At 55.3% G+C, this 217,927-nt stretch carries 243 protein-coding genes, 7 tRNA genes and 6 pseudogenes (1 of these 256 cut by a window edge); 122 read left to right on the forward strand and 134 right to left on the reverse strand.

Annotated features, from left to right (window positions below; translation table 11 throughout):
• Window positions 1–142 (reverse strand): annotated as a pseudogene (locus tag E3E51_RS13115) (RNA-guided endonuclease TnpB family protein); the annotation flags it as partial.
• Window positions 123–731 carry an IS607 family transposase gene (locus E3E51_RS03200; RefSeq protein ID WP_167912094.1) on the reverse strand — a complete coding sequence of 203 codons (609 nt, stop codon included), beginning with the start codon at window positions 729–731 and terminating at the stop codon, window positions 123–125. The gene E3E51_RS03200 and the pseudogene E3E51_RS13115, both read right to left, overlap by 20 nt.
• Window positions 732–794: 63 nt before the next feature.
• Here E3E51_RS03200 and E3E51_RS03205 point away from each other — a divergent pair, with 63 nt between their 5' ends.
• Genes E3E51_RS03205 through E3E51_RS03220 form a run of 4 tightly spaced genes read left to right on the forward strand, consistent with a single transcriptional unit; the run spans window position 795 to window position 3,420 of the window.
• Window positions 795–1,277, forward strand: coding sequence for a hypothetical protein (locus E3E51_RS03205; protein ID WP_167911725.1), 483 nt, complete (start codon window positions 795–797; stop codon window positions 1,275–1,277).
• Between the two features lie 25 nt (window positions 1,278–1,302).
• Window positions 1,303–2,049: a glycerophosphodiester phosphodiesterase family protein gene (locus tag E3E51_RS03210; protein ID WP_167912095.1), complete on the forward strand. Its 747-nt coding sequence runs from the start codon at window positions 1,303–1,305 to the stop codon at window positions 2,047–2,049.
• A 40-nt stretch (window positions 2,050–2,089) separates the two neighbouring features.
• A complete protein-coding gene (locus E3E51_RS03215) occupies window positions 2,090–2,758 on the forward strand; it encodes a hypothetical protein (RefSeq protein WP_167911726.1) in 669 nt (222 codons plus the stop codon).
• Window positions 2,737–3,420, forward strand: coding sequence for a hypothetical protein (locus tag E3E51_RS03220; protein ID WP_167911727.1), 684 nt, complete (start codon window positions 2,737–2,739; stop codon window positions 3,418–3,420). Before E3E51_RS03215 ends, E3E51_RS03220 begins: the two co-directional genes overlap by 22 nt.
• Window positions 3,421–3,422: 2 nt before the next feature.
• Here the strand turns inward: E3E51_RS03220 and E3E51_RS03225 are convergent, their stop codons facing one another.
• From E3E51_RS03225 to E3E51_RS03245, 5 genes are read right to left on the reverse strand one after another with little or no spacing between them, the layout of a single operon-like run.
• Window positions 3,423–4,097 carry a hypothetical protein gene (locus E3E51_RS03225; RefSeq protein ID WP_167911728.1) on the reverse strand — a complete coding sequence of 225 codons (675 nt, stop codon included), beginning with the start codon at window positions 4,095–4,097 and terminating at the stop codon, window positions 3,423–3,425.
• A gap of 49 nt (window positions 4,098–4,146) precedes the next feature.
• On the reverse strand, window positions 4,147–4,353 hold the full coding sequence (locus tag E3E51_RS03230) for a hypothetical protein (RefSeq protein WP_167911729.1): 207 nt from the start codon (window positions 4,351–4,353) through the stop codon (window positions 4,147–4,149).
• A complete protein-coding gene (locus E3E51_RS03235; RefSeq protein ID WP_167911730.1) occupies window positions 4,350–5,057 on the reverse strand; it encodes a PrsW family glutamic-type intramembrane protease in 708 nt (235 codons plus the stop codon). Before E3E51_RS03235 ends, E3E51_RS03230 begins: the two co-directional genes overlap by 4 nt.
• A 45-nt stretch (window positions 5,058–5,102) precedes the next feature.
• Entirely contained in the window at window positions 5,103–5,861 is a 759-nt protein-coding gene (locus E3E51_RS03240; protein WP_167911731.1) for a hypothetical protein, read from the reverse strand.
• Between the two features lie 47 nt (window positions 5,862–5,908).
• On the reverse strand, window positions 5,909–6,589 hold the full coding sequence (locus E3E51_RS03245) for a metallophosphoesterase (RefSeq protein ID WP_167911732.1): 681 nt from the start codon (window positions 6,587–6,589) through the stop codon (window positions 5,909–5,911).
• 91 nt (window positions 6,590–6,680) lie between these two features.
• On the opposite strand from E3E51_RS03245, the gene E3E51_RS03250 reads away from it, so the two are divergent.
• Entirely contained in the window at window positions 6,681–6,959 is a 279-nt protein-coding gene (locus E3E51_RS03250) for a hypothetical protein (protein ID WP_167911733.1), read from the forward strand.
• A 32-nt stretch (window positions 6,960–6,991) separates the two neighbouring features.
• Here the strand turns inward: E3E51_RS03250 and E3E51_RS03255 are convergent, their stop codons facing one another.
• Both E3E51_RS03255 and E3E51_RS03260 read right to left on the reverse strand, forming a co-directional pair.
• Window positions 6,992–7,561, reverse strand: coding sequence for a hypothetical protein (locus tag E3E51_RS03255; RefSeq protein WP_167911734.1), 570 nt, complete (start codon window positions 7,559–7,561; stop codon window positions 6,992–6,994).
• Between the two features lie 33 nt (window positions 7,562–7,594).
• A complete protein-coding gene (locus E3E51_RS03260; protein ID WP_167911735.1) occupies window positions 7,595–8,281 on the reverse strand; it encodes an HAD family hydrolase in 687 nt (228 codons plus the stop codon).
• Between the two features lie 125 nt (window positions 8,282–8,406).
• On the opposite strand from E3E51_RS03260, the gene gcvPA reads away from it, so the two are divergent.
• The 3 genes from gcvPA to E3E51_RS03275 all read left to right on the forward strand — a co-directional run bounded on the left by gcvPA (window position 8,407) and on the right by E3E51_RS03275 (window position 11,698).
• Window positions 8,407–9,747: an aminomethyl-transferring glycine dehydrogenase subunit GcvPA gene (gcvPA, locus tag E3E51_RS03265; RefSeq protein ID WP_167911736.1), complete on the forward strand. Its 1,341-nt coding sequence runs from the start codon at window positions 8,407–8,409 to the stop codon at window positions 9,745–9,747.
• A complete protein-coding gene (gene gcvPB / locus E3E51_RS03270) occupies window positions 9,748–11,253 on the forward strand; it encodes an aminomethyl-transferring glycine dehydrogenase subunit GcvPB (RefSeq protein WP_167911737.1) in 1,506 nt (501 codons plus the stop codon). It abuts the gene before it with no gap.
• A gap of 136 nt (window positions 11,254–11,389) precedes the next feature.
• Complete coding sequence (locus tag E3E51_RS03275) at window positions 11,390–11,698, forward strand: hypothetical protein (protein ID WP_167911738.1); 309 nt, start codon at window positions 11,390–11,392, stop codon at window positions 11,696–11,698.
• A gap of 91 nt (window positions 11,699–11,789) precedes the next feature.
• Here E3E51_RS03275 and E3E51_RS03280 read toward each other — a convergent pair.
• Both E3E51_RS03280 and E3E51_RS03285 read right to left on the reverse strand, forming a co-directional pair.
• A tRNA-Ile gene (locus E3E51_RS03280) sits at window positions 11,790–11,867 on the reverse strand.
• A gap of 6 nt (window positions 11,868–11,873) precedes the next feature.
• Window positions 11,874–11,949 (reverse strand) — tRNA-Asn (locus E3E51_RS03285).
• Between the two features lie 102 nt (window positions 11,950–12,051).
• On the opposite strand from E3E51_RS03285, the gene E3E51_RS03290 reads away from it, so the two are divergent.
• The 12 genes from E3E51_RS03290 to E3E51_RS03345 all read left to right on the forward strand — a co-directional run bounded on the left by E3E51_RS03290 (window position 12,052) and on the right by E3E51_RS03345 (window position 24,386).
• Window positions 12,052–12,128: transfer RNA gene (locus E3E51_RS03290), tRNA-Thr, on the forward strand.
• Window positions 12,129–12,391: 263 nt separating this feature from the next.
• The gene (locus E3E51_RS03295) at window positions 12,392–13,708 is read left to right on the forward strand and encodes an RNA-guided endonuclease TnpB family protein (RefSeq protein WP_167911739.1); all 1,317 of its coding nucleotides are present in this window, start codon (window positions 12,392–12,394) and stop codon (window positions 13,706–13,708) included.
• A gap of 548 nt (window positions 13,709–14,256) precedes the next feature.
• Window positions 14,257–14,505, forward strand: coding sequence for a DNA-directed RNA polymerase subunit H (locus E3E51_RS03300; protein WP_167911740.1), 249 nt, complete (start codon window positions 14,257–14,259; stop codon window positions 14,503–14,505).
• Window positions 14,506–14,522: 17 nt separating this feature from the next.
• The gene (locus E3E51_RS03305) at window positions 14,523–17,891 is read left to right on the forward strand and encodes a DNA-directed RNA polymerase subunit B (RefSeq protein ID WP_167911741.1); all 3,369 of its coding nucleotides are present in this window, start codon (window positions 14,523–14,525) and stop codon (window positions 17,889–17,891) included.
• Window positions 17,892–17,896: 5 nt separating this feature from the next.
• Window positions 17,897–20,614 (forward strand): DNA-directed RNA polymerase subunit A', encoded by a 2,718-nt coding sequence (locus tag E3E51_RS03310; protein WP_167911742.1) that lies wholly within the window; start codon window positions 17,897–17,899, stop codon window positions 20,612–20,614.
• A 5-nt stretch (window positions 20,615–20,619) separates the two neighbouring features.
• Window positions 20,620–21,795 carry a DNA-directed RNA polymerase subunit A'' gene (rpoA2, locus tag E3E51_RS03315; RefSeq protein ID WP_167911743.1) on the forward strand — a complete coding sequence of 392 codons (1,176 nt, stop codon included), beginning with the start codon at window positions 20,620–20,622 and terminating at the stop codon, window positions 21,793–21,795.
• 13 nt (window positions 21,796–21,808) lie between these two features.
• Entirely contained in the window at window positions 21,809–22,117 is a 309-nt protein-coding gene (locus tag E3E51_RS03320; protein ID WP_088179998.1) for a 50S ribosomal protein L30e, read from the forward strand.
• Window positions 22,117–22,554, forward strand: a complete 438-nt coding sequence (locus E3E51_RS03325) for a NusA-like transcription termination signal-binding factor (RefSeq protein WP_167911744.1) — start codon at window positions 22,117–22,119, stop codon at window positions 22,552–22,554. Before E3E51_RS03320 ends, E3E51_RS03325 begins: the two co-directional genes overlap by 1 nt.
• A 10-nt stretch (window positions 22,555–22,564) precedes the next feature.
• Window positions 22,565–23,008, forward strand: coding sequence for a 30S ribosomal protein S12 (locus E3E51_RS03330; RefSeq protein WP_014788295.1), 444 nt, complete (start codon window positions 22,565–22,567; stop codon window positions 23,006–23,008).
• 5 nt (window positions 23,009–23,013) lie between these two features.
• The gene (locus E3E51_RS03335; protein ID WP_167911745.1) at window positions 23,014–23,661 is read left to right on the forward strand and encodes a 30S ribosomal protein S7; all 648 of its coding nucleotides are present in this window, start codon (window positions 23,014–23,016) and stop codon (window positions 23,659–23,661) included.
• 96 nt (window positions 23,662–23,757) lie between these two features.
• A complete protein-coding gene (locus E3E51_RS03340; protein WP_167911746.1) occupies window positions 23,758–23,988 on the forward strand; it encodes an AbrB/MazE/SpoVT family DNA-binding domain-containing protein in 231 nt (76 codons plus the stop codon).
• A 2-nt stretch (window positions 23,989–23,990) separates the two neighbouring features.
• Window positions 23,991–24,386: a type II toxin-antitoxin system VapC family toxin gene (locus E3E51_RS03345; protein WP_167911747.1), complete on the forward strand. Its 396-nt coding sequence runs from the start codon at window positions 23,991–23,993 to the stop codon at window positions 24,384–24,386.
• Window positions 24,387–24,399: 13 nt separating this feature from the next.
• Here E3E51_RS03345 and E3E51_RS03350 read toward each other — a convergent pair whose 3' ends face one another.
• The 5 genes from E3E51_RS03350 to E3E51_RS03370 form a co-directional block, all read right to left on the reverse strand.
• Window positions 24,400–25,125 carry a hypothetical protein gene (locus tag E3E51_RS03350; RefSeq protein WP_167911748.1) on the reverse strand — a complete coding sequence of 242 codons (726 nt, stop codon included), beginning with the start codon at window positions 25,123–25,125 and terminating at the stop codon, window positions 24,400–24,402.
• A 20-nt stretch (window positions 25,126–25,145) separates the two neighbouring features.
• The gene (locus E3E51_RS03355; RefSeq protein WP_167912096.1) at window positions 25,146–26,264 is read right to left on the reverse strand and encodes an alkaline phosphatase family protein; all 1,119 of its coding nucleotides are present in this window, start codon (window positions 26,262–26,264) and stop codon (window positions 25,146–25,148) included.
• 60 nt (window positions 26,265–26,324) lie between these two features.
• Entirely contained in the window at window positions 26,325–27,593 is a 1,269-nt protein-coding gene (locus E3E51_RS03360; protein ID WP_167911749.1) for an Nre family DNA repair protein, read from the reverse strand.
• A gap of 216 nt (window positions 27,594–27,809) precedes the next feature.
• A tRNA-Val gene (locus E3E51_RS03365) sits at window positions 27,810–27,887 on the reverse strand.
• A 10-nt stretch (window positions 27,888–27,897) separates the two neighbouring features.
• Window positions 27,898–27,975 (reverse strand) — tRNA-Ala (locus tag E3E51_RS03370).
• A 261-nt stretch (window positions 27,976–28,236) separates the two neighbouring features.
• On the opposite strand from E3E51_RS03370, the gene E3E51_RS03375 reads away from it, so the two are divergent.
• A complete protein-coding gene (locus E3E51_RS03375; RefSeq protein WP_088866528.1) occupies window positions 28,237–28,524 on the forward strand; it encodes a DUF357 domain-containing protein in 288 nt (95 codons plus the stop codon).
• A gap of 10 nt (window positions 28,525–28,534) precedes the next feature.
• Complete coding sequence (locus E3E51_RS03380; RefSeq protein ID WP_088180083.1) at window positions 28,535–28,915, forward strand: DUF555 domain-containing protein; 381 nt, start codon at window positions 28,535–28,537, stop codon at window positions 28,913–28,915.
• Here E3E51_RS03380 and E3E51_RS03385 read toward each other — a convergent pair whose 3' ends face one another.
• Complete coding sequence (locus E3E51_RS03385) at window positions 28,916–29,827, reverse strand: hypothetical protein (RefSeq protein WP_167911750.1); 912 nt, start codon at window positions 29,825–29,827, stop codon at window positions 28,916–28,918. It abuts the gene before it with no gap.
• Window positions 29,828–29,942: 115 nt separating this feature from the next.
• Here E3E51_RS03385 and E3E51_RS03390 point away from each other — a divergent pair, with 115 nt between their 5' ends.
• On the forward strand, window positions 29,943–31,544 hold the full coding sequence (locus tag E3E51_RS03390) for a CTP synthase (RefSeq protein WP_167911751.1): 1,602 nt from the start codon (window positions 29,943–29,945) through the stop codon (window positions 31,542–31,544).
• Here E3E51_RS03390 and E3E51_RS03395 read toward each other — a convergent pair.
• Window positions 31,541–32,434 carry a DUF4013 domain-containing protein gene (locus tag E3E51_RS03395; protein WP_167911752.1) on the reverse strand — a complete coding sequence of 298 codons (894 nt, stop codon included), beginning with the start codon at window positions 32,432–32,434 and terminating at the stop codon, window positions 31,541–31,543. The two genes, E3E51_RS03390 and E3E51_RS03395, sit on opposite strands and share 4 nt — an antisense overlap.
• A gap of 374 nt (window positions 32,435–32,808) precedes the next feature.
• Here E3E51_RS03395 and E3E51_RS03400 point away from each other — a divergent pair, with 374 nt between their 5' ends.
• Complete coding sequence (locus E3E51_RS03400; RefSeq protein WP_088180087.1) at window positions 32,809–33,201, forward strand: 30S ribosomal protein S8e; 393 nt, start codon at window positions 32,809–32,811, stop codon at window positions 33,199–33,201.
• Between the two features lie 87 nt (window positions 33,202–33,288).
• On the opposite strand, the gene E3E51_RS03405 is transcribed toward E3E51_RS03400, so the two are convergent.
• The 3 genes from E3E51_RS03405 to E3E51_RS03415 form a co-directional block, all read right to left on the reverse strand.
• Window positions 33,289–34,584, reverse strand: a complete 1,296-nt coding sequence (locus E3E51_RS03405) for a helix-turn-helix domain-containing protein (RefSeq protein WP_167911753.1) — start codon at window positions 34,582–34,584, stop codon at window positions 33,289–33,291.
• Between the two features lie 93 nt (window positions 34,585–34,677).
• Window positions 34,678–35,757 (reverse strand): NOG1 family protein, encoded by a 1,080-nt coding sequence (locus tag E3E51_RS03410; RefSeq protein ID WP_167911754.1) that lies wholly within the window; start codon window positions 35,755–35,757, stop codon window positions 34,678–34,680.
• A 61-nt stretch (window positions 35,758–35,818) separates the two neighbouring features.
• The gene (locus E3E51_RS03415) at window positions 35,819–36,625 is read right to left on the reverse strand and encodes an MBL fold metallo-hydrolase (protein WP_167911755.1); all 807 of its coding nucleotides are present in this window, start codon (window positions 36,623–36,625) and stop codon (window positions 35,819–35,821) included.
• 56 nt (window positions 36,626–36,681) lie between these two features.
• On the opposite strand from E3E51_RS03415, the gene E3E51_RS03420 reads away from it, so the two are divergent.
• From E3E51_RS03420 to E3E51_RS03430, 3 genes are read left to right on the forward strand one after another with little or no spacing between them, the layout of a single operon-like run.
• Window positions 36,682–37,497, forward strand: coding sequence for an undecaprenyl-diphosphate phosphatase (locus E3E51_RS03420; protein WP_167912097.1), 816 nt, complete (start codon window positions 36,682–36,684; stop codon window positions 37,495–37,497).
• Window positions 37,494–38,753: a bifunctional sugar-1-phosphate nucleotidylyltransferase/acetyltransferase gene (gene glmU / locus E3E51_RS03425; RefSeq protein ID WP_167911756.1), complete on the forward strand. Its 1,260-nt coding sequence runs from the start codon at window positions 37,494–37,496 to the stop codon at window positions 38,751–38,753. The genes E3E51_RS03420 and glmU overlap by 4 nt, the downstream gene beginning before the upstream one ends.
• A 59-nt stretch (window positions 38,754–38,812) precedes the next feature.
• A complete protein-coding gene (locus tag E3E51_RS03430) occupies window positions 38,813–39,856 on the forward strand; it encodes a DUF835 domain-containing protein (protein ID WP_346765935.1) in 1,044 nt (347 codons plus the stop codon).
• Between the two features lie 3 nt (window positions 39,857–39,859).
• Here E3E51_RS03430 and E3E51_RS03435 read toward each other — a convergent pair whose 3' ends face one another.
• A complete protein-coding gene (locus tag E3E51_RS03435) occupies window positions 39,860–41,035 on the reverse strand; it encodes a CBS domain-containing protein (RefSeq protein ID WP_167911758.1) in 1,176 nt (391 codons plus the stop codon).
• Between the two features lie 136 nt (window positions 41,036–41,171).
• On the opposite strand from E3E51_RS03435, the gene E3E51_RS03440 reads away from it, so the two are divergent.
• Window positions 41,172–41,257: transfer RNA gene (locus E3E51_RS03440), tRNA-Ser, on the forward strand.
• Between the two features lie 214 nt (window positions 41,258–41,471).
• On the opposite strand, the gene map is transcribed toward E3E51_RS03440, so the two are convergent.
• Window positions 41,472–42,359 carry a type II methionyl aminopeptidase gene (gene map, locus E3E51_RS03445; protein WP_167911759.1) on the reverse strand — a complete coding sequence of 296 codons (888 nt, stop codon included), beginning with the start codon at window positions 42,357–42,359 and terminating at the stop codon, window positions 41,472–41,474.
• 99 nt (window positions 42,360–42,458) lie between these two features.
• On the opposite strand from map, the gene E3E51_RS03450 reads away from it, so the two are divergent.
• Window positions 42,459–43,940, forward strand: a complete 1,482-nt coding sequence (locus tag E3E51_RS03450) for a TrkH family potassium uptake protein (RefSeq protein ID WP_167911760.1) — start codon at window positions 42,459–42,461, stop codon at window positions 43,938–43,940.
• A complete protein-coding gene (locus tag E3E51_RS03455) occupies window positions 43,937–44,779 on the forward strand; it encodes an ATP-binding cassette domain-containing protein (RefSeq protein ID WP_167911761.1) in 843 nt (280 codons plus the stop codon). The genes E3E51_RS03450 and E3E51_RS03455 overlap by 4 nt, the downstream gene beginning before the upstream one ends.
• Here the strand turns inward: E3E51_RS03455 and E3E51_RS03460 are convergent.
• From E3E51_RS03460 to hjc, 7 genes are all read right to left on the reverse strand, one after another.
• Window positions 44,739–45,302 (reverse strand): hypothetical protein, encoded by a 564-nt coding sequence (locus tag E3E51_RS03460; protein WP_167911762.1) that lies wholly within the window; start codon window positions 45,300–45,302, stop codon window positions 44,739–44,741. The two genes, E3E51_RS03455 and E3E51_RS03460, sit on opposite strands and share 41 nt — an antisense overlap.
• A complete protein-coding gene (locus tag E3E51_RS03465) occupies window positions 45,299–45,556 on the reverse strand; it encodes a hypothetical protein (protein WP_167911763.1) in 258 nt (85 codons plus the stop codon). The genes E3E51_RS03460 and E3E51_RS03465 overlap by 4 nt, the downstream gene beginning before the upstream one ends.
• Window positions 45,540–46,094, reverse strand: coding sequence for a class IV adenylate cyclase (gene cyaB / locus E3E51_RS03470; RefSeq protein ID WP_167911764.1), 555 nt, complete (start codon window positions 46,092–46,094; stop codon window positions 45,540–45,542). The genes E3E51_RS03465 and cyaB overlap by 17 nt, the downstream gene beginning before the upstream one ends.
• Complete coding sequence (locus E3E51_RS03475) at window positions 46,091–46,645, reverse strand: archaemetzincin family Zn-dependent metalloprotease (protein ID WP_167911765.1); 555 nt, start codon at window positions 46,643–46,645, stop codon at window positions 46,091–46,093. Before E3E51_RS03475 ends, cyaB begins: the two co-directional genes overlap by 4 nt.
• A gap of 186 nt (window positions 46,646–46,831) precedes the next feature.
• Window positions 46,832–47,869 carry a lysyl aminopeptidase gene (locus E3E51_RS03480; RefSeq protein WP_167911766.1) on the reverse strand — a complete coding sequence of 346 codons (1,038 nt, stop codon included), beginning with the start codon at window positions 47,867–47,869 and terminating at the stop codon, window positions 46,832–46,834.
• 73 nt (window positions 47,870–47,942) lie between these two features.
• Window positions 47,943–49,469, reverse strand: coding sequence for a hypothetical protein (locus E3E51_RS03485; RefSeq protein WP_167911767.1), 1,527 nt, complete (start codon window positions 49,467–49,469; stop codon window positions 47,943–47,945).
• On the reverse strand, window positions 49,459–49,860 hold the full coding sequence (hjc, locus tag E3E51_RS03490) for a Holliday junction resolvase Hjc (protein WP_167911768.1): 402 nt from the start codon (window positions 49,858–49,860) through the stop codon (window positions 49,459–49,461). The genes E3E51_RS03485 and hjc overlap by 11 nt, the downstream gene beginning before the upstream one ends.
• Before the next feature lie 71 nt (window positions 49,861–49,931).
• Between hjc and E3E51_RS03495 the strand changes: the two genes are divergently transcribed.
• From E3E51_RS03495 to E3E51_RS03510, 4 genes are all read left to right on the forward strand, one after another.
• Window positions 49,932–50,456 carry a gamma carbonic anhydrase family protein gene (locus E3E51_RS03495; RefSeq protein ID WP_167912098.1) on the forward strand — a complete coding sequence of 175 codons (525 nt, stop codon included), beginning with the start codon at window positions 49,932–49,934 and terminating at the stop codon, window positions 50,454–50,456.
• Window positions 50,457–50,461: 5 nt separating this feature from the next.
• Complete coding sequence (gene uppS / locus E3E51_RS03500; protein ID WP_167912099.1) at window positions 50,462–51,256, forward strand: polyprenyl diphosphate synthase; 795 nt, start codon at window positions 50,462–50,464, stop codon at window positions 51,254–51,256.
• 100 nt (window positions 51,257–51,356) lie between these two features.
• Window positions 51,357–52,040 carry a TBP-interacting protein gene (locus tag E3E51_RS03505; protein ID WP_167911769.1) on the forward strand — a complete coding sequence of 228 codons (684 nt, stop codon included), beginning with the start codon at window positions 51,357–51,359 and terminating at the stop codon, window positions 52,038–52,040.
• A gap of 203 nt (window positions 52,041–52,243) precedes the next feature.
• Complete coding sequence (locus tag E3E51_RS03510; protein ID WP_240924243.1) at window positions 52,244–52,810, forward strand: hypothetical protein; 567 nt, start codon at window positions 52,244–52,246, stop codon at window positions 52,808–52,810.
• On the opposite strand, the gene E3E51_RS03515 is transcribed toward E3E51_RS03510, so the two are convergent.
• On the reverse strand, window positions 52,778–54,655 hold the full coding sequence (locus E3E51_RS03515; protein WP_167911770.1) for a threonine--tRNA ligase: 1,878 nt from the start codon (window positions 54,653–54,655) through the stop codon (window positions 52,778–52,780). The two genes, E3E51_RS03510 and E3E51_RS03515, sit on opposite strands and share 33 nt — an antisense overlap.
• A gap of 122 nt (window positions 54,656–54,777) precedes the next feature.
• Between E3E51_RS03515 and E3E51_RS03520 the strand changes: the two genes are divergently transcribed.
• From E3E51_RS03520 to E3E51_RS03540, 5 genes are all read left to right on the forward strand, one after another.
• Window positions 54,778–55,365, forward strand: a complete 588-nt coding sequence (locus E3E51_RS03520) for an exosome complex RNA-binding protein Csl4 (RefSeq protein ID WP_167911771.1) — start codon at window positions 54,778–54,780, stop codon at window positions 55,363–55,365.
• Window positions 55,366–55,367: 2 nt separating this feature from the next.
• The gene (locus E3E51_RS03525; RefSeq protein ID WP_167911772.1) at window positions 55,368–56,000 is read left to right on the forward strand and encodes a DUF2067 family protein; all 633 of its coding nucleotides are present in this window, start codon (window positions 55,368–55,370) and stop codon (window positions 55,998–56,000) included.
• Complete coding sequence (locus E3E51_RS03530) at window positions 55,990–56,277, forward strand: DNA-directed RNA polymerase subunit L (protein WP_167911773.1); 288 nt, start codon at window positions 55,990–55,992, stop codon at window positions 56,275–56,277. The genes E3E51_RS03525 and E3E51_RS03530 overlap by 11 nt, the downstream gene beginning before the upstream one ends.
• 87 nt (window positions 56,278–56,364) lie before the next feature.
• The gene (locus tag E3E51_RS03535) at window positions 56,365–57,687 is read left to right on the forward strand and encodes a hypothetical protein (RefSeq protein WP_346765947.1); all 1,323 of its coding nucleotides are present in this window, start codon (window positions 56,365–56,367) and stop codon (window positions 57,685–57,687) included.
• Window positions 57,684–58,070 (forward strand): ribonuclease III family protein, encoded by a 387-nt coding sequence (locus E3E51_RS03540; RefSeq protein ID WP_167911775.1) that lies wholly within the window; start codon window positions 57,684–57,686, stop codon window positions 58,068–58,070. Before E3E51_RS03535 ends, E3E51_RS03540 begins: the two co-directional genes overlap by 4 nt.
• Here E3E51_RS03540 and E3E51_RS03545 read toward each other — a convergent pair.
• Window positions 58,065–58,871 carry a sugar phosphate isomerase/epimerase gene (locus E3E51_RS03545; protein ID WP_167911776.1) on the reverse strand — a complete coding sequence of 269 codons (807 nt, stop codon included), beginning with the start codon at window positions 58,869–58,871 and terminating at the stop codon, window positions 58,065–58,067. The two genes, E3E51_RS03540 and E3E51_RS03545, sit on opposite strands and share 6 nt — an antisense overlap.
• Before the next feature lie 131 nt (window positions 58,872–59,002).
• Between E3E51_RS03545 and sppA the strand changes: the two genes are divergently transcribed.
• Genes sppA through E3E51_RS03560 form a run of 3 tightly spaced genes read left to right on the forward strand, consistent with a single transcriptional unit; the run spans window position 59,003 to window position 61,480 of the window.
• Window positions 59,003–60,007 carry a signal peptide peptidase SppA gene (gene sppA / locus E3E51_RS03550; RefSeq protein WP_167911777.1) on the forward strand — a complete coding sequence of 335 codons (1,005 nt, stop codon included), beginning with the start codon at window positions 59,003–59,005 and terminating at the stop codon, window positions 60,005–60,007.
• Window positions 60,008–60,012: 5 nt separating this feature from the next.
• The gene (locus E3E51_RS03555; RefSeq protein ID WP_167912100.1) at window positions 60,013–60,495 is read left to right on the forward strand and encodes a PH1570 family protein; all 483 of its coding nucleotides are present in this window, start codon (window positions 60,013–60,015) and stop codon (window positions 60,493–60,495) included.
• Window positions 60,485–61,480 (forward strand): AI-2E family transporter, encoded by a 996-nt coding sequence (locus E3E51_RS03560; protein WP_167911778.1) that lies wholly within the window; start codon window positions 60,485–60,487, stop codon window positions 61,478–61,480. Before E3E51_RS03555 ends, E3E51_RS03560 begins: the two co-directional genes overlap by 11 nt.
• On the opposite strand, the gene folP is transcribed toward E3E51_RS03560, so the two are convergent.
• Window positions 61,458–62,276 (reverse strand): dihydropteroate synthase, encoded by an 819-nt coding sequence (gene folP / locus E3E51_RS03565; protein ID WP_167911779.1) that lies wholly within the window; start codon window positions 62,274–62,276, stop codon window positions 61,458–61,460. The genes E3E51_RS03560 and folP overlap by 23 nt on opposite strands.
• A 72-nt stretch (window positions 62,277–62,348) precedes the next feature.
• On the opposite strand from folP, the gene E3E51_RS03570 reads away from it, so the two are divergent.
• The 4 genes from E3E51_RS03570 to E3E51_RS03585 all read left to right on the forward strand — a co-directional run bounded on the left by E3E51_RS03570 (window position 62,349) and on the right by E3E51_RS03585 (window position 66,182).
• Window positions 62,349–63,317, forward strand: a complete 969-nt coding sequence (locus E3E51_RS03570) for a beta-ribofuranosylaminobenzene 5'-phosphate synthase family protein (protein ID WP_167911780.1) — start codon at window positions 62,349–62,351, stop codon at window positions 63,315–63,317.
• Between the two features lies 1 nt (window position 63,318).
• Window positions 63,319–64,110 (forward strand): N-glycosylase/DNA lyase, encoded by a 792-nt coding sequence (locus E3E51_RS03575; RefSeq protein WP_167911781.1) that lies wholly within the window; start codon window positions 63,319–63,321, stop codon window positions 64,108–64,110.
• A 279-nt stretch (window positions 64,111–64,389) separates the two neighbouring features.
• Window positions 64,390–65,259 (forward strand): ABC transporter permease subunit, encoded by an 870-nt coding sequence (locus E3E51_RS03580; protein WP_167911782.1) that lies wholly within the window; start codon window positions 64,390–64,392, stop codon window positions 65,257–65,259.
• A 5-nt stretch (window positions 65,260–65,264) separates the two neighbouring features.
• On the forward strand, window positions 65,265–66,182 hold the full coding sequence (locus tag E3E51_RS03585; RefSeq protein WP_167912101.1) for an ABC transporter ATP-binding protein: 918 nt from the start codon (window positions 65,265–65,267) through the stop codon (window positions 66,180–66,182).
• A 3-nt stretch (window positions 66,183–66,185) separates the two neighbouring features.
• Here E3E51_RS03585 and E3E51_RS03590 read toward each other — a convergent pair whose 3' ends face one another.
• Complete coding sequence (locus tag E3E51_RS03590; protein ID WP_167911783.1) at window positions 66,186–67,451, reverse strand: UbiD family decarboxylase; 1,266 nt, start codon at window positions 67,449–67,451, stop codon at window positions 66,186–66,188.
• 73 nt (window positions 67,452–67,524) lie between these two features.
• On the opposite strand from E3E51_RS03590, the gene E3E51_RS03595 reads away from it, so the two are divergent.
• The gene (locus tag E3E51_RS03595) at window positions 67,525–68,919 is read left to right on the forward strand and encodes a DEAD/DEAH box helicase (RefSeq protein WP_167912102.1); all 1,395 of its coding nucleotides are present in this window, start codon (window positions 67,525–67,527) and stop codon (window positions 68,917–68,919) included.
• Here E3E51_RS03595 and truA read toward each other — a convergent pair.
• From truA to tdh, 4 genes are all read right to left on the reverse strand, one after another.
• Window positions 68,866–69,669, reverse strand: a complete 804-nt coding sequence (gene truA, locus E3E51_RS03600) for a tRNA pseudouridine(38-40) synthase TruA (protein WP_167911784.1) — start codon at window positions 69,667–69,669, stop codon at window positions 68,866–68,868. The genes E3E51_RS03595 and truA overlap by 54 nt on opposite strands.
• Window positions 69,670–69,911: 242 nt before the next feature.
• The gene (gene pheT, locus E3E51_RS03605) at window positions 69,912–71,636 is read right to left on the reverse strand and encodes a phenylalanine--tRNA ligase subunit beta (protein ID WP_167911785.1); all 1,725 of its coding nucleotides are present in this window, start codon (window positions 71,634–71,636) and stop codon (window positions 69,912–69,914) included.
• A gap of 10 nt (window positions 71,637–71,646) precedes the next feature.
• On the reverse strand, window positions 71,647–73,149 hold the full coding sequence (locus E3E51_RS03610) for a phenylalanine--tRNA ligase subunit alpha (protein ID WP_167911786.1): 1,503 nt from the start codon (window positions 73,147–73,149) through the stop codon (window positions 71,647–71,649).
• Window positions 73,150–73,219: 70 nt separating this feature from the next.
• Window positions 73,220–74,272 carry an L-threonine 3-dehydrogenase gene (gene tdh, locus E3E51_RS03615; protein ID WP_167912103.1) on the reverse strand — a complete coding sequence of 351 codons (1,053 nt, stop codon included), beginning with the start codon at window positions 74,270–74,272 and terminating at the stop codon, window positions 73,220–73,222.
• Between the two features lie 158 nt (window positions 74,273–74,430).
• Between tdh and E3E51_RS03620 the strand changes: the two genes are divergently transcribed.
• Together E3E51_RS03620 and hmgA are read left to right on the forward strand one after the other, a co-directional pair.
• Entirely contained in the window at window positions 74,431–75,174 is a 744-nt protein-coding gene (locus E3E51_RS03620) for a MinD/ParA family protein (RefSeq protein WP_167911787.1), read from the forward strand.
• Between the two features lie 17 nt (window positions 75,175–75,191).
• The gene (gene hmgA / locus E3E51_RS03625) at window positions 75,192–76,418 is read left to right on the forward strand and encodes a hydroxymethylglutaryl-CoA reductase (NADPH) (protein ID WP_167911788.1); all 1,227 of its coding nucleotides are present in this window, start codon (window positions 75,192–75,194) and stop codon (window positions 76,416–76,418) included.
• Here the strand turns inward: hmgA and E3E51_RS03630 are convergent.
• From E3E51_RS03630 to E3E51_RS03650, 5 genes are all read right to left on the reverse strand, one after another.
• Window positions 76,415–77,062 carry a hypothetical protein gene (locus E3E51_RS03630; RefSeq protein ID WP_167911789.1) on the reverse strand — a complete coding sequence of 216 codons (648 nt, stop codon included), beginning with the start codon at window positions 77,060–77,062 and terminating at the stop codon, window positions 76,415–76,417. The genes hmgA and E3E51_RS03630 overlap by 4 nt on opposite strands.
• Window positions 77,063–77,067: 5 nt before the next feature.
• Window positions 77,068–77,595, reverse strand: a complete 528-nt coding sequence (locus tag E3E51_RS03635; RefSeq protein WP_167911790.1) for a hypothetical protein — start codon at window positions 77,593–77,595, stop codon at window positions 77,068–77,070.
• A 37-nt stretch (window positions 77,596–77,632) separates the two neighbouring features.
• Complete coding sequence (gene gatE, locus E3E51_RS03640; RefSeq protein ID WP_167911791.1) at window positions 77,633–79,519, reverse strand: Glu-tRNA(Gln) amidotransferase subunit GatE; 1,887 nt, start codon at window positions 79,517–79,519, stop codon at window positions 77,633–77,635.
• Window positions 79,519–80,838, reverse strand: coding sequence for a Glu-tRNA(Gln) amidotransferase subunit GatD (gatD, locus tag E3E51_RS03645; RefSeq protein ID WP_167911792.1), 1,320 nt, complete (start codon window positions 80,836–80,838; stop codon window positions 79,519–79,521). Before gatD ends, gatE begins: the two co-directional genes overlap by 1 nt.
• A gap of 105 nt (window positions 80,839–80,943) precedes the next feature.
• Window positions 80,944–81,237: a transcriptional regulator gene (locus E3E51_RS03650; protein WP_167911793.1), complete on the reverse strand. Its 294-nt coding sequence runs from the start codon at window positions 81,235–81,237 to the stop codon at window positions 80,944–80,946.
• A gap of 45 nt (window positions 81,238–81,282) precedes the next feature.
• Between E3E51_RS03650 and E3E51_RS03655 the strand changes: the two genes are divergently transcribed.
• The 5 genes from E3E51_RS03655 to rsmA all read left to right on the forward strand — a co-directional run bounded on the left by E3E51_RS03655 (window position 81,283) and on the right by rsmA (window position 84,761).
• Complete coding sequence (locus E3E51_RS03655; protein ID WP_167911794.1) at window positions 81,283–82,443, forward strand: tRNA pseudouridine(54/55) synthase Pus10; 1,161 nt, start codon at window positions 81,283–81,285, stop codon at window positions 82,441–82,443.
• Window positions 82,444–82,584: 141 nt separating this feature from the next.
• Window positions 82,585–82,881: a 50S ribosomal protein L21e gene (locus tag E3E51_RS03660; protein ID WP_088180131.1), complete on the forward strand. Its 297-nt coding sequence runs from the start codon at window positions 82,585–82,587 to the stop codon at window positions 82,879–82,881.
• A 2-nt stretch (window positions 82,882–82,883) separates the two neighbouring features.
• Window positions 82,884–83,246 (forward strand): RNA polymerase Rpb4 family protein, encoded by a 363-nt coding sequence (locus E3E51_RS03665; protein ID WP_167912104.1) that lies wholly within the window; start codon window positions 82,884–82,886, stop codon window positions 83,244–83,246.
• Between the two features lie 70 nt (window positions 83,247–83,316).
• A complete protein-coding gene (locus tag E3E51_RS03670; protein ID WP_167911795.1) occupies window positions 83,317–83,937 on the forward strand; it encodes a DUF655 domain-containing protein in 621 nt (206 codons plus the stop codon).
• On the forward strand, window positions 83,934–84,761 hold the full coding sequence (rsmA, locus tag E3E51_RS03675) for a 16S rRNA (adenine(1518)-N(6)/adenine(1519)-N(6))-dimethyltransferase RsmA (RefSeq protein ID WP_167911796.1): 828 nt from the start codon (window positions 83,934–83,936) through the stop codon (window positions 84,759–84,761). Before E3E51_RS03670 ends, rsmA begins: the two co-directional genes overlap by 4 nt.
• Here the strand turns inward: rsmA and E3E51_RS03680 are convergent.
• On the reverse strand, window positions 84,748–85,269 hold the full coding sequence (locus tag E3E51_RS03680; protein ID WP_167911797.1) for a ferritin family protein: 522 nt from the start codon (window positions 85,267–85,269) through the stop codon (window positions 84,748–84,750). The two genes, rsmA and E3E51_RS03680, sit on opposite strands and share 14 nt — an antisense overlap.
• A gap of 51 nt (window positions 85,270–85,320) precedes the next feature.
• Here E3E51_RS03680 and E3E51_RS03685 point away from each other — a divergent pair, with 51 nt between their 5' ends.
• A complete protein-coding gene (locus tag E3E51_RS03685) occupies window positions 85,321–87,066 on the forward strand; it encodes a radical SAM protein (RefSeq protein WP_167911798.1) in 1,746 nt (581 codons plus the stop codon).
• Here the strand turns inward: E3E51_RS03685 and E3E51_RS03690 are convergent.
• From E3E51_RS03690 to E3E51_RS03725, 8 genes are all read right to left on the reverse strand, one after another.
• On the reverse strand, window positions 87,056–87,814 hold the full coding sequence (locus E3E51_RS03690) for a hypothetical protein (protein WP_346765936.1): 759 nt from the start codon (window positions 87,812–87,814) through the stop codon (window positions 87,056–87,058). The genes E3E51_RS03685 and E3E51_RS03690 overlap by 11 nt on opposite strands.
• A 60-nt stretch (window positions 87,815–87,874) precedes the next feature.
• A complete protein-coding gene (locus tag E3E51_RS03695) occupies window positions 87,875–89,710 on the reverse strand; it encodes an S-layer protein (RefSeq protein WP_167911800.1) in 1,836 nt (611 codons plus the stop codon).
• Between the two features lie 202 nt (window positions 89,711–89,912).
• The gene (locus E3E51_RS03700) at window positions 89,913–90,740 is read right to left on the reverse strand and encodes a hypothetical protein (RefSeq protein WP_346765937.1); all 828 of its coding nucleotides are present in this window, start codon (window positions 90,738–90,740) and stop codon (window positions 89,913–89,915) included.
• On the reverse strand, window positions 90,740–91,786 hold the full coding sequence (amrS, locus tag E3E51_RS03705) for an AmmeMemoRadiSam system radical SAM enzyme (protein ID WP_167912106.1): 1,047 nt from the start codon (window positions 91,784–91,786) through the stop codon (window positions 90,740–90,742). Before amrS ends, E3E51_RS03700 begins: the two co-directional genes overlap by 1 nt.
• 25 nt (window positions 91,787–91,811) lie before the next feature.
• Window positions 91,812–92,534, reverse strand: a complete 723-nt coding sequence (locus E3E51_RS03710) for a polysaccharide deacetylase family protein (RefSeq protein ID WP_167912107.1) — start codon at window positions 92,532–92,534, stop codon at window positions 91,812–91,814.
• On the reverse strand, window positions 92,534–93,757 hold the full coding sequence (locus E3E51_RS03715; protein WP_167911801.1) for a glycosyltransferase family 4 protein: 1,224 nt from the start codon (window positions 93,755–93,757) through the stop codon (window positions 92,534–92,536). Before E3E51_RS03715 ends, E3E51_RS03710 begins: the two co-directional genes overlap by 1 nt.
• Window positions 93,733–94,614, reverse strand: a complete 882-nt coding sequence (locus E3E51_RS03720; protein ID WP_167912108.1) for a flippase-like domain-containing protein — start codon at window positions 94,612–94,614, stop codon at window positions 93,733–93,735. Before E3E51_RS03720 ends, E3E51_RS03715 begins: the two co-directional genes overlap by 25 nt.
• A 40-nt stretch (window positions 94,615–94,654) precedes the next feature.
• A complete protein-coding gene (locus E3E51_RS03725) occupies window positions 94,655–95,620 on the reverse strand; it encodes a thiamine-phosphate kinase (protein WP_167912109.1) in 966 nt (321 codons plus the stop codon).
• 87 nt (window positions 95,621–95,707) lie between these two features.
• Between E3E51_RS03725 and galT the strand changes: the two genes are divergently transcribed.
• On the forward strand, window positions 95,708–96,691 hold the full coding sequence (galT, locus tag E3E51_RS03730; protein WP_167912110.1) for a galactose-1-phosphate uridylyltransferase: 984 nt from the start codon (window positions 95,708–95,710) through the stop codon (window positions 96,689–96,691).
• Here galT and E3E51_RS03735 read toward each other — a convergent pair.
• The gene (locus E3E51_RS03735) at window positions 96,684–97,958 is read right to left on the reverse strand and encodes a TIGR00375 family protein (RefSeq protein ID WP_167911802.1); all 1,275 of its coding nucleotides are present in this window, start codon (window positions 97,956–97,958) and stop codon (window positions 96,684–96,686) included. The genes galT and E3E51_RS03735 overlap by 8 nt on opposite strands.
• A 9-nt stretch (window positions 97,959–97,967) precedes the next feature.
• On the reverse strand, window positions 97,968–99,686 hold the full coding sequence (locus E3E51_RS03740; RefSeq protein WP_167911803.1) for a chloride channel protein: 1,719 nt from the start codon (window positions 99,684–99,686) through the stop codon (window positions 97,968–97,970).
• Window positions 99,687–99,761: 75 nt separating this feature from the next.
• On the opposite strand from E3E51_RS03740, the gene E3E51_RS03745 reads away from it, so the two are divergent.
• The gene (locus tag E3E51_RS03745; protein WP_167912111.1) at window positions 99,762–100,232 is read left to right on the forward strand and encodes a hypothetical protein; all 471 of its coding nucleotides are present in this window, start codon (window positions 99,762–99,764) and stop codon (window positions 100,230–100,232) included.
• 19 nt (window positions 100,233–100,251) lie between these two features.
• On the opposite strand, the gene E3E51_RS03750 is transcribed toward E3E51_RS03745, so the two are convergent.
• A complete protein-coding gene (locus E3E51_RS03750; protein WP_167911804.1) occupies window positions 100,252–101,571 on the reverse strand; it encodes a cation:proton antiporter in 1,320 nt (439 codons plus the stop codon).
• Window positions 101,559–102,053 (reverse strand): CBS domain-containing protein, encoded by a 495-nt coding sequence (locus E3E51_RS03755; protein WP_167912112.1) that lies wholly within the window; start codon window positions 102,051–102,053, stop codon window positions 101,559–101,561. The genes E3E51_RS03750 and E3E51_RS03755 overlap by 13 nt, the downstream gene beginning before the upstream one ends.
• A 162-nt stretch (window positions 102,054–102,215) precedes the next feature.
• On the opposite strand from E3E51_RS03755, the gene E3E51_RS03760 reads away from it, so the two are divergent.
• Entirely contained in the window at window positions 102,216–103,562 is a 1,347-nt protein-coding gene (locus E3E51_RS03760; RefSeq protein ID WP_167911805.1) for a sodium:proton antiporter, read from the forward strand.
• A 179-nt stretch (window positions 103,563–103,741) separates the two neighbouring features.
• Complete coding sequence (locus tag E3E51_RS03765; RefSeq protein WP_167911806.1) at window positions 103,742–104,431, forward strand: hypothetical protein; 690 nt, start codon at window positions 103,742–103,744, stop codon at window positions 104,429–104,431.
• A gap of 5 nt (window positions 104,432–104,436) precedes the next feature.
• Here the strand turns inward: E3E51_RS03765 and speB are convergent, their stop codons facing one another.
• The 5 genes from speB to E3E51_RS03790 form a co-directional block, all read right to left on the reverse strand.
• The gene (gene speB, locus E3E51_RS03770) at window positions 104,437–105,300 is read right to left on the reverse strand and encodes an agmatinase (protein WP_167911807.1); all 864 of its coding nucleotides are present in this window, start codon (window positions 105,298–105,300) and stop codon (window positions 104,437–104,439) included.
• 70 nt (window positions 105,301–105,370) lie between these two features.
• Window positions 105,371–105,781, reverse strand: a complete 411-nt coding sequence (locus E3E51_RS03775; RefSeq protein WP_088866454.1) for a translation initiation factor IF-5A — start codon at window positions 105,779–105,781, stop codon at window positions 105,371–105,373.
• Window positions 105,782–105,854: 73 nt separating this feature from the next.
• On the reverse strand, window positions 105,855–107,234 hold the full coding sequence (locus tag E3E51_RS03780) for a sodium-dependent transporter (protein ID WP_167911808.1): 1,380 nt from the start codon (window positions 107,232–107,234) through the stop codon (window positions 105,855–105,857).
• Between the two features lie 104 nt (window positions 107,235–107,338).
• A complete protein-coding gene (locus tag E3E51_RS03785; RefSeq protein ID WP_167911809.1) occupies window positions 107,339–107,998 on the reverse strand; it encodes a 16S rRNA methyltransferase in 660 nt (219 codons plus the stop codon).
• Window positions 107,976–109,064 (reverse strand): saccharopine dehydrogenase family protein, encoded by a 1,089-nt coding sequence (locus E3E51_RS03790; RefSeq protein ID WP_167911810.1) that lies wholly within the window; start codon window positions 109,062–109,064, stop codon window positions 107,976–107,978. The genes E3E51_RS03785 and E3E51_RS03790 overlap by 23 nt, the downstream gene beginning before the upstream one ends.
• Window positions 109,065–109,123: 59 nt before the next feature.
• Here E3E51_RS03790 and E3E51_RS03795 point away from each other — a divergent pair, with 59 nt between their 5' ends.
• Window positions 109,124–109,702, forward strand: a complete 579-nt coding sequence (locus tag E3E51_RS03795) for a metallophosphoesterase (protein WP_167911811.1) — start codon at window positions 109,124–109,126, stop codon at window positions 109,700–109,702.
• Window positions 109,702–110,676 (forward strand): hypothetical protein, encoded by a 975-nt coding sequence (locus E3E51_RS03800; RefSeq protein ID WP_167911812.1) that lies wholly within the window; start codon window positions 109,702–109,704, stop codon window positions 110,674–110,676. Before E3E51_RS03795 ends, E3E51_RS03800 begins: the two co-directional genes overlap by 1 nt.
• Here the strand turns inward: E3E51_RS03800 and E3E51_RS03805 are convergent.
• A complete protein-coding gene (locus E3E51_RS03805) occupies window positions 110,673–111,602 on the reverse strand; it encodes an RsmB/NOP family class I SAM-dependent RNA methyltransferase (protein WP_167911813.1) in 930 nt (309 codons plus the stop codon). The two genes, E3E51_RS03800 and E3E51_RS03805, sit on opposite strands and share 4 nt — an antisense overlap.
• Window positions 111,603–111,782: 180 nt before the next feature.
• Window positions 111,783–112,730: an ornithine carbamoyltransferase gene (gene argF / locus E3E51_RS03810; protein ID WP_167912113.1), complete on the reverse strand. Its 948-nt coding sequence runs from the start codon at window positions 112,728–112,730 to the stop codon at window positions 111,783–111,785.
• A 233-nt stretch (window positions 112,731–112,963) separates the two neighbouring features.
• On the opposite strand from argF, the gene E3E51_RS03815 reads away from it, so the two are divergent.
• Entirely contained in the window at window positions 112,964–113,485 is a 522-nt protein-coding gene (locus E3E51_RS03815; protein ID WP_167911814.1) for a DUF996 domain-containing protein, read from the forward strand.
• A 583-nt stretch (window positions 113,486–114,068) separates the two neighbouring features.
• Window positions 114,069–114,806 carry an FAD-dependent thymidylate synthase gene (gene thyX / locus E3E51_RS03820; protein WP_167912114.1) on the forward strand — a complete coding sequence of 246 codons (738 nt, stop codon included), beginning with the start codon at window positions 114,069–114,071 and terminating at the stop codon, window positions 114,804–114,806.
• Window positions 114,807–114,865: 59 nt separating this feature from the next.
• On the opposite strand, the gene E3E51_RS03825 is transcribed toward thyX, so the two are convergent.
• Window positions 114,866–116,431: an ATP-binding cassette domain-containing protein gene (locus E3E51_RS03825; RefSeq protein WP_167911815.1), complete on the reverse strand. Its 1,566-nt coding sequence runs from the start codon at window positions 116,429–116,431 to the stop codon at window positions 114,866–114,868.
• Window positions 116,432–116,606: 175 nt separating this feature from the next.
• Between E3E51_RS03825 and E3E51_RS13120 the strand changes: the two are divergent.
• The 3 genes and pseudogenes from E3E51_RS13120 to E3E51_RS03835 all read left to right on the forward strand — a co-directional run.
• A pseudogene (locus tag E3E51_RS13120) lies at window positions 116,607–116,764 on the forward strand (thymidylate synthase (FAD)); the annotation flags it as partial.
• Between the two features lie 234 nt (window positions 116,765–116,998).
• Window positions 116,999–118,627 carry a Na+/H+ antiporter NhaC family protein gene (locus E3E51_RS03830; protein ID WP_167911816.1) on the forward strand — a complete coding sequence of 543 codons (1,629 nt, stop codon included), beginning with the start codon at window positions 116,999–117,001 and terminating at the stop codon, window positions 118,625–118,627.
• 84 nt (window positions 118,628–118,711) lie between these two features.
• The gene (locus tag E3E51_RS03835; protein WP_346765938.1) at window positions 118,712–119,440 is read left to right on the forward strand and encodes a hypothetical protein; all 729 of its coding nucleotides are present in this window, start codon (window positions 118,712–118,714) and stop codon (window positions 119,438–119,440) included.
• Here the strand turns inward: E3E51_RS03835 and E3E51_RS03840 are convergent.
• Window positions 119,400–119,906, reverse strand: a complete 507-nt coding sequence (locus tag E3E51_RS03840) for an HIT domain-containing protein (RefSeq protein WP_167911817.1) — start codon at window positions 119,904–119,906, stop codon at window positions 119,400–119,402. The genes E3E51_RS03835 and E3E51_RS03840 overlap by 41 nt on opposite strands.
• Window positions 119,907–120,034: 128 nt before the next feature.
• On the opposite strand from E3E51_RS03840, the gene E3E51_RS03845 reads away from it, so the two are divergent.
• The 3 genes and pseudogenes from E3E51_RS03845 to E3E51_RS13245 all read left to right on the forward strand — a co-directional run.
• Window positions 120,035–121,270 (forward strand): 2,3-bisphosphoglycerate-independent phosphoglycerate mutase, encoded by a 1,236-nt coding sequence (locus E3E51_RS03845; RefSeq protein ID WP_167912116.1) that lies wholly within the window; start codon window positions 120,035–120,037, stop codon window positions 121,268–121,270.
• 134 nt (window positions 121,271–121,404) lie between these two features.
• Complete coding sequence (locus E3E51_RS03850) at window positions 121,405–122,175, forward strand: aldo/keto reductase (protein ID WP_167912117.1); 771 nt, start codon at window positions 121,405–121,407, stop codon at window positions 122,173–122,175.
• Window positions 122,175–122,288: pseudogene (locus tag E3E51_RS13245) on the forward strand (aldehyde ferredoxin oxidoreductase N-terminal domain-containing protein); the annotation flags it as partial. The gene E3E51_RS03850 and the pseudogene E3E51_RS13245, both read left to right, overlap by 1 nt.
• 101 nt (window positions 122,289–122,389) lie before the next feature.
• Here the strand turns inward: E3E51_RS13245 and E3E51_RS03855 are convergent.
• The 7 genes from E3E51_RS03855 to E3E51_RS03890 form a co-directional block, all read right to left on the reverse strand.
• On the reverse strand, window positions 122,390–123,028 hold the full coding sequence (locus tag E3E51_RS03855; protein WP_167911818.1) for a hypothetical protein: 639 nt from the start codon (window positions 123,026–123,028) through the stop codon (window positions 122,390–122,392).
• 152 nt (window positions 123,029–123,180) lie between these two features.
• The gene (locus E3E51_RS03860; RefSeq protein ID WP_167911819.1) at window positions 123,181–123,729 is read right to left on the reverse strand and encodes a hypothetical protein; all 549 of its coding nucleotides are present in this window, start codon (window positions 123,727–123,729) and stop codon (window positions 123,181–123,183) included.
• A gap of 199 nt (window positions 123,730–123,928) precedes the next feature.
• Window positions 123,929–124,654: a tRNA-binding protein gene (locus E3E51_RS03865; protein WP_167912118.1), complete on the reverse strand. Its 726-nt coding sequence runs from the start codon at window positions 124,652–124,654 to the stop codon at window positions 123,929–123,931.
• A gap of 1,092 nt (window positions 124,655–125,746) precedes the next feature.
• Window positions 125,747–126,073, reverse strand: coding sequence for a hypothetical protein (locus E3E51_RS03875; protein ID WP_167911820.1), 327 nt, complete (start codon window positions 126,071–126,073; stop codon window positions 125,747–125,749).
• 1 nt (window position 126,074) lies between these two features.
• Entirely contained in the window at window positions 126,075–127,058 is a 984-nt protein-coding gene (locus E3E51_RS03880; protein WP_167911821.1) for a bifunctional oligoribonuclease/PAP phosphatase NrnA, read from the reverse strand.
• Window positions 127,036–127,368 (reverse strand): DUF3194 domain-containing protein, encoded by a 333-nt coding sequence (locus E3E51_RS03885; protein WP_167911822.1) that lies wholly within the window; start codon window positions 127,366–127,368, stop codon window positions 127,036–127,038. Before E3E51_RS03885 ends, E3E51_RS03880 begins: the two co-directional genes overlap by 23 nt.
• A 28-nt stretch (window positions 127,369–127,396) precedes the next feature.
• Entirely contained in the window at window positions 127,397–127,747 is a 351-nt protein-coding gene (locus tag E3E51_RS03890; protein WP_167911823.1) for a prefoldin subunit beta, read from the reverse strand.
• 178 nt (window positions 127,748–127,925) lie between these two features.
• Here E3E51_RS03890 and pstS point away from each other — a divergent pair, with 178 nt between their 5' ends.
• The 7 genes from pstS to E3E51_RS03925 are packed head-to-tail and all read left to right on the forward strand — an operon-like array spanning window position 127,926 to window position 133,597.
• Window positions 127,926–129,095 carry a phosphate ABC transporter substrate-binding protein PstS gene (gene pstS, locus E3E51_RS03895; RefSeq protein WP_167912119.1) on the forward strand — a complete coding sequence of 390 codons (1,170 nt, stop codon included), beginning with the start codon at window positions 127,926–127,928 and terminating at the stop codon, window positions 129,093–129,095.
• A 25-nt stretch (window positions 129,096–129,120) separates the two neighbouring features.
• On the forward strand, window positions 129,121–129,909 hold the full coding sequence (locus tag E3E51_RS03900; RefSeq protein ID WP_167912120.1) for a sugar phosphate isomerase/epimerase family protein: 789 nt from the start codon (window positions 129,121–129,123) through the stop codon (window positions 129,907–129,909).
• Entirely contained in the window at window positions 129,906–130,820 is a 915-nt protein-coding gene (gene pstC, locus E3E51_RS03905) for a phosphate ABC transporter permease subunit PstC (protein ID WP_167911824.1), read from the forward strand. Before E3E51_RS03900 ends, pstC begins: the two co-directional genes overlap by 4 nt.
• Window positions 130,807–131,640 (forward strand): phosphate ABC transporter permease PstA, encoded by an 834-nt coding sequence (pstA, locus tag E3E51_RS03910; RefSeq protein WP_167911825.1) that lies wholly within the window; start codon window positions 130,807–130,809, stop codon window positions 131,638–131,640. Before pstC ends, pstA begins: the two co-directional genes overlap by 14 nt.
• Window positions 131,637–132,395, forward strand: coding sequence for a phosphate ABC transporter ATP-binding protein (locus tag E3E51_RS03915; RefSeq protein WP_167911826.1), 759 nt, complete (start codon window positions 131,637–131,639; stop codon window positions 132,393–132,395). Before pstA ends, E3E51_RS03915 begins: the two co-directional genes overlap by 4 nt.
• Window positions 132,392–132,997: a PhoU domain-containing protein gene (locus E3E51_RS03920; protein WP_167911827.1), complete on the forward strand. Its 606-nt coding sequence runs from the start codon at window positions 132,392–132,394 to the stop codon at window positions 132,995–132,997. The genes E3E51_RS03915 and E3E51_RS03920 overlap by 4 nt, the downstream gene beginning before the upstream one ends.
• 9 nt (window positions 132,998–133,006) lie before the next feature.
• Window positions 133,007–133,597: a phosphate uptake regulator PhoU gene (locus E3E51_RS03925; protein WP_167911828.1), complete on the forward strand. Its 591-nt coding sequence runs from the start codon at window positions 133,007–133,009 to the stop codon at window positions 133,595–133,597.
• A 19-nt stretch (window positions 133,598–133,616) separates the two neighbouring features.
• Here the strand turns inward: E3E51_RS03925 and pcc1 are convergent, their stop codons facing one another.
• Genes pcc1 through E3E51_RS03945 form a run of 4 tightly spaced genes read right to left on the reverse strand, consistent with a single transcriptional unit; the run spans window position 133,617 to window position 134,975 of the window.
• Entirely contained in the window at window positions 133,617–133,895 is a 279-nt protein-coding gene (gene pcc1, locus E3E51_RS03930) for a KEOPS complex subunit Pcc1 (protein ID WP_167911829.1), read from the reverse strand.
• On the reverse strand, window positions 133,838–134,479 hold the full coding sequence (locus tag E3E51_RS03935) for a ribosomal biogenesis protein (protein ID WP_167912121.1): 642 nt from the start codon (window positions 134,477–134,479) through the stop codon (window positions 133,838–133,840). Before E3E51_RS03935 ends, pcc1 begins: the two co-directional genes overlap by 58 nt.
• A 52-nt stretch (window positions 134,480–134,531) precedes the next feature.
• Window positions 134,532–134,681, reverse strand: a complete 150-nt coding sequence (locus E3E51_RS03940) for a DNA-directed RNA polymerase subunit P (RefSeq protein ID WP_012571411.1) — start codon at window positions 134,679–134,681, stop codon at window positions 134,532–134,534.
• 33 nt (window positions 134,682–134,714) lie between these two features.
• Complete coding sequence (locus E3E51_RS03945; protein ID WP_014012168.1) at window positions 134,715–134,975, reverse strand: 50S ribosomal protein L37ae; 261 nt, start codon at window positions 134,973–134,975, stop codon at window positions 134,715–134,717.
• A gap of 329 nt (window positions 134,976–135,304) precedes the next feature.
• On the opposite strand from E3E51_RS03945, the gene E3E51_RS03950 reads away from it, so the two are divergent.
• From E3E51_RS03950 to E3E51_RS03995, 10 genes are all read left to right on the forward strand, one after another.
• The gene (locus tag E3E51_RS03950; protein ID WP_167912122.1) at window positions 135,305–135,805 is read left to right on the forward strand and encodes a hypothetical protein; all 501 of its coding nucleotides are present in this window, start codon (window positions 135,305–135,307) and stop codon (window positions 135,803–135,805) included.
• 53 nt (window positions 135,806–135,858) lie between these two features.
• Entirely contained in the window at window positions 135,859–136,110 is a 252-nt protein-coding gene (locus tag E3E51_RS03955) for a hypothetical protein (RefSeq protein WP_167912123.1), read from the forward strand.
• Window positions 136,111–136,216: 106 nt separating this feature from the next.
• Complete coding sequence (locus tag E3E51_RS03960) at window positions 136,217–136,435, forward strand: hypothetical protein (RefSeq protein WP_167911830.1); 219 nt, start codon at window positions 136,217–136,219, stop codon at window positions 136,433–136,435.
• Window positions 136,436–136,442: 7 nt separating this feature from the next.
• On the forward strand, window positions 136,443–136,760 hold the full coding sequence (locus E3E51_RS03965; protein ID WP_167911831.1) for an ArsR family transcriptional regulator: 318 nt from the start codon (window positions 136,443–136,445) through the stop codon (window positions 136,758–136,760).
• A gap of 48 nt (window positions 136,761–136,808) precedes the next feature.
• Window positions 136,809–137,570 (forward strand): 7-carboxy-7-deazaguanine synthase QueE, encoded by a 762-nt coding sequence (locus E3E51_RS03970; RefSeq protein ID WP_167911832.1) that lies wholly within the window; start codon window positions 136,809–136,811, stop codon window positions 137,568–137,570.
• A gap of 9 nt (window positions 137,571–137,579) precedes the next feature.
• On the forward strand, window positions 137,580–138,020 hold the full coding sequence (locus E3E51_RS03975; RefSeq protein ID WP_167911833.1) for a hypothetical protein: 441 nt from the start codon (window positions 137,580–137,582) through the stop codon (window positions 138,018–138,020).
• Window positions 138,021–138,142: 122 nt separating this feature from the next.
• Window positions 138,143–139,174: a zinc ribbon domain-containing protein gene (locus tag E3E51_RS03980; RefSeq protein ID WP_240924244.1), complete on the forward strand. Its 1,032-nt coding sequence runs from the start codon at window positions 138,143–138,145 to the stop codon at window positions 139,172–139,174.
• Complete coding sequence (locus E3E51_RS03985; protein ID WP_167911834.1) at window positions 139,171–140,118, forward strand: hypothetical protein; 948 nt, start codon at window positions 139,171–139,173, stop codon at window positions 140,116–140,118. Before E3E51_RS03980 ends, E3E51_RS03985 begins: the two co-directional genes overlap by 4 nt.
• Before the next feature lie 64 nt (window positions 140,119–140,182).
• Window positions 140,183–141,505: a RuvB-like helicase gene (locus E3E51_RS03990; protein ID WP_167911835.1), complete on the forward strand. Its 1,323-nt coding sequence runs from the start codon at window positions 140,183–140,185 to the stop codon at window positions 141,503–141,505.
• Between the two features lie 83 nt (window positions 141,506–141,588).
• Window positions 141,589–141,900: a hypothetical protein gene (locus tag E3E51_RS03995; RefSeq protein ID WP_346765939.1), complete on the forward strand. Its 312-nt coding sequence runs from the start codon at window positions 141,589–141,591 to the stop codon at window positions 141,898–141,900.
• On the opposite strand, the gene E3E51_RS04000 is transcribed toward E3E51_RS03995, so the two are convergent.
• From E3E51_RS04000 to E3E51_RS04015, 4 genes are read right to left on the reverse strand one after another with little or no spacing between them, the layout of a single operon-like run.
• Window positions 141,901–142,893: a PIN domain-containing protein gene (locus E3E51_RS04000; protein ID WP_167912126.1), complete on the reverse strand. Its 993-nt coding sequence runs from the start codon at window positions 142,891–142,893 to the stop codon at window positions 141,901–141,903.
• A complete protein-coding gene (locus E3E51_RS04005; protein WP_167911836.1) occupies window positions 142,880–143,362 on the reverse strand; it encodes a hypothetical protein in 483 nt (160 codons plus the stop codon). Before E3E51_RS04005 ends, E3E51_RS04000 begins: the two co-directional genes overlap by 14 nt.
• A complete protein-coding gene (locus tag E3E51_RS04010; protein WP_167911837.1) occupies window positions 143,356–143,811 on the reverse strand; it encodes a hypothetical protein in 456 nt (151 codons plus the stop codon). The genes E3E51_RS04005 and E3E51_RS04010 overlap by 7 nt, the downstream gene beginning before the upstream one ends.
• 12 nt (window positions 143,812–143,823) lie before the next feature.
• Window positions 143,824–144,285 (reverse strand): DUF2284 domain-containing protein, encoded by a 462-nt coding sequence (locus E3E51_RS04015; protein ID WP_167911838.1) that lies wholly within the window; start codon window positions 144,283–144,285, stop codon window positions 143,824–143,826.
• A 203-nt stretch (window positions 144,286–144,488) separates the two neighbouring features.
• On the opposite strand from E3E51_RS04015, the gene E3E51_RS04020 reads away from it, so the two are divergent.
• Window positions 144,489–144,956: a YbhB/YbcL family Raf kinase inhibitor-like protein gene (locus tag E3E51_RS04020; RefSeq protein ID WP_240924245.1), complete on the forward strand. Its 468-nt coding sequence runs from the start codon at window positions 144,489–144,491 to the stop codon at window positions 144,954–144,956.
• Window positions 144,957–144,959: 3 nt separating this feature from the next.
• Here the strand turns inward: E3E51_RS04020 and E3E51_RS04025 are convergent, their stop codons facing one another.
• Window positions 144,960–145,208: a hypothetical protein gene (locus tag E3E51_RS04025; protein ID WP_167912127.1), complete on the reverse strand. Its 249-nt coding sequence runs from the start codon at window positions 145,206–145,208 to the stop codon at window positions 144,960–144,962.
• A gap of 100 nt (window positions 145,209–145,308) precedes the next feature.
• The gene (locus tag E3E51_RS04030) at window positions 145,309–145,773 is read right to left on the reverse strand and encodes a hypothetical protein (RefSeq protein ID WP_167912128.1); all 465 of its coding nucleotides are present in this window, start codon (window positions 145,771–145,773) and stop codon (window positions 145,309–145,311) included.
• A 156-nt stretch (window positions 145,774–145,929) separates the two neighbouring features.
• On the opposite strand from E3E51_RS04030, the gene E3E51_RS04035 reads away from it, so the two are divergent.
• Both E3E51_RS04035 and E3E51_RS04040 read left to right on the forward strand, forming a co-directional pair.
• A complete protein-coding gene (locus E3E51_RS04035; protein WP_167911840.1) occupies window positions 145,930–146,499 on the forward strand; it encodes a glutaredoxin domain-containing protein in 570 nt (189 codons plus the stop codon).
• A gap of 64 nt (window positions 146,500–146,563) precedes the next feature.
• A complete protein-coding gene (locus tag E3E51_RS04040; protein WP_167911841.1) occupies window positions 146,564–147,292 on the forward strand; it encodes a cytochrome c biogenesis protein CcdA in 729 nt (242 codons plus the stop codon).
• On the opposite strand, the gene E3E51_RS04045 is transcribed toward E3E51_RS04040, so the two are convergent.
• The 3 genes from E3E51_RS04045 to E3E51_RS04055 all read right to left on the reverse strand — a co-directional run bounded on the left by E3E51_RS04045 (window position 147,284) and on the right by E3E51_RS04055 (window position 148,970).
• Window positions 147,284–147,631 carry a thioredoxin family protein gene (locus E3E51_RS04045; RefSeq protein ID WP_167911842.1) on the reverse strand — a complete coding sequence of 116 codons (348 nt, stop codon included), beginning with the start codon at window positions 147,629–147,631 and terminating at the stop codon, window positions 147,284–147,286. The genes E3E51_RS04040 and E3E51_RS04045 overlap by 9 nt on opposite strands.
• A 68-nt stretch (window positions 147,632–147,699) precedes the next feature.
• On the reverse strand, window positions 147,700–148,512 hold the full coding sequence (locus E3E51_RS04050; protein ID WP_167912129.1) for a hypothetical protein: 813 nt from the start codon (window positions 148,510–148,512) through the stop codon (window positions 147,700–147,702).
• A gap of 71 nt (window positions 148,513–148,583) precedes the next feature.
• Window positions 148,584–148,970, reverse strand: coding sequence for an ArsR family transcriptional regulator (locus tag E3E51_RS04055; protein WP_167911843.1), 387 nt, complete (start codon window positions 148,968–148,970; stop codon window positions 148,584–148,586).
• A gap of 172 nt (window positions 148,971–149,142) precedes the next feature.
• Here E3E51_RS04055 and hcp point away from each other — a divergent pair, with 172 nt between their 5' ends.
• Window positions 149,143–150,510 (forward strand): hydroxylamine reductase, encoded by a 1,368-nt coding sequence (gene hcp / locus E3E51_RS04060; RefSeq protein ID WP_167911844.1) that lies wholly within the window; start codon window positions 149,143–149,145, stop codon window positions 150,508–150,510.
• A gap of 4 nt (window positions 150,511–150,514) precedes the next feature.
• Here the strand turns inward: hcp and E3E51_RS04065 are convergent, their stop codons facing one another.
• Entirely contained in the window at window positions 150,515–150,994 is a 480-nt protein-coding gene (locus E3E51_RS04065; protein WP_167911845.1) for a DUF1858 domain-containing protein, read from the reverse strand.
• Between the two features lie 111 nt (window positions 150,995–151,105).
• On the opposite strand from E3E51_RS04065, the gene E3E51_RS04070 reads away from it, so the two are divergent.
• The 8 genes from E3E51_RS04070 to E3E51_RS04105 all read left to right on the forward strand — a co-directional run bounded on the left by E3E51_RS04070 (window position 151,106) and on the right by E3E51_RS04105 (window position 158,133).
• Window positions 151,106–152,446: a DUF438 domain-containing protein gene (locus tag E3E51_RS04070; protein ID WP_167912130.1), complete on the forward strand. Its 1,341-nt coding sequence runs from the start codon at window positions 151,106–151,108 to the stop codon at window positions 152,444–152,446.
• 1 nt (window position 152,447) lies between these two features.
• Window positions 152,448–152,759, forward strand: a complete 312-nt coding sequence (locus E3E51_RS04075; protein ID WP_167911846.1) for a cupin domain-containing protein — start codon at window positions 152,448–152,450, stop codon at window positions 152,757–152,759.
• Window positions 152,760–153,836 carry a Xaa-Pro peptidase family protein gene (locus tag E3E51_RS04080; RefSeq protein WP_167911847.1) on the forward strand — a complete coding sequence of 359 codons (1,077 nt, stop codon included), beginning with the start codon at window positions 152,760–152,762 and terminating at the stop codon, window positions 153,834–153,836. It abuts the gene before it with no gap.
• A 276-nt stretch (window positions 153,837–154,112) separates the two neighbouring features.
• Window positions 154,113–154,340: a FeoA family protein gene (locus tag E3E51_RS04085; RefSeq protein WP_050003315.1), complete on the forward strand. Its 228-nt coding sequence runs from the start codon at window positions 154,113–154,115 to the stop codon at window positions 154,338–154,340.
• Window positions 154,327–154,554 carry a FeoA family protein gene (locus tag E3E51_RS04090; protein WP_167911848.1) on the forward strand — a complete coding sequence of 76 codons (228 nt, stop codon included), beginning with the start codon at window positions 154,327–154,329 and terminating at the stop codon, window positions 154,552–154,554. The genes E3E51_RS04085 and E3E51_RS04090 overlap by 14 nt, the downstream gene beginning before the upstream one ends.
• On the forward strand, window positions 154,551–156,545 hold the full coding sequence (feoB, locus tag E3E51_RS04095; protein WP_167911849.1) for a ferrous iron transport protein B: 1,995 nt from the start codon (window positions 154,551–154,553) through the stop codon (window positions 156,543–156,545). The genes E3E51_RS04090 and feoB overlap by 4 nt, the downstream gene beginning before the upstream one ends.
• On the forward strand, window positions 156,542–156,955 hold the full coding sequence (locus E3E51_RS04100) for a hypothetical protein (RefSeq protein ID WP_167911850.1): 414 nt from the start codon (window positions 156,542–156,544) through the stop codon (window positions 156,953–156,955). The genes feoB and E3E51_RS04100 overlap by 4 nt, the downstream gene beginning before the upstream one ends.
• Window positions 156,943–158,133 carry a radical SAM protein gene (locus E3E51_RS04105; RefSeq protein WP_167911851.1) on the forward strand — a complete coding sequence of 397 codons (1,191 nt, stop codon included), beginning with the start codon at window positions 156,943–156,945 and terminating at the stop codon, window positions 158,131–158,133. Before E3E51_RS04100 ends, E3E51_RS04105 begins: the two co-directional genes overlap by 13 nt.
• Here the strand turns inward: E3E51_RS04105 and E3E51_RS04110 are convergent.
• Window positions 158,130–158,591, reverse strand: a complete 462-nt coding sequence (locus E3E51_RS04110) for an Lrp/AsnC family transcriptional regulator (RefSeq protein WP_167911852.1) — start codon at window positions 158,589–158,591, stop codon at window positions 158,130–158,132. The two genes, E3E51_RS04105 and E3E51_RS04110, sit on opposite strands and share 4 nt — an antisense overlap.
• 116 nt (window positions 158,592–158,707) lie before the next feature.
• Between E3E51_RS04110 and E3E51_RS04115 the strand changes: the two genes are divergently transcribed.
• Together E3E51_RS04115 and E3E51_RS04120 are read left to right on the forward strand one after the other, a co-directional pair.
• Entirely contained in the window at window positions 158,708–160,051 is a 1,344-nt protein-coding gene (locus tag E3E51_RS04115; RefSeq protein ID WP_167911853.1) for a leucine/methionine racemase, read from the forward strand.
• Window positions 160,052–160,127: 76 nt separating this feature from the next.
• Entirely contained in the window at window positions 160,128–161,429 is a 1,302-nt protein-coding gene (locus E3E51_RS04120) for a uracil-xanthine permease family protein (protein ID WP_167911854.1), read from the forward strand.
• A 35-nt stretch (window positions 161,430–161,464) separates the two neighbouring features.
• On the opposite strand, the gene E3E51_RS04125 is transcribed toward E3E51_RS04120, so the two are convergent.
• The 18 genes from E3E51_RS04125 to E3E51_RS04210 form a co-directional block, all read right to left on the reverse strand.
• Entirely contained in the window at window positions 161,465–162,040 is a 576-nt protein-coding gene (locus tag E3E51_RS04125) for a DUF996 domain-containing protein (RefSeq protein WP_167912131.1), read from the reverse strand.
• A gap of 60 nt (window positions 162,041–162,100) precedes the next feature.
• The gene (locus E3E51_RS04130) at window positions 162,101–162,694 is read right to left on the reverse strand and encodes a DUF996 domain-containing protein (protein ID WP_167911855.1); all 594 of its coding nucleotides are present in this window, start codon (window positions 162,692–162,694) and stop codon (window positions 162,101–162,103) included.
• Window positions 162,695–162,816: 122 nt separating this feature from the next.
• A complete protein-coding gene (gene nuoI, locus E3E51_RS04135) occupies window positions 162,817–163,551 on the reverse strand; it encodes an NADH-quinone oxidoreductase subunit NuoI (RefSeq protein WP_167912132.1) in 735 nt (244 codons plus the stop codon).
• Window positions 163,552–163,556: 5 nt separating this feature from the next.
• On the reverse strand, window positions 163,557–164,741 hold the full coding sequence (locus E3E51_RS04140; RefSeq protein WP_167912133.1) for an NADH-quinone oxidoreductase subunit D: 1,185 nt from the start codon (window positions 164,739–164,741) through the stop codon (window positions 163,557–163,559).
• Between the two features lie 10 nt (window positions 164,742–164,751).
• Complete coding sequence (locus tag E3E51_RS04145; RefSeq protein WP_167911856.1) at window positions 164,752–165,351, reverse strand: NADH-quinone oxidoreductase subunit C; 600 nt, start codon at window positions 165,349–165,351, stop codon at window positions 164,752–164,754.
• On the reverse strand, window positions 165,342–165,932 hold the full coding sequence (locus tag E3E51_RS04150) for an NADH-quinone oxidoreductase subunit B (RefSeq protein ID WP_167911857.1): 591 nt from the start codon (window positions 165,930–165,932) through the stop codon (window positions 165,342–165,344). Before E3E51_RS04150 ends, E3E51_RS04145 begins: the two co-directional genes overlap by 10 nt.
• Window positions 165,933–165,942: 10 nt before the next feature.
• Window positions 165,943–166,836 carry a respiratory chain complex I subunit 1 family protein gene (locus tag E3E51_RS04155; RefSeq protein WP_167911858.1) on the reverse strand — a complete coding sequence of 298 codons (894 nt, stop codon included), beginning with the start codon at window positions 166,834–166,836 and terminating at the stop codon, window positions 165,943–165,945.
• Window positions 166,837–168,681 carry a proton-conducting transporter membrane subunit gene (locus E3E51_RS04160; protein ID WP_167911859.1) on the reverse strand — a complete coding sequence of 615 codons (1,845 nt, stop codon included), beginning with the start codon at window positions 168,679–168,681 and terminating at the stop codon, window positions 166,837–166,839.
• Entirely contained in the window at window positions 168,678–170,165 is a 1,488-nt protein-coding gene (locus E3E51_RS04165; RefSeq protein ID WP_167911860.1) for a proton-conducting transporter membrane subunit, read from the reverse strand. Before E3E51_RS04165 ends, E3E51_RS04160 begins: the two co-directional genes overlap by 4 nt.
• Window positions 170,162–170,506: an NADH-quinone oxidoreductase subunit K gene (locus E3E51_RS04170; protein ID WP_088180210.1), complete on the reverse strand. Its 345-nt coding sequence runs from the start codon at window positions 170,504–170,506 to the stop codon at window positions 170,162–170,164. Before E3E51_RS04170 ends, E3E51_RS04165 begins: the two co-directional genes overlap by 4 nt.
• Entirely contained in the window at window positions 170,503–171,210 is a 708-nt protein-coding gene (locus E3E51_RS04175) for a Na(+)/H(+) antiporter subunit B (RefSeq protein WP_167911861.1), read from the reverse strand. Before E3E51_RS04175 ends, E3E51_RS04170 begins: the two co-directional genes overlap by 4 nt.
• Before the next feature lie 2 nt (window positions 171,211–171,212).
• Window positions 171,213–171,497: a DUF4040 domain-containing protein gene (locus E3E51_RS04180; protein ID WP_014788046.1), complete on the reverse strand. Its 285-nt coding sequence runs from the start codon at window positions 171,495–171,497 to the stop codon at window positions 171,213–171,215.
• Complete coding sequence (gene mnhG / locus E3E51_RS04185) at window positions 171,494–171,913, reverse strand: monovalent cation/H(+) antiporter subunit G (protein WP_167911862.1); 420 nt, start codon at window positions 171,911–171,913, stop codon at window positions 171,494–171,496. The genes E3E51_RS04180 and mnhG overlap by 4 nt, the downstream gene beginning before the upstream one ends.
• Window positions 171,910–172,164 (reverse strand): monovalent cation/H+ antiporter complex subunit F, encoded by a 255-nt coding sequence (locus E3E51_RS04190; protein WP_167911863.1) that lies wholly within the window; start codon window positions 172,162–172,164, stop codon window positions 171,910–171,912. Before E3E51_RS04190 ends, mnhG begins: the two co-directional genes overlap by 4 nt.
• Window positions 172,161–172,667 carry a Na+/H+ antiporter subunit E gene (locus tag E3E51_RS04195; RefSeq protein ID WP_167911864.1) on the reverse strand — a complete coding sequence of 169 codons (507 nt, stop codon included), beginning with the start codon at window positions 172,665–172,667 and terminating at the stop codon, window positions 172,161–172,163. The genes E3E51_RS04190 and E3E51_RS04195 overlap by 4 nt, the downstream gene beginning before the upstream one ends.
• Window positions 172,668–172,930: 263 nt before the next feature.
• Entirely contained in the window at window positions 172,931–173,431 is a 501-nt protein-coding gene (locus tag E3E51_RS04200) for a regulator (protein WP_167911865.1), read from the reverse strand.
• A gap of 136 nt (window positions 173,432–173,567) precedes the next feature.
• Window positions 173,568–174,881: an RNA-guided endonuclease TnpB family protein gene (locus E3E51_RS04205; protein ID WP_167911866.1), complete on the reverse strand. Its 1,314-nt coding sequence runs from the start codon at window positions 174,879–174,881 to the stop codon at window positions 173,568–173,570.
• Window positions 174,878–175,498 (reverse strand): IS607 family transposase, encoded by a 621-nt coding sequence (locus E3E51_RS04210; protein ID WP_167912134.1) that lies wholly within the window; start codon window positions 175,496–175,498, stop codon window positions 174,878–174,880. The genes E3E51_RS04205 and E3E51_RS04210 overlap by 4 nt, the downstream gene beginning before the upstream one ends.
• Before the next feature lie 136 nt (window positions 175,499–175,634).
• Here E3E51_RS04210 and E3E51_RS04215 point away from each other — a divergent pair, with 136 nt between their 5' ends.
• From E3E51_RS04215 to E3E51_RS04225, 3 genes are all read left to right on the forward strand, one after another.
• Window positions 175,635–176,894, forward strand: coding sequence for a radical SAM protein (locus E3E51_RS04215; RefSeq protein WP_167911867.1), 1,260 nt, complete (start codon window positions 175,635–175,637; stop codon window positions 176,892–176,894).
• A 169-nt stretch (window positions 176,895–177,063) separates the two neighbouring features.
• On the forward strand, window positions 177,064–177,642 hold the full coding sequence (locus E3E51_RS04220) for a hypothetical protein (protein ID WP_167911868.1): 579 nt from the start codon (window positions 177,064–177,066) through the stop codon (window positions 177,640–177,642).
• Complete coding sequence (locus E3E51_RS04225; RefSeq protein ID WP_167911869.1) at window positions 177,639–178,340, forward strand: hypothetical protein; 702 nt, start codon at window positions 177,639–177,641, stop codon at window positions 178,338–178,340. The genes E3E51_RS04220 and E3E51_RS04225 overlap by 4 nt, the downstream gene beginning before the upstream one ends.
• Window positions 178,341–178,362: 22 nt before the next feature.
• On the opposite strand, the gene wecB is transcribed toward E3E51_RS04225, so the two are convergent.
• A complete protein-coding gene (wecB, locus tag E3E51_RS04230) occupies window positions 178,363–179,496 on the reverse strand; it encodes a UDP-N-acetylglucosamine 2-epimerase (non-hydrolyzing) (protein ID WP_167911870.1) in 1,134 nt (377 codons plus the stop codon).
• Window positions 179,493–180,779, reverse strand: coding sequence for a UDP-N-acetyl-D-mannosamine dehydrogenase (locus E3E51_RS04235; protein ID WP_167912135.1), 1,287 nt, complete (start codon window positions 180,777–180,779; stop codon window positions 179,493–179,495). Before E3E51_RS04235 ends, wecB begins: the two co-directional genes overlap by 4 nt.
• A 285-nt stretch (window positions 180,780–181,064) precedes the next feature.
• Here E3E51_RS04235 and E3E51_RS04240 point away from each other — a divergent pair, with 285 nt between their 5' ends.
• Window positions 181,065–182,198: a DUF354 domain-containing protein gene (locus E3E51_RS04240; RefSeq protein ID WP_167911871.1), complete on the forward strand. Its 1,134-nt coding sequence runs from the start codon at window positions 181,065–181,067 to the stop codon at window positions 182,196–182,198.
• On the opposite strand, the gene E3E51_RS04245 is transcribed toward E3E51_RS04240, so the two are convergent.
• Both E3E51_RS04245 and E3E51_RS04250 read right to left on the reverse strand, forming a co-directional pair.
• Window positions 182,130–182,699, reverse strand: coding sequence for a stage II sporulation protein M (locus E3E51_RS04245; protein WP_167911872.1), 570 nt, complete (start codon window positions 182,697–182,699; stop codon window positions 182,130–182,132). The genes E3E51_RS04240 and E3E51_RS04245 overlap by 69 nt on opposite strands.
• A gap of 10 nt (window positions 182,700–182,709) precedes the next feature.
• On the reverse strand, window positions 182,710–182,988 hold the full coding sequence (locus E3E51_RS04250) for a lipoate protein ligase C-terminal domain-containing protein (RefSeq protein ID WP_167912136.1): 279 nt from the start codon (window positions 182,986–182,988) through the stop codon (window positions 182,710–182,712).
• Between the two features lie 69 nt (window positions 182,989–183,057).
• Between E3E51_RS04250 and E3E51_RS04255 the strand changes: the two genes are divergently transcribed.
• On the forward strand, window positions 183,058–184,986 hold the full coding sequence (locus tag E3E51_RS04255) for an arginine--tRNA ligase (RefSeq protein WP_167912137.1): 1,929 nt from the start codon (window positions 183,058–183,060) through the stop codon (window positions 184,984–184,986).
• Here the strand turns inward: E3E51_RS04255 and E3E51_RS04260 are convergent.
• Together E3E51_RS04260 and E3E51_RS04265 are read right to left on the reverse strand one after the other, a co-directional pair.
• Window positions 184,987–185,476: pseudogene (locus E3E51_RS04260) on the reverse strand (hypothetical protein). It abuts the gene before it with no gap.
• Between the two features lie 176 nt (window positions 185,477–185,652).
• A pseudogene (locus E3E51_RS04265) lies at window positions 185,653–186,101 on the reverse strand (zinc ribbon domain-containing protein); the annotation flags it as partial.
• A 128-nt stretch (window positions 186,102–186,229) separates the two neighbouring features.
• Between E3E51_RS04265 and E3E51_RS04270 the strand changes: the two are divergent.
• Window positions 186,230–187,142 (forward strand): annotated as a pseudogene (locus E3E51_RS04270) (dihydrodipicolinate synthase family protein).
• Between the two features lie 2 nt (window positions 187,143–187,144).
• Here E3E51_RS04270 and prf1 read toward each other — a convergent pair.
• The 3 genes from prf1 to E3E51_RS04285 all read right to left on the reverse strand — a co-directional run bounded on the left by prf1 (window position 187,145) and on the right by E3E51_RS04285 (window position 189,354).
• The gene (gene prf1, locus E3E51_RS04275; protein ID WP_167911873.1) at window positions 187,145–188,392 is read right to left on the reverse strand and encodes a peptide chain release factor aRF-1; all 1,248 of its coding nucleotides are present in this window, start codon (window positions 188,390–188,392) and stop codon (window positions 187,145–187,147) included.
• A 72-nt stretch (window positions 188,393–188,464) separates the two neighbouring features.
• Window positions 188,465–188,701, reverse strand: a complete 237-nt coding sequence (locus E3E51_RS04280; RefSeq protein WP_167911874.1) for a pro-sigmaK processing inhibitor BofA family protein — start codon at window positions 188,699–188,701, stop codon at window positions 188,465–188,467.
• Window positions 188,702–188,793: 92 nt separating this feature from the next.
• Window positions 188,794–189,354: a hypothetical protein gene (locus E3E51_RS04285; protein WP_167911875.1), complete on the reverse strand. Its 561-nt coding sequence runs from the start codon at window positions 189,352–189,354 to the stop codon at window positions 188,794–188,796.
• A 118-nt stretch (window positions 189,355–189,472) separates the two neighbouring features.
• Between E3E51_RS04285 and E3E51_RS04290 the strand changes: the two genes are divergently transcribed.
• From E3E51_RS04290 to E3E51_RS04300, 3 genes are all read left to right on the forward strand, one after another.
• A complete protein-coding gene (locus tag E3E51_RS04290) occupies window positions 189,473–190,195 on the forward strand; it encodes a hypothetical protein (RefSeq protein WP_206204475.1) in 723 nt (240 codons plus the stop codon).
• A gap of 16 nt (window positions 190,196–190,211) precedes the next feature.
• On the forward strand, window positions 190,212–190,592 hold the full coding sequence (locus tag E3E51_RS04295; RefSeq protein ID WP_167911877.1) for a type II toxin-antitoxin system PemK/MazF family toxin: 381 nt from the start codon (window positions 190,212–190,214) through the stop codon (window positions 190,590–190,592).
• A gap of 211 nt (window positions 190,593–190,803) precedes the next feature.
• Entirely contained in the window at window positions 190,804–191,547 is a 744-nt protein-coding gene (locus E3E51_RS04300; RefSeq protein ID WP_167912138.1) for an IS607 family transposase, read from the forward strand.
• 98 nt (window positions 191,548–191,645) lie between these two features.
• On the opposite strand, the gene E3E51_RS04305 is transcribed toward E3E51_RS04300, so the two are convergent.
• From E3E51_RS04305 to E3E51_RS04320, 4 genes are all read right to left on the reverse strand, one after another.
• The gene (locus tag E3E51_RS04305; protein ID WP_167911878.1) at window positions 191,646–192,179 is read right to left on the reverse strand and encodes a putative toxin-antitoxin system toxin component, PIN family; all 534 of its coding nucleotides are present in this window, start codon (window positions 192,177–192,179) and stop codon (window positions 191,646–191,648) included.
• The gene (locus E3E51_RS04310; protein WP_167911879.1) at window positions 192,064–192,501 is read right to left on the reverse strand and encodes a type II toxin-antitoxin system ParD family antitoxin; all 438 of its coding nucleotides are present in this window, start codon (window positions 192,499–192,501) and stop codon (window positions 192,064–192,066) included. Before E3E51_RS04310 ends, E3E51_RS04305 begins: the two co-directional genes overlap by 116 nt.
• 219 nt (window positions 192,502–192,720) lie before the next feature.
• Window positions 192,721–193,116 carry a hypothetical protein gene (locus E3E51_RS04315; protein WP_167911880.1) on the reverse strand — a complete coding sequence of 132 codons (396 nt, stop codon included), beginning with the start codon at window positions 193,114–193,116 and terminating at the stop codon, window positions 192,721–192,723.
• 56 nt (window positions 193,117–193,172) lie between these two features.
• Window positions 193,173–193,547 carry a class III signal peptide-containing protein gene (locus tag E3E51_RS04320; protein ID WP_167911881.1) on the reverse strand — a complete coding sequence of 125 codons (375 nt, stop codon included), beginning with the start codon at window positions 193,545–193,547 and terminating at the stop codon, window positions 193,173–193,175.
• Window positions 193,548–193,665: 118 nt separating this feature from the next.
• On the opposite strand from E3E51_RS04320, the gene E3E51_RS04325 reads away from it, so the two are divergent.
• Entirely contained in the window at window positions 193,666–194,229 is a 564-nt protein-coding gene (locus tag E3E51_RS04325) for a hypothetical protein (protein ID WP_167911882.1), read from the forward strand.
• A 76-nt stretch (window positions 194,230–194,305) separates the two neighbouring features.
• Here the strand turns inward: E3E51_RS04325 and E3E51_RS04330 are convergent, their stop codons facing one another.
• The 5 genes from E3E51_RS04330 to E3E51_RS04350 are packed head-to-tail and all read right to left on the reverse strand — an operon-like array spanning window position 194,306 to window position 197,998.
• On the reverse strand, window positions 194,306–194,815 hold the full coding sequence (locus tag E3E51_RS04330) for a putative toxin-antitoxin system toxin component, PIN family (RefSeq protein ID WP_167911883.1): 510 nt from the start codon (window positions 194,813–194,815) through the stop codon (window positions 194,306–194,308).
• Between the two features lie 3 nt (window positions 194,816–194,818).
• On the reverse strand, window positions 194,819–195,094 hold the full coding sequence (locus E3E51_RS04335; protein WP_167911884.1) for a hypothetical protein: 276 nt from the start codon (window positions 195,092–195,094) through the stop codon (window positions 194,819–194,821).
• A gap of 49 nt (window positions 195,095–195,143) precedes the next feature.
• The gene (locus E3E51_RS04340; protein ID WP_167911885.1) at window positions 195,144–196,394 is read right to left on the reverse strand and encodes a site-2 protease family protein; all 1,251 of its coding nucleotides are present in this window, start codon (window positions 196,392–196,394) and stop codon (window positions 195,144–195,146) included.
• 41 nt (window positions 196,395–196,435) lie between these two features.
• Window positions 196,436–196,828 carry a DUF126 domain-containing protein gene (locus tag E3E51_RS04345; RefSeq protein ID WP_167911886.1) on the reverse strand — a complete coding sequence of 131 codons (393 nt, stop codon included), beginning with the start codon at window positions 196,826–196,828 and terminating at the stop codon, window positions 196,436–196,438.
• 9 nt (window positions 196,829–196,837) lie between these two features.
• A complete protein-coding gene (locus E3E51_RS04350) occupies window positions 196,838–197,998 on the reverse strand; it encodes an aconitase X catalytic domain-containing protein (RefSeq protein ID WP_167911887.1) in 1,161 nt (386 codons plus the stop codon).
• Window positions 197,999–198,089: 91 nt separating this feature from the next.
• Here E3E51_RS04350 and E3E51_RS04355 point away from each other — a divergent pair.
• Window positions 198,090–198,164: transfer RNA gene (locus tag E3E51_RS04355), tRNA-Met, on the forward strand.
• On the opposite strand, the gene E3E51_RS04360 is transcribed toward E3E51_RS04355, so the two are convergent.
• Window positions 198,146–199,027, reverse strand: coding sequence for an LAGLIDADG family homing endonuclease (locus tag E3E51_RS04360; protein ID WP_167911888.1), 882 nt, complete (start codon window positions 199,025–199,027; stop codon window positions 198,146–198,148). The two genes, E3E51_RS04355 and E3E51_RS04360, sit on opposite strands and share 19 nt — an antisense overlap.
• Before the next feature lie 134 nt (window positions 199,028–199,161).
• Between E3E51_RS04360 and E3E51_RS04365 the strand changes: the two genes are divergently transcribed.
• The 7 genes from E3E51_RS04365 to E3E51_RS04395 all read left to right on the forward strand — a co-directional run bounded on the left by E3E51_RS04365 (window position 199,162) and on the right by E3E51_RS04395 (window position 203,805).
• Window positions 199,162–199,617, forward strand: a complete 456-nt coding sequence (locus tag E3E51_RS04365; RefSeq protein ID WP_167911889.1) for a 30S ribosomal protein S15 — start codon at window positions 199,162–199,164, stop codon at window positions 199,615–199,617.
• A gap of 28 nt (window positions 199,618–199,645) precedes the next feature.
• Window positions 199,646–201,073, forward strand: a complete 1,428-nt coding sequence (locus E3E51_RS04370; RefSeq protein ID WP_167911890.1) for a DHH family phosphoesterase — start codon at window positions 199,646–199,648, stop codon at window positions 201,071–201,073.
• A complete protein-coding gene (locus tag E3E51_RS04375) occupies window positions 201,063–201,323 on the forward strand; it encodes a KEOPS complex subunit Pcc1 (protein ID WP_167911891.1) in 261 nt (86 codons plus the stop codon). The genes E3E51_RS04370 and E3E51_RS04375 overlap by 11 nt, the downstream gene beginning before the upstream one ends.
• 15 nt (window positions 201,324–201,338) lie before the next feature.
• Complete coding sequence (locus E3E51_RS04380; RefSeq protein WP_167911892.1) at window positions 201,339–201,941, forward strand: 30S ribosomal protein S3ae; 603 nt, start codon at window positions 201,339–201,341, stop codon at window positions 201,939–201,941.
• A 115-nt stretch (window positions 201,942–202,056) separates the two neighbouring features.
• Window positions 202,057–202,317: a hypothetical protein gene (locus E3E51_RS04385; RefSeq protein ID WP_167911893.1), complete on the forward strand. Its 261-nt coding sequence runs from the start codon at window positions 202,057–202,059 to the stop codon at window positions 202,315–202,317.
• Window positions 202,302–202,730 (forward strand): type II toxin-antitoxin system VapC family toxin, encoded by a 429-nt coding sequence (locus tag E3E51_RS04390; protein WP_167911894.1) that lies wholly within the window; start codon window positions 202,302–202,304, stop codon window positions 202,728–202,730. Before E3E51_RS04385 ends, E3E51_RS04390 begins: the two co-directional genes overlap by 16 nt.
• Window positions 202,731–202,749: 19 nt before the next feature.
• Window positions 202,750–203,805 (forward strand): SPOUT family RNA methylase, encoded by a 1,056-nt coding sequence (locus tag E3E51_RS04395; protein ID WP_167911895.1) that lies wholly within the window; start codon window positions 202,750–202,752, stop codon window positions 203,803–203,805.
• Window positions 203,806–203,944: 139 nt separating this feature from the next.
• On the opposite strand, the gene E3E51_RS04400 is transcribed toward E3E51_RS04395, so the two are convergent.
• The 7 genes from E3E51_RS04400 to E3E51_RS04430 form a co-directional block, all read right to left on the reverse strand.
• Window positions 203,945–204,658, reverse strand: coding sequence for a DUF92 domain-containing protein (locus E3E51_RS04400; protein WP_167912139.1), 714 nt, complete (start codon window positions 204,656–204,658; stop codon window positions 203,945–203,947).
• Between the two features lie 78 nt (window positions 204,659–204,736).
• Window positions 204,737–205,186 carry an Lrp/AsnC family transcriptional regulator gene (locus E3E51_RS04405; RefSeq protein ID WP_167911896.1) on the reverse strand — a complete coding sequence of 150 codons (450 nt, stop codon included), beginning with the start codon at window positions 205,184–205,186 and terminating at the stop codon, window positions 204,737–204,739.
• A gap of 339 nt (window positions 205,187–205,525) precedes the next feature.
• A complete protein-coding gene (locus tag E3E51_RS04410) occupies window positions 205,526–205,822 on the reverse strand; it encodes a MazG nucleotide pyrophosphohydrolase domain-containing protein (protein ID WP_167911897.1) in 297 nt (98 codons plus the stop codon).
• 4 nt (window positions 205,823–205,826) lie between these two features.
• The gene (locus tag E3E51_RS04415) at window positions 205,827–206,204 is read right to left on the reverse strand and encodes a metalloregulator ArsR/SmtB family transcription factor (protein WP_167911898.1); all 378 of its coding nucleotides are present in this window, start codon (window positions 206,202–206,204) and stop codon (window positions 205,827–205,829) included.
• 484 nt (window positions 206,205–206,688) lie between these two features.
• Window positions 206,689–207,060, reverse strand: coding sequence for a Mov34/MPN/PAD-1 family protein (locus E3E51_RS04420; RefSeq protein ID WP_167911899.1), 372 nt, complete (start codon window positions 207,058–207,060; stop codon window positions 206,689–206,691).
• Window positions 207,061–207,084: 24 nt separating this feature from the next.
• A complete protein-coding gene (locus tag E3E51_RS04425; protein ID WP_167911900.1) occupies window positions 207,085–207,468 on the reverse strand; it encodes a RidA family protein in 384 nt (127 codons plus the stop codon).
• A gap of 99 nt (window positions 207,469–207,567) precedes the next feature.
• Window positions 207,568–208,371, reverse strand: a complete 804-nt coding sequence (locus tag E3E51_RS04430) for a DUF2666 family protein (RefSeq protein WP_167912140.1) — start codon at window positions 208,369–208,371, stop codon at window positions 207,568–207,570.
• A gap of 117 nt (window positions 208,372–208,488) precedes the next feature.
• On the opposite strand from E3E51_RS04430, the gene lonB reads away from it, so the two are divergent.
• From lonB to E3E51_RS04450, 4 genes are all read left to right on the forward strand, one after another.
• On the forward strand, window positions 208,489–211,818 hold the full coding sequence (gene lonB, locus E3E51_RS04435; RefSeq protein WP_206204491.1) for an ATP-dependent protease LonB: 3,330 nt from the start codon (window positions 208,489–208,491) through the stop codon (window positions 211,816–211,818).
• A gap of 104 nt (window positions 211,819–211,922) precedes the next feature.
• Window positions 211,923–212,669, forward strand: a complete 747-nt coding sequence (gene sufC / locus E3E51_RS04440) for a Fe-S cluster assembly ATPase SufC (protein ID WP_167912142.1) — start codon at window positions 211,923–211,925, stop codon at window positions 212,667–212,669.
• Window positions 212,662–213,999: a SufD family Fe-S cluster assembly protein gene (locus E3E51_RS04445; protein WP_167911901.1), complete on the forward strand. Its 1,338-nt coding sequence runs from the start codon at window positions 212,662–212,664 to the stop codon at window positions 213,997–213,999. Before sufC ends, E3E51_RS04445 begins: the two co-directional genes overlap by 8 nt.
• A gap of 111 nt (window positions 214,000–214,110) precedes the next feature.
• On the forward strand, window positions 214,111–214,404 hold the full coding sequence (locus tag E3E51_RS04450) for a hypothetical protein (protein ID WP_167911902.1): 294 nt from the start codon (window positions 214,111–214,113) through the stop codon (window positions 214,402–214,404).
• Window positions 214,405–214,422: 18 nt separating this feature from the next.
• Here E3E51_RS04450 and E3E51_RS04455 read toward each other — a convergent pair whose 3' ends face one another.
• From E3E51_RS04455 to hydA, 3 genes are all read right to left on the reverse strand, one after another.
• Window positions 214,423–214,878 carry a hydrogenase maturation protease gene (locus E3E51_RS04455; protein ID WP_167911903.1) on the reverse strand — a complete coding sequence of 152 codons (456 nt, stop codon included), beginning with the start codon at window positions 214,876–214,878 and terminating at the stop codon, window positions 214,423–214,425.
• A 64-nt stretch (window positions 214,879–214,942) separates the two neighbouring features.
• Window positions 214,943–216,925, reverse strand: coding sequence for an AIPR family protein (locus E3E51_RS04460; RefSeq protein ID WP_167911904.1), 1,983 nt, complete (start codon window positions 216,923–216,925; stop codon window positions 214,943–214,945).
• A gap of 120 nt (window positions 216,926–217,045) precedes the next feature.
• A protein-coding gene (gene hydA / locus E3E51_RS04465) for an NADPH-dependent hydrogenase/sulfhydrogenase 1 subunit alpha (RefSeq protein WP_167911905.1) crosses the window boundary here: on the reverse strand, window positions 217,046–217,927 show its 3' portion. Its footprint extends 408 nt past the window's final position; only the last 882 of its 1,290 coding nucleotides appear in the window; its start codon lies beyond the right edge, outside the window; its stop codon occupies window positions 217,046–217,048.

A 217,927-nucleotide genomic window follows, 5' to 3' on the forward strand; every position in this document is an offset into this window, starting at 1 on the left:
AAAAGCTGGTTACATTGTTCTCAAAAGCGTGAGTGATGAGAAAGTTCACGATTTCCCGGTAAGTCTGGAAAAGCCCATCTAATCCTTCGGGTGTTCCCTTGAGTTTGAATTTTGCCGTGAGTTTAATTGTCTCTGAGGGCATTCTTTACCGCCTCAACGAGGCGTTTTTTCTTGCGAGAACGAGCCCCGTAAAGCTTTCCAGCGAAGGATGTTATGATGGCTAATAAGTCCTCAACAAGTTCTTTTTCTGGTGTTTTCTCCTCATCGTCGAAGATTACTTCAATCTCAACGCCGTGAGAGTTAAAGTATTGTTCGAGGTATTTGAAGCCGAAGCGGGTAAGCCTGTCCCGGTAAGTTATGATTACCTTGGTCACTTCTCCGCTCTCGACGAGTTTGAAGAGCTGTTTTAATCCTCTCCTGTTCTCGTTCAATCCAGAGGAAATGTCGGTGAGGATTTTGGCCACTTGATAACCTCTGGATGAGGAGTAATTCTTAAGGTATTCAACTTGTCTTTCTAAGTCTTCCTTCTGGTCCCGGCTTGAAACTCTTGCGTAAATCACGACCTTATCAGGGATTTTACCCTCAAGAATCCTCTTAATTTCGCTTTCTGGAACTCGGTATTCTTTGCCAACCCGATATGCTTTAATCTCGCCGGATTTTATTTTCCTAATTAGTGTCGGCTTGCTGATGCCTAAGAGTTGTGAGGCCTTGCCCGTCCGATAAAGCCTCATACCCCACTCCACCAAAATGAATTATAAAATAAAAACACTTAAACTTTACGCTTTTAACTATCTATGAAACAGCCCCTGGGAAGGCTGGTTCCAACTGTCGAGGAGGTTCTACGCTCCTTTCAGGATGTCCTTCTAAACGCCGACGTTAAGGAGATTGAAGCCGTTGAGGGAACTCTAAAACTCGTCGAGAGACGCGGAGTTCTTGAAAACACCGTGTTTTCCGCCGAGAATCCGGATATAGTGAAGGCCATCATGAGGGAGTGTCCGGAATGCAAGGTTGGGTTCTCGATAGTCGGGTATTCCTCGGTTTTCTGGATACCGCGTCTTAGGGGCATGGGTTCAATCCACGTACCGATAGACGCGGTCTCGTACATCGGCTATCGGCCGCTGGTGATCCTCCTACGAACCCTCAGGAGGCGCGGACTGAAGGTCTACCTCTGGAACTACAGGATGAATGAATTGGCCTGGGTTCCCAGGCTCCTGCCCCTGGCGGATGCTGTTATCTCCGATGATCCCGCCAGGCTGAGGAAAGGTTTTTACGTCTGAGACCTATCAGAGAGAGGCGATGCTCATGTGGGAACGCGATAAGGTTATCATCCTTGGACACAGGGGCTACATGAGCGCCTATCCCGAGAACAGTCTCCTGGCCTTCCGGAAGGCCGTGGAGGCGGGCGCGGATGGAATCGAGCTGGACGTATGGTTGACCCGGGACGGAAGGGTCGTCGTCATGCACGACGAGAGCATAGACAGAACGAGCAACATGAGCGGAAACCAGAAGAACATGACGCTGGAGGAGCTGAAGAAGGCCGACATAGGCGGGGGCGAAAGAATTCCGACGCTTGAGGAGGTTTTTGACGCCCTTCCGGAGGATGCGCTCATCAACATTGAACTCAAAGACGTCGATGCGGCGGGGGAGGTCGCTAAAATCGTGGCCAGGAACGGCCCTGAAAGGGTCATGGTGTCATCCTTCATCGTAGATGCACTCAGGGAATACAGGAAGCACGATAAGAGGGTCGTGATGGGCCTTCTGATAGATCGGGAAGAAGTCGTCCCCCTTATTCCGCAGCTGAAGGCGGAGCTCAATCTATGGTCAATAAACGTCCCCGTGGAAGCGATACCCCTCATCGGGTTTGAAAAGACTGTTCAGGCTCTTAGCTGGGCGCGCTCCCTCTGTCTCAGGGTTGCTCTCTGGACCGAGAACGACGTTCTGTTCTACCGGGACGACAACCTGGCCAAGCTCAGGGGGCTGTTCGACGTCGTTATAGCGAACGATGTGGAGAGAATGATGGAGTATCTTAAAACGCTTGGGCTCAGGTGAAACTTTTAAGATTCCCTTCCTTACTTCATACGGTGAGGATATGCGGTTGGGTCCGCTCCTGGTACTCGCGGCCATCGTCCTGATGCTGGCCGCCGCAATGGTGCCTCCTGTGAGGTACGCTCCCCCGCCCCGGTTGCGCGTGGATTCCAACATCTACGACTTCACGGAGGAGCTTGAGGCGCACAACGTAACGAAGCCCTATCTATGTGAGCCCGCCGAGAGGATTCTCGTTACGTGCCGCATTCGCTCCAACTGGGAGCTGAACAGAATCATTGCGGCGCTTGATGGGTTTCCACACTTCCCTATAGAACTCGACGATGGCTACGACGAAACAGATGTCATCGTTTTCAACAAAAGCGAGTTCTACTCCGCCCTTCCGTATACATGCATCCCCAGGGGAACCGTTGAGAAACATCCCGACCTGGACAGGGAACGGCTGGAGGGGGAGCTGGAAGCCTACCGCGAGCTGGAAGGTCTCATCGATGACCCCGTCGAGAAGGAGTTCGTTCACAATCGCACCGTTGAGCTGGAGGCGCTCCTCGGATTGAGGCAGAGGGAGCCGGTCTGCAACGCAACGTTCGCCCGCGTCATCCTGACGTACCCCGTAAGGAGGGAGAGCAACGCACCCCTGATGGCGGCCCTGTGGACGGGCGTCATCCTCACGGGAACTGCCGGGCTGGTGATGGTATGGAGGGAAAGAAGGCTCTGATACTTGCGGTGGCCCCGTTCGTGATCTTCATAATCCTGGGCTCGATATTCGTCGGCACATACTACAGGGAGACGTCCCTGGCCCGTGAACAGGTCTCCGCGATGGACGAACTTGAGGGGATTGGAGAGGAGAACGTCCCCTGGGGCGGGCTCTGCAACATTGTGAACATATACGTCACGGTGAGGGACCGGGAGGATGCCGCAAGGCTGGAGGAGTTTCTAAGGGATGGGGGAATAGGGGTTTCGGTTTCGAGGCACGGTGAGGGGTTTATATCGATGACCGGCAGGGTCGCACTCAGGGACGTTGAAGGGATTGTGGAGAAAAGCCGGGAGAACGGATGGGTGGCGGTGTATCACAACAACTCCGATTTCTGCACCAGGACAGTTTCCGAACTTGAAAGGGAGAACCGGATAATATCCGCCCACCTGGATAAACTCTCCCCCGAGAGCAGGGAAGTTCTCACCGGAATTATGGAGAGAAACCGCAGGAACATTGAGGAAATTGAAAGCGAGATGAGACTGTGGGCGGATTTGAACATCATGGTCGATTCCGGTCCCGCATCCACACCCGAAAGCTTCCACGACCTGTCAGGCTTCCTGGCGACGTGGGGCGTTGTGCTGGGAATGGTGTTCCTTCTTCACGGCATCTTTAAGAGAAGATAGAGTCATCCGCCCTTCTTTTTCATAAGCTCCTGCACCCATCCGGGAATCTGGCAGCTTCCTGAAAGCTTGGCGTTGAGTTTCCGGATTTCAGATTTTCCTAAGGGGTCTATCACCTTGCCAATAATCCGTATCTCCTTGGGGCTGAAGTCCTCCCCAATCATGATGGTGACGTTGCCGGACATCATGGTGTCGTCCTTTCCCGGGAAGAGCCTCACCGTGTAGCGGTAGGTTCTGCTCAGCTCGTCGCCACCGATCTCCATTCCCGTACCCACGGCCCTGAGGGCGAACTTCACGGGGTCATACGATGTCAGCACGGAGCGCTCTGCTTCTGAAACGTTCATCGTGACGGTTTTCTCGCTTCCATTGATAATAATCCGCTGGACGAGGCTGTCTCCTGTAAGCACTGTCCACCACTCAACACCGTCCTTTTTCCCGTGGAAGAAGTAAGTACCGTTGAAGTAACCACCGTCAATGGTCGAATTGACGGAAATGTTCCCCCGGACGAGGCTTATGCGCTCCTCGTAGGAATAGCAGTTCAGGGCCCCCAGCCTTGAGAGTATCTTGGCCTTGTAGTTCACCGGAGTGTCTGTGGAACCTCCTTTTCCGCGGAGGTAAGCTGCCCCGGCCCCGACCGCGATGAGTAGGATGATGACGAGCGCTAACATCCTTCGGTCCACCGTATCACCCCCAGATCTCCATGAAACCGCGTCTAAAATATCTTTTGGTTCATCCCTTTAACGCTTCGAACTTCTGGAGGAATATCCTGAGGTCTGTCTTGAAGGGTTCTTCAGCGCGCTCTATCTCTCCCCTGAGGAGCTGGAGGAAACTCTCTTCATCCGCTGCTTCCTCCCATAGGCGTCTCACGAGGTTCTCCAGTTTCTCGTGGTATTCCACGTACGGCCTCGCTTCAAACAGGGCCTCTTCCAGCTTCACATCTCATCCCTCCGTTTGAACCAGTAGTACCAGAGCCGGCCGACGTCCTCGGCCTGACCCATTATCAGGAAGTAGCGGAGTATCGCGAGGTTCACGAGTATGAGCAGTATGAGGATAATGTTGTACGCCGGAACCTCGCGGCTCAGGAAGGCGTAGTAGTCCCAGACGAAGTGCAGGAGCATCGCGAGGAGGAAGTACGGCGTGACCGAGTCCACCTTCCCCTCGGCCTTCATCCCGTAGCCAACGCCTATAACCGCGCTCCAGGCGCCGTGGGCGAGGGGCGTTAGGAAAGCCCTCACGATGGTTACCGAAACGCCGTATCCCAGCCCGTAGAGGAAGTTCTCAGTCGCGGCGAAGCCCAGCCCGGCGGCAACGCCGTAGACGAGGCCATCCATTATGCCGTCCATCTGACCGGCTCTAAACGGCCACCTGATGGCCAGGGCCTTTGCCGGCTCTTCAACGATTCCCGCAACCATCGCCACGTAGAAGGCCGTCGTCGGGAGAACCGGGGCCACGGCCCCTCCCAGCGTCAGGACGCTCTCTATTATGTAGGCTATGCCGACTGAGACCGTCGCTCCCAGCAGGAAGGTCCCTATGACGTACCTCCTGGGCTCGGGCTCGTACCTGTCGGCGTGATAGAAGTACCAGAGTACCACCAGGGCCGGAGCGTATGCGAAGAACACTATAGCACTGAGGAAATCCATACCTCACTTCACCAAAAGAAATTGGGGGACTGAAAATTTAAAGGTTTAGCATTTTCCAAGGAGTTCCTCCAGGTTAAGTCCCTGCTCCTTCAGGTAGTTAACGAGGGTCTCCGGGGGTTTCACCGAAACCGCGTTGACGTTCCTTATCTCTATCGTTATCTCGTCCACCCATCTTTCGCTTCCCTTCCGGTAGTACGCCTTCTGGGTTATCCCCACCGGGACGAGGTCCTTGGTCAGCTTAACCGTCATGGTACCGCTGTAGTCCTTCTCGCTCCCGCCTTCTCTCCAGATCGTGTGGTTGACCGTGATGAGGTAGTAGCCGCCCTCCGTCGTCACGGTCGCGTTTTCAAGCGGAAAATTCCTCCACAGGCTGTCGAGGAGGGTTGAGTTCACCTCCGGACCATTGCCGTCTTCGTAGCATGAAAACTGCCAGTTCACGAGGCCGCTCTTGTTCGTCAGGGTTACGAAACCTGCCTTGGTGGTGTAGTAATAGATGGCATAGACCATCTCCCCCGTCCTGCTGGCCACGGTGGCCGAGGACTTCATCTCGTTTTCCCTGTCTATGGCAACGGAGGAGTGAAGCGTCGCAACGAGTTTGGTTCCGTTGTACGTTTTAATGTCCATGATGTACTCATAGCTCTTTATCCCCGCAACGGCGCTCTCAAGCTGCTCCTTCGTAAAGGGCAGATTTGGAGTCGTCGTTGTGGTGGTCGTCGGACTGCCTCCTCCCGAGGAGATGCAGCCGGATACGAGAACCGTGAGAATGAGCATCAAGCCGATGATTCCGGGGTATACCTTTCTCATTTCATCACCCGGAGAATAGTTCCGCTTCCGGTATTAAAACCTTGGCATCAGAGCGAGCCCAAGACCCTGATCAAGTCGGCGAGTCTGCCGAAGTCCAGGAGTTCGTCGTCCAACGGGACTAGGGTCCTAGCACCGGAGAGGTCACACGTCCTGAGGAAGGGGGAGACTATCTCCCTGAGCACGTCGTTTCCGTACGCCCATGGGCTGAACGCGGGCAGAACTATCAGTTCCTCACCCATCAGGAAGACGGGCACCTTGAGGAGTGCCCCCACCTCATCCCGGAGCCGTATGGCGGGATGCTCATGCCCTATGATGAAGCGCTCTCCATCGACGAGTTTGTGACCGTGAACCAGCTTCCAGTGCCCGAGTTCCAGCTCATCGACGACCTCAACGCCCAGCTCCCTGAGCCAGAGCGTTCCCACGTCGTGGTTTCCCCTCACTAGGATCAGCTCGTCAACCAAAGGCCCAACCTCTTCAACGAACGCCCTCAGCTCTTCCCTCTCCCGCCATTCGGGCACGAAGGAGTGCTTCAGGTCGCCGTCCACAACGAGGGTTTTTGGCCTTTCCCTCTCTAGGAGGGACTTCAGCCTCCCCACGACCTCGGTGAACACCCTCGGCAGGTAAAAGCCCTCCCTTGCCATGCTGACCTCGTAGCCCAGATGCAGGTCTGCTATGATGAGCGCCCTTCCGAGTTTCAGGGCCTTTTCGGGCAGCGGTGTGGGTCTCATGTGTTGAAGTTTGGCCTTCGGCTTTTAAACTTTGTTAGGGCAACCGAAAAGGTTTTAAATCTGCCCACCAAAGGAACAATGGTGAGTAAAAATGCCCTACATTGGTTTCGCCAAGAGCCCCTACGGGCCGGCAAAAACTTACGAAGTTTTGATGAGGGAGCTTGAGAAACTGGGGTTCAGGGTGTTCTTCTCCAAGCACCACTGGATGGGAGACGCTCCCTTTGGGCTCATAGTGGCTGAGACGGATAAAGGAAACGTGGCGATAAGGTGGAACCTCTCGGGGGAGGTTGACCTGAGACTTGAGAAAGTCGAGGGCGGGGACTTCGAAGAATTCGTGGAGGATACGATGGAGTACCTCACGGGCGACTGATCTGACCTCATCCCAGCTAAAGGGCGAGGATTTCAGGGAGAAATGTAGTGAATCCCTGTCCGGTTCATGAGTTCCCTCACTTCGTCTATTCCCAGCAGTGCGTAATCCCTGTCCATGGGGGGAGCGGTGTAGCCTATGTATGAACCGTTGACGAATCTCCAGTTTCCTATCTGTTTGAAGTAGACGTCCTTCCTTTCTGTTGAACTCTTGCTGAGCCATACCTCGACCGTCAGGACCTCCGGTTTCTTTGTGAAATTGACTGCGAGGACTCCGTATCTAAGGACTCCGTTGTCGCAGTCCTGGACATCGGAATCGAGACCGAGAGCTTTCAACGTCCCCCCGTCTATCTCGTACACCGTCAGCTTGCCCCTCCCGTCGAACGAATAGAGAAATGCCACCATACAGTCCGTCAGTATTCTGTCCTCCACCATGAACTGCCATCCCGTGGAATTGGACGGCTTCTGAGTTCCAACGTACACGGCGCTGACCTTGGGAACCTGGGGAGTAACACCGCCGATAAGGTTGTCCCTGAGGGGCCCCCATGCCACGAGCAGCACGATGGCGAATGCTACAACCACGATCACCATAACCTTGTTTGCCATGCTCCCGACCACTACACTCTATAACCTAATGAATTAATAAGAATTTCCTAAGCGCCGGCTCTTAACGTTCTCAATGACGTCGAATATGCTCCACAGGTCCCTTATCACGTGGAGGTGCGGGATCAGCGCGAGCCTCTCACGGTTCTTTTCAACGAACCTGGCGCTGAACGGGAAGTAGTACCAGACGTACTCCGTGTTCTCATCGCCGTGCCCTATGAAGCGCCAGGGCTTGTCGTCAACCCAGACGAATATCTCGTCCCCGTACTTCTCCCGAACCCTTCTGAAGGCCTCCTCTATGGTCATCTCGCGACCGAAAACTATAACGTCGTCGAACAGGTCGTAGATGCCCATCTCCTTGAGCCTTCGGACCTTCATGCCGTCGATGAAGTCCTCGGCCGAGAAAGAGATGACCGTGTGGCCCTCCTCCTTGAGTTTCTTCAGCAGTTCCGGGGCATCGTCGAGGGGCCTGCTCAGCTTTGCCCTCTCCTCAAACCAGGTCTCGAAGAACTTCGTGCGCAGAAAGAACGGGGGCTTTGAGGTCTTTTTGTGGCTACCGAACGTGGGTCTCTCAAAGTAGTTCTCCAACTTAGTGAGGGCTTTGGCCCAGAATCCCTTGAAGGGCAGCCAGCGGTAGCGTCTCTCCAGGGCCCGTCTGAAGGCCTCCTCAATGCACGAGTAAGTGTCCGCCAGTGTTCCATCGAAGTCGAAGGCTATTATCATGATGACCCCTCCCAAAGCTCTCCAATCTGGCCTTTAAGGGTTTTTCCTTCCGCCCGAAACACAAAGCATATAATCCTCCCCGAACTATCTTCAATGACTGTCTTAAAGCTTAGAGGGTGATAGGCATGGGAAGGCACTACCTCCCCAACGCTGCGCATAAGGAAGAACTTGCCAGGGAGATTGGTTTCTCCTCCGTTGAGGACCTCTTTTCCGACGTTCCAAAAGGCATGGTCAAGGAGTTCAACCTTCCGGAGGGTAAGAGCGAATACGAGGTTTTTCTCGAACTCAACGAGGTTCTCTCCAAGAACAGAACCGTTCTTGAGATGCCCAGCTTCCTCGGAGCCGGGACGTACTTCCACTACGTTCCAGCCCACGTGAAGTACCTCATCGAGAGGAGCGAGTTCCTGACGGCTTACACCCCGTACCAGCCGGAGGTAAGCCAGGGCATGCTCCAGGCTCTCTTCGAGTACCAGAGCCTCATCGCGGAACTCGTTGGCCTCCCGATAGTCAACGCCTCGATGTACGACTGGGGAACGGCCATGGCCGAGGCGGCCCTGATGAGCGCTAGGGTCAAGAAGAGGAGCAAGTTCGTAGTCCCGAAGGCCCTCAGTCCAGAGAAGAAAAAGGTTCTGCACACCTACACTGCAGGCCCGGGGGTCGGGATAGAGTACGTCGACTGGAATGAAAACGGCCAGATGAACATCGAGAAGCTTAAGGAAGCGGTTGACGGCGCCGCAGGGGTATACGTGGAGATTCCAAACTTCTTTGGGGTGCTTGAGGAAGAAATCGCCGCCATCGGAGAGATAGCCCATGATGCGGGAGCGCTCTTCGTGGTCGGCGTTGACCCAACGATCCTCGGCGTGGTGGAGGCGCCCGGAGAACTTGGAGCCGACGTTGTCGTCGGTGAGGCCGCATACTTCGGAAACCCGATGAACTTCGGCGGCCCGAGGGCGGGAATATTCGCGGTTAGGAACGATAAGAAGCTCATACGTCAGATGCCTGGAAGGGTCATCGGAATGAGCAAAGACGCCGATGGGAAGAGGGCCTTCGTCATGACCCTCCAGACCAGGGAGCAGCACATAAGGCGCGCCAAGGCGACCTCGAACATCTGTTCAAACGAGGCCCTGGTGGCGGTCGCCGCGGCGATATACCTCGCGACCCTCGGACCGAAGGGTCTCAGGGAACTCGGAGAGGTCATCCTCAAGAACACCGCCTACCTCAGGAAGAGGCTTTCAGAGGTCGCCGAGATTCCCTTCGAGGGAGTCAGCTTCAAGGACGTCCTTGTGAGGTTCAGCCGGCCCTACGGGGAGATACACGAGGCCCTTCTTGAGAGGAACATCCACGGTGGCTACTACGTAGGGGAGCACTTCCCGGAGCTGGGAGAGAGCGCCCTCTTCGCGGCCACCGAGACGACGAGAAAGGAATGGGTCGATGCACTCATCGAGGCCTTGAAGGAGGTGGCCTGAATGTTCCGCCAGGCTAAGTGGGATGAACCGCTCATCTTTGAACTCTCCCGCGAGGGGAGGATTGGCTACACAATGCCGAAGCCGATTGAGGACGTCAGCGTTGAGGTTCCCGAGAAGCTGAAGAGAAAGAGCCCCCTCAACCTCCCCCAGCTGAGCGAGCCGGAGGTGGTTAAGCACTACACCCGCTTAAGCGAGATGAACTACGGCGTTGACTCGGGCATATATCCGCTCGGCTCGTGCACCATGAAGTACAACCCCAAGATAAACGAGGAGATTGCCGGTCACCCCGGGGTCGCCTACGTCCACCCGTATCAGGACGAGAGAACCGTCCAGGGCGCGCTTAGGATAATGTGGGAGCTGGAGCAGTGGTTGAAAGAGATAACCGGCATGGACCGCTTCACCCTTCAGCCCGCCGCTGGAGCCAACGGAGAGTTCACGGGAGTTATGATAATCCGCGCCTACCACCTCGACAGGGGAGAGGCCCAGAGAACTGAGATGCTCGTACCGGACTCGGCCCACGGAACGAATCCGGCGAGCGCTGCTATGGCGGGCTTCAGGGTCATAGAGATACCTTCCAACGAGAACGGAACAGTTGACCTTGAGGCTCTTGAGAACGCCGTGAGCGAGAGAACCGCCGGCTTGATGCTCACGAACCCCAACACCCTCGGTATCTTCGAGGACGAAATACTTGAGATAGCGAAGATAGTCCACAAGGCGGGCGGGCTTCTCTACTACGACGGCGCCAACTTAAACGCCGTCCTTGGCAAGGTTAGGCCCGGAGATATGGGCTTTGACGTCGTGCACCTCAACCTTCACAAGACGTTCTCGACCCCGCACGGCGGCGGCGGTCCCGGCAGCGGGCCGGTCGGAGTTAAGGACTTCCTCCAGGACTATCTGCCCGTCCCTCTGGTGGGCTACGACGAGGAGCGCGGTTACTACCTCGACTACAACGTGCCAAAGAGCATAGGCAAGGTCAAAGAACTCTACGGCAACTTTGCGGTGATGGTGAGGGCTCTGGTTTACCTCAAGGTCATGGGCAGGGAGGGCCTCAGGGAGGCCAGCGAGGTGGCGGTTCTCAACGCCAACTACCTCACCCAGAAGCTGAAGGGCACGCGCGGCTACGAGTTGCCCCACAAGGAGCTCAGGAAGCATGAGGTTGTGTTCAGCGCCGAGCCAATGAAGAGGGAGACGGGAGTTAAGGCCCTTGATGTGGCAAAGAGGCTCCTTGACTTCGGTCTGCACGCGCCGACCATCTACTTCCCGCTGATAGTCCACGAGGCACTCATGATAGAGCCCACCGAGACCGTCAGCAGGGAGGAACTCGATGCGTACGTCGAGGCACTCAAGAGGATAAGCGAAGAGGCCTACAGCAACCCGGAGGTCGTCAAGAGTGCACCGCACAACGCCGCCGTGAGGAGGGTGGACGACGTTCTAGCCGCCAAGAGGCCGATAATCACCTGGCGCATGTACAGGGAGCTGAAGGAGAAGGGAGAGGTTGATATCTAAAGGACGCGGCTTTATTCCCTTTTCAGCATTTCTTTTCTGCCATTTTTGTCCCTTACTTCCCACATATGCACCGAAAAGTTAATAAAGACTCGCCCGAATCAATATGTAACAGAAAAGTTGCATATGGGTGGTGAAAATGGACGAAGTTGTGGGGAAGTACAAAACCGTTCATTATGAGGACGTTGTTGAGGAATATGAAGTGCCCGTGAGGGGATTCCTCTTCAAGGACGGCCGGCTTGAGGGGGTGTACGTAAAAGGGGGCATCCTTCCGGTCACGGAAGAGCTTCCCAGGGACGTTCATGAGGACATACTCCGTGGAAGGAGCGGCAAAAGGCTACTCGTGAGGGAAGTGAGGTACGCGGGGGCGGAGGTCCTTGAGGTCTGCATCCATGATGGCTACAGAACGTGGCCCGTTCACGTGGCCAGGCTTCCGGAGGAAAGCTGAACGAAAAGAGCACTTCTAAGAACCATTATTCACAAATACACACCATCCACAAACGAAGTTTGTCCGTCAAACGGCGTTTTTCAGAAGGTCATGGTGGGCCCGGGGGGCTTTGAACCCCCGACCACGCGGTTATGAGCCGCGCGCTCTGACCAGGCTGAGCTACGGGCCCACGGGATGGCGCCGCCGCCCGGACTCGAACCGGGGACCGCCGGATTAACAGTCCGGCGCTCTACCGACTAAGCTACGGCGGCACAACCCAATGTATGGGATACAGGGGGGATTTATAAAACTTACGGTGGGTGGTCAGGCTGAAGAGAAAACTTTATATTCCACGCTAGCTCTCTTAAAACCGTGCCCCGGTAGCCTAGCCTGGCGGGGCGGCGGACTTGTAATCCGCCGGTCGCGGGTTCAAATCCCGCCCGGGGCTCCACTCTAACAAACTTTTGCATGGCAAAAGTTTGATCAAAGGATTGTGATTCCTTTTGAAAACCGTGTTCTGTACGTGGATTTCTTTGAGAACCACTTTTTGGGCAGAAAGGGATTCATCCCAAAGAGGTGTTTTCAGAAGTCTTCGCGAAGTTTGACATTTTTCCAAGCCTCGCCCTTCAGGGCGGGGTACTGTGTTCTGTAAATTACCCATCAATCAGGAAAGCAACAGTCTTTTAAACCTTAAAAACCATAACAGAACTTGAAATGAAGAGAGCGGTGACAGTAAAACTCCAACCCTCGAAGGAGCAGGAGAAAATCCTTTTCGAGCTGGCATATGGAACTGCAATAGTATGGAACAAAATCAACTACGAACGCCTGAAACAGTTCAGGGAATATGGAAAGATAGATTTCGGGACGACGGAAAAGGAAGTTTACTATGCATTCAAAGACTGGGTCGGTGGTTCAACAGTCCAGCAGTTGGCAAGAAAGAACGCCGAGGCCTGGCGATCGTTCTTCTCCCTCAGCAAGAAGAAAAAGAGTGGCGAACTACCGGAGTGGTTCGAGAAGCCTTCTCCACCAGGTTTCGTCAGAAAGAGAAACGGAAGAAAGCTCTTCGCAATCCCCCTGAGAAACGACCAGTACAAGATCAGAGGAAACGTTATCGAATTGCGGAGGCTCGGCAAATTTGGGAAACTCGAAATCCAGTTCAAGGGGAGAATACACCTGAGGGGAAAGCAGGGACGTCTTGAGATAATTTACGACGACGTGAAGCGGAAATGGTACGCCCACTTGAGCCTCACAGTAGGGGAGAAACTTGAGTATGATGGTTGGGTCGAGCTCCCGAGACGACCTAAAGGGAACTACTCCGCTGGGATCGACCTCGGGATCAACAACCTGATGGCTGTCTACGTTGAAAACGGGGAAAGCTTCCTCGTGAACGGTCGGCCGTTGAAGAGCATAGCCTTCTACTGGCAGAAGAAAATTGGCGATTACCAGTCGAGACTCAACAACTCCGGTTACAAGACGAGTAGGAAGTTCAGGAGGATGCATAAAAAAGCCAAAGTCCAGGTCAGGCATTACATCAACACGGCAGTCAGGCAAACGGTGAGAAAGCTCTATGGGTTGGGAGTTTCCAGAATTATCGTTGGTTACCCAAAAGGCATTGCAAGAAACTCTGATAGAGGCAGGAAGCAGAACTACCTCCTCTCCCACGTTTGGCGGTTCAATTATCTCATCAAACGTCTCACTGAGGTCGCTGAGGAGTACGGCATCGAGGTTGTGGTTGTTGATGAGGCTTTCACTTCTAAGGTTTGTCCTCTCTGTGGCCAACGCCACTCCAATGGGAGAATTTTTAGGGGTTTATTCAAGTGCCGCAGAGAGGGTGTTGTTATGAATGCCGACTTGGTTGGCGCTTTCAACATTTTGAAGAAGAGCGTGAAAACGATAACCCCGAGCCTTCCGGCCTTATCGGGAGGTAGGGGTAACTGGGGCAAGACCGTCCCAGGGGGGTTCGAAGAACCCGTTCTAATGGGTTCCCTGATGAGAACTCCTCGAACCTCCCTGTCGTTGGCGAGGGGTTAAACTGCTGGAACCCTCGCCGTTCACGGCGGGGAGGAGGTCAGTGCCAGCCCAGTGGTTCCAAGCAGACCCCGGGAATGTCAAGATTTTCAGCAATTACCGCATTAAATTTGGCCGTTCACGTAGACCAGCTCTAGTAGCATCACATTCGAGATTTGAAGGTCTATTCTCCTTCTAATTTTTACAAAAAACCGACCAAGTTTTGCTCATGTTTTACCAAAATATGGCAATTGAAACCTCCAAAAAATAGCATGATGACAATCTTCTCCGGTGAAAGATGTCAAAACTCCAGCATGTTTGGGGGGGGTTTAGTCAGTTTTCAAGAAGTTTGAACCTCGAACCCGTGCCGGGCCTTTATAAGCCTTTCCCAGTAGGGGTGAACATAGGGGTGCATCAGGGTAGCTTTCCGGCATGGAAAACGGTTCTTAAACTTTTCGTAACCGATATAAACCCCCCTGGGCGAGTTACCACTCGAAAAGCTTATATACCGAAACCCGCAGGTGGGAGGTAGTGATAATCGTTCTTAAAAAATGTTAAGGGGGCAATTCTCGGTGGCGGCGAAAAAAGAATTTGATATATTCACTCACGAGCTGGTTCCTGAACACAGGATACTCAGCGAGGAGGAGAAAGAAGAGCTCCTCAGACGGTACAGGATCAGAATTTCCCAGCTTCCGCAGATCAAGGCTTCGGACCCTGCTGTTGTTGCTCTCGGCGCAAAGCCCGGCGACGTTCTTGAGATCAAGAGGAAGAGCCCGACGGCGGGCTACTATTACTACTACCGCTTGGTGGTTGAGGACTGATTCTGCGAGGTGAGATTATGGCATCGAGAGGACCGACCGTTGTTGATGTTACTCCCGACGACCTCTGGCTCGTTATGGAGGCATACTGGAAAGAGAAGGGACTCGTCAGGCAGCACCTTGATTCTTACAACGCGTTCATTGACTACGGGATGCAGAAGGTCATAGACGAGTTCGGCGGCATCAAGCCAGACATCCCGGACTTCGAGGTCAAGTTTGGGAAGGTTCGCCTCGGCGAGCCGGAGTTTCAGGAAGCCCAGGGACAGAGGAAGCCCCTCTATCCGATGGACGCCCGTATAAGGAACCTCACCTACTCGGCCCCGCTGTACCTTGAACTCATCCCCGTCGTCAACGGCATCGCCCAGGAGGCCGTCGAGGTCCGCATCGGAGAGCTTCCGATAATGCTCAAATCCAAGGCCTGCAGACTCTACGGCCTCAGCGACGAGGAGCTGATAAAGCTCGGTGAAGACCCGAAGGATCCGGGAGGATACTTCATCATCAACGGTTCCGAGAGGGTTATAGTTTCTATCGAGGACCTCGCCCCGAACAAGACCCTGGTTGAGAGGGATCAGAGGCAGAACAGGGTGATAGCCAAGTGCTTCTCCTACAGACACGGCTACCGTGCGCTCATCACCGTTGAGAGAAGGAAGGACGGGATTCTCTACGTCAACATACCGAACGTTCCGAGGCCAGTCAAGTTCGTCTACGTCATGCGCGCGCTGGGCGTTCTCAGCGATAGGGAGATAGTCGAGGCGGTTAGCGACGACCCGCGCATACAGCACGTTCTCTTTGACAACCTTGAGGATGCGAGCGACATAACCACCCAGGAGGACGCCCTCGACTACATAGGTAAGCTCGCCCTCCCAGGCCAGCCGAAGGAATACAGGCTCAGAAGGGCCCAGCACATTATAGACAACAACCTCCTGCCCCACATGGGCGTTGAGGAGAAGGACAGGAGCGCAAAGGCCTACTACCTCGGCATGATGGCCCTTAAGGTTCTGGAGCTCTCCCTCGGACTCCGTGGGGAGGACGACAAGGACCACTACGCCAACAAGAGGCTCAAGCTCGCTGGAGACCTTCTCAGAGACCTCTTCCGCGTTGCCTTCGGCCAGCTCGTTAAGGATATGCAGTACCAGATGACCAAGACCTACCAGAGGAAGGGTGAGCGCTACACATTCGAGAACATCCAGCGCTTTGTGAGAAACTCGATAAGACCGGACGTCCTCAGCGAGAGAATTGAGCACGCCCTCGCTACCGGTGCCTGGCCGGGCGGGAGAACCGGTGTGAGCCAGCTTCTCGACAGAACCAACTACATGTCAACCCTTTCTCACCTCAGGCGCGTCACTTCTCCCCTGAGCAGGGATCAGCCTCACTTCGAGGCGCGTGACCTTCACGGAACCCACTGGGGAAGAATCTGTCCAACCGAAACGCCCGAAGGTCCGAACTGTGGTCTCGTCAAGAACCTCTCCCTCATGGCCCAGATAACCACCGGAATCCCTGAGGAAGAGGCCAGGGACTACCTGAGCAGGCTCGGCGTTATCCCGATAGAGGAGCGCAGACCGAACCCGGAGCTCTGGCGCGTCTACCTCAATGGAGTCCTGGTAGGAACCGTGGAGGATGGAGAGGGTCTCGTAAACAGGATAAGAACCGACAGGAGAAGCGGAAGGATAAGCGACGTCATAAACGTCGCCCTCTACCAGGACGAGGAGGTCAGGGAGATATACGTCAACAGCGATGACGGCCGCGTTAGGAGGCCGCTCATCATAGTCGAGAACGGCAAGCCGAAGCTCACCAGAGAGCACATCGAAGGAATAAAGAGCGGCACCCTGACCTGGAGCGAGCTCGTCAAGATGGGCGTCATCGAGTACCTCGACGCCGAGGAGGAGGAGAACGCCTACGTTGCCACCTGGCCGTGGGAGGTCACCGAGGAGCACACACACCTCGAACTCATGCCCGCTGCGATACTCGGTATCCCCGCTTCACTCGTTCCGTACCCGGAGCACAACGCGGCCCCGCGTAACACCTACGGCGCCGGTATGGCCAAGCAGAGCCTCGGTCTCGGCTGGGCCAACTTCAGGATTCGTGTTGACACCCGCGGGCACCTCATGCACTACCCGCAGGTTCCGCTCGTTAACTCAAGGATAATGAAAGCTGTCGGTTTCGAGGAGAGGCCTGCCGGCCAGAACTTCGTGGTCGCCGTGCTGAGCTACGGCGGATACAACATGGAAGATGCGGTCATCATGAACAAGGCCTCCATAGAGCGCGGTCTTGCTCGCTCGACCTTCTTCAGAACCTACGAGGCCGAGGAGAAGAGGTATTTGGGCGGTCAGACCGACCGCTTCGAGGTTCCCGACCCGACGATACAGGGCTATCTCGGCGAGAAGTACTACAGACACCTCGACGAGGACGGTATAATCTTCCCCGAGTCAAAGGTCTCCGGCAAGGACGTTCTCGTCGGAAGAACCTCGCCACCGAGGTTCCTTGAGGAGCAGAGCGGCCTTGGGGGTATAATCCTCCAGGAGAGGCGCGAAACGAGCGTTGCAGTCAGGCCGAGCGAGAGGGGCATCGTCGACAAGGTTATCCTGACCGAGACTGGCGACGGAACCAAGCTCGTCAAGGTGACCGTGAGGGACCTCCGTATTCCTGAGTTCGGAGACAAGTTCGCTTCGAGGCACGGTCAGAAGGGTGTCATAGGCCTCATCGTCCCGCAGGAGGACATGCCCTGGACCGAGAGCGGAATCGTTCCCGACCTCATAGTCAACCCGCACGGTATCCCGAGCCGTATGACCGTCGGACAGCTCATCGAGGCTATCGGCGGAAAGGTTGCGGCGCTGAAGGGAAGGAGAGTCGACGGCACCGCGTTCATCGGAGAGCCGGAGGAAAAGCTCAGAAAGGAGCTTGAGGAGCTTGGATTCAAGCACAGCGGAAGGGAAGTCATGTACGACGGCATAACCGGAAGGAGACTTGAGGCGGACATATTCGTGGGCGTCATCTACTACCAGAGGCTCCACCACATGGTCGCCGACAAGATGCACGCGAGGAGCAGGGGTCCTGTTCAGGTCCTCACCAAGCAGCCGACGGAGGGAAGGGCCCGCGAGGGAGGTCTCAGGTTCGGTGAGATGGAGCGTGACGTCCTCATCGGTCACGGCGCCGCGATGCTGCTCATAGAGAGACTGCTCGAAGAGAGCGACAAGACCGAAATATGGGTCTGTGAGAACTGTGGACACCTAGCACTCGAAGACAAGCGCAGAGGAAAGGTCTACTGCCCTGTCTGCGGAGAGGAAGAGAAGATAAGCAAGGTGGAGATGAGCTACGCCTTCAAGCTGCTGCTGGATGAGCTGAAGGCGATGGGAATAAGGCCGTCTCTCAACATAGTTGATAGGGTGTGATCGCCATGCAGTCGATGAAAAAGGTCATCGGAAGTATTGAGTTCGGAATCCTCTCACCCCAGGAAATCAGAAAGATGAGCGCGGCCGAGATTACAGTCCCAGACACCTACGACGATGACGGCTACCCGATAGAGGGCGGCCTCATGGACAAGAGGCTGGGTGTCATAGACCCGGGACTGCGCTGTGAGACCTGTGGGGCGCGCGCCGGAGACTGTCCCGGCCACTTCGGTCACGTCGAGCTGGCCAGGCCGATCATCCACGTCGGATTCGCGAAAACAATTCACCGCGTTCTGGAGAGCACCTGCCGCGAGTGCGGAAGGATAAAGCTAACCGACGAGGAGATAGAGGAGTACACCCACAAGTTCGAGGTCATGGGCGACAGGAAGAAGGCCAAGGACAGGCTCATCAAGGAGATACACAAGAAGGCCAAGGAGAGGATGGTCTGCCCGCACTGCGGTGCTCCCCAGTTCCCGATCAAGTTCGAGAGGCCGACCATCTACTGGGAGCTCAGGAAGGACGAGGAGGGCAACGAGTACAAGCACAGGATGATGCCGAGCGAGGTCAGGGACAGGCTTGAGAAGATACCCGACAAGGACTTACCGCTCCTCGGACTGCACCCTGAGAAAGCCCGTCCAGAGTGGATGGTCCTCACGGTTCTGCCGGTTCCCCCGGTTACGATGAGACCGTCCATCACCCTTGAGAGCGGCATCCGTGCCGAGGATGACCTCACCCACAAGCTCGTCGATATCATTCGTATCAACAACAGGCTTAAGAGCAACATCGAGGCAGGTGCGCCGCAGCTGATTATTGAAGACCTCTGGGACCTCCTCCAGTACCATGTCACCACCTACATCAACAACGAGACCTCTGGCATCCCACCGGCCAAGCACAAGAGCGGAAGGCCGCTCAAGACCCTCGCCCAGCGTTTGAAGGGTAAAGAGGGACGCTTCCGTGGAAACCTCAGCGGTAAGCGCGTCAACTTCTCGGCCCGTACGGTCATAAGCCCCGACCCGATGATAAGCATCAACGAGGTCGGCGTCCCGATGGCCGTCGCCATGGAGCTCACCGTTCCGGAGAAGGTCACCGAGTTCAACTTCGAAAAGCTCAGGAAGATGGTCCTCAACGGTCCCGAGAGGTATCCGGGCGCCAACTACGTTATCGACCCAGAGGGAAGGAGAATCCGTCTCATGGAGAACAACCTTGAGCTAATCGCCGAGAAGCTAGACCTGGGCTGGACGGTCGAGAGGCACCTGCTGGACGGTGACATAGTCCTATTCAACAGGCAGCCGTCCCTGCACAGGATGAGCATAATGGCCCACCGCGTTAGGGTCATGCCGTACAGGACATTCCGCCTCAACCTCGCAGTCTGCCCGCCCTACAACGCGGACTTCGACGGTGACGAGATGAACCTCCACGTTCCGCAGACGGAGGAGGCTCAGGCGGAGGCAAAGATACTCATGGAGGTCCAGAACCACATCATCTCGCCAAGATACGGAGGCCCGCTCATCGCCGGAATTCAGGACCACATCTCAGGCGGCTACCTGCTCACCCGTGAGGGTGCCTACTTCACCCGCTCAGAGGTCGAGCAGATGCTCATGTTCGCGGGCGTTGACGTGAAGAAGCTTCCGGAGCCGGACAAGGTTGAAAACGGTGTCGAACTCTGGAGCGGAAAGACGATATTCTCGCTCCTCCTCCCAGACGACCTCACCATCTGGTACCGCAACAAGCTCTGCGACGAGCCTGAGAGGTGTGAAGCCCTTGAGAAGCTCATAGAGGAGAAGCTCATCCCCGACGAGGAGGAGGTCAGGGCTTTAGCGTACGACGGCTTCACCTACATCCTCAATGGAAAGCTCCTCAGCGGTGCGATAGACAAGAAGGCCTACGGAAGGGAGGACGGAAAGCTCCTCGACCTCATCGTGAGGGAGTACGGCGTGGAGAGGGCGAGGCAGTTCCTCGACCAGGTCACCAAGCTCGCGATTTGGGTCATAACGCACAAGGGCTTCACGACCGCGATAGACGACGAGGACCTTCCGAGCGAGGCCCTCGACAGGATTCACGAGATAATACGCGAGGCTGAGGAGAGGGTTAACAGGCTCATAGAGGCGTACAAGAACGGCGAGCTTGAACCGCTCCCGGGTAAGACCCTTGAGGAGACTCTGGAGAGCAACATCATGGCCGTTCTGGCCGAGGCGCGTGACAACGCCGGTAAGGTCGCCGAGAGGTACCTCGGTATGACCAACCACGCGGTCATCATGGCCAAGACCGGTGCGAGGGGTAAGATGCTCAACATCACCCAGATGGCGGCAATGCTCGGTCAGCAGTCCATCCGTGGAAAGAGGCTCTACCGCGGCTACCGCGGAAGGGTTCTCACGCACTTCAAGCCGGAGGATCTTGGGGCCAAGGCCAAGGGATTCGTCACCAACTCATATAAGAGCGGTCTAACCCCGCAGGAGTACTTCTTCCACGCAATGGGTGGACGTGAGGGACTTGTCGACACGGCCGTCAGAACTGCCCAGAGTGGTTACATGCAGAGGAGGCTCATCAACGCGCTCCAGGACCTCAAGGTGGACTACGACGGAACGGTAAGAGACCCGACCGGAATCATCGTCCAGTTCAAGTACGGCGAGGACGGAATAGACCCAATGAAGAGCTGGGGAGGCAAGACCGTGGACGTTGATAGGGTGATTGTGAAAACCCTGCTCAAAGTGAGGGGGAAGGGGTGAGATAGATGGTCGCCGCAAAAACCATCAAGAGCATGGTTGACAAGGCCGAGCTTCCCGACAACATCAAGGAAGAGCTCTACAACAAGCTCATCGAGTACAACAGGAAGTACAATCTCAAGAAGACTGAGGTTCAAGCCATCATAGACGAGGCCGTCAACGAGTACCAGAGGGCACTCATCGAGCCGGGCGAGGCGATAGGAACCGTCGCCGCGCAGTCCATCGGAGAGCCATCAACCCAGATGACCCTCAACACCTTCCACTACGCAGGTGTCGCTGAGATTAACGTCACCCTCGGTCTGCCGAGAATCATCGAGATCGTCGATGCCAGAAAGAACCCGTCAACGCCCATCATGACCGTTTACCTGGACGAGAAGCACCGCTATGACCGCGAGAAGGCCCTGGAGGTTGCGAGGCGCATTGAGGGAACGAGCCTTGAGAACCTCGCCAGGGAGACCACCATAGACATCCTCAACTTCGAGTTCATAGTTGACATAGACCCGGAGAGGCTTGAGAAGGCGGGTCTTGACATGGAGAGGATTCAGAGGAAGCTGGAGAGCTCCTTCAAGAGCGCTGAATTTGAAGTTGACGGCTACACCGTCATAATGCGCCCCAAAAAGGTCGGCAAGCTCTCCGACCTGAGGAGGCTCTCCGAAAAGGTTAAAAAGCACCGCCTTAAGGGTCTCTCGGGCGTCGGGAAGACCATCATAAGGAAGGAAGGCGACGAGTACGTCATCTACACCGAGGGCTCAAACTTCAAGCAGGTCATCAAGGTTCCGGGCGTTGACCCGACGAGAACCAGAACCAACAACATCCACGAGATCGCCGAGGTGCTCGGCATCGAGGCGGCAAGAAACGCCATCATCGAGGAAATCGTCAACACGATGCGCGAGCAGGGTCTTGAGGTTGACGTCAGGCACATCATGCTCGTCGCCGATATGATGACGCTCGACGGCGTGATACTGCCCATCGGCAGGCACGGTATAGTTGGGGAGAAGGCCAGCGTGCTTGCCAGGGCCGCTTTCGAGATCACCACCCAGCACCTCTTTGAGGCGGCTGAAAGGGGTGAAACCGACCCGCTCAACGGTGTCGTCGAGAACGTCCTCATAGGACAGCCCGTGCCCGTCGGTACGGGAATCGTCAAACTGGCAATGAATCTCCCCCTGAGACCGAAAAGGGAGTAGGGAGGTGTAGTTAATGGTTGACTTTGCGTTCGAACTTAGGAAGGCTGAGGAGACCGGAAAGATAATCATGGGAGCCAAGAAGGCCCTTCAGTACGCCAAGATGGGCGGGGCCAGGATGGTCATAGTGGCCAAGAACGCCAGACCGGACATCAAGGAGGACATCGAGTACTACGCCAAGCTCAGCGGCATACCGGTTTACGAGTTCGAGGGAACCAGCGTCGAGCTCGGAACCCTCCTCGGAAGGCCGCACACCGTTTCGGCCCTCGCCGTGATAGACCCCGGTGAGAGCAAGATACTGGCCTTGGCTGGGGGTAAGGAGTAATGCCGCTCAAGCTCAACACCGACCAGATCAAGTTCATAGCGCTCTTCGAGAGCATGACCGGAGCGACCGTCATGGACTGCCTCATAGACACGAACAGGAACAGGCTCATCTACGTCATCAAGAAGGGTGAGATGGGACTGGCCCTCGGAAAGAAGGGAGCCAACGTCAAACGCGTCCAGAACATGCTCGGAAAGGACATAGAGCTCATCGAGCACTCCGAGAACCCCGAAGAGTTCCTGAGGAACATTTATAAGAGCCTTGGGGTTAAGGTTAAAAAGGTCCACATCACTGAGAAGCGTGATGGTAAGAAGGTCGCCCTCCTCGACATCAGCCCGCGCGAGAAGCCTCGCGCCATCGGAAGGGGCGGCCAGAACATCAACCTCGTGAAAGAGTTGATGGAGAGACACCACGGCATTCAAGATGTGATCATAATTTGAGGTGATGCTCATGCCTGGAAAGAAGGCCCCGTATGGAGAGTTTGCCGGAAGGAAGCTCAAGCTCAAGAGAAAGAAGTTCCGCTGGAGCGACATAAGGTACAAGAGAAGGGTTCTCCGCCTCAAGGAGAAGAGCGACCCGCTCGAAGGCGCCCCGCAGGCCAAGGGAATAGTCCTTGAGAAGATAGCCGTCGAGGCAAAGCAGCCGAACTCCGCTATGCGTAAAGCAGTCCGTGTTCAGCTCATCAAGAACGGTAAGGTCGTCACTGCCTTCACCCCCGGTGACGGTGCCATCAACCACATAGACGAGCACGACGAGGTCATCATCGAGGGAATCGGCGGCCCCAAGGGTGGTTCCATGGGTGATATCCCGGGAATCAGGTACAAGGTCGTCAAGGTCAACAGGGTCAGCCTCAAGGAGCTCGTCAAGGGAAGGAAGGAGAAGCCGAGGAGGTGAAGTGAATGGCCAAGGCAATCGCTGAGCGCTTTTACCAGCCTAAGGAGCTTAAGGTCATGGGCAGATGGAGCGTTGAGGACGTCGTCGTGAACGACCCGTCGCTCAGGCCATACATAAACCTCGATGCGAGAATCCTCCCGCACAGCCACGGAAGGCACGCCAAGAAGTCCTTCGGAAAGGCTCAGGTTCACATCGTTGAGAGGCTCATCAACAAGGTCATGCGCAGCGGCGCCAGCGGCCACAAGGTCGGCGGCCACTTCATGAGAAGGGAGCACCGCTCGCTCATGAGCAAGAAGATGAAGGCCTACGAGGTCGTTAAGGAGGCCTTCATGATCATCGAGAGGAGAACCAAGCAGAACCCGATTCAGGTTCTCGTCAGGGCCCTTGAGAACTCCGCCCCGAGGGAGGACACGACCACCATCGCCTTCGGTGGAATCCGCTACCACATGGCCGTTGACGTTGCACCCCTCAGGAGGCTCGACATAGCCCTCAAGAACCTCGCCCTCGGTGCGAGCGCCAAGTGCTACAGGAACAAGACCAGCTACGCCCAGGCTTTGGCGGAGGAAATAATCGCCGCCGCCAACAAGGACCCGAAGAGCTTCGCCTACAGCAAGAAGGAAGAGATCGAGAGGATTGCCCAGTCCTCACGCTGAGGGCTGGCAGGCTTTCTCCACTATTCTTCGCTTTTCTCGCGTTGTTATCGGAAGGTTTTTATGCTTTGTGAGTAAGACTATTCTGGTGAATGTAAGATGACCACTGTAAAAGTTTCTTCAAAGGGCCAGATAGTTTTACCCAAAGCCATTCGTGAGAAGTTCGGCATCAAAGAGGGCGACGAGCTTGAGGTTCTTGACTTTGGGAACGAGATTGTGATAGTTCCGATAAAGAAAGGCCTAAAACTCAGGGGACTCGTGAAGTTTGAAAAACCCGCAAAAGAGATTCTGCGAGAGATTAGAGCAGAGGAAGAAGAACTGGAGGACTGAGGATGAAAGTTGTTCTGGACAGCCACGCAGTTCTTGCCTACATAAACGACGAGCCCGTATCCGAAAAGGTTCAGAAATACCTTGATCTCGGAAGGAATGGAAAGGCGAAATTGTATATGAACGTGGTTAACCTCGGGGAAGTCTATTATGTCCTCTCAAGGCGAAAAGGGGTTGATGTGGCCAATATTGCGATGGCCCTTTTAAAGAAAGAACCAATAACGTTCGTCATTGCTGATGAAAGGCTTGCCCTGATGGCGGGCAGGATAAAGGCCTTTCACAAGTTGAGCTATGCCGATGCTTTCGCCGCCGCTACTGCAATGGACCTCGATGCGGTTCTTTTAACGGGTGATGACGAGTTCAAGAGCGTTGAGGACAAGGTGAAAATCGAGTGGCTTTAAAAGGGAGCTCATTCTAGACTTTGCTAAACCTCACCCGGAATGAGTTTCTGTCTTTATCGATTCTCGGTGAAGATCTGGCGTAATAGCCGTCATAGGCGAAGTCACCGAAGAACATTTGGCCACCACCTCTCACTTGCTCGGTTTTCCCTTTCCCAGTAACCTCAACTCTCAGGATTCCATCGTTCCCGGGTAAAAGCCTGAATCCCCTGATAATGCCCCTGAAGGGCCTCACGGTGATGGCACCCTCCCAGAAGTCCAGAAACACGGGGGAGAGCCGGCCGGTTATTTTTATGTACTCCCCTCGTTTGAAGGTCATCTCCCCGGTCAGCTTCTCCTCAATGGGGACGTACACGAAGGACTCTCCTTCCCTGCAAAGCCGAAAGCGAACCGGAAAACCTATGACCGCCCTTGAGAGAACCCCGAAGTCCACCGCGAGGTACACCGTTCCCCACCAGGTTTTCCTCTTCTCATCATCACACGGCACGTCTCGCCCCGCTTCGGGAATTGTCCGGGCGTACCCGCCAAGAATCCTGGCGACTACGCTATACCTCCCTTCATTGTCCAGGGGTTCAATTGAAGGGGTTGCGTTGTTTAGTACCTCCACGTTGTCTATGGTAGCCTCGATAACGGGTTCTATCTCAATTTCTTGCCCTATCCTGAATACTTCAAAGGGATCCTTCACTCCACCAGAGGTTATGTCCGAGAGCACTGTATCGTCAACGTGGAGGTTTAGCTCCATAGCTACCTCCCCAATCCCTCTTAAACCAAACTCTTCCCAACCATGTTTCCCGGCTTCTCGACTCCGAAGAACTTCAGCACCGTCGGCGCTATGTCCATAAGGCTTGCATTCTCAGGCTTGGCATCCTCAAATCCCCACAGAATCAGCGGAACTTTAAGGGCCGGTTCGTTCATCGAGCCGTGCATCCCCCTAACCCAGTGGCTCACTCCCTTTATGCCCTTGCACATCCTGTGGGAGCAGAACCAGTAGCCGGGCTTGGCGGAGACTATCAGCTCGCCGCTGTTCGGGCTGTTGAGATACTCCAAATCCTCACGGAAGAAGACGGCCTTAACTCCCGGCGCCCGTCTGAGAACCTCAAAGGCCTCCTCGGCCTCGTTTGGATTCCTCAGATAGACATGAACCCCGCCGCCGGAGGAAACCCGGAGGGTCTCAATCCCGTACTTCCTCAGGTAAGTCCTCAGGTTCACCCAGGTGTGAACCTCCTCCTGCCCGTGGTCGGCGAAGATTATGAAGGCGTATTCGTCTTTGAGGCGCTCCCATAGGGTTCTAACTGCAGTGTCAACGGTCTCAACGGCCTTTAGAGCCCCCTCGCTCAGAGGGCCGTGATCATGGCTCATGCCGTCAATCGAGGCGAAGTGGACGAGCAACAGGTCAGGCCTGCACTCCTCGTAGAGGTACAGCGCGGAGCTGAGAACCCAGGCGTCCTTCCTCCAGTCCCGTCCGTGCTGGCGGTACATCCTATCGCTTGAGAAGAAGGGCGGAAAAATCCTCACGTCGGTGCCGCTGAAGGGTGGCATGGTGTACCCGGAGACGCTGGCGGTTCTAACGCCCCTGGCACGGAGAATATCAACGACCGTTGGAGCCTTGATGACACTGTGGGGGTTGAACGCTATTTCGTAGTCATAGAAGTTGACCTTCCTGTCAGCGAGGCGGTCGTAGTAGCCGTTCTCAACGACGCCGTGGTCTTTCGGCCACACACCGGTCATGACGCTCGTGTGAACTAGGTCGGTGAGCGTTGGGAAGATGGAATCAACCACCGCAAAGCTTCCGCTCTCGGCTAACTCGCTCAGGAATGGCATATGTTTGAGGTTGTAAAGGCCGTTCCCGTCGATGCTTATGAGGGCGAGCTTTTTTCTCATTTCCATCACCGGTGTCAGCCTGACGTGCACTCCATCATCTTCAGTGGGATGGAGTGGTCATCATCCACCTGCCCTTTCTCCGGTGATGCGGTATAAATTCTTTCCGAGCCATTCGTCCAGGGTTTTCTGTCTCGCGAGGCTCCCGAGGATGTAGCTTCTCGCAAGGTATCTCTCAAAGGGATGCTCAAGACGCCCCCTTATGGCGTCAAGGGCCTCGTTGAGCGTCTCGAAGCGCCCTATCAAGTTGCCCATCGCCTTCTTCACTCCGAGGCGAATCTGCCAGACGCCAACAGGGGCATAGTACTCCGGCGTTACCTCGCGGAAGACCACGGCCCTCGCCTGCCGCCTCCTTGCCCTAAGGGCTTCGAGGACGCTCAAGCGGGCGGCGTGGTAGGCACCGGCGGTTTCCTTGACGTACTCCTTCCTCCCGCGGAAGTCCTCGTAGTCGTGGATTACACTCGGCTCGCTCGCACCGAAGAGCGAGCCCTTCAGCCAGACCTCAAGAAGTTCGAAGGCGTAAGGCTCCGGCATCATGAGAACTGCGTAGCGGTTGCCCATGAACCTGTGGAAGTACACTTCATAGTCGTTTATCTCAGGATAGTGGAGGATTTCCCTCCGCAGGTTCTTCCCTATCGTATCCTGAACGGCAGTTATGCCCCACCTCGTTGGGACGAGTCTCTTGTCGAGGCCGAGGAGACCGGCGGAGAGGAGCCTTATGATGTAGTACTCGTCGAAGCCCCAGTTGTAGAGGCGCATTATAGCCGCTTCCGCCTTCAGCTCATCACTCACGACGTAGTCGGTCCTCCTTGGAATCCTGGGATTCTCAGTGAGCTCGAAGTCAAGCAGCTCGGCCTTCGGCCCTATCGGCGGCGCAAACTCGCTGGGGATAACTTTGAGAACGGGCTTCCTCTTGAGGAGCACCTCGCTGTCAACGGGCTTTATCGACATCGCCAGTTCCTGAACCTCGCCGAGGATTCTACCGCTTCGCCTCACGCGAACGTCGGCCTTCGTCTCGCCCATGACGAGAAGCGAGCGGTAGTAGAGGATGTCCTTTATAGTCCTGTTCTCCCACTTCATCGGGCTGTCTAGATGGCTGGTGTTTCCCTCGATTGGGGGCACGAGCGGGCCTATGCGAACCTTGGGATAACCGTACTCCCCAACAAAGATGCTTGGAGGGGAGGAGCCAAAGAGATGGCGTTTGTTCAGTTTCTGCTCGACGGTGCGAGCTACCCTAAACCTCTCAAGGATCGGACAGGTTGGTCTTCCACAGAGGAGCTTTCTGCCCTTGCAGACCGCACAGAGTTTCGAGTTAAAGACCGGAGCGCTCATCGAGGGTAGGTAAGCGGTAGGGTATTTATGGTTTGTTCCCAGGAAACGTTGCTTCGCAAAGCTTGACCAAAAGTCCGTGATTCCCTTTCCAATTTGCATTATGATGTTGTACTGTCATTGGAGCATTCCCGAACAAGGATTCACTGAACCCTTCCAAAAGAGCACTTCACAAAAAATCACTCCTCGATCAGATTTTTGCTTGGTAAAAGGTTCTTATGGTGGGCCCGCGGGGATTCGAACCCCGGACCTCCACCTTGTCAGGGTGGCGTCATAACCAGTCTAGACCACGGGCCCAACCCAAGGATGGTGGACCGGCCGGGATTTGAACCCGGGGCCTCCGCCTTGCCAAGGCGGCGCTCATACCAGGCTGAGCTACCGGCCCACACCCAACAGCACCGCACGGCTCTAAAACCCGGCTTACGTTCCTCCCCGGGCCCTCACCCGTGCGGGCATTTACCTATCATCGGGTTGGCTTTATAAACTTTACGCTTTGTTCCTTCGCCTTTATGTCCTCCTCGGAGCGCTTTGAAGGTAAGAGCGCCCAACTGAGGGCCGACCTTGTGAACGTTGGTCAACCGTGGGATGCCAATTCATGGGATAAGGTTTATAAGACTCTCCCCCAACCAACCGTGAGGCGAGACCGGTGGGACGGGAGATAACCGAAGAAAAGCTCCAGAGGTACTTTAAAATCACCGCTGAAGCGCTGGAGACCCTTGAAATAGCGGTTCATGAGAAGAGCCTTTTAAGAACCGTTGCGGAGGACTTCCTCACCATGGCGAGGAGCTATTTTGAGGATGCAAGGTACTACTACGAGAAAGGCGACTACGTGACTGCCTTTGCCGCGCTCAACTACGCCCACGGTTTCATCGATGCCGGCGTAAGGCTCGGAGTCTTTAGGGGAGAGGACGACAGACTGTTTGCCTTTGGCTGAGGTGGGAGCTATGGGGGACTACGTGGTTGTTTTGGAGGCACCCATTATAGTGAGGGACGTCGAGACGAGCGAGGACGCGATAAATGTGGCTGTGAGCAAGGTGGCTAAGGCCCTCAACAAGGAGAAGCTCGACTTCGTGCGCGTTGAAATCGGCTACTCCCAGTGTCCGGTATGCGGGGCCCACTTTGAGAGCGCCTTCGTCATAGGCTCCGTGGGCCTGGTTGGAATGTACCTGACGATTAAGGTATACAACGCTCAAACCATCGAGCACGCCGAAAGGATAGCCAAGGCCGTCATCGGCAAGGCCCTCAAGAAGGTTCCGCTCAAGGTCTATGAGATAAGGGAGCTCACCGAGGAGGAAGAGGGGAACGGTCTGGAGCTTGACGGCTGATCACTCTTTCTCCCCGTTGCTCGTCTCTTCTTCCCGCCCAGTGTCCAGGTAAACTTTAAGTGCCCCCAGGCTATTTAGCGGGTACCTCACCGCCCCTATCATGACCATGATAAGGAGCGTCCAGATTCCGAGGCCCAGGTTGTACTGGAGGACCATCAATCCGTCAACCAGCACGAGACCGGCCCCAAGGGCAAAGTATCCCCCGGTGTTCCTTTTCACCACGCGCCATATCTCCCCAATCAGCGAGATGTTTTTTGTGAAGTAGTAAGCGGGAACCACCAGCGCGAAAGCTGGAGACACTACGAGTCCTGCCAGAACGTTGCTGAATGGGCCTAAAAGCACCATCGGAATCGCTAGGAGTATCAGAACCAGTAGCAGTACGACGAAAACCAGAATCTCGGAAGCGGCGAGGGCGGGGATCGCGCGGAGGCCTGAGGTTAGCGAGTCCCGGAGCCTTCTTTCGGTCCCGGCTGAGAGGCCAACGGCAAAATCCACCATGGAGTATCCGAAGCCTAACGTGACCAGAAAGACGAATATCGCGAAGAGGATGAACGCGGGCAGTCCGCGTTTCAGGTCTTCCCTTGTCCTCAGGTACTCATTGTACGTGTCCTCGTAAACTATCAAGTCGCCCGCGGTCACCGTGGACTCGTTCGGCCTGTAGTACTCGTCATCGCATTTCATCCCGTGGGATTCGAAGAAGTCGGGATTTGTATCAAGGACTCTGTGGCAGACTATGGCGTCGTTTTCCTTGGTCATCCGTTCCGTTATTTCCCTGAGCCGTGAATAGGTCTGAAGCGGGCCGTTGATGAGGGGAAACGGAAGTGCGTAGGTCACCAGAAGCGCCAGGAGTAGCAGGGCGAAGAATTTCCTATTCCTGAGTGTTGCGGATACGTCCAGGCTGACAGTTTCCATAGTTACATCAGTAGATAGTATTAACGTGGAGCCTTTTAAGCTTTTCCTCACCCCACCAACAAAGCTTTTAAGCACTCACCAATCAACCAACGACATAACCGGTGGAGGTTTTGCCATGACAAAGTTCATATTCGTCACTGGTGGTGTCGTCAGCGGTCTTGGAAAGGGTATAACCAGCGCTTCCCTCGGAATGCTCATGAAGGCGAGGGGCTTCAGAACGACCAACATCAAGATAGACCCCTACCTCAACTACGACGCCGGGACGATGAACCCATATCAGCACGGCGAGGTCTTCGTGCTTGACGACGGCGGTGAGGTTGACCTTGACCTCGGCAACTACGAGCGCTTTCTGGACACCAGCCTGACCTTTGACCACAACATAACCACTGGAAAGGTCTATTCCGCGGTCATTGAAAAGGAGCGCAGGGGAGACTACCTGGGCGCGACCGTTCAGGTTATCCCCCACATCACCAACGAGATAAAGGAGCGCATAAGGGAGATAGCCCGCGACCACGACGTCGTTGTCGTCGAGATTGGCGGAACCGTCGGCGACATAGAGAGCATGCCCTTCCTTGAGGCTGCCCGTCAGATGCAGCTGGAGGAGGGGAGGGAGAACGTCGCCTTTGTCCACGTTACCTACGTGCCGAAGCTCAAGGTCGTTGGCGAGCAGAAGACGAAGCCGACCCAGCACAGCGTCAAGGAGCTTAGAAGCCTTGGAATCCAGCCCGATGCCATAGTTGCCCGCTCGGAGGATCCGCTTGAGGAGAGCGCCAGGAGGAAGATAAGCCTCTTCACCAACGTTCCGCCGGAGGCCGTCATAAGCGCCTACGACGTTGAGGATACCTACGAGGTTCCGCTCATGCTTGAAAAGGAGGGCCTCGCGAGGTACATCACCAAGAGGCTCGGTCTTCCGGAGGCGGAGCCCGAACTCGACGCTTGGCGCGAGATGGTCGAGAGGTACAAGTCCCTGGAGGACACCGTTGAGATTGCCGTGGTTGGGAAGTACGTCAAGCTTGCGGATTCGTACCTCAGCATAAAGGAGGCCCTGAAGCACTCAAGTGTCGCCAACGGCGTGAAGGTGAGGATACGCTGGATCGAGGCGGAGGACCTTGAGAAGAGCGGCACAAAGCTCCTCGAAGGTGTTGACGGCATAATAGTTCCCGGCGGCTTCGGGGCGCGCGGAACCGAGGGCAAGATGCTCGCGGCCCGCTACGCGAGGGAGAACGACATACCTTTCCTTGGGATATGCTTCGGCTTCCAGCTCACGGTTGTTGAGTTTGCGCGCAACGTTCTGGGGCTTGCGGGTGCGCACTCAACGGAGATTGATCCCCAGACGCCTCATCCCGTCGTTGATTTGATGCCGGAACAGAGGGGGCTCGACAAGCTCGGCGGAACGATGCGCCTCGGTGCATATCCCGTTAAGGTAAGGGCAGGAACCCTCGCGAGGGAGATCTACGGGAAGGATCTGATCTACGAGCGTCACAGGCACCGCTGGGAGGTTAACCCGGATTACATAGAGAAGTTTGAGAAGGCCGGCCTGGTCTTCAGCGGAATAGCTGGGGACGATGAGAGAAGGATGGAGATACTTGAGCTTCCGGATAAGAGGTACTTCATAGCAACCCAGTTCCACCCGGAGTTCAAGTCCAGGCCTATGAACCCGGCGCCGGTATTCAGAGGGCTTGTCAAGGCCGCAAAAGAAAAGAAGTACGGGGCTTAAACCTCTATTCCCAGTTCTTTCAGCTCTTCATCCACCTTTTTGAGCTCTTCCATCTTCTGCAGCTCCCTGTAGAACGCGACCCCTCCAACGCAGACGAACTCTATCATGAGGGCATTGAACGGCGCCTGGAGGAACTGAACGATGTACTTTGCAGCCTCCTCCGAGGCCACGGCGTCTGCCACGAGGGTGATGGGACTCGAAACGGCCAGTACTGCAATGATCCCCACCCAGAGCAGGAAACCAAACGCGAGGCTGCTTGAAACGTTTCTGAACGTCAGTCCGAAGGCTTCGAAAGCCGCACTGAGCCTTCCCTTGTCCACGTAGAGTGGAACGGCCACGGCGCTCAGGCTTGTGGTGATTGCCATGATGAGCACCAGGAGGAGTATGCCGATAATTATCAGGATTAGGCCCGCCGGCAGGAAGAACGCTCCAGCGACCATTGGGATGACCGCGATTCCTGCCATGCCGAGGGAGACCATCATAAAGAGAAGGCTGATCACCACGACGCCGGGTATGTGCTTCACCCCGTCGATCAGCAGCTCCCCCAGCCTGTAATTTTCCCCGGAGTAATGCAGCAGTGCTCCCCTGGTCGTGGCGTACTGGGCGGCTGAACCCAGTATGAAGCTTATCAGTGTCAGCAGTGCGGCGGTTTTGGCAAGCTCCTTTAGGTATCCGAGAAATTCGTCCTCAAGATTGATGTCGCTTCCGTACTCCTCCACCACCACGTTGCCGTGGCTTTCGTAGCCGGGCGTGTAATCGAAGTGAGGTTCTGGAAGGAGGTAAGCCGCTATTGGAGCCAGGATGAGGGAGAATACCAGCGCGGGTATGTAGAGCTTTCTTGCTTCCACCATGAGCGAGAACGTTTTAACGAACGCGTCCATTGCCCCCATTCCACCACCCGTTGGAGTAAGGGGGTGGGCCTTTTTAAATTTTTTGAAGGGGCTGTTTCTTAGTTTGTAACATTTGAAGCGTTTGGGATTTTGTTTTGCGTAATTTTTAAAATAGTTTTGGAGTTTATGTTGTGGTGGGGGGCAGTCTCTGGTATGTGGGGTTGTTAAGCCCGAATGGGGAGTGCTCAACCCGAAGATGTGGGGTCTCCGTTCCCCCTGAAAGCCCTCCAATGAAAATGGGAGGAGGAAGGTTATCCGCTACGATTGGTTCACAAGTTCCAGAAGTAGCGGACAACCAGAACGGCTAGAAAAGCTTATAAACGAACCCCCCAAAGTGGCGATAGGTTGAGTATTAAGCTCATGAGGTGAGATAAATGGCTATATGGCAGGGAAGGTCACTCAAAAAGCCTTCAGGCGGAAGGATTATCCTCGCTAGAAAGAAGAGGAAGAGGGAGCTGGGAAGAGAGCCAGCTTTCACCAAGGTCGGTGAGGACAGGGAAAAGAAGAAGATAATCAGAACCTACGGTGGCAACAGGAAGGTTAGGCTCATCGAGGCCCTCTACGCCAACGTCTTCGAGAACGGCAAGGGCAAGAAGGTTAAGATAATCAGCGTCATTCAGAACCCGGCCAACAGGCAGTACGTCAGGAGGAACATCATCACCAAGGGCGCCATCATCGAGACCGAGGCAGGCAAGGCCATCGTCACCAGCAGGCCCGGTCAGGACGGCGTCGTCAACGCCGTTCTCATCAAGGAAGAGAGCGCCTGAACTCTTTTCTCCTTTTAAATGCTATCGTTAAGTACCGTTAACCCTGAGAACTTTACGCTACCGTTAACTTTCATGGCTTTGCAGTGGTTAACGACGAACTATCTCGTACCTTCTCTGGGCGCCCCTTCCGATGGCCTTCACGAGGCCAAGGGCTTCGAGCTTTTCAAGCCTCTTTAACACGGCAGGCTTCGAGAGGCCAACGTACTCTGCTATCTCCCCGCTTCTCCTAGGGACGGCGAGAAACTCAAGGATTTTCCTATCAGTATCATCCAGAAGCTCGCCGGTTTTCTTCTTGAAGACCACTTCAAAGCGGTTTGCGCTGCTCTTGAACTCCACCTCCACGAGGCCGTGCTTCCTGCATTCCTCGCGGATTAACCTCAACCCATAGCCGTACTTCTCGATGTAGCCCGCATCGTACATGAGTCCACAAAGGTTGGGGTTCCTCGGCACGTGTTCGGGGTCTTCGAGGTCCACTCCCGGCATCAGGCCCCCCGGATTTCTTATTACAATCCTATCGGGATGAATGAAAATCCTGACGTCCGCGGGGATTGCGTAGTTTCTGTGGGCGAAGGCGTTTATGATAGCCTCCCTAACGGCCCTTGTGGGATACTCGGGCAGTTTGGTTCTCTTTGTCCCCACCACCACTTCTATCGTGCTGAACTGGGAAAGAAGCTCCGCGTACATCTCATCTATAACCTTCCATACCGGCCCGTGGAACTCCCTGCTCCATACGGGTCTCTCCCCGTCCATTTTGACGATTCTGCCCCCTGCGTGCGGTATGAACTCGTCGACATCGGTGAAAAACAGGACCCCCGCGTTCGTTAGCTTGTCCCCCTTAATCGCCTTTGAACTCCTCAGGTAGCGGCTCCAGTCTTCCCGCGGGATACGCCTGCCCCTTGCCTTCTCCACCGCCGAGAAAAACCACTCAACGTATTCTTCCTTCATCTTCGTGAGCTCGGCCGCTGGAAACTCGTCCCAGGTAACCGCCCCCAGCTCGGAGGAGAGCATGAGAATCTCCTGGATTGAAAGGGGCCTTATTCCAGAGCCTATCCTGATGTAGGCGACTCCGCCGATGGAGCAGAGGTTCCGGGACTTTGGAACCTCTACGACAAGAACGTTTCTGCCACCAATCTCAAGCACGTGGGTTTTTACCTGCAGAGGCGGGGTGACGCTCTGAAGTGAGGAGGATATCGTTTCCCTGGCCTTTTTGATGTCACATCCCAAAACATTGCCCTCGTCGCTTACGCCTATCAGAATGTAGCCACCGTCGGCGTTGGCCATGGCGCATATCTCTCTGGCGATTTCAGGCGTTGCCCTGCGTTTGAACTCTATCCTCTCGTTCTCCCCCTGACGGATGAGTGCCAGAAGTTCGTTCACATCCATGATTATCGTTAAGTACCGTTAACCCTAAAAACTTTACGCTATCGTTAACTTTTCTGGCTTTACAGTGGTTAACGAAGATAAAAGAAGCGCGGGTCAGAGCTCAAGCTCTTCCCGGTACTTCCTAAGCTCCCGCTCCATTATCTTTCTTGCCTGCTCCTCGACCATCGGTTTGACCATCTCGATGACGCGTCTCTTCAGCTCATCCAGGCCTTCGCCGTTGAGTGCAGAGATTCTGAGGGGTTCGAGACCTTTAGCCCTGACGAACTCCTCTACCCTTCTAATCTTCTCCTCGTCGGCTATGTCCACCTTATTGAGGACCACGATGAATGGGAACTCTCCGAATTCGCTGTAAATTTCCTCGAACAGGTGTGTCTGCTCCTCTATCGGATAGCCGCAGTACTCGCTGGGGTCGAAGATGTAGACGATGACCTTTCCGAGGTGCTTGAGCGCCAGGATGGCCTGTCTCTCCACCTCGTTCCTCTCGCTCAGCGGCCTGTCAAGAAGACCTGGAGTGTCTATGACTTGGTACTTAAGGTAGTGCTCCTCGAACTGGCCGACGTTTATGCCCTTGGTGGTGAATGGATAGCTCGCGACCTCGGGCTTCGCATTCGTTAGGGCCCTCAGAAGGGTGCTCTTCCCAACGTTGGGGTGGCCGGCTATCACTACGGTTGGAAGCTCAAGGTCAACGACCGGCAAATCTTTCAGCACGTTCCTCGCCCGGTTGAGGTACTCAAGGTCGTCGGCGATGTCCCTGAGAACGTCCGCAACGCGGCCGTAGAAGGCCCTTCTGAGCCGGGCTATCTCATCTGGGTCCCTGGAGTAGCGTATCTTTTCAACGTACCTCTGTTCCAGGTTCCTTATCGTTTTTATCGCCCAGTTGACCCTCGCGAGGGAGCGGTGAAACTGGTCCCTGTCAACGAGCGTGTCAACCAGTTCCCTGTAGAACGCCGGCAACTCCGAAACGCCCGGCGTTCTGTCCAGGAGCTTTCTGAGGTTGTCCCTCACCACGTTTGAGACCGTTCTTACGCGGAGCTCCTCCCGCTGCCTCGCCTTTGCCCTTGGGCCGCCCTTGGGGGTGAATGCCGATGCGGCTTTCTCGGCCCTCCGGAAGGCCTTATCGATGAGCTCGTCAGCGGTAAGCACGGTCGGCATTTTTTCGAACGGATTCTTCATCTCTCCACCCCTCCTTTTCTCTCGCGATGTTGGGCTTTTCGGCTGGGTATTTAAAGGTTCGCTAAAGCTCGATGGTCTTGCCCGCGTGGAGCGGCTCTATCCTCTCACCGAGCATGGCTTTCAGGTACGCGTATGAATCAATGCCGGTGCAGTGGCCGGCGTAGAGCCGTTCGGCCTCTATCCTCCCGGTAACTTCGTTGAGGATTTCCCTCTTGGCACCGTTGAGGTGTAAACCTCCTATCAGCGCTTTAACCGGCTTCCCGCTCACGTCTTCAGCGTGCCACGCTATGTTCAGAACCCCCGAGTGACCGCAGCCGGTGACGACGGCGGCACCATTGCCGAGGTCGATTATCAGCGCCATGTCGTCAGGAACGGAGTCCCTCTCCAGTTTTCCATCTTTTTCAACGTAGCCCACCGCCCTGTCCCACGTGCGCCTGGGTACCTCTCCCGAGCTCCAGAACCCCGGTGCGAACTCAAAGGGCTCCTTCCTGAGAACGAACTCCGCTCCCAGTTCTTCAAGTTCCTCCATGCCGAACGGGATGCTGATGTCCCTTCTTCTGGGTTTCAGGGCTATCCTTTTTCTGAAGATTTCAGGGTGTCCTATTACCTTCAGCGGCTTCGTTCTGGCTTCGAGGAGGGCCTTCATTCCCCCGGTGTGGTCGTAGTGTCCGTGGGTGATGAAGAGGAAGTCTATCCCGTCCACGTCGATTCCCAGCTCCCCCATGTTGTGCAGGAGCATGTCCCCATCCGTGCCGGTGTCAATGAGAACCCTGGTTCCTCCGCGCTCAACGAGCGCCGAAAAGCCGTGGGCGCCGAGGAGGCCTTTCCTAAACCCGGCGTGGTTTTCGTATATCACCGTCAGTTTCATCACGACCCCTCGAAAAGTTTATGTTCCCGGGAATTAAAACCCTTGGTGTGGTTGCCATGGTTAACATCGGTGAATACGTAACCCCCTTGGTTTCAGGCATCGTCGTTGCACTCTCGTCTTGGCTTTCCATCAGCCCGGAGGGATACTTCGTTTCAAACCTCCTTCGGGGCATTGATCAGGCCTACGTGGACTACCTTGTGCCCGCTTACCTGGGGGTCACCTTCGCGGTTCTCTTCTACTTCAAGGAGGAGATAGCCCTCGGTTCTCAGAATGTCCTCCGGAAGAGCTTCGACCCGGACACCAGGTACCTCCTCTACGCCGCCATCTTCACGGTTCTCCTCGGTTACCCCATACTCGTCGAGGTCAGGGACGTAATCGGCCCCCGAACCTCCGACATGGTGAACGCCGCGATTGGCGCCCTGATAATCCTCCTCGGTCTGCTTGCGGGTACGAAGTCAGGGGCACCGTTCAAGGGAGTGGAGAGCCGCATTCGGGAGGAAAAGGGTGAAGCAACTCTCCTCGATGCCATGCTCTCCGGCCTCTCGCAGGGGATTGCACTCCTCGGCGGCATCTCCAGGAGCGGACTGGTTCTCCTGGGTCTCCTGTGTACGGGCATAAACGTGAGGCGAGCCCTTGAGATGAGCTTTATCGTGGCCCCCGTATACTTCGTCATGAAGCTCGCGTTCCTCGGGGGCTGGGAGCCCGCACTCCCGGTTTCGTTGCTCTTCACGGCTTTCCTAGCTGCGTTCGTCGTCAGCATCGTAACGATGAAATCCCTCGTAAAGCTCTCGGAATCCGTCAGCCGGAGGGGTTTTCTGGTCGCATTTGGTTCAATCGCCGTCGCTGTTTACCTGCTGGGGGTGATACTGTGAAGGCCGTCGTCCTTGCTGCTGGAAAGGGTGAGAGGTTGCGCCCGCTGACCGATGACAGGCCGAAGGTGATCCTTAAGGTCGCGAACAGGGCGATAATCGAGTACGTGCTTGGGAACCTCGACCCCTTCGTGGACGAGTTCATCGTGGTGGTTCGCTACGAGAAGGAAAGGCTGATGAATGCCCTGGGAGACGAGTTCAACGGAAAGCCAATAACCTACGTCGAACAGCTCCCGGGGGACGGAACCGCCAAGGCCATCGAATCCGCGGGCGAGTTGATAGGGGACGAGGAGTTCATAGTTGCGAACGGGGACATATACTTCGAGATAGATGGAGTGAAGGAACTCGTGAGTGCCTTCAGGAGGGAAAGGGCTGATGCGGCGCTGCTCGTCAAGGAGTTCGACGATTTGAGCCATTTCGGCAAGATCGAGGTCAAGGGGAACCTGGTCACGGCCGTCAGGGAAAAGCCCGGCAGGGTTTCGGGCTACGCGAACCTTGGCGTCTACATCTTCAAACCCGACGTCTTCGAGTTCATCAAGAAAACCCCCCTCAGCGAGCGCGGGGAGTACGAGATAACCGACACCCTCAACCTGATGCTCGAAGCGGGGAGGAGGATAACCTACGCCGTCTATTCCGGCTACTGGAACGACGTTGGCAGACCCTGGAACATGCTGGAGCTGAACGAATACCTCCTCAAAAACAAGCTTAAACACAGCATCAGGGGCATCGTTGAGGAAGGCGCCACCCTGGTTCCTCCCGTTGAGATTGGCGAGGGCACGGTCGTCAGGAGCGGGGCCTACATAATCGGGCCGGTTAAGATAGGCAGGAACTCCCGCATCGGACCGAACTGCTTCATAAGGCCGTACACGAGCATAGGCGACAACTGCCACATAGGCAACGCCGTGGAGGTCAAAAACTCCATCATAATGGACAACTCCAATGCCCCGCACCTTAACTACGTCGGGGACTCGATAATCGGGGAGAACACCAACCTCGGCGCCGGTACCATCACTGCAAATCTGAGGCACGACAAGGGCACTGTAAAAGTCGAGATAAAGGGTAAGCTTGAGGACTCCGGAAGGCGGAAGCTCGGGGCCATAATAGGCCACAACGTCAAGGTGGGAATAAACGTTAGCATCTACCCGGGCAGGAAGGTTGGGAGTAACGCTTTTGTAGGCCCCGGTGTAATAGTGGACCGAAACGTTCCGACGGGAAGTCTGGTCGTGGTGAAGCAGGAGAAAACGGTGATGATGAGATGACCTGGGACACGGTCATCCCGTATTTAAACTTTTTATCGAGATGGGTGCTCTTCATCACCGTGTTCTACAAGGCGTACTCCACGAGGGAAAAGGGATGGGCCCTCCTGACCACCGCGTTCTTCATCAACGCCTTGGATGTGGAGAGCTATATTCTGGAACCACTGGGTTTCAATATACACCCCGAGGCCTATATGATAGCCGCGAAGATACCCAACTTTTTCATCGCGTTTCTTCTCATTTGGGGCGCCATACATTTGAAGCATGGCGGGAGCAGGTTCAAGCACGTTGTTTATATGTCCGTGTTCTTTATAATCTCGTATATCTGGCTCATACTCCTGGCCACGGACGCCTTTAGTGACCCTACCGAGCGTGCGATTCTTCCCTCCTTTGCACTCGGAAGCTCACTCATCTACATTGGATTCGTTCTGAAGAAGAACTTAATTTCCGACCACAAGGTTGAAAGTCTGTTTCCGTGGGGCTTAATGCTCCTTGGCGCCCTAAACCTCACCTATCCCGTGACTCGCTTTCTGGACTGGTTTGCCCCAATTGGATTCCTCTTGGGGGCAACGTTCAGACTCGTGGCGGCTGTGGGGGCGATAAAATTTGTGTTCTACCCATTTAAGCCTGTGCGGAGAATTGAGATGAACTCTCTGCCCCCGGGCGGCGTTCTTGTTCCGAGCAAATCCGTGGGAGATAATGTTCTGGCCGACCTTGTGAAGCGGGGAGGCATTGTTCTGGTAACCCGACGAAACGTTGAGGAACTGAGAAAAGCACTGCCGTCTGAGTCCCTCGTGTTCTGGGTGACTAGGGCAAAGGAGGGAAAGCTGGAAGATTCGCCGGCAATATACGCCATAAGTCCATCGAGAATCGACATTTTGACTGATTTGATGGCTAAAGCTGTGGAGCAGGGATATAGGACGGTTTATCTGGACGTTTTCGAGTACCTGATGGTTGAGAACGGATTCGAGAACGCCATCAAGTTCGTGCTCAACGTCAAGGATAGAATCGTGAGTGCGGGGGGAACGATGTTCCTTGTAATTGATGTCAATACCCTGGATCCCCACCAGGCAAGGATAATAAAAAGGGAATTTGAGGAGGTGTAGCTTTCAATCCAGTCCCATCTTTTCAAGGAAGCGCTTGTAGTAGTGGGTGTCCTTCTCAAGCTCCGCCTTCTGGAGGAGCTGTCTCTCGATTGCCCTAAGTGCGTCGTGAACGGCCTGTATCGCGCCCCAGGTTTCTCCGGTTGCTATGAACACTCCCCTGTCCGTCACCACCCTCATCCTGGCCTGGTAGAGGTGCACTCCCCTGAAGCGCTCGTTGAAGCGCCTGATGTAGAGGTAGATTATGCCCTCCTGGCCGAGGAGGTCTTCGTAGCCGTCAACGAAGCGCCTCACGTCCTCGATTATCCTCTCCCTCGTGAAGTCGCTGAGCACATCCGCGTCTCCGCCAAGCTGGAGGTAGAAGCGAACCTCCTTCTCAACCATTCTTGAGATTGGCAGGAGCATGTCCTTGACGGTGAGGATTCCCCTGACCCTGTTGCCCTCGTCAACGACAACTAGTCCGTCTATATCGTTGTCCATCATCGTCTTGACGGCGTCCCTCAGCGTTGCCTCGGCAGGTATGGTTATAACACCCCTTATCATCACGTCGCGGAGCTGCATGCTGAAGGGGGGTATCTTTTCACCGGCGACCTCTCCGTACTGGGCCTTAAAGCGGGGCTTGATGAACCTTATTATCAGATCGTGCAGGGTAACGAGGCCCTCAAGTCTTCCTTCCTCGTTTACCACGGGTATCCTTGAGATTGCGTGGTCGCGCATCGTTGCGAGCGCCTTTGCGACCGTGTCGTCGGGCTTCAGGGTTATAACGTCCTTCGTCATGAAGTCCTCGACTTTCTTTTCCCCGAACTCCTCCTTAACGATCCTGTTGAGGAGCTCCATATCGCTTATAACACCTGTGATTTCAGCCTTGCTCTCCCCAACAGGGAGGGAGCGCAGGTCAACCTCGATCATGAGCTTGGCGGCCTTGCTGAGGTCCTCATCCGGTTTAATAACCGGGGCGGTCTTGTAGACGTCTTTAACCTTGGCCTTGGTTGGGTCCCACTTGAGGTGGGAGCGTACTATCAGGTCCTGAGTCAGGACTCCCTTGTACAGGTTTCCGTCGAAGACCAGAATAAGGTCGGGGTCTTCCTTCTCAAAAATTCCGATCGCCTCAGAAAGCGGGGCGTCGATGTCTATTTTCTGGAACCTGTCGGTCATAACCTCCTGCACAAGAATACCGACCATTTCTGCCACCTCCTTTTCACTTATTATTAGGGTGGCCAATAATTTAAACCTTTGCAACCGAGAGCTTTTAGTTAATTTAAGTTAATAAAGTTTTCGCGGAAAGATTTATAAAACCGGTTAGCAAACCAAAGACCGCGCCGGGGTAGCCTAGCCTGGGAAGGCGCGGGACTCGAGATCCCGTGCGCTTTGCGCACCAGGGTTCAAATCCCTGCCCCGGCGCCAACTGCCGAGCCCATTGAGGGTTGCTTTCCAGATTTTCACACTTCTTATTGTGTTCCCTTTGACAAGACACCCTCCGGATGTTGGAATGGATGAAATCCAGTCAAGCCGGTGTTTGGATAAAACTCCACCCGCCGCCAAAATTGAAAAGGAGATGCAGTTCTCCGCCGTATTCACGGAATTTTGACTTTTGCTCAAGCTTTTTCTAAGAGCCTGCTCAGGTTGTTATGTATGCACCCTCCTTTTCCACGATGACGGTGTGCTCGAACTGGCTCACCAGGCCGCCGCGAACCTCCCTCAATATGGGATAGCTGTAAACCGCTCCGGCCCTGTCGAGCTGAGCCAGGGCAAGCTTGAGCTGTCCCTCCGGCATGAATCCCTGAAGCCAGCGGTAGGCGAAGGGAAGGCCGTTGTACTCCCTCTTTATGTGCATGAGGAGCCGCCTGGCCTGGGCCATCCTCACCGGCCTGTCACGGATGTGCATGAATATGAGCGCCGGCGGAACCTCTATGACCTGCCCGGCACCTGTGGTCGCGAAGGGCTCTATCGCGATGACGTCCCCCTCCTTGAGGACGTAGCTGTCGTTGGGGCGGTATATGTTGGGGATGCTTACCCCCGCGTGGAGCTTGTAGCGGTCTATTTTGTGGCCGCTGAGGTTGACTATGGGATTGAAACCGTAACCGCGTATGGCCTCCTCTATCGCCTTTCCAATCTCGCTGATTTTGACGCCCGCGCGTATCACGCTTATGGCGTTCTCAAGGGCCTCCCTGGAGGCGGCCATCAGATCGTCCTCTTCCATCCCAACCCTGAACGTCATGGCTGTGTCCGCTATGTATCCGTCCACGTGGACGCCGAGGTCAACCTTGAGGTAGTCCCCCTCCTTGAGGACGCTGTCGTCGCCTTTGTACGGCGTGTAGTGGGCGGCGATTTCGTTTATTGATAGGTTGCACGGAAAGGCGGGCTTTCCGCCGAGTTCAACTATGCGCCTCTCCACGAACTCCGCGATGTCGTAGAGCTTTGCCCCCGGCTTTATCATGTCGGCGACTTCCTTCTTCACCTGGCGTGCTATCTCCCCTGCCTTTATGAGTGCCTCTCTCTCGTCCACTTTCTATCACCGCCATAAAAAGACCTCATTACCCCTTAAACCTTTCCACTCCGGGAAAAACCTTTTATTTGGTGCAGACCCTACCTCTACGGTGGGCCCATGCTAGAGCTCAGAAAGTACATCAACATCTCGGATGACATCTTCGTGGTCAAAAACCTCATCGGGGCGATCCTTCAGGGTGTTGGACTGGCGTACCTCTTCCCGGTGCTGCTCGTGTGGCTCTACCCCGATGAAATCAATTACGTTGTGTACTTTGCCCTTCCTGGAGTGTTCTCCATTCTGCTCGGCGCATGGCTCGCGAGGCACATGGGTAAGATTGAAGATGTTAACCTCAGACAGGCCATGGTCTCGGCCGCCTTTACCTGGCTCTTCGCATCGCTCATAAGCGTCGTACCCTTTATCTACATAGCCAACATGTCATTCGTTGACTCGTATTTCGAGAGCATGAGTGCGTGGACCGGCACCGGTCTCACCATGATGAGCCACCTTGAGAGCTATCCCCACATACTCCTCTTCTGGCGCGCCTGGATGCAGTGGCTCGGTGGAATCGGTATCGTGCTGGTTGCGTTGACCATTCTCATCCGCCCCGGTGTTGCGGCGGCCAGGCTTTACCGCGCCGAGGCGAGGAGCGAGAGGATAGTTCCCAACTTGGTGAACACTTCGAAGGTTATCTTCCAGATTTACTTTGTCCTGACCGTTGTGGGCGTTTACCTGTACTACATCAACGGAATGTCGCTCTTTGATGCCGTCATACACTCCATGACCGGCCTTGGGACGGGCGGTATGAGCAGCCACGACCTGAGCATCGGCTACTTTAACAGCACCTCCATAGAGGCCGTCACTATATTCCTTATGATAATGGGCGCCGTCAACTTCACCGTTCACTACAGGCTCTTCAGGGACAGACACCTCAAGCCCTTCTTCGAGGACGTTCAGGTCAAGTACATGTTCATCTTCCTGTTCCCCGCGATAGCGCTAATAGCCCTCAGCCTCACCCAGGTTGGGGACGGCATAGGCGACGCCCTCAGGCAGGCAGTTTTTCACTCCGTTTCGGCCATAACCTGTACTGGATTCGGAATCGCCGACCTGAGCAAGTACCCGGAGCTTGGCAAGTTCATACTCGGCATTCTCATGGTTATCGGCGGCGGCGCGGGAAGCACCGCGGGCGGCATAAAGCTCATACGCGTCATACTAATGTACGAGAGCCTCAAGTGGACCCTCCAGAGCGCAATACTGCCCAAGGGTGCCGTCATCAAGAGGAAGGTTGGCAACTACCTTTTCAGTGAGGAGGACATTCAGGAGGTTATGAGCTTCACGATGACGTACTTCGCCTTCCTTCTTATGGGCACGCTCTACACGATGCTCCGCCTCGGTACGAGCCTGACGGATTCGTTCTTTGAGATTTCGTCAGCCCAGGGCAACGTTGGCCTCAGCATCGGTATAACCTCCCCGGCACTGCCTGTTGACATCAAAATCCTCCTCATCCTCCACATGTGGATTGGGAGGCTGGAGATATTCTCGACCCTTGTGTTCATCATAAGCGTGTTCTTCCTCGCCCCGAGGGTGGTGACGAGGAGATGAACGTCATAAGCGTGGAGGACCTCAGCTTCAGGTACAGGAGGGCGGGGGAGTATTCGCTGAAGAACGTGAGCTTCAAAGTTAGGCAGGGAGAGCTCCTCGGGATAATCGGGCCGAGCGGGAGCGGAAAATCCACGCTCTGCCTGACCCTCAACGGCGTGATTCCCAACTCGATAAAGGGTGATTTCTCGGGCGATGTAATAATTAGGGACCCGGAGACCGGGGAGGAGTACAACACCAAGGAGACTCCGGTGGCGAAGCTCTCAACGCTCGTCGGCCTCGTACTTCAGAATCCTGAGAGCCAGCTCTTCAATATGACCGTCGAGGAGGAGATAGCCTTCGGCCTTGAGAACCTGGGATTCGATAGAAACGAGATACTCAGAAGACTCCGGTGGGCGCTGGAGGTAACCGGACTGAGGGGACTTGAAAACGAGTTCCCGCCCAACCTGAGCGGGGGGCAGCAGCAGAGGCTGGCCATAGCGGCGGTTCTGGCCATGGATCCGGCCGTGCTTGTTCTGGATGAACCGACGTCCCAGCTCGATCCCGTCGGGCGGAAGGAAGTCCTGGGACTCATCTCCCTCCTCCGGAAGGAGCACGGCATCACTGTGGTTCTGGTCGAGCACCACACCGACTACATCCTCCGCTTCGCCGACAGGGTGCTGGTCATGGCGGGGGGAGAAATCGTCCTGGAGGGAACCCCCGGGGAGATAGCCGAGGAGGCGGAAACCCTGAAAAAACTGGGTGTCAAGATACCTGCGGGTTTGGAGATTTTTCACGAGCTTAGAAAAAAGGGAATCGACGTCAGGGATTATCCTCCCTTGAGAGAATTCCTTCCAGTGTGATATTCTCGCCTTCAAGCTTGCCTTTAAGCTCGTAGAGCTTCATGTTTACCTCAAACCGTGAGTTTGGGTCCTTTATCTTCTCGGCTATTCTGAACGCCACTCCAAGGATTTTCTCGGCCTCTTCCCTGTCCCTCTCGGCAACTATTGATGCGATTGAATACAGGGCCATTACCCTGTGGAACGGGCTGGTGATGTGCCTTAGGATTACCGTAGCTTTCTCAACTTCGCCCTCCCTGTAGAGCATCTCCGCCAGCTGGACGAGTATCATGTCCAGCTTTTCTGGGTCTTTAACAAGTTTCATGGCATACGCGGCTTTATCAAGCAACCCCTTGTTGATCATGTTCAGGATAATCTCCTTCATAATGTTTGGATGGTTTGAGGACAGGTCGATGGCTGCTTTTATGGCCATGTCCCCGTTCATATCATCCTTGAGGTAGTAGAACAGCGCCGCCAGGTCGGAAAGTAGTATCGCCCTCTGGAGGGGGCTGAGGATGGTGTTGGTAAGAAGGGTTATCTCCTTCAACTTGGCCCGTACGCTCCGGTGTTGGGGGATTCTGGAGATTCCATGTTTAGTTTGATTTCAGATATGAGCTTTCTTATTATCATCCTCAATGCAAGGAACAGGTTGTGGTCTTTCTTTATCTCTTTGAGCTGGAGTATGGCCATATCGATGTTGTCCTCGCTCAGGTGCTCCTCTATATCTTCAAGTATCTCAAGGTCCGATTTTTTGCTTTCTTCTTTGGCCATCAGCTTAAAGAACTCATCGAGCTTTCCCATGTTCTCCTCTTCCCTCCATTATGAGTTCTAGGTATGACCTAGTTTCAAATTTTTTTACCCCTAACTCCTTTAAGATGTTTTTGAGTCTTTCTATGATACCAGTTATCTCCCCGGGCTCCTGGGTCAGCATCTCAATCTCAATGAACTTGCCGAGGCCTTCTACCTCATCCAAATCTATTATGATGCCCTTGTCCACGTAGTACTTCTCCCTCGTCTTCTCTATGGTTAGAACCTCCTCAAACCCTAGGCTTCTGAGTATCTCCGTGTGCCTGTCGGGGTCGCTTATTGGAACCTCTATCTCCTTCCGGGTCTTCGAGTTCTGGTCTATCTTTGGCCCCTTGTACGTGAGAAACGCCTCGAAGTGCCCGTTGAAGCGTCTTATCCTTATCCTGAGGGCTTCGTCGGTTTCGGCGAAATCCCTGCACGGGTGTCTGAAGTAGGTGTCCTCGTGGTGCTCCTTTCGTATCAGCTCAAAGCTCTCCCTAACGCGCTCAAACACATCCTCGTTTGCGTATCCCTTAACCTCAATCTCTATCATAACTCAACCTCCAGGTTTTTCTTAAGTCTCCCAAAACACACGGGACAGTAAACTGGTTCCTTGATGTCAGTGTCAAGGATGGAGTTGGAGAAGTGCATAACGCACCGCTCATCCGGGCAGTGCCCCAGGCCAAAAACGTGGCCCAGCTCGTGCATGGCCTCCTTGATTGCCCTCTCGATGAAGAGCCCCTCGTCCGGGGCATCTCCGTAGGATTCGGGTCTGAGCCTGAACGTCGAGATAACCGCCGCCCCAAGTCCGGCGTGTGCGAGGCCAAAGACGAAGTTCAGCCCCTCCTCGTAGAGGTCGAGGCTGGTTATCCCAAGGACGGCGTGCGCTTTTTTCTCCATTCTCAGTTTGGAGAGGGGTGGCAGGAACTTCCTCCCAAGGTACTGGCGTCTCAGAGGATTGTAAGCGTCGGAGAACCAGTTCTCGGGGAGGGAATCACCCACCGCGACGGGAATGCCCAGGGATGCGTAGTAAGAACCGATGAACTCTCCCACTGCCTTAATCACCCGCCCCTCGACCATTCCAATGGATACGAGGAGTATCACCCTCAACACCCCTCCAAAGGCCCAGGTTTCTTCCAGCTCGCGTGTGGGGTGAGGGAGCCCTCAATCGAAGGCGGGAACCGGCCCGGTGTAGGCTCTGTCCCCACTTTTCCCACCGTTGTTTAATTCGCCTTTGGGGAGATAAACCTTTCCAAAGGAAGAAGAGAAGAGGCCTCACGGGGAGGCTGCTCACGGAGTGAGGTCCATCTCACGAAGCTCCTCAAGGAAGTGCTTGGCGAACTCGATGGTCTTGTCGATGTCCCTGAGGTCAGCCGTCTCGACCTGGCTGTGCATGTACCTTATCGGTATGCTGAGAACGGCCGTCGCAACGCCCTCCCGGTTGATCTGCATTATGTTGGCGTCGGTTCCGGTCGGCCTCGGTGAAGCCTCAACCTGGAGCGGTATCTCGTACTTCTTGGCGACCTCGTCTGCGAAGGCCCTGACCTTGGGGTTGATGTTCGGGCCGACGTCCATAACCGGGCCGCCTCCGAGCTTGGGCACGATTTTACCCTTGTCGCCGACCTGCTTGGCGAAGGTAACGTCCATGGCTATGCCTATCTCCGGGTCTATGGCGTAGCTGGCGACTCTGGCACCGCGGAGGCCGACCTCCTCCTGCACGGAGGCGACGAAGTATATGTCAGCCTTGTGGTTCTCAACTGCCCTGGCGGTCTCTATCATGGCGTAGAGGCAGACGCGGTCGTCGAGGTACGGGGTGGCGATCCTGTTCTCGTTGAGCTGGACGAAGGCTGGGGCGAACTCACCGACGGTCCCGACGCGGAAGCCCATCTCCTCGGCTTCTTCCCTGCTGTCCGCGCCGACGTCCACAACGATGGTGTCCCAGTCCGCGGCCTTCTTCCTGTCCTCTGGCTTCTGGAGGTGGGGCGGTATGTGGCCGACGACTCCAAAGCGCTCGCCCTTCTCGGTGAAGAACCTTATCCTCTGGGCGACGAGGGTTCTTGGGTCAACGCCTCCAACGGGAACGACGTGGAGGTAGCCCTCCTTGTCTATGTGGTTGACCATGACGCCTATCTTGTCCATGTGGGCCGCGATCATTATCCTCGGCCCGTTCCCCTTCTTGTGGGCGATAACGTTGCCGAGCTTGTCAACGTATATCTCGTCCACGTGGTCCTTCAGGGCCTCAAAAACGACGTCCCTTATTCCAAGGAACTCGTAGCCGGAAACTCCCGGCGCCTCCACAATTTTCCTGAGCAGTTCAATGTTCGCCATGGCTTTCGCCTCCTTTAGATTTCCATCTGAATGTATCCGCCCGTGTTAATAAGGTTTACGAAAGAAAAGGGATTCAGCCGAGGATGACCTGCAGGTAGGCCTCCTCCTCCGGCTCCAGGTGGTCTATCTCCCACACAACTTTTCCGTCGCCTATTTTCGCGTTCCCCTTCGTCGCCCTGACCACTACTGCGTTGACGCCCTTCTCGAACCTGAAGTTATCAACACCCCTCAACCTCGGCGCCTTCACCTTCACGAAGTAGTACCTGTCGAGGGTTTCCTCCTGGACTATCGGTCTGAAGAACGCTACGTACGAACTTCCGGCCAGAACCGCACCCGCGATCAGGAGTATGGCCGCCAGCGGGCCGTAGTTCCTGGGGGGCTTTGCCGGGGTGGTGGCGGTGGTCAGCGGTGCCGTGGTCGTTGTCGGCGTGGTGGTAGTGGGGGTCTCCGTCTCGGGGGGGATGACCTTTATCGTCGCCTCCCCGGGGAGGTACCGGTCGCTCTCGGCCCTCACCATCAGGGTCCCGTAGCCGGTTTTGTTGAGGTTTACGAGTGCCGCCCCGGTCGTGTTGGTAACGCAGTACGCCGTTCCCTCCGGCCCCGAGACCACAACCGTGACGTTCGGAACGGGGCCGGAAGGGTTTCTCACCCTCACCCAGAGTTCGTCCTTCAGCTGTCCGACGTCGACCGTTAACCTCTGCACCTCAACGGAAGTCCTCTCAATCCTCCCGTCCAGGTTCATGACGATTCCGTAGGTGCCCGGCCCCGTTACGGGATATTCGACCAGGCCGTTTTCGTCCGTTGTGAAGTGCGCCCCGTTTATGTAAACGTCGATGTCCCCGACCCCGGCGCTGCCCTCCAGAATCCGGACGTAAATCGCTCCCCCTTTGTAATACGCCCTGTACGTTAGGTTCCTCTGGTAAATCTCGAAGGTTCTTCTGGTCTCCCTGTAAACTCCACTGAAGTTCGCCCACAGTGAAACCGTGTACCGTCCGGGGGAGAGGCCCTTTATGGGCACGGTCTCCCGCCAGCTGCCGCCGGGACGGACGTAGGTCACGGTGGTTACGTTGAGGATCCTTCCGCCGGGTCCCTCAAGGGAGTAGCCCACCCTCCCGCTGAGGATGCCGTTTGACCGGGAGGATATTTCGAGCAGAACGTCCTTCTCCTTCCCGTATATGTATCTGTCATCGGCCGTTATCGTCAGTCTGAAGTCCATAAGGGTCTTTACCCTGACGTGGATGACATCCTCGCTGTACACCTCCCCAACCCGTGCGACGAGCCTCACGGTGTAAAGGCCGGGCCCGGCGTTCAGAATCTTGAGTACTATCGTATCACTTATGCTACCTCCGGGCCCGAGGGGCTCCCTTATAACCTTGGTCTGGTACAGAAAACCCTCGGCGGGCCCCGAAAGGTAGACGCTGAAGTTGCTCAGAGTTTCGTTCCCCAGGTTCGTGACGTTGAAGGGAATCACGAGGGTATCCCCTGGCAATCCCGAAAACTCGTGGTTGAGGGCCGAGACATGAATAACCGGCTGGGCGCTCACGTACGGGAGGAGAATCGGAACCAGCAGGATTATCGGCAGTATGCCCTTAAACTTCACCCTTTACCACCCCTTCGAGGGACCTCTGCCTCCCGATAACCTCGTCGAAGGTAAGATAGTTCCTTGTTTGCAGACTTACCTTATAGTTTTTGCCGCTTTTTTTCAGGTTCTCCGGGCGGAAGAAGCGCCAGCCGTTGTTCACGAACTTGACCGCTATAAGGGGCTCCGCACCGAACTTTCCGGCAAAGGAGACGAGCTTCTCGTAATCCTCGCTGCTGAAGTATAACCTCTCGCCCCTGGTGCTCTTCACCTCTATGCAGAGGTACAGCCTTCCGTTGCCGGCCACTATGTCGATTTTCTTGCTCCCGGCGGAGCGCACCACCGCGAAACCGGCCTTTTCGAGCATCTTTATAAGCTCCCTCTCTGCACTCGCACCCCTTCTGTACTTCATTGCACCCCCTCATCCCCTATTGCCCGGTTAGGTTTATAAGCTATGTCGTGGAGTTAAGGCCGGTGATGGACATGGCGATTTATGAGTTGGCCGGAAAGAAGCCTAAAATTCATGAGACCGCTTTCATCGATGAAACCGCCTCGGTCATAGGCGATGTTGTTCTTGAGGCGAAGACGAGCGTCTGGCCGTCGGCGGTTCTGAGGGGGGACATAGAGAGAATCCATGTCGGCGAAGGTTCGAACGTCCAGGATAACGTCAGCATACACACCTCCCACGGGCAGCCCACGATAATAGGCAGGTACGTTACAATAGGCCACAACGCCGTCGTTCACGGTGCCGAGATTGGCGACTACACCATCATAGGCATGGGCGCCGTCGTTCTGGATGGTGCCAAGATAGGCAAGCACGTCGTCATCGGCGCCGGGGCGCTCGTACCGCCCGGCAAGGAGATACCCGACTACAGCCTGGTCGTCGGCGTTCCGGGCAAGGTCGTCAGGCAGCTCAGCGAGGAGGAAATCGAGTGGACCAAGAAGAACGCCGAGATTTATATCGAGCTTGCCGGGATGCACCTCTCTGGCAGGAAGAAAATCGAGTGATGGTCATGATTTCCCGTCTGGTTTCCCACGTTCCCCACATTTTATTCAAGCCCGTTTACGATGTTTACGAGGGCTATCTTCTGGACAGGGTTAAGAGCGGCCGCATCCCAAAGCACGTGGCCATAATCATGGACGGGAACAGGAGATGGGCGCGGAAGCTGGAGAAGCCCCCCTGGTACGGGCACCTCTTCGGCTCCCAGAAGCTTGAGGAGATACTGGAGTGGTGCCGCGAGCTCGGCATAAGGACGCTCACCGTTTATGCCTTCTCCACCGAGAACTTCAGGAGAACCCCCGAGGAGGTAAACGCCCTCATGAACCTCTTCGAGGAGAAGTTCAGGGAGCTGCTCAAGGACGAGAGGGTTCACAGGTATGAGATTCGGGTGAACGTACTGGGGAGAAGGGAGCTCCTGCCAGAAAACGTCAGGAAAGCCGCTGAAGAGGCTGAAAAGGCCACGAGGAAGTACGGCAACTACACCCTCAACATAGCCCTTGCCTACGGGGGGAGGAGCGAGATAGCCGACGCCGTGAGAGACATAGTAAGGGACGCCTTAGCAGGAAAGATAAAACCGGAGGACGTTGACGAGGAACTCATAAAGGAGTACCTGTACTACCCGAACATGCCCGACCCCGACATCGTTATAAGAACGGGCGGGGAGGAGAGGATAAGCAACTTCCTCTTGTATCAAATCGCCTACAGCGAACTCTTCTTCGTCGACGTTTACTTCCCCGAGTTCAGGAAGATAGACTTCCTCAGAATCATCCGCGAGTACCAGAAGAGGCAGAGGCGCTTCGGAAGGTAGCTTTCCATCATCGGGGCCAGCCCCTGGCGGAAAGACCCTTTTTAAAATTTTCCGCTAAAGCTTATTAACGTTGGGCGAGATTTCATCACGGTGGTGATTAATGGCCTACGGTGAGCTGAGCCCGAGAATCAAGAAGGTCTACGCCCAGGTGAGATATCTGGATGACTATCACTGGGAGATAAACGATGGAAAGATAACCGGACTTCACAAGAAGAGCAACGTCAGGGTCACGATAGAGGTCGCCGACAACAGGGAACACGCCGAGAAGATGGCTGAAAACGGGAGCGGCGGGGGAATCAGAATCATCGCCATCCCTGACAAGAGCGTCTTCTTCATCCACAACGGCGTCTTTGTACTGACCTACCGCTACCTGAAGGCGACCCTCGCGGACATAAACGACCACATAGTCTGGAGCGGCTTCAAGGTCGTCGAGGACGGGGGGAACCTCATCCAGGAGGACTTCTACGAGTACCTCGGGGGGGCCTTCATCAACCACATCAAGAACAACATGCTCGCCGGCCAGGATTACATCTTCTGGCAGTTCTACAAGTGCGAGGAGTGCGGAAAGTACGTTGACGTTGAGAGCCTGGAGAGGCACCTCAAGGGACACGGCATAAAGCACCACGAGAAGAGCGAGGAGCGCTACGAAGTCTTTGAGATAAACTTCAGGGACGGTAAAATCTACGACAAGTACGGCAAGGAGGTTCCAATGGCGGACTTCAGCGAGGAGGCCCGGGACTTCCTCAGCGAGATAATGACGGGGGCCCCGGGAGGGGGCGGGTGAAGGCATGCCTGAACTCGATATCCTGAAGATATTTCCAAGTGAACACGTTGCCGGTTCCACAATCTCAGTTATCTACGATGCATATTCCTCCGCCTGGCAGATTCCCCTCCTTTTTCTCAAGAGGGCGGTTAGTGAGGGCTATTTTGGGATAATATCTAACTACAGCGTCCCGCTTAGGAGCTTTATACAAAGGGGGGAAGGGTGTGGGTTTCGACTTGAGAAGCTCACTGGAAAGCGGCGACCTCGCAATTATAGACGTGTTTGGTTCTAGATACGCTAAGGTAGAGGACGAAGTTCCCGGCGTCTTCTACCTCGATAGGGTCGAACCGGAGACGATAAACCCCAAAATAGACAGGATATACTGCGGTCCCCTGCGGGATAGGGTGAAGTCCGGCAAGGTGCTGCGGCTCGTCTACACCCTCGATGGTGCCGCCATGATGCTGGGAGAGGAAAATACTCTGAAGTTGCTGAACCAAACTGTGGCCGCGAGGAGTGTGAGATTCCCAGAGTCCGTTCTGGTTCTCCCACTCAACTCCGATATGGTTTCAAAGCGTTTTGTTGCTTGGGTCTCAAACCTCAGTGACTACGTTCTTCTTGCCAAGTCGTGGATTCGGGAAGACCATATAAAGGAACTCCTTTACCTGTTGAAAGCGCCATACGCCGAGTTTGAACCCAGTGTGTATCACCTATCGGTGAGAAAGAGCAAAGAAAAGATATTCCTGAAAAAGCTGAAAGAATTAACCCCTGAACTTGGGGCGCCTGCTGAGTAGCAGAGGCAGGGGCCTCGGCCTGTACGGGAAGCCCTCGGTCTTCCCCCTGATCTCCTTGATGAGGTCTTCGAGTTGCATCTCGACCTGGGGACCATCCCTTCTCCTGACGGTTACGGTGCCCTGCTCCTTCTCGTTCCTGCCGACAACGACCACGTAGGGAATCCACTCCTTCTCGGCCTTCCTTATCTTCTTGTTGAGCCTGTCGCCGGTGTCATCGACATCAACGCGAATCTTTGCCCCCTCCAGCTTTCCGGCCACGTAGAGCGCGTAGTCCATGACCTCCTCGCTGACCGGGACAACGCGGACCTGTATCGGGCTGAGCCAGAGCGGGAACATCGGCTTCTTGCCCATAGCCTGAAGTTTTGCCTGCTTCTCAAGGATGGCGTACATAACGCGCTCTATGGCTCCGCTCGGCGAGCAGTGGAGTATGAGCGGGTGCTCCTCCTTGCCTTCCTCGTTGTAGTAGGTTATGCCGAAGCGCTCGGCGTTCTCGACGTCGATCTGGACTGTGCTGAGGGCTGCGGCTTTGTCGAGGTTGTCCACGAAGTTGAACTCGAACTTGAGTATGAAGTAGAAGAACCTCTGCTTCCACATCTCGATGAGGACGGGCTTGCCGATTATCCTCGCCAGCTCGACGATGAAGTCCCTGTTCTCCTTCCAGAAGTCCTCGGTGAACCTTATGGCGACCTCGTAGTCGTCAGGGGTGAGGCCAACTCCCCTGAGAACCTCCATGCTGAGCTTGTACTGCTTCTTGAACTCGTCCATGGCCTGCTTGAGGTCCTTAGCCACGGTGTGCATATCGGGCATCGTGAAGGCCCTGAGCCTCCTCAAACCACTAAGCTCGCCGCTCTTCTCGCGCCTGAAGGAGTAGCGGGTGAGCTCGTACATCCTGAGCGGCAGGTTGCGGTAGCTTATGGTGGCGTCCTTCTTGATGAGGAACTGGCCGAAGCAGGCCGCGAAGCGGAGGAAGAACTTCTTGTCGCCGCTCTTGACGACGTACTGCCTCGCCGGGAAGCGGTTGAGGTACTTCTCCAGAGCGGGGTGCTCGAAGTCGTACATAATCGGAGTCTCGACCTCCATGGCGCCGTACTCTATCACCTTCTCGGTGACGTACTGCTCAAGCAGTCCCTTGATGAGCCTTCCCTTGGGGTAATACCTGAGGTTTCCGCCGTCGCTTCCCGGTTCGTAATCAACCAGCTCGTGTTCGAGCATGAGCCTGACGTGCGGCGGCTCCCTGTCGGCTATCCTGTTCTTGCTTATCTCGTAGTTGGCGAACTTCCTGAGGTTCTCGTGACCGGTGAAGTCGAACTTATCGACCTCGACCAGCTCGCCCTCCGGCGTGAGCACGTACCAGTAGCTCTTCAGCTCCTCCTCCTTCTCAAGGGCTATGTTGCGCTCCTCCTTTGAAACCGCCTCTCCGCTCGGGACTATCGTTCTGCTGAGCTCCGCCAGCGGATGGCCCTTGCAGCTCAGCTTGAAGGCCTTGTAGTAGCCGAAGGGGGCGCGCTTGACCTCGAAGCCCTCCTCTTTCAGCTTCTCTTCTATTTTCTGGAGAACCTTCAGCGCCACGTCGGGCTTCGCGAGTTCGCTGCTGAGGTGTGCGAAGGGGTAAACGAATATCCTGTCGGCCTTAACCTGCGATGCAACGTCCTTAATCTCGGCAACGGCCTTCTCAACGACCTCCTCCGGGTTGGTCTCGTCGGCCTTCTCAACGCTCATGAAAACCGCAAGAACCTCCTCAAGTCTGCCCTTCTTCTGCTCGTCACTTATCGGCTCCGGGTTCTTGAGGGCCTTGTCTTTTACCTCGTATTCCAAATAGTCGCTGTGTATCAGAAGCATTCTCATCCTTAACCACCACCATAGGCTCAATTGGAATTACTAAAACTTTTCCCTTCGCCCTTATAAATCCTCCCGCATGGCAAAGGCTTAAAAAATCCGGGCTGGAACTTTCATGGAGGTGTGGGAGAATGGATGAAAAGAGGAGTGCAAGGAACGGTGACCTGGTTCTTCCCGGCGACTACCTCGGCGTCATCGAGGAATACTTTCCCGGCGAGGGCGTTAAGGAGGAGAACGGTGAGCTCTATGCAATAAGGGCGGGTAAGGTGAAGATAGACCAGAGTAAAATGGAGATAAGCGTTGAGCCCGTGACGGACACACCCCCGCTTCCGCAGCCGGGCGACATCGTCATCGCAAAGATACTTGAGGTCAAGCCCCAAGCGGCGATAGTTCAGCTTATTAAAATCGAGGGAAGGAACGACAGGGAGATAGCGACATCGAAACTCGCTGGAATCCACATCTCCCAGGTGAGGGAGGGCTACGTGGAGGGCATGAGCAGCGAGTTCAAGATAGGCGACATAATCAGGGCGAGGGTCATAGCGAACGAGAAGAGCCCAATCCAGCTGTCCACAAAGGGTCACGACCTGGGTGTTGTCTACGCCCTCTGCTCCAGGTGCAGGGCTCCCCTCGTGAGGCGCGGCGACAAACTCATCTGCCCGCGCTGCGGCCACGTCGAGACCAGAAAGCTCTCATCACTGTACAGGAAGCTGAAGGTGTGAGCATGGCGAGGGCAAAGAAGGTAATAACGATTCACGTCCGCGACGACAGGGAGAAGGAGGAGTTCCTCAGAGAGCTCCAGAGGCTTCGCCTTCCCGCGTTCATCTACGTTCACGCCAAGCTCAACGACCTCAAGATAAACGTCCAGGGAACCAAGGAGGACATCAGGGAAGCCATCCGCAGGATACGGGAGATACACAGCCGCGTCAGGGCCAAGCTCTATCCCGACAGGCGCGGCCTCTACCGCTACACGATAGACGACTTCCTTCGTGAGGCGGGGGCGAGCGTCTCGACCCCGATACTCGTGAAAACCCTTGAGCTTCTCGGAGAAACCGTTGAACTGAGGGAGGGCGAGCTGATAACCTCCATGCCCTGGGAAGAGCTGGTTTCACTGACCGGAACGCTCGGCGAGTACCTCTCGGAGGTCTCCCTCCAGACCACCAGGCAGATAAGGGAGGTTATCCTCCCAGTGGCGGTTCTCAAAAACCTCGACCCGATGGAGGTCATCGACCTGCTCGTTGAACTCGGCCTCGCCGAGTGGAAGGAGGATAAGTTTAAATACGAACTGGTGAAGAACAAGGAGCAGGCGATGAAAGAGCTCCTCAAACACTTAGAAGGTGAGGAAAATGAAGATTGAGGTCATCAAGCGTGAGGAAAACGTCATCGAGTTCTACCTTGAGGGGGAGGATCACACCTTCGCCAACCTGCTCAACGAGGTGCTCCACGAGAACAAGCACGTGACCTTCGCGGGCTACACCATCGAGCACCCGGTTCTCATGGCGCGGAAGCCGAAGTTCAGAATCGTCACCGACGGCAAGGTTACGCCGGAAAAGGTCCTGGAGGAGGCCGCCCAGAAGATATTCGACAGGGCCAGGGCGGTTCTGGACGCTTGGAAGGCCGCCGTGGGCGAGTGAGTTCCTTCTCCATTTTCTACCCGGCATCAAAACCCTTAAATGCCGAACTCTTCTAACTCTAAGTTGAAACCAGCGACCCCCTCTGGGGTGGAACTCTTGGAACGTTCGAGGTATCTGCTCCTAGTCATACTGTCCGGCCTGTCCCTGCGGCTTGTCCTTGCGCCGCATTCGGCGGGAAGCGATTTAGCCCAGTTCTACGGCTTTGCCGGAACCATGCTGGAAAAGAAGGCCTGTTTCTACGCTTACGCCGACGCGACCGGATTCCAGGGCAAGGGATGGCCCTACCCCTGGCCCTACGTCTACGGTCCGGTCATGGCGTACGTCCTTGCGCTTCTGAGGCACGTTGTTGGCGGCTCCGTCAGAGCCTTCTGGAGCGGTGGGAACTACTACGTTTACATCGACCCAACGTGGGCGTTCGCCGTCAAGCTGGTTTTCATTCTCGCCGACACCGGCGTGGCCCTCCTCCTGTACCTCCTCCTGCGGGAAAAAAGCGAAGGGCGCGCGATCCTCGGTGCGGCACTCTACTACCTCAACCCCATCACGATATACGTCTCCGCCGTTTACGGGATGTTTGACGGACTTGCGCTGCTCTTCTTCCTCCTCGGCCTCTACCTCCGGCGGTGGGAGCGCTCCTCCTACGCGCTCTATGGATTTTCTCTGGCCCTCAAGCACACACTCACCTTTCCGGCGGTTCTCTCACTCTGGGATGCCGTGCTCGAAGGAAAGCGGGCCGTCCAGCGCATTGCCTTCTTCCTGCTCTGCGGCCTTCTTCCTTTCCTGCCCATGATAATCCTCTGCCCATCGAGCCTGAAGGGGCTGCCTAATCTGCTAGGGGGGATGGACGTCTCGTACACAGACCCGGTCTCGTACAGCATGAACGGGGTTTCGAGCCTCGCGACTTACCTCCACATGACAAGGGGAAGCGAGACCCTCTTCGTTCTCAGGCACTGGTACGTTCCGGCGGTCGTTCTTCTCGCCCTGGTTCTCTGCAGGCACGCGTTTAACCGAAACCTTGCCGTCTCCACCGCCCTTGCGTACGCCGTTTTCACGGCCACGTACTGGCGCGTCAATCCTCAGTATCTTCTCCCCCTTGTGGCGTTCCTGATAATCCTCGCCGCCGCTGAGGGGGGCGCGGTGACGCTCCTCTCACTGCTCACCACGGTATACGTGGGGGTCTGGCCCATAATGCAGCCCTCCTCCTTTTGGTTCCACGTCCACATGGAGAACCCCAGCTGGACGTTCGTCCGCTTCGTCGATGCGGTGACGTTCAGGGTTTTCTCCGATGGGCCCTACGTTGCATACAGCATCGGGCTGACGCTTCTCCTCTACGCGGTGATACTGTCAGCCACGGTTCCGTACCTCAAAAACCTTAAATCCTGGCTCTCGGAGAGGAAGTGGGTGAGAGCTTGAGGTACGAGAGGAACTTCACCGACAAGGGACTTTCAAAGTTCGGCGATTCGCTGGTCAACTTCGTCTTCTCGCTGGCGCTGAGTGAGTACCTCGGACGGCCGACTGGTGAGAGGGTTCCGAACGCTTCACTGAGCATAGCCCTTGAGCTGGCCGGGCTGAGGCACGTGATTCCGCCGAGAACCGACAAGCACGGTAAGGGGGACATAGCTGAAGCAATATTCGCCTACGCGTGGCTGGAGGGAGAGATAACCGTGGAAGAAGCCGTTGGGATTCTGGTGGAGAACTTCACCGAGGACGTTGCACACTTTTCAAGAAGAAAGGAAGCGATAGGGAAGGCCTTCGCTGAGGTTTTTAAGGTAATAGGGGAGAGGCTGGGACTATAGGCTCGTCAGCAGTTCTATCAGCCCCTGCTTCGTCGGAACCTTCACGAACTTCTCGGGGTCTTTGACCTTGAGGAGAAGCGGAACATCGCCAAACAGGCGGAGAACCTTGCCGAAGGGAATCTTGCCCTCCCCCGGCAGGAGGTGAAGGTCGCCGACGCCGTAAGCCAGGGCATCCTCCGGTTCGACCTGCGGGAAGAGCTTTCCGAAGTTGTCGTGTACCATGAGTATGACCGTCCTCTCAGTGCCGAGCTTGACGTCCTCCAGCAGCTTGTCGGCGTCGCCCTGTGCGCTGAGGAAGGCGTGAGCAACGTCGAGGGCGAAGCCGACGTTTTCTCTGTCCACGTTGTCAACTACGTAGAGTGTGTCCTTGACGCTGAAGGTGTTTTCAAGGGCTATCTTAATGTTGAACGGTGCCACCATGTCGGCCAGCTGCTGTATCGCCTCTATCTCAAGGTCGAGCCTCCCGGTTCTCCCGCTCTGCATTACGATAACCTTGGCTCCGAGCTTTATCGCCACGTCTGCCATCGCCCTGGCAACGCGGAAGTGGCGCGTGTAGTATATGTGGTCGCGCAGGTTGACGGAGGTGGGCATCCTGATGATGTAGTCGATGCCGACGCCGCGAAGGGTTGTTTCTATGTTTCTGAGCTTCTTTTCGACGACGACGCCGTTCATGATAAGTCCAAGAGTGTGCGGGAATATTGAAACGAAGTCGTAGTTCTTTATCTTGACGTCGGCCAGAACCGAGGCGAGGGTCTTGTCCTTGGTGACGAAGTGCGGGTAAATCGTTACGCCTATCTCCATGCTATCACCTAGGAGAGAGTTGAGCGCTGGATATAAAAGCTTACCTTTTTCTTCTGAAAGCCTCCCCTTCAGGAGAGGTCAGCGAGGGCAGGGTTTAAAAGTTCGGGCCGGAGATATAGGTGGGTGAGCGAATGAGGGAAAACATCTGGAAGTACATCGCTGCGGTTCTCGTACTCCTTCTCGCGGCGTCGAGTGTGGCGGTTCTCCTGCTCTACATGCAGAATTCGGAGCTCAAGACCTACCAGCCATCCAACGCCACGACCACCGTGATCGTTCAGGGGCCCAACGTCACGTGCAACACCACCTCGTACCAGCTCAGAATAGACGAACTCCAGAGGCAGGTCGATTTCCTGAAGGCACAGCTCAGGGAGCAGAACATGCCCGAAGGCAACGCGACGATAGCCATAGTCCCCATCTTCGGCCTCATAAACGACTACACTGCCCTCAGCGTGATTCCAACCTTGAGAGAAATCGCCAAGAACGATTCCATCGCGGGCGTTGTTCTGTGGATAGAGAGTCCCGGTGGCTACGTTGGGTCAGTCAGGGAGATATATTCCACCGTCAGGAAGCTCAACCTTGTAAAGCCCGTTGTTGCGTACACCGGCGGCATAGCGGCCTCCGGCGGCTACTACATAGCCGTCGGCGCCGAGGAGATAATAGCCGACCCCCTCGCCGAGGTTGGGAGCATAGGCGTTATCTACGTTCACTACAACCTCCAGCAGAACTATGAGTCGAACGGGGTGAAAGTGGAGGTCTTCAAGACGGGTCCATACAAGGACATGGGCGCCGAATGGCGCGGTCTCACGGATGAGGAGAAGGCCATGATAGCGGAGACCGTTGACACGTACTTCCAGGGCTTCCTTCAGGCAGTGAGCAGCGGCAGGGGCATGGACATCAATGAGACGAAGAAATACGCAACCGGAAGGACGTGGTTCGCCATGAACGTCACGGGAAGCCTGGTTGACGAGACCGGCGACCTGGACTACGCGGTCAGCGTACTTGAGGATATGCTAAACGTCACCAATCCGAGGGTAGTCATCTACAGGGGTTCGTCTCCGTCGGATTTTGGGATATTCGGGAGCACCGCCCTGCTCCTCGACCCGAGGTACGTTAGCGCGTACGTGAGAAAGGGGTGATGGCCATGCTCTGCGAGGAGAAGCTTGAGGTGTTTGAGAACGGCTTCGTCGATGGGAAGTTCCACATGAGGGTGGAGTTCTACGGCGGCGACGCCAGAAGGCTTCTCCTTGCCGTCATCAGGGAGCTGTACCTTCCCGACTACGGGGAGGACTACGTCTATCCCTTTGAGTGCGCCAAGGAGTTCTGGGGAATCTACATGGATGGCAGTGAAGCGGTCGCCGAGGAGTTCAGGCCGAGCCCCATAAAGTTCCTCAACCAGAGCGTTCTCAACAGGCTGGAGAAGGCATTAGAGGAGACGGGCGCGCCGGAAGAGGTCAGGGAGAGCATAGACTTTGAGAAGGCAGAGGTTCACAGGCTCAAGAAAGGTTTATTAGCCCTCGGGAAGAACTTCGTCCTTGACGAGGGTACCAAGACCCTCATAGTCTTCAACAAGCCGAGCGCGAGGGAACTGATACTGAAGTACCTGGGGATGCTGGATGGAGCTTGAGGCGGGAATCTGGATAGCCGTTTCGCTCATAGTTCTCTACCTCGTATGGGAGACGGTTAGTCCCATCCTTTCTCCCATCATCCTTGCAGTGACGCTCGCCTACATCCTCTACCCCCTCCACGAGAGGCTGGCTAGGAAAACCGGCAACCGGGTCTCGGCGTTCATCATGACTGCCGTTCTTACGGTGATCACCTTCCTCTTCATAATCGGGTTTGCCCTCTGGATAAACGACGTCAAGAGCTCGCTCGCGCACTACATCAACGCATTCTTCGAGTGGCTTCTCACCTGGAACCTCCCGGCCGCCGTCTACGAACTCCTCCAGAAGCTCGCGGAGGACATTCCAAAGCGCTTTGAGGAGTACGTTCTCGGCTACACCTACTCCCTCCCCAAGCTCTCCCTTCAGGCCATAGTCATGGTCTTCGCCTTCTACGGCATGCTCATAAACGCCAGGGCCATCCGGAGGGAGGTTTACTCGCTCCTGCCGCCCGAGAACAGGGAGCTGGCCATAAAGCTCCTTGAGAAGGCGGGCGAGACACTTCACAATCTCCTCCGCGGCTGGCTGGCCATCAGCATCCTCAAGGGTGTCTTCACCGCCGGCGGCTTCCTCCTCTTCGGACTCGCCAAACCCGGCGGAGCCATAGCCGCGGGAATCTTTACAGTCATATTCGAACTCCTTCCCGTTTTTGGAGGCTGGGTGGTCTGGCTTGCGGGGGCAGTCTACATGATCAACGGCGGCAACGTCGCCGGTGCCGTTGTCTTTGCCCTCTATGGAATAGTCTTCATTTCCCCCATGCCGGACATGCTCCTAAGGCCGAGACTCGGGACAAGGGAGAAGGGCGTCAACGCTCTCATCTCGCTCGTTGGAATCTTCGGCGGCTACCTGGCCTTTGGATTCGTGGGAATAATAATCGGCCCCGTGGCGCTTTCACTGCTGGCGACGCTCGTCGAAGAATGGAAGGAAGTTAAAGTGAAAAGCGCCGGATGAAGTGGGCGACCCTGACCGCGTCGAGGGTTTCTTTGACGTCGTGCGTTCTGACTATGTGTGCCCCCTTGAGGACTGCTATTGCCGTTGCCGCCAAACTTCCCGGAAGCCTTTCCGCAGGGTCTTTTCTGCCGGTTATGGCACCGATGAACGATTTCCTGGACACCCCAATAAGGATCGGTCTTCCCAGAATTTTGAGCACCTCAAGATTGGCTATGACCTTTGAGTCCCACTCGTACCAGGGCGGCCACTCCGGGCGGAGGAAGCCTATCGCCGGGTCTATGGCTATTTCGTCTATGCCGTGCCTCCCGGCTATGGTGAGACTCTCCTCCAGAAGGTTTATCACGGTGTGAACCGGGTCGCTGAGGTTCCTCACCTCTCCATGGGCGCAGACTATCAGGGGGGCACCGTATTCACCGGCCACCTCGGCCATCTTCGGGTCTCCCTTCAGGCCGGTTACGTCGTTTATGACGTCCGCCCCCGCCTTCAGAGCTTCCTCCGCGACCCTGGCACTCGTCGTGTCTATGCTTATCGGCACATCCACGTGGTCGCGGATGGTCTTAATCGCCCAAACGGCTCTCCTTACCTCTTCCTCGACCGGAATCTGGGTCTCAAGGTATGGGGCGGTCGACTTGGCTCCGATGTCGATGAAAGACGCCCCCTCCTCAACCATCTTTACCGCGGTCTTAATCAGTTCCTCCCCGTCGTTCCTGACGCTCCCCTTGTAGAAGCTCTCAGGCGAAACGTTGATGACGCCCATTATCCTGGGCTCGCTCAGGTCAATTCCCGCGAACTTCATGGTTTCACCCTCCATATTGAAATGGCCGCTGGATATAAAAGGACTTTCGCCCTTCCAGTTCTGGTGATCCTCATGATAATCCGCACTCCACGGAGGCTTCATCTCGGTCTCGTAGACCCCGCCGCCACATTTGGAAGGCGATTCGGAAGCCTCGGCGTTGCCCTTGAAGGCGGCTACGAGGTCAGAATCGTCGAGGGAGATGCTATGGAGATAATCGCTGAGGGCGAGGACAGAAAAACCATCGAGTTCGCCATAAAGCGCATGAACTCCGCTTACGAAACCGGGGTCAACTACGTCGTCGAGGTCAGGAAAGCAATCCCCCGGCACGTTGGCCTCGGTTCCACCACCCAGCTCAGTCTAGCGGTCGCAACGGGGATAACCCGGCTTAAGAACCTGAACCTCCCGGTTGAGGAGCTGGCGAGGGTTCTCGGAAGGGGGAGGAATGGCGGTGCTGGAATCTACTCCTTCGCCCACGGTGGATTCGTCATAGACGGCGGCGTTAGGAACGGCATTCCACCCCTGATATTCCGCGAGGACTTCCCGGAGGAGTGGGGCTTCCTCCTGGTGATTCCGGAACTTAAACCCGGCCTCGACGAGGAGGAGGAAAGGCCCGTGATGGCTGGGGTTGTGGGAAGGACCGACGTCGCCATGGAGATAAGCCACAGGATTCTGCTCGGCCTCCTTCCCGCACTCAAGGAGAGGGACGTGAGGGCTTTCGGTGAGCACCTCTCCGCAATACAGAGGCTCGTTGGAAAGCACTTCGAGCCGTACCAGGGAGGGGAGTTCAGGGAGGACGTTAAGCTTATACTCGACTTTCTTGCCGGAAAAACCTACGGCCATGGCCAAAGCTCCTGGGGCCCGACTGTTTACGGGCTGATAATGAGGGACGAGTTCCCAAGGCTCAGCGCCGAGGCCCACGACTACCTAGGGGAGCACGGGATAAGGGCGAAGGTCGAACTCGGCGTCCCGAACAACACCGGGGCGGAGGTAATCGGGGAGAGCGCGTTCCTTGAGAGGCTGATAAAATCCGTGGGTGGTTAGATTGACGCTGGATCGGTTCATCAGGGTAAAATATAAGGTCAACGAGGGGAAGGTGGAAGTTCTCAGGGAGATTCTAAGCGAACTTGGCATCGACTGCGCGAGGGTGATAGAAGAGAGGGTTGACCTTCAGTTCGACGCCCTTAAAAACCTCCATGCGAACCTTGGAGACGATGAACTCTTCATCAAGCTGGTCATAGCGAACTCTCTCGTGAGCTATCAGCTGACGGCAAAGGGCGAGCGGTGGTGGTGGGAGTTCTCCAGGTACTTTTCGGAAAATCCGCCGGGAAGGAGCATATCGGAAGCATACTCCCGATTTCTGCCGAACTCCAGGACCAACCGGCGACTCGTTGCGGGGAAGGTCAAAAGGCTGGAAAGGGCGGAGCCGTTCCTTGACTCACTGTCGCTCGGCCATCTGAAGGAATACTACTTCAACGGCATGGAACACCTGCGCGACGAGCTTGCAAAAACCCTCGGCTCGAAGAGAAGCGCCAAGACGATAGTCTTCGCGGTTAAGATGTTCGGCTACGCGGGCAGGATAGCCTTCGGCGAGTTCGTGCCTTACCCCGCGGCCATCGAGATACCCGACGACGTGAGGATAAACGCCTACACGAGGAGGTTCACGAACGAACCGCCGGTGAGCTTCTGGATGGGAATTGCGGAGGAAACTGGAATTCCGCCTCTTCACATAGATTCGATACTCTGGCCGGTTCTGGGGAGGAGTGACGAGGTTCTCAGACGGCTGAGGGAGCACTGCGCGAAGTGGGAAGACGTCATGAGGCTCGCAAACCTCTAATTTTTTGATTCTAACATCTCTCCGCTCCAGAAAGGGTCTTTGGGCGGGATGGTGTCCAACCCAAAGGCTTAAATACTCTAACGCCAACAATACCTCGAAGTTCGATGCATCGGGGTGAAAGGTATGTTTGGGAACTTTATAACTGAGGATAGGGCTTTGAGTAGCAACCGCGAAAGGGCCCCAGCACTCCAACCGGATAGGCAAAATTTTTATACTTCCTGTGTTAGTTGTAATCGAGTGAGGGAATTCACTCCGATATCGTAATAAGGGGGTATGGACATGCTTTGGGGATTTCAGCTTGAGTTCAAGCAGAGCCTTCGAACCAAGAAGTTGTGGGTTATCCTGGGTGTCATGATGCTTCTGTACATACCGGGATTCTACTTCCAGAAAGCCTCTGGAGGGGAGATAGAAACCGTTCAGCAGGCCGTTTCGGTTCTCATAGGCAACATCAACGGGCTGGGAGGCTTTTTCATCGCCATACTCGCCCTTCTGATGGGTGCCACGGCGATAAACAGCGAGATAGAGAAGGGAACGCTGCGCGTTGCCATGAGCAAGCCGATAAAGCGGCTAGGCTACATCGGCGGCAAGTTCCTTGCCCACACGGTGGTTGTGCTGATGGCGCTCCTTCTGACGACCTTCGTTGGAATAGTCGGCCTGGCGTGGCTGGGCGCCCCGATGGGAAGCCAGCTCGTCACCGATTCCCTCCTGCTTAACGGTCTGTTGCTTCTAGCGATGGTACAGCTGATAGCGCTGGGCTACATAATCTCCACCACCGTGAAGTCTTCCAGTACAGCACTCGGTGTTGCCCTGGTGATAATGTTCGTGGTCTTCATGATAATGCCCGCCATAGTTCAGTTCATGGCCGCCAAGGATACCATAATAAACGACCACCCCGACTGGGAGGCGTATCAGGAGAAAAGCAAGGAGTACAAGACCAGATATCTCTTCTACGTTCCAACGACCCAGATAGACGTCATAGTCAGCGATGCCACAAAGGTTACCGGCGACATAGAGAACCCGCAGGTAGAATACGTGGGAATAGGGAGTGCTATACGGAAGAATCCTGTCAACCTGGGCATACTCTTTGGACTCACCTTCGTCTACCTAGCCCTGGCCTTCTACCGCTTCCTGCGCATGGATCTGAGGTGATGGTGATGATAAGAATCGAGAACTTGGTTAAGGTTTACAAAGACGTTCGCGCCCTCGACGGCCTGGACCTTGAGGTCAGGCCAGGCCAGATATACGGCTTCCTCGGCCCCAACGGTGCAGGGAAGAGCACCACCATCCTCAGCACCCTGGGTCTGATATTCCCGCGGGAGGGGAGGATTCAGCTCTTTGACCTTGAGGTTTTCGCCGATGGGAAGTTCAACGAGAACCAGCTCGTCGAGGCCAAAAAACGCATAGGATACATGCCGGAGCACGCCACTCTGTGGGACTTTCTCACACCTGAGCAGACCCTCGACATAATAGCGGACGCGTTTAAAATCCCGAAGGCAGAGAAGGAGAAGCGCATCAACGAACTCCTGGATACCGTCGGTTTGAAGGAGGTCAGGAACAGAAAGGTCGGCAAGTTCTCAAAGGGAATGAGGCAGCGTCTCCTGCTAGCCCAGGCCCTCATCAACGACCCCGAGCTTTTAATCCTCGACGAGCCGATGACCGGCCTCGACCCGACGGGAATAGCGGAGTTCAAAGACATCATCAAAGAACAGAAGAAGGCAGGAAAGACCGTCTTCTTCTCAAGCCACATCCTGGCACACGTTGAGGAGATATGCGATACGGTCGGGGTAATAGTCAGGGGCAAGCTCCGCGTCGAGGACAACCTTGACAACATCAAGAGGGAGTTCCTGAAGAAGGCGGGCTATACCATCGTGCTGGAGACCAACGTTCCGGTGAACTTCACGGGGGTCGAGTGGAAGGTCATGCCGCTGGGCGAGAAGAAGTACCGCATAGTTGCCTCTGAGGACATAAGGGAGCAGATTCACGATTTCGTCGCAACACAGGGGGCAAAAGTTCTTACCATGCAGATCAAAGCCCCGAGTCTTGAGGAGATATTCCTCAAAATGGTGGAGTGAGGGCTAAAGCCGGGCCCTCTCAAACTCTTCCTTTCTATCCAGAGGCTTGGTCGCGTCTATCCCCCACTTCGCGGTGAGGCTCTTCTCGGCGGAGGGGTCAAGGGAACTGCCGCGGGCGTTGGAGATGACCACCAAATCTTTATCTGCCTGGAAGCGCGTCGCTATCGCCCACTCAACCTCTCTGTCGTCGTATATGTTCACATCCGCATCCACAACGACCACGTGCTTCAGGCTCGGGTGCCCGGCGAAGGCGGCAAGAATCGCGTTCTTACCGTCGCCGTCATGCTGTTTGGTTATGCTGACAACGGCGTGGAGCCACATCGCACCGCCCTCGGTCAGCCTTACGCCGTGAACCTTTGGGACGACCCTCTTAACGCTTGCATAAATCTGAGGCTCCTTCGGCAGACCCATCAGCATGTAGTGCTCGTAGCCTCCGGGCAGGAGGGCGTGGAAGACCGGTTCATCGACGTGGTGCATGCGCTCGAAGACCACCACGGGCTGCTTCCTCACGTAGTCGTAGGTTCCGGTTATGTCCACGAAGGGCCCTTCGTCCGTCAGTTCCGGAAGTATCTTCGCCTCGAAGACGAACTCGGTCTCGACTGGGACGGGGATTCCTCCAAGGTCGAAGACCTCAAGGGGCTTTCCGAAGGCCCTCAGGCTCATTGCGGAGGCTATCTCAAGCTCACTTACCCCGTAGGCCACGCTCGTGGCACCTGCGATTAGCAGATGAACGGGGTTCCCGACGACTATCCTGACGTCCAGCTCCTCCCCAGCTTCGGCCTTCTCCCTCCACATGGCGTAGAGGTGTCTCGGAACGAGCCTTATGGCGGCCCTTTTCTCGTCGATGACCATCATCCTGTGGAATGAGGTGTTGACGAAGCCGTTCTCGTCCTTGGCTATGACCATGGCGGAAGTGAAGTACTGGCCGCCGTCTTGGGGGTAGTACTTTGGAACCGGAAGCTCGCGGAGCGAGAAGTCTGCCGTGGAGTTCGCCATAAAGGGGGCATCGTCAACCGTCCTGTAAGGTTTGGGGTTTTCCATGGCATCGGCTATGAAGTGGAGGAGCCTCTCCCTTTCGGTCCCCAGGTAGCCCGCTATCCTCTCCCTCGTGCTCCATATGTTGCCCGCAACGGTCCAGCCGTCCACGTTTCTGAAGAGGACCGGCCTGTCGCGGTACTTCACGAGATACCTGGTTATCTCAAGCTCCCTGCTCACGGGCTTTTCCACGATGACGGTATCCTCAAAACGCTCGATGATTTCCCTCAGCATTCTACCACCTTAGAGGAGTGTTCCAAAAGGTCTATAAAGCCTTTTTCCAAACTCCCGATGATTGGCCATGCCCATGGTAGTCCTTCGCATCCCGGACGGTTCGGCACTGGTGAAAATCGAGAAGGCTGACCCCCAGGTTTACTTCAAGATATACGAGCTGCTGAGCTACAAGAAGGACTTCGGAAAATGGGAGAAGCCCGAGAGCCTCTACGACCCCTACGAGAGAACGTTCCCCGTGGGTGTTCTTCCAAGGGTTAAGAAGTTCCTCAACTGCAAGGGTTACCGAGTGAGGATTAAGGACGAGAGGCAGGTCAGGGGAATAAAGCTCAACTCCACTTGGAACGAGGACTACGTCATGCGCAGATACCAGGCGAGGGCGATAAAAAAGGCCCTGAAGGAGAAGATGGGCGTTCTCTCCCTTCCGGTTGGGAGCGGTAAAACCGTTGTTGGCCTCAGGATAATTCACGAACTCGACCTCTCGGCGTTTATAGTCGTTCACACGAAGGAGCTCCTCTACCAGTGGGCGGATAAGGTTAGGGAGGTTCTGGGCGTTGAGCCCGGCATAGTTGGGGACAACAAGTGGGACGAGCGCGGCGTTACCATTGCCATGATACAAACCCTTCTTTCCAGGGGCGCGGAAAAGCTCCAGAACGAGTACGCGATAGTGATGTTCGACGAATGCCACAGAACCTCCGCCGCCGAGAAGTTCTACCAGCTCGGACTCAGCCTCCCTCAGGTCTACCGCTTCGGCCTCTCTGCAACACCCTGGCGCCGTGTTCGGGGGGAGGAGATAAAGATCGAGGCCGTCGTTGGTCCGACCATATTCGAGGTCAGGGCAGAGGATTTGATAAAGGAGCGGTTCCTTGCAAAGCCCCGTTTTGAGATAATAACCTATGAATCGACCATGCCCTCATTCAGCGAGCGCTACAAGGAGCTGTATGAGGATATGATAATGAACAACGATGAGAGGAACAAGGCGGTGGTCAAAAAGGCCGTTGAACTCGCCAGGAAAGGACACCGCATCCTCATTGACGTGAAGCGCATAGAGCACGGCAGGATTCTGAAGGAGATGCTTGAGGCGGAGGGGATAAATGCCGAGTTCCTCAGCTCCCAGAGCCCCAACCGGTGGGAGATACTGGAGGCGTTTAAGGAAGGCGAGATCCCAGTCCTGGTTTCCACCCTCCTGAAGGAGGGCGTTGACATACCTGAGATTTCGGCGATAATCCTCGCCGGCGGTGGAAAGAGCGACATCATGACGATTCAGACGATAGGCCGTGCACTGAGGCCGAAGAGGGGTATGAAGGCCGTCATCGTTGATGTCCAGGACGACGATCCCCTGCTCTTCACCCACTTCATCGAGAGACAGAAGGCTCTCAAGCAGTACTACGGCGTGTACTACGACAGGGAAATGGCTTCAAAGCTCGATGAGAACGTCCCCAAGAAGGGCCGCCCTCGTAAGCGCTCGTGAGTAGCGCTCGAATATATCCCCCTTTGCCTTGTTGAGGCCCCGCTTATCTCCCCCGAACTCTATTCCCCCGTAGGATATGTGCCACAGGATTAGGCCCTCCGGTCTTGCAGGGGGTACCTTTTTTCTGTAGTCCCCCGCAAGCATCCTCTCAACTTCCTCGGGTTCCATCAGGCCCAGCCCGCAGAGACGGATAGCGTTGACTATCCTCCTCGCCATCTCCCAGAGGAAGCTCTTGCCCTCAAGCTCTATGACGTAGTAGCCATGACGCCGGCTCACCTCAACGCGGGTCAGCTCTCTCACCGGGTCTTTTCCCGGCTCCAGCCTCGCGAAGGCGGAGAAATTGTGCGTTCCGGTGAAGATGGAGGCGCAGTTCCTCATGGCTTCCTCGTCGAATCCCTCGTCGATCAGGTAGTACCTGTAGGTCTTTGACTTTGCCCAGAAGCGTGGATGGAAGTCGTCCGGAACCTTGGCAACGCCGAGAACCCATACATCGTGAAGGTGGTGGTTGAGAACCTCGCCCCTAACCAGGTCGGGTCTGTTCTCAACGTCAAAGGCCACGACGTTGAAGAACGCGGAGACGCCCCTGTCGGTTCGGGAGGCCCCTTTGAAGTTCGAACTCTCGGCGTCCCCTATTACCCCGAGCTTTGAGAGAACCCTTAACAGCTCACCCTCGACGGTTCTAACGTCCGGCTGTCTCTGAAAGCCGTAGAATGCCGTGCCGTCGTACGCTATCCTGATGGCCACCCTCATGGTCGGTGAATCCGGCGGAGGGTATAAATGCCTTTTCCCGACGGAACGACGGGTTATTTTACAAATGTAAACTATAATTTTGGATGGAATTCAATAAACTGCCGGAAAGATTGATAAAGGGCGCACTCCAACTCCAATTGGGGGTGAGGTAAGGTGGAGATAGTTGATATGGAGATACTAGCGAACGTCACAAACTTTGAGATAATGTGCACGCTACTGCAGAAGGGTTTAAAAAAAGGGGATTAGAGGTAGGGTTCCCTGTAGAGCGGCCGCAGGAAAAGCTCAAAGGCCGCCACAGGCATTTCTATTCCCCAGTTTTCTAGGACGGCCGGATGGATTTCCCCTATGATGCCGATTTCTTTTCCGTTCACGATTATTCTTCCAACCCTGCCCGGGATGAAGCTCGGATGGTCTGTTTCTTCAAGCTCGTACTCAAAGCCGAGGTGACGCATGGCGCTTTCCAGTATCTCCTTGGCCTCTGTGAAGGTCACGCGCGGATGGGCTAGGGCAACGGCCAGCTTGCTCTCGCTCACGGTTTTCGTTTCTCTGCCCTCGTCTATCAGCGTGACCTTTCCGACCTCGAAGATTCTCTGCGGGTACTCCTCGTGGGTGTTCTGGCTCAGGAAGTCGAGCAGGCTCGGGGTAATCCATCCCCTCAGCGCCGACCACTTGGGGCTTATCGGGTTCTCTATCTCGACGAGCTCCGCGGGCGGGTGGTTGGAGTACCCTCCGCACTCCTCCCGGTGCTCCCCGCAGGGGAGATTCATCCTTTTGTACTGATTATCCCTGTTGGTGAGGTTGAAGGTCATGACCTCCTGCAGGCCGAAGCCGACCATAAGCTCCCTGACGGCGTCCTCGAACTCGACGAACTTGTCTCCCCTGCCCTGGACCGCAAGCTTCGGCTCTTCGGGCTCGATCTCGTTGTAGCCGTAGGCTATTAGGACGTCCTCTAAAACGTCCCTCGCGTGCATTATGTCGTCGCGGAATGCCGGATAGAGCAGCCTCGCCTTCCCGTCAACCACCTCTACATCGTACATCATGCGCTCCAGAAGGCTCCTCACGTCGTCGTCGCTTAACTCAAGTCCTGTCAGCCTCTTGATGTAGTCCAGCTCGACCTCGAAAGACTTCGGGGTTAGGTCCGGCGTCTCCACCTCGAAGTCCGGATAAACTACTTTAACGCTCTTTATCCTCCCGCCACGTTCAGCCAAGGCCGTAACGACGACGTTCAAGGCCAGCATTACCTTCTTCAAATCCCAGCCGGTCACATCAACGAAGACGTTCCTCGTCTCGGTGGTCACCCTTCCGGTTATCTCGGAGTTTATGATGGGGGGCATCGAGAGAACTTTGCCCTCGCTGTCCACGAGGAGCGGGTAGTAGGGCTTGTCCCTGATCAGGTGGCCGTACTCCCTCCCCTTCTCGTGCTTTTCGAGGATTTCCTCCAGCGTAAGCTCCTCCTCGAAGCCGAGGGGAACAAACTTCTCGCCCTTCTCAGCGGCGCGGTAGTGGATTGGTGGCTTCACCTTGTCGAAGTCGAAGATGCCTATCGCTACCTCTCTCCTCCTCCTTCCGAAGGTCAGGGCGACCTTCTCCTGGAGGTTAATCATCTGCTTGAGTGCCTCTTCGTCGAGGCTCAGCCCCTCAACGATGGCGTAGAGGCCGTAGGGACGGACGTCCTTCAGCTTCCCGTCAACGTAAACGGTTACACCGCTCTCCTCGACATCATATTTTGGAAGGCCCCCCTCGAAGCCGAGCGCCCAGCGTACCTGCCTCGCTATTCCCTCGGCGCTCCAGAGGTCGGGCCTGTTGGTGTCCTTTGAGTCTGCCTTGAAGTAGATTTCACCGTTCTCCTCCCAAACGTCATCCAGCTCGCATTTGGCGTAGAGGAAGAGGTCCTCCCACTCCTCGACCGTGAATTCCTTCCCGACGAGCCTCTCCAAATCCCGCTTTGACACGTCGAACTTTGGCATCCCAATCACCTCACCAGACGAGTCTCGCCTCCCTAAGCCAGCGCAGGTCGTAGCTGAAGAGGTAGCGGATGTCGTCTATTCCGAGCTTGAACATGGCCAGCCTGTCGATTCCTATTCCCCACGCTATGACTGGGACATCGACTCCAAGAGCCCTCGTCATCTCCTCGCGGAATATTCCGGCACCGCCGAACTCGACCCAGCCGAGCTCGGGGTGATAGGCGCTCATCTGGACGCTCGGCTCGGTAAACGGGTAGTAGTCGGGTAGGAATTTTACCTTCTTTGCGCCGGCTATCTCCACCGCGAAGCGCTTGAGGATTCCCAGGAGGTGCTTGAAGGTAAGGTCTTCGCCGACGACGAAGCCGTCAACCTGGTTGAACTCTATGAGGTGCGTCCTGTCGAGGACGTCCGGACGGAAGACGCGCTGTATGGTGAAGTATTTCCCGGGAATCTCGACGCCTTTAGCGAGCTGTCTGCCGCTCAGGGCGGTACCGTGCGCCCTCGGCATCAGCAGCATCGCCCTCTCCGGCGACCAGACGTAGCCCCAGCCACGCGAGCCGGCAATACCGCGCTCGTGGGCCGTTTTAACTCTCTCCACGAGTTCCTCCTCCGGAAGGTGCCCGCTCTTCGGATACTTGAGCTGATACGTGTCAGTCCAGTCCCTCGCCGGGTGGTTCTGGGGCTGGAAGAGGGCGTCGAAGTTCCAGAACTGAGTCTCTATGAGGCTGTCAACGGTCATCTCGATGAAGCCCATCTCGATTAGCCTTCTCCTCAGCTTGTCGAGGAAAGCCCTGTAAGGTTGCTTCTTGCCAGGATAGAACCTCCTTACCGGGGCCCTGATGTTGAAGCGCTTGAACTCGACTTCCCTCCACCCTCCGGACTTTATCAGCTCTGGGGTGAGGGTCGAGACCTCTTCCCTCAGTTCGAGACCCTTCCTCACGAGCTCCTCTCCCTCGCGGGTTATCCCCACGAACCTCTCGGTTGCGGTGTCTTCCTCTGCTATCCTTCTCCTCTTGAGTTCCTTGGCCGGAACCAGCTTCTCAACTTCTCTCAAGGGAACGACTTTCCTCTCTGCGAGGAGCCTGAGGGCCTTGTCAATCGGCCTTTCCCCGGCTTTGAGTCCCTTTTCGGTGATTTCCAGAACGAGCTTCCCGTCTTCCTTCCGCACGGATGCCCAGCCCTCCTTCCTCAGAAGGCCGACTATCGGTTTCAGCTCATCCTCACTGAGAACGTCCCCCAGGTCGTCCAGGGTTATCTTTCTCCTCTCCCTCAGAACGGCCAGCGCCCTCCACTCGGGGAGGCCTATCTCCGCGTATTTCCTACCGGTCTCGGTCAGCTTCGCTATCCTTTCGCTTCTCTCTTCGAGCCTCGCCAGCCCCTTGCTCTGAAGGCCGAGAACCGCTCGCATAACGGCAACCTGGTCCAGACCGGTCCTTTTAACGAGCTCTTCGAATTTAGTCTTTCCAACTTCGCTGAGCTTTATGAGCGTGAGTTTCTCCTGGTAGCTTAGCTCCATAGGGCCACCTCCCTGGGTGAGTTTGAGAGGAGTTACTTAAGAATTGCGGTGAAAGAAAAGGGGAAATAATTCAACCTTTGTGCGGGAAGAACACGACCTTGCCGGTCTTGCCGGCCCTCATCAGCTCAAAGGCTTCCTCGAAGTCATCAAAGCCCTTGTACTTGTGAGTGATAACCGGGTCGAGGTTGAGCTTGCCGCTCTGGATGAGGCTTGAGACCGTGTACCAGGTTTCCCAGAGGTGTCTTCCGGTTATGCCGTGAACCTCAAGGGCTTTGAAGATGATCAGGTTGTTCACGTCGAAGGTAACGTCGCGCGGGAACAGTCCGAGCAGGGAAACCCTTCCACCGGGCGTGGTGGCCTTAAGACCCTGTTCGAGAGCCTTTGGCGCGCCGCTGAACTCAAGGAAGACCTCAACGCCGGCGCCGTCGGTCACGTCCATCACGAACTTGACCGGATCCTCCTCGAAGGGGTTGACCACGTAGTCGGCACCGACCTTTTTGGCCAACTCGCGTCTGAACTCGCTTGGCTCGCTCACGATAACAGGGTAAGCCCCGGATGCCTTTGCAACGGCGATTCCAAGGAGTCCGAGCGGGCCGGCACCAGTTATAAGCGTGCTCATTCCGGCTATCGGTCCCGCCAGAACGGTATCAACCGCGTTGCCGAGCGGCTCCTGAAGGGTGGCGTACTCGGGCTTCATGCCCTTGGGGTTCTTCCAGGCGTTCTGGGCGGGAACTATCGCGTACTCGGCAAAAACACCGTCCATGTCAACGCCGAAAATCTTCGTGTTCTGGCAGACGTGGTAGCGGTTGTGCCTGCAGGCGTAGCACTTTCCGCAGACGATGTGGGTTTCCGCACTTATGTAGTCGCCGACTTCGAGGGTGTCAACGCCGGGGCCGACCTCGATGACCTCACCAGCTACCTCGTGGCCCATGATCTGGGGGGTTTTTATTCTGCTCTGGGCCCATTCGTTCCATTCGTAGATGTGGAGGTCGGTTCCGCAGATGCTGGTGGCGAGAACCTTAATGAGAACCTCACCCGGCCCGGGCTTTGGAACGTCGACCTCGACGAGCTCGGCGCCGTAAGCGGGCTTTGTTTTTACAATCGCGGGCATCTTCTCGGCCATGGCAATCATCTCCTTAACCTTACAATGCTTATCTGAACGGGGGATGATATAAACCTTTTGCGACTAGGCGCCTCCGTACTCAATTTTCCGGCGTTAGCTCCCGTTTTCAGGAAAAGTTTATAATTCGTTTTTGTCTTAGATGAAAGCAGGGGTTAAAAATGGCGATTATCATCGTAACGGGTAGGGGTGGGGCAGGCAAAACGACAACGACGGCTAATTTGAGCACCTATCTTGCAATGGAGGAGTACCGTGTTCTGGCGATGGATGGTGATTTATATCTCCCAAACCTGGGCTTTCACTTCGCCTTGGATACCGTTAGGTACACCATCCACTCCCTCCTGAAAAACCCCGACATCGATCCAGAATGGGCGATATACAAGCATCTTGAAACCGGGGTTCACGTCATGCCTGGGAGCACACAGCTCCAGGATGTTCTTGGAATATCGCCCAAAAAGCTCGTTGATATCATCGAGAGGGTTAAGTACAAGTTTGGTATCGTTTTTGTTGATTCTCCCACCGGTATTCCCTTTGACACGATACCAACGTTTGAGATAGCCAACTATCAGCTGATAGTTGTTGAAATCGAGCGCTCACCTATCTATTCGTTTGAGACTATGGTGAAGAACGAGATTGAGAAGCTAAAAGCTCTGGGCGAGAGGTATAGTCTGAATATAGGTGTTGTGCTGAATAAAGTCAGGGAATCCGAGAATGTGGTTGACAAAATAATCGAAGCCGTGGAAAACGACCTGGACGTTCCCGTCTTGGGCTGGATTCCCTTTGATAACGTCGTTCCGGAGGCTGTGAATGCCGGTATCCCCGTGGTCAAGTACGCTCCCAAGAGCGATGCTGCCCTTGCGTTCATCGAAACCGGTCGGGTGCTTGAGGAGTGGATATTCGGCTGATTTCTGGGGGTGTTGATATGAACGTGGAGGAACTTGTGGACAAGGTAGCCAGCGGAGAGGTGAAGCTCCATCAGGTTGAGAGGTACACGAACGGCGATAGGAAACTCGCCACCGAAGTGAGGCGCCGTGCCCTGGAGAAAAGGCTCGGGATTAGCCTTGAGAACATAGGGCACTACTCGATAGACCCGGAGAGGGTCATAGGCAAGAACATCGAGAACATGATAGGTGTCGTTCAGATACCGATGGGCGTTGCGGGACCGCTCAGGATCAACGGCGAGTACGCGAAGGGCGAGTTCTACATTCCCCTCGCCACCACAGAGGGAGCGCTCGTTGCGAGCGTCAACCGCGGCTGTTCCGCTTTGACCGCCGCTGGAGGCGTCGAGACCACCATAATAGACGACAAGATGACGAGGGCACCGCTCCTCAAGTGCCCCGACGCAAGGAGGGCGAGGGAAGTTGCCGAGTGGGTTAGGGCCAACATCGACTACCTCCAGGAGAAGGCCGTCAGCAAGGTCACCAGACACGGGAAGCTGAGGGACGTTAAACCCTACATCGTTGGCAACAACCTCTACCTTAGGTTTGAGTTCGAGACCGGCGATGCCATGGGAATGAACATGGTGACGATAGCGAGCGAGGAGATAATGAAGGTCATCGAGGAGCACTTCCCGGACGTGAGGTACCTCGCCCTCTCGGGCAACCTGTGCGTTGATAAAAAGCCGAACGCCATGAACTTCATCAACGGCCGCGGGAAGACCGTCATTGCCGAGGCTGTAATCCCGCGCGAGATAGTTGAGAAGAAGCTGAAGACGACCCCGGAGCTCATAGCCGAGGTCAACTACAGGAAGAACCTCGTCGGTTCGGCCCAGGCCGGCTCCTACGGCTTCAACGCCCACTTTGCCAACATAGTCGGTGCCATTTTCCTCGCCACCGGTCAGGACGAGGCGCAGATAACCGAGGGCTCGCACGGGGTAACCCTTGCCGAGGTCACCGCCGAGGGAGACCTCTACATCAGCGTCACCATGCCGAGCCTTGAGATTGGAACGGTCGGCGGTGGAACGCGCGTTCCGACCCAGAGGGAAGCGCTGAGCATAATGGGTGTCGCCGGTGGGGGAGAACCAGCGGGCGCGAACGCCAGGAAGTTCGCGGAGATAATAGCCGGTACCGTCCTTGCGGGGGAACTCTCACTCCTCGCGGCGATAGCGGCGAAGCACCTGGCAAAGGCCCATGCCGAGCTGGGGCGTTAGCTTCCCTTCTTTTCAGCCCTTTTGACCTTGATAACGAAGACCTTCGTGGAAGGCTCGGTTTTCTGGATGACCTCAACGCCCTTGATGTACAGCAGGGAGAACGGGTAGTCGAGGACGAGGAAGATGATGAAGGCCAGGATGAGCGTGAGACCGACCTGGCCCCAGTAGCCCTCGATGTTTATTGCGCTTGAAAGCAGGAGACCCCCTGTGAAGCTGATCAGAAAGTTCAGCGCGGAGCGGTGTTTGTACCTGATACCTCCGACTCTCTTTCGTCCTATAACATCAAGAAGGGCGCGAAATCCTTCTTTTCCCCTCACGCGAAACGCGAGGACGAACTCCGGGTGGGGAAGCTCTTTAAGGCTCAACGGCGCGTCCGATGCGGCCAGATAGAAAAGACGGCTCAGGCCGTCGGTTAGCTCTATCACAGTCAGGAACTTTCCGCGGTCGTAGAGGTCTTCCCCCGACGACACCAGCAGGTACAGGTCTGGGTCGGTCAGGCGTACGAGCTTCGCCGTGGGAGCAAGGACGCCCTCCACCGCCCTCACGCACTCCGAGAGGATTCCACACCTCACCTTCGCGTAGGTGCACCTCTTTCCGTCCATCCAGCCGGTGATGATGCCCCCGACCTTTGCTTTGCGTCCCATACCGCTCACCTTTTCTTTTTCTTGTAGCCCCTCCTGAACCCCTCTATTAAGCCTGAGAGCAGCAGTACGAGCGGCAGAAAGTTGTTGACCCATCCAAGTTCGTCGTTTTTATAACCCATGTAGCTCAGGAGGAAAAAGCCTCCCCAGAGCAACAGCTGAAGTACTGCGGAAAACTTGTCCACGCCGGACTTTTTATGAGCCCGACCCTCTGCGATTTCTTTAAAGACTATTTCAAGGGCCTCCTCCTTTCCAACCTCGTACTCATAGGCCACTTTGGGCTTTTCCAGGCCTTTTGCGCTCCTGGTTAGATAGAACCATCTGTTGAGGTCGTTTTTAATCTCGATCACGTAGGCCTCCTTCGAAGCCCCGAGGATGCTTCTGAAATTCGCCATGAGGGTGTACTCGTCGGGATTCACCAGCCGGCGGAAGCGGCCGAGCTTCGACTCAATAACCTTTGCATAGCTCCCGAGGGGTTCATCTTTAACCTCGTAGAGGTAGTAGATGATTTTTATCTTCTTGCCCATGCTTCCCACAAAAGGAAGTAAGAAAAGGAAGTTAAAAACTTAACCCTCAGCTCAGCTCCCCAATCTTCTTTCTCACCAGGGTGCTCACGAGCTTTCCGTCCGCCCTTCCGCGGAGCTTTGCCATGGCCCTGCCCATGATCATGCCCATCGCGCCCATTCCCTTGGCCTTGATGACGTCTATGTTGGCCTGAACAACCTCGTCGATGATTCTCTCGACCTCCTCCTCGCTGAGGAGCGTCAGGCCCTTCTCCTCCGCCACTTGGGCGGCGCTCTTCTTTGGGTTCTTTGCGAGCTCCTTGAATATCTCCTCGAAGGCCTCCTTGGCTATCTTCCCGTTGAGGTAGAGGTCAAAGGCTTCCCTGATGTGGTCATCGGTGATGTTCTCGATGGGTGCCTCCTTCTTGAGTCCCTTGAGAACCACCACGAGTATCGAAGCCGCTAGGGATGGCTTGACGCCCCGGGCTATCAGCTCCTCGAAGAGCTCGTCGCGCTCGTCGTTCACCAGGGTTTCTGCTAAGCTTTTGTCTATCCCGTACTCCTTCACATAGCGCTCGACGCGCTCCTGCGGGAGCTCGGGCAGGTTCGCCAGTATATCGTCCTTCATCTCGCTGGTTATCAGTATGGGCGGTATGTCCGTTTCCGGATACATCCTGGCCTTCCCGGGGAGGGGGCGCATGTACTGGGTGTTGCCGTCCGGCAGGGCCCTCCTCGTCTCCTCAGGAACGCCCTCGATGGCCTCCCTGGCCCTCTGAACGACCTCGTGGAGGGCGTTCTTTGCCCTCTCCTCGTCGGCCGCGACGAGAACGAACGCATCCTCCTCGCCGAGGCCAAGTTTTTCGATAACCCCATTAACCTCTAATTCTGTAATTCCATAGTTCGGTAATTCGTCAATGTGGAAGATGCCCTTCACGTACTTCTTCGCCCTGTCCGCCATCTCGGTGCCGAGCCGCCTCCCAGGCTGGATTTCCCTGCCGATTAGGCCTCTGAACTTTGGCAGCTTGACGGCCAGAACCTTTCCGCCCCTCTTTACCGTCCTTGCGATTATCTTGGACTCGGTGTTCTCGAATATATCTGTGACATCGTGGAACTCCTCCTTGATGTCCTCCGGCTTAACGCCCCTCTCGCGAAGCTCGTCCCTGATTTTGAGCAGATTCAGCTGCCTCTCAATCTCGCGCTCGATGATGACCGGTATCATGTCCAGCTCCTGCACACCTTTAATCTCGACCCTCGCTCCTCCCCTGATGGAGACGTTGAGGTCCTGCCTGATGGTTCCGAGACCGCGCTTGACCTTTCTCGTCGCCCTCAGCGCGTCGCCTATGTACTTGGCCACGACCTTCGCCTGCTCCGGGTGGTGTATGTCGGGGGTTGTGCTTATTTCAACGAGCGGAATGCCGAGGCGGTCCAGGCGGTAGATTACCTCCTTTTCTCTCCTTTCGACGATGCGGCACGCGTCCTCCTCAAGGCATATGGTGGGAATCCCGACGCTTCCCCATGGGGTGTCGACCTTACCGTTCATGGCTATTATCGCGGTTCTCTGGAAGCCGGAGACGTTGGAGCCGTCTATGACTATCTTGCGCATGAAGTGGACTTCGTCAACCGGGGTGGCGTTGAGGAGGTAGCTTATCTGGAGGGAGACCTTTAACGCCTCTTCGTCCGGCATGTGGGGAGGCTCCTCATCCATGTAAACGAGGTCCGCCAGCAGGTGGTTGCCCTCGTAGATGTAGCTCTTCCCCTTCTTGAACTCCTCCAGCGCGGCGGGGTCTATTTCACCCAGCTCGCTTATCGTGGGCCTCAGCCTCCTCTGGAATGTGAACTCAACCTCATCGCTGAGCTCACTCGGGACGGGTGAAAACAGCTTTTTGGTGTCCAGCTGTCTGTGGATTTCAAGACCTACCTTGAGACCGAGCTTTTCGTAATCGTACGCCATCATCATCACCTCAGGAACGTGTCAAACCTCGTGTAGGGCGTTATCTCTCCGGCGTAGTTCGTCAGCATCATCTCGCGCACTTCCTTCGGGTCGTCGGTGTGGCCTAGAACCCACATGAGCTTGACGTAGGCCGTCTCAGGCAGCATGTCCTCGCAGGGGATAACGCCTGCCTGTAGGAGTCTCCTTCCGGTTGAGTAGACGTTGAGGTTCACCCTGCCGTAGAGGCACTGGCTGGTCATGCAGACGGTGAGGCCTTCCTCCGTGGCGCGCTTTATCGAGTCGATGAGGTACGTTGGCACATGTCCGAGACCAGTTCCCTCGATGACGAGCCCTTTGTATCCCCTGTCAACGAAGAAGTCTATGACCTCCGGCTGGATTCCTGGGAACGCTTTGAGGAGGGCTACGCGCTCCTCCATCTCGTCGTCCACCCAGACCTCACTCCCGGTTCTCTTCCTGTAGTCACCCCTGAGGAACTCGATTTTGCCCTCCGGCCATATCTTTGCGAGCGGAACGTCGTTTATGCTCCTGAAGGCGTCCCTCCTGCTCGTGTGCATCTTCCTAGCCTTGGTTCCGCGGTGGGCCAGGCAGTACGTATCGCCGGTCTCGCCGTGCATAACGATTGCGACCTCACCGAAGTCGGCAGTCGCCATCCGGACGGAGCATATCAGGTTCATCGCCGCGTCGCTGCTCGGCCTGTCGGAGCTCCTCTGGGAGCCTACGAGAATGACCGGCTTTCCGAGATCGCGGAGCATGAAGCTGAGCGCCGAGGCGGTGTAGGCCATAGTGTCCGTTCCGTGGGCGATGACAACCCCATCTTCTCCGTTGTTCAGCATTCCCGCGACCTCGTGGGCTATCTTAACCCAGTACTCCGGGCGCATGTCCTCGCTCATTATGTTGAAGAGCAGCTTCGGCGTTATGTTCGCTATGTCGAATATCTCCGGAACGGCCTTGGCAAGCTCCTCTGCGGTGAAGGCCGCGTGAACGGCACCGGTTTTGTAGTCAATCCTGCTCGCTATGGTTCCGCCGGTTCCGATTATCGCAACGCTCGGGAGGCCCGGCTTCTTGGGAAAGACCTCCTCGAACCTCAGCTCTTCCCCGGGGGCTACCTTCTCGATGATTTCAACCGACACAATCTGGTCGACCAGTATCCCGATGTTGTAGCCGTTGTCGAGCTTCAGTGTGAGGGTTTCGCCGCTGGACAGCTCGTAGGGGTTCATCACGATGCCCTCATAGACGCTCGTGTTTCCATTCTCCTTTTCGATTATGCGGACGTAATCTCCGACTTCTAGATTCTTATCCTTCATAAACCTCTCAACTTTCCGCATAACTCTCCCTCCGCCCTAAGCTGATACAAACCCAATATAAACCTTCGGGCTGGACAAGTGACAAAAATCGACTACAATTACCGGCCAGTTTTGTCGAAATGACAGCTATCTGGCCTCAATCTTAAACCTTGGCTCCTCTATCCATTCCGACCTGCACCTGGGACAGCGCGAGGGAACGTTGATTTCTGGCCGGAAGACGAAGCCGCACTTTCTGCACTCGGCGGGCTTTATGAGGAGCACTTTCCCCTCGCGCTTGAGGGTTTTCTGGATGGCCCTCAGGTCCTCCAGCACGGTTTTCTTCGCCCCCCTGCCCCTCAGTTCGAGGGCCAGTGCAAGCTCCCCCGGCGAGTAGTCCCGCTCCTCCAAAAGCTTTATTATGCGCTGCCGACGAGTCATCATCGCGAGAAGCTTTGACCGGTGGGATATAAAGCTTAGGGTGGGAGCATGATAATCGAAACGGCCGGGAGGATTCTTGAATCTCATGAACTATGCGACCACTGCCTGGGCAGACTCTTCGCAAAGCTCGGTAGGGGGACGAACGAGGAGCGGGGAAGAGCTATACGCTTCGTCCTCAACATGGAGCGCTCCGCAAGGGGTTTAGCGCCCATAAAGGAACCCGATGGGTGTGAGCTGTGCGGCAACGTATTCGAGAGAATTTCGGAACTCGTTGAGGCGATGCGAAAGGCGAGCGAGGATATAGAGTTCGAGACGTTCCTCGTCGGCTCCCGCTTCCCCGAGGAGATACGCGGGGAGGAAGGGGCCATCTGGGAGGAATTTGGAATCGAAACAGCCGAGCCGATAAACCGCGAGTTCAACCGCGAGCTGGGGAAGGCCTTCGGAAGAGTAACTGGGAAGGAGACCGCCGGGAACCCCGACGTGGTTTTCATCGTTGAGCCTTATTCCGGTAAAATCGAGCTTCAGATAAACCCCGTTTACGTTTACGGTCGCTATCGGAAGCTTGTGCGCGGAATTCCTCAGACGCCTCTGCCAGGCTTCGAAGACAGCGTCGCCTCGATAATCTGCCGGGCGTTTTCGAAGGCCTTCGGGGGAAAGTGTGTCTTCAAAGGTGCCGGAAGGGAGGACGTCGACGTTCGGATGCTAGGCAACGGGCGGCCTTTTGTGGTTGAAATTAAGCGCCCCAGACGGAGGAGGCCCGACCTCAACGCGATAGAGGGGGAGATAAATGCAAGCGGAAAGGTGGAGGTTCTGAACCTGCGCTCCATCTCACCGAAGGAGGCCGAAGAAGTCCTCACGCGGAATCACCGCAAGGAGTACCTCGCCCTCGTCCGTGTTGATGACGGGGTGACGCCGGAGGAGGCCGAGGACGTTGCTGAGAAGCTTGAGGGGCTTGAGATTCGTCAGAGAACCCCCTGGCGCGTGCGGAAGGCGAGGGCCGATAAAGTTCGCGTCCGGAGGGTTCACAGGGCGGAGGCGAGGTGGCTCGATGAAAAGCACTTCGAGCTTCGCCTCGTCACGGACGGGGGTCTGTACATTAAAGAGCTTGTATCCGGCGATAGGGGACGCACGAAGCCCTCGGTGAGCGACCTGCTCGGAAAGTCCGCCTGGTGTGAGAGGCTGGACGTGCTGAACATTCTCGACCACTGAAAACTTTATAAACGGTTCTCGCCGATTGGATAGCGAAGCCATAACAGGCTTAGTCGATATGCCGAAAAGGCTGGAATTCCTGAAACTGGACACGCCTCTGCGCCCGTTGCGCGATGGATAAAGATCTGTGAGGTGATAGGAATGGTCAAAAAGGCCCACAGCTTTAGGAGGAAGACCCGCGGGAAGCTCAGCAAAAGCCCCAGGAGGAGGGGACTTCCGCCTCTCACCAGGTTCCTTCAGGAGTTTGAGACCGGGCAGAAGGTCCACATAGTTATCGAGCCGAGCTACCACAGGGGCATGCCAGACCCCAGGTTCCACGGAAGAACCGGAACCGTCGTTGGAAAGCGCGGCGATGCCTACGTCGTCCAGATTAAGGACGGCGGTAAGGTTAAGACCTTCTTCATCCACCCGGTTCACCTCAGGGCCCAGAAGGGATGAGCATGATCGGGAGAAAGAAGCTCGAGGAGCGCTACCTCACGATATCCGAAACCAGGGAGCTCCTTGAGCGCAGAAAAGCCGAAGGGATGGAGGAGAACCCGGAGGAGCCGATGTTCTACGAGGCTAGGGTTAGCCTTGAGCACGCCGAGCGCTTTGCGAAGCTCAAACCCGAGCAGGCGGTTGAGCTGAAGGGGAAGCTCATGGAACTCTTCGATTGGGTGGACGAGAGGCTCGCCGCGAAGCTCGTCGACCTGATGCCGGAGGACTACTTCGACATACGGGTAATCTTCAGCAAGGAGGACTACATGCCCACAAAAGAGGAAGCAGAGGAGATAATAAAGCTCCTCGACGACTACAGGGAGTGACCTCTTCTTTTTCCTTTTCCTAGACAAAGTATAAAAACTCCGGGAGGATATAATTTCTGGGGGAGAGACAATGGATAGGTACCGGAGACATTCTTACAGGGAAAGCCTCGAAAAGAAGAGGCGGAACGTTGAGTATGAGGAGTACGCATATGTGCTGGACTATCTGCCCGAGGGTTACACCGATTTGAGGACCGGTAGGAGAACCGGGAAGCCCGTGGCGCAGGTTATAGGTGAGAAGGCATTCACTCTCCTTGAGGTAGCCCCCAAGGAGGACCTCATGCTGTACGAGAGGGTTTTCATCGGCAAGGGGCAGAGGGACAAGATACTCATGATAAACAAGAAGATTCATCACGATGAGCTGACGGCCACCGCCAAGGCAGAGCTTCCCTACGTTGTCGAGGAGATAGTCAAAAACAACGAGGAGAGGTTTGTTCAGTTCTTCAACATGGCACCCCCGATAACCAACAGGCTCCACAGCCTTGAACTGCTGCCCGGAATAGGCAAGAAGCACATGTGGGAGATACTGGACGAGCGCAAGAAGGAACCCTTCAAGAGCTTCGATGACCTCCGCCACCGCGTTAAGGGACTCCCCGACCCGGCAAAGATGATAGCCAAGCGCGTCGTCGATGAGCTTGAGGGCAAGGACAGGTACAGGCTCTTCGTCGGCTCCAGGAGGATATTCCGCGTATGAGGGAGCGCCTCTTTTCTCTCATTTCTAAATATGGCCTGAGGGCGAATTCTGACCTTGGACAGAACTTTCTGATAGTGCCGGATATAATCGAACGGAACGTCGAGAGGGCGGAGCTGAGCGAAAACGACACCGTCCTCGAAGTTGGTCCCGGTCTCGGGGTTCTCACCGATGTCCTGAGCAGGCGCGCCGGGAAGGTCTACGCCATCGAGAAGGACCGGCGTCTCGTCGAGATACTCCGGAAGGAATACGACTGGCCGAACGTCGAGATAATAGAGGGCGACGCACTGCGGGTTGAGTTTCCAGAGTTTAACAAGATAGTCTCCAACCTCCCCTATCAGATTTCGTCCCCCATAACCTTCCGCTTTTTGAGGCATGAGTTCGAGAGGGCCGTTCTCATATACCAGCTGGAGTTCGCCCAGAGGATGGTGGCGGAGCCGGGGGATAGGAACTACTCCCGCCTCTCGCTGATGGTTCGGGCAAAGGCCCACGCCGAGCTTGTGGAGCGCATCGGAAGGGGTGCCTTCTGGCCGAGGCCGAAGGTTGACTCCGCGGTTGTGGTGCTCGAACCCAAGCCGAAGGACGAACGGATGGAACTCAACGAAGACCTCGTGAGGGCGCTCTTTCAGCACAGGAGGAGCACGGTTCTTGCCGCCCTGAAGAAATCCCACCACATGCTCGGCCTCAGCAGGGAGGAATTCAAACGGGTCCGCGGCGTTCTCTCTGCGATGCCCCACGCTAAAAAAAGGGTTTTTCAGCTTTCCCCGAAGGATGTTCTTGACATAGAGGGTTTTCTGAAGGAGGAGGGTGTTCTCACCCGCCCCTGAGGAGCTCCTCCCTCAGCCGTGCCAGTCTGCTGTAGTGGCCGTCCTCTATCTCCGAGAGTTTGAGCAGGGTCTCCCTCAGACTTCCGGAGGCCCTCTCCGCCATGTACGCGTAGATATCCCGGGCTATCTTCTCTCCCTCCATGAGGACCTCTATCAGGTCGGAGAGTCTGCCGCTCCTAACGTACTCTTCAAGCTCCTCAGAGGACAGTTCCACCTCTATGCTCGGAACGTCGCTGTCAACCAGCGCATCCCCTCCGTAAATCTGTCGGTACTCCGTGAGAAGGGACTCCGCATGGTTCAGGCTTTCCTTGGCCAGTGCTCTAAACAAAGCCGCCACCCTGGAATCCCAGCTGTATTCCTCGGCTTTTTTGGCGAGGGCGTTGTACATCTCGGCCTCGTCTATCTCCGCCCCAATCCAGTAAGAGAGCATGGCCCTCTCGTCAAGTTCCATGAGCCTCTCCACGATGTCGTGTATCCGGTTCTCCAGGTCGGGTTTCACGGGGGTCACCACTTCTCCTTGGCACTCAACTTTTTAAAGGTCTCCGGAAAACTGTGCATCATGATAATTGCCATCGTTGACGGCTACACCGACGAACCGGCCGGCCTCGGCGTTCCGCCGTACCTCGGGATATACCCGCGCTACGCCTACGGGGCCATAAAAAAGGCACGGAGGGATGCCGCGGTTTTCTACCTGACCATAGACGACCTTCGGGCCACCTTTGATGGTGAAAGGGGAATAGCCACCAAAAACAAGACCCCAAACTTTCCCAAAACGCGGGAAATTCTCCAAAAGGCCGACATCATCGTCTATATCGGCGGTCTGCACACCCCCGGCAAGTACCTCTCGGCCGTGCCCTCGCAGGTTGAGGAAGTGGCTAGGTTTCTAAAGCCGCTCCCTGGAATTAAAATCCTCGGGGGGCCTGCGTTCATGGGATCGGCCCATGCCGGTGGTACTAGGATAAGCTCCCGCGAGCTGACGATGGCAGAGGCAGTTTTTGATCACATAGTTTACGGCGACCTTGAGGCGTTTCTCCACGATTTCCTAAAGAATCCTCACGATGCTGACCCCTTCCGCTTCAGAACCTATGAAGAGCTCAGGGACTACGCGGTTGTTGGGGCGGAGGTGGTCAGGCAGTTCCCCGATTATCCGGATTTTGTAATAGCTGAAATTGAGACCCAGCGGGGCTGTCCTAAGGCCATGGGGATGGGGGGGTGCTCCTTCTGCACCGAACCCGTGCGTTATGGGACAGTGGAGAACCGGCCGGTGGGGGATATCGTTGATGAAGTTGAGGTTCTCTACCGGCTCGGCGTCAGACACTTCCGCGTTGGACGGCAGAGCTGCATATTCTCCTACATGGCGAAGCCGAACGGCCGCGTTCCGGTTCCAAATCCGGAGGCGATAGAGAAGCTTTTCGCGGGAATCCGCTCCGTCGCTCCGGAGGTCAAGACCCTCCACGTGGACAACGCCAATCCTGCAGTCATAGCCAACTATCCGGATGAGAGTGCGAGGATTGCAAGGGCGCTCATAAAGTACGGCACCCCGGGGAACGTTGTTGCCTTCGGCCTTGAAAGCGCCGATCCGAAGGTTGCCAAGCTGAACAACCTGAACGCGACAGCGGAGGAGACCTATGAAGCTGTTAAGCTCCTCAATAGGATTGGAGGAAGGAGGGGCTACAACGGAATGCCATGGCTTTTGCCGGGGATAAACATAATCTTCGGCCTGCCGGGCGAGACGAAGAAGAGCTACGAGATGACATTCCAGTTCCTTAAACGCCTTCTGGATGAGGGACTGATGGTGAGGCGTATAAACATAAGGCAGGTGGTCGTCTTCCCGGGAACTCCGCTGTGGCGCATGAGGGATAAAGTGAAAACTGAGAAGCACAAGAAACTCATCCAGCACTACAGGTACAAGATACGGCACGAGATTGACCTCCCAATGCTGAAACGCCTCGTTCCAGTGGGGACGGTTCTCAGGGACGTTCGTGCGGAGGTCTTTGAGAACGGTCTCACCTACGGGAGGCAGATAGGAAGCTATCCCCTCATCGTCGGGATTCCCAAGGAGATTGAGCTTAACAGGTTCTACAACGTCCTCATAGTTGGACACGGCTTCAGGAGCATTACGGGTGTTCCGGTACCCGTGAACGTGAACACCGAGACTCCTAAGGTTCTTCAGCACCTGCCTGGGATTGGGAAGAAAAACGTTGTGAGAATCCTCTCAAAGCGGCCCTTCAAGGACGAGAACGAGTTTTTCCGCACCGTTGGGGAGGATAAAAGGAAGATGCTGGACGGGCTGATCACCGTGTAGCCGTGCTGTTCTCCGGCCACTTGAAGTTCAGTATCTTCTCTATAAGCGCGACCTCCGCCCTGAGGGCTGCGTCGCTCTTTCCTTCGAGCACAACCAGTCCCGGCCTCGCCACAGTAATCTGATTGACATCCGCACCCTCTGCGGGCCCGATTATAACAACGGCGAGGTGCTTCTTGGTACCCATCCTTCCAAGTCCAATCTCGGCTTTTGTAACGAAGGTCAGGTATCCCTTTGAAAACCGCTTCATTGTCTGCTCGTAGGCGTACATCTTGGCGCTGGTGTTGTCCATTCCATTCTTTATTGCTTCCCAGTAGTAGTACCTCTTGAAGAGCGTCGAGGTGAGCGCCGTTATCTCAGAAACCGTCGCGGCCCTCTCGGGACAGCTTCCTGGGTAGTTTTTGGGCTCTGAGGAGCACATCTTAACGCTGGTGTCCCCGAGGACCACCGTGAACCTCTCGTACGGTGCCCTGAACGTCATGTTGACGTCGACCTCTGGAAACCCCGTGACGTATCCCGTAACGTTGATCAGATGCCCCTTGGAACCTGCGGGGGGCTCCCAGCCCATGCTTGTCAGATTCAGATAATCGCGGGGGGTCATTGCAAGGTATTCCCCGCTGGGCATCCTGATGACGATGTACGTATGGGTGGCACCGGGTTTTGATGGATTTATGGCGCTGTTGAACTGAGTGTAGCCGTAGAACGCGTATGCGATGGGAGCAACTATGACCAGCACTGCTACTATCAGCACAAAGAACCGTCTGGACACTTTTAAAACCTCCAGAAGGAGAATGAAAAGAGGGAAAGGCCTTCAGAGGCCAGCGAGGTACTCCATGAGGGCCTCGGCAGCAGCCTTGGTGCCCTCCCTGTCGGTACCAGCGACAAGGACGACGCCGTAGCCGTTGATGTCGCCGCACTCGGCGACGTACTTGACGACGCCGCTGTCGGCACCGGTGCCGTACTCGCTCTTCCAGCCGTCGTAGTCGCTCGGAACACCGAGCTTGTCGGCAAGGGCGGCGGTGACGCTGTTGACGACCGGACCGCCGATGAGGATGAGGTTGCTGTCGACGCTGTCAAGTCCGGCCTCCATGACCTCGGTGTCGAGGACTGTGATCGGCTTGGTGACCTTGCTCGGAATGGCCGCCTTGGCCGGAACTGCGGTGGCGTTTATTGAGTCGATGGTGTATCCACTGTCGCCAATCTCGTCGCCGACGGAGTAGGTCTCGTAGTCCCACTTGGGCTTGATCGGGTCGATGACGACCCATGCGTCCATAGCGCCGTACTTCTTGTCGTCGTCCTCGTTGACCTTGGTCTTGATGGTGGCCTTGTAGTCAACCACGTAGGTGTTGAACAGCTTGATCTGCTTGTCCTTCAGCGGGTCCTCGTTGACAAGTGCGAACCAAATGAGCTTGCCGTCGTCCACCTTGAACTTGGCTATCCAGTTCGGCATGTACTCCTTGTCCTGCTGGATGTAGCTGATGTCCGTCTGAACCTCTATCTTGGCGCTGGTGGTTCCGCCGATACCGATGAAGGTGTCGAGCAGGGTAACCCTTATGCCGTCATCAGGTGAGGTCCAGCTCTTCGGTGAGGTCTGCCCAGTGGCGTCGAGGGTGACTATCTTGTTGATGCCCGGACCGGTTATCTGGAGCAGGGCCTTGGTCTTGCTGACGTCTATGTCGGCGACCTTAACGGTGTAGTCACCGAACTGCTTGGTGGAGTCCTTGTCAACGTAAACGGCGCCCCAGTCGTTGCCGTACTCGATGTACTTCGAGTCGATATCGAGTATCTTCACTTCCTTTCCGAAGAGGTCGATGGTGTCTCCGACTTCGACACCCTCGATTGCGGTGCCGTACTTGTCGTATCCGCTGGATTGCAAGTCTAAGTCTGAGACAGTGTAAGCCTTACCGCCGGTCGGGCCAAGGACCTTATCCTTAATGGTCTTGCTCCATGCAGTGAGCTTGAAGGTGACGTTGGCGACCACGTCGTCGAGCACCAGGGTGAAGTCCGAGAAGTCCATCATGTCGGTGGTCTTGATGTCTCCCTCGGCCAGCTCCTTGAGCTTTACCTCGCCTATCGTGAGGTTGTAGTGGATCTTAACGTCGGTGAGGTCGTGCACTTTCCCGTTCGGGTCCTTCCAGTAGTTGTTGTCGTTTCCGTCCTTCCACTCGATTGCGGCCTTAGCCACGTCCTCGTAGTTCCTGTAAACACCGCCGCTCCAGGCTGAGTCGTCCAGGCTGACGTTGTATACCGGGTCGCCGTCATCGTAGGCGCCGTTCCACCAGTGCTTAAGCTCTGCGATGTCCTGCTTGTCCTTGAAGTTGTAGTCTCCGGCGTAGTAGTTGTTGAACACCGGAAGGTCGTCCGGGTCGTAGGAGGCATCGGTCTTAACGACGACGCTCGCGTCCTTAACGCTGACATCCTCCTCGGTGTAGAGAAGGCTTCCAAGAGCAACGGCTATGTCAGCTGCGCTTGAAACATCGAGAGCAGCACCCTGGCTTCCAACGACGATTTTAACGTTCGGCTGTCCATCTTTAACGAAGAAGTCCTTCGGTATGCTCGGAACGGTTGGCTGGGCGCTAGCAAAGCCGATAGTGGCTCCAACCATTGCGGCACCAACTGCAAGGGCCGCGATCTTTTTCACTTTCATTCCACAACACCTCCTTGGCTTTGGGCTTACGCCCTGGAATGGTCTAATATGTGTTGTCACTGAATTTCTGCCCCCAAGGGGTATATATACTTTTCGCTTTCAGACCCTTTCACAGCCTAAAAGAAGCTCGCTCATTGCCGTAAAATTAAAAGGAAGCTTAATTAAATGCCTACAGCCTTTTCGCCTTTTGCCGATAATATCTTTAGAGCTTAAACTTAAAAGTCTCCTTTTCGACGATCTCTTTCTTCACCGGTCTGGTGACGAGTTCGTAGACGAAGCCCGCCAGGTCCGCCAGTGCTCCTTGAAGCTCCGGAGCGTTTACATCGACTATCTCTGGCTCTATTATTGATATCGCCACCGGGGCGTACTTGGCGGTAAGCTGGAGCATCGTTTCAAAGGTTGAAAGGAGTTCCGTGGCAACCAGGATGTACTTGCGTCCGTTTCTCTCCCCCTGGAGCTTGGTGACGAGTTTGTTTATCCTGCACCCCTCGTAGGAAAGGGCCTTGGCGAAGTTTTTCTTTATTTCCTCTTCATCGTCTCCAAAGACTTCAACAACGAAGCGGTACAGAATCATCCTGTCCTCAACTATCATTTCTTCTATTTCCTCTCGTGAATACCCGATTCTTGGTTCCGGAAGTTCCTCAAGCTTTGGATATGCAGCCAGGGCCCCGAACCTGTTCATCAGCTGTCCCATCAGGTATGAGACTTCCCCGAGGATTTTCATCAGTTCATTCCCCTCTATCTCCATCTTTCCGGGGCTTAGGATTTCAATTACTGCAGGAGCGTACGTGATGGTTGCAATGACAATTTCCCGTAGAGTCCCCCCCAATTTGGCCTCTATCATCCCGGAGTACGGAAGGGTTTCGCTGTTCGGGTCCTCTATGACATCCTCGACCTTGACGTACTCTACCTTCACTCTTTTCTCGTTTCTGAGTCTATCAGCGGTCTCCGCCAAAGCCCTTTCTAAAACTTTCTTGTCGTTTCCTATGCCTTCGATGTAAAAAATAACCTCAATCTCGGCCAATTTCATCACCATATCCAGCTATATCGCTTTTTCTTGTACGTGCCCACCACCCGGACGGGTTCGCCGCAGTACTTACACTTCCCATCGTCGGTTATGCTGTACTCGGTGATTTTGAATCCCCAGCGCACTATTAAAGGTTTGCCGCACTTGGGGCAGTACGTGGTCTCTCCCTCGTGCCCGGGCACGTTGCCGATGTAGACGAATTTCAGCCCCTCCTCCCGGGCAACGCGGTAGGCCATTTCGACGGTCTCAACCGGCGTTGGAGGGAGGTGGGCCAGCTTGTAGTGCGGGAAGAAGCGAGAGAAGTGAACCGGTGTGTCGTCTCCGAGTTCTTCAACGACCCAGCGCGCAAAGGCTCGGATTTCATCTTCCCCGTCGTTGAGCGTCGGGATAATGAGATAAGTCAGCTCGACGTGGATTCCGAACTCCTTCTTGGCTATCTCCGCCGTCCTCCTGCTCGGCTCCCCGCTTGGAACGCCGGCTATCTTCATGTAGAAGGCGTCATCGAACGCCTTGATGTCGATGTTCATGGCGTCTATGTACGGTGCCAGCTCCCTGAACGGCTCCTCGTTGATGTAGCCGTTGGTTATGAGGAGGTTGTATATACCGGCCTCCTTAGCGAGCTTGGCCGTATCGAGAACGAACTCGTACCATATCACGGGCTCGTTGTAAGTGTAGGCTATGCTCTCGCACCCGTAGCGCTTCGCTATCGCGACCACACTCTCGGGAGTCATGTCGTGCAGATAAGGAAAGCTCTCATCGGTCTGGCTTATCTCCCAGTTCTGGCAGTGCCTGCAGTGCATGTTGCAGCCAACGGTGCTTATCGAGAGCGCGCAGGAGCCGGGCCAGAAGTGGAAGAGCGGCTTCTTTTCAACGGGATCCGCCGCTATGGATGAAACCTTGCCGTAGTTGAGCGTGTAAAGCTTTCCGTTGATGTTCTTCCTCACCCTGCAGGAGCCGCGCTGGCCCTCGTTTATGATGCAGTTGAGAGGGCACAGTCTGCACCTAACCCTTCCGCCATCAAGCGGCTCCCAGTAAAGGGCCTCTCTCATGGATCTCACCTAAGAAAAACTCTGGCTACTCACGTTTAAGCTTTTGGTACCTTTCATAGTACTCGCCCATTGTCAGGAACTCCGCATTCTGGCTCTTGTAATAGTCAATAAGCCTTCCGAGCAGTTCGACGGCCTTGTCTCCAGTATTGAACCTGCAGTCCCACCGGATTTTTTCCCTCTGCATCGGCACGAACTCCCAGGGGTGGGCGAAGTAAACGCGGGGCTCCTTCAGGCGGGCATGGATGAGCTTCTGCACCCTCCAGGGCAGTCTTATAACGGAACTCGTGGTGGATGCAGGGACCTCAAGAACTTCCCCGAAGAACCTCACGCCCTCTCTGTAACCTTTATAAGTTGCCTTGGATGAGTCAACGAGGACGCCATTTTTTGCCAGTATATCATAATAGTAGTTAGGAAACTGAAGGTTGGGCGCGCGGAACGAGACGACCTCACCGAACTCCCTCAGCACCTCCAGGGATTTCACGATGGCCCTTTTGCCCCCGTCCTTGGTGAGCTTGTCCAGCCGCTCGTGGTTGTAGTTGTGGCTTCCCAGCTCGTGTCCCTCGTCAACGACCCGTTTAACAAGCTCCGGAAAGCGCTTCGCCATCTCCGCCGTAAAGAAAAACGTCGCCCTCACCTTCTTTTCGGCCATTAGATCCAGCAGCTTCGGAAGCCCGTCTTCCATTCCCCTCGTCGTCGTCAGGTACGGTGGACAGTCGTGCTCGACGTCAAACGTTATTGAAACGAGCATCATCCCAGCCTCCTCATCATTCTGTACATCAGGTATCTCCTATCGGTGGCTTCACCCATGTCCATTGTGCAGCGGTACACCCTCACCAGCCGCTGAAGCACGACCTCCCAGGAAAACTCCTTTTCGGTTCTTTTTCGTGCTTCCACGCCCATAGCCACCAGCTTTTCAGGGTTTTGAAAAACCTCTGCGAGGTTCTCCGCCATTTTCTCTTCACTCACGGCCAGTAGACCGGTGGTTCCATTGATAACCATGTCCGACAGCCCGCTCTCGTTTCGCCCTATTACGGGGTTTCCCGTGGCCATTGCCTCAAGTCCCACGACGGGAAACGCCTCTAGGATGCCGGGCATGAGAACCAGGTCCGCCGCCCAGTACAGCGGGAGGAGCCTTCCCCTCTCCATGAAGTCGTACAGCTCTGCTATCTCCCCGATGCCTGTTTCCCGGAGGTTTCTCTCAAGCACCGGGCGCATCGGGCCGTTTCCTATCATTACAAGCTTCACCTTACTCTTTGGAACCCCACTCCGCTTGAGTGCCGCCCTCATCATCACCGGTATCCTGTGGGCCTGCTTGCGCTCGGTCATCCTTCCGAGGTAGAGCACGACTATCTCGTCCCTCACCCCGAGATCCCTTCTGGCTCTCTCCCGCTCCTCCGGTTCGGGCGGACGCCATTTCACCACGTCTATCCCGTTGGGAACCACGACGACCGGGCGGCCGTCGAGTTCCTTCCCCAGCAGGTTCCTGGTGTCTTCGGCGACGGGGGTGCTGACGGCCACGAAGGTGTCTATCCTCTTGAGGTGGTGCCTGATTAAGGGGCCGATTAAAAAGTCCAGGGAGGGCTTGCCGTAGAACGAGTGGTTGGTGGCGACCACGGGGACGTTCCGGATTCCCCGGGATATCTTCGACACACCGATTGCCAGGGGGGAGTATATGCTGTGGATGTGGGTTATGTCAAAGCCCACCTCCTTGTAAAACTCGTTTATCTTCCAGAACTGCGAAAAACCAACGCTGGAGTGGTATTTTCGGAAGTAGAGCGTCGCGGGAAACCTGACAACGCGGTATGGAAAGCGGTCAACGTAGGGCTTCATATACCTGTAGTCGTGGGTCAGGACGTAGGGTTCGTGCCCCATGAGAACGAGGTTGCGGGTGAGTTCATCGATGTGTGATTCTATTCCCCCTATCTTCGGGTAGAACCAGTCGCTTGCTATTGCGATTTTAAGGCTTTCCATATTTCAACCCCTCCGGACGTCAGGAGAACCGCTAGTCCCACTAGACTGCTGGCGACGTACGAGACAAAGCGCTCCAGGAGGGTTATTGAAACCGCGAGCGCCATGGGAATTCCGAAATAGGTGAGTGTCCCCACCAAGCCGCCCTCGATTATGCCCACACCTCCAGGGGTGAAGGCGACGAGGCCGAAGAGGAGGTTCGCTATTGAAATCACCGCTATGAAGCTCCACGCCAGATTGAGACCAAAGGCGAGGGCTATGAGCTTCAGTCTGACGACGTCGAGGAGCCAGACGGTGGAGCTGAGCAGGACCGCGGCCATATTGAGGCTGTGCATGCTCCGCAGTGCGGTTATTTTCCGCATCTCTTCATCCGTCACCGGGGTTCGGAAGACGCGGAGCGAGAGCCTCACGAAGGCGTCCCACTTGAACCATATCAGAATCACGCTGGCTGTGCCGAGGATTATGAACGGGAGGGGCTCCCCGGATGAGAAGTACATCATACCAACAAGGAAGAGGGCGAATATCGGAATGGTCTCCAGTATGCGCTCGTAGACTATGCTGACCGCGGAAACTCCCGTTGGGATGTTGGCCTTTTTAGAAACCCACGCCATTCTGAGCAGTTCCCCGCCGCTCCTGCTCATCGGGGTGACGTTGTTCATGAAAATCGAAGCGAGGATTGCTTTAATGAGTTCGTGCAGGGGGGCGTCCCTGCCGACGCCCTTCAAAACGAGCTTCCAGCGGACTGCGTAGAGAACGACGCTCACGTAGTACGTGAGAAAGGCTAGGATGAGGTACTTAAGGGACGCGCTGACGACCACTGAAAAATACTGCTGCGCTGACGTGGTAAGGCTCCCCAGCATAGTCACGACCTACCTTAAGTCGGTCTAGGATTTTAAAACGTTATCGGAACATCGTTCTATACGTTCCTTTTACACCCTTGTTAAGGTGTTCCCAGCCCAAAACGGGCATCTCCTGTCTTTTTTCATTGATGGTAATGTAAACCCCTGCCCCTTTTAGAACCCTCCCGATGACGGTGCACCTCACGGGGCATTCATCCAGCAGGCTTTCCGGGATGGTGAAGACCAGCTCGAACTCCTCCCCGCTCGCGAGGGCCATCTCAATCGAATTCAAACCCATGACCTGGGCAACTGCCCTTACCTCATCCCGAATCGGCAGCTTCTGGGCCTCGACCTCTATCCTCACCCCGCTCATCCTGGCCAGGAGGTGCAGCTCCTTACTCAGACCGTCGCTTACGTCGATGGCTGCATTCGCAAGCCCGCTCAGTTCGATTCCCTCACTAACCCGTGCCATCGGTTCGAGAAGCTTCTCGTAAAGGGTCTCTTTCGTCTTCTTGGACACGTCAAGGCCGTGCTTCCACACTAGGAGCCCCGCCAGGGCCCTGCCGATGTCGCCGGTAATGCAGACCAGGTCGCCCGGCCTCGCCCCGCTCCGGGTCAGAAGTCTCTCAGTCCTCCCGAGGGCGATTCCGTCTATTATCAAATCGTCCGCCTCGTTGGTGTCGGCGCTCAGGACTGGGAGGTTGTAGAATTCAAGGGCGTTCCCGATTCCTTTTGCAACGCCTTCGAGGTAATCCATATCAATATCCTGCGGAACGCCCAGTGAGAAGAGGAACCCCACAGGTCTCGCTCCCATGGCGGCAACATCGCTGACGTTCATGGTGACGGCCTTAAACCCGACCTGCTCGGGCGTCATTACGTCCGGCACGTCAGTTCTCCTCACGAGCATGTCGTTGGTGGCGACCAGCCATTCGTCACCGAACTTAATTGCTCCCGCGTCGTCCCCCAGCGGCAGGTCTCCCTGAAGCTTGAGGTGCCTTCTGAAGAGCTCGATTATCTCCCTCTCCACCTTTACCCCCACTTCCAGTTGGGGCCGGGGATTTAAAGCCTTCGCCAAGCTTTTATGTCCCTTCGCCAATCTAATCCAGTGGTGACGATGCGGGAGCTGAGGTACAATCCTCTAACCGGCCAGTGGGTCATGGTCTCCGCTGTGAGGAAAAAACGCCCCTGGAGGCCGCGGAACTTCTGCCCCTTCTGCCCCGGTGGCGAGGAAACCGGTTACGGCTGGGAGGTTCTCCTGCTTCCGAACAGGTTTCCCCTGCTGTCCTTCGATGCCTCACGGCCAGAGCGAGATGGGTTCTACAGGAGGGCACGGGCGCTCGGCCAGTGCAGCGTGATAGTCGAAACGCCTGAACACGACGTCAGAGACCTCGACGGGCTTTCCCTCGATGCCGTGACCAGAGTTGTTGAATTATGGAAAAACATAACCGCAGAACTGAAGAGAAATCCCCACGTTGCCTACGTCTCAATCTTCCGAAACAAGGGTGAGGAGATAGGTGTTAGCCTGACCCATCCCCACGGCCAGCTCTACGCGACACCGTTCGTACCCCTCAAGGTTCGCCTCAAAATCGAGAACTCCAGGGAATACTCCAAGCGCACCGGTGAGTGCCTCTTCTGCAGGATTCTGAGCGAGGAGCTGGAGAGTGAGAGGGCGATATACGAGAACGGAAGCTTTGCAATCTTCCTGCCCTTCTTTGCGAACTGGCCCTTTGAAGTCCACATCTACCCCAAAAGGCACGTCCAGAGGCTCACCCAGCTGACGGAGGAAGAGCTCGCGGATTTGGCCGACGCGCTCAGGACTGCGACCGGAACCCTCAACACGGTCCTGGAGAGGGACATGCCCTATACGATGATGGTCTATCAGGCACCGTTTAAGGGAACCTACGGCTTCTACCACCTCCACATCGAGTTCTATCCAATCCTGAGGGAGAACGGCAGAATCAAGTACGCCGCGGGGATAGAGATGGGAACCTGGGACTTCACCTACGATGGAATCCCAGAGGAGAATGCGGAGAAGCTGAAGGGTGCCTGCAGAAAGGTGATAAAAAGAATCGGCGCAAGGGGTAGGTGCCTCACTTAGCCTTCCGGCTTCCCCCGAGGAACTTCATGAGGCTCGTCTGCTTCGGCCGGTATTCCTCCTTTGGAACTTCGACCTCAAGGGCTTCGAGGTCCTCTATTCTGGCATTTTTTATCTCCTCCGGCAGTCTTATCTCTCCGTATTTTCCTCCGCCGCCGGGAATCACTATGAGCTTGCCCTCTCTGTAGGCCCAGATGGCCTTTGCAACCTCCTCATGAACCTCCGCCAGACCCTCAAGCGGTATATCGACGAGAACCCATATCTCGCTCCCGAACTCCTTCAAAAAGCGCTCCCAGATAACCCTTACTGCCTTCGTCTCAACTCCTTTTCCCACAACCATCGCGATTATCTCCGCCAGAGGGGCTAAGCGTAAATAGGGCGGCCTGTCCTTCGGTCTCTCTTCAGTGTCTGCCAGCTCAAGGATTCTGTCGTGAACGCCCTTCTTTATCCTGCCGCCGCACTTCGGGCACTTCCACTTGAAAGCCCTCGCCTCCTCCGGTGAATACTTTGCATAACAGCGGGAGCAGGCGGTAAGGTGGTACTTGCCCAGCCTCGGGTCAAGGCCGGCGTTGAGGACGATTCTTCTACCTCCCCTCTTGAGAATGGCCTTCCGTATCTCCTCGAAGGTGACTTCCTCAACCTCGAAGCGGTTGAACTCCCTCCCGAGGCGGTGGGGCATCGGCGAGTGGGCGTCGCTGTTGCTGAGGTATGTCAGCGGGTGGTGGGCCTTTATCCTGTCGGCCATCTCGCTGTCGGCCGAGAGGCCGAGCTCAAGAAAATGCACCTTTGCCCCCTGGTATGCCTCCCTGAGGCTGTCGTACTCCTTGTAGAGAGCCGTCCAGGGCGTGAATGCATGCGCCGGCCCTATCAATACGCCGAGCTCGTTCGCTACCTCGGCTATCTCCGACGCTGGAAGGTTAACCCTCGGCCTTCCTTCGGTCTCTATGTCCGCCGAGTACCTCCTCAGCTCCTTCCTCATCTCCCGGACGGCTGAGATGCTCGGAAAAACCAGGACGTGGTGAACGCGCCGGTTATCCTCGACCTCTGCCGTGAGGATGAAGCGAATCCCGTTCCTCTCGTAGGTTCCCTCGTCAACCTTCTCGGTGTACCTTAACAGCTCCTCCTCCCACCTCGGGTTGAGTATGTCTCCAGTTCCGACTATCCCAAGGCCCTTGAACCTGGCGTTCTCGGCGAGGTTTGGAACCGTCATGGATTTTGAGACCGCCTTGGAGTAGCGCGAGTGTATGTGAAGGTCGGCATCAACCTGCATGGAACCACCTCAGTCTATGTACATTCCCTCCAGACCGCGGTAGTAGGCGCGGTATATGTCCCTTTTGGTCACGACACCAACGAGCTTTCTGCTCCCGGGGCTTTCAAGGACGGGCAGGAGGTTCTGATCGTAGGCCATGAGCTTCTCGAAGGCATCCTCGGCAGTCTCCGTCGGGTAAGTTACTCCGTAGGGCCGGCGGATGAACCGCTTCACGGGCATCCGCTTAACGCTCGGGGGTCTTTTCAGGATGTCCTTTATGCCGACTATGCCCACTACCTCCATGTTTTCGTTGACAACGGGGAAGCAGTCGTGTCCGGTTTCCCCTATCAGGTGCTCCACGTCAAAGAGAGTCTGGTTCTCGGTGACGTAGACCGGCTCGCGGGTCATTATCTCGCCGACGGAGATGGTCTCAAGGATGACCGGCTTTCCGGTCTTCACGTGGTAGCCCTTCCTGATGAGCTTGAGGGTGTAGATGGACTCCCCCTTGAGGAAGAACCTGGCCGTTAGGAATCCTATGGTCGCGGAGGTCATCACGGGGGGGAGAACGGCGTAGCTCCTGGTGAGCTCCGTGACCATCAGTATCTGAGTCAGCGGGGCCTGCGTCATACCGCTGAAGAAGGCCGCCATTCCCGCCAGGGCGTAGACGGCGGGGTTTACACCAAGTCCCGGCAGGAGAACCTTCACAACCTGCCCAAAAGCCGCGCCGAACATGGTTCCTATGTACAGGCTTGGGGCGAAGACGCCGCCGCTCTGGCCGGAGCCTATCGTGAGGGCAGTGGCGAGCATCTTGACGAGCCCGAGGGTCACGAGCAGTCCTATCGCCAGCTCGCCGTAGAATGCCATCCTCATTCCTTCGTAGCCTATTCCAAATATGCCGTAAGCTGGAAACAGCATCCCAAGAACACCGACTCCAAAGCCGCCCACCGCGGGCTTCAGGGTTTCGGGTATCCTCGACTCGGAGAAGCCGTCAACCATGCGGTAGAGGAACCGCGCGTAGAACGCCGCCAAGAGGCCGAGGCTCAGGCCCAGGAGGAAGAACATGGGGAGCTCGGGAAGCGCATGGCCGATGTCTCCGGGGAGGTCTATCTCCACCGCCCTCTTGAGGACGGCGAGGGTAATTGCGTTCCCGGTGACGGCGGCGATGAATATGGGCACGAGGTTTATCGAAAATGCCCCCATGTAGACGACCTCAAGGGCGAACATTGCCCCCGCCAGAGGTGTGTTGAAGGTGCCGGCTATACCGGCGGCGAGACCGCAGGTGACCAGGAGCTTCTTCATCTCCCGCGATAGGTTGAACCAGCGCGCTAGAATGGATGTTAAAGCCGCGCCTATGAATCCTATGGGGCCTTCTCGTCCCACGCTTCCTCCCGAGCCTATGGTTACCGCGGTGGCTATCGTCTTCAAAACCGCGAACTTCCCCGGTATGTTGCCGCCCTTGAATATAACCGCCTCTATAACCTCTGGGATGCCGTTCCCCTTGATCTCGGGACATTTGATGACGAAGAGCGTGACCACCAGCGCACCGAGCGTTGGCAGGAGTATGTAGCCGATGTTGACGCCACCCACCTCGTAGGAAACGTTCGGGAGGAGCCATCCGAAAAAGAAGCCGTGAACTATGCCCACGGCCAGCCTGAACACTATCGCCCCCAAACCGCCAACTAGGCCGGCCAGGATTGAAAAAGCAATGACAACCCCCCACTTCCCGAGGTACTGCCTTTTCGATGCCATCAAGGGTGATTTGGTGTCTCCAATAAAAAGCTTAAGCTTTTATACCCCCTTCCCGAACCCCCACCGGTGGGAACTATGAAAGTTGAAGGATTCGTTGCTTCCCTTAGGAACGCCGAGACCATCGGCGAGCTGTTCAAGATACTCTCGGAGAAAGGGGCCCCGGTCGTCGAACTCGACGGGAAGAGGTTTCTCATCGTCGTTGAGGGCGACTTCGAGGGGAGGAGGTTCTGGACCGAGATAAACGGCGAGAAGGCCAACCAGGCCCTCGGCGATGCTATGCTCAACTCCTCAAGCTTCCCCTTCAAGTGCAGGCGCCCCTACACCGGTGGAAACGTCATCTTCGTGGACTCCGACGACATCGAGGTTGAGGACTTCCTCGTTGCGTACCGCGACCCCGAATACGGCATCTTCTACCGCGTCAAGAACGGAGAGGCGGAGGAGATAACCGAGGAGGACTATGAAAACCTGATTCCGGAGATGCCCGAGTTCAAAATAAAGTCCATGAGCGAGGAGCAGATGGACATGATGGGAGCCTTCTTCGGCTGATGGGGAAAAGAAAAGAGGCTCACCCGGAGCCCTTCAGTTCTTTTATTCTCTTCTTCGTGCTTTCTATCCTCTCGACCTTTGCACTGGCCTTCTGTGCCCTCGTTGCTTCTATCTCCTCCCTGAAAGCCCACTTGAGGAGCGGCGGGGTTATCAGCACGGAGACCGTTATGAATATCAGCGTTGCCGCTATGAACTCAGGGGCATGCTCCTGGCTTATCGCGCCACCGTGGATTGCCACCATCAGGTCAACGAGCGCAACTTCAGTCCTGGGAACCGAACCGATGCCCATCTGGAGCGACATCCAGAGGTTCTTCTTTGTGAAGAGGAAAGCCCTTCCACGTCCCCAGGCGGTTATCCACGCTCCGATTCCCCTTCCGATGACCTTTCCGAAGACTGCCACGGCGGTGAGAACCGCGGCCAGAATCAGGGCGTTGGCGTTCTCGAAAACGGTGAGGTTGAGCATCGCCCCCGTGTGGACGAAGAAGAACGGTATCAGCAGGCCGTAGCCGATGGCCTTCACGTCCTCCATGAGGCGCTTTCCTTCGGGGAGCTTCGAGAGGACGAGGCCCATCATGAACGCACCCTCAATGGCCGCGGCGAACCAGCCTTCCGCCAGGGCCGCGAAGAGGAACATCATTCCGAGAACCACTCCGAGGATTCCCTTCTCAACGTGAAGCCTCTCGGCGAATTTTATGTAATAATCAACGAGGAACCACCAGATGACGCCGGTCAGGATAAAGAACGCCACGATTTTAACAGAGAGCTCAAGAAGGCCGCCGCTGCCGACGGCGAAGATGACGAGGGCTATACCCAGAAAGTCGTCCATAACGCTCGCGCTCAGGGAAGCCGCCCCAACCTCACTCTTGAGAACTCCCAAATCCATCATCACCCTGACGGTCAGGCCGATGCTGGTTGCGGTGAGGAGAACGCCGCCCGCAAAGGCCTCCCTGCTCGGGTAGCCCATCTCCATGAGGGCGAACCAGCCGACCACGAGGGGGACGAAGACACCGAGAACCGTCGAGACGGTGGCCGTGAGGCCCGTCTTCTTGAGCTGTTCAAGGTCTGCATCGAGGGCACCGAGAAACAGGAGGAATATTATACCCAGCTTGGCGAGGAAGTTGGCCACCACCGTCATGTCCGTGGTGAATGCCTCCCCGCTGACTATCGGGAGGTACTGGGGCGCGACTATGCCGAAGTAGACCAGGTTTCCGAGTATCATTCCCATCAGCAGCTCTCCCAGGACTCCTGGAAGTTCGTAGCGCTCGATGATGCTGTCCCCTATCTTTGCGAGTATAAGCGAGAGTCCGAGGGCGAACAGCAGCCACGTCACGGTTTCCATTGAGCACCACCTACCCTCAGCAGTCTCAGCAGCTCGTCTATCAGTATGCGCAGGCTCACCTCGCCCACCAGCTTGCCGTCCTTTACGACCGCCAGCACCTGAATCCTGTACTTGCGCATCTTCATCAGTGCGTCGAGAACCGTCGCGTCCTCGTTTATGGTGAGCACGTGCCTCTCGGCCACGTCCTCGGCCTTGGTGGCACCCCCAAGCATCGAGCGCAGGGTCTTGCTCGTCATCCCAAGTTTGAACTTGTGGGCCTCCGGCGGCAGGAGGACGTCTATGACATCTATGTAGCGGATAACTCCCACGAGCTTCATGTTCTCCCTGCTGTCGACCACCCATACGTGATGTCTGCTCCTGAGTATTTTAAGGACGCTGAGAAGGTCGGAATCGGCCGTTACTACCGGCATCGTTTCGAATCGGGGCATTATATCGGTCAGCCTGAGCGAGTGAAAGCTTTCGAGAGCGGACTCGACTTCCATGACCATCACCAATTCGGATGGATGAAAAAAGTTCTATTTAAGGCTTTGTGGGTTGAAGGCGACACCAGCGAAATGTTTAGAACATTGTACCAATAAGAATAACAAAAGAAGTCCTCGGCATGCTTATTAACCTTGAAGGCAAAATTGATTGGAGGAATAGTGATGTCTGTGACTGGTGCATCAAACGTCCTTATCCCGAGCGTTGACCTGATGGTCTACGTGTTCTTCGTCGTCCTGGCCGTGGGACTGGTTTCCCTTCTAGTGAGCAAGAAGTTTAACGTGTCATACATTCCCCTCTTCATGTTCCTCGGCATACTGGTCGGCCCAGTCCTGGGCCTCCTGAACAGGGGACTCGCCAACGAGCTGTTCAACTACGTCCGTGTCTTCGGCCTTGTGATGATACTCTTCACCGAGGGTCACACCCTGAGCTGGAAGATGCTGAAAAGAAACTCCAAGACGATACTGACCCTTGACACCCTGGGACTCCTTCTCACCGCGTTCATCATCGGGGGAATCTTCTCGCTGCTCTTCCACGTGCCCTTCATCGTCGGGTTCCTCTTTGGGGCCATCATAGGCGCCACGGATCCGGCAACCCTCATCCCGCTGTTCAGGCAGTACCGTGTTCGCGAGGACATCGAAACGGTCATCGTCACCGAGTCGATATTCAACGACCCGATGGGTATAGTACTCACCTCGGTGGCCGTTGCAATGCTGGTTCCTGAGGCGTCCAGCGCAAAGTTCCTGGAGAGCATAGCCCACCACATCGGCCTGTACCCCGCGGCCGTTGTGTTCTTCGTGTACCAGATGGGAGCATCGATACTGATAGGGATAGCGCTCGGCGTGGTTGGCTACAACATCTTAAAGAAGACCGAGGTGCGGGACTTCCCCGAGATAGTTATATTCGCCCTGGTGATAGCGTTTGGCGGCTTCCTTCTCGGGGAGCTGGTCCAGGCCTCGGGCTACCTTGTGGTCACAGTCACTGGCATCGTTCTCGGCAATCACAAGGTCTTCTTCCGGGACGACATCTCCGTGGTCAAGAAGGTCATGCGGGCCGTCGAGAGGGAGGTGCACTTCAACGAGAGCCTTGCAACAATATCCACGATATTCATCTTCACCCTCCTGGGCGCCAGCCTGAACCCGGAGATAATAAGGGGTCACATCGTTCAGGGTGTAATCATAGCGTTCGTTCTGATGCTGGTCGCCAGGCCGGTGGCTTCACTCCCCATACTGAGGTGGCGCTCCTTTAAGGAGTACCTTTTCATATCGCTTGAGGGTCCGAGGGGAGTGGTTCCGGCAGCCCTCGCCAGCCTTCCGCTGACCCTTGGAATCACCTACAACAACCCGGACCTGGTGCAGTGGGGAGAGATAATTCTCAGCGTTACCATAATCACCGTTCTCGTCACGGTTCTCGTTGAAACTCTGTGGGTTCCGATTCTCAGGAGGGAACTGCTTGAGGTTAGGAGCATCGAGAAGGAGATGAAGAAGGCCGGCTACAAGCCCAACCCCTAGTACATTTTAACACCTCGGGCGGGAAGTCCCTTTCCAAAAGGGCGGGTAGTTCGCCGCTTCCCGAAGGGATTAGGTTTTGTTCCGGTTTGTTTTAGTTCGGATACTACCTGTTTCTGGCCGACAAGTATATAAAGCTCGGTGGATTATGGAATCACGTGGAGGGAGTTTAGGTGAGCTGAATGAGAACGTGGGAAAAGGGAATAATCCTGATCGCCAGGGCCATCGTTTTCTTTGGTCTCATCAGCACCCTGATGTACGGAAAGTTTGATCAAATTCTCAGCGCTTCTGCTGGCTTCTTCTCCCTCTTCGTCCCAAGTATCGTTCGGAGGATATACCCGCATCCCAGCAGAAGGATATGGCCGTGGGTCAGCCCGTTCTACAACGACAGCGTCTACGCCCTCTTCGCGATATTCATGGCCGCCCATATAACGTTTCTCAACGTTCCTTTCCTGCACCTCGACCTGTACAACCAGGTCTGGAAGGGGGCGGACATACCGAGCCACTACCTGGGCGGCCTCGTGACGTGGGCCATATTCAACGAAGTCGTCCTGGAATCGTCGAGAACCTACCACCTTCACTGGAGTTCCCTGAAGATATTTTCCATCAGTCTCTTCGCACTCTTCCTGGCCGGGGTGGGATGGGAGTTCTTTGAGGTGGCACTTCAGCCCAGCATGCCCTGGCTCTACGAGAGCATGAGAAACAAAGTTCAGGACGTCGTTATGGAGCTGTTCGGTTTTGGAACCGGGGTTTTCATGGTTATCAAGTGGGAGTATCCATACTCCATGAGGAAGCCCCTCGAAAACGCCCCAGTGAGTGTGGAAACAGCTACTGTTGACCTGCTCCCGCAACCTGATCACGTGAAAGAATGAAATTTTTAAGCCCCTTTTCCCATCGCTCCCATGAAGTGGAACAGCAGCTTTGCCGCGGTCAGGGCGGTAACGTCGCCGAGTCCGCTCCCCGCGACCTCCATTATGTCAAAGCCCGCTATTCTCTTGTTCTCCAGGAGCCACTCCATCGCCTCAACCACTTCCCAGAACCCCAGACCTCCCGCCTCCGGGGTGCCCGTCGATGGAACCAGCGGGGGGTCGAACACGTCTATGTCAACCGAGAGGTAGACAGGCTCGGGGAGGGGCTTCACAAGCTCGACGAAGGCATCGAAGTCGTAGTCCCTCGCGTGAACCCAGGGGATTCCGTTCTCCTCCGCGTAGAGAACCTCCTCCCTCGTGCCGCTCCTTATCCCGAACATCGCCTCCCTGACTCCCAGCTCGCCTATCCTCCTCGCAACGCAGGCGTGGTTGTATGGGTTGTCCTCGTAGCTCTCGCGCAGGTCGAGATGGGCATCGAAGACGACGTAGCTGGCCGGCTTAAGCGCCTCAACGGCTCCAAGGGTCTGGGAGTGCTCGCCGCCCAGGAGTATCGGCACTGCTTTCGGATTGACGCGCTTGAGCTCCTCGACCGTTTCCCTAACCCTGTCCGCGGTCTTGCGGGGATCGCCGGCGACAACGGCGACGTCTCCGATGTCCGCTATGGGGAGTTCCGCTATGTCAATCCCGTAGTCGAGGATGTAGCTTTCGAGGTTGAGCGTTGCGTGCCTGATGAGCGTTGGGCCGAACCTCGCGCCGGGCTTGAAGCTGGTCGTTCCGTCGAAGGGTACGCCCAGGATAACGAATCTGGCCTCTCCTGGCTCGGCAAGTGGGAATTCAAGCTTAAGCGTTTCATAGGTGTAAAGGAAGTCCACAGTCTCACCTCCAGTGAGAATTGGTCGGAGTGCTTCTTAAAAGGTTGCGGAAATAGAAGAGCGGAAGGGCTCACTCGCCCTTGAGCTTCATTATCTTTATCCTACCAAGGGTCTCCCAGTACTCGACGTTGATGCCCTCCTTGAGCTGGTCCTTGATGTCGTCGGCGACGCCGCCCTCGATCGGGACGTCGTAGAGCTCGTAGGTCTCCATGTCCATAATCTGGACGGTGTCAGGGGTCATGGCGATGATCTGGGCGGTTCTTTTGTCTATGATTGGAACGTCAACCTCGGCGCTGGTGGGCTTGACGATGCTCCTGACCTTGCCGTCGAAGATTCCAACGGCCTCGATCCTGGCCTTGGCGGAGCCGTGCTTTCCTGGTGAGGAAACGGTTATGTTGCCAATCCTGCAGGGCTCGCCGTCGATGAGGATGTACCTTCCGGGCTTGAGCTTGCTAACCTGAACCTTGGTCTTGTCTCCCATTTTTCAGACCTCCCATAAGCGTTCTAAAACCGATTGGGAAGGGTCTTTAAAAAATTTTTGAAAATGGAAAAGCTCAGCGGCGGGTCTTCATCAGCATGCTGTTCATGAGCACCGGCACGAAGAGAACCAGACCGAGCAGTGCCCCAATTTTGACCGGTGTTTGCGGAGCCTTGAAGGTGAAGTACAGGCTTACAAGGCCGGTTAGGAGCAGCAGTGCAATTATGCCGCCGATGACCCCTTTGTTGTGTGCAAGCTCGCCTGAGAGGAGTGGGTAGGCTTCCACCGCCGCTATGAGGGCACCGACGCTGAATGGCACGACGACGAACATGGTTCTGATGTCGCCTACGACCATCGTTGCCGAGAGCACGAGGCCGAGGAAGGCCACCAGCATCAGGCTCTTGCTCCTTCCAAGCTGCATGACCTCGGAGAGTATCTGGCTGCCCATCTCAATGAGGATTATGATGGTGGTCAGTCCAGCGAAATAGAGCGAGAGCATTAGCAGGTATATCAGCCTGTCGGCGCTGGCGATGTTATCCTTGAGCACGTGGGGAATCGAGTAGAACACTTCGATTGAGTCCATCGGACTCTTCTCACTGTTGGTGGCGTAGTCCTTAAGGTTCTGGAAGCCGAGGTAGAGCTTCATGGACTCCTCTGCGGGAATGTTGGGGCTGTGGAATGCCTTTCCAAAGCCCTGGTAGGCGGCGCCGAGGGAGTATGCGACGGTGAAAGCTGCCGCGAAGCTGAGGATTATCTGAAGGACGAAAACCGCCGCGAGGACTTTCCTGAGGTCAAGCTCCTCCGGGGTAAAGCTTCCGACCACGTAGTAAACGCCCGCACCGAGTCCAAAGGAAACGAGGACCGATATGAGCATGTAGAGGATTCCCTTGAGGGAGAGCGGCTGGTCGAAGGACGTTATCGCTGAGACCGCGTTGTTCATGTATTGGACAGCCCGCGGCGCGGTGACCGCACTGAGGGCCTGGTTCCTGATGAGGATGGCCGAAACTATCGCGAAGATTACGAAGAGCACGGAGAGTACCGAGATGACTTCGAGGGTTCTGCCCTTGGCCAGCAGGAGAAGTATCACGGAGAGGAGTATCGTTCCGAGGGCGATCGCCGGGACGTACTTGGACCCTATGCCCAGAATGTATATGATGCTGTACGAGGAGTAGTAGGTTGTGATTCCGAGCATCACGAGCAGGAACATTATGAGCACGAATATCAGCGCCGGAGTGCGCGATATCTTGAAGAACAGCTCGTATATCAGGTATCTGGTGCGTTTGGTGCTCTCCGCCTCACTGTATATCAGGAACAGCGCCACGAGCATCGGTATCAGCGATATCAGGAATCCCTTCAGCCCAAAGTTTATGTAGTACTTGGGCAGAACCAGAAAGTTCCAGATTCCAAGGATGTACCCGGTTATCAAAAACGCCATCAGGAAGCTTATTTTTCTCATAGATTCACACCCCCATCGTAATGTTTCTGGCCCGTTATCCCGGGAAAGCTTACGGGGAATTAAACGGGAGGTAATATAAAAACGTTATGTCCCCGCGGGCGTTTTCAGAGAATCCAGTGCTCAAAGCCGACGAGCACCTCGTTCACAACTGTCCATGCCATCAGCGGAGCTTTGTAGAGACTTATTTTCTTCCCGGGCGGTTGTTTCATGAAATCCCCGTGCGGGAACCCGCCGACGATTACCATTGGAGTGCGGAGCTTCGAAAGGATCTTTCCGAACTCCAACGGTTTTGCTGTATCTCCCTGTTCATGCATCACGAAGACTCCATCGGGATTTAACTCCTTCACGAGCTCCCCAAGGGACTTTTTCTCAATGTGGAGCAGTTCTAGGTCCTTTGGAACCGCACGGTTCTTAAAGAGGCTCTCCATCAGCCCAACGAAGCGGTTGTAGTTCCGCGGAATCCTCGTCTCCGGTTTGATGTAAATCACTTCGTCGTTCCTGGTGTGGATGTAGACCCTCAGCAGACCTTCCTTGCTGGCGATGCTCTCAAGGGCGTTGAGGAGGCAGATGTGGACTATGTCCGGCCTCCCGCGCCTCTCGCCATCCGGGAGCTTTTTGATGGCCGCGTGGTGGTATGTGCTGTCCAGCAGTATCTCGTCAGGCCTCTTTCCCCTCCTCCGGGCGTGGTTCACAACGGCAGGATGGTCAAGTATCGCCTTCGGGACGAGCTCAAGCTCCGCCTCAGCTATCACCAGGTGGAGCATTCTCCCACCTCTCTAACCTTATGCCCCTGTCCGCAATCTCACCCGCGATTCTCTCAAAGGTGTCTATGCGCATTCCGAGTATCTCCGGCGGAATAACTCCGAAGATGCAGCCCTTCTCGGCCACGAGCCTCGCTATTATGGCCGCGGTGAATCCCGTGACGCGGGCCATCGAGGTGAAGCCCTCTTTTTCCTCGTCGTACAGAAGGTAGCCTATCTCCTTTTCCTCTCCGTCCAGCGTTCCCCTTCCGACCACCTGCATTATCGAGAAGTCCGGGCTCTCGTAGGTCATGAGCGGGGCTATGACCTCAAGCGTCTTATCAACGTGCTCCGGCCTGAAGAAGCCGAGCTCCCTCAAAACCCTCATCCTCTCTAGGTGTCCCGGCCAGCGGAGCGTCCACTCCTCAAGCCTCTCCGCCCTAACGCTCTCCAGGAGGCTCCTCAGACCATCGCTCACGAAGGCCTCGAACTCGAAGTCCCCCACGGTTACCCTCTCAATCCTCTCGAAGGGGTCGACGGCTTTAACCCCTCCGCCCCTTATCACGCGCGCCGGCCTCGTGTACTCCTCAATTAAATCCTTCGGTGACCATGTAATTCTGTAATAAAGTGGCGGCCTGGGCTCCTTCGGGAGGCCGCCGACGTGGATGTAGCCCTCCCTCAGCTCGTCCATCTCTTGCCATATCCTGCCCATCAGGATGTGGCTCAGCCCGGGGGCAAAGCCGGCGTCGAATATAACCGTCACCTGCGCCTTCTCCGCTTCATCGCGAAGCTCCAGCGGGTTCTCCGGCATGAACGAGACGTCGACCATGTCGACGCCCGCTTTTATCGCCGCTTTCACCGACTGGTATCCGAATCCCCCCGGAAGTGCTCCCACAACAAGCTCAAAGCCTTTCATTACCTCAACGAGGGAATCGAAGCTGGACGCATCAACTTTCAGGGGCGTGGCGAATTCGGAGACGGCTTTCAGTCTCTCATCGCTGACGTCCCCAACATGAACATCAAACTCATCCCTCAAATCCCAGGCTACAGCCCTGCCGACGTTTCCGGCACCAAGAACGAGAACCTTCATGTCAACACCCCATGGGAGTTGTGGCAAGGTATATATAAGCCCTGCTCCTAGTTTCTCCAATGCCGTTCAAGCTTCCCATCTTCCGGAAAAAGGTCCTCGAAGTGCTCGCCTCCTCCGATGAGACGAAGGTCATGCACGTAAGCGATACTCCCGAGAGCGTCTACCGCTTCATCGGTGAGCTCATAGAAAAAACCGCTCCGGATTACGTCATCCACACCGGCGACCTCGCCGACAACGTGAAGCTGGAGAGACGGCCAGAGCTCAGGCCCCGCTACCAGGGAGCAATAAGGAAGCTCGCCCACGTTCTCAAGGGCTATGGGGTGAAACTCTACGTCGTTCCGGGAAACGAGGACGACCCGGAGCTGGTCAGGGAGTTCTTTGGTGACGCCGTCGTTGAGCCCGGGACCGTCATCGAGATAGAGAGTGCGAGGTTTGCCCTGGGCCATACGTGGAGGGACGTGGCGAACCTGGACGCAGATTTCAGACTGTACGGCCACAACTTTAAGCTGGTCGAGAGGGGTCTAAATGGCGTTCTCGGCGTCAACTTCGTTCTTCTGCCGAGCAGGCAGACCTACCGCGTTAAGTACCCCGGCGGAACGGATTTTGATAGGGGCTACAAGATGTGGAGGGGAATATGATGAAGGTCATTAGATTCGGCCCGTCCATACTCTTTCTTAGAACCAGGGACTCTGAGTTGGTAAAAAGGGCCGTTTCTGAGGCATTTGGTGTCGATGAACTGCCAACGGATGAGGCGATAAAACTCAGCAACGAGTTTGAAACTGTCGTTTTCGTAACTGAGGAATGGAAGAAGGAGACCATCCCGCCGGAGACGGCTTTCCTGATAGGGGCCCACGCCCCGGTCGTCCTCAGCGAGATCGTCAACCGAAACCTCCCCGTGGAGAAGGTGCACGTTGAGAGCACCCTAATCCTCCTGCGGATACCCACCAACGTTGAGGACGGGCTCAGGCTGCTGGCCGAGAAGTACGGCGGCGAAATCATGGACATTCGAACCGCCTTCGACGAGGGCGAAGCCGGGGACACGATAATCGGCGTAACGACGAAGAAGCTCAGCGCTCCCATTGGACCGGATGAAATCGCGGGGGCGGTTCTGATACGCAGGGACTTCCTGAGCGTCTATCATGAGTTAACGATTGACGTTCCGGTTCTCCTCCTCCGGCTGATGCCCGAATGGAAGGAGCTTACCATCAAAGTCTACGACACCGACAAGCGCTACGATGAGAACATAGAGCGGCTGATGATGGTCATAGAGAACCTCGACCTCGGCTTCGTCGTCGGCGAGGGCTGGGACTGGGACTATCCGAGGCCCTTCATGCGCGTTCCAGTGTACAAGCTCAAGCTGCTGACGTGGGAGGACCCGGTGCGCGTTAAGTTCCTGCTGAAGGGCATCGAATACGTTGGATACAAGCGTCTCTGCGACATAGACGTTTTCCTGGAGGGCAAGAAGATTCACTGGACGTCCCTCGGGAAGTACGACTCGAAGTTCGAGCTTGCCAAGGCCGCCCGTGAGGAGCTGGAGAGGAACCTCAGCGAGGACGTCCTGGAGAGGCTTAGAAAAATAGATGAGGTTCTAGTTTCAGAATCCAAAGATTAGAGCTTTTTAACCTTCGCAACGAAGAAGCCGCTCGTTCCGTGCCTGTCTGGATAAAAGCGCCTCGCTTTTCTTATCTCTTCACTCAGCTCGATTCCGAAGGGGCTCGTTAAAGCCGGCTCGCCGTGGCGGAGCGGGAGCAGTTCAACGTCAAAGTTATCAAGAACCCACTGAAGGACGAACTCGTTCTCCTCCGGTTCGAGGGAGCAGGTCGAGTAAACCAGAACTCCTCCGGGCTTCAGAACCCCCAGGGCTTTTTCGATGAGCTTCATCTGCAGTCCCTGGCAGAACTTCACGTCCTCCATCGTCCTGTTGGCCTTACGCTCCGGGTTCTTGTGTATCGTTCCCGAACCGGTGCAGGGGGCATCCAGGAGGATTCTATCGAACTCGATGCCCAGCTCGGCTATGTGGAGTGAGGATTTGTGGATGAGCACGGTGTTGGTTACCCCTAGGCGAGAAAGGTTGAGCCGAGTTTCCTTTAAGCGTTCCTCCCCGACGTCGAAGGCGTAGATTATCCCCTCGTTCTCCATCAGCTGGGCAATGTAGGAAGTTTTACCCCCAGGTGCCGCCGCCATGTCGGCAACGGTTTCACCGGGCTTCGGTTCGAGCGCCACCGGCGGATACATAGAGCTTGCTTCCTGAATGTAAAGCAGGCCGCTCAGGTACTCGGGTGTGGATGTTACCGAAAAGGGCTCGCGTGTTAGGCAGAACCCCTCCCTCGCCCAGGGGACGCGTTTGAACTGAAAGCCCTTCTTGTTGAGGAGCTTGGTGAGCTTCGGCACTTCGATGCGGAGGGTGTTTACGCGGAAGCACCTCGACAGGGGCTTTTCCATGGCCTCGGCTATAGCTAATGCCCTCTCACCCCAGAGGGTATAATATCTCTCCGCGAAGGTCTTGGAGTATCCGAGGCTGAATAGCTTTTCGAGCATGGTAGGAAATACGAAGGGGGGTTTAAAAGGTTCTTCGTTTGTGAAAGCCAACTTTCATAACTGCGATGATTTATGAAAGTGCACTTTCATAGAAGGGCAGTTTTGTGAAAGTCCGCTTTCACAGCGGAAGGCATCCCAGAAGGCCAAGCAGTGTGGGAGAACAAAAGGGAAGAAAAGGCCTCAGACCTTAATCCCGCCCATGACAAGGGCCATAACGGCTTTCTGGGCGTGGAGCCTGTTCTCGGCCTCGTCGAAGACGACGCTGTTCGGGGAGTCGACGACGTCGTCGGTGACCTCCTCGCCGCGGTGGGCCGGGAGGCAGTGCATGAAGATATAGTCCGGCTTGGCGTGCTTGACGAGGTCCTTGTTCACCTGGAAGGGCATGAAAATCTTTCTCCTCTCCTCGGCCTCGGCCTCCTGACCCATGCTGGCCCAGACGTCGGTGTAGATGACGTCCGCATCCTTAACTGCCTGAACCGGGTCGTGGAGGAGCTCGAAGCTGCCGCCGCTCTCGGCCGCGTTCTGCTCGGCCCACTTGATGACCCTCTCGTCCGGCTCGAAGCCCTCCGGGGTTGCAACGACGACGTGGGCACCGAGCTTGGTTCCGGCTATCATGAGCGAGTGGGCGACGTTGTTTCCGTCACCGACGTAGACTATCTTGAGGCCGGCTATGCGGCCCTTCTTCTCAAGTATGGTCTGGTAGTCGGCAAGGGCCTGGCACGGGTGGCTGAAGTCGCTCAGACCGTTGATGACCGGGACGCTGGCGTACTTGGCGAGGTCAACGACGTCCTGGTGGTCGAAAACCCTCGCCATTATTCCGTCGACGTACCTGCTGAGAACGCGGGCGGTGTCGGCTATGGTCTCGCCCCTCCTCAGCTGGAGGTCGTTGGCGTTGAGGTAGAGGCCGTAGCCGCCGAGCTGGTAGATTCCAACCTCGAAGGAGATCCTCGTTCTGGTCGAGGGCTTCTGGAAGATCATGGCCAGGGTCTTGCCCTCAAGAACGCGGTGCGGCTTTCCTATCTTGTTCCAAATCTTCATCATCTCAGCGGTCTTGAGAATAGTCTCAATCTCCTCCCTTGTGAAGTCCTGAAGGCAGAGAACATCCCTTCCTGCAAGGCTAACCACCATGTGCATCACCGATTAATGCTGGCGCTCCCTTTTAATAACCCTTTCGTCGGATAAACCTGCTCCCGGCTGAAATCTTTTGAGCATTAGCGTCCTTGAACTTTCCAAACGTAATGGGCATTAGTGCATCTGTTGCTCCATTGGGGCAATTCCGACTGAACTGTGTCCTAAATTTTATGGCCTGGCGTAGAAACATTTTTATAAGGCTAGTCCCTATCTGGGATGAGGTGACCAATATGGCAGAGCTTAAGAATGCAAAACTGATGGGAGGTATAGGCGCCCTGCTGACCTTCCTGGGGCTGGGCTTCATAGGCTTCGTTCTGAAGCTCTTTGCAGTTAAGAACATAGCCGAGGCCACAGGAAGGGAGGAGATATTCAGCAAGTACCTCTGGGCGGCAATACTTAACATAGTGGCCAGTTTAATACTCGTGGGGACTATGTGGGGTTCCATGCTGAAAATGGGGATGAGCGAGTCCCCGGAGATGGGCCTTGGGATGCTTGGGATTGGTGGACTCGTGGCAGTGGTGTTGATGATTGTTGGGGTCTGGTTTATGAAGCAGAGCTACGACATGATATCCCAGGAGACCGGGGTTGGTATGTTCCACACGGTCGCTCTGCTGTACATCATCGGCGCAATCCTGATGATAGTCCTCATCGGTGGCCTGCTTATTGTCATAGCGGCAATCCTGGAGATAGTCGCGTTCTTCTCACTTCCCGACGAGATATCCAAGCCCGTTGAAGAGCCAGTGCCTGTTTAGTTTCCTGTTTGGTTTTTTGTTTTCGGCTTCCTTTTTTCGATTTTTGCCCTGTGGACATATGGCGTTCTCGCCCTTTTCGGGCCCCCGGGACTTCCGCGGGAAACCTGTTGGACACTCCCCGAGCTGACCTCCTCCCAGCCAAGGCGAGGGTTCCAATGGGTTAACCCCCTCGCCATTAACGGGTGGTTGGTTCGCGGGCCCATTACTTACTCCCGTCGCCAGTTTCGGGTTCGCCCAAAGGCCCGGTCTCGGGCCCGTTACCCCTACCGGCAAAGCCCGATTGGGGTTATGGTTTCAGAGGCCACCATTCAGGGTTTCAAACTGCCCAACGGGCAGTTCTCAAAAGGACGCCTTACGGCGTCAACCCTCCAATGCCGGAGGGTAACGTGAAACCCCTCATCTCATCGGGTTGTTTTTACAGTGGCCTCTCCAAGGCCCTTATTAAATTGGGAAATTATTTAAGGGTTTTCGGTGATTCAAGGCTCGTTGGGTTGAAAACTGTACCCGCCCTTAAAGGGCGAGACTTTCAAAAGAAAAAGGTAAACCTAATAAACCTGGGCCTTTTCTATCTCCGGTGACGCGAATGGGGAATGGGATCAGGGTTACCCTTGTCAATTATACAAAAAAACCTCTCGAAACCGTCACTTGGGCCGCGCTCATAAGCTACTGGGATGAATGGGAGACGGAAGCGTTCGAGCGCATGGGCGAAGGGGACGTTGGGATGCACCTGCCCCGGGTTCTGGGCTACGGCCACGAGTCGATACTGGAGCACGCGGTTCTGACGTTCTCGATTGAGGGCTGTTCTCGTGTCTGTTCGCACCAACTTGTAAGACATAGACTCGCAAGTTATACCCAACAGTCACAAAGATACATAATATTAAACCCAAATGATGTTGAGGAGACCTTCGTAATCCCCGAAAGCATCAAGGAGAGACCGGAGCTCTACGAGAAGTGGAAAAATCTGATGCGCGAAGCCATCGAGCTCTATGAGGAGAGCTACAAAGCTGGAATTCATCAGGAGGACGCGCGCTTTATACTCCCCCAGGCGGTTAGGACGAAGCTCGTCGTGACCATGAACCTGCGCGAGCTGAAGCACTTCTTTGGCCTCAGGCTCTGCGAGAGGGCGCAGTGGGAGATTCGCGAGGTTGCCTGGAAGATGCTGGAGGAGATTGCCAGAAACGACGAGCTCAGGCCGATTATCAGGTGGGCGAAGCTCGGTCCCCGCTGTGTTCAGCTTGGCTACTGCCCGGAGAGGGAGCTGATGCCTGAGGGTTGCTGGAAGAGGACGAAAGAGAAATGGAGGAGAATAGCTGGAATATAATTCAGTTTCCGGCCTTTGGAGGGCGAACAATGACCCTGGAAACTGGATAGAGTTCCAACTTAAAGTTCCTTCGCGGTTCTCTTTTCAACCAGCACTATCCTGTCCACGAGCTTGGTGGTGGAGGGCCTGTGGGATATGGCGATCAAAGTTATTCCCCTGGCCTTTATTTTCTCAATTATCTCGGCTTCCACGTCGGGATCGACTCCCGAAAGGGCCTCATCGAGTATCAGCACCTCGGGCCTGCGGATTAGGGCCCTGGCCAGTGCTATCCTCTGGCGTTCTCCAAGGGAAACCTCCCTGTGTCCTGGTCCGATTTTCTCATCAGGAGGCAGGTCTACTTTTGCCACCTCCATCACATCCCTCAGGGCTTCTTCGTCAAATTTTTCCCAGAGGGTTATGTTCTCCCTAACGGTTCCCGGGAATACGAACTCGTTGGTCTCCACCAGAACTATCTTCTCCCGGGGGTTCCTGAACTCGAAGGCCGGCACACTGTTTATCAGGACTTCCCCTTTCTCGGGGCGATAATGACAGGCTATTATGTTGGCGAGGGTTGTTTTACCGCTTCCGCTCTCCCCGATGATGCCGATGCTGTCCCCGTGGGATATCCTCAGGTTTACATTCTCCAGTATCCCGCTGTACGAGACGTTTTTCAGCTCTATCGACTCAACCCTCATAAGCGTCCTGTCCCCAAAGCTCTCCTCCTCCATGTTGAGCGCCTCGTCAATCCTCTTCAGCGCGGGGTAAGATTCGGGAACGTGGCTGAGATCGCTTAAAATGACGACCAAGGGCTCTATGACCTCGCCCGCCATCATATAAAACGCCACCAGAGTTCCGGTGTCCACCTTCCAGAGGAGTCCGACCAGAACGCTGATCAGAGGCACGAGCCGATAGAGGGTGTTGTACAGGTACCGGTATTTCAACGATGCGAGCACCAGGCTCTTAACTGAGTTGTACCATCCACTGCACTCTTCGTTCAGCTTCCTTACGGCGCCGTTTAGGGCGCTTGTGTTCCTGATGGTTTTCCTGCCTTCAAGTTTTGTCCTTATCCTTTCAACCAGCATTGAGAATCTGCTCCTCTCTTTGGCAGACACTTTAGCGAGTTCTCCAACCTGCTTTTTGAATAGAAGGACTGTTATTATCAAAAACGGCAGCAACACGAGGGAGAGCCGCGGGCTAAGGAGGAAGAGGGCTATGAGATACGCCCCGAAGCTTACCGCGTTCACAATCAAAGCTGGTATCAAGGCAGCCGATAGGGAGCTGACATAAACAACGTTTGAAATCAGGTCGGTGAGATATTCGCCGGGGGTTTTTGCCCTGAAGGTCTCCTCCTTTGCGTGCAGGATTCTCCTGTAAATTCGGCCGATTATCTCCACCTGCATTGCCCTCTTCGATACCTCAAGGAGGTAGGTAACCACGAAGCTCAGGGCGTTTATCAAAACGAGAAAAACTCCCAGTGTGAGGATCCTACCAGTACCCGGGCTGTTTATGGCGTCTCTCAGCATCAGGGCAAAGCGAATGTTGAGGTAAGAAACAACCAAATTCACGAGAACGATAACCGCCTGCCTCTTCCTCAGGCTTCTTGACAGCTCCCAGTATCTGGAGAACGAGTGCCTGAGCACGCTCATTACAGTACCTCCTCATTATATTATATTGCATATTGAATTTATAACTCTCACTAAATAACAACCTAATGTTAAAAACTTCTTATAGTGAACATGCACATTTAGAAATCAGTAGTTCTTCCACAGCTATCTAGAGGAATAAAAGGATGTGTTTATTCCGGATTCTCAAGCTTTATCCCTTCAATCCGCCAAAAACGATGAACTCAGGCCGATTATCAGGTGGGCGAAGCTCGGTCCCCGCTGTGTTCAGCTCGGCTACTGCCATGGAGGGAGCTTATGCCACCCGGCTGCTGGAAGAGGACAAAGGAAAGGTGGGCAAAGGTTGCCAGGATATGAATAATTTTTCATAAATTTTTTGGTTCAATGTTCAATACATCAAAATAATATTTGGGTAGGGAGGTTTATTGAAGAACTTCCATGCATTTTGTTATCCCTTGTTAGCTATTCTGGGGTAGATTTGCCATAATAATTTACAGAATAGCCATAAAAGTTCTAAAAAGACTTTTATATTGTACCACTGATATCTATTGGCGACGTGCCCCCAATAGTACAATAGCGGGTGGTTGAACCATGAGTGACTTTGGAATTCTGTCGCTGCTTCCTCCACTGGTGGCCATTGGGCTGGCCATCCTGACGAAGAGGGTGCTGTTCGCTTTGTTTTTTGGAGTGTGGGTCGGTGGACTGCTGGTGGCCGGAGGGAACCCAATAGGTGCCACTACCGAAACGCTGAAGTGGATAGCATTCAACATAGCATCCGCCTGGGAGGAGAACGGACAGATTATGACCGACCTCTGGAACACGAGAATTCTCCTCTTTGACGCGCTCATAGGTGCAGGGGTGGCGCTGATATACAAAGCCGGAGGCATGAACGCCATAGCGAAGGCGGTAACGCGGAAGATTAAAACCAGCCGCGCCGCTTCCCTCATGGCGGCTATCTTCGGGACGATAATATTCTTCGACGATTACACCAACACCATCATAGTCGGCAACACCATGAGGCCAATAACCGACAGGGCAAGGGTTTCAAGGGAGTTCTTAGCTTACGCCGACGATTCCACCGCTGCTCCTGTGGCGGTTCTGGCGGTCGTCTCCACATGGATTGGCTACGAGCTCGGCCTCCTTAAGGACGCGATAGCGAGCGTCGGTGCGAACATAAGCGCCTACTCCGCCTGGTTCTCAAGCTGGCCCTACAGGTTCTACCCCATCCTGGCGGTCATCCTCGTCTACCTCGTTGCAATCACCCACAGGCACTACGGCCCGATGCTTCGCGCCGAGTACCGCGCCAGGACCGAAGGCAAGGTGATGCGCGACGGGGCGCAGCCGATGATGACGACGGAAGTGGACGTTGGAATGCCCATAGAGGGCAAGGAAAGCGTCTGGGTGTTTATACTTCCGGTTGCGGCGCTCGTCTTCATGACCTTCCTCGGCCTGTGGGTTACCGGCGGAGGCAGCGCCGCTTACGCGAAGGGTGGCTTCCAGGAGGTCCTGTCCAACGCCGACTCAACGTGGGCCCTCGTCTGGGGTTCGTTCTCCATGGTCATCGTCGCAATGGCCCTCGTTCTGGCGATGAGGATAATGAGCCTTGAGGACGTCGAGCACACCCTGGTCGCGGGAATGAAGCAGATGCACTTCGCCATGATGATACTCATCCTTGCATGGAGCATCAAGAGCGCCTGCGATGCGGTTGGTACGGCCGACTACATAGTCGAGGTGGCCCAGAACGTCCTCTCGCCTGGACTGGTGCCCTTCGTGGTCTTCGTGGTGGCGGCGTTCATCTCCTTCACGACGGGAACGAGCTGGGGAACCTTCGCCATAATGATGCCGATAGCGGTTCCTCTCTCGTACCAGCTCAGCGGGAGCTTCGGACCTATCGTCTACGCCAGCATCGCCTCCGTCTTCGCGGGAGGAGTCTTCGGCGACCACTGCTCACCGATCAGCGACACGACCATCATGAGTTCCATGTTCTCAGGCTGCGACCACATCGACCACGTGAACACCCAGATACCCTACGCCCTCACCGCGGGCTTCGTTGGCGCCCTCATGCTCCTGCTCTTCGCCGCGGGCCTGAGGAACGGCTGGGTACTGCTCGTCATCGCGGTACCGCTGCTCGTTGTACTCCACCGCCTCCTCAGCGAATGGTACGGCAAAAGAACCGGAATCCCGCACGGGAAGGTTCCCATCTACGTTGTGGAGGACTGACTCCCTCTTTTTTCTTTTGGAAGGGTTCCAAACCAACGGTTTAGGAAACCTTTTTACATAGCTTTTTTTACAAATCCTCGGTGAGTGGCGGTGAAAACTAAAAGCCACGAGGTAGAACTGCCCCATTCCTGGGAAGGCCTCCAGATGATCCTTAGCGAGCCCGAGAAGACCCTTCCGTTCTTTCCGTACTTCGAAAGCTTACATGATGATACCGTGAGGTTTAACGTCCCCAGGTTCATATTTGACTTCGGTTACGAGTTCACGCTGGCCCTGGGATTCAGAAAGAACGCCGCCGTGTACACTTTCACCGGGGAAAAGGGCGTACTCACGGTGACGTTTGAAATGCAGGGGAAGAGGCTCAAAGTAACGGCCAGCTGGTCAGGGTTCGGTGAACTCCTCATGGGCAAACCGTTGGAAAACTTCGCCAGGGGTATAGCCGAGGCGATAAGGGACTTCTGCAGCGCTCAGGCAGCCTGCCCTGTGCTGGAACTGGAGTCTGACGAAGGCGTCGTGCATCACGTGACCCCAGAGAGCGCCCCCGCGCTCATAAAGAGAATCGTCTGGGAGCTTAGGGGTGGGGACTTCGTCCTCGAAGGTGTGTCGGAGAAGGGCATCAGAATCTCCGCAACCGTTATGGGAGGGAGGCTCATTAGACTCACAGCGAGGGACCCGCTTAACAAAGAAACAGTGGTCGAGGCGGACCTCCCTGTACTGGAGATAAGCCCTGACCTCTTTGAGGGTCTTCCCCTGGATGATACGTTCAGGATAAAAGTCAGGAGAATTCGGAGGTCTCCTCCGCTATCTCCTCTATAGCCCTCTTCAGCTCGTCGTAGGCTTCTTCAAGCGACTCAGGGATTACCTTGGTGTCGGCTATTACCGGCATGAAGTTCGTGTCCCCGTTCCACCTCGGCACTATGTGGAGGTGCACGTGGTCGTCTATTCCGGCGCCGGCAACGCGGCCGAGGTTCACGCCCATGTTGAAGCCCTGCGGGTTCATCGTCTTCTTCAGGGCCTTTATCATGAGCTGGGAGAGCCGCATCATCTCAAGAAGCTCGTAGTCGGTTAAATCCTCCCACCTTCCAACGTGCCGGTAGGGGGCTATCATAACGTGACCGGGATTGTAGGGGTAGTTGTTCATGATTATGAAGCAGTGCTTCCCGCGGTAGAGGATGAGCCTCTCCTTATCGCGGTTCTCCTTCGGGAAATCGCAGAATATACATCCATCGTGCTTTGGTGAGCGTATGTACTCGATGCGCCACGGTGCCCACATTATCTTCATTCCCTCACCCCCAGTGGGAGAAAGGGGGAGGGGTTAAAAGCTTTTTTGAAACTCAGGGTGATGAAGCGGTTCAAATCCAGCCAACAAAGCTTTTAACTCCATGCCGCTACTCACTCCAGGTGATAGATATGAAGCAGAGGAAGGGACTTCTCATAATCCTTGACGGTCTCGGGGACAGACCGATAAAGGAGTTCGGCGGAAAAACTCCGCTTGAGCACGCAAACACACCCAACATGGATGGACTCGCGAGATGGGGCATCCTCGGCCAGCAGGACCCCATAAAGCCCGGCCAGCCGGCGGGCAGTGACACCGCTCACCTGAGCATCTTCGGCTACGACCCCTACAGGGTCTACCGCGGAAGGGGCTTCCTTGAGGCGCTCGGCGTCGGCCTGGACCTCGATGAGGACGACTTAGCTTTCCGCGTAAACTTCGCGACCATCGAGAACGGCGTCATAACTGACAGGCGCGCCGGAAGGATAAGCACTGAGGAAGCCCACGAGCTGGCGAAGGCCATTCAGGAGGAGGTAAAGCTTCCGGTTGACTTCATCTTCGTTGGAGCGACCGGCCACAGGGCGGTTCTCGTTCTCAAGGGCATGGCTTCGGGGTATCGCGTTGGCGAGAACGACCCGCACGAGGCCGGGAAGCCGCCCCACGAGTTCGCCTGGGAGGACGAGGAGAGCAGGCGCGTTGCCGAGATACTCGACGAGTTCGTCAGACAGGCCCACGAGGTTCTCGAAAGGCACCCCGTCAACGAGGAGCGCAGAAAGGCTGGTAAGCCCGTGGCCAACTACCTCCTGGTGAGGGGCGCCGGCACCTACCCGGACATTCCGATGAAGTTCACAGAGCAGTGGAAGGTGAAGGCAGCGGCGGTCGTTGCGGTTTCCCTCGTTAAGGGCGTCGCAAGGGCGATAGGCTTCGACATATACACCCCCGAGGGAGCCACCGGCGAGTACAACACCGACGAGATGGCGAAGGCGAGGAAGGTGGTCGAGCTCCTCGATGAGTACGACTTCGTCTTCCTGCACTTCAAGCCGACCGATGCAGCGGGCCACGACAACAATCCGAAGCTCAAGGTTGAGATGATAGAGAAGGCCGACAGGATGATAGGCTACATAGTTGACAAAGTTGACCTTGAGGACGTCGTTATAGCCATAACCGGCGACCATTCAACGCCCTGCGAGGTCATGAACCACAGCGGCGACCCGGTTCCGGTTCTCATAGCCGGTGGCGGTGTTAGGCCCGACCACACCGAGAGCTTCGGCGAGCGCGAGTGCATGCGCGGCGGCCTCGGCAGGATAAAGGGCCACGACATAGTGCCGATAATGATGGACCTCATGAACCGCTCCGAGAAGTTCGGGGCTTGAGCCCCTTCGCTTTTTTCATAATCCAGAAACCTAATTAGCACGAACCTCGATTCTTTCGGTGGTGGGGTACTGTGACGGCTTCCAAGGTAATCGATGTTAAAAAGATAGGCGATGACGGCGTTACCTCCATTGGAATGGGCACGTGGGGCATCGGTGGAAAGGAGAGCCCGGACTACTCGCGCGACGGGGAGAGCGTCGAGGCCCTGAGGTACGGTCTTGAACTCGGGATTAACCTCATAGACACGGCTGAGTTCTATGGGGCGGGCCATTCTGAGGAACTTGTGGGTAAGGCTATCAAGGGCTTCGAGAGGGAGGAGCTCTTCATAGTCAGCAAGGTTTGGCCGACGAACTTCGGCTACGCTAAAGCAAAGAAAGCCGCGAGGGCGAGCGCGAGAAGGCTCGGCACGTACATAGACCTCTACCTGCTCCACTGGCCCGGTGAGAGCTGGAGGAAAATCGAGGAGACGCTCCACGCACTCGAAGAACTGGTTGATGGAGGGCTGATCCGCTACATTGGTGTGAGCAACTTCGACCTTGAGCTTCTCAGGCGTTCCCAGGATGCCATGAGGAAGTATGAGATAGTGGCCAACCAGGTCAAGTACTCGCTCAGTGACAGGTGGCCCGAAACGAGCGGGCTTCTCGATTACATGAAGCGTGAGGGTATCGCTTTGATGGCATACACTCCCCTTGAAAAGGGCTCCCTCGCGAGGAACCCTTGTTTAGCTGAGATTGGACGGAAGTACGGCAAAACCCCCGCCCAGGTCGCGCTCAACTACCTCATCTGGGAGGAGAACGTCGTGGCCATTCCAAAGGCCGGCAGGAAGGAGCACGTGGAAGAGAACGCCGGTGCCATGGGCTGGAGGTTGAGTAGGGAAGACCGGGAGAAAGCCAGGAGGTGCCTTTGATGTACGGATACAAGAACAAGATAGCGAGAGTGAACCTGACCGAGGGGAAGGTTACCTACGAGGAACTACCCGACGAGGTGATTAGGAAGTTCGTGGGCGGAAAGGGCCTCGGCTAGTTCTACAGGCTCAGGGGATGGCACGAGGAGCTCGGCTATCCGGAGTTCAGGGAAGACGCGGAGAGGGCTTTGGAGGTCGTGAGGAAGAGAATGGGGGCTTAGTGCCCCTCAAGCATCTTTTTTAAGGTCTCATCGTCAGGGACTGTGTCAAAGTGATACGTTTCAGCGGGCATCAGATAGGTTTCCGAGCCCACACGGTAAACGAGTATCGGCCTGATGACGTAGAGGCTTCCAAGTTTTGTCGTGTTGACGAGCGTAAATGTAACGTTGGCCATCTGATTGGGGAGAATCTTTACAGGTCTAAAGCTCTCAAGCCGGAAGTCGGAGAGGTTAAAGGTAACGTTCAGAACTTCCACCGGCTCGCTCAGTGGGTTGAGGATGGCATAGCTGAAGAGAACCTCCCGCGGAGGCTCTGACCCCGATGAGCCGCCGATGTACTGGGTTATAACTGGCATCTCAGGTTCTGGCCTTAGTATGACGACCTCAACTCTCCCAAGGGGCACCCTCTTGGAGCGGTTTCCCCGAAGGAGTTCAACGTAAGCACCGTTCAGAACGCACCTGCCCGGCTTTCCAAGGGTCAGTGTCACGTGAATTATGGCCTTTCTGAGCTCCCCTCTTTGGGGAAGTTCCGTTAGGCCTACGTTTCCTGCCTTAACGCAGGACGGGAAACCGCCCACTCTGAAGGTGCCGCTAAAGTTGCCGTTCCCCGCCTTTATCCAGTAGAGGTGGAGTTCCACTGTTTCGTTTGGATAGCCGGCGATGTAGCCGGTTACGTTGGAGATGAAGAGCTCTCCTTGTAAGGGGGTTTGACTTTTGTGTGTAAAAAATATAGTATAATAAAACAAGATTAAAAGTATCCCTAACCCTATAACAAACATGCTTGTGTTTCTCATCGGTTACCATCTCTTCTTATTACTGGAAAATAGAAGCGCTTCCATTTTAGAACATACACAGTAGCAGTCTCTCCAGCATATGTTCGCCCATCAATGTGGACATAGTGTCTTTGGACAACTCTGTATTTGTCATATACATTAGCATAAAAAATTTCAACATATTGACCATTATATTGGACAATTGCTCGATATCCCGCTACACGGGTAAAACTTTTAGTTACATCAAATCCTACTTCAATACTCAATGTATCAACAGTTACTTTTAAATTTCCATAATATCTATTAGACACTGTAACTGGTGTATCACACACTACATAGTCTCCTTGAGTTCCACCCCGTGGGGGAGTAGAAGCACATGAAGTCCAATCCGAATCATAATATTCACCAAGATACGTGACACTTTCCACTTTCCAGTATTCCCAATAACCTCCTGCATCTTGAGGTTGTACCTTTTTAGGTGAGGTTGCGCTGGCATTCACGTTTCCTGCCATAACCCCAACCATCAGCAGTCCCAAGAGGACTGCCAACATAGGCTTCCATCTCAAGTAGTTCACCTCCAGAGAGTTTTCATAACACCTATGCATGTTCTGGTATATAAGCTTTTTCTTTTACTATTGGTAAAATTTTTTCCTTTTTTTTTCGAGTATAAATTTATTTAGAGTTGAATTTTACGATGAGAATAAGCCAAAAGAAAGAAGAGTAATCGAGTAAGCTAGTGAATACATCAGAACAAAAAGCGAAAGGTCACCCCTTCAAAAACGCCTCTACGAGATTCCTCGTCTCGTTGAAGGCCTCAAGCGGAACTCCCTTGGGCAGGCCGCCTATCTCTCCATTTACGTCCTTGAGGACGCCCTCTCCGGCGCCGAGGAACATTCCCTCGCTGACGATTCCACGGAAGTTGGCCGGCGGGAGTAACGCGACAGCCACGCGGTTCCCTTCCTTCACTGTCATGTCGTTGGTGACGACGGTAATAGCTCTATCTCCGATGTTCACGTTGGTAACTAGCAATCGGTCAGCGTTCGGGTGCTTGCCGACGCTCATAACCTCGCCGACCTTTATATCAACTGCTATGACCGGGTCGTTTATCTTCCCAAGGGCGAGGCGCTTGTCGAGGCCGAGGATTGTGTTGAGGAAGAAGCGGACTTTAGCCACCTGCTCCTCGACCTTCTCGCGCTCGCTCTTATCCGCCAGGCTGATGAACTTGTGGTGCCAGTCCTCTCCTCCAAGGGCCTCGATTATGCCGCTGGCCTTCTCCTTCAGGGCCTTCATCTGCGGTGTCTCAATCAGCTCCTTCGGCTCCACGTAGCTGTACCTCATCGCCTGTATCTCCGGAATCATCTCCTTCGCCAGCTGAATCGCTCCCTTCTTGTTCCACTTCCCCTTGAACTTCGCGTGCTCCACCGTCTTCAGGAACAGCTCCACCGCCTTCTCCGCCACCAGTAAGCGGTAATCCTTGCTCGTGTCCCACATAATTCTCACCCTCCAGTTCCTCTAAAACGCGGTTCTTAACGCTTTCGTCCCTTATTCCCGCGGCTATCGAACGGGCCCTGGCTTCATCGCCCCAGCGGGCGTGGGCCAGGGCCACCTCCCCAAGGAGCTCCGACGCTATCTTATCGTCCCTGATAACCCCTGCCAGAATCAGCGGCTCATCCAGGAATCCTATGCGGAGGAAGCGCCTAGCTATCCCCTCCAGCTCCCTGTCGGTCGGCCTGAACTTGCCCACGAAGATTATCTCAAGGGCGTCGTCGAAGACCCTCCTGCCGAGCCTCGGCTGCTCGTGGAGGTAGAGCCAGTATGCCAGCTCAAGCATGGCTACGGCTCTTCCCTCAAGCGGGAGGAAGCGCATCATTGAAATCGCGGGCTCTACCTCCCCCTTCTCAAGGAGCTCCTCCACCGCCGCTTTGCCCCTCTTCAAAACGTCCTTTATCAGCTCCATCTTGTCCTCAATGTGCTTTGCCTGGAGTTTGAAGAATATCGAGGCGTAAACGTCCCGGGCAAGCTCGTAGAATCCCAGGGCCATTTCGTTGGGTACCTCGTCGGCGCTCTTCTCAATCAGCCGGGCGACCTTTATGAGCGATGACGTTGCCGCCGATGACAGCCCCCGCGAGGCCTGGAGGAGCTCTACGGCCTCCCTGAAAAGCCTCAAGCCATCTTTATAGCGGTCCGAGAGGACAAGGTTCCTTCCTATTCCTGCCAGCACCTCTCCCCTTACCCTCGGAGAGTCTATGCTCCCCGCGATGCCCACGGCGTTTTCAAAGTACGCCTCCGCGTCCCTGTCCCGGTCAAGCGTGTAGAGCGCCCTTCCGAGGATGGAATACGCTAAGGCCTTCTCCGGCGTTCCACCCACTGATTCAAGCGTATCCAGCATGTGGCTTAGGACTTCGTCCCGCGGAAAGGCCGTCAGGACTTCGGTTAAGGCTATCAGGCGCTTTATCCGGTCTCCGATACCCAGCGCATTCCTCAGTGCGTTTTTATAGTCCCCTTTGGATAGGTAAAGCTCCACGGCCTCCACGAGAACCACCAACCGCTGGAAGTAGGGGACGAAAGTAAAAAAGGCTATCGCTAACCCTTGACCTTCTTATCCCAGTTCTCAAGCATCGTGTCGAGCGCCAAGAGGCTGTTGAGCCTCAGGCGAACCTTCCGGTTCTCCCAGTCTATGGAACCCTTGAACTCGTTGAGCAGGGCGAAGACCTTTTCAGCCTCTTTCCCCGGAAGGTTCCTCCCGTAGAACTCCTCACCGCAGTGGGGGCACTTGAAGACGAAACTTTCGAAGGTTTCCATGAACTTTTCTCGTTCTTGAAAAATCGCATCCGCGTTCTCAAGGGCTAGCATCTGCTCTATAAGTTCCGCCCAGTCGAGGGAACTGCCGCAGAGCGGGCACTTTGCCATATCAATCAACCTCCCTCAAAAACCTCTCAATCTCCTTCAGGATCAGCTTTATAGCCTCATCGAGGTTCTTCCTTCCGTTCGCCCCGGCGGCGCCGGCGTGGCCGCCGCCCGAGCCGTCTATGACCGGCCCGACCTTCTCCATTATCTTCCCGAGGTGCAGGCCCTTCTTCACGAGGTTTTCTTTTGCCCTCGCCGAAATCCTCACTCCCTTCTTCTCACTCCCAACCACCGCAATATCGGCGCCGAGGTTCAGGAACGTCTTGCATGCGAGGGATTCGTAGGCAGAAACCCTGGAGACCGCTATGATGTACCTTCTGAACTTCCTTATCTCCATCCTCTGGCAGGCCTTGAGAACGGCCATACGCTTTGCCTGGTCTATGTTCTCGTCGCTGACGGGGGCCACGAGCTGGAAAATCTCACCCATCTGGACCGGAAAGCGCTCCAGCATCTCGCTCAGAGCCTTGAATGTCTTCGCGTTCGCGAAGCGGAAGTTTGCAGTGTCGGTGACTATTCCGGCGAGAAGGGCCTTAACGGCTTTCTCATCGTAGAAGTCGAGATATTTGAACAGCTCCCAGACTATCTCGGCCGTGGAGGTGCGCGATGAATCGACGACGGCTATATCGGCTCTGATCGGCTTCTCCTTCTCGGCATGGTGGTCTATGACGATGACTGTCTTACCGCGCGGAATCTCGATGGGTTCGAGCTGTTCGAGGGAGGAGGTGTCGAAGATTACCACCACGTCCTCCCGAACAGGGGGGTCCTTTTCGAGCGGAACGGGTGAGAGGGTGAGCAGTCTCTTGGCGTAGGAGGAGACGCTCTGGGCGACGCCTATTCTCACGTTTTCAACGCCGATTGATTTGAGATAGAGGGCAAACGCTATCGCCGAGCCGAGGGAATCGGGGTCGGCGTTGTGGTGGCAGAGGAGGAGGAAAGATTTATCCCGTGAGCGCTGCAGGAAGCGTTTAAGCCTTATTTTTCCCCTCATCCGCAATCTCCCTCAGCTTTCTCTCAACTGCCGCGTAGGCCTTCTCAAGGGCCTCGTCTATTAGCCCCTCAACGTCCACCTTCACGAAGATTGGAACCTCCAGGTAGACCTCAACCTCAAGGTCGAGGGTCTCGCCGTGGTTTATCCTCATCGTAACCTCTATATCCTTGACGTCGCTCCTGTTGAGGACGTCGAAGACGTGCTTGATTATCGTCTCCTGCGCAAGCTCGCCGATTTCTATTATCTGCTCCTCGCTCAGCTCAGGCAGACCGATGTGGATAACCTTTCTCCCGCTGGCTCCCTCGTCCATCGCTACCACCCAAATGAAAGAGAAGAGGTCAGCCCGCGGTGGGTCTGAGGGCGGACTGTATCTTCGCGGTAAGCTCCTTGAGCTTCTCGTTGAGCTTCTTTTCCTGCCTCTCAAGGGCGTTCAGGCGAACTTCCAGGGTCTCGACCTTCTCCTCCAGCTCCCCAACGGCCTTAGCCTTGTCGGTCTTGACGATGAGCGTTCCAACGGTCTTGTAGATGACGGTTCCGTCCTCGACCTTCTCAAGCTCTTCCAACGCTTTCTTTGCCTCGGTGAGTTCAAGCTGGATCTTCTGCTTCTGCTGGATGACGAGCTGGAGCTGCTGCTGGTAGCTCTCAAGCTGGCCGAGCATGGCCTGAACCTGGGGCGGGATGTTCTGCATGAGACACACCTCCGTAATCGTAATGCCGGGTTAGAATAAGGGAGGGAGTTTAAGAAACTTGTGATGGTGGGTCCATAATCTACATTGCTATATAGAATCTATATTTATCTTGATACAACTATAAATTATTGCGGAAAGGTTTATATTCAATGCCCCAAAGTGGTAATCGGTGAAAGCCATGAAGCGGTTCGCGGCACTGCTGCTGGTGTTTCTGCTCGGAATTGCCGTCCTGTCGAGCGGTTGCATAAGCTCCACTGGGGAGGACAAAAGCCCAACAAGCAGCTCAACGGCCAAGTCCACGTCCACGGTCACCCAGGGGGCCAAAGCCGACGTCAAGGTTATAACCATCCGCACGACCGGAGCGACCTTCCCGCAGTACCAGATTCAAAAGTGGATTGAGGCCTACATGAAGGCCCACCCGGACGTTAGGATCGAGTACGAGGGCGGCGGAAGCGGCCACGGTCAGGAGGCCTTCCTGAAAGGCCTCACGGACATAGGAAGGAGCGACCCGCCGGTTAAGGAGTCCACGTGGAAGAAGTTCCTGAAGACAGGCGACCAGCCCCTCCAGTTCCCGGAGATAGTCGGTGCGGTGGTCGTTGCCTACAACGTGCCCGGCCTCGATGAGCTCAAGCTCGACGGCGAAACCCTCGCGAAGATTTTCATGGGGGAGATAGAGTACTGGGACGACGAGGCGATAAAGAAGCTCAACCCGGACGCGAAGCTCCCGCACGAGAAGATAATCGTCGTCCACAGGAGCGACGCGAGCGGAACGACGGCGATATTCACCACCTACCTCACCCTCGTGAGCAAGGAGTTCGCCGAGAAGGTGGGGGCAGGAAAACTCGTCAACTGGCCGGTGGACAAGATGGGAAGGGGAATCGGCGGAAAGGGCAACCCCGGAGTTGTCCAGGCCCTCAAGAGCACCAAGTACAGCATAGCCTACACTGAGCTCTCCTTCGCCATAGAGGAGAACCTCAAGGTTGCCGCCCTCAAGAACAGGGACGGGAACTTCGTCAAGCCTACGGACGAGACCATTAAGGCGGCCGTTTCGGCCCTCAAGTCCAAAATCCCGGACCCGACCGAGGGCTACAAGGAGGACCTCAAGGGGCTCCTCAACGCGCCCGGCGAGAACGCCTACCCGGTAGTGGCATTCACTCACCTGCTCGTCTGGCAGAACAGGGAAGGAAAGCACTACAGCCCCGAGAAGGCCAGGGAAATAAAGGAGTTCCTGAAGTGGGTCCTCACCGAGGGCCAGAGGGAGGAGTACCTCGCCCCGGGCTACGTCGGCCTCCCGAAGGACGTCGCGGAAATCGGGCTTAACGCTGTTGACATGATTCAGACCGGCTGACTCTTCTCCCTTTTTGGTGGTGGCCATGAAGGTCGGCGTGAACACCTTCATAGTCAGGGAGGTCAGCGGGAACGGCTTCCCCCTCGATGAACTGGGCGTTGAGGTCCTTGAGCTCGGCTTCGACGACGTTGAGGTGCTCACTGAGAATGGCATCAACTGGGACGTCCTGAAGAACCTAGCCGGCCTCGGAGTCGAGTTCACACTCCACGCGCCGACGTCGGACGGGGGGAACGTCAGCGTTGACCTCGGCCACTACAGCAGGATGAACGTCGTGACCATGGAGCGGGTCTTCAGGGTGGCGAGCGCCCTCGACGCGAGCGTAGTCGTCATCCACGGGGGCGACATCAGGGAGAGCTACCACAGGGCCTTCGCCAACACGAGGAGACAGCTCATGGAGATTTCGGCCATCGCTGAGGACTACGGGGTTGAACTGCTCATGGAGAACCTCACCGATGCTAGGGTCGGCGCGTTTCCCCACGAGCTGCTGCCATTCATAGATGAGAACGTCGGAATCTGCCTCGACGTCGGGCACGCCTTCCTGACGGCCATGAAGTACGGCGTTCCAATGGACGAGTTCGCCCTGCTGAAGGCCGAGGAAGCCCACGTCCACGACAACAACGGCGAGAGAGACGAGCATCTACCGCCGGGTGAGGGCATGATAGGGAAGAACTACATAGGGAGGCTCGTGGGGGCGGTGAGGCCCGACTACGTTGTCCTTGAAATCCGGTGCTTCTCAAGGCCGGAGAGCGTTTTTGAGTCCATAGAGTTTGCCAAGTCCATTGGCAGGGTCAGGATAAGGGAGGTGGCGAGATGAGGGACGCTTTCAAGACCGTGACGTTTCCCGCTGTCCTCGTCGTTTTTATCCTCTTCGCCGGCATGCTGTTCGTTTACTTCACCAACGCGGTGCCGGCCTTCCACCGCTTTGGGATTGGCGTCTACCTGAATAACGTGTGGATGGCCGCCGAGAACCCGGAAGACGAGATCTACGGCGTCGCCGCGGCGATATGGGGGAGCATTTACACCTCACTGATTGCAATAGCGCTCGCACTCCCGCTTTCGATTTCGTACTCTGTTTTCGTCGTTGACTACGCCCCAAAGTGGCTTAAGAACCCCCTCATCGTCGTCTCCGACATAATGGCCGGGCTCCCGACGATAATCTACGGCCTCTGGGGGGCTCTCGTCCTCGTCCCGTTCCTCAGGGAGCACGTCATGAAGCCCCTTCACGAGCACCTCTCCTTCATCCCGCTCTTCTCCTACCCGCCGACGACCGGCTACAGCTACTTCTCGGCCGGCGTCCTGCTCGCGATTATGATTACCCCCTTCGCCTCGGCTGTAATCAGGGAGGCCTACTCGATGGTCCCCTTCACCTACCGCGAGGCGGTCTACGCGCTCGGCGCGACGAGGTTCGAGGCGACGAGGCTCCTCCTCGGCTACATAAGGCCCGCGATAGTTTCCGGAACCATACTCGCCTTCGGAAGGGCTATAGGAGAGACGGTAGCGGTGTCCCTCGTCATAGGAAACACCTTCAACATGACGTGCCAATTATTCGCCCCGGGCTACACCGTCTCGTCGCTCATAGCGAACCAGTTCGGCAACGCGTTCATCTACGAGTACATGACGCCGGTTCTCTACGCCGCGGGCCTCGCGCTCTTCGCGATAGGTCTCGCCGTGAACCTGCTCGGCCTCAGGATACTCCGGAGGTGGGAAGAGAATGTCAAGGCCTGAGACGAGGAGGCTCAAGGAGAAGGCATTCCTGGCCTGCGTAGGGGCCCTGACCTTCCTCGCAATCCTCCCGCTCTTCCACATCATCCTCACGGTCACGGCGAAGGGCCTGCCGGTCATAGCGGAGCGCGGGAGGACGTTCATCACCGGCACGCTCTCGGAGGGTGGAATCGGGCCGGCCATAGCCGGAACCTTCCTGCTGACCTTCCTCTCGGCCCTCCTCGGGCTCCCCGTGGCCTTCCTCGTCGGCCTCTACGCCTACGAGTTCCCGAACAGCACCATAGGCAGGTGGACGAAGACGCTCCTCCAGATAATGCTCGAATTCCCGACGATACTCGTCGGGGTCTTCGTGATGCAGGCCTTAGTAGTCCCGATGGGGACCTACTCCGCCATAGCCGGCGCGCTGGCCCTCGCGATAATCCTCACACCTTACGTCGCCGTCTACACCCACGAGGCTATGCGCGAGATACCCTTCACCTACCGCGAGGCGGCCTTCTCCCTCGGGCTCACGAGGGCGAAGGTCCTCTTCCGGGTCCTGGCGCCGATGGCGAAGCGCGGAATCCTGACCGGAGTCCTCATAGGCCTCGCCAAGGTTGCCGGAGAAACGGCACCGCTCCTCTTCACCGCCGGCGGGCTCTACGAGAGCTACCCCCACTCCGTGACGAAGCCGGTCGGCGCAATCCCGCTCCTCATCTACCAGCTCGTCCAGAGCCCGAGTAAGATGGACCACCAGACGGCGTGGGGGGCCTCGCTCGTCCTCCTGCTGATTTTCCTCGGGATATTCGTCCCGATAAGGCTCAGCCTTAGGGAGGTGAAACTGTGAACCGCGCGATTGAGACGAAGAACCTGAACGTCTACTACGGCTCAAACCACGTTATCAAGGGCGTCGACCTCCAGATTCCCGAGAGGGGCGTCTTCGCCCTCATGGGCCCGAGCGGCTGCGGAAAATCGACGATGCTGAGGACATTCAACAGGCTGATAGAACTCAACGAGAGCGCGAGGGTCGAGGGGGAGGTCAGGCTCTTCGGAGAGAACATATACTCCCCCGATGTCGACCCGATAGAGGTGAGGAGGCAGGTGGGGATGGTCTTCCAGTATCCGAACCCCTTCCCGCACCTGACGATTTACGAGAACGTGGCCCTCGGACTGAAGCTGAACAACCTGCTCCCCAGGGAGGAGATGCCTGAGAGGGTCGAGTGGGCGCTGAAGAAGGCCGCCCTCTGGGATGAGGTCAGGGACAGGCTCAACGATTATCCCTCGAACTTATCCGGCGGTCAGAGGCAGAGGCTTGTGATAGCGCGGGCCCTCGCGATGAAGCCGAGAATCCTCCTGATGGACGAGCCGACTGCAAACATAGACCCGGTGGGGACTGCGAAGATTGAGGAGCTCCTGTTCGAGCTGAAGGGGGAGTACACGATAGTCCTCGTCACCCACTCCCCGGCGCAGGCGGCGCGCGTTTCGGACTGGGTGGCCTTCCTCTACCTCGGGAAGCTAATCGAGGTGGGCCCGACGAGGAAGGTCTTCGAGAACCCGGAGCACGAGCTGACCGAGAAGTACGTGACGGGGGCGCTGGGATGAAGTGGAAGGCGATGGAGAAGGCCCGGAACCTGCTGGAAGAGCTCGGGGGGATGGTTCTGAACGGCATGGAGACCCTTGAGAGGGAGGCCAAGGAAAATGAGCCCGGGGAAGTCGAGGACCTCTTCTGGGAGGCCGTACATCTGAGGATGAAGCTCAACGACATCCTGATAGAGATACTGCTCCGCTATCAGCCCCTCGCGAGGGAGTTGCGCTTCGTCCGCTCGGCCCTCGATTCCTCCTATGACCTCTACAGGATAGCGAGGCACCTGTCGAGGATGGAGGCCCTCCTCTTCATAGGGAGCCCGGAGTGCGCCCGGGATGTGGCGGTTGATGGGCTGAGCCTCCTGCGGTCATGGCTGGCCATTGGAATCGAGTCGCTGGTCAGGGAGAAGCCCTACCCCGTGGAGGAGCTCCCCTTCCTTGAATTGTCCTTTGAGGAGTTCTGGAAGGGGAACGTTAAGACGGAGAACCCGATGGTCATGGCGACGCTGATGCACTGTGAGGGGATTTACAATCACACAAAGAACGTTCTCCGCTCGGCACTCTACTACCTTGAGGGTTCGAAGGGGCTCGAAAGGGCCCCGATACTCTTCGTCTCGTGAGGTGGTAGCATGAGGAAGCTTCTCGACATAGGGATTGAGCAGCTGAAGAAAATGATTGGGGAGATGGCCAACGGCTCCATCGAGGCCCTTGAGTCTGCGAGGAAGAGCATCGAGGGCGACTTCGATTCGACGGAGGAGATATCGAGCAGGCTACACCTCATAAGGGCCGACGTCCTTGAGCTCGCCACAGAGCTCCTCGTCCGCTACTCCCCGGTTGCCGGCGACCTGCGATTTATCCAGAGCGCCATAGACGTCTCCTATGACCTCTACCGGATTTCCAGATACGCTATGGAGATAGAGCGGACGGCGAGGATTGTTGGGGGGTCGACTGAGCTCTCCCGGAGGGCGTTTACCCTGACGGAGGAAGCTGTGAGGCTCTCAGTTGACGCGTTCATGGGGCTGAACGAAACCCTCGTCGGCAGGCTCCTTGAGCTCGACAGGCGGATTGACGGGTATTACCTGAGGTCGCTTGAGGCCCTAAACGAGAGTCCTGGGAAGGCGAGGGACGCGCTGATAATGCGCCACCTCGAAAGGATAAGCGACCACGCAAAAGAGATAGGCGCGAGGGTGATATACATAAAAGAGGGCAGGAGGGTTTGAGCCATCTTGCTGTTTCCATTTAAACCTCAAGCGAGTCCATAGCGACCTTGATCCATCTCAGATAGGAGTTCAGCGTTCCCCTCAGGGCGGAGTTGTCCCGGGCGAGAAAGCGGATTATTATCCTGTTCCCCTCGCGGAGGAACTCTATCCTGCTCCTCCGGTAGGGCACGCTCTCGTGCTCGTACAGAACGCTCTCGTAGACTATCCTAGCAGTCTCCTCATCGGGAAAGGAGATTTCGATCACTCCTTCGATTGGCCAGGCTTTTTCTTCAGCCACGCCGCCTCCTTGTAGTCCCATCTCCGCCCGTCCTCCATTATCCATATCTTGACGCTTATGAGCGGGCCAACGGCCTTCTCCTTATTGACGTCCAGGCGGTAGAAGTTCACCGCCATTCCGCGCGGGTGCCTCTCGATTACGCTCAGCACGTCGGTGTTGTACCTGTCGGCTATTCCTAGGAGCGAGCGCTCCTTCCTCGGGACGAACTTTCCGCCGGTCAGCTCGGCGAAAACCTGGGCGAACGCAACGTGGTCGAGGCCGACGCGCTTTGCGGTGGTCACAACAAGCGGCATCTCCTCGCGTATGGGCCTTATGTCCCTGAAACCAATCTCGCGCTGGAGCTTGATGCCGTGGAGGTACAGGTAGCCGAGGTAGCCCCAGTCCTCGGGGTCAACTTTGATAAAGGTCATCTTGAGCGGGTTGCCCTTCCAGACGTTGACTATCAAGAGCCTCTCGTAGTTCCTGTCGTAGGCCTCCATGAGCAGGTCCTGGACCGTCTTCTTTCCCCTGGTCAGGTAGAGCGAGTTGGGGAAGACCTTCTCCAGGTCGTGGCCGAAGCTCCTCGTCCTCCTCGTGGGTCTGTGGGAAGTCGTTATCAGCATCATAGCCCTCACTCAAAATTCGTTTAAGCGATAAAAGGCTTTCGAAACGAAAGAATCAGATCGCCTTTACGCGTCTGGCCACCCTGGGCCTGGGCTTGTAGAGTATCTTGCTGCCGCAGTAGGGGCAGCGGACTTCCCTGGTGTTTTCGAGGTCGAGCTCGACCTCCTTTCCACATTTTGCGCAGCGGTAAACGGCCATCACCATGGTTATCACCCTAAACTAAGCAAAGGAAAGGGGTCAGGCCTTGGAGGCCGTGACACGCTTGGCGACCTTTCCTGCCGGAGTGGTCGGCAGGTAGGCACCGCCGGCGAAGGTGGCGCCGCACTTCTGGCACTGCCATATGCCGGTGCTTATCCTCCTGACGGCCTTCCTTCCGCAGACCGGGCAGACGTGCTTCTGCTTCATCTTGGCCTCAACGGCCGCGACCCTTCTTCTAATCTTGAGACCGTACCTTGGACCGTACCTTCCGGCTGAACCAACCTTAGTAGTCCTTCCCATGAGCATCACCTCTAATTATCAACCGATTTTCACGACTGGAGAGTGTTTCCGGGGACGTTTTATAAACCTTTGCCCGGAAGCTTTGCATGGTAAAGTTTCATCAAAGTTCGCGGTTCCTTTAAACCTGCCGGTTGATGGAAGAGTTCTTTATAAAATTTATCTGATTGAAGCTTTGGAAAAAGCTTCACCAGAAAAGTTTGTAAGGGGGGCAGTGGAGATGTCGCCCCCCTGGGGGTCCCGACGTCATCGCAACCCACTACTCGTCGGGCATTCATTTCTATGCACAAAACCTTATAACAGTTGGGCCTACTCACCCATAGGTGCAGAACATGGCAGGAACGGTAAGCAAGGTAATACACTTCCGCGACGAGGAGGAGTTCTTCGACGACATGACTGAGATAATGGAGCGCTTTTCCTACCTGGCCAGCAAATACGGTCACAATCCCGTTGAGGGTGTTCTCCTGTGGGACTACATAGGCGTTCAGGACGAAGAAGGCGTTAAAATTTTCCGCGTGGGCGAGTTTCCCTACTTTGAGGGGGCCCTGAAGGTTGACCTTGAGACCCTTAGAGTCATGGAGCGCTACTTCGACGAGATGGAGAGCAAGTGGGACGAACTCCGCGTGGAGGACATCGCTTACTTCGTGGAGATGCTCAACGACGCCCTGGGCAGGGAAATCGTCTACTACGAAGCCTACGACCTCGGCCTGGACAGGAACACTGCCTACATAATCCTCAACCTCGTCAGCCTGCACTATCTGGAGAGCGTTCTCGACGGAAGGGACAGGGAGATATTCGAGGAAGCCGTTGAGATGCTAATGAAGTACATTTGATTATGTGATTGTTGAATTATGTAATTGCTTGATTAAAGCTTGAGGTGATGCCCGTGCTCTTCAAGAAGAGGGGAACCTTCACCGAGGAGGACGCCAGAAAGGTCATCGAGATTGTGAGCGAGAGGCCCGATGAGAGGGAGATAATCGTCATGGCGGAGAAGGTTACGGACGGGGCAAAGAGGCGCCTCTGGGACTACGCGAGGGGAGTTCAGCTCATGGCCGACATGACCGGCGAGAACCGGAGCGTGAGGGTGGAGATTCTTGAGGGCTACGTGAGCGAACATGTGAAGGGCGTTGAACTATGAATCCCCCTGTCTCTTCTCAATGGAAATGTTTATATATCGGGTAAACAAATATTTACCCGGTAGAATCAATATTGACTGTAATGAAAGCCGAAAGGGGGAATGAGAGATGCCCGTACCTATGCCCCCGGGAACGGAATTCCTGGGCTGGCTCTTGCTTCTGGCCGCTGTGGCGGGGGTAGTATTCCTCATAGTCCGCTGTTCCGGTTCCTCCGGGACATCGAGGCCGGCAAACCCGGGTATGGAAGATTCTATGTCGGCCCTGCTTGAGGAGATAAGGCTCCTTAGGGAAGAGATTCGGGAACTCAGGGAGGAACTCAAGGAGTGATGGGCTGATGGACGAAAGGAGTTCCGAGAGGGACATCCAGAGGATTTCCGAGACGTTCAAGGCTCTCTCAAGTCCAACCCGACTCAGGATACTGGTACTGTGCATGGGGGAAGAGAAAACCAGCAGGGAGCTCAGGGAAGCACTGGGAATATCAAAGCCCCTTCTCATCTCACATCTCCGGAAGCTCCTGAGTGCGGGGCTCCTTGAGTACAGGGTTGAGCTGGACAAAAAGCGTATGATAGTCCGGAAGTACTACCGAACGCGAGCCGATGTTCCATGCATCGAGGAAATCCTGAGAAGCGTCAAGGGTCGACCTGAAACTTGAAGTCGCTGGAAGCCAAATCCTTAAAACTGCCTCGGAGTAGTGTCTGTCATGAAGCTTGTAATGGCCGAAGTCTTCAACAGTTGGCAGGGTGAAGGCGGAAGCGTCGAGGGCTCTGCCTTCGGGAGGAGGCAGATTTTCGTCCGCTTCGCAGGATGCGACCTTCGTTGTGTCTTCTGCGACTCCAGGGAGTACCTCGACGCCCCCCGCGTTTCACGCTGGTGCTATGAGGTCGAGCCGTTCACCGGACGGTTCGAGTACCGACCTAATCCAGCGGAGCTCGGCGACGTCGTTGATGCCATCCTGCGCCTCGATACCGGCGATATACACTCGGTAAGCTACACCGGCGGTGAGCCGACGCTCCAGGCGAGGCCGTTAAAGGCCCTGATGGAGCGCATGAAGGAAATCGGCTTCGACAACTTCCTCGAAACTCACGGCGGCCTTCCGGAGCTGATTAAGGAGGTTGCCCACCTTACAGATTACGCGAGCGTTGATATAAAGGACGAGACCGCGAAGGCTACGGAGGACTGGAGGGCCCTGGTTCTCCGTGAGGTGGAAAGCATAAGGATTCTGAAGGAAGCCGGCGCAAGAGTTTACGCCAAGCTCGTCGTTACGTCGGAGACGAAAATCGAGAACGTCCGCTGGTACGCTGAACTGTTGAAGGGTTTGGCTCCCCTTGTAATCCAGCCGAGGGAGCCGATTGAGATAAGTCAGAGGAGGCTCATGGAACTCTACCGTGAGGCGGCGCTGATCATGGGCCGGCGGAACGTCGGGCTGAGCTTCCAGGTTCATAAGTATCTCAACGTCCTCTGAGGTGGGAGGGTGAAGGGCGAGGCGCTTGCTGCACTCTCCCTCGTCTTTGTCGGTCTCTCGGCATATTTCCAGGATTCCGGCGGAAAGCTTTCTCTTCCACTCCTCCTGGCGGCGTTTGCGGTGCTCTTTGCCGGCGTTCGTGTAATCAACCGTTCAATGCCATCAAAGCGTTCTGGGGAGGCTTATCTCCTTCTCGGCCTTTCCCTCCCACTCCTGCTGTTCCTGAACTACGGAAACCCGCTTTACCTCGTCGCGGGCTGGCTTATGGTGGGGGCCTTCTTTTGGAATTCTGAGAAATCGGTTCTGCTGCTGGTTCCGGTGGGGCTGATAATGGGCTGGCTGGCCATTGGAGAAAACTCGTACGCGGCCAGGTTCGTCGGCGCTTTCCTGCTCGCGGTTTCCATCATCGTGGGGAGTGCGTCGCTGTACTTCTGGCTGAGATACAGGTGAGCTTTTAAGGCATTCCCCGAAGTGAATGCGGCGATGATGAGATTGGCCTTTGGGGTGAACGATGCCCGGGATCGACGGCCTGAGCCAAAAACTTTTAACCTTTAACTTCCTCCCAATCAGTGGTGGTAATCATCGAGGTTCTCAGGTGCGAGCGGTGCGGTGCGCCCCTTGAGACCACCCCGGAGGATGTGATAGTCGTCTGCCCCTACTGCGGCTATCCCAACTCCTACGATAGAATATTCACCGAGAAAAACGTCTTCTTCGTTGAGAGCCTCCCGAAGAAGGAAATCCTGCGCCTCTTCCGGGAGCGCGTGAGGAGGGACAAGGACTACCTGGGCCTCCGCGGGAAAGTTGAGGTTGCGAAGGTTGAGGGCTTCTACGTTCCGATATGGTTCGGGAAGGTCAAGGGCCATGGGTACGTCAGGTTCGTGGATTATATGGAGAAAGATGGCAGAAAGGAGAAGATTATCAGACACAGGCAGTTTGAAGAGGACTCCGTTGTCTGCGTTCCCGCAAGAAGGGGCGTCTATGATATAGCGGTTGAGGCCTTGGCAGAGAAGTTCGAGAGGGGAGGTTATATCACCTTCAACGAGATTGGGGACACGCTCAGGTATATGATGGATGTAAGGCCCATAACCGAACTCACCCCCGAGAGGTGGGAGGAACTTGAGCCGGACTTCTTGAACACCGACTTCGGAAAGGAGCAGGCAAAGGCGGCGCTTCTGGACAGGGCTTCGGACAGGGCCAAGGAGATCCATATTCCAAGGGACACAGAAGTAAAGTCCTTCGGGTTTGGTGGGGAAGTTGAGGATATTGCCCTCGTCTTTTACCCCCTCTGGAAGGTGTACTACGACATCGAGGGTGGGACCTATTTCGTCGCCTACGACGGTCACAAAGGAAGGGAAGTACTCACCATTGAGCCCGTGAGGGTCTGGCGCAAGGTGGCGTACGCCCTTGCGGCGCTAATGGGAGTGGCGGCGGCCTCGCTCTTCACGACCCCATACGGCAACGTGGAATACTGGGACTTCGTTGCCCACGCCAGACAGGGGGCTGTTCTCGCCCTGATCATTCCAGCCCTGCTCGCCTACTTCGGGTTCGGGCTCGCAAGGGGCTACGGGAGAAAAATGGCGCGTGACGTGAGGGTCGAAAGATGAGGGTTAGATGCCCCAACTGCGGTGCCGAGTTCGAGGCGGACGGGAATTTTGTGACGTGCCCCTACTGCGGATTCCAGATACAGCTCGGTGAGGCCAAGACGTTCACGTATCCGCTGAGGGTTGAGGATCCCTGGAAGCCCCTGGTGTCATTTATACGGCTCCAGCGCCTTTCTCCCAACGACGTCGAGTGGAATGCACAGCTTATCGAGAGGGAGCTGCTTTACGTTCCATTTTACGTGTTCTTCGTAAAGGCCACCGGCATGACCTATACGGGAACGTTCTCCCCGGAAGGGGCCGGCAACGTTGAGTTCTTCAATTACCTTACCGTCCCTGCGGCGGGTGGCTTCAACGAGCTGATGAACTATCCCCTGCCCACGAGGGGGAGGAAGTACTTCGACGGCAGGGTTAATGGAAAGCTCGTGGAGAAAACTCTGAGTGAGAATGAGGCAGAGGAAAAGCTCAGACGGGCCGTGGGGGAGATCCTTAAGGGGGAGGCTAGGCACTACTTTCACTGGGGCAGGGTTGGACTGGACGAGACGAGTTTTGAGGTGGCTCTGGACGGCCTGGTCTACTACCCGATATGGCGCCTCAGATACAGGTACGGTTTTCTCACCCATAGGGCCTACGTGGACGGTGCTGATGGGAGGGTTCCCTACGCCGAATTTCCGGTAGCGCTGCCGAAGAGGTTCGTCAACTTCACCCTGGGCTCCCTGCTTCTGGCCTCGGGCTTTTTCCTTGGAAGGATGCTCTTTCCCCACGGATTTACATCGATCATTGGTTCGATGGGTGCCGCCGTTGCCGCTTCCTTCCCATCGCTGAGGCGGGCATTCACCCCACGCGGAAGGGCCAGCGAGCACCGGCTCCTGGCGGAGATAGCCGATGACTACGCCCCAGAGGAGGAGGCCTTCGGTGCTGTAATGCGCTTCTGGAAGGCCCACTTGTGACCCGTCAAATTTTTAAAGCTCCCTCCTTTTAGTAACCCCCGGTAAAGATTAAGGGGGTGGTGCCGTGCCGGTGATAGAGGAAGTGGCTCCAAGGAGCTTCGAGAGAATCGGAAGTCATTCCCACATCAAGGGTCTGGGTCTCGACGAGAGAGGGAAGGCGAAGTTCATGGCCGACGGAATGGTCGGGCAGATTAAGGCGAGGGAAGCCGCCGGCATAGCGGTCGAGCTTATCAAGCGCGGCAAGCTCGCCGGAAAGGGAATCCTCCTCGTTGGTCCGACGGGGAGCGGTAAGACAGCGATAGCGATGGGCATAGCGAGGGAACTTGGTGAGGACGTTCCCTTCGTCCAGATAGCGGGAAGTGAGATTTACTCCGCCGAGGTCAAGAAGACCGAGTTCCTGAAGGAGGCCCTGAGGAGGGCCATAGGTGTAAGGATAAGCGAGGAGAGGAAGGTTTACGAGGGTGAGGTCAGGGAGATAAGGATAAACCGCACCAGACACCCGTTCAACCCCTACGTCGAGGTTCCCGAGAGCGTCATAGTAACCCTCCGCACCAAGGATGACCAGAAGACCATCAGGGCGGGCAGGGAGATAGCCTACCAGCTCATGGAGATGGGCGTCGAGGAGGGCGACGTCATACAGATTGACGCCGAAACCGGAAGGATTTCCAAGATAGGCACGACCAAGGAGGAAGAGGGGCTGTTCTTCAAGCGCAAGGTGAACCTGCCGAGCGGCCCGGTTCTCAAGATAAAGGAGTTCACCTACACCGTTACGCTCCACGACCTCGACGTTGCCAACGCAAGGGGCAACATCTTCGGCCTGCTCTTCAGCACCGGGGCGGAGATAAGCGACGAGATAAGGGGGCGCGTTGATGAAACGGTCAAGAAATGGATTGAGGAAGGAAAGGCCAGCCTCGTGCCGGGGGTTCTCTTCATAGACGAGGTTCACATGCTCGACATCGAGGCGTTCTCCTTCCTCGCGAGGGCCATGGAGAGCGAACTGGCGCCGATTCTCATCCTCGCGACGAACCGCGGAAGAACGAAGATAAGGGGCACCGACCTCGAAGCCCCGCACGGGATACCCATCGACATGCTCGACAGGCTACTCATAATCAACACCGAGCCCTATAAAAAGGAGGAAATCAGGGAGATAATCAAGATTCGCGCAAGGGAGGAGAAGATTGAAGTCAGCGGGGAGGCGATAGAGTACCTCGCGGAGCTCGGGGAGAAGACCAGCCTCCGCTACGCGGTGCAGCTCCTGGCCCCGGCCAGCGTCCTGGCAAAGGGCGGAAGGGTGGAGAGGGAGCACATCGAGAGGGCGAAGGAATACTTCGCGGACCTCAGGAGGAGCATGGACTTCGTGAAGAAGCTGGAGGGCATGCTTCGCTGACCTCCTTCTCGCCCTTCAGGGCGAGGCTTTCAAAAGAAACATATTTTTAAGCTTTACTTTTGTTAATTCTTTTTGGTGATACTGTGCCGCTGGGGCCTCTTAAGGATGCAAGGAGGCTTTTCTACGCAATTCCATTCCTGTTATTTGGATTGGGGCTGCTGTTCTGGCAGCTGACCTTCGCAAGAGCTATGGTTGTGCTCCTCGGCTGGCTCACCTTTGCCATGGAGTACCGCTACGGGGGAGAGAGCAGGGAAGGCGACGAGCTGGTCGCACTTGGTATCTCGATGCCCGTGGTGCTCATCCCCGTACATGAAGCTATTGCCGAGACACTGGCCCTCTTCATCTTCATCCTCGTGATGGCGGATCTCTTTATTAAGTTCAAACGGGGGACTTAGCTACCCCATTATCCTCATCAGCTTTCTCGACAGCTTTAGGTGGAACTCGAACTCGTGGTAGGCCCTGTTTTCCGCCGGGAAGACCAGCTTCAGCTCGTTCAGCCCGCCCTTGCCTCCGAACTCGCCGAAAATCGTTATTCCGTTCACCTCTATGACGCCGAAGACCGCCGCGAGGTTGAAGAGGAGCGTTCTGAGCTGGTATGCTGTAACGTCGTGCCGCCCAATATCTTGGCGCGGATACTTGAAGAGGAAGTACTCAAGTCCCTCCATCTCGGCCACGTCGGTTATCGCTATGTCTGCCGTTAGGAAGACCAGAAGAGTTGGCGTCATGTTGTCGTAGTGCTTCAGGGACTTCACTATTATCTCATCGTTGTTGTGGGCCTGCTCCTTAATGCTCTCGGCTATGATTATCCTGTCCTTTAGCCTCTCAAACTCTTTGAGGGCTATGTAAGCGGCCTTCCTGCTCCTCTTCGTCCGCCTGTTGCTGAACTCCCGGAGAAGGCTTCCGTTTCTCACCTCGCGCCTGATTTCCTCCAGCTCCCTGTGCCGGTACTTGTAGTTCATGGCGTTCTCTATCTCTTTCTTCACGCCCTCCGCCACGACTATCTGGTACCTGTCGAGGGGCTTGAAGCCCGAGATGAAGCGGTGGTAGAAGAGGTTGGTGTCCGGGGCGAAGGCCACGCCCTTCTTGAGCCTCTCGTAGAGTTCAAGGTTCTGGACGAACTCATCGATGTTCGCGTACCTCACGATTCCCGCGGAGATGAAACATTCGTAGAAGTCCGTCCAGGTGGGGAGTTCATGTGAGAGATGCTCGGGAACCCTCTCGTTGAACTCCCGCCTCTTTACCGTGAGCTCAACACGGTAGCCGGTTTCCGCCGGCTCTGCCCTCAGCAGGGACAGCCCGTAGAGCGGATAACCTACCCTGATGTCCCCCAGAACGTTGAGGAGTATCTGGAGCTCCGGCTTCTCTATAATCTCGCTAGTCCCCTTCACTCTCATCACCCAGGAAGTTCTTTATCGGCTGCATGTGGGTTGGAATCATCATGTATGGTCGATCAGGGAAGTCGAGGTCGAGGAGACCCATATAGACGATGAACGCCACCGGGAACTGCCTTATCTGGACTATCGCGGCCGCAACGAGGGCTTTCCTGCCGGAGGTTATGTCCAGACCCATCCTGTAGCCCTCGCGCTCCAGCTTGGAGAACAGCTCCCTGAACTTTCTGTCGGCGACGAAGAAGCCGTAGTCCGGAACGACCTCGGTTTCTATCGTTGGGTTGAGGTTGTACGCTTCCGAAATTGCCCTAATGGCCTCAACGACCCGGGGCAGGTTGTGGCGGTAGCGCTCCTCCGTGAACACGTATATCCTCTCGGCCTTCCCTCCACGTGTGAGGATCTTGTAGTATGTGTTGACGACCGCCCACGGAGAGCGGCCGAGCAGTGTTATGTACGCGACCTTCACCATAATCCATTCCCCCAGATGTACGCCAGAATCCAGTAAACGAACGCTAAAATGAATGGGACCGCTGAAATCCGCCCCTTAACCGTCTTGTGGGCGATCAGGAACGGCACCAGCGCCATTATGAAGTACTCAGCGCCGTAGGTTTCGTGAACTCCAACGCCCCCCGCGGCGAAGAGGAAGAGGAGTGCGGTGAACACTCCTGCGGGAACGGTTAAAACCGTGAGCATGAGAACGTCGGGGGTTTTGATCGATTTTCTCTCCGGAACCAGGACTATCCAGAAGAGGAAGCTGAGAACAATGAAGTGGAGCAGCAGCTGCGGGAACTCCACCTCAACGCCGGGCTCCCCCTTTCCGGGCAGGTAGTAGAAGAGGGCCGCCCCGAAGGCATAGACAAGCGTCATGGTGAGTGAGATTCCCCACTTCGTTCCGGCGGGGGAGACGTTTTCCTTCATCCGTTCGCACCCTTATTCAATTAGAACCATCCCGTACAAAACGCTTTCGGAGAAGTTGATTTCCACGAGGTTCCCAATCTCGATGCCCACCGCGTCTATACTCGGTCTGACCCTGGTGGGCATTCTGCACGGCTTGCCCCTCTCGAAGGGACAGTCGTCGCAGAGGTTGCAGGAGCCGGGAAACAGCGCCATCGCGTACATCTTTCCCTCCCGGAAAAGCTCCTCCTCCCTCTTCAGGAGATACAGGAGGGCTTCCCGCTTTTCGTCTTCAAAGCGCTCCATGTCTATCTCGAACTTCACTATCAGGGCCCTCCTGAAGTGCCGCACCCACTCCCTCGCTTCCCTCCAGTCCGGGATGTGGGGAGGACAGCTCGGCCTCCTGCCGTACATCGGACAGGAGCGGCACTTCCAGACCGGTCTGGGCGAGACGACTATCTCATCCGCAGGAATCTCCCTCTCCCACAGCACCTTCATGGGGCATCAAGAAAACATGGCGCCGGAGCTTAAAAATCAATCCATGTCGGTGGTTTGCGCTAGGTGAACTTTTCCTCCGAAATATTTTTACGTTTGAAAAAGGAGTTATTAACATGAAGGGATTCGCGGTAGCACTGGTTTTGATTTTGGGGGTGTGCATCGCGGGATGCACGTCCCATGAAAACCCCGAAGGAGGTGTGAGTATGGACCTTGAGATAGGTTCGGTGTTTCACAACGGGGAGTACATACCCGTTGAGTTCACATGCGATGGAGAGAACGTTAATCCCCCGATATTCATGGGGCACATAGACCCCGCTGTCAAGAGCCTGGTCATCATAATGGACGACCCCGATGCCCCGGGTGGAACCTTCACCCACTGGATAGCGTGGAACATTCCGCCCCTTGGTGAGATACCCAAGGGTGTACCAAAACAGGCGGAGGTTGATGCCCCCGTTCATGTTGTTCAGGGACGCAACGATTTCGGAATGATAGGCTACGGTGGCCCGTGTCCGCCGAGGGGTCACGGGGTGCACCACTATCACTTCAAGGTTTACGGCCTTGACACGACGCTCAACCTCAGGCCCGGCTCCGGAAGAAAGGAATTAGAGGAGGCCATGAAGGGCCACATCGTTCAGTGGGGAGAACTCGTTGGTCTGTACAGACGGGACTGAGGCTCAGTAGCGGAGTTTGACGAAGAGGTTCACCGCGCTCTGGAACGCGGAGAGGAAGTTCAGGGTGAAGAATATCCAGTCCCGTATTATGTATGAGTACACCGTCAGGAAGCTGGCCGCTAGGACGTAGATTAGGATGAACTCCAGGTTCAGCGGGCAGTGCCTCTTCCTTATCGTCTCCACTGTCTGGGGAATCCATGAGCCCACGAGTAGCAGCATTCCAAGAAGTCCTATTATCTCTCCACCGTTCATTTTTCTCACCCGGACGGGAAATGAGAGAGTCTAAAAAAGCCTTGTGGATTGCTGCGTGTCAAATTTTTAAAAATATCGTGGGGAAATAGGCAAATTCGAGCTAAAGCTGGCTGGCCAGTCTGGACATCGCCCACGTCTTAACGTCCTCGTCCATGATTCCGTTGATGATTTCCATCGCCTCGGAGACCTTCCCCGCCTTGGCTAGGGTTAGCGCGACCTCTGCTTCGACCTTGGACCGGTTTGAGAGGTCGGTTATGTAACGGGATATCCTCATGGCTTCGTCAGGTTTCCCGAGGTTCAGAAACCCAAAGGTCAGGCTCATGAGCGCCTTTGTGCTCTCCTCGTGGTTTTCTATATCGAGAGCAGCCTTTATCGCCCTCTCCAGGGCCTCCCCATAGTCCAGACCCTTTCTTGCGACTTCAATGGCTATATGCGAGAAGGCCTTGGAGCGGATCATCCTGTCGGGTATTCCATCCGCCATCTGAAGCGCTTCCTCGGTTTTTCCGGAGTTGACGAGCTTAAGAACCGCCTCGTACAGCGCCCTGGAGCGATACCACTCCTGCATGATCATCCCCTATCCTCTTCTACGTTGAAGAATTTAAGCGTTCCCCTGGGACTTCAATTTGAACGCAACGGGGGTTTAATGCATCAGCGCCCCGAATGGCAGGGCTTTCAGAGGAAAGTATATAACCTCCACACATAAGTCCAAATGGGTGATCGAATGAATAAATTTGGTGCGGTGGTCCTTATCATACTCCTTGTGGGATTTGCGGCCGGCTGCATTTCGAATGGCAGCAACACGAGCACCGAAACGACTTCCACCACCAACCCAGAATACGTTGTCGTGAACGGTACTAAAATATATTTCAATGAGATTCACTTTTACATGTACGGCATGAAGACGTGTCCCCACTGTCATAAAATGAGAGAAGAGATTCCGGCCACTTACGGCGATGGCAGCCTGACCTATTATGAACTCGTGAACAATGAGGAGAACACGAAACTCTTCCAGGAGGTATACCAGACAACGGGCATTCAGGGTGTTCCTGCAATAGCGATAACCTACAATGGGACGCTTTACGCCGTACTCGAAGGGGAGTTCAACGTTACCGCGACCCCTGAGATAATCTATGCCGCAATGGAGCACAATGGTGTTCTTCTCTTCGTGGGTGGCAATGCGTACATACTGCCCCGCGACAAGGGAGACTCGGTTAAGGTGATAGATAAACTGTACGCGCTCTTCGTTGAGCACAAAATGCCCTCTGAAGCTTCAAACTCCACATCTGGCTGAACTACTTTTGTTCTCAACTTTTTGTTTTAGAAAGCCACAAAAAGACCTGCGATAACTTTCTACCATGAGGAGTGAGATAAAGGGTCTGGCGCTCATAGTCCTTGCATCCTTCGGGATAAGCTCCCTGGCACTGTGGGCACTGGGCATGACCAGCTTCATCCCCCAGTTCTTCACCCTTGCGATGACTGACTCCATAAACCCGTGCACGTTCGTCATATACACCATGCTCCTCATAGCCCTCTCGGTCAGGGAGATTTCCAAGAGACGGCTCTACCTCATAGGTGCCGCTTTCATAGCCGCCGTTTACATGTCCTACTACCTGCTGGGCGTCGGCCTGCTCTATTTCGCCGGCTACCTGCCCCTGTGGGTCGCGGGAGTTGCCGCGATAATCTTTGGGGTCTACACCATAGCAACCGGGCTGATGGAGAAGTCGCGCATAGCTGACAAAAAGGGCGTCAAGAGGAGGATATTCAGCAGCGACGCAACCGCCATTGGGGCTTTTACGCTTGGAGTTATAGTCTCGACAACCCTCCTTCCATGTTCCGCGGGCAGTTACCTCGTTTACGCGATAATAATCTCAAAGGCAGGCAAGGCGCTCGCTTTCCTCCTGCTGGCCCTGTACAACCTGGTGTTCGTGCTTCCGCTGGTGATCATACTGCTTGCCATGGGGAGCGTCACGGAGAGCAAGCGCTTCTCCCAGGCGATGGTGAGGAGGGGCAGGGAGCTTTCGGTCATAGCCGGGATACTGCTGATAGCCATCGGAGTCTGGGTTCTTACGGGCGCCTCACTCTAAACCCAGCTTTTCTCTCACCCTTCTCTCGAATTCGGCAAAGTTCGGAACTCCAATGAACTCCACCCTGTTGTCTATGAGTATCGTGGGAGTTCCCATTATGTTGTGCTCCATGGCTTTCCTCTGGCCTTCGGGAGTGGCCACGCTCAGTTCCCTCGCTATGACGCCCTCGTATTTTCTCTCAAGCTCCTGAGCCATTGCCCAGGCTATCGGGCAGTATGGACAGCCGGGTGACGTTATGACCTCGATGACTACCTTTCTCTTCGGCTTGACCTCCATCATTCCCGCCTTCTTCATGAGTTCGAGCATCTTCTTTCTCCTTATCATCTCAAGCTCGTCCATCCTCTCACCCCCGTCAGAAAAGAGAAAGGAATGGGTTTAAAAAGGAATTCTTGAAAAAAGCTTCAATCTCAGAACGCCCCGCTTCCAGGGCCGCATATCTTTGCGAAAGGACAGACCGAGCAGTCCTCGGTGTACGGCTTGAGGTATGGCTCGCCCTTGATGGCCTTCGTTATCTCCTTCGCCCGCTCCATTGCCTCATCGTCCCCCTCAAGGACGAGGGTGACGCTTCCTTCAGCTCCGCCCGCTCCGCCTGCCGCTATCGGAATCGCCTCCACGTCCGCCAGAATCCTGTAGGCTTCAACCTCCGTAACGGGGTGGGAGTGCGGTATCGGCACTAGGGCTGAGTAAAGCCCGGTTCCCCAGTCGAAGGAGTAGATGCCGGTGAGCTTGGCGCTCTCCTCGACCGGCGTCGGCACGAACTTCTCAAGGCTTACAGGTGTTATCGTGAAGACGCCCTTGGTTATAGTCCATCCAAAGGTTTTTCCTATCGTTCCCCCGTCGGGAGCCGCTGCAAAAACTGCCACGTTCCAGTTGATGTCGATCGCGTTGGCACCTTTGATAAAGACGTCCTTCGGCCCCATCCTCTTGAGGGCCTCCAGAGGATCGTCGAAGGGCTCTCCCTTGTACAGAACAAGGTGCTTGGGCCAGGTTGCCTTTGGGGTAACGCAGGTTCTTCCCTTACTGATAATGCCGACGGTCCACTTCTCCTTCTCTATCTTCTCTCCGAGTATCTCCTCGGCCACATAGGCGGCTGTTGTGCCGGTGGCTATGTAAACGAAGCCGTGTTTGAGGGCGTGCTGAACTTCGGGCATGGCAACGACGGCCTTTGCGATGAGCTTTTTGCTCTCGGGTGGGGTAAGGGTAACCAGGGCCCTTTTCATAAGAATCACCGACATTAAAATCTCCATCGAAACATATTAACTTTCCCTTAGCCGAACCGAGAAGCCTTAGCTCAGCCGAAAAGTTCGAGGCATACGCTGCATTCCGCGGGATTCACCTCTGGATCGATTTTTGAATGGAACTGGCAGACGTATCCCTTTCCAAGCATCTCGACGGAGATTTCCACCAGCTTCCTGTGTACCTTGTACTCACTCGGTTTTTTCTTAATGATCTCGTCGGCAAATGAACGAAGCTCGTTATCTATGTCTGGAAACTGGGAAACGTCCATCAATGCGCCCCTGTCCATCCGGAGATAGCGGGAAACCGCCGACTGGGTTATGTGGAGAAGCTGGGCTATCTCGGTCTGCTTCAGGCCGTTTTCGTAGAGTATCTCAACAAGCCTCCGCCTGAGTGAGGGATACACGTAGCGCGAGGCCACTTCGAAAGCGTTGGTCTTCATGGTATCCTTTATGACGCGTGGAATATTTAAACCTTTCTGCCAAGCCTTTTGGGATGTTGTTATGACATAAGTCATATAACCCCTTTAGGTTAAGAAACCGCAAGATTTTTATGAAGGTCACTTCATCTATAATCGAAGGATATGACACGTGTCATAAAAGGAGGGATTGAAGATGATAAAGGTGCCTGAGAATTTGGACATGCTCTGCAACCAGTGCTCGATGAGTCTGGCCGGAGGATGTACGGTAAGGGGAGTCTGCGGTAAAGACCCCGACCTCAACTCGCTCCAGGAGGCCCTTCTGTACGGTATAAAGGGAACCGCGGCCTACTACTACCACGCCCTTGAGGTCGGCTACGACGACCCTAGAATAGGTCACTTTTTGGCTGAGGCGCTTTACTCGACCCTGACCAACGTGAACTTCGACAAAAACCGCTTCCTTGAGCTTATCCTCGAAAACGGAAGGGTTCACCTTGAGGCCATGAAGCTCCTCGACAAAGCTTACGTTGAAACCTTCGGAAGGCCTGAGCCGGTTGAAGTTCCGACCGGAACGGCCGACGGGCACGGCATACTCGTTACCGGCCACAGCTACAAAGCCCTGCACGAACTCCTCAGGCAGATTGAAGAGATGGGCCTTGAGGAAGAGCTCAAGGTTTACACCCACGCGGAGATGTTCCCAGCCCATGCATACCCCGAGCTGAGGAAGTTCAAAGCGCTTTACGGCAACTGGGGAGGCTCGTGGCTCTACCAGAAGAAGGAATTCGCGGAGTTTCCGGGAGTGATCCTGGGAACAAGCAACTGTGTCCAGCAGCCGACGAAGGCGTATCAGGATAGAATCTTCACCGTCGGAATAGCGGGCCTTGAGGGAGTTCCCCACATCGAGGACTACAACTTCGAGCCGCTCATAAAGCGCGCCCTTGAGACGCCGAAGATGCAGGCTTACGACGGCGGAAAGCTCCTCACCGGCTTCCACCACACTAACGTCCTCGCCATGAAGGACAAACTGATAGAGCTCATCCAGGAGGGCAAGATAAGGCACATCTTCGTCGTGGGCGGCTGTGATACGCCGCACAAGGGCATGGGCTACTACGAGAGGCTCACCGAGCTGATTCCAAAGGATGCGCTGATACTCTCCGCGGCATGCGGCAAGTTCCGCTACAACAGGCGCAACTACGGCGAAATCGAGGGGATTCCGAGGTTCCTCGACTTCGGCCAGTGCAACAACGTGTACTCAATAATCGAGATTGCAATAGCACTCGCGAACGAGCTCGGAACGGATGTGAACTCCCTGCCGGTAAGCATAGTTCTGAGCTGGATGGAGCAGAAGGCCATAGCGATACTCTACTCGCTCCTCTACCTGGGAATCAAAGGCATCTACATCGGACCGAAGCCGCCGGAGTTTCTGACTCAGGGGGTCTTTGAAATCCTTAGGAGGCAGTTTGACCTCAGGCTTATCGGTGACCCGGAGGCTGACCTCAGGGACATGCTGAGCAGGGGAACAAAGGTAGAAGAGGGTTCGCCCCTCGCTGAGGAGCTTGATTGATTTTTTACTTTTTCTTTTCCAGCCCTTTCAGTTCTTCCATCATCTCTTTGAACTTCTCGTCGTTCATTCCGATGAGTCTCTTGGCATCCCTCAGGGTTATCGTCCTCGCGAGGGTCTTTCTCATCTCGGGATTCTCAAGGGGCGAGAAGCCGTACTTCACCAGGATTTTGAGGGATTCCGGATAGGTCTTTAGGAGCTTGCCCACGTTGGTTTCCTCCGTTATTTTGTCCAGCTTATCGTCGCACTCCTTGACTTCCATCGTAAGCTCCTTGGAGTTCTCGGTCTTGGTTATCCTGAGCACGAATGCCCCGCCAACTTCTTTCAGTTCAACCCGATAACCGGCTTCCTCAAGTTTTCCCAGCATGTCAACGAAGGGCTTGTCGCCTATGACTTCAAGCGTTTCCCCCACCTGAAGCTTTCCGAGGGACTGGATTATCATAACCGCCGGCTGGGGAGGCTGTAACCCACGAACGTCAAGCATCATTTTTCATCACCGTTCCCTCCTATGACATGCGGCATATAAAGATTGTTGGGCAAATCTGCCCAGAAACGCTTAAAAGTACCCAGTATGACACTTGTCATGAAGGTGATAAAGATGACTGAGTTGCTGAAGAATCGCGAATACAAGAAGGAGCAGCTGAAGAAGCTTCTCCTTAGAATTCACGCGGGAGAGGACGTGAATAAACTCAAGGACGAATTCCGCCAGGTTTTGAGCGGCATTTCACCCCTTGAGATTCCAATCATAGAGCAGGAGCTCGTGAAGGAGGGAATCTCCGCTAAGGACATAGCGAAGATGTGCGACCTGCACGTTGAGCTGTTCAGGGAAGCGGTTGCCGGAACGGAGGAGCTTGAGGAGAAAGACCTGCCCGACGGACACCCGCTCAAGACGCTCTACCTCGAAAACAAGGAGATAATGAAGGACGCCGAGATGCTCAACCTCTACGCGAGGACTTTGGCAACCACCAAGGACGAGCGCATGAGGAAGGAAATCCTCGGTGTCCTGGAGGAGATAGTGGGCAACCTCAGAAAGGTCGGCTTCACCCACTACAACCGGGAGGAGATGCTCACCTTCCCGTACATCGAGCGCCGCGGTCTGACCGCGATAGCGACGGTTCTCTGGACGAAGCACGACGAGATAAGGTTCATGATAAAGAGGCTTGCCGAGCTTTTGAGGAAGAGGGACGAGATTCCCTGGGAGGAGTTCGTTGAACGCTTTAAGGAAAAGGCCGGCGAGGCTTCATTCGCGCTGAGCGACATGGTCTTCAGGGAGAACAACATCTACTACCCAACCCTCAGGGCGCTGCTCACAGATGGCGAGTGGAAGGCAATAAGAATGCAGGAGGATGAGATCGGTTATTACAAGGTCAACCCCCCCGCTTGGGACCCCGGCGAGGACGTTAAACCGCTCCATCCATGGGAAATCGACCCTGAACTGAGCGTCGAGGAACTTTTGAACCTTCCAAAGGAGGTTCAGCAGGCATTGAAGGGCAGGCCGCTGGAATTCGACAAGTCTCAGCTCATGAGAGAGGGCGACATCGACCTCGGAACGGGCTTCGTCAGCCTGGAAGAGCTGAAGGCGATATTCGAGGCCCTTCCGGTCGATGTGACCTTCATCGACAAGGACGACCGCGTTCGCTTCTTCTCTCCGGGCGAGAGAATATTCACAAGAACCCCCTCCGTGCTCGGGAGGCCCGTCCAGCTCTGCCACCCGCCGAAGAGCGTCCACATAGTCAACAAGATACTCAAGGCATTCAAGGAGGGCAGAAAGAAGGAGGCAACCTTCTGGCTCAGGCTCGGACCGAAGTACGTTTACATAAAATACGTGCCTCTCTTTGACAAGGAGGGCAACTATCTGGGAACCCTTGAAATGACCATGGACATCGAGCCGTATAAAAGGATTGAGGGCGAGAAGAGACTGCTGGACTGGAGGGATTGAGATGATAGTTGTTAGGGTTGAAGACGCCCCGCGGGTTGACAACCCCCACGGAGTGGACGTGAGAAAGCTGATGGATGAGAAAAGTGCCCAGATATTTTACATAACCCTGAAGCCGGGGGAGAGCCTGAAGAGACACACAACGCCGGTTGATGCGTTCATCTATGTCCTTAAGGGCAGGGGCATCGTAGAGGTCGGTGATGAGAGGGCAGAGGTTAAGAAGGGAACCGCCGTATATCTCCCGAAGGAAGTGCCGCACGCGGTCTCCAACGGGGGAAGCCTCGACATGACATTCCTCGTTATCAAGGTGATGTAAATGCGCGGAAATCCTGAAATTTTCAAAAGACGGGTGGAGCGCTTTCAGGAACTCCTCAGGGAGAACGAGATAGATGGAGCGGTTATCAGAACCCTTTCCAGCTTCATATATTTCACCGGAACCAAGTGGCTCAGGCCGAGCCTCCTCATCCCGGCGGAGGGCGAACCCGTGGTTTACGTCGTCAAAGGTGAGGCGGAGCTTTTCAGGGAGAAGAGCTGGATTGAAAACGTTGTGGAGTTCCAAAAGGTAGAGGACCTTATGGCCGGTGTCGTAAGCTGGATCCACAGGAACGGGATGAGCAGGGTCGGCCTTGAGTTTGGCGTTGAGAGGGACGCCTACCTGATATTCCTCAAGATATTCGAGCGCCTCAACCCCACGATTGAGATAGTTGACGTTCTTGACCTCACAATGAGCCTGAGGATGGTGAAGGATGACTGGGAACTGGACAACATCAGGAAGGCAGGGAAGATAGCCGTTAAGGGAATGAAGGTCGCCGAGGAGGTCATAAAGCCCGGACTGAGTGAGCTTGAGATAGCGGCGGAGGTAGTCAAGGAGCTCATGCTCAACGGAAGCGAGGATCCCAAGGTCTACGTTTCAACTACGCCCAGGGCTCATGCCGAACCGTTCCGCGACCTGAGGGTTCCGGAGAACGGCGTCGTTACCGTCGTCATCGGGGCGGACTGGAACAGCTATTATGCTAACATGGCCAGAACCTTCATCGTTGGAGAGCCGGGCGAAAGGGTCAGAAGGGCCATTGAAGTCAAGGAAGAGGCCTACAGGATTGCGCTTGAGGAAACTAAGGTTGGAGTTCCACTGAGCGCCGTCGAGAAGAAGCTCGCGAACTTCTTTAAGGAGAAGGGATTCGCCGACGCTTACATAGCCGGCTACACCCACGGTGTCGGCCTTCTCATCGAGGAGCCGCCTATAGCGACGATAGTCGTCCCCCAGAGGGCCGCAAAGGTTCAGGAAAACATGGTTCTGACGGTTATCCACTCGCCGCTGATGATTCCGGAGGGCGCGATAAAGCACGAAGACACTTACATCGTCAAAAAGGATGGGCTTGAGAGGGTAACCTGAGGGGCATTCCCTGTTCATTTTTCTCCCGCAGGTTCCGGCACCGTACACCGGTGTGGCCCAAATTTTGCAAAGGCACACATTATCCCCCGCTTCTTTATAAACCCCGGTTTTTCTTTTTTGCCTGCCGAGTTTGATTAGGTTGGCCTAATTATCACCTATTTTAACTTCAAAGGTTACTTTTACAAATAGAAAGACTTTTAAGGTGCCCTAATTCATATTGCCACGTTGTTAGGAAAGCCTAACTACAATCGCCAGCCTTGTACAGGAGGTGGTTCGATGCGGCTGGACGAAGTTCCCGTCGGTTCGACCGTCAGGGTAAGGAAGCTCTGCGGGGGCCCGATACTGAAGTTCATGGAGATGGGGGTGCTCCCGGGAACTGAAGTGAGGGTTCTCAAGAAGGCGCCGCTCGGTGACCCGATAGAGGTGGAGCTCCGGGGCTACCGCCTGTCGCTCAGGAAGGAGGAAGCGGAGTGCCTGGAGGTGGTTCCCTGTGGTTCCCCTTAACTTTATCGAGCCGGGGAGGCGCGTCAGGCTCGTCAGGGTCTGGGGGAGGGGAATATCCGAAAGGCTCGCCGAGATGGGCCTCCACCCAGGAAGCGACCTCAGAGTGGTAAGAAACAGCTTCTCCGGCCCCCTCGTTGTCGAGGTCAAGGGCGTTCAGGTGGCGCTCGGCAGGGGCGTTTCCTCAAGAATCTACGTTGAGGTGATCGGGGAATGAAGGAAGTCACGATAGCGATAATAGGCAACCCCAACGTCGGAAAAACGACAGTCTTCAACGCTCTGACCGGGATGAGGCACAAGGTGGCCAACTGGCCCGGCGTCACGGTGGAGAAGAAGGAGGGCCGCTTCACCCACGGAGGGGTTGGGTTTCACATCGTTGACCTGCCCGGGGTCTACAGCCTCTCCGCCCGCTCCGTTGACGAAAGGATTGCGAGGAACTTCATACTCGAAGAGAGGCCTTCCCTGATAATCGACGTTGTGGACGCATCAAACCTCGAAAGAAACCTCTACCTCCTTCTTCAGATCCTTGAGATGGGTGTGCCCGTGGTCGTGGCACTCAACAAGATGGATTCCGCTGAGGAGAAGGGGCTGAAGATAGACCCCAGAAGGTTGGGGGAGAGGCTCCGCATTCCGGTTGTCCCGCTCGTGGCCACGAGGGGCGAAGGGGTTGAGGGGCTGAAGGACGCGGTTTTGTCTGCCTGCCGCAGCGGCGCAAAACCAAAACCGCCCACCTACCCGGGTTTTGAGGGGCATGTGAGGCGCCTGTCGGCGCTCCTCAACGGAAAGGTGGAAAACCCCACGTGGGTCGCGTTAAGGCTCCTTGAGGACGATGATGAAGTCAGGGAAATTGTGAAGGAAAGGGCGCCGGAGGCGCTCGATGAGTACAGGAAAATTCTGAGGGAAGAGGGTAAAACGGAGGAGGAGCTCCTGCTCGCGCTTGCGGACGCGCGCTACCGGCTCGCGGCGGAGATTGCAGGGTATGCCATCCTTGAGAGAAGGGAGCGGATGACGGTCTCGGATATGCTCGATGAGGTGTTCCTCCACAGGTGGCTCGGGATACCGGTCTTCGTCGCCCTTGTGTGGATGGCGTTCAAGTTCGCCTTCGACATAGCCGGGCCCTTTGTGGATGCTGTCGATGCGCTGTTCGCATGGCTCGGGGAGGTTGCCGGAGAGCACATAGGCAACGAAATGCTCTCCTCGCTCGTGGCCGATGGAATAATAGCCGGCGTTGGGAGCGTCCTCGTTTTCGTCCCCCAGATAGCCTTCCTGTTCCTTGCCTTCGCGTGGCTTGAGGACTCCGGCTATATGGCGAGGGCCGCTTTTGTGATGGACAGGGTCATGAAGAAGTTCGGGCTTCACGGCAAGTCCCTGATCCCCCTGCTCCTCGGCTTCAGCTGCAACGTTCCGGCGATAATGGCCACGAGGACCATCGAGGACGAGAAGGACAGAATCCTCACCGTGCTCGTCAATCCGCTCATGTCCTGCAGCGCCCGTCTGCCGGTCTACGCCCTCTTCGCAGGGGCATTCTTCGCGGGCAGGGAGGGCAGCGTTGTCACCGCGATGTACTTCCTCGGGATAGCCCTTGCGCTCGTGATGGCCTGGCTCTTCAGGAGGGCCATTTTCGGTGGCGAGCCCTCCTACTTCGTCATGGAACTCCCGCCCTACAACCGGCCCAACTGGGGCTTAATTCTCGGGGTGACCTGGGAGAGGACAAAGAAGTTCCTCGCCAAGGCAGGCACGGTAATCTTCGGCACGGTCGTCCTGATATGGCTCCTGAGCGTTTTCGGGCCCGGCGGCTACATCGGGCCGGGGGCCTTTGAGAGCGGGGAGACGCTCTCGAAGTCATGGGTGGCCTGGATCGGCCGCGCCCTTGAGCCGCTCTTCAGCCCCCTTGGATGGAACTGGAAGGCCGTGGTCGGCCTCGTCTTCGGACTCCTTGCCAAGGAGGTGGTCGTGGGAACCCTTGGCATCCTCCACGGGGTCGGCGAGGAGGGCCTCGGGGAGGTGCTTGCCGCGAGCGGTGACTTCACTCCCGTTTCGGCCTTCGCGTACATGGCCTTCGTTTTGATTTACGTGCCCTGCATAGCCACCATTGGAGCAATAAAGGGCGAGATAGGCGGCAAATGGGCGGCCTTTGCGGTGGCCTACGGGATAGTGCTGGCCTACGCAGTTGCCCTTCTTATAGTTGCAGGGGGTGCTCTGATATGAACACGAAGAACACCGGAATAACGTGTGCCGTACTTGGCACCACATTCCTGCTCGCGGGGTTTGCTGAGATGCTGGCCTTCGCAGGGGCTGTTACTTCAGAGGCGCCCGCCCTCAGCGGGGACTTTTTCACCGGCTTTGTCCTGCTGACGATAGGAGCCGTCTTTCTGACCGGTGTCCCAAAGGCCCGGAAGGGGGAGAGCAGGAGCGTTGCCTACCTCTACTCCGGCCTGCTCCTCGGCCTCGGTCTCCTCGCGGTGGGTGCCTTTTACACCCTCGCCGATTTCGTCGGCACCGCCGTGGTTGAGGGCCAGCCATGGAGCCCCCGTGTGCCGCTCTACCTGCTGCTCGGCGTTGTCTCGGGCCTAATCTACATCCCCGTTAGAAAGGGGGTGAGGGAATGGACTGGATAAAGACCCACCACAGGGCCCTCTCCCCCCTGCGGCCCTTTTTCAGGGACGTGGACGTCTCGGTTCCCAGGCTCTACCGGAACAGGAAGGGGTTCCTCTACGTCCACGTCCCGTTCTGCACCGGCAACTGCACGTTCTGCATCCTCTACCGGGAGAGGCCAACGGTACCCTATGAGAGGTACGTGAACGCCCTCCTCAGGGAGCTCCGGAACTGTCACTCCTTCAAACCTGTGGTGGTGTACTTCGGCGGGGGTACACCGACCCTCCTTCCCGCGGAGGGGTTCGGGGAGATACTCGACGAAGTCACCTCCAGGACATCGCCGGGAGAAGTCACCGTGGAGAGCACCGTGTCCGAGTTTGACGAGGAGAAGGCCAGGGCCCTCTCGGAGCTTGGGGTGAACAGGATAAGCTTTGGCATCCAGACGTTTGAGGGGCGGAAAAGGGCACTCCTCGGCAGACGTTCCGGGGCGGAGGAGGCCTTTAAAAAGCTCAAACTCGCGATGGAGTACTTTGACGTTGTATCGGTAGACCTCCTCTACGACCTCCCCTTCGGAAATACCCTCTTAGAGGACGTTGAGACAGTTATAAAGCTCGATATCGACGGGCTCTCGATATACCCCCTTGAGCACACGCCACTGACGGCCAAATACCCCCACCCCTCCGTGGAGGAGAACCTGAGGGACTTTCTGTCCGCGGTAACGTTCCTGTACGAGCACGGCTACCGGCACCTCTCGATGAACCACTTCACGAACGGGAGGGACGGTTTCCTCTACTCTGTAACGTTCACGAGGCCTGAGGTGCCCCTCCTCGGTATCGGGCCCGGAGCGGGAGGTCACGTAATGGGGCACCGCATCTTTCATTCTCCGGGAGTGGGGAGGTACCTCTCGAATCCCTACTCGGTGAAGGCGGTTCTTTCCGGGGCTTTCGACTTTGAGCGGTTTGCATCGCGGCTTTTCGAGGGGAGGCTTACCTTTGATACCTTCAGGCTGGAGGACTTCCCCTCGCTGGCCATCGCGGAGGAAAGGGGATGGGTCGAGGTAAGGGGCAAAACCGCCCTTTTAACGCCCCTCGGCCTCTTCTGGGCGAACACCCTCGCCTATCTGATGTGCCTCGACTACGTCCGTACGAGGCTCGAAGCGGCGCTCGGAGAAGCTGAAGTCGGGGGTGAAGCGGCCCCCTAAAACACCCTCGCGTAGCCCCACTTCCGGACGCTCGTGAGGATTGAGGTTTCGGTGCTCCTCAGCCCCTCTATTTTTCCGAGCTTTTCTATGAGGAAGCTCTCAAGCTCCTGGAGGTCCTTAACGGTCACCTGCATGAGTATATCGTGCGCCCCGGTCGCTATACCGAGAACGTCCACCTCGGGAAGTTTGCTCAGCTCCTCGGCGGCCTTTTTCACCCTGCTCGGCTCGACATCAACGGCTATGAAAGCGACTATTGAATAGCCGGCCTTGAAGGGGTTTATCAGCGCCGAGAACTTCCTGATGACGCCCCTCTCGACGAGCTTCTTCACGCGCAGCCTGACCGTCGATTCCGGCACCTTGAGGCGTCTCGCTATCTCGGAGTAGCTGGCCCGCCCGTCCTCCTGAAGGATGTGGAGTATCATCCTGTCAAGTTCGTCAAGGTGCTCATTAGTTCGCATTTTTTCACCCCAATTTTTGTCAGTATTTTGCACTACTTTTAATTTTTCTGCGAAATCAGCAAAATTTGGGCGAAATCCCTATTAATTCCAAGCACATATAACAGTACGGTGAGAGCATGGGGTATCCCAAGAACAGGGAGGAAGTCCTGGAGCGCTATTCACGGGTTTTCCCGAGGTCAGCGCGCGTCACCTACGCGCCGATAGTGGGGGTCAAAGCCCGGAACGCCCTCGTCTGGGACATCGAGGGCAGGGAGTACATAGACTTCCTGAGCGATGCGGCAGTCCAGAACGTCGGCCACAACAACCCCCGGGTTGTAGACGCAATAAGGGAGCAGGCGGAGAGGCTGATACACTTCACCTTTATCTACGGCTTCCCGGTTGAGCCGCTCCTCCTGGCTGAAAAGCTCGCCGAGATAGCGCCGATTGAAAATCCAAAGGTCAGCTTCGGAATGACTGGGAGCGACGCCAATGATGGGGCAATAAAACTCGCGAGGGCCTATACACGGAGGAGGACGATACTCAGCTACCTCAGGAGCTACTACGGGGCGACCTACGGCGCGATGAGCATAACAGGCCTTGACTTCGAGGTTCGCTCCATAGTGGGGGAGCTGAGCGGTATTCATTACCTCCCATACCCCAACTGCTACCGCTGTCCCTTCGGGAAGGATCCGAAGACCTGCAAAATGGAGTGTGTCTCATACATCAGGGAGAAGTTCGAGGGGGAGGTCTACGCCGAGGGAACCGCCGCACTCTTCGCCGAACCGATACAGGGCGATGCCGGGATGGTCGTTCCGCCGGAGGGCTACTTCAAAAAGGTGAAGAGAATCCTCGATGAACACGGCATCCTCCTGGCTGTGGACGAGGTTCAGAGCGGCATGGGAAGAACCGGAAGGTGGTTCGCGATAGAGCACTTCGGGGTTGAACCGGACATAATAACCCTCGCGAAGCCCCTCGGGGGAGGACTGCCGATAAGCGCGATAATAGGGCGCTCCGAGGTCATGGAATCCCTTCCCCCGCTCGGCCACACCTTCACCCTCAGCGGCAATCCCGTGACGAGCAGAGCTGCTTTGGCGGTTATCGAGGAGATAGAGGAGAAGGACCTGCTCAGGAGGGCGGAGAAGCTCGGAAAACACACAAAAAGACGGCTCGAAAAGATGAAGGAGGAGCACGAGCTCATCGGCGACGTCCGCGGTTTAGGCCTGATGCTCGGCGTTGACCTTGTGAAGGACAGGGAGACGAAGGAGAGGGCCTATGAAGAGGCCAGAAAGGTCGTCTGGCGTGCCTACGAGCTGGGTCTAGTCCTTGCGTTCCTCCAGGGCAACGTGCTGAGGATTCAGCCTCCCCTCACGATAGAGGAGGACCTCCTTGATGAGGGTCTCGACAGGCTGGAACGGGCCATAGCCGACGTGGAGAACGGTAATGTCCCCGACGAGGTTCTGACGAAGGTTCAGGGCTGGTGATTAACATTTTTCTGTCTATTTCTCCCACTCCCGAAAACTTTTTAAACAAACTTCCACACAGCTTGAGCGGGCTTCAATGGAGACCCTGGAAACCATGAAAGGACAGGTACTGAAGGTTGGAATCGAGGATAAGGTCGAACCTTCAAAGGCTTTGGTTTTTGGCCTTCAGCACGTTCTCGCGATGTTCGGTGCCACCGTCACCGTGCCTCTGGTTGTGGGGGGCGCCGTTGGTCTGAGCGGCTCCGAGATTGCCCTCATGATACAGGCCGTTCTGCTGGCGATGGGCATCGCAACGCTGCTCCAGACGACGATAGGCTCAAGGTATCCAATAGTGCAGGGCTCAAGCTTCGCCTTTATCCCGGGGCTGATAGCGATAGGCTCAAGCCTCGGAATGGCAGCGGTTCAGGGTGCGCTGATCGTTGGGGGTTTGATAGAGGCCGCCATCGGATGGCTCGGGATAATCGGGAAGGTCAGGAGGCTCTTCACCCCGCTGGTCACGGGCGTCACGATAACGCTGATAGGCTTCAGCCTGGCCGACGTCGCGGTTAAGAACTTCTTCAACTTCTACGCCGACCCGTCTGGAGGAACCATTGCCCGGGCAACCCTGGTCGCGGTCGTAACTTTCCTAACGACCGTTATGGTCGCCCTGAAGGCAAAGGGAAGCCTGAAGGCGATGCCGGTCGTTGTGGGTGCCGCGGTCGGCTATCTCGTGAGCGTTCCCCTTGGCCTCGTTAATCTTGACCTCGTGAAAAGCCTGCCGGTCGTGAGCATCCCAAGGCCCTTCCCGTGGGGCGAGCCGGTCTTCGATACCACTGCGATAGTCCTGCTTCTCTTCGCCTTCCTGGTGAGCATCATAGAGAGCGTTGGGGACTACCACGCGATAGCCACCGTTACGGGCTCCGAGGTAACCGGCGGGCACATAGCGAGGGGAATCGGCAGCGAGGGCCTGGCATGTTCGATAGCCGGCCTCCTCGGCGCGTGCGGAACGACGAGCTACTCCGAGAACATAGGCGTCGTTGCCCTGACCAAGGTCGGCAGCAGGTACGTGGTGCAGATAGGGGCGGTTATCCTCATACTGCTCTCCCTGGTTCCGAAGTTCGCGGGAGTTCTGGCGTCAATGCCTGCCCCGGTTCTCGGCGGCCTGACCCTGGCCCTCTACGGAATGATAAGCGTCACGGGGCTGAGGCTGATAAAGGAGAGGGTTGAGTTCAACGACAGGAACACGCTGATACTGGCCGCCGCGCTGATAGCCGGCCTCGGAGCGCCCCAGCTGCCGCAGGAGTTTCTGACGGCCTTCCCGAAGATAGTCGCCAGCATCATGGAGTCTGGAATGGCGGTGGGGGCACTTACAGCTATAGTGCTCGACAGGCTCCTCTGAATTTCTCTTTTTTTATGAAAGACAAAAGAAAAGGGTCACCAGATGATCTCTTCTTCCGCGGGGGCTGGCCCAGGCTCCTCTCCAATCTCCTCGGGCATCTTGTTGAAGGCTATTATGACGAAGACGCGCGCTATCAGGAGCAGCAGGAATCCGACGAGGACTATGGCTGTTAGTGCACCCCACCACACCCACGTGGCAGCGTCTTTGAACTCCTTGGTGTTGGTTATCTCGTACATCGCAAGCCAGGCCCTCCTCTGGAAGTAGGCCGCTCCGATTATCAGGGCCACGAACACTATAAAGAGCAGGACTGCCAGCCCTATCCCTGCCGATTCGCTGGGGTGCCATCTCCCAGGAGCGAGGGTGAACGTTCCGAAGAGAAGGGCGAGGGTGACAATCATGCCACCCGCAGCGAAGATGACGGCGTAGAGGTAGTTCTTGAAGGGCCTATCGTCGCCCACGGCATCGCCTATGCCCTTGAGTGCCAGCAGTATCAGGATGAAACCGATCAGCGATACCACGCTACCGACGTACGGTACAAAACCGCCAACGAGAGTGAGGATTGCCCCCCACATTCCCATGCTTTTTTCACTGCTGACGTTAACAACAACCATCGAAACCACCGTATGGGAATCCATTGGGGGCTTAAAAACCTTACCTAAAAAAATGGAAAATCATACAATCGGGTTGAACTCCTCCGCGCCGGCCCTTTCCTCCAGCTCCTCCGGGAGGTTGGTGAAGGCCAGTATCTGGTACACCGCAGCCACGAGGAGGAGGACGAGACCCACGACGACTATTGCCAGCACCGCACCCCACAGGAGCCACGTGGCGGTTTTGTTGAACTCCTCAACGCCCGTGAGCTCGTACATGACGCGCCAAGTCTTTATGGCATAGTAGATGCCGATTACTGCGGCCGCAAGCAGTATGAGTATTCCTAAGCCCAGAAAGGCGATTCCGATCGTGGATATCGTGTCCGCCTCGTCAACGAAGGCGGGTATCGAGACGGCTCCTATTGCCATGAATACAACGGCGATTATGGCTCCAGCTATGCCCGATATGACCGAGTACAGGTAGTACCTGAAGGGTCTTCCATCCCCAAGCTTGTCCCCGATTCCTTTCAGCGAGAGCAGTATCAGCACTTCTCCAATCAGCGACACCGCCCCTAAGAACGCCCCTATGTAGGGGATTATGCCGAGGAATCCCCCGACAACCATCAGAACCGAACCTATTAGGCCGTAGTTCTTTTCGCTCTTCAGGTTTACCGTCATCACATCACCCCTCCACGTTGTTGACCCTTATAACTTTAAAAGGTTACCTTTTTCTTTTGAAAGCCCTGTCGTTCCGAACGGGAGCATCTCGTCAGCTGGAGGGGAAAGAAAAGAGATGTGGATTACTCCTTCTTCTCCTCGGGCTTGGCCTGGGCCTTTTCCTCAGTCTTCCCAGCCGGCTTGACTTCCTTCTTTTCGGACGGCTTGGCGGCCTCTTTCTTTTCCTGGGCCGTGGCAGGCTTTGCCGCTGGCTTGGCCGGCGTCGGCTTCTTGGGCGGCCTCAGACCGTAGCCGAGTATCTTGAACTCTATCTTGTCTCCGTCGCGGAGGTGGTAGATGTGAGTACCGTCCTCGCGCTTCTCGATCTTGACCACCGGGAAGCGGTAGTCCCTGAACTTCTCGTTGAGCTCCCTGACCTTCTTCGGGTCTATGGGCACCCAGTCGTAGAGCTCCAGGTCCTCCTCCAGGCCGCCGGTGGTGAGGTAGTAGTTCTCGGTGAAGTCAAGGGCACCGGTCGGGCAGACGTCGACACAGAACTGGCAGAAGGTGCACCTGCCGTAGTCCACCTTCGGGTGCGGCCTCTTCTCCATCTTGCCATCTACTTCCATCCATGTCATCTCTATAGCCCTGGCTGGACATATCTGGCCGCAGAAGTTACAGCCGACGCAGGTCTTCCAGTTCAGCGTGTGGAACCCCCTGTACTTCGGTGCCGGCTCTATCTGCTCGAAGGGTATCTTTAGCGTAACCGGCTTCTTGAAGAGGTACTTGATGCCCATCCACGGCTTGACGAATGATTTCTTGAGCTTGACCTTCTCCTCGCCGACGACCCTAACCTTTGGCTTCTCAACGTTCTCCATCTTCATCACCTGTCTATGTCCGGCGGGCAGTTGTCGAGGGTCTTCAGGATGACCGGAACGTCCGCAAGGCGCGCTCCCTTCAGGAGCTCCTCAAGCACCGTGACTCCGTGGCTCTGGCTCGGGCCTCTGATGTGAACCCTGTACGGTTTGTGGGTTCCGTCGCTGACGACGTAGGCGCCAAAGTCTCCCTTCGTGCTCTCGACGTGGGCGTAGGCGTCACCCTTCGGGGGCTTGAACCTCGGCAGGGCCTTGAGCCTGGCGTCCTTCACCATGTACGGCCCGCTCGGCGGCCCCATATCGAGGAGCTGCTCCAGGATGTAGAGATCCTGCTCCATCTCGTACCTCCTCACGAGAACCCTGGCCAGGCTGTCGCCCTCCCTCAGGACCGGAACCTCGAACTCCAGCTCGGGATAGAGCAGGTACGGGTCGTCCTTCCTGACGTCGTAGGGAACGCCGACTGCCCTTAGGTTCGGACCTGTGACGGCATGCTTCAGCGCAAACCTCTTGTCCATTACGCCGACTCCCTCAGTCCTCTCGAAGGTGATGTAGTTGTCGAAGAGTATCTCATCGAAGTCCTTAAGCTTGCCCTTGAGGTATTCGACCGTGTCGCGGAGCTGGCGGAGCCATTTGTCACCGGGTATGTCCCTCCTGACTCCTCCGGGCACGGTGTAGATGTGGTAGACCCTACCGCCTGTGAGCTCCTCGAAGAGGCGCATGAACCTCTCACGATAGGCTGCAGCCCACTGGCCCGCTGTATAGAGACCTATCTCGTTTCCAAAGCCCATTATCCAGAACATCCAGGCGCTCATCCTGGCCATTTCGAGGACTACCGTCCTTATCCACTGGGCCCTCTCCGGAACCTCCCAGCCGACTATCTCGTCAACTGCCATGGAGTAGATGTTCTCCGGCACGTCGCTCTCCGGAACACATATACGGAGGAGCAGGGCGATGTTGGTGAAATAGGGCCTCTGCTCGGCGAGTTTTTCAAAACCCCTGTGGAGGAAGCCGGGGTTGACTATGGCCTTCTCAACCCTGCTGCCGTCCATTTTGAGGATTATGCTGAAGTTCTCGGTGGCCATGTGCTGCGGACCGAAGAACAGCTCGTAGGTATCCTTGTCTATGGGGTGAAGGTACATGTCGTGGGCCTTTGCCTCTTCCCTAAGCTCCTTCGGGACTTCCAAATTAGTCATGATCATCACCTCATATCACATAGTTGGTCTTGCTCTCGTCGTACCTGTCAAAGTCCTCTCCGTATATCGTCTTGACGTAGCCGAGCGTGTTGAAGTCCTTTCTGAATGGGTGCTTCTCGTACTCCCTTGGCTCCAGGATGAACGGACCGAGCCTCGGGTTGCCCTCGAATACTATGCCGAAGAACTCGTGTGCTTCCCTCTCGTAGGTTTCGGCGACCGGCCAGATGTCCATGACGGTCGGCATCTTTGCGTTTTCTCGGGGTATCCTCGTTCTCACGAATGCATGGACGCTCTCACTGACGCTCCAGAGCTGGTAGACAAGCTCGAACTCGCCTTCCTTGAGCCAGTCGACGACGCTTATCTGGATGAGCATCTCGAACTTCTCACTCGCGAGTTCGAGGAACTCCTTTATCCTGTCCGCCGGGACTTTGAACTCAACGCGCCTCTCGCGCCTGACATTGCCCTCTGCGTAGGGTGCCTTCTCAAGCACCTCCGCGACCAGCTTCCCCTCTTTGGTATCGGGGAGCTTTGGGGCCTCCACTTCCGGAACCTCCTGGGGCTTCTGATCCTCAATCTTCTCCCCGACCTTGGGCTTCTCGTTCATATCCATGCCAGCCACCTCCTGGCGTCCTTCTCGCGCCATCCTTCTCCAAACAGCTCGTCCTGATTCTTCCGGTAGTACTCGTAGTTCTCCCTATAGCGCTTCCAGCCGTCGGCGGTTCCATCCTCTATCTTGCGCATTATCTCCATTATTCCGTCCATAACTGCTTCCGGCCTTGGCATGCATCCGGCTATCGCCACGTCAACAGGCAGATACTTGTCGAACTGCTTGACCACGTTGTAGGAGTCCCAGTAGACTCCGCCGTTTATCGGGCACGATCCGTGTATCAGCACGTACTTGGGGTCCTGCATCATCTCGTAGGTTATGATTATCCTCTTGAGGGTCTTCGGCGTGACGTAGCCCGTGATGAGGAAGAGGTCGCCCATCCTCGGTGCCGGGTTCGGCATTATTCCGAAGCGCTCAAAGTCGTACCTGGCTGTGGCCAGCGGCGGCATCTCGATACCGCCACAGCCCGTACAGAAGGCCACTATCCAGAGGCTCTTCTTGCGCGCCCACCGAAAGAGGGGCTCGAAGAGCTTGAACTCCTGGAGTTCGTAGCTTATGAAATCGTCATTCTTTCTCTCACTCATCCACATCACCTCACATCGTCAGGAGCACGGCTATTATTCCCAGTATCGTGGGCCACTTCCAGAAGAACTTGGCCGCCTGGTCTATGGTGAACCTCGGGTAGATGCTGGCCACGAATATCGCTATGAAGAGCACCGCTATCTGCTTGATGAGCAGTTCGATGAGGTTGCTGGCTCCTCCGAGGAAGATTACCGCAAAGAAGGCCGTCTCTGCGAAGAGCTGAACCGCATGCTGGGTAAAGAGCAGTGCCGCGTGCTTGCCGCCGTACTCGACCATGGGGCCCATCGAGATTTCCGCCGGGGCGGTGATTATGTCGAAGGGCTCAAGGCCGAGCATCGCCTGGAAGACTATGTCGAAGACTATCATTGCCAGGAAGAGCGCCGGAACGAGTATGCTCCATCCCTGGGCCTGCTGGAGGGACACCAGCTCGTTCAGCTTGAACGTTCCCCAGTGCTGGATGATGGCTATCAGCGCCAGACCGTACGGGAGCTGCATGGCCACCATGGTGAGCAGTCCACGCTGGACACCGACCGCCGAATAGGGGTTGCCCGAACTCATGGCACCGAGCATTATACCGAGCATCGGCACCTCCAGGAGGTACGCAACGACGATGAGGTCGGCGCTGGCGCTGAAGAGGCGGAAGCCTGCGAGGGGAATGAAGAGCAGCGCTGCGATGCTGGCTCCGAGGGCGAATATCGGGCCGAAGTCGTAGATGAACCCGTGGGTGACGCTCTCCTTTTTGCCCAGCAGCTTGAGGGTGTCTATTATCGGCTGGTATATCGGCGGACCCACACGGCGCTGAATCCTTGCCATGGCCTTTCTCTCGATGCCCATGAAGATGAAGCCCATGAAGGTGGCGTATATCAGCATTCCAATGACTTCCAGGACGAGCTTCCAGTCAATCATTCACAACACCCCCCACAGTGCGAGTATGAGCAGCACTATCGCCAGGTACCACGAATAGCTCTGCACGTTGCCGTTGTACACGGCCTGCCTGAGTGAGTCCGCGAAGTCCTCGGTCATACCCGCTAGACGCTCGTAGAACCTGTCCCAGCTGTACTTGAGCCAGAAGTCGAGGGCCTCTGCCAGCGGCCTGTAGAAGTTCTTCCTGATGCTGAGGTTGAACTCCTCGGTGACGGGGTTACCCGACTGGTAGGTGTTGGTCACCCGTATCTTCCTAACCCTGGCTCCGTAGAGGTATATCAGTCCCGCTATTGCAAGGCCTATAACGAGGGCTATCGTCACCAGCATGGCGTTGTAGGTTCCGGTTGGGGTAACGAGCCTGTAGTAGTCGCCACCGACGACCTCCCCGCCGAGCATCTTGTTGATGTACTCCGTGACGATGCCCGGTGCAACACCGAAGAGGAGGTTGGGGATCGCCAGTATCGCCATTCCTATGAGGAGCGGTAGCGGGGCTTCCTTCACGTCCTCAAGGTCGCTCGGTCTCTGACCGAACCAGACCGCGTAGAGGAACCTGACCACGTAGGCAAACGCTATGCCGCTTCCGAGGAATATGGCGCCTGCAACGAGAGGCATGTGGGCACTTATGGCCGCCTCGTAGATGAGCCACTTGCTCGCGAAGCCCGCCAGCGGCGGGATTCCGGAGAGGCTCAGCACCGCTATGAGGCCCATGGCGAAGGTGAAGGGCATCTTTTCAGCGAGGCCTCCCATGTCCTTGAACTGGGTCTTCCCTGTCTGGAGGATTATGGCAGCGGTCACGAGCCAGAAGAGGCCCTTGAACACGGCGTGGCTGAGCACGTGGAAGAGGCCTCCGGCAAAGCCGAGGCTGCTGCCGAGTCCGAAGGCGAGCAGTATGTAGCCGACCTGGCTGACCGATGAGTAGGCGAAGAGCTTCCTGATGTCCTCCTGGAGAACCGCGAGGAAGCCTGCGACGACTACTGTTATCGCCCCAATCCACGCGATTATGTAGGCGAAGGTCAGGTGTCCGTGGAAGGTTCCGAGGGCCGCGTAGAGCTTGTAGCCCATGAGGATGTAGAGCAGGAGGAATCCGTAGGCTCCGGCCTTGCTGAGGGCGCCGCTGAAGAAGGTCGTGTAGCTCTGGTCGGTCTCGCTGTAAGCTCCGGGTGCCCAGACGTGGAGCGGAACGGCACCTGCCTTAACGCCGAACGCCGTCAGGAACAGCCCGAATATGAGGGCCGTCTCGGCGGTGCTTATCGCTCCGATACTGGCGTCCACGTAGAGAGCCTGCCTTATGGTGGCGAAGTCGAGCGCTCCGGTCTTGGCGTAGAGGATGCCTATCGCCACCAGCATCGCGTAGGCTCCGATGACGCTCAGCACGAAGTACTTGAGGGACTCGTGCCTGTTCCTCCTGACAACCATCATGAAGCTGGCAAAGGTCATCATCTCCCAGAGCAGGAAGAATCCCACGAAGTCCTGGCTCAGGAAGACGCCGAGCACTCCCGTGTAGCTCATCAGGGCAAAGAGCCAGTCGTATGAGCTCTTTGAGGTTGATGCCATTCCGAAGGCCATCGCGAGGCCGACGAGGGAAGCGACGGCCGCAAAGTACCAGCTCATGGTGTTGAGCTGGAAATGCAGTGTGAACCCGCTAACCGTAACCGAATAGTTTACCGTCTCGTTCAGGACGGTGGAGTACAGCTTGCCGAGGTACGCGAGGGGTACCGCCGCGCCTATAAGGCCTATGGCTTCCCTCACGCCCTTTACGTCGAGCGCCCACGCTATGATTCCGGCTATCAGGGGCGCAAAGATTATGATGATGAGTTCGTTGATCATGCTCCCACCCCCATCAGCGGCACGTTCTTAACGTACTGGGCAACGTTGAAGATGTCGTTTCCGGCCTTCTGGGCAAGGTTCCAGGCGTAGTCTGGGTAGATTCCTATCACGACCACGAGGGCCGCGAGGAACAGCACCATGAGGCCGATAACGATGTTCTCGTCTATCCTCTCTCCGTCTCCCTCGAACCACATCGTGTGGAGCAGCCTGAAGTAATAGACTGCCTCCACGACGCTTGCGGTGAGCACCAGGACAGCCGCCCACGTGTAGCCCACCTGGAGGGTGGCGAGTATTATCCTGATTTTGCTCCAGAATATGTTGAACAGCGGTATTCCGACGGTGGCTATGGCACCCACCGAAATCGCGAATGCCGTCAGCGGCATCCTCCTTCCAAGTCCCCTGAAGTTCTCAATCTCGGCCCCTCCGAGGGTCATCGCAACGTAGCCCACCGCGAGGAACAGCATGGCCTTCACGATGGCGTGGTTTATCATATGGAAGACGCCGGCGTCGATGCCGCTCTGGGTTCCGAGGGCGAAGGCTAGCGCGATGAGGCCTATCTGGGCTATACTGGAGTAGGCTATCATCCTCTTGACGTTCCTCTGCCTGAGCGCGGCGAGCTCCGCAACGATTACCGTGAGCGTCGCCAGCACGACGAGAAGCTTTAGGACCGAACCCCAGCCTCCGACGTCCTGCATCAGGTAGAGAATCCTGGCCATTGCGTAAAGGCCCGCCTTGACGACGAAGGCCGAGAACATGACGGTCACCGGGTGCGGAGCGGCCTGGTATGCATCGGGGGCCCAGGCGTTGAGCGGGAAGAGCTCCGCCTCAACGGCCAGGCCGAAGATTATCAGCGCCAGTCCCACCTGTGCGACGGTCGGGTCCATTGTTGCGGCCAGCTGCGCTATCTGTGCCATGTTGAGGGTTCCGAGAGAGCCGTAGATGAGCGCTATGCCCACGAGGAAGAAGCTGGAACCGATTCCACCGAGGATTATGTACTTCATCGAGGCCTCAGCGGCTTCACCGGTTTTGTTGTAGGCGGTTAGAGCGTAGGCGCTGATGGCGGTTATCTCCATGAATACGAAGAGGTTGAATATGTCCCCCGTCGCTATCATGCCGGTGGCTCCGAGCATGAGGAGCAGGAAGAGCATGGCGTACTTGTCTATGGGCTCGACTTCGATTGCCCTGAGGCTGAAGAGGGCCATGAGGAAGCTGATTGCCGCGACGATGAGCACGAAGAGCGCCGCGAAGTGGCCGAAGTACAGGTTGATTCCAACGGGCGGCTTCCAGCCACCTGCGATGACGATTATCGGCTGTCCCGTAGAGTAAACCCCCTGGAACACCCACGCGGCTATTCCGGTCTGGAGTGCGGTAACTGCTATGAGGAAGTACCTGACTGCGTTCTTTCCGGCGCCCTTCAGCAGGGGCACGAAGAACGCGCTGATGAGGGGTAACGCTATGAGCAGAGCGGCGTACTGCCCGTTCATCCTCTCAACCTCCTTATCTCCTCGATGTTAAGGGTTCCGTACTTCTCGTAGATCAGCATGGCGACGCTAAGGGCCATGGCGGTGGTGGCAACGCCTATAACTATCGCGGTGAGCACGAGGGCCTGCGGAATCGGGTCGACGGCCTGGTTCGGACCGATTCCCTCGCTCAGTATAGGTGCGCTCCTTCCGGAGACGTAGCCCACGCTGATGAGAAGCAGGTTCACGCCGGTTTCCATTATGCTGAGTCCTATGAGCACCTTCAGGAGGTTCTTCTTGACGAGTATCGCGTAGAGGCCCACGAGGATGAGTGCTATGGCGCCGAAGTAGTAGACGCTGATCATTCGCTCACCTCCTCCTTGAGCATGTTGTCGATGATGCCGCTGAGCTCGGTGCCGACCTTCAGGCCGATGATGGTGTAGATTATCGGTATGAATCCACCGCTCAGGAGCCTTCCAACGTTCTCCGTGCCGAAGTTCCAGGTCTGCCATATCCAGTCGAAGAGGAAGTAGCCGCCTATGGCGAGACCGATGAGGCCGACGAGAACGTAGCCCATTCCGGCGAGCCCCTCGGTCTTCTCGAAGCTTTTGTGGGGTATCTCGTAGGTTATGAACGCCAGATACAGCAGCAGGAACGCGGTGGCGATGGTGGCTCCGCCCGGGAATCCTCCTCCCGGTGTGAGGTGCCCGTGGATGAAGATGTAGGCACCGAAGAGCATGACGAAGGGCACTAGGAGTCTCGTTCCGGTTGTGAGGACTATCGAACCCTCGGTCTTGGCGCTCCTCTTCTTCTTTTTCCTCCAGAGGAGTGCGCCGACTCCGGTTGATGCTATGAACAGAACGGTGACCTCACCGAGGGTATCGAACCCACGGTAGTTGACGACGACGGCGGTGACCGCGTTGACCGCTCCGGTCTGCTGCTTCACGTTGTCGAGGTAGTACTGGCCCACCAGCATTTTGTCCTGGCCGAAGGGAACTCCAGCAAGGCCCTGGGCGAGCCAGTAACCCACGATGAGGAGCAGGATTATAGCGAGTGCGCGCTTGAGCATTTTCACCACCTCACCCACCAGCCGGGCTTTTCTTCCTCCTCCGTCTCAAAGCGCTGGGTTCTCTTGATGGCGAAGATGAATATCGCACCGCTGAGCGCTGCGCCTATAGCTGCCTCGGTCATTGCGACGTCCGGCGCCTGCAGCATGAAGAACAGCAGCGAGGCGAATAGACTGACCGCGGCCATTCCAACTGCCGCCGCCAGGAGGTCTCTCCACTCCACCGCGAGAACCGCGGATATTATCATGATGCCGACTATGATGTATTCAATGCAGGTTATGCAGTTCATTCCTCACCACCCTCCCCAGCGGGTGTTTCTTCGGGTGCCTCGGGGGCCTCAACTTCCTCCCTCATCCGTGCCTCCAGGTGCTCCCTGTACTTGTCAACAACGCTGCCCTCCCAGAGAGGTATGCCGCTCTTGTAGGCCGCCCTTATGAGCGCGTGGGCGCTTATCGGGTTGGTGAGCAGCAGAAAGACCGCGATGACGATGGTCTTCGTGAGCCAGGGGATGCTTCCGAAGTCGGTGCCGAGCGCCCAGATGCCGACGCCCACCAGGACACCGAGCGAACCGAGAGTGGCGCTCTTGGTCGAGGTCTGCATCCTGTTGTAGACGTCCGGCATTCTGATGAGACCCAGCGCCGACAGGAAGTAGAAGAACGTTCCCAGCAGCACGAGGATTTCACCGATGGCGGTGAGCGCGTTCATAGGCCTCCCTCCATGTAGCGCGCGAAGGCTATGACTCCACCGAAGGCGAGTATCGCGTAGACCAGGGCAACGTCGAGGAATATCATCCTCCTGTAGTAGAGCGCGAAGAGAACCATGAGCCCGGTGGTTATGGTTGTCATGATGTCAACGGCGACGAGCCTGTCAACTGTGGTCGGTCCTCTGAAGACCCTGTACATGCTGAGCAGCGTCGCTACGGCTATGAGCGCGAGATAAATGTTTATCCCTATCATCCGAAGATCACCTTCAGGAACTTTTCAAAGGGCTGGGTTATGTTCTTGGAGGCACCTTCAACAGAATCGTCCTTGACGTCTATCCAGTGTATGAAGTACTTGTCACCGTCAACGTCGAGGGTTATGGTTCCCGGAGTCAGGGTGATGGAGTTCGCCAGGCTGAGCTTCCCGACGTCGCTTTCAAGAACAGTCCTGCACTCGACGATTCCCGGGTTTATCGGTCTCTTGGGATGCAGAACCCTGTATGCGACGTCGAGGTTTGCCATTATCATCGCCCACAGGAAGTAGGGGATGTAGGCTATTGCGTATGCTATCCTCCTCGGGCTGAGGTTTGCGAGGCCGTTCGTTGTGAATATCTCGTAGGTGAAGGCACCGACGATGAGCGACAGTAGTAGGCCGATTTCCAGTTCCTGTGGGTCCAAACTGGCCGTTAGAAACAGCCATATTAGGAACAGTACGATAACCGTGTACAGGTAGCGGCTTATCCTGCTTGCTTCTCCCATTCGACAACCCTCCGCAGGTTGATGGAAGTGCTCCCAATAGAGTTAAGCGAAGCTAATTTTTGGTTTTAAACAATGGCTTATAAACCTTACCTGCGAATAACAAAGGTTTAAAACGTTTGGTTAAAACAGGGGCATCAGACTTGTTCTCTGATGTTAGAAAGGGTTCCTCATGGCGCACAGCTTGAGAGGAGTCACGAAGTTTCGGGATTTGATTACATAATGTATAGAAAATTGATGAAAATTTCAATCAAAATGGAAAGCCGTCAGTAGATGGATATTCTCTTGACGCCCTCCAGCTTGGAGAGCTCGTTGATGAGGTCGCCGGGGATCGGCTTTTCGGTGATTATCGTGAGGGTTGCTTCGGGATAGAGTTCGGGGTCTTCGGCAACGACCTGGATGATGTTTATGTCCCTCTCCGCTATCTTCTGGGCGATCTTGGCGAGTATTCCTATCGCCCTGGGTTCGGGCTCAATCTCTATGACGCCGTAGCCGACGTGTCTTCCAACGTATTTCATGTGAACGGTCGGTTCAAGGTTGGTGTATACCTCCTTCAGCTCGGGTATCTTGAGTATCATCCCAACGGTTTCCTTGACGACGCGCCGGTCAACGTCGAGGGCCTTCGCGATCTTGGTGTACGGAACCTCTATGTCACCGGCCTTAATCTTCATATCATCGGAAACTCTGAGGCCGTACTTGAGGAGCGTCTTGGCGATCTGCTTCCTCACGGGATACTCGTCAAAGTAATGCTCGATCTTTCCCCACATCACTATCACCCATACTAGTTCATCACTAGACTGTTTAATTCAATAATATTAAAATGTTTCCATGCCCGCATGAGGGCAAAAGGTCTCCCCTTAAAAACTTTTGGGCGTGGATGTCTGGAACCGTTTCTTCCTGCACCTATTTTCGTTGCAAACACTCGCTAACCACTACCAAGGAATTCTTGTGGTGCAGGAGGTTGGCCTCAACCACCAGCATCACAGGACTCACCGAGTCCTCAACTGGCGGCTCACAGGCCTTCGGGCTGAACGGAAACAGCCCCAACAAGTTCAAGACCGCCACAAAATCCCTATCCAAAGAAAAACCACAAACGGGACACTCGAAAACCCTCCGACGCAGAGCGTCGTCATCGGGTTTAACCTTAAACGCACCACAGTGCGGACAAACCTGAGAAGAATAAGAGGGGTTGACGAAAACCACAGGAACACCATATTCAATAGCCTTCTCCAAAACGAACCGCTGAAACCCGTTCATCCCAATATTATGAAGAGTATCCCTCAACCTCTTCTCGCTCTTCCTTCTCCTCTTGGTCACCTTCTGGTTGAAATTCTTGGGAACAACCTCAAGGACAATCGTAGTGTTCAACTCTTTGGCAACTTCAACCAGTCTCTTCGCCAACTTCCTCTGCAAATCAATTCTCCTACTCATCTTTCTCCGTCCGAACTTCCTTAGGAGTTCCTTTCCCCTCGTTGAAGGCAGTTTCCTATTCCAGCCGACCGAGTGAGACTCCTGAATCCCCTTCCTCACACTGGAATAAAACCTCGTCAGTCTTCCCAATTCAGTCTGAACCTGAATCAGGAACTCTCCAGTCCCAAAGGAAACGTTATCAGCATTGTAATCAACGCTGAGAAAGTTTCCAGTCAGTTCTCTTTCATCAAACTCTTTCTCGAAGACAAAATACGCAAGAACTTTTCGTTCTTTCTCGACAATATGGAGCTTCACGCCAGCCTTGACTTTCCATCCCTCGTTGAGATACTTGAAGAAAAGTTTGTGGGGTTTCAGAGGAAGTTTTACTCGCCCCCGTTTGGTGGTCAATCCAATCACAAGGATTTTTCTTCCGTCTTTGAGCGTGTTAAATTGGGGGAATCGTTTGTAGTCCCACAGAACATCGTCCAGCCAGAGGGAGATTTTCCTGACGACTGGTTTCTCTGTTCCCGCTCTTCCCTTCTTTTTCAGTTCAAGAAAACTTTTAGCCCTCGTTACGGCGTCTTGGCAAACCGTGTAGTAATAGTGCGTTGGAAGATCGTATTCTTCCTTGAGTTTTCCATAAAAGAGTTTTCTGAGTTTCAGGTGGCTCTTCACCCTGTTCTCGACGGCGTAATCTGTCAGGAACTCCAGAATCGCCGAGTATTCATCATACACTTCTTTTATCGCTTCGAACTTTCTCCTCGTGAGGGGGAGACTCTCAAGGACTACTGTTCTGGTTAGTTTCACTCGTTTTCAACCTCCGTGAGGAGTTTTTTGAACTCTTGGACGAACTTCTTGTTCTTGTGACTTCTTAACCCGTAGAGTCTCCCCGCAAAACTGGTTATTATGGCTATTAGGTCTTCAATGAGTTCTTCTCGGGGAGTCTTATCTTTTTTGAAGACCGATTCAATCCTCACGTTGTAGGCTGAGAAGAGTTCTTCCAAGTATTTGAAACCGAATCTTGTTAGCCTGTCGGGGTAGGTTATTAAAAGGATGTCATATTCTCCGTTCTTGGCGAGGTTGATGAGTTTTTTAAGGCCTTTCCTGTTCTCGTTCAGTCCGGAGGCAATTTCTTTCACTTCTTCAACGATTTGGTAGCCTTTGCTAACTGCGTATTGTTCGAGGGTTTTGAGCTGGGTTTCAAGGTTGTTCTTCTGGTCTCTTCCTGAGACTCTTGCGTAGAGGACTGCTCTGGTTGTCTCGTTCTTTTTGCCGAGTAGTTTTTGGACTTCTTCTTCGGGGATTCTGTAGTCTCGGCCTATTTTGATTGCCCTGATTTTTCCTGCGTGAATCCAGCGGATTATTGTGACTTTGTTGTAGTTTAAGAGTTCTGCGACTTCTGAGGGTTTATAAAACTTGGGCATTGATGACACTCAAGTAAGAATATGCAACGAAAGTATTTAAAATTATCGGAAAACACTATTTGGAGAACAGCCATCACCGGGGGACGGATGTTTTGTCCATCGGCGGGTTTTTAAAACCCCCGCGGAACCCGCAAACATGATAGCGGTAAGGCTTCCCCATACACACTTTGAAGATGCCGGTGAGAATATCAGACTGGTCTGGCGCGAGACGCTCTGCGCCGATTTTGAGAAGGAGGAACTCGCGAGAGCTATTAAACGGAAATACCGCGTGAAACCAGTCATAACCGCGAGGGACGGTGCCCTCCTGGTGGAGGCCGACTACCCCGACGTTGAGAAGTACATAGCCCTCTACATCCAGAACAACCTCGGCGCCCTGCTGAGAAACCGCTATACCGGAAGGAAGGTCATCTACATCCATGAGGGACTCGATGTTCCGCTCCTCGGCTACAACGCCTTCGGCCTGATAGACAGGGGGACCAACCTCATACAGGTCAGGGGCGTGAGCGGCTGCAACCTCAGTTGCGTGTTCTGCTCCGTGGACGAGGGACCGTATTCGAGGACGAGGAAGCTCGACTACGTCGTTGACGTTGACTACCTCGTGAAATGGTTCGACGACGTTGCGAGGATAAAGGGAAGGGGACTTGAGGCGCACCTCGACGGGCAGGGCGAGCCGCTCATCTACCCTTTCCGCGTCGAGCTCGTCCAGGCTTTACGGGAGCACCCGAACGTGTCCGTCATCTCGATGCAGAGCAACGGAACGCTCCTGAACGACAAACTTGTTGAGGAGCTTGCCGAGGCCGGCCTCGACAGGGTGAACCTCTCCATCCACTCCCTCGACCCGGACAAGGCGAGGATGCTCATGGGGATGAAGAGCTACGACCTTGAGCACGTCCTAGACATGGCGGAGGCTCTGGTCAACGCGGGAATAGACGTTCTCCTCGCCCCCGTCATAATCTTTGGAATAAACGACGATGAGGCCGAGGCCTTCATAGAGTTCGCGAGGAAAATCGGCGCCGGAAAGCGCTGGCCGGCCCTCGGCTTTCAGAACTACATCCCGTACAAGTTCGGCAGAAACCCGACGATAGCGAAGCTCGTCCCCTTCAAGGACTTCTACGCCTGGCTCAGAAAGCTTGAGGAGAAGACCGGCATGAGGCCGCTCGTTCTGAAGCCCAGGCACTTCGGAATGGAAAAGCGCGAATTCATTCCCCTCTCCTTCAGGCCGGGAGAAATCGTCAAGGCCGAGATCGTTCTTCCTGGGAGGATAAAGGGCGAGATGCTGGCGAAAGCCCGGAACCGGCTCATCGAGGTCGTAAACACGGACGCAGAGATAGGAGACCGGATAAGAATACGGATAGTCCGGACCCGGCACGGAATTTACATCGGCACTCCGGTTTAGCCGTTTACCTTTTCTCGCGAACGGCATCAGCAGGTGAGCGCGTGAGGCACCCGGCCGACGACCGCAGCGTCACCACTTGAATGATGAATCCACAACTCCTTTGGATATCGTTCAAATCTAACTCCAAAAAGTTTAAATCCCCGAAAGTGTTACTTTACTGGGGGAGAAAATGAAAAAGCTGCACCTCGTTGGTATGGTCATGGTAGTCCTGGTTCTCATATTCTACTTCGGAGACTTCACCCTGGCCAGATCAGAGACCCATGCGAGTGTCCAAACTGTGGGAGTGAGGAATACCAACGCGACTTTCAACGAGGGGTTCTGCGTGTACCCTGATTCTCCCTTTGGGGGTCTGGTCGCCTCAGAACTGAGGGCTAGGGGACACAGGGTTCTGACGCTCTCCGCCCCCGTGGAATGCGACGGCCAGTTTCTGGCGGTCTGGGTCGAGTGGGTTAACGTGAGCTACCTCCCCGTGCTCTCAAAGGGACACGTACTGGCAGTTGCCATCTACTCAAGTGCCGGCGATCCAACCCCTTACCTCAAGTACATGAACGCCACCGACAAGAAGAAGGCACTGCTAAAGCTTGAAGGGACCAAAAAGCCCCAGTTCCAGACTCACATCATTGCCGAAGTTTCTGACGAATCCGAAGGCTTCATAGCTCTCAGGGGCTATCACGATTACCTTCTGAGGCAGGCGGCGAAGGCCATCGCCGATCAGGTGGAGGGCATCCGCAGGGGTGGGCAGCGATGAGACGCCTTTACCTCCCGGTTTTCGCAGTCGTTATCCTCTGCTTCCTCTTGGTCGGCTACACGGCCTCTTCCGTTTCCGTCGGCAATGAAGCCAGGGGAGAGTTCAACTTTCTGTTTGAGGTGAATTCATCTCCCAGGGTGGTCGTTCAGCTCCCGTACAGCCTAACACTGTCTTCTGGGATTTACCCCGGCGAAAACACGGAAGAAGATTTCGAAAACGCTCTGAAAAAAGAAACCGCTGAGGCACTTGGCTCCAGCGGCCTTTATCCCGAGTTCAGGAGCGTCGAGCCGCTCGTCCTCCTCCCGGGCGAAAAACCCCCCGAGAGAATAGCGGAACCGCTGATAATATTCTTCGTGCCGTTCTACGGCCACGAGGAGAACATCTACTACGAATCCTGCTACGCGAGCGTTCTCGTTTACATGAGCTCCCGGGGCGACGTTGGAAGCTATCTATCTGTGGAGGAGAAATACTCGGGTGATTCGACCAAAACTGACGACCTGAAGTACTTCGCCAGCGACCTCTTTGACGCCGCGATGAAGGCGGCGGAGTCCGGTAACGGTTCCCATTCGCTGAAGGTGGTCTACTGGAACGTCCTTGAGGTGCGGCGCGGCAGACTGGCCGGCGGGGACTGCTGGGACATCCTCGCTGAAGAGATTGGAAAGGAAATCGCCGAGTGGGCACGGACACTCAATCCCTAACCGCAGAAGCCAAAAGAAAAAGTCAGATGAACCTTGAGCTCCTGACCCCCAACTCCCCCTTTTCGTTAAGCTCCAGCAGTATTCTCACTATCCTGTCTCCTGCCCTTCCGTCGCCGAAGGGATTCGGCGCCTCTGCCATTTTCCGGTAGAACCCCTCGTCCTCCATGAGCTTCTGGAGGTATCCAATAGCCCGCTCCTTCTCCAGGCCGACGAGGATGTTGCCGCCCGCCTTTACCGTTTCTGGCCTCTCGGTGTTGTAGCGGAGGGTAAGGCAGGGCACGTTGAGGATTATGCTCTCCTCCTGTATTCCGCCGGAGTCCGTCATTATCGCGAAGGCGTTCTTCTCCAGCTTTAGGAAGTCGAGGTAGCCGAGGGGCCGGGTGATGATGAGGTTCTCTATCGAGCTTATCCTTTCCCAGAGGCCGAACTCCTTCAGCCTGTTCCTCGTGCGCGGGTGCATGGGGTAGATGGCCTTTATCGGAAGGGCCTCAAGTATCCCAACGAGCTTTGTCAGATTCTCCCTGCTGTCCGTGTTCTCGGCCCTGTGGGCTGTTATCAGGAGGTATTCCTTTGGTTTGAGGCCGAACCTCTTGAGAACGTCGCTCTTCTTCTCCGCTATCTCTGAATTCTGGAGAACGGCGTCGACCACAGTGTTGCCGACGACGTAAACGTTCTCGGTTATCCCCTCCCGCTCAAGGTTCGTTCTTGCCTCCTCCGTTGGGGCGAAAAGAACCTCACTCGCGTGGTCGGCCAGGATTCTGTTTATCTCCTCCGGCATCGTCCTGTCGAAGCTCCTCAACCCAGCTTCGACGTGGGCGACAGGTATTTTCAGCTTAACGCTCGCTATAGCCCCGGCCAGAACCGTGTTGGTGTCGCCCTGCACGAGGGTCACGTCCGGCCTTTCGTCCATCAAAACCCTCTCAATCTTCATCATCGCGGTTCCAGTTTGCTCCGCCTGGGTGCCTGAGCCGACCTCCAGGTGGTGGTCTATCCCATTGAGCTCAAGCTCCTCCAAAAAGACCCTGCTCATCTCGTAGTCGTAGTGCTGTCCCGTGTGGATGAGGAGCGGCTTGATACCCCTCTCCTCGAACGCCCTTATGACCGGTGCCAGCTTTATTATCTCTGGCCTCGTTCCGAAGACGAAGGCCGGCCTCAATACTCCCCCCTCCCAACTCCCCTGAAGACGAACCCGCGGGGCGGTTTCTCCACAACGTGCCTCCCATCCACGAGGATCCTCGTTCTCATGAGCTTACCTAGCCCTTCCCAGTCGAGGGACTTGAAAGCCGTGTGGTCCGTGGCTATGACGACCGCATCGGCTCCCTCGACGGCGTCCTCCAGGCTTTCGTGGGTTCCTCTGACAAACGGATCATAAGTTCTGACCTCGGCAACGTCGTCCCGTATGGCATCGACGAACGCAAACGCCGGTGAGTTTCTCGTGTCATCGCTGTCCCCTTTGTAGGCGAGTCCGAGAACGGCGATGACGGCGTCGCTCGGGGGGATGTTCAGCTCCCTGAGGGCAGAGAAGAGCAAATCCTTAGTGAAGAGGGGCATGGAGTCGTTTACTTCCCTCGCGAGCTTTATCAGCCCAAAGTCCTCCTTGGCGGGCCAGACGAGCAGGTGGGGGTCCTTTGGAAGGCAGTGGCCGCCGACACCAATGCCTGGAACGTGAATCTTGACCCTCGGATGGGTGTTCGCCAGGTTTATCGCCTCAAAGACGTCTATCCCGTACTGGTGAGCTAAAAATGCGAACTCGTTGGCGAGGGCTATGTTGACGTCGCGGAAGGTGTTCTCCATGAGCTTGACGACCTCGCTGACGGTTGAGCTGGTTTTAAAGGTCTGTCCCCTGACGAAGGAACGGTACAGTTTTTCGGCGAGCTCGGCGCTCTCAGGGGTTATTCCCCCGAAAATGCGGGAGTTGTAAACCAGTTCCTTGAATATCCTACCAGGCATCACCCTCTCCGGGGCGTGAACCATGTAGAAGTCCGCCCCCGCCCTGAATCCGGTGAGTTCCTCTATGAGTTCTGCCATTTTAACGGTGGTGAGCGGTGGAACGGTGCTCTCAATTATGACCAGCGAACCCTTTTTCATGGCCTTTGCGACGGTCTCGACGGCGCTCCGCAGAAACTCCAGATTCGGGGTCTTATCGTCCCTGAGGGGAGTCTGGACGCAGATTATGTAGACGTCCTTGTCCTTGATGTCGTTTGGATCGGAGGTCGCCCGGAGGGTGCCGTTTTCGATGGCCTTTTTGAGGAGGTCGTCTATCTCGGGTTCCACTATGTGGGCCTTTCCGGAGTTTATGCTCTCGACGACGTTCCTCCTTATTTCGTACCCAGTGACACTGAAACCCGCGTTGGCGAACATTATCGCCGTCGGGAGGCCTATGTAACCGAGACCTATCACGGCTATCTCCACGCTCTTGTCCTCAATCCTGTCCAGCATGCTTTTCACCCACTACCCCCTAACTCCGTCCTTGAATAAAAGTCTTTTCCAAAAAACGATTTCCTGCCTGATTTCCTGCACCTGCAGGGTCTTGAGTCCCCTTTGGCCCCCCACCGTTTTTCTTCCCATTGTATATCACGTGACTTTTTTGGTTTCACCGAAAGAAAGCGTTTTAAACGTTTGTTCGGCCCAGCACGGTACGAAAAAACTTTGAAAAGAACGATTCACAATCGTTTTTGGGAAAGCCTTATATTGAACAGAGTTGTCCAGTAAATGGGTGGTAAAATGAAGGTATGGATTGACATCACGAACGCCCCTCACGTTCACTTTTTCAAAGGTGTAATAAATGAGCTGGAGAAGGCCGGACACGAGGTTCTGGTCACAACCCGCGAGTTCGACGGACTCACCGGAATCCTTGACATGTTCGGGTTTGATTACTACGTGGTCGGAAGGCACGGCGGTGCGACCCTTGAGGGCAAGCTCCTGGCGGGCACCGAAAGGATGTACAAGCTGTCCAAGCTGATAATTGAAGAAAAGCCCGACCTGGCGATTTACAAACATTCGGCCGAAGCCCCAAGGGTTGCCTTCGGCCTCCAGATACCCGCCATAGGCTTCGTTGACAACGAGACGGCCGTTGCCCAGAACAAGCTTATACTCCCCTACACCACGCTCCTCGTCTACCCAACCGCAATAGACGCCTACGAACTCCTCCGGTGCGGTGCCGACCCAAACGGGATGCGCCCGGTTAAAGGCTTTTCTGAGCTGGCTCACCTCTACGGCTTCATCCCCGACAGGAAGGTCCTGCACGAGCTGGGATTAAAGCGCGGGGAGTACATCGTCATGCGCACGGAGCCGATAAAGGCCAACTACTTCAACGGGCCCCCGAAGAGCGTTCTTGAGGACGTTATTCCTCTCCTTCCGGAGACTCCCATAGTCCTCTTCCCCAGGACGGAGGAGCAGAGGAAACGCTTTGAGCACTTCGAAAACGTGATAATGCCCGAAAGACCAGTCGACAGCCTCAGCCTGCTCTACTATGCCAAGCTCATGATAGGCGCAGGGGGAACGATGAACAGGGAGGCCATAGCCCTTGGAACCCCGACGATTTCGACCTATCCCGGAAAGCTGCTGGCGGTCACCAAGTGGCTCGTGGAGAAGGGAGTGAAGTTCCACTCGACCGACCCGGTGAAGGTTGCAATGATGGCGGAGCGCATGATGGAGATGAACGGCGGCTACCGCGCCTACATCCGGAGCGTTGTGAGCGGTTTCGAGAACCCCATGGACGTAATCCTGCGCGAGATAGAAACCTACGAGGAGTTCGGAACGTTCATGACCATGAAGGTGGAAGAATCGTCAGACCCCGGCAACGCGCGGGGTTACGTAGGCCTCAATGAAAGCCGCCACAAGGAGGAGCAGCACTGAGACTGCGAAGAGCTTTAACCCCTTTTCCGCTCCCCTTCTGAACCTTTCTCCCGCTTCTCCCTCGCCCCTTACTATCTCACGGTACCAGACTATTCCCGAGACCCCAGCGAGCGCTATCGCCGGTATCTCGATGATTCCATGCGGTACCAGCCCCAGGATTATCTGGGGGAACGAAAGCTCTCCGCTCGCCTGAACGGCCCTGACTACGAGGCCGACCACGAAGCCGTTGAAGGCCATTATGAGCCAGGGGCCGAGGCCGAAGAAGAGGCCGGAGAGGAGCATGAAGAAGGCCACCATTGAGTTGTTGGTGAATATCTTGACGAAGTTCTCAAAGCTGGAATCTGAGATAGGTCCCATCCGCTCGGCAAGTTTTTTAACGGCCTCAACCGCGGCATCGGGGTTCCCGAGGGCAAAAACATAACCAAGGAAAGATGCCGCGAGGAAAACTATTAGAAGGTAGCCCAGGGTCTTTTTGGGAACCTCCGCGCCAATCTTGGGCAAGGGGCTCACCTCACTTCCCCAGGGCGTTCTTCAGGGCGATCTTGAAGTCCTCGACGTTAACGTAGGGCATCTCCACGTCCATCCTCACCGCAAAGAACTCGTCTATCAGGTTCTCCAGCTCTTCAAGCCTGTGTCCCTCAAGTGTTTTTTCGAGCTCCTGAACGGTCTCCTCCGGATGCATGAAAAAGTCTCCCGTAATCTTGACGTGCTCGGCAATACCGTCTCTCTCGTCGAACTCTATCCTTATCAAACCCTTCTTGGCCTTGTGCTCTCCGACGTGGTGCCTCATACCCATCCCCAAAGTAAATCCCTCGGAGAACTTTTTAAAGGTTGGGTATAAGTGGTTGCGGTGGTGGGAATGGGATACGCTCAGGTTAAGGAGAAGATCAGGCTCATCCTCAACGAAACTCTGGAAGAAATGCTGAAAGAGGCTGGAAAGGAGTGGAAAGGTGAGATAACCTTTGACGACACCCCCAGCATCGAGCTTGGCGACTTCGCAACGACGGTTTCCTTCCAGCTGGCGAGGGTTTTCAGGAAGGCGCCAAAGCTCATCGCCGAGGATATCGTTGAGAGGCTGAGGGAGAAGTTGCCGGAGGAGGTTTCCGAGGTTCGGGCCGTCAACGGCTACATAAACTTCTATCTCAACTACGACGTCTTCGGCAAAGCCCTCGTCCGCGAGATACTTGAGGAGGGGAACGCCTACGGAGAGGGCAAGATTGGGACTGGAAAGAAGGTCATCGTGGAGCACACCTCCGTGAACCCAACGAAGCCGTTCCACATGGGGCACGCGAGGAACGCCGTCCTCGGCGACACCGTGGCGAGGATTATGCGCAAGCTCGGCTACACCGTCGAGGTTCAGAACTACATAGACGACCTCGGCGTTCAGTTTGCCCAGGTTCTCTGGGGCTATCTCCACCTGAAGGAGGAGTTCGAGAGGCTTGAGGCAGAGCTGAGGGAGAAGGGCCTGAAGGAGGACTTCATCGACCACGTCATGGGACTGCTCTACGTCGAGGTTAACAAGCGCATAGAGGAGAACCCCGAGGTCGAGAAGGAAGTTCGCGAGCTTATGAAGAAGCTCGAAGAGGGCGATAACGAGACAGCCGAAATCGGGAGAAAATTGGCGGAGCGCGTTGTCAAAGCACAGATGCTGACAACATACCGCATGGGTGTAACCTACGACCTCCTCAGCTGGGAGAGCGACATAATGAGGAGCGGAATTTTCGGCGAGGCCTACGAGCTCATCGAGGCCAACGAGAACTTCTTCTGGGCCACGGAAGGCAAGTACAAGGGTGCCTTCGTGATGGATTTGAGGAAGCTCTTTCCGGACATGAAGAACCCGTTCCTCGTCCTTAAGAGGAGCGACGGAACCGCCACCTACACCGGCAAAGACATAGCCTATCACCTCTGGAAGTTCGGCAAGGTAAAGGCGGACATGCTCTACAAGCCGTGGGACAGGCACGAAAACCACGAGACCTGGACGACCGCTCCCCGCGGAGAGGAGATGCCGGGCAGGTTTGGAAACGCGGATATAGTCATCAACGTCATCGGTGCCGAGCAGAAGCACCCGCAGATGGCGATAAAGTACGCCCTTCAGCTCCTCGGCTTCGAGGAGAGCGCGGAGAACTTCCACCACCTGGCTTACGAGCACGTCGTCAGGCCGGAGGGCAAGTTCTCGGGGAGGAAGGGAACCTGGGTCGGCTTCACGGTTGACGAGGTCCTCAACGAGGCCGTTCAGAGGGCTAGGGAACTAGTGGAGGAGAAGAACCCAAGTCTGAGCGACGCGGAGAAGGATAGCATCGCGGAGGCCGTCGGCGTCGGCGCGGTTCGCTTCAACCTCGTCAAGTACAGCCCGGACAAGGTGATAACATTCCGGTGGGAGGACGTCCTCAACTTTGAAGGCGAGAGCGCCCCCTACGTCCAGTACGCCCACGCGCGCTGTGCCTCGATCCTCCGGAAGGCCGGGGAGAGGGGCATAGAGACCGACTGGAAGACGCTCCTTGAGAGGGCAGACTTCTCAAAGCTCACAAACAGGGAGAAAGAACTGGTAAAGCTCCTCGCCAAATTCCCGGAAATCGTTGAAATTGCAGGAAATGACGTTAAGCCCCACCTGATTCCGTGGTACGCCAACGAACTCGCTTCGCTCTTCAACAAGTTCTACATGGACCATCCGGTGCTCAAGGCGGAGGAGGGAATCGTGGAGGAGAGGCTGCTCCTCGTGCTTGCTGTAAAGCAGGTTCTCAGGAATGCCCTTGAACTGCTCGGCATAGAGGCGCCGGAGAAGATGTGATCACTCCCTCAACACTTTTTCCACCACTGGGTCTATTATCCGGTACCCCCCGTTTTCCTTCTTTATCCATCCCATCTTTTCCAGGTTCCTGATAAGGCTGCCCAGCCTGGCGTTCGTTATGGGACCGCTCTTTGCCTCCACGTAGTCCCTTATCTCGGACCACCTTGATAGTCCGATGGAGACCGCGCGCAGGATGAGGGTGTACCTCGGGGAGCGCTTTTCAAGTTCTAGCAGTTCCTCCCGTATCATGTTCCTTGCCTTTGCTATCGTGGCTTCCAGGGCCTTTTTGGGGTCTCCCTTTTTCCAGGTAGAGTCCGATTCCCTGATATTCGTTGAGGGCCGCCTTTAGAAGGGAGCTCTTGCCCACACGGCGGATTCCTATGATAAGGGTTATCGGATACTCCTCCATACCCGTGAGAACGGCATCAAGCTCCGCCTCCCTGTCAAACATCTCCTCCCTTCTCTCTTTTGGTCTCGGGTCAAAGAGCATAGGTATCGCCCCCGACACTTGGTATCGGTACCGATACTTAAAAACTTCCCGGAACCCCAAAATACCCCCTTCCCCCAAAAATCTTCGGTGATTCCATGCGCGGTGTTGTGGTGCCCCTTCTGACCTCCTTCCCGCCCTGGAGGGCGAGGGTTCGGCTTAACCCCTCGCCATTGGCGGGAGGTTTGAGGGGCTTCATTAAAGCCCAATTTAAAACGGGCTTTCAGCCCCTCAGGGAGGGTCTCCCCCCGTTACCCCTCCTCTGAGCGTAAAACCCGCTCAGATTCGGGGTTATGGTTTTTACGGCCTTTTTCAAAATATTGAAACCACCAACCAAGTCCGCGTTAAAAACAAGTCCCGTCGCGGGACACTTAAACAACCCCCGAACGAAGCGAGCCTCCTCATGAGGCCTCCCGCAAACGGGACAAAGCTTAGAAGTGAAAGCCTCATCAACAACCACAACACCAATACCATACCCCTCCGCAACTTCAGTTAGGCGTTTAATGACAGTATTGAACCTCCAAACGTGAGAGAGGATAAAATTCTGCTTTTTGCTCTTATCAGGATTCCGAGCTATTCCCTTTGGGTAGCCAACGACAATCTTAGAAACTCCCAAATCGTAAAGCCTCTAACTGGAAGAGCTTTAGCTCTTGCTCCTTTGAGGGTTGGAGTTTTACCGTTACTGCTCGCTTCATTTCAAAGTATGGTATGAATTTTAGGCTTTAAAAGAGTATCGCTTCCCTGTTCGAAGGCTGGTTGGGTTGTTCACTTCATCCCCGCTGTGAACGGCAAGACTTTCAAAAGAAAAATGTAACGCCCTTCAACGAGGACTACTCCATCGATATTCCCGCCCTTGAGGAGCACATCGAGTTTCTCCAGAAGGTCGGCGTTCACGGGATATTCATCAACGCGACGACCGGCGAGTTCACGAGCCTCAGCGTCGAGGAGAGGAAGTTTCTGGCCGAGAGGGGCAGGGAGCTCGTCAACGCCTCATTCTACTTGGTCGGTACGGCCTCCTCGAACACCTTTGAGGTCATTGAGCTTACAAAGCACGCCCAGGACATAGGGGCCGACTACGTCGTGATAGCGCCCCCCCTACTACTGCCCCCTGAACGACGACGCCCTGTTTACGCACTACTCGATGGTCGCCGAGAGAACCGATATTCCTAATTATACTATACAACATCCCCTCCTGCGCCAACCCGCTCAGCGTGCCACTCATCAAACGCCTCGCCCTAGAGTACCCGAACATCGCCGGTGTGAAGGAGACGATTGACAGTGTAAATCACATCAGGGACGTTATCTTCGAGGTTAAGGGCGAAAGAAAGGACTTCAAGGTATTCACCGGCCTCGACCAGCACTTCTTGAACACGCTCGTTCTCGGCGGGGTTGGGGAATAATGGCCTGTGCTGACTTTGCCCCCGAGGTTCATCTGGCCCTCTACAAGGCCTTTCAGGAAAAGAGGTTCGAAGAAGCATTCGAGCACGCGAGAAGGCTGGCAAAGCTGTCCGGGGTCTACGATGCGGCATCATCATTCGGCTCCGCAATAAAGCTCGCCATGTCGCTCCGCGGCTTCTCGATAAAACCCGTCCTCAGACCCCCGTACTTGATGGATGGGGAAGAGGTGAAGGAAGGAATAAGAAAGCTGCTCGCCGAGGTACTGGGCTGAGCTCACTGAATCTTGTACCTCAGGAAGGCCCCCAGCCCTCCAAAGGCCTTGTAGAACTGCTGGCCCTCGTCCGTGTCGAGGGAGATGATCTCCACTTCGGAACCGCTTTCCTCGGCCATTTTTATGAACTCCTCGGCGACGTCCCATTTCTCAAAGCTTATGTTCTGGCTGCCGCACTTTGGGCAGTGGGTGAGCTTCTTCCTGTAGACGTGGAACTCGCTCTCGCTCATGGTCTTCTCCTCCTGCCAGCCGCAGTTGTTGCACTTTGCCCTGACGCGAACCTTGTCGTAGCCCTCGCTGATGAGGAGCGTGTCAACGGCGCCAAGCTCAAGGGCCTGCCGCACCTCCCTCTCACCGTAGGTTATCATTCCCGTGTCCTTAACGAGGTGCCTGAAGAAGTTCTGTATAAGGTGGCGCTCTTTGACCGCCTCGTGGTCCTTGAGTATATCGCTGGCCTTCTCCACCAGCTCTCTCAGCCCGTACTCGCCGTGGTAGCTGATGTCCACAACGCCGATGACCTTCTTTCGAAGCTCGTGGTGAAGGTAGTCGCCCTCAACGAACTCCTCCTTGGTCGGGCCCGGGCCGCCGATGATTATCCCTCTCAGCTCGCCCTTCTCAAGGAGCGGAAGGAAGGCCTTGTTGGCGTGCTCGCCGATGCGCTTCATGAACTCGTGGGTTTCCTGCTCGCGAATCCTCTCGTAACGTCTCGCGGACTGACCACCCGCGCGGGTCTTTCCGGGGACGTTTGAAGTCAGCTCGTCGATGACGTCAATGCGCTTTCCCCTGAGGAGGCCTATCGTTGCCTCGTTCTTTTCGACTGTGATGAGGCCGTAGGCGTCCTTTACGCGGAGCATCTCCTCAAGGGGTTCGGTGATAAAGGTCTGGTCACATCGATAGAGCCTGACCTTCAGCGGCTCCGGCGGGACTATCGCCCAGAGCTTTATGTCGCTGACACCCTCCTGCTCGCTGACGTTTCCGACGAAGAGGGCCAGACCGGTCTCGGGAGTCTTGCGGTAGAGCTTGAGGTGCTGCATGGCCCTCTCAAGGGCCCCAAGAACGTTCTTTCGCGTCGATTTTGACTTGATGTTCTGCGCCGTGCCGTACTCCTCCCTCAGCTGCTGCATGACCTTGTTTATGTCGTAGCCCGCGGGAATGTACAGGCTCACAAGTTCAGTGGCTCGACCTCGATAACCCTTCAGTTCATCGACCTTTTTCTTGAGTTCGTACATTTCAGCTGATTTGTGAGACATGATCATCACTCCCCAGAACCCTCTCTGGACGAAGAAAACGCGAGGAATTTATAAAAGTTTAGGAGGAATGGACTAGAACCAGTAGGCTATTATGAGTGCTATAACCCCGAGTATGCCACCTATGGCGACCACAAGGATGTTCAGCGCCGTCAGCGGCACGTCCGATATTCCTATCCAGTTCGTGAACCACAGTATTATCAGACCAATTACCGCGTTGGCCACGAGGTACCGAAGTATGGCAAAGCCAACCTTGACCACCAGCATGATGGCCAGGAACAAGAAAAACAGCAGCAGCAACTCTTCAAGCATGGTATCACCTGAAGTAGTTAAAACGAACGGGCTTATTAATCTTTCGGAACAGAAATGGGATGAATGAAGAAGAGCATTAATTCGATTTCGGACTACGAAAGTTTTTCGAGGGTCTCCTTTGCTATCTCCCCCAGCGGTACCCACTTCTTGCCCTCGAACGGGAGTATCACCTTGTCCTCAACGTTAACGAGTTCTTCAACGTACCCCCTTGCCTCACCGGCGCCCAGCTCACCCAGAAGCATCAGGGCAAAGCCCTTGGTGTTCTTGTCTCCTGTGTTGAGCTCTTCGAGGAGGTCTTTGATGACGGTGTCCCCCATGTCCCTGACTTTATCCGGGAACCTGCGGATGAGTTCGTACGAAAGAATCATCGCGTTTTCCTTCACGTAGGGGTTCCTGTTCCTAGTCAGCTCGATTGCTTTGGGGAACACCTTCCCCACGTGGGGCTCCACCACCTCTCCCCTCTGCTTGACGATCATCCCCAGAATCAGCAGTGCGTCCCCCCTGATGCCCGGCGCGTTATCGTCGAGGAGCTCTATAAGTGCATCCAGGGCTTTTTTGTCTTTAACCGCCACCGAAACTACCTCATCAAAGCGCTCCCCCTCTATGAGCTTTTTGACCTTGCCCCTCTTGGAGCCGAAGGAAAAGAATCCCATGGCAGTCACCTTAAGGGAATAGTTGCCGCCGGAACGTTAAAGGTTTTTCGTCCCGATATCCAAAGATATTTAAACGCGGAAGCACACTTTTCTATAGGCATTAAGATGGTGAGTGGAAATGACGTCCCCCGCACTTCCCGCCCAGCATGGTAACCTTGCGAGCCTGGCGTTCCCGTTCGGCAGTATGAATATCCGGCCATTGCTGGATGGGATATCGAGGAATGAAGGTGGATTTCGGGGGGTTTTAAAGGAGTTCAAAAAGAGTTTGAATGAAAAGGAGGGGCTTCTGTTCTCCCGGTTGATGGAGTTAACCCCCGATGAACCGAGTGAAGAGGCCTACATCATGGCTATTGAACGGATTTATAAGCTCTTCACCGAGGAGTTCAAAGGGGGCATCTACGCAATTGCTGATGCGGCGATTAACGTGGAGATGACTCCCACCGAGCTTGAGGAGGAGCTCAAGAACATCATCCTGCCAGAACTCGTTAAACTGAAATCGGATATTGACAGAACTTCCGAGCGACTGCTGGAGAAAGCCCTGGACGGCCGGCTCCCTGAGGAGGAGCTGGAAGAGATGGATGTCCTGGACAGATTCCTTTTCATTGAATCGAACATCCTCGGAATAATCATAGAGACCGGGAGCCTTGAAACTGCCGGCGAGCTGTCCCCCTACTTCCTGCTGCTCATGCTTCGGTTGTTGAAACTTCTCCAGAACGGAAAGTCTCTCACCGAACTGCTTGAGGACATCAAAATAGTTGCCGGTAAGATAAGGGAAGTTCACCCGACTCCAAGCGCGGTGGATGACTATTTCCTTGATGAACTTCTTGAATTGGATACCTGAGATCGGAGGTTGTCCAATGGAGCAGGGTGAAATCTGGACGGCCCCGTTTCCCTATTTTGATGAGAACGGCGGGCTGAAATACAAACATCGGCCGGTTCTTATAATCTCCGGCGACACCATGAATAACAACGGGCGGGATGTAATAGTCTGCCAGATTTCGCGGTTTGAGCTGAAGCGTGTCGCCGCCCTGTCCCCCCAGCTCAGGAAGATGGTGAGGGTGATAAAAAATGATGACCTGGACCCAAACACCAGCAGAGGGCTTAGGAACGTGAGTATGATAAAACCATTCAAGCTGTTCACGATACCCAAAACGAAACTCAGAAGCGGTAGATACATAGGGAAGCTCAAGGAGGACGTTATAACGGAGCTGGCAGAAAAGACGCGGGGACTCTTTTAAGGGCCGGTGTTAGGTCTCTTATGCATATAACCGCTCTGGCACCTCCCCACTCTTTTCCAATTCAGCTTCGTCAGCTTTGGTGTCGTGATAACAAGGGGACGGCACGCTGACCTCCTCCGGCTAGGGTTGGCTTTTGGGGCTGTTTCATAGATAGTTAAAAGCGTAAAGTTTAAGTGTTTTTATTTTATAATTCATTTTGGTGGAGTGGGGTATGAGGCTTTATCGGACGGGCAAGGCCTCACAACTCTTAGGCATCAGCAAGCCGACACTAATTAGGAAAATAAAATCCGGCGAGATTAAAGCATATCGGATTGGCAAAGAATACCGAGTTCCAGAAAGTGAAATTAAGAGAATTCTTGAGGGTAAAATCCCTGATAAAGTCGTCATTTACGCCAGAGTCTCAAGCCGAGACCAGAAAGAAGACTTAGAAAGACAGGTCGAATACCTCAAGAACTACTGCTCGTCCAAAGGATACCAAGTGGCCAAAATCATTACGGACATTTCTTCCGGATTGAACGAGAACAGGAAGGGATTAAAACAGCTCCTCAAACTCGGTGGCCTTGCTTTAGAGGATTTAACGGAAATCAGGGAGTCAATCAGGTATTCTACCGAAATGAATGGCCGTCTTCACAGGTGGAGTTTTCGGAAGCTTCAAAGCATTATCGAATACAAGGCTAAACTGAAGGGTGTTAAGGTTGTTTTCGTGAATCCTGCTCATACTTCCTCCCTGTGCCCGGTGTGTGGGGGTAAGTTAAGCCCGAATGGGGGCAGGGTTGTGAAGTGTTCGAATTGTGGTTTTGAGGCCGACCGTGATGTGGTCGGCTCTTGGAATGTTCGTTTGAGAGCCTTGAAGATGTGGGGAGTCACCGTTCCCCCCGAAAGCCCCACAATGAAGTTGGGAGTGGGGAAGATTATCCGTAACGACGCTTACGAACTTTACACAAGTTACGGCTAACCAGAACGGCTGTTTCGTAGATGGCAATTAAGTGAAACTTTACACAAGTTACAGCTAACCAGAACGGGACGGTCTAAAAGAGAAAAATGATAAAGGGCTCAAATTACCCATCCTCTCTTTTTCAGTTCCTCTAGGAACTCTCTTGGAGTCAAAATCTTGATTCTACAAACTTCATTTCCATCTTCGTCCTCAATGATTACTTCCTTGGTTTCAGGATTCCGCAGTGAAAGCAGATCATCTTGATCTTGAGTAATGAGATATTCAACACCGGCATCACAAGCCACTGACAAAACTTCATTGTCCTCCTCATCTTCACTAGCATCTACCAAACTCTCTGGACTGATTACTACGGACTTTATTTCAAACGCTGTCACAATTGCATAAGGTTTGTACCATAGCAGTTCCCCTGCTGGACCTGAAGATTTATTGGCCAAATACCTCTGGACACGGCGACTTCCCAATTTGGCGCGAAGACGCTCAAGCATCAGCTTCGAAGCGAAATTGACTATCCTACCTTCAATCATCAGGCGAATCACTTTTGCCGGCGCCGCTGCCGGTCCTCCTAACGCGGAGGACACGGCGACGTTCAGGTCTATCACTACGGGAATAGGTTCGAACTTCCTTCTCGACATCTTTCAACACCTCCTGGATTTCATCATCACCCGGAGGTGAATCCGGCCCTAGGGCCATCATCTCTAGTAGGGCTTCATCAGAGGCAGGTAACTTAAACGCGGGAAGTTCGAAGAGTGCTTTTTGGATTGCATAATTAATGAAGTCACTCCTGCTCGGGAAAACCCCCAAGTCCACGAGGGCCTCTATCTGCTCGTATGCAAATATCGGAATCCTCACGCTGATCAATTTGGTTTTGGGGCCATCCTTCCTGTTCCCAACCCTCCTGGTTATCTCCAGGGAATATGCCATCCAAACCACCCCCACAAGTATCTCGTAATACATTTGTATTACACCTTTTAAAAACTTTTTGGTCATGTATCCCTCAAGAAGTCCAAAGTCCAAGAACGCGATTCTTAGAGATGGGGGAAAATGTTACAGGGGCCATGTCTCGCCAGCCAGAAGGTTCTCACGTTATTCTGATTGAATCCCCCGGGAAAATGATAACGGTTCCACTCCGCAAAATAAAAACGGCCATCCTGGAAGATCACAAGACACTGCGGCTCAGTCCGCCCCGAGGGCGCAGATTATAACCTGACACGCGCCGGCACTGCCGCCCATGCACTCGTCGTAGATTTTCTCAAGGGTCTTGCCGCTGTCGTAGTTTATCTTCTCCGGGTAGGTGCCGGTGTAGGGGGTATCCTGCACCCTGCAGGTGGTCCTGCCGTCTGAAGTCGTAAGGGCCACCGTTTTGGACTTTATGGTGTCCCACTGATCATTGGCCTTGAGCTGGACGATGATGTACTGGGCGTCGTTCTGGAGCTGGAGGACGTTAACCTGCTCGCCGGTCTCAATGGTGTGAGGAAGGATACCATTGTTATACGCAAATAGCGTTGCGAGAACGAGAACGAACATGCCGGCGAGCATGAAGAGGTACTCCAGAGATGATTGAGCCTTCATATCAATCCCTCCACAGAATTGTACTGTGGTATAAAATAGGAGAACAAAGAAAAAGCTCACTTTCCGATATTGCCATTTACTATTGCCTTACAGGCAGTTATCTGGTCAATATTCTGGAGGCCAGTATCGGATGGCTTTTTGTTTGTCATACATAGATCATAGAGTTGGGTGAAGTTGCCATTGGTAATTGATGCTTCAGTATAATTAACCTTGAGTTTATTGAGCTCATTGCTTCCATACTGAGCCACGAGATTACTTTTTACAAGTTCTGCTTGGCTCTGAAACATTGCAAGGTCTCCTTGGCTACTTGCCTGCTGACCGCTGTTGCTAACATACCTAACAGCAATCAGTATTATGACCAGGGCCGCCGCGATCATGAACAGGTACTCAATGGCGCCCTGACCCTTCTTCCGTCTCCTTAACCTCAGCATATTATCCACCCCCGAAGGATTACTTCAATACATCAATGAACTGAAAAAGCTTATATAGCTTTCTACTCAAATTTAAGTCAAATCTACCCAATATTGCGGAAACCCCAGAGGTGATAACGTGGAATTGCTGAGTTTCCAACATGACTCCGCGAGCGTTGAAGATTGTACAAAGAACATCGTACTAACCTCGAAGGAAATCCTTTCCCGCCGGCGGGGCGTCATATCATCCGCGAAGATTCAGCTGTCCTTTGGAGCCTTTATGAACCTCGCCGTTACGGTTCTCATAGACGAAAGGGGGGACATGCTGAAGGGCATAGCCGCGGAGCATTCAACCGGTAAAAACCGGGCCGATGCGATAGGCAAGGCCGTCGAGAGGCTCAACTCCTCACTCCCGCCCGGTGCCAGGGTGGTCGATTTCGAGATTGGAACCTACATCACCCCCGTGACGAGGAGAACCTACGCCGTCGCCGTGGCCGTCTACAATGCGCCGCTCGAAATCAAGCCCCTCTCTGAGTACAGCATAGGGGAGCGGCGGGAACTCCTGGCCAGGGTTCTCAGGGATTTCAACTACAACCCCAGGGTTCTCAACATATCGGAGATAGCGAGGATGTTCGGCGTCTCCAGGGATTCCATATACTACGACATCGAGCAGATAATGAAGGAGAGGAAGAAGGGGCGGTGATTTTTTCTTCCCATGGGGGGTCAAATCGATCGTGGGAGTATTGGAGGGAGCTTGGCCGTGACAGTCTGGAGAGTCTTCATTTCTTTTTCTGCAATTCTCTCACGAATTCCCTGGCCGTGAAAATGTAGAAGTAGTGGTTCAGGATTTTAGCCCGGCCGGTTTTTGCCCCTTCATTCATAACAAAGTTGCCGAAGTGTTTGGTATTCTCGGTGATGAGGTATTTGGCCTTTGAGGCAAAGACTGCCTCCAAGAACTTAACATCATTTGGATCCTGGAGCTTTTCAACTGTCCTCTTATCTTGGAGTGAGTGTTTGGGTTCGATGTTTCGTGAGTTGGAGCGGATTATTCTGAGAATTTCGTGGGCCTTGCCGATGAGGTCCCAGTAGGTTTCAGGGGTTGAGAACTCCATGACGATTGAAAAGAGGGTTATCTCAATCTCGTTGAGGATTCCGATGGTCACGTTGTTTTCAATTTCCCGGGCCTTTAACATTCCCAGGATTTTCCAGGCCGGACTTCTGGTCTCGTTCTTGGATTTGAGTGCACTGACTAAAACTGACGTGTCGATAACGGTAGTAGGTTTCGGCATCGCTCACACCAGGCCGGCCTTTCTGAGCTCCTCCTCAATTCTCCTGTACTTTTCGAGGTTTTTCTTTCCGGCCGTGAGGAGCCTGTGGAGAGGCAGGTCTATTCCCGCTGGTTTCCTAATGATTTCGGCCTTGTCGAGCCTCCCCGAGCGAGAGGCTTCGATGAGGCTCCTGAGTTCAAAGAACCAGATAACGTCCTCTGGTTTCTCGCCGATTTTCTTGGCTATGCTCTCGGCCATCAGGCGGGTTACCTCACCGGAGTGTGTGATGGTCTCGCTCATACTCTCACCACTTTCAATTTGGCTTTGGGGATAGATTAACTTTTCCCATTCACCCGTTGACCCACATCGGCCGCGGCGTCGCCGAGATGATGAAGATTATCACAGCGATAACCGCCAGGAGGAGCCGCTTTCTGGACACGGGGGACACCTCGTCCAGCGCCCCTGGGTTCCCAACCGAGCCCATCAGGAGAACCAGCATTCCCCAGATGAGCCACCCAATCCAGAGGAAGCTCATTCCTATGAGAACGAGCCCGACGACCATCGTTAGGTATCTGTGGGCCTTCTCCCCGAGGAAGGAGCGCGCTATATGCCCTCCGTCAAGCTGGGCCGCGGGGATGAGGTTGAGGAACGTCACCAGAATCCCGACCCACCCTGCGATGGCGACTGGATGAAGGAACACGACGCTGTTCTCCGGGAACGTCACCACGTACTTCTCGATCAGCATGAAGAAGAGGTTCTCGCCGAAGACTATCCCTCCCCCCGTGGAGGGAAGGAGGTGCTGGGGCACCGGTACCGAGAGCTTCAGGCCTATTATGCTCACCGGTATGGCCACGAGAAAGCCCGCTATGGGGCCGCTGACGCCGAGGTCTATGGCGGCGTCCCTCGTTGGCAGGGGCGACTTGACCCTTATGACAGCCCCGAGGGTTCCAAGCATGCTGGGGAATGGGATGAAGTAAGGCATCGTTGCCCTGACGCCGTGATATGCCGCCGCAATCTTGTGGCCCAGCTCGTGGGTTCCGAGTATGGCCATGACGCTTACCGAGAAGGCCACGGCGTTGACGTAGGGATTCCTTATCCCGGGAAGGTTGTAGTAGTCGAGGAGCTGGATGTAGAGGGACGAGAGATAGTAGCCTGCGAACAGCGTCGTAAAGATTGTGGCTATCAGGAAAATCCACGGGAGCCATCTGTTATCTTCCTTTATTCCCTCAGCGGGGAATACGAACAGCAAAACCTCGCCGCCGCGTTTTTTAAGCGCCGCCCAGTATCCGAGGTCCTCCAGTTCGCCCAGAACCCTCTCAAAGTTTCTCTCCCGAATCTCGCGGACCTTAAACACGAAAACCCTTCCGTCTATTCTATCAAGCTCCGCATCGTAGAACTCCATTACCTTCCGTTCAACGGTCTCAGGGAGGGCTGGGACATCCCGGCGGACGGGAAGCACATGTCCCTCTTGCTCCGTCTGAAACTCCACCAGAACCATGTCTCCGCCGCATCTGGGGCAGCCTTTCTCTATAAGCGGCTCCGTGGAATCCCGCACCTCCCGGTGCCCGCAGCTGATGCATTCGTAGACTCCCTTCGTCATTTTAACTCCCTGAAGAGGAATTGATCGGGGGCTTAAAAAGGCTATTCCTCAATTTCGACCAGCCCCTCGTCGGCGTTAACGCTGACCCTCATCCCGCTCCTCAGCTTCGAAACGTCTATCCCGTCCACCATGGGGATACCCGCTATTATTGCCCCCGTCGCGACTATGGTCTCTGCTTCACCTACGATTATGGCTTTCGGTGCCTTTCCGTTCTTTTTAAGGGCATAGATAACGTAGGAGCCGACCGTCGAGCCCTTCCCCCTTGGAAACGCGAGTATCTTTCCGGCTATGTTCTGCCCTCGTATGTCGCTCTCCGCGTCCGTCACGATTCCCGTCTCCGGATCGACGCCACCGAGGAACGAGAGGGGCTTCTGGGAGACTATCAGCTCTCCCTCGGCCTTTCCCCCGACTATTTTTCTTCCACTGAGCCTCATGCTCTCACCTCACGGCGCCTCCATTATCAGGTTCTCCGCATCGTCGAGCCTCACGCTGAATCCGAATGAGCGGAAGTAGAACGCGGATTTGCCGCTGTTGGTGGCTATCCCCCTGTACCATCCCCTGATGGGGGACACGACGAAGCAGACGTCCGGGATAATGCGCCCGTTGTAGCGCTCTATCGTTTCCGTGTACCCGAGTGCATCAGCCAGGGCCTTGACCGCCCTTCCGGCGGTGATGAACAGCGGAACCTTCAGGGGTTTTCCACGGGTTCTAAGGAGTTCCGCCACCTCTTTTATCTCCGCCAAGGAGGCGTGGGGACAGCCGATGAGTATCATATCTATCTCGCTCCAGTCGTCTGAGAAAGCCTCCTTTACCGCCCGTATGTCGCTCTCCTCCACGGCTATCGTTTCGAGTTTATCGGCAATGGCCCAGCGATACTCCGGGGTCTCTCCCTCAACGTGGTAGAGCGCTATCGATCCGCTCGCGGCCATCGCGGCGCCCATCTCCTTGAGGTACTCGGCGTTCGACGGCCTGAGTCCCCTGAAGTACGGGACATCGCTGCCGAGAACCTTGCCGAGGTGATAGCCGAGCGCGGAATAGTCAACGAAGGTTTCCACCTCCGCGTCAACGTTGACAATCACCGTCGCTTTCCTGTTCTCGTCCAGATGGAGTCCGTAGTTCGGGGTTTTTCCAACTATCGCGGCGGCCAGGCTTGAGGGGCCACCTTCCCTGTTTGTCCTCGCACCCAGGACCGAGTTTGCAAAGCTTACCGCGGAGCTCTCGCTCCAGGCCAGGTGGTCGCCGAACTTCGGAAGGTTCGCGCCGTAGTACGGGGTGCAGGTGGAGGTAATCTCTATTCCCATCTTCCTGTAGAGTTCAAGAACCTCCATCTGCTTTTCCATGAACTCATCGTCCCCTATGCCGGCCGGATTGAGCGTTGTGTACACTGAAACCTTTGCCCCGGCGTCGACGAAATCACGCAAAAACTCCATGCCCGCATCGCCGATGTTCTTGTAGGAAACGCCTGCAATCTGGGCGCTCTTTATCGGGATGAGCTTATCGGCGCCGTAGATTTCCCCGAGGGCGACGAGTATCTCCATCGCCTTCTGGAGGGCGTAGCCGTACTCCCCCGCCAGAATCAGCTCTTCCTCCTTCGTCAGGTACATTCCACCACCGGAGAATCTGGGGAGGGGAGAGTTATAAACCCCTCCCGTAAAATTTATAAACCCTGCACGGTTCACTAACTACGGGTCGAGCAGCGGGGTGGGGCAGCTAGGAGTGCCCGCCGGGCTCATAACCCGGAGGTCGGAGGTTCAAATCCTCCCCCCGCTATACGACTTAGTTTTGTGGTAATCTCTTTCGGATGTATGTGAGTAAAAAGCTTCGAGGAAGGTTTCTAGTTTCTCTTGCTTTCGAGAGATTGAGAAGCCTATCTTCTCCGCGAACCTTGCAACACTAGTTCTTCTGTGGATACTAATCCTGTAAAGGTCGTTGTTGTACTGATATTCTTGTCCTCGAATCATAACTTTTGTGCCTTTTTTCTTGACCAAATATATTGTCGAGTGAATTCCCAGGGTTCCTAATAACTCCTTGCAGAGTTTGAGGACTTCTGTATTATAGTGATCTGCCACAACGGCTGCTCTTCGTGGATCCTTAGTATTCACATAAACGCTTCCCTCACTGTCAAAGAACCCTCTCAGAAACTCCCTTGGATACTCCCTACCAACTTCGAAAAGCTTCTCTTTCGGTCCTTTCAGGAACATGAACAGTTCTTTGTTGGTAACCTCGACCCACCACCTGTTGGCTCTGCTGCGATTGCGCTCAAAGCCCGCTCTCGGATTCGCTCCAATGGCTCTCACAGCTCTTTCAAAATTCTGGGCGAACTCTCTGTCCACGACCTTCAGGCGGATTCTGTACTGGTAATTCCTCTCGCTGAGGGAGGCATCGCCAAGATAGGCCCCAACGATATAGGCCAGCTCTGGGGAGGGTTCTAGATTGACGCGCTTGGTTTTGTTAAACGTGTTGTGGCTTCCTTTGCACCATCTAAGAACTGTCGCCTTTGATACTGAAACGTTAAACTCCTCGGCCAATTCTTGTGCGATCTTTAGGTAGCTCATTCCAGATTCACGAAGCTGGCGGGCGCGTTCCTGTATTCTCTCCACATCGGAAGGTGGAAGGTCCCTCAGGGTTCGCATGTAACTATCTTAATTCGTTTGTATAAAACTTTTTTGTTTCGTAAACATTGGGGCAAACCTTTTTAAACCCCACCTCAATTCCCAACGCGAAGGGGCGGCTGGCGGGAGCTGGCCGTCACCGGGAGGTGTACGGTATGGCAAGGATACACGCGAGAAAGAGGGGTAAATCTGGTTCTAAGAGGCCTCCCAGGACCGCTCCGCCGACCTGGGTTGAGTACACGGCGGAGGAGGTCGAGGGGCTCGTTATCAAGCTTAGGAAAGAAGGCTACAGCGCGGCGATGATAGGAACCATCCTCAGGGACCAGTATGGCATTCCGAGCGTCAAGCTCATCACGGGCAAGAAGATAACCAAGATACTCGAAGAGAACGGTCTCGCACCGAACATCCCCGAGGACCTTATGTCCCTCATCAGGAAGGCGGTTAAGCTCAGGAAGCACCTCGAACAGCACCCGAAGGACAAGCACTCCAGGAGGGGCCTTCAGCTCACCGAGAGCAAGATTAGGCGCCTCGTCAAGTACTACAGGAGGACCGGCAAGCTGCCCGCCAAGTGGCGCTACGATCCGGAGCAGGCCAAGCTCCTGGTTCGCTGATCCCCTTTCCTTCTTATAAGGTGGTAAAATGGACCGGGGCGCTTTCTTGGAGAAGGCCCGCGAGGGAGCAGAGCTAATCAAGATGCACATCGAGTTAGGGCACACCATCAGGATAATCTCTCACCGCGATGCCGATGGAATAACCGCCGGTGCCGTTCTAGCTAGGGCCGTTGCCCGCGAGGGTGGAACCTTCCAGCTCAGCATAGTCAAGCAGCTCAGCGAGGAGCTCATTCAAGAGCTTGCCTCGGAGAAGCACAGGATATACGTCTTCAGCGACCTTGGAAGCGGGTCAATAAGCCTGATCGAGAGGCACCTCGACTTCGCAACGGTCGTCGTTGCCGACCATCATCCCCCCGAGAAGGACGAGTTCTCCACGGACTCTCACGTGCTGGTGAATCCGGTTCCCTTTGGTGCCAACAGCGTTCGAGACCTCAGCGGCTCCGGCGTCGCCTACTTCGTGGCCAGGGAGATGAACGAGAGAAACATGGATATGGCGTACGTTGCCGTCGTCGGCGCCGTCGGTGACATGCAGGAGATAGACGGAACGTTCCACGGGCTCAACAACGAGGTACTCGAAGATGGGAAGAAGCTGGATATCCTGGAGGTCAGAAAGGAGCTGCGCCTCTTTGGAAGGGAGAGCCGGCCGCTCTATCAGATGCTCGCCTACGCCACCCACCCGGAGATTCCGGAGGTCACAGGGGACGAGAGGAAGGCAATAGAGTGGCTTCGCACCAGGGGCTTTGACCCCGACATGAGGTACTGGCAGCTCCGCGAGGAGGAGAAGAGGAAGCTCCACGATGCGCTGGTGATACACCTCATCAAGCACGGTGCCCCCAAGGAGGCGATAGACCGGCTCATCGGCGACGTGGTGATAAGCCCGCTCTACCCGGAGGGCGACCCCCGGCACGAGGCGAGGGAGTTTGCGACGCTCCTCAACGCCACCGGCCGCTTAAACGCCGGAACGCTGGGAGTTGCCATATGCCTCGGCGACGAGAATGCCTACAAGAAGGCCAGAAAGATGCTGGAGGACTACAAGAGGGAGCAGATAGAGGCCAGGAGGTTCCTCATCCAGAACTGGAGCATGGCCGACGAGGGGGAGCACGCCTACGTCTTCTACGCCGGCAGAAACATCAGGGACACGCTCGTTGGAATAGCCGCCAACATAGCGATAAACGCCGGCCTCGCCGACCCGGAGAAGCCGGTGGTCGTTATAGCGGACAGCGAGGAAGACGAGAACCTCGTGAAGGGTTCCGCAAGGACAACCGAGAAAGCCCTGGCGAAGGGCTACCACCTTGGGGAGGCGCTCAGGGAGGTCGCGGAGAAGCTCGGCGGCGAGGGCGGGGGACACGCTATCGCAGCGGGAATCCGCTTCCCGAGGGACAGGCTGGACGAGTTCATAAGGCTCTTCAACGATGCGCTTGGAAAGCAGGTGGAGGGAACGGGGAGTGAAGATTGAGGCGCGGGCGGAGATGGTCTGGCACTACGGCGACACTGGAAGGGCCGAGGCGATAGCCGGGGCACTCGAAGTGGACAACGTGGGCCTTCCTGAGAGCCTAAAGAAAAGTTTAAATGTGCTAACCCGATGGGAAGATGGGGACGTCATAACAAAGGTTAAATACTCGGGTGAGATTGAGACACTCATCAAAGCGCTGGATGATTTGGTGTTTTCAATCAAAATCGCCGAAGATGTTACCGAAAAGGTGTGAACTGGAGGTGTTGAGATGGCAAAGGGTAACCCAAGGAAGAGGGCTGCTGCTACCAAGGATAAGTGGAAGATGAAAGAGTGGTACATAGTTTACGCTCCGGACTTCTTCGGAAGCAAGGAGATAGGCCTCACCCCCGCCGACGACCCCGAGAAGGTCATCGGAAGGGTCATCGAGACCACCCTCAAGGACCTCACCGGCGACTTCACCAAAGGCCAGGTCAAGCTCTACTTCCAGATCTACGACGTCAAGGGCCAGAACGCGTACACCAAGTTCAAGGGCCACACCCTCGCGAGGAGCTACATCCGCTCGCTCGTTAGGAGGAGAACCACCAGGGTTGACGGCATATTCAACGTCACCACCAAGGACGGCTACAAGCTCCGCGTCATGGGTATGGTCATTGCCTACAGGCGCATCCAGACCAGCCAGGAGAGGGCCATAAGGGAGATCATCAGGGACATCATCTACAAGAAGGCCGAGGAGCTGGACTACAAGGACTTCATCCTTGAGGCCGTCAGCGGCAAGATGGGCGCCGAGATGGCCAAAGAGGCGCGCAAGATATACCCGATTAAGAGGGCTGAGATTAGGAAGATCAAGGTTCTCGCCGAGCCGGAGGCCTGACGGCCTCATCATTAAATTTCAACCACATCCTCTTTCTGCAATTAATTTGGGGAAATTCAGTCCCGCCAAATCTTTTTAAATTTCACACCCATATTGCATGTTAGGTGGGGCTGTCATGGAATCTGCCACAAAACATGTGCAAACAGAAATAGATGAAAACCTGTACCTCATGTTAAAAATGATAGCCATCCGAAAGGGCGAGCCCTTGAAGAATATCCTGCGAGAGGCCATAGAGCGGTACGTTGAGAGTGAGGAGAAAAACCTTAGGGAGAATCTGAAGACCGACCCGATATGGAAGCTCGTGGGCGCCGGAGAGCTCGAAGAAAATGCCAGCGAGAGCGAAGACTGGGGGATCGTGGAATGGGGAGACGAATAAAACCTGAGGTCATATACCTCGACACAAGCGCCCTCATAGCACTCTTTAACTCCAGAGACAGAAACCACGGGGCAGCTGTGGAGTTTCTGAGCCGTTCTCTTGAGGAGGGAAGGGTGTTTCTGCTTTCCAGGCCGGTTCTCCTTGAGTACCTTAACGGACTTGCCAAGAGAGTGGGGAAGGGTATCGCGAGGGAACAGTACGAGGCCTTAAAGTCCAGCAGCTTTGTGTACCTGGAGCGGGAAACGGAGGAGGACTGGTCAAGGGCGTGGGAGCTGTTTTTCAAGTACCACGACCAGCGGGGGATAGACCTCTTCGATTCCCTAAGCTTTGCGATAATGGAAAGGCTCGGCCTCAGAAAGGCCTTTACTTTCGATCACGATTTTGAAATCCATGGCTTTGAAAAACTACCATAAGAACGCAGGAGGTGCATTTATGAAGTTCATAGTCAAGACCCAGCGGGGGATGGAGAGCGTCGCCGCCAACTACATCAAGGAATCCCTCCCGGATGCCCGCGTTTGGGCGTCCCCAATGGGCTACTACGGCCTGATCATCGTTGAGACGGACGAGGAAAAGGCCGCTGAGACGATACTCCAAATCCCGGAGGTTGAGAGGCTGATTCCGGTCGTTGTTGAGGTTCCGGCCGAGCTTGAGAAAATAGTCGAAAGCGCCGAGGAACTCGCTTCCATGATCAATGAGAGCGAAACTTTCGCCGTGAAGACCAAGAGGCGCGGAAAGCACAGGTTCACCAGCATGGACGTTAACCGCGAGCTGGGGGCTAGAATAAGGGAGCTCACAAACGCCGATGTAAACCTCAGCTGGCCGGACAGGGTTGTTCAGGTTGAGATAATCGGCGACAGGGCCTACATCTCAGTGGTTCCGGGTGAGGAGTTCAGAAAGTTCACGCCCGATAAGATAGACGCGAGAAAACTTTTCCGCAAGGTTACGCTCATTCAGATGCCCTACTGGGGCGATTACAAGGCCTGTCGCTCCTTCGGTGAGAAGATTGGAAGGGCCGCGCAGGCCTTCGAGGTGAAGGAGTTAATCATCGCCCCCAAGGAGAAGATGGACGCCTTCGAGCTGGCGGAGTTCATAAACGGGGTTAGGGTTGGCCAGGAGAGCAGGCACAGGATACAGCGCGAGGCATATCCCTGGAAGGTTGAGAAGGTTCCGGTAAGCGTTTGGGACATCTACCAGGTCGTCAGGGACAAGAGGCGGAACAAGAGGCTGCTCATCATCACCGACCCCAAGGGACCGACCCTCGCGGAGGTAAAGGAGAACCTCGCAAGGGACATGTTTCATGCAAAGGAGGTCGTAATCTTCGTCGGCTCCCGTGAGGGCATCCCGCGCGGCCTTTTCAGGTTCGCCGACTACATCGTTGACCTCGCACCGTACATGACGTTCGCGACTGAGCACGGCATTCCGGCTGCGCTCGTCTCGCTCTGGGAGGTTTACGAAGAATACGCAAGGAAGCGCGAGGAAGGGGCCTAATTTTTCTTTAATTCTTTAATTCAGGAATTATGTTCTATATTCCTCGGAACGGCGTCAGACCCTAAGGTCCTCCTCACCGCTCGGGAATCCGCCGTACTCATCATCCGCCGAGAAAAGTTCTCGTGACGGTTTTAAAAGTTCACGCGAGGAGGTAGAAGAGCCCAGCGCCGATGAAGCCGCCGAGGAGACTCGCGAGAAAGTTCGTCGAGTTGTTGTCCGTTATCCCCTCGTTCTCAAGGGTCGCCCCTATGAGGCTGTCCAGGTTGACCCCGATGAATCCACCGATGGTAACCGCGAGGAGCATGATGCCCTTTTCCTCAGTCAGAGGGAGGGCGAAGAGTGCTATGACCAGCGCGCCGGCGAGGGCGAAGAGCTCCCCTGCCCAGGAGACGGCACCGTTGGTTCCGGGTTTGGCCGGTCGTAGGGTGGTGATAAGCTTCGGGCTCTTTCCAAATATCTTGCCGAGTTCACTGGCCAGTGTATCACCGTTTGCGGTTGCAATTGCAGCAAAGCTGGCGGCCCAGAAAACGTCCATGCGGGAGAAGTACTCAAAGGCCAGAAAGATAACCGCCGCAAGCCCGTTGCCGATGACGTTGCCCCAGCTTCTTACTCCGTTCCTGCTCTGGGCGGCACCGAGTCGGGCTTTCTCCTTGAATTTGTACTTGGTGGCCAGAACGCCGAGAACCACGAAGGTCAGAAGCGCGGCGAATGGGTACACTCCGCCCAGCTCGATAACCGAGAGTCCGAGGAGTGCCGCTGCAACGGCCCCTTTCGCGTCCAGTGCCTTGAACTTGTAGGAGCCGAAGCCGAGTCCTGCAACCACTGCGATGTCTACTGCCGCCCTCTCAAGCATCTCTGCCACCTGGGAGAAGTGCAGGTGGAGGCTTTATTATTCTTTCCCTCGGCGGTTGACGTAATGAAATAAAGGGGATTAAAGAACCTCGAACTTAACGGTCTCGGTTACGAAGGTTATGTCGAGCTTATCAATGCCCGGTATCTTCTTGGAAACCTCGTTTATGATCTTCTCAAGCTCCTTCATGTCCTTGGGACCAACGATATGGATGATAAGGCTGTGGGAACCGAGGGCGCGCTCTATTATCTTGATGTTATCGTCCTCGACGAGTGCCGGGATGATGTCGTCTATGTCGATTGAGGGCTTAACGGTTATTCCAAGGACGACATGAACGTAACCGAGGGCGTCGTAGTTGGGTATTACCGTGTACTTCTTTATAATGCCGTTCCTCTCAAGACGGTCCATCCTGCGGGATATCCTCTGCCTAGTGGTGCCGAGAATTTCGGCAAGCTCCTTGTAGGTAAGGCGGGCGTTCTTGGCGAGGAGCTTCAAAATCCTTACATCTATTCCGTTTATTTTATCAGCCATGTCTCCACCTCCCCCGAATTATGGTGAAACTTGAGCACCCAATTATAAAAATGTTTCGATAATTTGGAGGATTTCTAATCACTTAGTAACTTGAGCTTCCGTGTCCCCGTATAACCCAATTATATGGTAATCCATTATGTTACAAATCCCTACCCTACTTGGCTTGACTTACCATCAGTTTTGGAGTATGAGGTTCCATCGGGAACCCCTAATCTAAGTGGTGGTTTGAGGGTCTCACCCGAACTCACTAAAAGGCGGCCTTTGACCCCTGCTCGTCTTCGGACAATACCACTGACCTCCTCCCCGCCGTGAAGGGCGAAGCTTTCAAAAGAAAAAGTTTCATACGCTGATCCAGCGTTCCCTGTCTCGTTCCCTGTACTTCTCTATGGTCTCCCTGAGGGCGTCCATGAGGTCTACGCCGTAGTAGTTGGCGATGCATGCGAGGGCAAATGCAACGTCGCCGAGCTCTTCCTTCAAGCGATTTCTGTCCCCCGGGCCTTTAACGCCCTCCACCTTCAACAGTTCATCTGCAAGCTCTCCCGTCTCCTCCACAAGGGCTGCAAGCATCTCGAACGGCTTCCAGTATCCCCCAAACTCCATGACGATTCTGTCAACTTCCCGCTGGAGGTCGTTCATGGTGTCACACCAGCTCAACGCTGATCATATCGAGGTACCTCTTAAGCGCCTCGGTATTGGTTCTGTAGAAATGCATCTTGCCCTCCTTGCGCTCCTCTATCAGCCCGAGACCCTTGAGCGTGCGTAGGTGGTGGCTTATGAGGGTCTGATCCTGGTCGAGTATCCTCGAAATGAGGCACACGCACAGCCAGTTGTCCTTCAGGAGCTTGAGTATTTTGAGACGGAGTGGATTTGAAATCGCCTTCAGGAACTTTATCGCATCGGTTTCCACCTGGAGGTCAACTTCCCTGTCCAGGTCAGGGATTCCGCACGTTTCTACGCACTGCAGGACTGTTTTCCTCTGCTTCTCGTTCAGTCCATCCAGAAGGTCCTTAATCCTCATGGGCAACACCTCTGACCTCCTCCCCGCCCGGGGAGGGTTTGGCTTAATTCCCTCGCTGACGGGCGGTTCGGTTTACGGGCCCATCACCTACTCCGGTTGCCCCTTTCGGTTCAGCCCGCAGGCCCGGTCTCGGGCACATTACCCCACCGGCAAGGCCAGATCGCGGTTGTGGCTTAAGGCCACCGTTCAAAGTTTCGAAGCCGCCCAAGGAGGCTCTTGGAAGACGCCTACCGACATCCCCCTCCAACGCTGGAGGGCACGTGAAACACCTTTATCTCATCGGGTTTGTTTGTGGCGGCCTCTTTGAGGCCATATTAAACGGAACACTCTTTAAGGGTTTCGGTGATTTAATGGTCGTGAGAGTTCATAGCATCCTGTCCTAAAAGACGGGGCTTTCAAGAGAAAATGCTGATCATGCTTGTCTCCTTGAATTTTCAGATGTTACATTTTTCTTTTGAAAGCCTCACCCTCAGCTATGAGGAGGTCAGTCCACGACCTCTATTCTGAGCCTGCTTCCGTCACTGCGGTACGCTCTTACGCTGTCCTCGACGAAGGGGTACGCGATTATCAGGTGAACTCCCCCGAACTTAGAGAAGAAGTTCAAATCCGCTTGGGATGGCCAGGGGCTCGGTCCCGGATGGGAATGGACGGTGCCCTTAATGCTCTCGTCGTAGGGCAGCATCCATGTGTCGAAGAACGCGGAGCTACTCCCAAAATGGGGGTTGGGGGCTATCAAAACCTCCTCGAATACCCCGCCCCTCTCCCGCAGAAAGCCCGCGAATTCGTTGGGATAGAAGTCGCTGGCGAGCTCCAGCAGGTACTCCAGAAGCTCGCGCCTAATCCTTACCGCTTCCATTTTCGTCCACCGGAAATATTAAAATTAGAGGACCGCTATGGCCTCTATCTCCACGTCAACGCCCTTGGGAAGGTTTGAGACCTCAACGACAGCTCTAGCGGGCTTGGACTCGGAGAAATAGCGGTTGTAAACCTCGTTGAATTTGGCGTAGCTGCCCATGTCCCTGATGTACACCGTTACCTTCACCACGTTCTCGGCGCTTCCGCCCGCAGCCTCGACGACCGCCAGGAGGTTTTTGAGCGCCTGCTCGGTCTGCTCCTCAATGCTGCCCCCAACGAGTTCACCCGTTTCGGGGTTTATTGGTATCTGTCCCGAGACGAAGAGGAACTTCCCTTCCGCGATTATTCCCTGGCTGTAGGGCCCTATCGGGGCGGGCGCCTTCTCCGTGAGAACAGTCTCCTTTTTCATATCTTTCACCTCCAAATGGAATGGGAATCAGCGAAGCGAAGACTCCTCATCGGTTTCCCTCGGGTGTCCTCGGCTTCATCACGACGGTTCACTTTTCTCTCACTTTTTCTCCAGATACTTCTCAAGGCTCTTGGCCGGGACGTCCAGCGGGAGGCCTATCTTCTCCAGAGCCTTCCTCAGAGCGTAGACCTTCGCATGTTCCTGGAACGGGCCCGGGGCGTAGTTCTCGGCCGGGAAGTGTCTGTATTTCTCCACAACGGCGGGGATTTCGGCCTTTTTAACCTTCTTGAACTCGCCGAACCAGGCGTCTATACCCTTAATGTCAATGCTTGCGTAGACGGGGAGCTTCAGGGTTATGCTCTCGTTTATGCTCGCCAAAAGCCGCGCGACGTCTGCCATCGGTGTTTTGTCGTCGATTATGAGCCTTCTAACGGCCCTCCACTTACCGTGCTCTGCGCTGAGGTGGAACGCCGTGAAGTTCACGTGATCCTCGCTGTACGGGAAGACTATCCTGACCTCGCTCAGGGGCTCTTCTGGGTACTCCACGGGAACTTTCTTCGAGAGCACTTCCCTCACAAGGACCGCCTTGGCCACGTCAACGAGGTGCTTCCTGAGCTTCTTATCCTCTTCAAAGACGAGGGTACCGAGTTTCCTCGCCGTTCCCGGCGATTTGAGGGCAACGACGGCATCGCTTAGGTCCTTCTTCCCGATTTCTTCCGCGAGGCTCATTATCCCTGCCACGTTCATGACCTCGGTTAGGTACTCTGGTATCTTGGCGTTGACCGCGTTGGAGATGCTGGCCAGAAAGTGGGCCACCTTCTCGTCCTCTAGGTCAATCAGCCTGTCGGCCACCTTCCAGCTCCCGTGATGTGCCGTGAACACAATCTGATCCTCAACCTTCATCGCTTCCACCAAGGGTTATGGATGGCAAGGCCTATTTAGCTTTTTCTTGACCTTCTCAAAAAAAGTTATAAATCGCCCCGAGCATTCCAGTTTGAGAGAGTGGAAGAGGGAATCAAAATGGGGGAAGACGAGAAGGTCAATAGGGAATCCCTGGCCCCCAGGGAATATGGAGAGAGCCTTGAGCTGGGCATGGAGTTCAGCACGACCGAGGAAGTCAAGGTTCCGGAAAAGCTCATTGACCAGGTCATAGGACAGGAGCACGCTGTGGAAGTCATCAGAACCGCTGCAAATCAGAAGAGACACGTTCTCCTCATAGGCGAGCCAGGAACCGGTAAGTCCATGCTCGGTCAGGCAATGGCGGAGCTGTTGCCCACGGAGAACCTTGAGGACATACTCGTCTTTCCGAACCCCGAAGACGAGAACATGCCCAAGATAAAGATCGTTCCAGCCTGCCAGGGAAGGAGGATAGTTGAGAAGTACCGCGAGAAGGCCAAGGGCCAGGAGAGTATAAAATCATACATCCTTCTGTTCGTCATGTTCACGGTCATGCTCGCCCTGTTTATAGACTTCAGCGCGACCACGCTCCTCATGGGGCTCTTCGTTGTAATACTCACGATAATGGCACTCTCGAACATGCGCCTCAAAGGCTCAGTCCTCGTTCCAAAGCTCCTCGTTGACAACTGCGGCAGGAACAAGGCCCCCTTCATAGATGCGACGGGAGCGCACGCAGGCGCACTACTTGGGGATGTAAGACACGACCCGTTCCAGTGCTTTAGTGGGAACGAGAGCGTCGTTATCAGGGAGAACGGGAAGATAAAGGCTGTAAAACTCAAGAACTTCGTCGAGAATGCCCTGGAGAACCCGTCGGGGGAGGGAATGGATGGAGACGTTAGGGTAATCTACCACGACTTCAGGGATGAGAGCGTTGAGGTCCTAACCAAAGACGGCTTCACAAAGCTCCTCTACGCCAACAAGAGGGTCGGAAAGCAGAGGTTGAGGAGGATAGTTCACCTCGAAAAGGATCACTGGCTCGCACTAACGCCTGACCACAAAGTTTACACCGCCGGTGGCCTCAAGGAAGTTGGCGAGCTCACCGAAAGGGACGAACTCATCAGCGTTCCGGTTACCGTGCTCGATGAGTTTGTGATAGCCAAAACTTACGGAGAGGAAGGCAAGCTGAGGGACTACCTCCGCTGGACGGAGCACCGCGAAAAGACCGGCCACGGCTACAAGCGGGCCTCGAAGGAGCTCGGTATAAAGGCGAGCACCCTCCGCTGGTGGGAGGAAGGGGCTAAGCCGAAATCGCTTAGAATGGCAGAGGAGCTCAAAGGACTCGGCCTCCTGCCGCTTAGGAGCGACGACGAAAGGCTTGAGAAGGTCGCTCTCCTGATGGGAGCGCTCTTCAGCGACGGCAACATTGACAAAAACCTCAACACGCTCAGCTTCGTCTCAGGGGAGAGGGAAGCAGTTGAGAAGTTTGTTGGAGTTCTTAAGGAGCTCTTTGGGGAGTTCAACTATGAGATAAAGGAGAACCGCGAATCAAAGGGCAGGAGCGTCCTCTTCAGGACGTGGGACAGGAGGGTTATAAGGTTCTTCGTGGCCCTCGGTGCTCCTGTTGGCAACAAGACAAAGGTCAGGCTTGAGCTCCCGTGGTGGGTTAAACTCAGACCGTCACTGTTTCTGGCCTTCTTCGACGGTTTCTACAGCGGCGACGGTAGCGTTCCGAGGTTCGCCCACTACAAGGACGGCATAAAGTTCAACGGGACGCTTGAGGTTGCCCAGCTTGCGGAGGAGCTTGACAACAAGCTACCGTTCTTCGAAGAGCTCGCCTGGCACCTCGGCCTCTTCGGAATAGACGCCAAGGTCAGGGTTGATGAAGCGAAAGGCAAACACAAGGTCAGGCTCATCCTGTCGCAGTCCATAGACAACGTTCTGACCTTCCTTGAGTTCGTCCCGATAAGCCTCTCTCCGGCGAAGAGGGAGAAGTTCATCGCCGAAGTTGAAAAGTACCTGGCTGGGGCAGGCGATTCAAGGCACGCCGACAGGCTCGACGAGCTCAGAAAGTGGCTTGGACGCGTGAAGAGAGGCGAGAGAAGAGCTTTTATCGAAACTTGGGAGGAAGTGGAAGTAACATACAACCTGACGACGGAGAAGGGCAACTTAATAGCCAACGGCCTCTTCGTCAAGAATTCCGGCGGTCTTGGAACCCCTGCCCACGAGCGCGTTGAGCCCGGGATGATACACCGCGCCCACAGGGGAGTGCTGTTCATAGACGAGGTGGCGACGCTGAGCCTCAAGATGCAGCAGAGTCTCCTCACCGCGATGCAGGAGAAGAGGTTCCCGATAACCGGCCAGAGCGAGATGTCGAGCGGTGCGATGGTCAGAACCGAGCCGGTCCCGTGCGACTTCGTCCTCGTCGCGGCCGGAAACCTCGACACCGTCGACAAGATGCATCCAGCATTGCGCTCCCGTATCCGGGGCTACGGTTACGAGGTTTACATGCGCACCACGATGCCGGACACCGTGGAGAACAGGCGCAAGCTCATCCAGTTCGTGGCACAGGAAGTGAAGCGCGACGGCAAGATACCTCACTTCACGCGCGACGCCGTTGAGGAGATAGTCAGGGAGGCGCAGAAGCGCGCCGGCAGGAAGGGGCACCTGACCCTACGCCTGCGCGACCTCGGTGGTATCGTGAGGGCCGCTGGAGACATAGCGGTCAAGAAGGGCAAGAAGTACGTGGAGCGTGAGGACGTCCTTGAGGCGGTCAGGATGGCCAAGCCGCTTGAGAAGCAGCTCGCTGACTGGTACATCGAGCGCAAGAAGGAGTACCAGGTCATCAAGACGGAGGGAAGCGAGATTGGTCGCGTTAACGGCCTTGCCGTGATAGGCGAGCAGAGCGGTATAGTCCTGCCGATAGAGGCGGTCGTTGCCCCGGCGGCGAGCAAGGAGGAGGGCAAGATTATAGTCACCGGAAAGCTCGGGGAGATAGCCAAAGAAGCCGTGCAGAACGTCTCGGCAATAATCAAGCGCTACAAGGGTGAGGACATCAGCAGGTACGACATCCACGTCCAGTTCCTCCAGACCTACGAGGGCGTGGAGGGTGACTCCGCCAGCATAAGCGTCGCGACAGCTGTCATCTCCGCCCTTGAGGAGATACCCATACGGCAGGACGTGGCGATGACCGGTTCGCTCAGCGTCCGCGGTGAAGTGCTCCCGATAGGCGGCGCGACGCCGAAGATTGAAGCGGCGATAGAGGCCGGCATAAAGACCGTCATAATCCCCAAGAGCAACGAGAAGGACGTCTTCCTCAGCAAGGACAAGGCGGAGAAGGTGCGGATCTTCCCGGTTGAGACCATAGACGAGGTGCTTGAGATAGCCCTTGAGGAGAGCGAGAAGAAGAGGGAGCTTCTCAGGCGCATAAGGGAGGCTCTCCCGCTTTCCCTCTGAGTTTTTCCAACTTTTCCTGGGAACATCTGCTTCATAGTCTTCTACACCTTTGTCCAGAAATGCTTAAAAAACGACCAATCGAGGTAAGGCTGGAGGTGAAGCGAGTGCTCAACGTTGAGAACCTCATGGTCACTGTTGGGAACAGGGAGATTCTTAGGGGTGTGAATCTCTCGGTGGGCACTGGAGAGTTTCACGTCATAATGGGGCCGAACGGCTCCGGGAAGTCCACCCTTGCCCTGACCATAGCGGGTCACCCGAGGTACGAAATCAAAAGCGGAAGGATAACCTTCAACGGCGAGGACATAACTCAACTCGCACCGGATGAACGCGTCAAGCGCGGCATAATGCTGGCCTTTCAGCACCCGGAGGAGGTTGAGGGAGTAAGGATAATGGAGTTCCTCCAGCAGGTTCTGGCGGAGGTCAAGGGTGTGGACATGGTGGAGGCCTACGACCGCATAGTTGAGACGGCCAGGGAGCTCTGGTTCAAAGAGGAGGACCTGATGAGGTACGTCAACGTCGGCTTCTCCGGCGGCGAGAGGAAAAGGTTTGAAATCCTTCAGGCCCTTCTGCTGGAGCCAAAGCTTCTCATCCTGGACGAGCCGGACAGCGGGGTTGACGTTGACTCTCTCAGTGTCATCAGCAGGAAGATAGAGGAACTCCACGAGAGGGGAACGGCGGTTCTCTTGATAACCCACTACGGCAGGATACTCGGACACCTCGACCCGAGCAGATTCCGGGTTCACGTGATGCGCGAGGGAAGGATAGTGCTTGAGAGGGGCGGTGAGTTCGTTAAGGAAATTGAGGAGAAGGGCTTCCAGAGGATATTCGAGGAGTGTGGCTGTGATGAGTGAGATAACCGTTCAGGAGGCCAAGGAGATAATAGCGGCGGAGATAGAGAACCTCGCCAGGAGGAACAAAGAGCCGGAGTGGATGACGAGGATAAGGTACAAAGCTCTGGAGGCCTTCGAGAGGGCCCCCCACAGGGACCCCGTAATCAGCGAAGACGAACTGCTGAGGTTCATAGCCAAGCCCGAGATAGCCGGCGTTCCCGAGAACATCGAGAGTCTCGATGACCTGCCCCCGGAGATGAAGGCCCTCCTCGACAGACTCGGCATTAGCGAGGTCGAGCAGAAGTACATAGCTGGTCTGGCGGTTCAGACCGACACCGGAGTCATCTACAACGAGTTCCTCAAGGAGTGGGAGAAGAAGGGGCTCATCGTTCTGCCTATGGAAGAAGCGGTTAAGAAGTACCCCGATGTTGTTAAACAGCATTTCCTCCAGCTTTTCCGTGCAGATGAGAGCAAGATGGCCGCGTACCACACGGCGGTATGGAACGGCGGAATCTTCCTCTACGTCAAGGAAGGGTTGAAGGTTCCGTTCCCGCTTCACCTGTTCTTCCTCATCCAGGAGAGCGCGCTGGCCCAGGCGCCGCACATAATCATAATAGCCGAGCCGAACAGCGAGTTCCACCTCATAGAGGGATGCACCGCCCCGGTGCTCGTCAAGCACTCCCTGCACCTCGACATGACCGAGGCGTACATCCGCGACGGCGCTAAGGCCCAGCTGACGGTTCTCCAGAACTGGCCGGAGTACGTTCACACGAGGCCGATGACTAGGGCGAGAATCGGTAAGGGGGCCCGCTTCATCAACACCACCGTCGGCCTCGGAACGGGCAGGAGCAACATAGCCAACCCCAAGTACTGGGTGGACGAAAACGGCTACGTCGAGCTGAACGGCATAATCCTTGGCCAGAAGGACTGGTACGTTGACCTGGGGGGAGAGATGTACCTCCAGGGCAGGGGCGCCGCTGGAATAAACGCCAGCAAGGCGGTCATAATGGACGAGAGCACCGTGATAACCCGGGGCATCATAAGGGCGGAAGCGCCGATGGCCAAGGGACACATAAGCTGCGACGCACTGCTGATGAGCGATAGGGCCACGATGGAGACCTACCCAGGACTCGTCAGCAAGGTTGACGACGCCGAGCTCAGCCACGAAGCCGCGATAGGCAAGATACGCGAGGAGGAGCTGTTCTACCTGATGTCGCGCGGTCTGAGCGAGGAGAAGGCGACCCAGCTCATAGTCAAGGGCTTCCTCGAACCGATGCTCAAGGACATCCCGATGGAGTTCCTCGTGGAGATAAGGAAGATTATCGAGCTCGCCGTGAGCGGGGGCATGTGATTGAAAATTTTTTCTTTTGTTTTGGAGCACTCCTAATTTTTCCCAAGTTCTCGCTGGAAAATCCTAACGAAATGTTATAACCGCTCCTTCCTCTCATTTTAGGGTGATAACATGGATCCGATGGCAAAGGCCTTTGAAGAGGCTAAAAAGAATCCCAAAATGAGGAAGAAACTTAAGATAAAGGCCGCTTTTTCAATGCTACTGTTCGTGATGTTCCTGGGCGTGGTATTCATAACGGTCGGAACTGTGATCGCCAGCAAAAACGGCAGCTTCCTGGGGATGACCCAGCTCGACTTCCTCAAGCTCCGCGCCCGCTACGGCATCATCATGATGTTCCTCATAATCGTCCACCTGCTCATGAACAGAAACATAATGAGAAAGGAGCTTGAGATGCTCCTCGGCTGATTTTATTCAATTCTTTAATTATTTTTTGCAGAGCTCCTCAACCAGCTCGACGACCCTCGGCAGGGCCTTTTTAACTTCCTCGGTGAGCTCCATTCCAAGGTCTATCTCCTTGGCAACGACGCCGATGAAGTGTATATCCGCTTTGGCAAGGCGCTCGTCCATCGCCATCAGGAGTTTGAGCCCGTCTATGGCCCCCATGAAGTGGGCGCTCCTTATCTCGGCCTTCAGCTTCTCGAAGACCTCCTCGCCGCTCAGGTGAATTATCTCGCCAGGCCGGAACTTTTCGCTCAGGATGGCGTCTATGATTATCAGCCTCTCCTCCCCATTGTAATGGGCGGAGAGCATGAATATGTCCGTGCCAACGTCGAGGACGTTGTACCCCTTTTCCGCGAGTATCCTGCCTGCCTTCAGTCCGATTCCATCGTCCTTCATCAGTTCGTTGCCGAGGGCAAGGATGAGGATTTTCGTTTTCATTATCACTCACCTTTGATAATCTGTAATTATGGAATTGGATTAAAAAACAAGAGATATTGATAAACTATCCAAAGACTTCCAGTGGAGGTCTTAGCGGTTTGAAAGAGTCAATGTTATCTTGGACAATTGTTTGTATTTCTCGTAGGAGTGATGCTACTAATGCTGCTTCATTTTTCCACCCTTTTTGTTCTATCAGTTTCTTTATTGCCAAGATATCTTTTCCTTTTAGGTTGTTTCTTTCAAGCATATTTATGAGCCTGCTACTTCTGCCAGATTCGGGTGATGACGACATTTGTTCTCTGTACATTTTGGCCATGCCGGGAATCGCTTTTTCTAAATCTGCCTCCAATGTTGAGATAAATCTCTCAAGGGCATTGTATGAAACTGGAACGGGGAGGCCACCAATTTCTTGTTGAAGGAAACGTCCAATGAAATACATAATCAACCATCTTGTTCCCTGGAAGAATCGAACATTACCCGTGCTGGAAATGAGGGTTTTCTGCATTTTCTCAGAGGCTTTGTAAATCATATGTGCCTGTACATAGTACAATAACAAGCTCCTAAGGAACTCTAAATGTCTTTCTAAATAATTTACTGACGATAAGTACGTGTTTGCAATCCTAAGATCATCAGCTCTGAACACTTTTCTGAGGATCTCTTTATACTCCTCTCCAAACAGCTCCTGATTGTTATGTGTCTTTCTGGTATCCACCCCAGAATATGCTGAAGCATAGAAATAGTTTAGCGCTTTTGTTAAATGGTCTGCTCTCATTACGATATCAGCACGCTTGGAGGTTATATAAGGCCTCTTAAAACTGTATATTGTTTCCTTGTCAATAATGGTTTTTGAGCGCCTAGCAAGATTATGGAGCCACACATGGTACACCTCAAATGAAAACAGATCTGCTTCTTCAATCTTATTCTGCCTATTTGATGACTGGCCAATCTTTGCTATTAATTCTCTTAGCTCAACATCCGAAATGTCCATTAATGTTATTATCTTTGCAGGAACTAGGACGTTACTTAGACTTTCTTCTCCGACGGCTTCAGGATTAGCTTTGGATATTGATTCAATTGTCTGTGCTCCATTCACGACGCCAAACCCCTGTATCTTTACAGATTTACGGCTCCATTCAGTTTTTTTGGCAACAATGGTTATTCCATTATTCAGCAGTGGAAATTTAGTTGGTTCTTGTCGAAGTGTAGCTTTGATTGCTCTGTTTACTTTAGATTTTTTTAGAGGATTTCGTGGATTACTTCGGAATAATCCGTCTTTAAAGCGTTCGTATAACCTCTTGATATCTGATCCCCTTAAAAGGGTTAATCCAATCTCTACTTTGCCTATTCCCTCCAAAGATATCTCGTGTACTGCATATGTTTCAGTGGGTATTCTGAATGTGAAGTTCCCTTCGACTAAAAGCCTGTCCTCAAGCTTATTTAATAACTCGTCCCACTTTGTCACATCTACAACCGAGCAAGTAATATCTGGAACGTTTTTTATAGAGCCCATCCATCTTTCTAAAACTTTGTCATCAATATGTCCAGGAATCTTTGTGTTAGTTACATAAATATATTCAATCTGGTCTATTTTTTCAATATCTATTGTCTTTCCTACTTGGTTGTTGATCCTATTTACTAGGCGATTGAATCGCTTTTCATCTTCCAGTGTTTTCATCACTTTACTGATATCTTCTTTTATTAGTTCCTCGTTTAATTCAAGTGGTCCCTTTGCCCTATACGAGCGGTATTTCCCCTGGATAAGATAGAGCGTAGAGTTATCCAAAAAGAAAGCATCTATGCCGAGGTCTCTTGGGCCATCTACAATGTATATTGTTGATATGCGCTCTATAATGTCATCTTCGCTGTAATCCGTTTGATCTTCCTTTAGCTGTTTTTCAATGCCCTTTCTTATTTCTGGGTTATAATACATATAGAAGACCAATAATGTCTTTGCTTTAATTTTATTGTTCCATCCTTTTCCGTTGGGATCTATCTGATTGTTATATCCCTCGTAGAAGGACCTGAGTTCTCCTTCAAGCCTTTTCATAGTCTCTTTAAGATTATCTGACATTTAAATCCCTCCAAGAACTTTACACCTTTAAATGTTAATACTAGAATTCTTAAGATTTTTGGATAACTAAAAAAGAAAGTCGTAATATTAAGGCCCCTAAAGCCTCGCCACGTGCACCGAACAGGAGATGCACGGGTCGTAGGCGCGAACGACCATCTCGGTGAGGTACTTGAGCCTCTCCGGGTCGTCGTTGTAGTGCTTCTCCGCCATCATCCTGACGTGGACCTCCATCATGGCGAAGTTGTAGGCCGTCGGAGTGATTATGTCCGCGTAGGCAACCCTTCCGTTCTTGACTTCGAGGGCGTAGGTGACGATTCCGCGAGGGGCCTCGGTGGAGCTGACACCGAAGCCGTCCTTCACCTCAACCCTGTCCCTCGGCGCTATCGGCCACTTGGCGAGGGCCTCGTCTATGAGGTCTATGCCGTGCTCGATGAAGTAGACCAGCTCAAGCGCCTGGGCGAGGTTGTTTGCGAAGGGGTTGGTCGGCCTGAGCAGGTCTCTGTGGCTCTCGTAGAGCTCCCTGGCCCTTCCGTAGAGTGTCTCCGCGTTGTTGACCAGCCTCGGAAGCGCACCGACCATAAAGGGCTTCTCGCCCTTGTAGAAGCTGTGCTTGGCGAAGCTGTGCTCGACGACCTTTTCGACGATGTGCTTCTTGTAGTCCTCGACAGGGAATTCGAAGCCGTCGCTCACCTTGATGTAGTCGCCGTAGATGCCGTAGACGTCTCCCCTCGGCTTTACTGCCATGTGGATTATCGGCCCCTCGACCTCCTCGTACTGCTCCAGCTTGGAGAACAGCTCGAAGGTGTACTCCGCCTTCGGGAGTGCTTCGCTGAGGCGCTTCTTCATGGTCTCAAGGGTGGCTTTGTCGGGCAGCTTGCCGAAGCCTCCGAGGACCACGTTCTCCTGGTGTATCGCCCTCGCTCCGAGTTCGTCCATCATCCAGCTTCCGAGGTTCTTGAGATCGAGGGCTATGCCTAT

This window comes from Thermococcus sp. 21S7 (assembly GCF_012027615.1).
Lineage (GTDB): Archaea > Methanobacteriota_B > Thermococci > Thermococcales > Thermococcaceae > Thermococcus.

Excerpts from the sequence above, each read along its gene's own strand:
- E3E51_RS03525 (WP_167911772.1), top strand. The coding sequence starts at position 55,368 with ATGGCGAGGGCAAAGAAGGTAATAACGATTCACGTCCGCGACGACAGG.
- E3E51_RS04050 (WP_167912129.1), bottom strand. The coding sequence starts at position 148,512 with ATGAAAAGGGCCCTGGTTACCCTTACCCCACCCGAGAGCAAAAAGCTC.
- E3E51_RS04445 (WP_167911901.1), top strand. The coding sequence starts at position 212,662 with ATGAGTGAGATAACCGTTCAGGAGGCCAAGGAGATAATAGCGGCGGAG.
- E3E51_RS03715 (WP_167911801.1), bottom strand. The coding sequence starts at position 93,757 with ATGGAAAGCCTTAAAATCGCAATAGCAAGCGACTGGTTCTACCCGAAG.
- E3E51_RS04320 (WP_167911881.1), bottom strand. The coding sequence starts at position 193,547 with ATGCTGAGGTTAAGGAGACGGAAGAAGGGTCAGGGCGCCATTGAGTAC.
- E3E51_RS03700 (WP_346765937.1), bottom strand. The coding sequence starts at position 90,740 with ATGAAATTGGCCGAGATTGAGGTTATTTTTTACATCGAAGGCATAGGA.
- uppS (WP_167912099.1), top strand. The coding sequence starts at position 50,462 with ATGATTTCCCGTCTGGTTTCCCACGTTCCCCACATTTTATTCAAGCCC.
- hjc (WP_167911768.1), bottom strand. The coding sequence starts at position 49,860 with ATGAAGTACAGAAGGGGTGCGAGTGCAGAGAGGGAGCTTATAAAGATG.
- E3E51_RS03305 (WP_167911741.1), top strand. The coding sequence starts at position 14,523 with ATGGCATCGAGAGGACCGACCGTTGTTGATGTTACTCCCGACGACCTC.
- E3E51_RS04225 (WP_167911869.1), top strand. The coding sequence starts at position 177,639 with ATGAGACGCCTTTACCTCCCGGTTTTCGCAGTCGTTATCCTCTGCTTC.
- E3E51_RS04340 (WP_167911885.1), bottom strand. The coding sequence starts at position 196,394 with ATGACGAAGGGAGTCTACGAATGCATCAGCTGCGGGCACCGGGAGGTG.
- E3E51_RS03520 (WP_167911771.1), top strand. The coding sequence starts at position 54,778 with ATGGATGAAAAGAGGAGTGCAAGGAACGGTGACCTGGTTCTTCCCGGC.
- E3E51_RS03355 (WP_167912096.1), bottom strand. The coding sequence starts at position 26,264 with ATGAGAAAAAAGCTCGCCCTCATAAGCATCGACGGGAACGGCCTTTAC.
- E3E51_RS03900 (WP_167912120.1), top strand. The coding sequence starts at position 129,121 with ATGAAGGTCGGCGTGAACACCTTCATAGTCAGGGAGGTCAGCGGGAAC.
- E3E51_RS03965 (WP_167911831.1), top strand. The coding sequence starts at position 136,443 with ATGGACGAAAGGAGTTCCGAGAGGGACATCCAGAGGATTTCCGAGACG.
- E3E51_RS04285 (WP_167911875.1), bottom strand. The coding sequence starts at position 189,354 with ATGGGATTCTTTTCCTTCGGCTCCAAGAGGGGCAAGGTCAAAAAGCTC.
- E3E51_RS03215 (WP_167911726.1), top strand. The coding sequence starts at position 2,090 with ATGCGGTTGGGTCCGCTCCTGGTACTCGCGGCCATCGTCCTGATGCTG.
- E3E51_RS04155 (WP_167911858.1), bottom strand. The coding sequence starts at position 166,836 with ATGATTGACTGGAAGCTCGTCCTGGAAGTCATTGGAATGCTGATATAC.
- E3E51_RS03830 (WP_167911816.1), top strand. The coding sequence starts at position 116,999 with ATGAGTGACTTTGGAATTCTGTCGCTGCTTCCTCCACTGGTGGCCATT.
- E3E51_RS04190 (WP_167911863.1), bottom strand. The coding sequence starts at position 172,164 with ATGATAGGGATAAACATTTATCTCGCGCTCATAGCCGTAGCGACGCTG.
- rpoA2 (WP_167911743.1), top strand. The coding sequence starts at position 20,620 with ATGGTCGCCGCAAAAACCATCAAGAGCATGGTTGACAAGGCCGAGCTT.
- E3E51_RS03950 (WP_167912122.1), top strand. The coding sequence starts at position 135,305 with ATGGCAGGAACGGTAAGCAAGGTAATACACTTCCGCGACGAGGAGGAG.
- E3E51_RS04080 (WP_167911847.1), top strand. The coding sequence starts at position 152,760 with ATGCGCGGAAATCCTGAAATTTTCAAAAGACGGGTGGAGCGCTTTCAG.
- E3E51_RS03275 (WP_167911738.1), top strand. The coding sequence starts at position 11,390 with ATGGACGAAGTTGTGGGGAAGTACAAAACCGTTCATTATGAGGACGTT.
- E3E51_RS03590 (WP_167911783.1), bottom strand. The coding sequence starts at position 67,451 with ATGCTGAGGGAAATCATCGAGCGTTTTGAGGATACCGTCATCGTGGAA.
- E3E51_RS04330 (WP_167911883.1), bottom strand. The coding sequence starts at position 194,815 with ATGCCGAAACCTACTACCGTTATCGACACGTCAGTTTTAGTCAGTGCA.
- E3E51_RS04140 (WP_167912133.1), bottom strand. The coding sequence starts at position 164,741 with ATGACTAATTTGGAAGTCCCGAAGGAGCTTAGGGAAGAGGCAAAGGCC.
- E3E51_RS03260 (WP_167911735.1), bottom strand. The coding sequence starts at position 8,281 with ATGATAATAGCCTTCGACTTCGATGGAACACTGGCGGACACTTACTCG.
- E3E51_RS03450 (WP_167911760.1), top strand. The coding sequence starts at position 42,459 with ATGCTAGAGCTCAGAAAGTACATCAACATCTCGGATGACATCTTCGTG.
- E3E51_RS03530 (WP_167911773.1), top strand. The coding sequence starts at position 55,990 with ATGAAGATTGAGGTCATCAAGCGTGAGGAAAACGTCATCGAGTTCTAC.
- E3E51_RS03740 (WP_167911803.1), bottom strand. The coding sequence starts at position 99,686 with ATGGCATCGAAAAGGCAGTACCTCGGGAAGTGGGGGGTTGTCATTGCT.
- E3E51_RS03780 (WP_167911808.1), bottom strand. The coding sequence starts at position 107,234 with ATGAGAAAAATAAGCTTCCTGATGGCGTTTTTGATAACCGGGTACATC.
- E3E51_RS04030 (WP_167912128.1), bottom strand. The coding sequence starts at position 145,773 with ATGCAGGAGTGGTATCGCTCCAGGGCGCTGTACGAGGCGGTTCTTAAG.
- E3E51_RS03350 (WP_167911748.1), bottom strand. The coding sequence starts at position 25,125 with ATGGAGCTAAACCTCCACGTTGACGATACAGTGCTCTCGGACATAACC.
- E3E51_RS04385 (WP_167911893.1), top strand. The coding sequence starts at position 202,057 with ATGGAATCTGCCACAAAACATGTGCAAACAGAAATAGATGAAAACCTG.
- feoB (WP_167911849.1), top strand. The coding sequence starts at position 154,551 with ATGAAGGAAGTCACGATAGCGATAATAGGCAACCCCAACGTCGGAAAA.
- E3E51_RS04040 (WP_167911841.1), top strand. The coding sequence starts at position 146,564 with ATGAGGAGTGAGATAAAGGGTCTGGCGCTCATAGTCCTTGCATCCTTC.
- E3E51_RS03890 (WP_167911823.1), bottom strand. The coding sequence starts at position 127,747 with ATGCAGAACATCCCGCCCCAGGTTCAGGCCATGCTCGGCCAGCTTGAG.
- E3E51_RS04460 (WP_167911904.1), bottom strand. The coding sequence starts at position 216,925 with ATGAAAAGGCTTGAAGGAGAACTCAGGTCCTTCTACGAGGGATATAAC.
- hcp (WP_167911844.1), top strand. The coding sequence starts at position 149,143 with ATGATAAAGGTGCCTGAGAATTTGGACATGCTCTGCAACCAGTGCTCG.
- E3E51_RS03695 (WP_167911800.1), bottom strand. The coding sequence starts at position 89,710 with ATGAAAGTGAAAAAGATCGCGGCCCTTGCAGTTGGTGCCGCAATGGTT.
- E3E51_RS04415 (WP_167911898.1), bottom strand. The coding sequence starts at position 206,204 with ATGAGGATTAAGGACCTTCTGGATGGACTGAACGAGAAGCAGAGGAAA.
- argF (WP_167912113.1), bottom strand. The coding sequence starts at position 112,730 with ATGGTGGTTAGCCTTGCAGGAAGGGATGTTCTCTGCCTTCAGGACTTC.
- E3E51_RS03755 (WP_167912112.1), bottom strand. The coding sequence starts at position 102,053 with ATGGAAGTCGAGTCCGCTCTCGAAAGCTTTCACTCGCTCAGGCTGACC.
- E3E51_RS04115 (WP_167911853.1), top strand. The coding sequence starts at position 158,708 with ATGGGGTATCCCAAGAACAGGGAGGAAGTCCTGGAGCGCTATTCACGG.
- E3E51_RS04425 (WP_167911900.1), bottom strand. The coding sequence starts at position 207,468 with ATGAAAAAGGAGACTGTTCTCACGGAGAAGGCGCCCGCCCCGATAGGG.
- E3E51_RS04045 (WP_167911842.1), bottom strand. The coding sequence starts at position 147,631 with ATGGACGAGCTTGAGATGATAAGGAGAAAGAAGATGCTCGAACTCATG.
- E3E51_RS03945 (WP_014012168.1), bottom strand. The coding sequence starts at position 134,975 with ATGGGAAGGACTACTAAGGTTGGTTCAGCCGGAAGGTACGGTCCAAGG.
- pstA (WP_167911825.1), top strand. The coding sequence starts at position 130,807 with ATGTCAAGGCCTGAGACGAGGAGGCTCAAGGAGAAGGCATTCCTGGCC.
- pstS (WP_167912119.1), top strand. The coding sequence starts at position 127,926 with ATGAAGCGGTTCGCGGCACTGCTGCTGGTGTTTCTGCTCGGAATTGCC.
- E3E51_RS03660 (WP_088180131.1), top strand. The coding sequence starts at position 82,585 with ATGGTCAAAAAGGCCCACAGCTTTAGGAGGAAGACCCGCGGGAAGCTC.
- E3E51_RS04255 (WP_167912137.1), top strand. The coding sequence starts at position 183,058 with ATGGGATACGCTCAGGTTAAGGAGAAGATCAGGCTCATCCTCAACGAA.
- E3E51_RS04180 (WP_014788046.1), bottom strand. The coding sequence starts at position 171,497 with ATGAACTGCATAACCTGCATTGAATACATCATAGTCGGCATCATGATA.
- E3E51_RS03925 (WP_167911828.1), top strand. The coding sequence starts at position 133,007 with ATGAGGAAGCTTCTCGACATAGGGATTGAGCAGCTGAAGAAAATGATT.
- E3E51_RS04430 (WP_167912140.1), bottom strand. The coding sequence starts at position 208,371 with ATGAAGGTTGAGGATCAGATTGTGTTCACGGCACATCACGGGAGCTGG.
- lonB (WP_206204491.1), top strand. The coding sequence starts at position 208,489 with ATGGGGGAAGACGAGAAGGTCAATAGGGAATCCCTGGCCCCCAGGGAA.
- E3E51_RS03710 (WP_167912107.1), bottom strand. The coding sequence starts at position 92,534 with ATGCTCGTTTCAATAACGTTTGACGTCGAGCACGACTGTCCACCGTAC.
- E3E51_RS03245 (WP_167911732.1), bottom strand. The coding sequence starts at position 6,589 with ATGAGACCCACACCGCTGCCCGAAAAGGCCCTGAAACTCGGAAGGGCG.
- E3E51_RS03665 (WP_167912104.1), top strand. The coding sequence starts at position 82,884 with ATGATCGGGAGAAAGAAGCTCGAGGAGCGCTACCTCACGATATCCGAA.
- E3E51_RS03205 (WP_167911725.1), top strand. The coding sequence starts at position 795 with ATGAAACAGCCCCTGGGAAGGCTGGTTCCAACTGTCGAGGAGGTTCTA.
- E3E51_RS03960 (WP_167911830.1), top strand. The coding sequence starts at position 136,217 with ATGCCCGTACCTATGCCCCCGGGAACGGAATTCCTGGGCTGGCTCTTG.
- E3E51_RS03210 (WP_167912095.1), top strand. The coding sequence starts at position 1,303 with ATGTGGGAACGCGATAAGGTTATCATCCTTGGACACAGGGGCTACATG.
- E3E51_RS04300 (WP_167912138.1), top strand. The coding sequence starts at position 190,804 with ATGAGGCTTTATCGGACGGGCAAGGCCTCACAACTCTTAGGCATCAGC.
- hmgA (WP_167911788.1), top strand. The coding sequence starts at position 75,192 with ATGAACGTGGAGGAACTTGTGGACAAGGTAGCCAGCGGAGAGGTGAAG.
- E3E51_RS04350 (WP_167911887.1), bottom strand. The coding sequence starts at position 197,998 with ATGTACCTGACGAAGGAGGAAGAGCTGATTCTGGCGGGGGAGTACGGC.
- E3E51_RS03940 (WP_012571411.1), bottom strand. The coding sequence starts at position 134,681 with ATGGTGATGGCCGTTTACCGCTGCGCAAAATGTGGAAAGGAGGTCGAG.
- E3E51_RS03400 (WP_088180087.1), top strand. The coding sequence starts at position 32,809 with ATGGCTATATGGCAGGGAAGGTCACTCAAAAAGCCTTCAGGCGGAAGG.
- E3E51_RS03880 (WP_167911821.1), bottom strand. The coding sequence starts at position 127,058 with ATGAGGGGAAAAATAAGGCTTAAACGCTTCCTGCAGCGCTCACGGGAT.
- E3E51_RS03720 (WP_167912108.1), bottom strand. The coding sequence starts at position 94,614 with ATGCTGGGGAGCCTTACCACGTCAGCGCAGCAGTATTTTTCAGTGGTC.
- E3E51_RS04195 (WP_167911864.1), bottom strand. The coding sequence starts at position 172,667 with ATGGGAGAAGCAAGCAGGATAAGCCGCTACCTGTACACGGTTATCGTA.
- E3E51_RS03295 (WP_167911739.1), top strand. The coding sequence starts at position 12,392 with ATGAAGAGAGCGGTGACAGTAAAACTCCAACCCTCGAAGGAGCAGGAG.
- E3E51_RS03395 (WP_167911752.1), bottom strand. The coding sequence starts at position 32,434 with ATGGGGGCAATGGACGCGTTCGTTAAAACGTTCTCGCTCATGGTGGAA.
- E3E51_RS04370 (WP_167911890.1), top strand. The coding sequence starts at position 199,646 with ATGGACCGGGGCGCTTTCTTGGAGAAGGCCCGCGAGGGAGCAGAGCTA.
- amrS (WP_167912106.1), bottom strand. The coding sequence starts at position 91,786 with ATGAGAGAGGCCCTTTACTGGGAGCCGCTTGATGGCGGAAGGGTTAGG.
- E3E51_RS04105 (WP_167911851.1), top strand. The coding sequence starts at position 156,943 with ATGGACTGGATAAAGACCCACCACAGGGCCCTCTCCCCCCTGCGGCCC.
- E3E51_RS03545 (WP_167911776.1), bottom strand. The coding sequence starts at position 58,871 with ATGGAGATAGGCGTAACGATTTACCCGCACTTCGTCACCAAGGACAAG.
- E3E51_RS03630 (WP_167911789.1), bottom strand. The coding sequence starts at position 77,062 with ATGGGACGCAAAGCAAAGGTCGGGGGCATCATCACCGGCTGGATGGAC.
- E3E51_RS04010 (WP_167911837.1), bottom strand. The coding sequence starts at position 143,811 with ATGAAGGAAAACGTCTCCCCCGCCGGAACGAAGTGGGGAATCTCACTC.
- E3E51_RS03420 (WP_167912097.1), top strand. The coding sequence starts at position 36,682 with ATGGTTAACATCGGTGAATACGTAACCCCCTTGGTTTCAGGCATCGTC.
- E3E51_RS03465 (WP_167911763.1), bottom strand. The coding sequence starts at position 45,556 with ATGGGAAAGCTCGATGAGTTCTTTAAGCTGATGGCCAAAGAAGAAAGC.
- E3E51_RS03845 (WP_167912116.1), top strand. The coding sequence starts at position 120,035 with ATGAAGCAGAGGAAGGGACTTCTCATAATCCTTGACGGTCTCGGGGAC.
- E3E51_RS04305 (WP_167911878.1), bottom strand. The coding sequence starts at position 192,179 with ATGTCGAGAAGGAAGTTCGAACCTATTCCCGTAGTGATAGACCTGAAC.
- E3E51_RS04035 (WP_167911840.1), top strand. The coding sequence starts at position 145,930 with ATGAATAAATTTGGTGCGGTGGTCCTTATCATACTCCTTGTGGGATTT.
- E3E51_RS04100 (WP_167911850.1), top strand. The coding sequence starts at position 156,542 with ATGAACACGAAGAACACCGGAATAACGTGTGCCGTACTTGGCACCACA.
- E3E51_RS03570 (WP_167911780.1), top strand. The coding sequence starts at position 62,349 with ATGATAATCCGCACTCCACGGAGGCTTCATCTCGGTCTCGTAGACCCC.
- E3E51_RS04150 (WP_167911857.1), bottom strand. The coding sequence starts at position 165,932 with ATGAGTGAGAGAAAGAATGACGATTTCATAAGCTACGAACTCCAGGAG.
- rsmA (WP_167911796.1), top strand. The coding sequence starts at position 83,934 with ATGAGGGAGCGCCTCTTTTCTCTCATTTCTAAATATGGCCTGAGGGCG.
- E3E51_RS03495 (WP_167912098.1), top strand. The coding sequence starts at position 49,932 with ATGGCGATTTATGAGTTGGCCGGAAAGAAGCCTAAAATTCATGAGACC.
- E3E51_RS04410 (WP_167911897.1), bottom strand. The coding sequence starts at position 205,822 with ATGAACGACCTCCAGCGGGAAGTTGACAGAATCGTCATGGAGTTTGGG.
- E3E51_RS04400 (WP_167912139.1), bottom strand. The coding sequence starts at position 204,658 with ATGCTTGAGAGGGCGGCAGTAGACATCGCAGTGGTTGCAGGACTCGGC.
- E3E51_RS04310 (WP_167911879.1), bottom strand. The coding sequence starts at position 192,501 with ATGTATTACGAGATACTTGTGGGGGTGGTTTGGATGGCATATTCCCTG.
- truA (WP_167911784.1), bottom strand. The coding sequence starts at position 69,669 with ATGAGGGTGGCCATCAGGATAGCGTACGACGGCACGGCATTCTACGGC.
- E3E51_RS03610 (WP_167911786.1), bottom strand. The coding sequence starts at position 73,149 with ATGGAGCTAAGCTACCAGGAGAAACTCACGCTCATAAAGCTCAGCGAA.
- E3E51_RS03435 (WP_167911758.1), bottom strand. The coding sequence starts at position 41,035 with ATGGTCGGTATTCTTGTGCAGGAGGTTATGACCGACAGGTTCCAGAAA.
- E3E51_RS04075 (WP_167911846.1), top strand. The coding sequence starts at position 152,448 with ATGATAGTTGTTAGGGTTGAAGACGCCCCGCGGGTTGACAACCCCCAC.
- E3E51_RS03785 (WP_167911809.1), bottom strand. The coding sequence starts at position 107,998 with ATGCTCCACCTGGTGATAGCTGAGGCGGAGCTTGAGCTCGTCCCGAAG.
- E3E51_RS04055 (WP_167911843.1), bottom strand. The coding sequence starts at position 148,970 with ATGAAGACCAACGCTTTCGAAGTGGCCTCGCGCTACGTGTATCCCTCA.
- E3E51_RS03815 (WP_167911814.1), top strand. The coding sequence starts at position 112,964 with ATGGCAGAGCTTAAGAATGCAAAACTGATGGGAGGTATAGGCGCCCTG.
- gatD (WP_167911792.1), bottom strand. The coding sequence starts at position 80,838 with ATGCGGAAAGTTGAGAGGTTTATGAAGGATAAGAATCTAGAAGTCGGA.
- prf1 (WP_167911873.1), bottom strand. The coding sequence starts at position 188,392 with ATGTCTCACAAATCAGCTGAAATGTACGAACTCAAGAAAAAGGTCGAT.
- E3E51_RS04215 (WP_167911867.1), top strand. The coding sequence starts at position 175,635 with ATGATAGCGGTAAGGCTTCCCCATACACACTTTGAAGATGCCGGTGAG.
- E3E51_RS03340 (WP_167911746.1), top strand. The coding sequence starts at position 23,758 with ATGACCACTGTAAAAGTTTCTTCAAAGGGCCAGATAGTTTTACCCAAA.
- E3E51_RS03345 (WP_167911747.1), top strand. The coding sequence starts at position 23,991 with ATGAAAGTTGTTCTGGACAGCCACGCAGTTCTTGCCTACATAAACGAC.
- E3E51_RS03410 (WP_167911754.1), bottom strand. The coding sequence starts at position 35,757 with ATGAAGAATCCGTTCGAAAAAATGCCGACCGTGCTTACCGCTGACGAG.
- E3E51_RS03325 (WP_167911744.1), top strand. The coding sequence starts at position 22,117 with ATGCCGCTCAAGCTCAACACCGACCAGATCAAGTTCATAGCGCTCTTC.
- E3E51_RS03795 (WP_167911811.1), top strand. The coding sequence starts at position 109,124 with ATGCCGTTCAAGCTTCCCATCTTCCGGAAAAAGGTCCTCGAAGTGCTC.
- folP (WP_167911779.1), bottom strand. The coding sequence starts at position 62,276 with ATGAAGTTCGCGGGAATTGACCTGAGCGAGCCCAGGATAATGGGCGTC.
- E3E51_RS03330 (WP_014788295.1), top strand. The coding sequence starts at position 22,565 with ATGCCTGGAAAGAAGGCCCCGTATGGAGAGTTTGCCGGAAGGAAGCTC.
- E3E51_RS04120 (WP_167911854.1), top strand. The coding sequence starts at position 160,128 with ATGGAGACCCTGGAAACCATGAAAGGACAGGTACTGAAGGTTGGAATC.
- nuoI (WP_167912132.1), bottom strand. The coding sequence starts at position 163,551 with ATGGAGAACGTTGAGAAGCCAAAGGTTAGGGTCGTCGGCGAGGAGAAG.
- E3E51_RS03320 (WP_088179998.1), top strand. The coding sequence starts at position 21,809 with ATGGTTGACTTTGCGTTCGAACTTAGGAAGGCTGAGGAGACCGGAAAG.
- E3E51_RS03765 (WP_167911806.1), top strand. The coding sequence starts at position 103,742 with ATGAGAACGTGGGAAAAGGGAATAATCCTGATCGCCAGGGCCATCGTT.
- E3E51_RS04450 (WP_167911902.1), top strand. The coding sequence starts at position 214,111 with ATGGATCCGATGGCAAAGGCCTTTGAAGAGGCTAAAAAGAATCCCAAA.
- E3E51_RS03850 (WP_167912117.1), top strand. The coding sequence starts at position 121,405 with ATGGGCACGTGGGGCATCGGTGGAAAGGAGAGCCCGGACTACTCGCGC.
- E3E51_RS04110 (WP_167911852.1), bottom strand. The coding sequence starts at position 158,591 with ATGCGAACTAATGAGCACCTTGACGAACTTGACAGGATGATACTCCAC.
- E3E51_RS03735 (WP_167911802.1), bottom strand. The coding sequence starts at position 97,958 with ATGCAGGTTGATGCCGACCTTCACATACACTCGCGCTACTCCAAGGCG.
- E3E51_RS04360 (WP_167911888.1), bottom strand. The coding sequence starts at position 199,027 with ATGCGAACCCTGAGGGACCTTCCACCTTCCGATGTGGAGAGAATACAG.
- E3E51_RS03415 (WP_167911755.1), bottom strand. The coding sequence starts at position 36,625 with ATGAAACTGACGGTGATATACGAAAACCACGCCGGGTTTAGGAAAGGC.
- E3E51_RS03235 (WP_167911730.1), bottom strand. The coding sequence starts at position 5,057 with ATGGATTTCCTCAGTGCTATAGTGTTCTTCGCATACGCTCCGGCCCTG.
- E3E51_RS03595 (WP_167912102.1), top strand. The coding sequence starts at position 67,525 with ATGGTAGTCCTTCGCATCCCGGACGGTTCGGCACTGGTGAAAATCGAG.
- E3E51_RS03865 (WP_167912118.1), bottom strand. The coding sequence starts at position 124,654 with ATGTGGGACACGAGCAAGGATTACCGCTTACTGGTGGCGGAGAAGGCG.
- E3E51_RS04070 (WP_167912130.1), top strand. The coding sequence starts at position 151,106 with ATGACTGAGTTGCTGAAGAATCGCGAATACAAGAAGGAGCAGCTGAAG.
- E3E51_RS03805 (WP_167911813.1), bottom strand. The coding sequence starts at position 111,602 with ATGCTCGAAAAGCTATTCAGCCTCGGATACTCCAAGACCTTCGCGGAG.
- E3E51_RS03775 (WP_088866454.1), bottom strand. The coding sequence starts at position 105,781 with ATGGGAGACAAGACCAAGGTTCAGGTTAGCAAGCTCAAGCCCGGAAGG.
- E3E51_RS03885 (WP_167911822.1), bottom strand. The coding sequence starts at position 127,368 with ATGGACGAGGGAGCCAGCGGGAGAAAGGTTATCCACATCGGTCTGCCT.
- E3E51_RS03650 (WP_167911793.1), bottom strand. The coding sequence starts at position 81,237 with ATGATGACTCGTCGGCAGCGCATAATAAAGCTTTTGGAGGAGCGGGAC.
- E3E51_RS04125 (WP_167912131.1), bottom strand. The coding sequence starts at position 162,040 with ATGGTTGTTGTTAACGTCAGCAGTGAAAAAAGCATGGGAATGTGGGGG.
- E3E51_RS04390 (WP_167911894.1), top strand. The coding sequence starts at position 202,302 with ATGGGGAGACGAATAAAACCTGAGGTCATATACCTCGACACAAGCGCC.
- E3E51_RS04005 (WP_167911836.1), bottom strand. The coding sequence starts at position 143,362 with ATGGTGAAGGTCGCGTACATAACACTGCTCGGCCGCTCTCCGTGGGCG.
- E3E51_RS04210 (WP_167912134.1), bottom strand. The coding sequence starts at position 175,498 with ATGCCCAAGTTTTATAAACCCTCAGAAGTCGCAGAACTCTTAAACTAC.
- E3E51_RS04455 (WP_167911903.1), bottom strand. The coding sequence starts at position 214,878 with ATGAAAACGAAAATCCTCATCCTTGCCCTCGGCAACGAACTGATGAAG.
- E3E51_RS04015 (WP_167911838.1), bottom strand. The coding sequence starts at position 144,285 with ATGAAGGTGCTGTGGGAGAGGGAGATTCCTGCGGATGAGATAGTCGTC.
- E3E51_RS04220 (WP_167911868.1), top strand. The coding sequence starts at position 177,064 with ATGAAAAAGCTGCACCTCGTTGGTATGGTCATGGTAGTCCTGGTTCTC.
- E3E51_RS03405 (WP_167911753.1), bottom strand. The coding sequence starts at position 34,584 with ATGGATGTGAACGAACTTCTGGCACTCATCCGTCAGGGGGAGAACGAG.
- E3E51_RS04365 (WP_167911889.1), top strand. The coding sequence starts at position 199,162 with ATGGCAAGGATACACGCGAGAAAGAGGGGTAAATCTGGTTCTAAGAGG.
- E3E51_RS04295 (WP_167911877.1), top strand. The coding sequence starts at position 190,212 with ATGGAGCAGGGTGAAATCTGGACGGCCCCGTTTCCCTATTTTGATGAG.
- E3E51_RS04020 (WP_240924245.1), top strand. The coding sequence starts at position 144,489 with ATGGACCTTGAGATAGGTTCGGTGTTTCACAACGGGGAGTACATACCC.
- E3E51_RS04315 (WP_167911880.1), bottom strand. The coding sequence starts at position 193,116 with ATGAAGGCTCAATCATCTCTGGAGTACCTCTTCATGCTCGCCGGCATG.
- E3E51_RS03385 (WP_167911750.1), bottom strand. The coding sequence starts at position 29,827 with ATGGAAACTGTCAGCCTGGACGTATCCGCAACACTCAGGAATAGGAAA.
- E3E51_RS03620 (WP_167911787.1), top strand. The coding sequence starts at position 74,431 with ATGGCGATTATCATCGTAACGGGTAGGGGTGGGGCAGGCAAAACGACA.
- E3E51_RS04405 (WP_167911896.1), bottom strand. The coding sequence starts at position 205,186 with ATGGCTGATAAAATAAACGGAATAGATGTAAGGATTTTGAAGCTCCTC.
- E3E51_RS04335 (WP_167911884.1), bottom strand. The coding sequence starts at position 195,094 with ATGAGCGAGACCATCACACACTCCGGTGAGGTAACCCGCCTGATGGCC.
- E3E51_RS03685 (WP_167911798.1), top strand. The coding sequence starts at position 85,321 with ATGATAATTGCCATCGTTGACGGCTACACCGACGAACCGGCCGGCCTC.
- E3E51_RS04290 (WP_206204475.1), top strand. The coding sequence starts at position 189,473 with ATGACGTCCCCCGCACTTCCCGCCCAGCATGGTAACCTTGCGAGCCTG.
- mnhG (WP_167911862.1), bottom strand. The coding sequence starts at position 171,913 with ATGAACGCGCTCACCGCCATCGGTGAAATCCTCGTGCTGCTGGGAACG.
- E3E51_RS03335 (WP_167911745.1), top strand. The coding sequence starts at position 23,014 with ATGGCCAAGGCAATCGCTGAGCGCTTTTACCAGCCTAAGGAGCTTAAG.
- galT (WP_167912110.1), top strand. The coding sequence starts at position 95,708 with ATGCGGGAGCTGAGGTACAATCCTCTAACCGGCCAGTGGGTCATGGTC.
- E3E51_RS04170 (WP_088180210.1), bottom strand. The coding sequence starts at position 170,506 with ATGATCAGCGTCTACTACTTCGGCGCCATAGCACTCATCCTCGTGGGC.
- gcvPA (WP_167911736.1), top strand. The coding sequence starts at position 8,407 with ATGGGAAGGCACTACCTCCCCAACGCTGCGCATAAGGAAGAACTTGCC.
- E3E51_RS03745 (WP_167912111.1), top strand. The coding sequence starts at position 99,762 with ATGAAAGTTGAAGGATTCGTTGCTTCCCTTAGGAACGCCGAGACCATC.
- E3E51_RS04380 (WP_167911892.1), top strand. The coding sequence starts at position 201,339 with ATGGCAAAGGGTAACCCAAGGAAGAGGGCTGCTGCTACCAAGGATAAG.
- E3E51_RS04025 (WP_167912127.1), bottom strand. The coding sequence starts at position 145,208 with ATGAACGGTGGAGAGATAATAGGACTTCTTGGAATGCTGCTACTCGTG.
- E3E51_RS03255 (WP_167911734.1), bottom strand. The coding sequence starts at position 7,561 with ATGGCAAACAAGGTTATGGTGATCGTGGTTGTAGCATTCGCCATCGTG.
- gcvPB (WP_167911737.1), top strand. The coding sequence starts at position 9,748 with ATGTTCCGCCAGGCTAAGTGGGATGAACCGCTCATCTTTGAACTCTCC.
- pheT (WP_167911785.1), bottom strand. The coding sequence starts at position 71,636 with ATGCCAAAGTTCGACGTGTCAAAGCGGGATTTGGAGAGGCTCGTCGGG.
- E3E51_RS03380 (WP_088180083.1), top strand. The coding sequence starts at position 28,535 with ATGGGGGACTACGTGGTTGTTTTGGAGGCACCCATTATAGTGAGGGAC.
- thyX (WP_167912114.1), top strand. The coding sequence starts at position 114,069 with ATGGGGAATGGGATCAGGGTTACCCTTGTCAATTATACAAAAAAACCT.
- E3E51_RS03220 (WP_167911727.1), top strand. The coding sequence starts at position 2,737 with ATGGAGGGAAAGAAGGCTCTGATACTTGCGGTGGCCCCGTTCGTGATC.
- E3E51_RS04200 (WP_167911865.1), bottom strand. The coding sequence starts at position 173,431 with ATGTGGGGAAAGATCGAGCATTACTTTGACGAGTATCCCGTGAGGAAG.
- E3E51_RS03515 (WP_167911770.1), bottom strand. The coding sequence starts at position 54,655 with ATGAGAATGCTTCTGATACACAGCGACTATTTGGAATACGAGGTAAAA.
- E3E51_RS03800 (WP_167911812.1), top strand. The coding sequence starts at position 109,702 with ATGAAGGTCATTAGATTCGGCCCGTCCATACTCTTTCTTAGAACCAGG.
- E3E51_RS03970 (WP_167911832.1), top strand. The coding sequence starts at position 136,809 with ATGAAGCTTGTAATGGCCGAAGTCTTCAACAGTTGGCAGGGTGAAGGC.
- E3E51_RS03985 (WP_167911834.1), top strand. The coding sequence starts at position 139,171 with ATGAGGGTTAGATGCCCCAACTGCGGTGCCGAGTTCGAGGCGGACGGG.
- E3E51_RS03840 (WP_167911817.1), bottom strand. The coding sequence starts at position 119,906 with ATGAAGATAATGTGGGCACCGTGGCGCATCGAGTACATACGCTCACCA.
- E3E51_RS04160 (WP_167911859.1), bottom strand. The coding sequence starts at position 168,681 with ATGATCAACGAACTCATCATCATAATCTTTGCGCCCCTGATAGCCGGA.
- E3E51_RS04235 (WP_167912135.1), bottom strand. The coding sequence starts at position 180,779 with ATGCTGGACAGGATTGAGGACAAGAGCGTGGAGATAGCCGTGATAGGT.
- E3E51_RS04145 (WP_167911856.1), bottom strand. The coding sequence starts at position 165,351 with ATGGATATGAACGAGAAGCCCAAGGTCGGGGAGAAGATTGAGGATCAG.
- E3E51_RS03935 (WP_167912121.1), bottom strand. The coding sequence starts at position 134,479 with ATGATGCTGATAACGACTTCCCACAGACCCACGAGGAGGACGAGGAGC.
- E3E51_RS03790 (WP_167911810.1), bottom strand. The coding sequence starts at position 109,064 with ATGAAGGTTCTCGTTCTTGGTGCCGGAAACGTCGGCAGGGCTGTAGCC.
- sppA (WP_167911777.1), top strand. The coding sequence starts at position 59,003 with ATGAGGGAAAACATCTGGAAGTACATCGCTGCGGTTCTCGTACTCCTT.
- E3E51_RS03825 (WP_167911815.1), bottom strand. The coding sequence starts at position 116,431 with ATGAGCGTGCTCAGGCACTCGTTCTCCAGATACTGGGAGCTGTCAAGA.
- E3E51_RS03655 (WP_167911794.1), top strand. The coding sequence starts at position 81,283 with ATGATAATCGAAACGGCCGGGAGGATTCTTGAATCTCATGAACTATGC.
- E3E51_RS04395 (WP_167911895.1), top strand. The coding sequence starts at position 202,750 with ATGAAGTTCATAGTCAAGACCCAGCGGGGGATGGAGAGCGTCGCCGCC.
- E3E51_RS03200 (WP_167912094.1), bottom strand. The coding sequence starts at position 731 with ATGAGGCTTTATCGGACGGGCAAGGCCTCACAACTCTTAGGCATCAGC.
- E3E51_RS03480 (WP_167911766.1), bottom strand. The coding sequence starts at position 47,869 with ATGGCGAACATTGAACTGCTCAGGAAAATTGTGGAGGCGCCGGGAGTT.
- E3E51_RS04130 (WP_167911855.1), bottom strand. The coding sequence starts at position 162,694 with ATGACGGTAAACCTGAAGAGCGAAAAGAACTACGGCCTAATAGGTTCG.
- E3E51_RS04345 (WP_167911886.1), bottom strand. The coding sequence starts at position 196,828 with ATGAGGCTCAGTGGAAGAAAAATAGTCGGGGGAAAGGCCGAGGGAGAG.
- E3E51_RS04065 (WP_167911845.1), bottom strand. The coding sequence starts at position 150,994 with ATGATGCTTGACGTTCGTGGGTTACAGCCTCCCCAGCCGGCGGTTATG.
- E3E51_RS03875 (WP_167911820.1), bottom strand. The coding sequence starts at position 126,073 with ATGGCAAAGTGCCCGCTCTGCGGCAGTTCCCTCGACTGGGCGGAACTT.
- E3E51_RS04175 (WP_167911861.1), bottom strand. The coding sequence starts at position 171,210 with ATGCTCAAGCGCGCACTCGCTATAATCCTGCTCCTCATCGTGGGTTAC.
- gatE (WP_167911791.1), bottom strand. The coding sequence starts at position 79,519 with ATGATGATGGCGTACGATTACGAAAAGCTCGGTCTCAAGGTAGGTCTT.
- E3E51_RS03390 (WP_167911751.1), top strand. The coding sequence starts at position 29,943 with ATGACAAAGTTCATATTCGTCACTGGTGGTGTCGTCAGCGGTCTTGGA.
- E3E51_RS03310 (WP_167911742.1), top strand. The coding sequence starts at position 17,897 with ATGCAGTCGATGAAAAAGGTCATCGGAAGTATTGAGTTCGGAATCCTC.
- E3E51_RS03555 (WP_167912100.1), top strand. The coding sequence starts at position 60,013 with ATGCTCTGCGAGGAGAAGCTTGAGGTGTTTGAGAACGGCTTCGTCGAT.
- E3E51_RS03760 (WP_167911805.1), top strand. The coding sequence starts at position 102,216 with ATGTCTGTGACTGGTGCATCAAACGTCCTTATCCCGAGCGTTGACCTG.
- E3E51_RS03455 (WP_167911761.1), top strand. The coding sequence starts at position 43,937 with ATGAACGTCATAAGCGTGGAGGACCTCAGCTTCAGGTACAGGAGGGCG.
- E3E51_RS04250 (WP_167912136.1), bottom strand. The coding sequence starts at position 182,988 with ATGAGGCACCACGTCGGAGAGCACAAGGCCAAGAAGGGTTTGATAAGG.
- E3E51_RS03560 (WP_167911778.1), top strand. The coding sequence starts at position 60,485 with ATGGAGCTTGAGGCGGGAATCTGGATAGCCGTTTCGCTCATAGTTCTC.
- E3E51_RS03240 (WP_167911731.1), bottom strand. The coding sequence starts at position 5,861 with ATGAGAAAGGTATACCCCGGAATCATCGGCTTGATGCTCATTCTCACG.
- cyaB (WP_167911764.1), bottom strand. The coding sequence starts at position 46,094 with ATGATAGAGATTGAGGTTAAGGGATACGCAAACGAGGATGTGTTTGAG.
- E3E51_RS03585 (WP_167912101.1), top strand. The coding sequence starts at position 65,265 with ATGATAAGAATCGAGAACTTGGTTAAGGTTTACAAAGACGTTCGCGCC.
- E3E51_RS03920 (WP_167911827.1), top strand. The coding sequence starts at position 132,392 with ATGAAGTGGAAGGCGATGGAGAAGGCCCGGAACCTGCTGGAAGAGCTC.
- E3E51_RS04085 (WP_050003315.1), top strand. The coding sequence starts at position 154,113 with ATGCGGCTGGACGAAGTTCCCGTCGGTTCGACCGTCAGGGTAAGGAAG.
- E3E51_RS03360 (WP_167911749.1), bottom strand. The coding sequence starts at position 27,593 with ATGAGCGCTCCGGTCTTTAACTCGAAACTCTGTGCGGTCTGCAAGGGC.
- E3E51_RS04165 (WP_167911860.1), bottom strand. The coding sequence starts at position 170,165 with ATGAACGGGCAGTACGCCGCTCTGCTCATAGCGTTACCCCTCATCAGC.
- tdh (WP_167912103.1), bottom strand. The coding sequence starts at position 74,272 with ATGGCCGAGAAGATGCCCGCGATTGTAAAAACAAAGCCCGCTTACGGC.
- E3E51_RS04280 (WP_167911874.1), bottom strand. The coding sequence starts at position 188,701 with ATGCTTGAAGAGTTGCTGCTGCTGTTTTTCTTGTTCCTGGCCATCATG.
- E3E51_RS03670 (WP_167911795.1), top strand. The coding sequence starts at position 83,317 with ATGGATAGGTACCGGAGACATTCTTACAGGGAAAGCCTCGAAAAGAAG.
- E3E51_RS03505 (WP_167911769.1), top strand. The coding sequence starts at position 51,357 with ATGGCCTACGGTGAGCTGAGCCCGAGAATCAAGAAGGTCTACGCCCAG.
- E3E51_RS03250 (WP_167911733.1), top strand. The coding sequence starts at position 6,681 with ATGCCCTACATTGGTTTCGCCAAGAGCCCCTACGGGCCGGCAAAAACT.
- E3E51_RS04240 (WP_167911871.1), top strand. The coding sequence starts at position 181,065 with ATGAAGGTATGGATTGACATCACGAACGCCCCTCACGTTCACTTTTTC.
- E3E51_RS03580 (WP_167911782.1), top strand. The coding sequence starts at position 64,390 with ATGCTTTGGGGATTTCAGCTTGAGTTCAAGCAGAGCCTTCGAACCAAG.
- E3E51_RS03750 (WP_167911804.1), bottom strand. The coding sequence starts at position 101,571 with ATGGAAACCGTGACGTGGCTGCTGTTCGCCCTCGGACTCTCGCTTATA.
- pcc1 (WP_167911829.1), bottom strand. The coding sequence starts at position 133,895 with ATGGGACTACAAGGAGGCGGCGTGGCTGAAGAAAAAGCCTGGCCAATC.
- E3E51_RS04420 (WP_167911899.1), bottom strand. The coding sequence starts at position 207,060 with ATGGAAGCGGTAAGGATTAGGCGCGAGCTTCTGGAGTACCTGCTGGAG.
- pstC (WP_167911824.1), top strand. The coding sequence starts at position 129,906 with ATGAGGGACGCTTTCAAGACCGTGACGTTTCCCGCTGTCCTCGTCGTT.